The sequence below is a fragment of the Alteromonas sp. ABV4_515 genome (assembly GCF_056160345.1).
Genome location: NZ_JBSWWZ010000001.1, coordinates 115,343 through 346,028, shown reverse-complemented (window position 1 = coordinate 346,028; position 230,686 = coordinate 115,343). Strand labels below are relative to the sequence as shown.

Below are 230,686 nucleotides of genomic sequence, written 5' to 3'. Positions count from 1 at the left end.
TCCTTGAAGTTTGTCATTTTAACCTCGATTAGCTGTTATGGCCTGGTTTTGATGTAAGCTTCCGTACATGTTTTTAATATTTTATTTACATCGATCTGGATGGTAATCGTGGGCCAAAATTGCGTCAACATACCCCAATCATTTCCAATCAAGGGTTTTCATCCCCGCTCACGCGTCAAGATTTTCCGCAACAATTAACCATTAAGTTTCAATAGTGGAATAGGGGGGTTGATGTATTAGTTAAAGTTTTGATTATTAATGCCTTTACGGTTGTGGGAAAGAGCGCACTTTTACCACTTATCGGGCTCATAGGTTACTCGCCGCAGAAATTTCACGTGAAAATCACCTGAAAACAGCGAGAAATAAATTCTCAAAATGTAAAAAAAATTTTAAATATGGAACAAATCAAATGAGGGAAATGCGCAGGTGCACCGTGATAACGGCACTACTTAGGTTTTCCAGAAGCGATTATTTGAATGAAGTTGCGTGTTTATCCTTCGGTAGGTAGGGTACAGAAATTTGGATAAACACGCGTGAGAAAAGGTAAATAAGCGCCTCAGTCGTTCAAAACCGGCACGTAGTTTTTGTTCAGATAGTAAGTTGTGACTGCATGAAATTGAGTACAGATGACACGTTGTTGCAATTGGTGTTTTCCAAAATAACGGGTACGTCGGGCGTGTTGTTGTGAATCCAGCGGAGTAAATAGTGATGATTCATGCTGCCTGTACCTGAGGGTAAATCCCCTTCTTTATTGTGGTTATTAAGCACAAAGTCTTTACTGTGAAATGCGACAATCGCATCACCAAAAAGGTCGAAAGACTTGTCGAGTTCATCCTCTTGCTTTGCCATCATGATTTGTGGGTACAGATTTACCGGATCGTAAATCACTTTCACGTAAAGCGAGTTCACCTGCTTCAGCATTTCAGCCATTCGCTCTGCTGAATTGATGATGTGGTGGTAAGCGACCCCCTCTATGCCTACGTTCACCTGATACTTTTCTGCTGTCGCTGCCAGCCTGGATACCGATTCAACCAGTTCATCAAAGGCACGGCTGGTGAGATTGTCAGGGTGATGTGTACAATCTGCATTGCGGCTTCCGGTTTCCGTGCCCACGATATTGCAGCCGAAGGAAGCCGCCAGTTCCAGGTGTTTTTCAAACCAGCTTACCGAGGCTTCTCGGCTTGCCGGATCTGGGTGCACTGGGTTGATATAGCAACCGAGCACGCCAATTTGTAAACCTTTAGCGGCAAACGCATCGCGGGTTCTTTGGGCATAGGCTTTTGTTAATCGTGCCGGTTCTTCTTCAAGATAGGGAAACGATTTTAATGGCGCCAACTGCACGCAGGAAATGGGATATTGGCTAAGATCATCGGCAACTTGCTCTGGTGTGCCAGGGGCGAAATCGTGGGCGCGTACGCCTATATTCACACCTTTCATCGTTACAGCCCCAACATGGGTTTAAGGCGTTCAGCGACAATTTCTGCCGTCATCCGCGCACCAGTCTCACTGGTGTGGGTATGCGCATCACCGAAATAGCCATCGATTTCTTCATGAGGTTTCCCATCGTAAGCGCTAGCAACAAGCTCATGTAAATCAATAAAGCCAGACTGACTGCTGCGGGCTACACGCTCTGCCCACTGCGGGTAGCTATTTGTAGCGCGGGCAATGCGGAAGCCGTTTTCTTCCCATTTCTTACGAGGCACGGGTGAGCAGATCACGGTGATAACACCGCGAGCTTTTGCTTCACCCACCATCTTGCGAAGGTACCAGCCGTAGGAGTGCACGGTTTCCTGTTCGCCCGTCAGCATGTTGTCGATGGTTTCTTCTGCCATGCCCGTGCCGCGAATGGTGCCCCGTGCCCGCGAATCATCGTTCAGCGCACCGGCGTCGTTGTGCCCGAACTGCATCAGCAATATATCGCCGGGTTTCATCATATTCAGGGCCCGTTGCCAGTGGCCGCCGGTAATGAAAGTCCGACTGCTGAGTCCGCCCACGGCACGGTTCACGAAATTCACGTTTGCATTCGGCAGAAACTCATGAATAAAGTCGCCCCAGCCCCACTGTTCGTTACTTCCGTCTCCACGGCCATTGCGTACTGTTGAATCACCAATAGTGAATACACTGCGCAGTGACGGGTTTTGCACTACGGGCAGGTTCACAAAAGTCCAACCGTAGGCGTCCACGGCCTTGCCTTCGGCAGATAAATAATCGTCGGGCAGCGCAGGGCGCAGGCCTTTCATCGCAGCTACCACCTTTCGGGCATGAAGCTTCGCGCCTTCTGTATGAAAGTGGGTGTGATCTTTGGGATAGAGGGCAGCGGTCTTTTCCATGCCCAGTGCCTCCAGCTCATCGGCGGCAGCATTAGTCACATCGATAAACGGTGTATTCAGCTCCATCGCCAGTGAATGCATGAAGCCGCCATATTCACCGGAGCCCCGTTCGATACGCTCGCCTTTCCAGATGTTACGCACGGTGAGCGACAGCAACACAGGCACACCGCCTTTTTTGCGTACGTCACTAACCATTTGGCGAATATAGTGGCCGAAGGAATACACCCGTTCATCTTTATCGGTCAGCAGGTTATGAATGTCGCGGTATTCTTCTTCGGTGGTACGTATGGTGCCGCGGGCGCGGGAGTCGTCGTTAACCGGGCTGGCATCATTGTGGCCAAACTGGATAAGCACCACATCGCCGGGTTTGATATCGTCTACCAGTTTCTGCCACAGCCCTTCGGCGATAAACGTGCGGGTACTGCGGCCGCCACGGGCACGGTTGTCGATACGGACTTTGCTTTCATTAAAGAAGTCGCTGAACATAGCGCCCCAGCCCTGATGATCGGCATTCGTATAAGTGGCAGCGGTAGAATCTCCCGCAATAAAGATAGTGGCGGGTGAGAGTGTTTCGGCTTCTTTACTGTGCGCTGATGCGCTAAACATCATGATTGCTGACAACGAGAATAGAAAGTACGTAAGAAAACGAAAATGCTGTGATGAATTCATGGTTACTGACCTGTTCCTTGTTTAGCCGGTGCACGTAAATAGTGCGTCAGTGGCAACTGCTGGCGTTTGATTTCCTCAGAAACAAAACCGGCGAAGGTGAGTGCGCCCTGTTGGTTTGTGTGGGTTTTGTCTTTCTCTACAAAAAAGGTTTGCGCGTTTTTCTGGCCAAGCTTATTGGCCCAGTCATTGGTCACCGACATTAAATCGATGTATGGCACATCATTCTGCTTGGCGATTTCGGGAAGTTCGTTGCGTAGTACGAGGTTGCCGTAAATATGCTGTTCGGTTAATTCAATGCCGTGGTTTCTGATCATGGGGGAAATCAGCACCGGGTGCGCGCCTTTGCCAATAATGGTTTCTAGCAACCCATTCATGCGATTTACATAGACGTCTCTGGGGGTTTTCTTGTCATTGTGACCCAGCTGAATAAGCACCCAGTCATTTGGTTGGATCTGCCCCGCCATTTGCTGCCAAAGCACGCCATCTGGAACAGAAAACGCCTCAGTGCCTTCGCCGCTGTCGGCGTAGTTCACTACGGTTATGGTCGGGCCGAACCAGGCTGGTAGCATTTGTCCCCAGCCACTGTAGCGTTGTTCTTCAGGCTTCTGCCATTGGCGCGTCTGGTCGGCTACGGTGGAGTCGCCAATAATGAACAACGAACGGGTTTGTGCTTTCTTCGTTACATCAATGCCGGTGATTTCGCTGAGCGGTTGGGTCAGAGTTACATTAAGACCATCCACATTGGGCTCGTCGATATCCTGTATCGGTTGGCCCTCTGCATCGCGCACGTTCACTGCAAGATGAAGCACTGGTGTACTCTGCTCTGCAACTTCCGGTGCATACATCAGTCGACGACTTTCGGCATAAACAGATGAGAATTTACTGCTGGAGGTGATTGCTACACCATAGTTACCGGAACTCGCTGATAGCTGGCAGGAGAGAGGCTCACCGGTACAAACTTCCTGAAGTTGCGCCGGGGTAAAATGCGTGGTGTTGTCGCCGTATGCGTTAATCAGTTGCTGAAGCTCTGCCTCGGTCACCCCAAGCACACTACCATGGCGGGTGCCTGTGGGTAGATTCAAGCTGGGCGTCTTATCTTCCCAGGCTTTGAAATCCTTGGTGAACATGGCACCAAATTGATGATTCATGTAGGCATCGAAGTACACCATGTAGCCTTGTTCACCGTTAAGCGTGAACGGCAAGACGGTGGGGCCTTCCACCCATAATCCATCAGGCGAGAACGCTTTTGCATCCAGACTCCAGAAGCCGGAGATTGAATCGCTGAACGCGGCATGCAGTCTCTTCGCAGCCGGATATCGCGTTTCGTCTTTAACTAGCATGACATAGCCGTTATCTACCGGTGTGATTGTCGCATCAATGACGTTGAAGTCGGGTTGGTAGTAAAGCTCAGTGTCTGAGTATGCTTTGAAATCGGCGGTGCGGGTGGCGTAAATGCGGTGATCCCAGCCTTTATCCGCTTTCGCTTCGGTGTCTGGATAAGTGCCTGGAAGGGTAGTCGCCCAGAAAATCAGATAATTTTGCGCATCGTTGTCCCAGACGATTTCTGGCGCCCAAGCATTTCTTGCAGAAGGGTAATCCTGCATTACAGGTACAAACTGCTGGTCACTCCAATTTACTAAGTCCTGTGAGTGGGCTACACCAATGCCGTTATCCTGCCAACCTGATGTCCACACCATGTGAAATCCGTCCACGCCGCGAATAAGCGTGGGATCGCGCATAAGCTTTGTGCCTACGGTGGGGGGCAGCACCGATTCATCGTTATTCAGCGCAGTCCAGTTAAGGCCGTCTCGGCTGTAAGCCAGATGTAAGCCGTCTTCTCCGTTGCCGCGAAAAGAGGCAAACAGATAAGCGGGATAATCTACCTGTGCTTGAACGTCATGGTTTTCTTGCGTTTGCGAGCAACCAATAACAGTGGTGAGTACACTGACAGCGGTCAGGGTCTTGAACACCTTGATTAAAGAAAAGTCAGAACGCATAGATTTCACATCATGATTAATAATAAGTCGGTCAAATTCAATCACGCCTGTTCACATGTCGTAAATAACTATGAAAGATTAATTTCACATATGAACCGAGGGTTTTATTTTTCAGGTAGCGTAATGAAGGTGGGCGCATTTCTGTCGGTGGAAATTTTGCCGTCATTCATGATTAACTCCGTCACCTGAATACTGCTGCGACGTGACTCAACGTTATCTTTATTGGCGTTGTCTCCAATGCGGCCACCGTGGGTGAAATAGAACAAGTAGGCGCGACCGTTTTCCACAACTACGTCGGGATGGCCGCCATTGATGCCGTCATCCTTGCCGATACCCGGTTCGCCTAGCAGATATCCGGGTTGTTGTTGCCACTGCATGAGATCATCAGAACGGTATACCGCTAATCCCCGCCATGCGTCGACAATCAGCCACCAGTAACCCTGCCAGCGAAAGGCTACCGGGCCTTCGCCACGGCTGGCCAGGGCCGCTTTGCCTTTGTCTTGCCAATGAAACAAATCCTCACTATCAGCAAAATACACTGATTTACCGTCAGGTTCGTTGTTGTAGAACATGCGATAGCCACCTTCTGGTAGAGCAATCACATCGGCATCAATCACTTTCCCATTTGCCAGTGACAGCGTGGACTGATAATGCCACTCGAGCATATCTGAACTGGTCAGGTGGGCGATGGTGCGGGGATGTTTCCAGTCGCTAAATATGCCGGGCACAATGGTGAGGTACATGTGCCATTGCGTACCATCGAAAAATACATCCGGTGCCCAGTAGGTTATTTCATTCGGTGATGTTGTGGGATAGTGAATAACCGCATCCGTTTTGTATTTCCAGGTGACACCGCCGTCAGACGATTCTGCGATGCCAATGGGCGTGCCGTGCACCCACTCTACGCCATCTGGAGACTGCATATTGGCTCGTCGATTGGTGTAATACATAAACCAGGTTTTGGTTTGAGGGTTCCACATGACCGTGGGGTCGGCCGCGCCGTCGTATATAGGGTCACGATAAAGTGGTGTTGGTGCTGGCTGAGTATTTACCATTTGCTGCTGAGTGTTGCGGGTGTTAAAGCTACACGCGAAAAGCAGCGTAGCGGCAAGCAAAAGACTGAGCTTAATAAGATGGCGAGCAGGCATAGGTTCCTTGGTCATTTTGTTCTGTCCTATACGCGAGTGTAGAGTGAACGTGAAACTGCCAGCAAGTCGTTCAAATCGTCATCGTCGGTTAGTTTCAATTGTGAAATTCCGCTTATGCAGGCATACCGCCTTCCGGCATATTGCGCTTCGGCATTGATTGGCTCACAATGGCTCAAAAGCAGTGAATCATCTACATAACGAAAAGAACGCATGAGCGACGACATTATTATCAACCGGGACGGTATTGAGCAGCTGCCGATGCGCCGGTTTACCGAAGACGCCTACCTCAATTATTCCATGTACGTTATTATGGATCGGGCGCTACCACATATTTCTGATGGCTTAAAACCCGTTCAACGACGCATTATTTATGCGATGTCTGACCTGGGGTTATCGGCTACCGCCAAGTATAAAAAATCCGCCAGAACCGTGGGTGACGTATTGGGTAAATTCCACCCACACGGCGATTCCGCCTGTTACGAAGCCATGGTGCTGATGGCGCAGCCGTTTTCGTACCGCTATCCGCTGGTGGATGGACAGGGCAACTGGGGTGCACCGGATGATCCCAAGTCGTTCGCAGCCATGCGTTATACCGAAGCCCGTTTGTCACGCTTCAGTGAAGTGCTGCTTAGAGAATTGGGACAAGGCACCGTTGACTGGATACCTAACTTCGACGGTACACTGAACGAGCCAAAAAACCTGCCTGCGCGCTTGCCACACATTCTGCTTAACGGCGTAACTGGTATCGCAGTGGGTATGGCCACCGATATTCCGCCGCATAACGTGCGTGAAGTGGCAAATGCCTGCGCATTGCTGTTGGATAACAGCAAAGCCGAATTATCAGACCTACTTGAACATGTACAAGGCCCGGACTTCCCCACCGATGCCGAAATTATTACCCCTCGCAGTGATATTCGTAAACTGTACGAAACCGGTCGTGGCTCGGTAAAAATGCGTGCGGTATTCTTAGAAGAGAATGGCGACATCGTTATTACCGCATTGCCTCATCAGGCCTCTGGCGCGAAAGTGCTGGAACAAATAGCCGGTCAGATGCAGGCCAAAAAGCTGCCCATGGTGAGCGATTTGCGAGACGAATCGGACCATGAAAATCCTTGCCGATTGGTGATCACACCGCGCTCTAACCGGGTCGACACTGAACAGTTAATGCAGCACTTGTTTGCTACCACGGATCTGGAAAAGAGCTACCGGGTAAACCTGAACATGATAGGTCTGGATGGTCGTCCGCAGGTCAAAGATCTGCGTACGATTCTGTCCGAATGGCTGGTGTATCGAAAAGACACGGTTACTCGCCGTCTGCAATATCGCTTAGATAAAGTACTGGCCCGTTTACATATTCTTGAAGGTTTGATGATTGCCTTCCTGAATATCGACGAAGTGATTGAGATTATCCGTACCTTTGAAGATCCGAAGGCGGAACTCATGCGACGCTTCGAGCTTTCAGATAAACAAGCCGAAGCCATCCTCGAACTGAAACTACGTCACCTTGCCAAGCTGGAAGAGATGAAAATTCGTGGTGAGCAGGATGAGTTGGAAGAAGAGCGCAAGAAGCTGGAAACTCTGCTGGGTTCAGATCGTCGCCTGAAAACCCTTATCAAGAAAGAAATTCTTGAAGATGCCGAAAAGTACGGCGATGACCGCCGTTCTCCGCTGGTAGAGCGGGGCGAAGCCAAAGCACTGTCTGAAAAAGAACTTATTCCGTCTGAAGCGGTTACTGTGGTGCTGTCTGAAAAAGGCTGGGCGCGCTGTGCCAAAGGCCACGATGTGGACGCGGAAGGGCTTAGCTACAAATCGGGTGATGGCTATCTTGCCAGCGCCAAAGGCCGTAGCAACCAACCCGCGGTGTTCCTCGATACATCCGGGCGAACCTTCTCTTGCGATGCTCATGGTTTACCGTCTGCCCGAAGTCAAGGCGAACCGCTTACCGGGCGTTTCAGCGTAGTGGGTGGCGAGCAATTCACCGATGTGCTGATGGGGGATGAAGAACAGCGCTACCTGATTGCCTCTGACGCTGGTTACGGCTTTGTTGGCAAATTTGCTGATATGATCAGTAAAAACAAAGCGGGTAAGGCTTTCCTGAGTTTACCTACCGCCGCAAAAGTGATCACGCCGCAGCGGGTAAACTTGATTGAATCCGATTTCTGTTTGGCCATTTCAAACGAAGGCCGCATGCTGCTGTTTCCACTGCGCGACTTGCCGAGTTTGTCGAAGGGTAAGGGGAATAAGATTATCAATATTCCGTCTGCCAAGGCGAAAAGCCGTGAAGAATATGTGTGTGCACTCGCCGTAGTGCCAGAAGGCGCTTCTGTGAAAGTGGTGGCCGGTAAACGCAGTATGACGCTGTCGCCATCGGACCTCGAGCACTATCACGGTGAACGTGGACGTCGGGGTAATAAACTTCCACGGGGCTTACAGCGCGTTGATGAAGTGGTGGTTGAATTGCCTAAAGGCGCACAACCAGAAGAAAATCAGGAGTAGTATTTCTTAACCTGTGATGGAGAAACATACTGAATATCCGGCCCCTATGAGTTGTTGAACGCCAACATTCGGCTAAACTCAATTCAGACAGTTTTAAAAGGGTCTGAGTATGCTTGGGGTTGTTTTTACAACATTGATAGAAATGCTTGAAGAAAATGTGTCGCCGGAATTTGCCGATGAGGTAATCACCGAAGCTGAACTGGATAACGATGGTGCATATACCTCCGTGGGGTATTACCCGTTCAGTGAGATGCAGAAGATTCTTGGCGTGCTGGTGGCGAAAACCGGCAAGCCACCTGAAGAACTGCTTCACGGTTTCGGCTATTACCTGTTCGGCCGCTTAGCGCAGTCGCACGGGCAGGTGATGTCCGGAAGCAAGAATCTATTAGATGCACTGAGCGTGCTAGATAACGATATCCATGTTCAGGTGAGAAAGCTTTATCCTGATGCCGATTTACCTACATTCACTGTCGTTTCACGCACCGAGAATACCATGGTGTTGGAATACTACTCAGTGCGTGAGTTAGCGCCGTTGGCTGAAGGATTAATGGACGGTGCAGCGGAATACTTTGGTCAGAAAATACATCGGGTAACCACTAAATCGGATAAACCACACACCTACGAGTTTTTAATAACAGTGGAATGAAGACGTGTCTCAACGTGATGCAGAAAAGGAAATTGCAGCGCTACAGCGTCGCCTAAGCAGAGAAAAGGCCGCTCGAGGGCAGGCAGAAAGCCTCTTGAATGAAAAGAGTGAGGCACTTTTTGATGCGTTACAACAAAGCCAAGGTACGGAGAGTCGCTTACGGCTGGCTATGTGGGCCGCTCAGGAATCTTACTGGGAATGGAAGGCTGACTGCGACGAGATCACTATCCGCACCTTTTCATTGCGTTCTGCCCGTGAGTCAAAATGGCAAAGTAACCCCTTCGATTTACTGCAAAAAATTCACGATGAAGATTTAAGCCAACTCCAGTTGCAATGGGCAATTGTGCTGCACGGCGGTGAAGACCGTCTTGAGTTTTCGTTTCGGTTTCAACGCAAAAAACAGTTTATGTGGATGCGTTTGCGCGGGCGGGTTCTTGAACGAGATGAATTTGGTTCAGCGGTACATATCGTTGGCACAACCCGCGATATAACGAGCGAAAGGGAAGTTGAGCAAACCTTTCATCTGATGGCATCCGCCTTTGCCAGCTCGCGCGAACCCATGCTGGTACTTGCCAGCGACTACACCATAACCGAATGCAATGGTGCCTTTGTTGGCCTGCTGCGCGCAGGTGATAAGCAACGGCTTATCGGCACTTCGCTTCCCTCTATGCTGGTAGATTCTGCCCGGCATTTTGCCTCAGTTTCAGGTTCTCAAAGTCGTTTCGAGAGTATTTTGGTCACACCGGATGAGCGAGAAATTCCTGTGGATGTTTCGCTATCCCGATTTGAAAGTCAGTATCAAAAACGGCCCTATGTGATCGCAACCATCCGCGACATATCTGAACGTAAGTTTAATGAAAACCGTTTACGGCAGATGGCGATGCACGATGACCTCACAGGCCTTAATAATCGCAACGGCTTAACCGAGTCGTTGCAGCATATATTACAGGCAGAAAAAGCGTTCAGTTTGCTGTTTATCGATCTTGATGGTTTTAAGTTGGTAAACGATGGTGCTGGACACGAAGTGGGTGATGATTGCCTTCGTAGTGTGGCAAGGCTTCTCGAGAGGATTAGGCTCGAAGGCACTATCGTAACTCGTTGGGGCGGGGATGAATTTGTGGTTGTTTTGCCCACGTGCGGCGAAGACACGGCTATGGATATCAGCGAATATATTATCAGCGGCATCGAATCATTGCAGATCATGTCGACCAGTACTGAACTTCGATTGTCTGCCAGTGTGGGCATTGCCAGCTACCCGAATGATGGAGAAAGCATAGAGCGTCTAATACAAAATGCTGACGCAGCAATGTACCAGGCGAAAATGGCAGGTAAAGGGCGGGCCAATGTTTATCAGCAGGGCTTGTGGGAAAGCATGAAAGCCCAGGTGAGTTTACTGTCTGACTTGCGTAAGGCCATCGAGCAAGAGCGGCTGGATTTTTACGTGCAAGGAAAATACGACGTTAAAGGCGTACTGCAATCCGGTGAAATGTTGTGCCGCTGGCATTCTGCCATGCACGGCAATGTGTCGCCTGGCGTTTTTATCCCCTTGGCGGAGGCAAATCAGTTGGACTTTCAGATTGGCTTGATGGCGCTATCCCGCGCCTGCGATTATCTGGAAGTGATGGCAGAACATGGGCTTACCGTACCGCTGGCCGTAAACATAAGTGCAAGTCAATTACTCGATCCTTTGTTTCCTGCGGAAGCGTCTGAAATCTGCTTTAACCGGAATATTCCGCCCCGCTTAATTGAAATAGAACTAACCGAATCTATATTCATTCAAAATGAAGAGCGCGCTCTAGCTGCATTGAATGCCTTGCGACAAAGCGGCTTTTCACTCGCGCTGGACGACTTCGGCAGTGGGTTTTCTGCTTTGAGTTATCTCAAAATGTTCGATTTCGACACCGTAAAACTCGACAGAAGTCTGCTTAAAGATATTCACTACAACAAAAAGGCATTGGCGCTGTTTCAGGGAATCATAGCCATGTTGCAGCAACTGAATATACACACGGTCATTGAAGGGGTAGAGCTTGCTGAATATCTGCCCTTGCTTCGTGAGGCAAATGTGAACCTGCTGCAGGGATTTTATTTTGATAAGCCCGCGCAGTTCAGTGAGTTTATTTTGCGGCTTCCTATGCACCCCACCGTTGAATAATTGAAGGGCGAATAGAAAAACGGCGGCTATCCATTAGAAGGCTAGCCGCCGTTTTGTTTTTTACTGAGCTAAAAGCTACTACCTAAAGAGACAGACTTTTAACGGGCATTCGTGCTTTCAAATATTTTATCCGCTGACGCAGCGACAAACCCTTGGTACAGCTTCCCATCAGGCATAGCATAGCGCTGTGCAAACTCGTAGAAGCAGGAAGGGATCTGCAGGGTTTCATCACCCATTTTCACGTCGGCTTTGTCAGCCATGGTGGAGGACTGGGCCAGACACACATCCTCACCACCTTTAATCTCGCCACCAGACGTATTCAGTACAAAACCCGCTTCTTTCAGCAACGTGTTCACATCAACCAGTGACTGTGTCTGTTCCAGGTGGTTAACACTGACCGTGAAGTGATTGGCCTGAAAACCCCATGCCGCAAGCCAGGCTGCGTATTCTGATTCGTTCAGCAGGGTGTCGTAATCTTCCTTCGACAAGTCCCACTGTGGGCCTGAATACAGGAAGGTTTCGGCATTCACCAGCTCGCCGTCCATCTGCTCAACCAGACGGTTGATGATGTCCTGCGCCTGCTTCGATAATTCGCCTACCCGCAATTCACTGATAAAAACTTTTGGCTTTGTATCGTCCGGGTGTTCGAAGTGCTTGGCATCAAGTTTTTTAGCTTCAAAATCGTACTGGCCTTTTTCTTCGTAACCTAACGCCAGAAAATGCGCCGCCAACTTGTCGAGGCGGGTTTTATCAAGGTTAAAGGTACGAAAGGCGACGTGGTCGTTGACGATGTCGTCACCGTTTTCTTCGCCGACCAACAGCGCATGAATTTTATGCGCTGATGGTGTGATAGTGACATACTTATCCCAGAGGCGGGCAAACAACGTATCTACGTTAGTATGCATAGTCTGTGTCCTTGTTATTGGTTTACAGCGTCAGACCTGGGCTCAACGAGCCAGGCAGGGTCACTTTGTCCAGTTCTACAGACGCTACCGGGTAGGCGCAGTAGTCTGCAGCATAGTAAGCACTGGCACGATGGTTACCGCTTTCGCCCACACCACCAAATGGAGCAGCACTGCTTGCACCTGTAATTGGACGGTTCCAGTTAACAATACCGGCACGAATACGCTGGAAGAAATAGCGGTAATCTTCTTCGCTGTCGCCCAGGAAGCCTGCAGACAAACCGTAGCGGGTGTTGTTAGCCTCTTTAATGGCGGCGTCGAAGTCGCTATAACGAATCACTTTCAATAACGGACCAAAATGCTCTTCATCCGGCAGACTGGCAAGAATGCTGGTCACATCGATAATACCCGGCGTAGCAAAACCTTTATTTGCTTCCGGTTGCGTGAGTTCAAGCAACACATTGGCACCAAGATTGACCAGTTCAGCTTGCGCGTCGACCATCATTTTTGCTGCTTTGGCAGAGATCATTGCGCCCATGAATGGTTGATCTTCAGCGTCGTATTCACCCACTTTAATTTGTTTTGTCACATCAATCAGACGAGACAGAATAGCATCACCAGCGGCGCCTTCTGGCAGGAACAGACGACGAGAACAAGTACAACGTTGGCCTGAGGTGACAAAGGCTGACTGCACGATATCGTGCACCGCTGCATCGGTGTCGGCCACATCTTTAACGATAAGCGGGTTATTGCCGCCCATCTCCAGCGCCAGGATCTTACCGGGGTGACCGGCAAACTGTTCGTGCAAAATCTTACCGGTACGCGAGCTACCGGTGAAGAACAGACCGTCGATACCCGCATGCGTTGCCAGTGCTTTACCGGTTTCTACTTCACCTTGAACCAGGTTCAGTACGCCTGCTGGTAAACCGGCTTTTTCCCACAGTTGAACCATCAGTTCAGCAACGGCTGGAGTAAGGTCGCTAGGTTTAAATACGATGGTGTTACCCGCCATGAGCGCAGGCACAATGTGACCATTTGGCAGATGGCCAGGGAAGTTATAAGGGCCAAATACCGCGACTACACCGTGAGGCTTGTGGCGGATAAATGCCTGACCTACTGGCATTGGGTTTTCAACCGTACCGGTGCGGTCGTGATAGGCTTTCTCAGAAATACCGATCTTGCCGGTCATCGCGCCGACTTCGGTTGCTGTTTCCCACTCAGGCTTACCGGTTTCGCGGGCAATCAGCTTGGCTAATTCTAGCTTGTGTTCCGCCAGCAGTTCACCATATCTTTTAATGATAGTCAGGCGTTCTTCAAAACTGCGGAATGACCAGTCGGTCAGTGCGTTACGGGCGGCTTCGATGGCATTATCTACCTGCTCTGCCGTGGCTGCCTGACCTTCCCAGATAACCTGATCTTTGGCTGGATCGATTGATTTCAGAGCGTGGCCTAGTCCAGCGACCCACTCACCGTTAATAAAGTGCGTAGTTTGCATGAAATTGTCCTGTCGTTAGTCTCGAAAACTGACCGGTGCGAATCGCACCATGTCGCCTTCGTTTATATTAAGTGCCTTTGCAGCTAATCGTGAGATCACGGCGACACCGCGATCTTCGCTAACCGCCAAGTCGGTGGCAACGGCGCGAAAATCAGCTACAGAGGTATTGATGATATAGCAAGTTTGACCGCCCTGAGCTGCACCTTGATCATCGATGACAATCGGCAGTTTACGGCTCATCTGAGCGGTACGAATATGACTGAGGTTAGCTTCCACAGTGGGGCCAGCATCAAAAATATCCACGTAACCCCGGCAACTGAAACCTTCTTCTTCCAGCAGCATTAATGCAGGACGGGTTTTCTGATGAACCTGACCTATGACTGCCTGGGCTTCTTTGCTAAGTAAGTTAACGTAAATAGGATATTTAGGCATGAGTTCAGCAATAAAGCGTTTATTGCCAATGCCGGTAAGATAATCTGCGGTAGGGAAGTCCAGCGAGAAGAAATGCTCTTCGAGCCACGCCCAGAACGGCGATTTCCCTTCCTCGTCACTCACTCCACGCATTTCTGCAATGATGGTTTCTGAGAACCGCTCACGGTGCTCCATCATAAATAGAAAGCGAACTTTAGACAGAAAACGGCCGTTCACGCCGCCCCGAGCCTGCTCGCGCAGGAACAGGGTGCAGATTTCTGTCACACCGGTGTAGTCGTTACAAACAGAGAGAATATCCACCGTGTTGTGGATATTCAGTTCCCGGGAGGCGTGCACCACTTTACCCAAATGGTAGTGGTAGAACGCGTCATCCAGTCCAACCGCGGCTTCGATACCGGTGGTACCCACAACAGTACCGGTGACGGTATCTTCCATCACAAACAGATACGACTGATTGCCGGGCTGGGTAACTTGCTCGGAGAACGCTTTTTCAGCCCGCGCAATTTTTTTGCGCAGCAGCGTTTCGTTCACCGGCAAGGAGGTAAAACCAATACCGGATTCAACAGCGATGTTATTCAGCGCGTCGTAGTCGTTATTGTTGATTGGGCGAATGATATGCATAGTTGCTTACTCGCAAGCCTAAATTCAGGCGTTAACTACATTGGCAACTGCACGTTCGAAGCGCGCCATACCATCACGGATCTCTTCTTCTGTGATGATCAGTGAAGGCGCGAAACGTACCACGTTGGCACCAGCAACCAAACACATCAGTTTTTCGTTTGTGGCGGCAACCAGGAAGTCACGGGCACGACCTGCATAGTCTTGATTAAGGGCGGCACCTAACAGCAGACCTTTACCACGCACTTCAGAGAACACGTTATATTTGTCGTTGATTTCGCCCAGTAATTCGCGGAACAGATTCTCACGTTCAACCACACCGTTCAGTACTTCTGGGGTATTCACCACGTCGAGTGCGGCTTCTGCAACAGCACAGGCCAGCGGGTTACCGCCATAGGTACTTCCGTGAGTACCGGCTTTCAAATGCGCAGCAATTTCAGCCGTTGTCAGCATAGCGCCAATAGGGAAGCCGCCACCTAGCGATTTCGCCGTAGTGAGAATATCAGGGGTTACATTCAGACCCATGTAAGCGTAAAGCTGACCTGTACGGCCTACACCCGACTGTACTTCGTCAAAAATCAGCAGTGCATTGTGCTTGTCACACAATTCACGTACGCCTTTAACGAAGTCTGCATCAGGAGAGATGATGCCGCCTTCGCCCTGTAATGGCTCCATCATTACCGCACAGGTTTTTTCAGAAATCAGTTTTTCAAATGCTTCCAGATCATTGTAGTCACAGTGCAGAACCGCGCCTGGCTTAGGACCAAATCCATCCGAATACGCTGCCTGACCACCAACGGTTACGGTAAAGAACGTACGGCCGTGGAAGCCTTGGTTAAACGCAATGATTTCGTTCTTATCTTCACCAAATTTTTCCAACGCATAACGGCGAGCCAGTTTCAGTGCCGCTTCGTTGGATTCGGCGCCTGAGTTCGCGAAATAAACGCGCTCTGCAAATGTAGCGTCGGTAAGTTTCTTCGCCAAACGTAATGCGGGTTCGTTAGTGAAAACGTTAGACAGGTGCCAGAGTTTGTTGCCCTGTTCTGTTAATGCACCGACAAGAGCAGGGTGACAGTGGCCCAATACATTTACCGCAATGCCGCCTGCGAAATCGATGTATTCATTGCCTTCCTGATCCCACACGCGGGAGCCTTCACCACGTACCGGCACCATGTTGGCTGGGTTGTAGTTAGGGACCATGACCTCGTCGAAGGTTGCGCGAGTTACGTTCATTACTGTTACCTCTTTTATCGGGCATCCGCGGTGCAAACAAGCTTGTATGCCAATCAGTTCTGGATGCGAAAAGTACGAATTAGCTTATCAGTATGCCACTAATAAGACACTTTGTAACCTCGGCGGGTTCCGCTCAAGGCCTTATTTTTAGAGGGGTTTAGCTCATTTTGCATAAAAAGTGCATAAGCATGCAGAGGCTAAGCAGAAAGAGATGCAATTTGTTAACAAGCTAACAGAAACCGGCCGTGGTGAGCTTAGTATAGGTTGTGGATACGCACTGGCTTGAATGAATATCCACTAAAAAACTTTATATGCTGGAACGCTTTTGTCTAAAAAGTGCGCAGATTTGGACTAAAAAGGCACTATCAAATCTTATCTTCATCGATGAGAGGAAGCTGGAACAGCTCAGTCACCTTCAAAACATCTCGTTCGCTGCGAACAAAACCTGTTTTGTGCAGTGCCAGCGGAATTTCACTTTTCTCAAGGAATTTGCCCTGATGTAACATGCGGATAGAGGCGTAAGCCTGGGCTTTTTTCAGCAGTTCAGTCACGTCATGTGGGTGTTTATCTTGTTCGGCAATTTCAGTAAATGGCAGTGCGATTCGTAATCGCTTAAAACCCATGGCTGTGGTGAGCTTAGCCGTTAATGCTGGGGCGAGTTCTTCTTGCATTGCAATAAGATAATTGGCCGACGGTTGCGCCTTCTGCATCGCGGTGTGCAGTGGTGCGTTTCTGGCGATTTCAGCTTCTCTGAGCAGTGAAAGTTTTGCCTGCTCAAAGGCTTTGAAATAAAGCCGAGCAATAGTGCTGCGCCCGAGTTGGGAAAAGATACCGATGGTAAAAGCTTCGTGCGGCGACACGCCGTAATCGTCAGCTAACGCCCGCATGGATAAACCAATGGCTTCGCCATACTTTAAAAGCCGGGTTTTAATTTCCGGGTAAGGATCGGTGATTTTAGGCAGTGCTCGTTTTATTACCGATACCGGTATTAATAATCTGAGGTTCTCAATACCGATAAAACTCAATGCGGTGCGCATGGTTTCCACAGGAATGATTTTTCCTCGGGAATCCTTACGTCTGAATTTAGGCGTGTTAACAATAGCCATTAAGTCATCGTAAAGCCAAGGTAATGCACTGGCGTGTGACTCGATACGGGTTATGGATGTTGCGCGAACCGAGAGCACATCCAGCAAAGGTGCCACATCTTCACTTAAACCGAGAACCGATGAAAGTACGGTTTCTGCGTCTTCAATTTCGCCGCGAATAAGATCAAAAACGTGCTGGTGTACTTCTGCATTTACGCGGTCAATAAGGCTGGCTTCGGTTTTTTGCTGTAGCTGCTTATTCTCAATGGCAACTTTTTCAACATGCAGTAGCTGTCGTCTGGCATCACCCTGCTCCGACTGGGCAAAGGCAACCTCACCCGGACTTCTGCGGCCCATCATTTCAGATACACGAGCAGCGTCGATTAGCAGGTTATCAAACCGTTCAGATACAGGAGGGAGACTGTCGGAGTTTTCATTCACGGCAAGTAAGTTCCTACGGATATTTGACCAACTTTTGCTGTTCTCGGGTATTGGGTGTGAGAGCATGACAACAAACCTATAACTCTAATCGTACCCATTTATCGACCAATATAGCGTTTTTTTTTAGCTTTTTGAGCGATTTATGCAAGATAAATTATGAAGCTAGAGATAAAAAGCGTTGCAGCACTGCATGCCCATGTTCTGTCAGTAACGATTCAGGGTGAAACTGCACCCCCCAAACCGGAAGCGATTGATGACTTATGGCCATGATTTCTCGTTTTCCGCTTTGTCCCTCGCACCAGGCATCAACCTGTAATGTGTCAGGCAGTGTAGATGGTTCGATAACCAGAGAGTGGTAACGGGTTACTTCATAACCTTGGGGCAGTCCTTCAAACAGCCCGCCTTCACGATGATAAAGTGGTGAGGTTTTTCCGTGCCTGACTTTGTCTGCACGGGTTACTGTGCCGCCAAATACCTGACCGATAGATTGATGGCCTAAGCAAACACCGAGCATAGGAATTTTACCGGCAAAGTGTTTGATGGCTGCTAACGTAATACCGGCATCGTCTGGCGTGCAGGGACCCGGCGATAGCACAAGGTAATCTGGAGATATTGCTTCGATCTGAGCCAGTGTGATGGCGTCATTACGCACCACACTGACTTCCTGGCCCAGTTCCGTAAAGTAACGGGCCAGGTTGTGGGTAAAGGAATCGAAGTTATCAATTAATAACAACACTGGCTGATCCCGTATGTAAAAGGTGGCTTAGCGCGGACGCGGTAAAAAGCCGAGTGAGTTGTACACTTTATCCAGTGTAACTGCTGCACGGGCTGAGGCTTTCTCAGCGCCTTTTTTCATCACTTCATCAAGATAAGCGCGGTCTTCACGTAGCGTTTTAAAGCGAGTTTGCACAGGCTCAAGCAGTGAAACTACGGCTTCTGCGACATCGCCTTTGAGATGCCCGTACATCTTGTCTTCATATTCTGGTACCAACTCGTCGATAGAGCGCCCAGTCGCGAGAGACAGCAAAGTAAGTAGATTGGAAACACCTGGCTTTTCTTCGGTGTTGAAGTAAATGCGTGCCTGTTCATCAGAATCGGTAACAGCACTTTTAATTTTCTTGGTCAGTTTTTTCGGATCTTCCAGCAGACCGATAAAATTTTTCGGGTTGTCGTCCGACTTAGACATTTTCTTGGCCGGCTCCTGCAAGCTCATGATACGCGCACCGAACTTGGGGATAAAAGGTTCTGGAATGGCAAACATGTCACCGTAAATATTGTTCATACGGGTCGCCACGTCTCGGGCCAGTTCCAAATGCTGCTTCTGATCGTCGCCAACCGGTACCTGGTTCGCCTGGTACAGTAGGATATCGGCTGCCATGAGTGCAGGGTAGGTGAACAGGCCCGCATTGATGTTGGTGACGTTTTTGGCGGATTTATCTTTGAACTGCGTCATGCGATTTAATTCACCCATTTGGGTGTAGCAGTTTAAGATCCACGCCAACTGCGCATGTTCTGGTACGTGAGACTGAACGAACAACGTGCTTTTTTCAGGATCGATGCCGCAAGCAAGATACAGAGCAAGGCCATCTAAACATGCCTCACGCAGGGCTTCAGGTTCCTGGCGCACGGTAATCGCGTGCAAATCAACCAGCATATATAAGCACTCGTGGTCGTCCTGCATAGAAACCCACTGCTTGAGTGCGCCCATGTAGTTACCGATGGTAAGTTGGCCTGATGGCTGACAGCCGCTTAATACGATTGGTTTGTTGCTCATTTTATTACCTGTACCTGCTGTAATGCGTGTTAGTTGTTTTGCGCTGCTGCCAGTTCATCTCGCATGCGGTCAATAACAACTTTGTAATCGGGTTCGTTGAAAATGGCGGAACCGGCAACAAACATATCTGCTCCCGCTTCGGCAATGGCACGAATGTTATCGACTTTTACCCCACCGTCAATTTCAATTCGGATATTTTTGCCACTTTCTTCTATCCGCTGCTTTACTTGTCTGATTTTATCCAGGGTAGATGGAATGAATTTTTGCCCACCAAAACCTGGATTCACCGACATGATAAGAATGTGATGAAGTTTGTCTATAACATGATCGAGATAATGTAGCGGCGTAGCCGGGTTAAATACCAGGCCTGGTTCACAGCCTTTATCTATGATGAGCTGCAAAGAGCGGTCGATATGCTGCGACGCTTCTGGATGAAAGCTAATGTAGCTGGCACCGGCATCAGCAAACTTCTCAATAAGGTCATCTACTGGCGATACCATTAGATGTACGTCGATAGGGGCTGTGACACCGTGTTTACGCAACGCTTCACAGATCATCGGGCCAAATGAGAGGTTGGGCACATAGTGGTTGTCCATGACATCGAAATGCACAACGTCCGCGCCAGCAGCGAGCACTGCATCTACATCTTCGCCCAGTTTGGCAAAGTTCGCTGAAAGAATAGAAGGAGCAATGAGGAAGTTCTTCATGTTGATACCCTGTAAACGGTAGGAAGCGGTTTGAATGATACCGTGGGCCGATGCTGATGTCTTGTGGTGCATCGGTTTTCCCGCTGTATTGGCTATAACGTACGCCTATTTAAGTCAATTGACTTAGATTGCCCACAGTCAATTACCGAAGTTTTTGCCTGTTCTAATGCACATTCTGCGTCTATGCACCAATTTGGTGATTTTGCTTTTCCCTGGTGCGACCCATCTTGGTGCTAAAGATTTACACCGTCTTCACGTTCTCCGAAAATGTGAATTAAAATTCATTGATTTCAGTTGGTTATTCATTTTTTTGTCGAAAAAATCAGTTAGGCATCACTTTTGCCTATTACTGACAAGATTAAAAAGAACAATAAGACAGAATCTTAAGTTAAGTACACAATTATATAAATCCAACGGAGAACACATGAAAACTTCCATTCAAAAAACGTTACTGGCTGTTGCAGTATCTTCAGCTGCTTTATTAACTTCTGCGCCTTCTTTTGCAGAATTGAGTGCGAACGTAAGTGTAACAAACAACTACATCTGGCGTGGTCTTACACAAACCACTAACGATGCAGCTGTACAAGGTGGTATCGACTACGCCGACGAAAGTGGCTTTTACGCAGGCACTTGGGTATCTAACGTAAACTACGGTGCAGACGACGTTTACTCCTATGAGCACGATCTGTATTTCGGTTTTTCTGGTGAAGCTGAAGGCTTTACTTACGATGTAGGTTACCTGTACTACAACTACGATTCTGTTGCTGAATTCGATTTCGGTGAAATCTACGGTACTATCGGCTACGAAGGTTTCAGCGCGTCTCTGTACCTGCTGGCTAACACTGAAGCCGACGAAGGGGAAGGCCAAGACTTTGGTTTTGCGCAGGCTTCTTACCTCTCTCTTGACTATGCAATGCCTGTAGCAAGCGGTGCTGAGCTGGGTCTGCACGTAGGTTATCACCAAGGTGACTTCGCTGAAGCATTCAACGGTGTTCCAGATGGTTACGCTGACTGGGCAGTATCTATCGCGAAAGACGGTTTCAGCTTTGCAATCACTGGTACTGACCTGGATGACACCGGTGCAGATGCCTTTGACAACGATTCAATCAAATTCGTTGTTGCTTACGGCGTAGACTTCGAGCTGTAAGTCTCACCGAAAATATTTCTAACGTTGAGTGTGAAAACCCGGAGCTTCGGCTTCGGGTTTTTTATATTAAGCTGGTTTAACAAATACAAAGTACAGCTTGTTAGATTGCTGTTTATGATTATAATAAGGTTACTTTTTAGCCGACGGTGATGGTCATGGAACAGAACAAACCGATTCAATCAAAGCGTCCCTGCGCGAAAAAGCCACTTGGTGCTTTTATCGGCGCAGCCATAATGCTTTCGGCTGCATATTTTAACCCTCCTTCAGTATCGCAAGTCGTTTGCGACTTGGGTACAGAAAGCGCTACTAACTACCAAATGCAGCCTTCTGCTGCGACTAACCCTGCGTCTCAATGTTCAGCATTGCTCGCGCCAGAAATTAGTTGGTTAGAATGGGCGGTGGGTAAATCCTCTTCTTATCAATTACACTTCTTTGATTTGCTCGAATTGCTATACGGTAATTCGGAAAGCAATTTCTCGTCGTCTAAAGGGCAGTAATCCACTATATGGATGAAAAACCTCGTTCTCCAGGCATTGGAGGGATGCTGCTAAGCGTACTCGCCAGCGCGTTTGGTGTGCAGAGTCAGCAAAATTATGAACGCGACTTCAATGGCGGAAAACTCACCGGGTACATCGTTATTGGCGTGTTGTTTGTTTGCCTACTCATTGCTGCATTGGCAGGCTTGGTCAATTTTATTTTGAATTAGTGGTTCTAAACGCAGGTTTGCGCTTTCGCTTTCTTGGCTTAGGTGGCGGGAGGTCTGGATTCGGCGCAAAAAATGCCAGCAACTCTGAAGCCGGTTTTCTGGTTGCCCCATTCTGACTAATCGAACGTTTCACTGACAATTCAGAAATGTCTGCATTCGCGTAAAGATTGCGCGTTAACGGCAAATCATGATTAGAAATCAGCACTGGTATTCCGCGCTTGTACGACGCCCTGATAGAGAGTGTGGCCAATTGGTGCTGACTTTCCAGACCAAAGCTTTTGGCTGCATAGCTGGTGAAAGCGGCTGTTTTGCTTAACGGTGCATAGGGTGGGTCGCAGTAAATTACGTTGCCACGGCGCGCACGGCTAAACACCTTCTCGAAGGGCAGACAAGTAAACACCGCCTTTTGCGAACGCTCTGAAAAATACAGCATTTCCTCTTCTGGAAAGTACGGCTTTTTATAGCGGCCGAAAGGAACGTTAAAGTTCCCCGCTAAACTGTATCGACACAAACCGTTGTAGCCATGTCTGTTCAGATATAAAAAGAGTATTGCCCGATAATATTCATCGCTGGTGTCGTTAAACTCTTTGCGCAAAGCGTAGTAGGTTTCTTCATTATTATGAGCATCGGTGAAGAATCGCGACGCATCATGAATCACGGCATCAGGCTGTGATTTCAGAAAGTTATACAGGTTAATCAGATCAGGATTAATGTCATTCAGCAGATAGCGCTTAAAGTCGGTGTTCAGAAATACAGAACCCGCCCCGACAAAAGGCTCGATGAGTCTGTTGCCCGAAGGGAGTTTGGCATTGATGTTTTCTACCAGGCTGTATTTTCCGCCGGCCCACTTCAAAAAGGCCCGGTTCTTTTTTTGCATCATGCTGTCTGAAAATTACCCACGCGCACACCACGTTTTTAACGTGTTATAGGATGTTATTAGAAATTTGGTCTGAGTTATCGCGGTCTGAACAGCGGAAACAAAGAACCAATGATGATTGTATCTGTCATCATCGATCCCGACAACCTGGAATGTAACAACCGCTGCATTTAACAGCGAATAGGGTTAAGAAAGCGGCTATTTAATCAGTTTTAGCGAAGAAGCTAAGTGTGGCGATTTGCTGCCAAGAAACGGTCTAGCACATTTGCAAATGCCTGCCGTTCCTTTTGTGACAATGGGGGCGGCCCGGACGTTTGGACGCCACTTGCTCGCATCGTATCCATGAAGTCGCGAATATTGAGTCGCGACCTGATGTTCTCACGGGTGAGTTGTTCACCTCGAGGAGTAACCACTTCAGCACCTTTTGCGATAACCTCATCGGCAAGGGGGATGTCTGAGGTGACAACCAGATCTCCGGCACCGACACGTTGAACAATCTCGTTATCGGCGATATCAAAGCCTTTTTCAACCTGAAGACGCTTAAGCCAGGGGGAAGGAGGAACTTTGATACCGTGATTAGCCACAAAGGTGGCCGTTGTCTGGGTGCGCGGCGCGGCCTTAAACAGAATTTCTTTAATTGCTACCGGACATGCGTCGGCGTCTACCCAAATCGCTACTGCCATTAAGGAAAAACCTTTTCTATTTCTTCAATTACGTTTCTACCGCGCTTGATGAATATCTTTTCGCTACCCTGAAATGCCGGGATGGACTTAATGGCTGCATTGGCTTCAGAAAAAGTACTGAACCTGTCATTAAACAGCACAACAAACCAGTTCCCACCGTAACGGTTGGTGCGATAAATCCAGATAAAGCTTTCCATTGAATTGTCTTCAATGAACTCCTGCATCAGCGCTTCATCTTTTAAGCCAGCAAGCTGAATGATGTAGTCGTCTGGGTTAATGTTATTTACTAACTCCCAGTTATCATAATTAGGGCTACTCGCTGCGATGCTCTTCATTGAACTATCGCGGGATTGAATAACTTCACGAGTGGGCTCGTTGCGCGCTTCTTCCTGGGTTTGAGTAACAGGGGGTTGTGTAACGATAGGTTGCGCGGGTTCTGTCTTAGCTACCTGCACGGGCTCCGGTTGTGACGGCGTTATCGCTGGCGTCTCTAAATCAGCCTCTTCAGGGCTTGGCTCTGCATCCGCTAATTCCGCTGCATTAGGCGCTTCTGCTACTGGTTCCTCTGCTGGCACTTCTTCAACAGGGGCTTCGACAACCGGCTCTCTGTATGAATTCGTCTGCCCAGACAGCGCAGCGGCGACGGCGGCTCGTGATTCAGAGTTTCGACGACTCAAAGGCAGCTCTTCTATTTGAGAGGCTGTGAATTGTTCACGAGGTTCGCGACTTCCCGATGTAGACGCGGATGTACCGTTTGATGTGCTGTTATTCGTTCCGGTAATCAAATTGTCGAAACCTGAAGCGGCCATCGGTTCTTCGGGAACCGTGCTGGTTGCTCGGGTTTGTGCATTGTTTACCACGTCTTTATCATCGACGTTACCTGAGCGAGCTTCTGGATCGGCGCTAACATCTTCAATAAAGCTCAGCAGGTCTTCACTTTCTGTTTCTGCAGACTCAGCTGGCTGTGCGCTGTCGTTGTCATCAATAGACGCTACTGCATCGTCCCAGGAAACCACAGGCTGATCAGAAGCGGGTGTTCCCTCTGCTTCTTCATTGGCTAATTCGTTAAATGCAGAGCCTGGTTTAACCGCGGTAGTATACGGTGGTCGATTCTGGTCAATCGGCGAAAATAGGGCGTCAATATCGTCTCTGTATTGCCAGTAAACGATTGCAATGAAAATGGATAAAAGTAACAGGATCATCAGTGTGATAAATAACGGCTTTTTAAGCAGACTTGTACTCTGCGTTTCCATGTATCCATCGTAGCCATCCCGTTTAGCTACATGCTCGTGAAAAGCCTTACGTCGGTTCTCAATCATCTTATCTAACTCTGAGCCAGGTTGTTGAGTTGCCACTGATTGACTACTTATAAGCAGAGGCGTATCTGTGTTTTTCGCTGGCAGCCATTTCTTAGCGCGTTCCGCCCATGAAGACTCACCAAACAATAATACGTTAAGGTGCTGCTTGTTACCTGCAAAGCGACTTTGAAGCACAAGATCCCATAACTCCTGCAAGAGGGAGTCAGGAATATACTCGGCTTGGGTGATAGTGATTAGAATTGGCCCAACGTGTTCATTGAGACCAGCCAGTAACTCGTTCAGAGGCCTGGTGTAACTACCAACCAGCGTGCCAAGAAGCTGTCTGCACAACTGTCTGCGGTAGTCGGCGAGTTCCATAATGGGATCTGCGGTGACATACGCAATTTCAGTTTCGTCATGTTGCTGGAATACAAATGATTCCAGCGTTTTCTTCTGCTGCGCGGCAGAGTCGCCACTGACAAAAATGAGTTGTGAAGAATAGTTGACCAGATATTCCAGTCGTTCATGCAATTCAGATTGCACTTTTATGCCCTCAGCTGATTACAAGTGTGCGCACTTAACGACACGGAAACAAATTGGAATAGTTTCGATAATGCCGTCAGCTTAGCTGAGAATGTCGGTTAGAATCTCATCGCTGACGTCTTTCGTCACTACAGCGTGGCCAATACCCTGGGGAATGACAAAGCGAATATTCCCCGCCTCGACTTTTTTATCCCGACGCATATGTTTCATATACGCGTCTTTGTCCATGGTGTCAGGACCATCGACAGGTAAGTCAAATGCAGAAAACAATGCAGTGACCTGTCGGCTTTCTGACGCATCCATCCAGTTAAGTGCTTGTGCAGCTTTGCACGCAATTACTGTACCAGCCGCTACTGCTTCACCGTGTAACCAATTTCCGTATCCCTGTTCTGCTTCGATGGCGTGACCGAACGTATGACCTAGATTGAGTATGGCACGTAATCCGCCTTCTCGCTCGTCCTTAGCCACCACGTCGGCTTTAATCTCGCAACAGCGAAAAATAGCTTCGCTCAGGGTTTTTGTTTCCAGTGTTTTAAGCTTATCGGCATGATCCTCCAACCACTTGAAGAATTTTTTATCATAAATGATGCCGTACTTAATCACTTCCGCCATGCCGGCAGCAAATTCTCTGGCTGGCAGGGTAGCCTGGGTGTCAGTATCAATAGCAACAAAAACAGGCTGATAGAATGCACCAATCATGTTTTTGCCAAGAGGGTGGTTAACCGCTGTTTTCCCGCCAACGGAGGAATCAACCTGAGACAGCAGGGTAGTGGGCACCTGAATGAACGGCACACCACGCTGGTATGAGGCCGCTGCAAAACCACATAAATCACCAATTACACCGCCGCCCAAAGCAATGAGGGTAGTATCGCGGGCAGCATTCATTTCCAGCAGGCGGGTCATGATAACGCCGAACTGTTCTAGAGATTTATGCTTTTCGCCATCGGGGATGATGATGGTTTCAATTTGCACATCGCCGCAGGCCGCTTTGGCTTTATCAAGATAGAGCGGTGCAACCACGTCATTGGTGACAATAACGGCAAGTGGGCCTTTGATGTAGGGAGAGAGAACGGCAGGTTTAGAAAGTAAACCTGCTTCTATATGAATGGGGTAGCTACGATCTCCGAGCTCTACAGTTAACATCGACATCACGCAGCTCCCTATTTTTCACAGATAGATTTTATAGTCCGATTTTACTGATAATCTGATTCGCAACGGCGCGAGCAGATTGATCATCGGTATCAACAATATAGTCAGCAACCTCTTCGTACAGAGGGTTGCGCTCATCCGCCAGATTACGCAGGATTTGCTCAGGATCACCTTTTTGCAGTAAAGGACGACGTTTGTCGCGCTGAGTCCGAGCTACTTGTTTGTCGATGGTGGTTTGCAGATAAACTACAATACCCCGTGCAGATAAACGGTTACGTACAGCTTTGTTCGTTACAGAGCCACCGCCCGTCGCCAACACGATACCTTGTTTGTCCGTAAGATCGTTTATGACGTTTTCTTCGCGCTTGCGGAAACCTTCTTCACCTTCCAGGTCAAAAATCCATGTGATATCTGCACCAGTGCGGCGCTCGATTTCCTGGTCGGAGTCAAAAAAATCTAGGTGAAGTTCGTCTGCAAGGTGTCTGCCGATGGTGCTTTTACCAGCACCCATGGGGCCAATTAAAAAGATATTACGTTTTTCAGCCATATTTGCTTATATCACAACTTTTATTCTGTTTGGGGCAGCGGTATTACCTGCCATGCTACCCATTCACTTGTACCCGTTCACTTCGCCAACAGATACAACTCTTGAACCTCGCTTTAATTTCGAGAGCGGGATTATCTCAGTTTACGGCGTCGGGATGCAAGTTTTGTTGCACTTTTAATCGATAGACTTTGAAATCAGCGCGTTAGCGCCGAAAACAACAACGTCAGGTTCGCGTACGAACCTGACGTGCATGAGAAGTCGGGGATTTATTAAAGTGATTCCGCCACAATTTTAGGTGTTACAAAAATCAATAACTCTCGCTTCTGATAGATAGAAGCATTGCGCTTGAACAGATTTCCCACCACGGGCAGGTCGCCGAACAAGGGTACTTTAGATACGTCGGACGTACTGGTTTGCTGGAAAATACCACCAAGCACCACGGTTTCTCCATTATCGACTAACACCTGAGTCTTTATTTCCTGGGTATCGATAGCGACAGCCGGGCCGGTGGAGGTGTCTACCGTTTCCCCACGGGTATCTTGCGTTACCACTAGATCCAGAATGATGCGATTATCCGGTGTAATATGCGGGGTGACTTTCAGACTTAACACCGCTTTCTTAAATTCCACCGAGGTTGCGCCACTCGATGCAGCCTGAACGTAAGGAATTTCTGTACCTTGCTCGATATACGCTTCGTGTTGGTTGGCAACCGTAATGCGCGGACTCGCAATAATCTCCCCTTTGTTTTCAGATTCCAGCGCAGATAGTTCGAGGTCGAGAATATTTCCATCGACTAAATCGGCGATCTGAAAGCCAATACGTGCCGCGTTGTCACTCGACACAGGCAGGTTTACGTTCATGCGATTGGCGATAGTAGGCAGTACTCCGCTTGCTGCAGAATCTGCACCTTCAATGGAGCCGGAAACCGCGCCATCGCTGGTTGTACTGGTGAAGCCCCAGCGTACACCCAAGGCTTCGTCTACGTTATCTCGCACTGTTACCATGCGTGATTCAATTAAAACCTGCTTAACCGGAATATCCAGCGCGTTCACCACTTCACGGGCTTCATCGATAGATGCCTGATTATCTTTTAACAACAAGGTATTGGTTCGGTCGTCTACTGTTACGGAGCCGCGTTCGGAAAGAATGCCGCCATCTGCGGATTTCAGAATTTGCGCGAGGCTTTCAGCTTTCGCGTAATTAACGGTGATGTTGGCTGTCGTTAACGGCGCGAGGTCTTTCACTTGCTTGCTCGACTGCAACTGTGCGGTCTCACGGGCAGTCAGTTCTTCTGCTGGGGCGACCAGCAGAATATTGCCTTCCATGCGCTTATCCAGGCCTTTGATTTTTAGAATCATTGCCAGCGCCTGATCCCAAGGCACGCCTTCAAGACGAATAGTGACATTGCCGGTAACCGTATCGGTAGTCACCAGGTTAAAGCCGTTGGTTTGGGCGATAATTTGCAATACCTGACGAACAGGTACGTCCTGGAAGTCCAAAGAAATAGGCTTGCCTGAGTATTCTGGGTCTTTATCCAGCTCCGCAAGCTCTTCTTCAGTCATTGGCTGAATTTCGATGCGAAGGGTATTGCCTTGCTTGCGATGGCGAGCTAATACCGTGCCCTGATAGCTAATCATCAGGCTGGCGCTATCGGCATCCTGAAAGGTTTCAATAGACTGTACTTCAGTACCAAACTGAACAACATCTAATTCAACCAGCTGATCGTCGCCTAATTCGGTTTTAGGCAAGGTGATAGTGAGCTTTCCCTGCGCTTCAAGTAATTGAGGGGAAAACTTATCGTTATCGAATTCGATGGTGGTTACCGCTAAATTACCGGCTTCACGAGAGAAATCGATATTATTCAGCGTAGATGTGAATATTCTTTCTGCTTCAGCATAAGGATCGAGCAGCACAGTTTCCTGTTCCTGAGCCATCACTGGCGCCGACAGCATTTTAAGCATTACCAGGGCAATCGCAGAGCTACCCAGCCACAACGATTTGTGGTTCCGACCAAGGCGTGTTTTATTGAAAATGTAACGCTCAGACATTGTTATTATCTCCTGCTGACGAGCTCATCGACAGCGTGGTTTTTTCTCGTTGCCAGCATCCCGTTCCGTCGGGTAGCAGTTGTTCAATATTGATAGATTCGTCGTTGATTGACGTAATTTTTCCGAAAAACAGTCCTAAATGGCTGCCAACACGGCCCTTTAACAGATTGCCTTCGTTAGTCTTGAACAATACCCAGCGTATACCCTGGGTAGAAAATGTGCCAGATAACGTCAGAGAATCAAGACCATACTTTTCCAACGGTTCTTTCTTGCGCTCAAAATCAGGTTGCAAACAATTATTTTTGGTTGTCTGCACCACCGGGGAGCTTCTATCTACCGGACGAGCAAACGGGCTTCTGAATGAAGATGCGGTATATTCAAAGGCCGGTTGCTGCTTAAATTCCGGGTACGGTTCGACCACCGCGGTGGTCGTTGCTTTAACCTGTTGAGTATACGCTATTAAATCGTCAATTCTAGGGCTACATGCACTAACCAAGCCAAGCGAAAGTGTTAGAAAAATGACACGCTGTATCTTTCTATTCATGGCTGTTTCGCTCCTTCCTTGCCGGTCAGAGACGTGCGGTAGGTTTTTGCCTGCATTTGCAGGTTCAGACGGTCGCCCTCATGGGTAATTTCAAAATCGTGCAGGGTTACAATTCGCGGCAGATCGGCTATTTCAGACACGAACTCACCAAAATTGTGATAGCCACCAGATACTTCCACTTCAATGGGCAGTTCAGTGTAGAACTCTTTCGGGACTTCCTGCTGCCAGTTTAGAAGCTTAAATGTGAGCCCCGACGTGGTGCCAACATAGGTGATGTCGTCGAGTAATCCCGGTGTTTCATTGCTGGTAGGTAACGAGCGCAGCATCGACTTAAAGTCGTTTTCAATTTGCTTGAGCTGGGCAATGTAGGAGTTCAAATTCACCGCAATACGATATTTAGCCTGGAACTGACCTTTTAACTCCTGTTCTTCAATTTGCGCTCTTTCCAGAATAGGGAGTTTGGGTTTAACAATGAACCAATAGCTCAGCGCGCCAACCACAATGACGACGAATGCAACAACGACAATCTTGACTTCTTTAGACCAGATGGCGACCTGTTCGAAATCCAGCTCGTTGAGTTCTTTTAATTTACTGACATCAAAACTCATTTTGCGTCTCCGCTTTTAGGCTGCTGAATCACCGGCGCAACTTTAGGACTGATGGTAAATTTAAGGGTGAAATCGCTTACTGCGTCTGTGGCTGAGGTATCAGCCTTAATCGACGACAGCTCACCGCCGGTGAATACCGCCGAGTTTTCAAGGCGGCGCATAAAATCAGATAACCGGTTATTTGAGTCGCTGAGCCCCTGAATTTCAATATTATTGCCGCGCCGCTTCATTGTTCTGAAAGACACGCCCGCCGGTACTAATCTGGCAAGTTCATCGAACACCGAGGGGGCAATGTTGCGGCTAATTTGCAGTTGTTCAATAAGCGCCATACGTTGCTCAATGGCTTTTTTACTTTCTTTGATTCTTTGGATTTCTGCTATCTGATTATTGAGAACATTAATTTCTTGTTTAAGATAGTTGTTGCGGGAGTTCTGGTTGTTAATTTGAATATCAATGATTTGTCCCACGGTCCAAAACACTGCGCCAACAAACGCGGCGATACACGCGGTAACAATAATGTAGTGCTGCTTTTGCTGCTGGCGAAGCTTTTCACGCCACGGCAGAAAGTTTATATGTGCCATTCAGTGAAGCTCCGACTGGCTAAACCTGCAGCTGTTACTAACTGTGGAGCCAATTTCATTAAGCGCTCCTGATCGAGCTTAGGATTAATTGTCATACCGTCAAAAGGATTGAAAACTTCAACGTCCATTCCCAGGTCTTGACGTAGGCCATCAACCAGTTCCGGAATGGTTGCACCACCACCCGATAAAACAATTTTTTCTGGTCTCTGCGCATGCAGTGTTGAAACGTACATTTGTATTGCACGGAGGATTTGCTGTTGTAGGTTCGCAACAAAAATCGGTAGGGTATCTTGTTGCCAGTTTCCCGGCAGTGAACCTTCCATTACCTGACGTTCTGCTTCGTCGGGCTCCAGCATATTAATGGCTGCAAGGTCCTGAATAAGCTGATTGGTGCCGAAGGCGTGCTCTTTGGTGTAAATCACTTCGCCATTCTGCCACACACAAAGCTGCAGCAACGAAGCGCCAAGATTAATACAGCACACGCGTTCCTCTTCAGATTCCAGCGGATGAAAGTAAAACAACGCGTTGCTGAGCGCGTAGACTTCCATATCGACCACTTTCGGTTCGTATGGGATTTCTCTTACCAGAGTAATTCGACTGTCTACCAGATCTTTGTGTGCAGCAGTTAACAGTACGCTGTCTTTGCCGGCATGCGTTGGGCTTGGGCCGAGCACTTCAAAGTCTAGGTAAACTTCTTCTAACGGGTAAGGGATAAGGCTATCGGCTTCGATTTCGATTTGGCCTTCTAACTCGAAGTCACTTTGTTCTGGGTCCATGGGCACGACTTTGCTGATCACCGAGGAACCCGCAACAGCGATGGAAACAGACTTAACTTTTGTCTTTAATGCTTTCTTTATTTTCTTAAGTGCCAGACTTACCGCGTCGAAGTCTTTAATCTCTCGTTCGTTAAATGCTCGTTTATTGATCGATTCGCACGCAAAAGCCTGCAACACAAAGCCCTTGGCCGTGCGTTCAATTAACACCGCTTTTATTTGACGAGTGCCTATGTCAAGGCCCACAATAGGTGGCAGCTTTTTCTTAAACAGCGATTTCATTTGCTGGCGTCCGAAATTTCAAAATTAATGCTTTAAAATAGAATGTAACGCAAAATATTTAATCTGTATGGTTCTCACACAGGTACATAGGTATAAATTTTTGACATCAATCGGCGTAACACTCTTGGTAATGTAAACTTCGTGAAGTATATCAAAACCCTATTTATTTTAGCCCTGATAGGCGGCACGCTAGGCGTGGCGGCACTTGCAGGCATTTATTTTTATATCAAACCTGACCTGCCGAGTGTTACTGTCCTCAAGGACGTTCGTCTGCAGACACCTATGAGAATTTATACCTATGACGGTAAATTAATTTCTCAGTATGGAGTTAAACGGCGGATCCCAGTAAAACTTGAGGATGTACCTGAAAAACTCATTCAGGCGGTCATTGCTACCGAAGACAGCCGTTTTTACGAGCATTACGGAATCGACCCCATTGGTGTCGCCCGTGCTGCTGTAAATTTGGTGCTTACCGGAGAGAAGCAGCAGGGTGCCAGTACCCTCACTATGCAGCTCGCAAGGGGCTTCTTCCTTACCCGCGACAAAACCTTTATTCGTAAAATTAAAGAAATATTCATTGCCATCCACATGGAGCAAGTGCTCACAAAAGATGAAATCCTCGAGCTTTACCTGAATCGGGTTGAATTAGGCCACCGTGCATTTGGTTTCGGTGCCGCCGCTCAGGTGTATTATGGCAAAAACTTAAAACAATTAAGTTTAGCGCAAATTGCCACCATTGCCGGTTTACCGCAGGCACCGTCGGTACTCAACCCGGTGAGTCGCCCAGAGCGCTCTGTGGAGCGTCGTCGCATTGTTCTGCTGCGTATGCTGGATGAAGAGTTTATTTCTCAGGCAGAATTCAATGAGGCCGCCAGCCAGCCGGTGACCGCTCGTAAACATGGTGCAGAAATCGATCTGGATGCCCCTTATCTGGCAGACCTTATCTACAACGAAATGGTTGAAATTTACGGTAAGGAAGAGGCAGAAACTGGGGGGTATCAAGTTTATGCGACGGCGCCTGCCGATACGCAATTAGCCGCGCAAGAAGCAGTAATACGCAATCTTCACGATTATGACGAACGTCATGGCTATCGCGGCCCGATAACCTGGCTTTGGGGTAAACCGGAAGCCGATGAAGACGACGAGCCTGTGGAAGTAAGCGAGAATGCGCCCACTGACGAAAACAAGCTGTGGACGCCGGATGAAATTAAGCAGGCACTGGATGCCATTCCTCATTTTCATCCGCTGGTTCCAGCGGTTGTCACTCAGGTATTCGACCCACCTACGCCGGAATCAGAACTGGAGCCTTCGATAACCGTTACCGACTTAAATGGTGTTGAGCGGGTAATCGAATGGGAAGGCCTGGACTGGGCTCGCCCTTACATCACCGATTCACGTCAAGGTGATGACCCCAAAACTGCGTCGGATATCGTCACCCCGGGTGCGGTAATTTATATCCGATTACAGGAAGACAAATGGCGCATTGCTCAAATACCTACAGTAAGTGGCGCACTGGTTGCGCTTAATCCTCACAACGGTGCCGTGCAGGCAGTAGTGGGTGGATATAGTTTTTACCAAAGCCAGTTCAATCGTGCTACCCAGGCCAAGCGTCAGGTTGGCTCTAACATCAAGCCGTTTATTTATTCTGCCGCCATCGAGAGCGGTTACACACTGGCTTCGGTTATCAACGACGCACCGATCAATCAGTGGGATGCTTCCACCGGTGTTGCCTGGCGTCCTCAGAATTCACCCGCGGAATACGATGGCCCAATTCGTATGCGTGTGGCGCTGGGTAAATCAAAGAACGTGGTATCTGTGCGCTTACTGCGTGGTGTTGGGTTGCAACAAGCCCGAGAACATATTGCCAAGTTTGGTTTCCAACTGGATGAAGTGCCAAACGATGAAACCGTCTCGCTGGGTTCCGGCTCCCATACCCCATTGGAAGTAGTACGGGGAATGTCGGTAATTGCGAACGGCGGCTATCTGGTTACCCCTTATTTCATCGATCGAGTGCTGAATGAACAGGGTGAAAACCTCTGGCAGGCAACGCCTAAGTGGGCCTGTAATCCTTGCACCGAGGATGGTGAACAAAGTCGTGATGGCGAGGAACAAAACCTTGAAGCCATGCTGGAAGCCCAGCTTAACGCTGATGCAGGTTTAGGGGGCGCGGTGCAGCTCAGTGAAGCCGGCAGTAAAGTGAAACCGTCTGCGCCTCAGGTTATTAGTTCGCAAAACGCGTTTTTGGTAGCCGATATGATGCGTACTGGTGTGCGTGCTAACGGCAGTTGGAACAAGAAAACGTACTGGATGGGCACAGGTTGGCGGGCAAGAAACATTCTGCAGCGCGACGATTTAGCCGGGAAAACCGGTACTACTAACGATGCGCGGGATACCTGGTTTAGTGGTTTCCACCGCGACATTATTGCCACCGCCTGGGTGGGTTTTGACGACATGAACCGAAACCTTGGCCGGGCTACCCGTAACCAGAATTTGATCAATCGCAATCCAGAGAAGTTTAACTGGCTGGGTAACGCAATGATTGGTGGCGAAGATGGTGCTAAGGCTGCGCAGCCAACATGGATACGATTCATGCAGCATATGCTTGATGGCGTACCTGAAGAACCCATGGCCATTCCTGATGGAGTGGTCCGCGTTCGTATAGATCGTACCACTGGGAAGTTGACCAGAAGGACAGACCATACGACACTATTCGAATATTTTGCGCAGGGCACAGAACCGAAGGTGTATGTGCTTGACGATGAAATTGTCGATCCTGCTCAGGATGAAGAGAATACCGCGCCCACCCCGGAAGATATCTTTTAGGCGAGAAGATAGGGGCGGGCAACAATCCAAAAAACTATAAATCGGATAAGCAATGTCAGACGATTCCAACCGATATTTATATATCCCTCACTCTGGCCCTTCATTGCTGGAAACGCCGCTGCTGAATAAAGGCAGCGCGTTTACAGCCCGTGAGCGGGCTTCGTTTAACCTGACCGGATTATTACCGCCACGATACGAGTCTATAGATGAGCAAGTTGAAAGAGCCTTCATGCAATACAGCTCTTTTAGCGATGCACTGAATAAGCACATCTATCTGCGCGCTATCCAGGACAACAATGAAACCTTGTTCTATCGCCTGATCCAGTCGCATATTGAAGAAATGATGCCTATCATCTACACCCCTACAGTAGGTGATGCTTGCGAACAGTTCTCCGATATTTACCGCAGTTCCCGAGGCTTGTTTGTCTCTTGGGAAGAGCGCCACCAACTCGATGATATCGTGCGCAATGCAACCAAGCGTAAGGTGAAAGTTATCGTGGTAACCGATGGTGAACGTATCCTCGGCCTGGGCGACCAGGGTATTGGCGGTATGGGTATTCCTATCGGTAAGCTGTCGCTGTATACCGCCTGTGGTGGTATTAGCCCGGCGTATACATTGCCCGTGATGCTGGATGTTGGCACCAACAACGAAAAACTGCTGAACGACCCAATGTATATGGGCGCACGTCACCCGCGTATTGGCCAGGAAGAGTATGACGAGTTTGTCGACATGTTCATTAAAGCCGTCAAACGTCGCTGGCCGGAAGTGATGATTCAGTTTGAAGACTTCGCGCAACCCAATGCCATGCCATTACTTAAACGCTACCGCAACGAAATCTGCTGCTTCAACGATGATATCCAGGGAACCGCGGCGGTCACGCTGGGTACCATTCTGGCGGCATGTCGCACAACGGAACGTAAGCTCTCGGAGATGAAAGTGGTGTTTGTTGGCGCCGGTTCTGCGGGTTGTGGTATTGCCGAAATGCTGATTCAACAGATGGTGTCGGAAGGCTTGTCTGACGAACAGGCACGCCGCCAGGTGTTCATGATTGACCGCTTTGGTCTTATAACGGAAGGCATGGAAGGCTTACGTGACTTCCAGCAGAAGCTACAGCATTCTCAGTCGGATATCGCTGACTGGAAATTCTCAGGTCAGTATCCTTCACTGCTGGATGTGATGCACTGTGCACAACCTGATGTACTGATTGGTGTATCCGGTCAGCCGGGTCTGTTCACCGAGCAGGTTATCCGCGCCATGAAGAGTCACTGTGACTTGCCCATCATCTTCCCGCTGAGTAACCCGTCCAGACAGGTTGAGGCCCGTCCTGAGCAGGTGATCGAGTGGACCGATGGCGAAGTGGTAATTGCCACGGGCAGTCCGTTCAAGCCGGTGGAATATAAGGGCAAAATCTATCCAATAGCCCAGTGTAACAACAGCTATATCTTCCCGGGCATTGGCCTTGGCGTGTTGGCTAGTAAAGCCAAGCTTATCAGCGATGAGATGCTGATGGCCGCCAGTAACGCGCTGGCTTCGGCATCACCCATCGCAAACACCGGTGAAGGTGCATTACTTCCGCCACTCACTGCTATTTCGGGACTCAGTAAAGAGATTGCCTTTGCGGTGGCCAAGGTCGCGATGAAACAGGATCTGGCATTAGAAATTTCTGATGACGTGCTGATCAAAAAGATCGAAGACAACTTCTGGGAAGCGGAATATCGTCCGTACAAACGTACCAGTATCTAATTGTCTTACCGAATTGGAAGCCGTGCACTGCACGGCTTTTTTTTGTCCCGAATATTGCCATGTCGTTAATTAGTGACAAAGTCACTGGAATACAATTTTCGTAAGTCTTTGATTTGAAGATTTATCCTGCCTGTAAATCCACCAGTCTTTTAAAATTCCAGTCTGATTCGTTGAAGAAATCACCGTCGCGCATTGTTATTCGTCTGTTGATTCAGTTTTTAGGAAAAACTGTCGGCAGTTCGCAACAAGAATGAAAGCGAAATCTAACTTACTAATCTCGATTATTAATTAAGATGTTGTTTTATTAGAAAATTAATCAACTGGCACAACCCTTGATATAAGCACTTGTAGTATGTGTTGATGGAAGCACATAAGTAATAGCCGCTTAGATTGTTTACTTTTAAGCGTCGCCCACGGACCACCTCAACGGAGATGATGATGAAAGCAACCCTGCCTATCAAGGCCACGACAATTCAAAGCCGAATTACTAAGGGCATTCGACGTTGCCGAGTACCAGCAGTACTACTTTCATCCTCCCTGTTAATTGCAGCGTGCGGGGGCGGTGGTGGCAGCAGCGACACCACGGCGAATGATACTGAAGAGTTCGTTACAAACTTCACGCTTAACGTGTCCGACGCGCCAGTAGATTTTGCCCGTGAAGTCATTGTGTATTTCGATACCGTAGAGTTGATTGGCGATGGCGAGCCAGTGGTGATTGATGTTACCGAAGAAGACGGATTGCCCTTAGAGGTCGACCTGTTACAACTGCAAGGCACGGCATACAAATCGATTATCGATGGTATAGACATTCCTTCTGGCGTGTATACGCAGGTGCGGATCCCGATTTTGGAACAAAGTTACGTAGTAATGCAGGATGGCACGTACCCGCTTTCTGTTCCAAGTGGTGAAGTGAAGCTGGATGGATTCACGGCAGAGGTTAATGAGCAACAAACGTTTACCGTTGAATTCGATTTGCGTAAGAGCTTGGTGAATCCGGTAGGCCAGGAAGAAGTATTTCTTAAACCTCGTGGTATTCGTTTGGTGGATAACAGTGAAGCCGGCAGTGTTGAAGGTAAAGTTGATATAGGCGTAGTCACTCATCCTGATTGTGCAGTTAAGACAGACTACACCCAGGGCAATGCGGTTTATGTGTTTGAAGGCATTGGCCTTGACCCAGATTCCTTAGGCGATGACGCCGACCCCAGTGCGACTGATACTGAATTTCGTCCTATCGCCACGGCTACCGTAAACGCCGATGAAACATCGGACGAGATGACCTATGGCGTAGGTTACCTCGAAGCGGGTGATTACACCCTGGCACTTACTTGCCTGGCGAATTTTGATGATCCGGAAGCCGACGATGGCTACGATTTTACGTTTTTAACTGTTAAAGAAGTCAGTGTTGCTGCGAACGAAGTAGTTACCGTCAACTTTGACAATTGAGCCTGTTTGCGGGCAAAGGAGTGTCCGCTCTTTTCTTCCCTTTTAGCGCAGCGATGTCTCTTAGTGTAATTGCACTCCTCAGACACTGTGTTTGCACCTTGTCATCTTCCCTGATACTTTGATGACATCGCTTCGCTAATCCCCTTTTGATGACATTTCCCGAATTTAACTTTGCCCAGGCCGTGGGCTTACTAAGCTTTGTGTTGGGCATGTTGTGTTTCTATCAGAAAGACGATCGCCGTCTCAAAATTCTGATGGTAATCATGAACATCAACCATGCTTTTCATTTTTATTTGCTGGGGGCCATGACTGCGACGGTTAGTGCGCTGCTGTCTGTGGTCCGAACCGGCTTGTCGTTAAAAACCGGTTCTCCTGTTGTAGCGATGGTGTTTATTGCCATCACACTCGCATGGGGGTTTTGGCTGGCCGAATCCTGGAAAGACATGTTCCCCATTCTTGGTAGCTGCGTGGGTACCTACGCGGTATTCTGTTTGCGTGGCATTGCTATGCGAATTGGTTTTCTCATTGGTGCATTTTGCTGGTTAACCAACAATATTCTGGTTGGTTCAATTGGCACCACCTTGCTTGAGATGACCTTGATTGCAGTGAACCTGAACACTATCCGCAAACTCTGGAAGCACCAGAAATTGACTGAAGATATCCACGAAGCAGGAACTTGATTAATTGTTACTTCGGGTGAATTCAGAAAACGCCGCGAAGACCTCAGGCAGAGACGCTCCCAATGTCGCACCGTGGGAAAGTCCGGATAGCGTAATATGCTTCGCGTTTACGTTGTTCGCGTTCACACGTTCAACTAGCCTGGATATTTCATCGCCCGGAACAGCTTCTCTAGCCTTATAGATTGCCGTCAGTGCAGGATCGTTTCGGTCTTTATGCGAGCGGTTCTTGTCGCCACCGGAACCCGTCACCACAAACAGTGACTTGCCCTGAGTGCTGTTTAATGTGTTTGTAGCAGACTTCTCTTCTTTCAGAATGTAGCCCTCTCCCCACCATAGCGATGGGTCCACGGGTGCGTAGAATGCAAGACCTTCGGGCTGGGTGAACAAAGCGTGCAGGACAAAAAGGCCGCCATAAGAATGCCCCCATAGCCCGCGCTTTTGCATATTAATTTGGGTGTGTTGTGAAATTGCTGAAACCACATCATGAGTGATAAACGCTAAATATTGATCGGCACCACCGTAGGATCTGCCGGGACGCTTTTCACGTTGACTAAGCTGCGCGTCGGAAACCGCAGGCGTGTAGTCCCAGGCCCGGGCATCACCGTCTATCCGTAAGTCGTTATCATGGGCCAAAAATGCCAGTACGGGCGGGGGGCCTGCGCGTTTTGACACCTGTGCCAGCAAGTCTGCATTGACTTCCATTAAGGCAGCATTGCCATCTAACATTATCAAAAGGGGAAAACCTTCATCAGGTGCAGGTGTCGTCGGAATAGCAAGGTTGACCCGGTAATCGATTTGGCGATGCTGTATGGTGTCTTCCCGTGACAGGGTTAAGCGAACAAACCGATATCCTTCAGCACCGGTATCGGCCACCGTTTTACCGGTTTTGATAGTCATATCTGGTTTCGCCACGACGAAGAGGGGACTTACGAGTAAAGAAAAGCTGATGAAGCATAAAAACAAAAGTCTGGAAAACATGGTACTAACCTGGAATGTGGAAAATAACTGACGACAAAAATAAGAAAAAAGTACGAGTGATTAACACGCGGCCAGATATTAGCATTAATGAGAATGATTATCTTTTGCTTTTTTCGTTGCAGAAGGGCGAGGAGGATGGATTTCGCTGCGTGGCTTCAAGTAGAGAGAAAGCACAGTCAGCAAAAGCAAACTGTGCTTATAAGCTATTTACAGCTCGAGGGTAAAAATTTTCGATTTGCGCTGGAAGTTGTACAGCTCTTTTTTCGCCTGAGGCAGTTCACCGAGATCGGCAGCACGGAAGCCGTGTTCCAAAAACCAGTGAGCCGTGAGTGTCGTCAGAACGAACAGGGTATTGATACCCGCATCCAGTGCCCGTTGTTTAACCTCGTCGAGAATGCGCTCGGCGCGGTTTTTACCACGATAGTCCGGGTGAGTTACCACACAAGCCAGTTCAGCTTTGCTTTCTTCCGGGTACAAATACAATGCGGCACACGCGATGATCATACCGTCACGAACGATAATGATGAACTGGTTGATCTCGTTTTCCAGACGTTCTCTGGAGCGTTTTACCAGTGCACCACTTTCTTCCAGTGGCTTAATGAGGTTAATAATACCGCCAACGTCTTCAATGGTTGCACCACGTAACTGTTCATAATGATGTTCCAGTACCAGCGAACCAGCACCGTCACGGGTGAACAATTCTTGTAATAATGCACCATCGGTTTCATAGCTAATACAATGTGCCCGAGGTATACCCGCTGCCACGCTGGTTGTCAGCGCGCTAAGTACCGTATGCTCAGTTTCAATCTCATTTTTAAAGACGAGTTCTTCTAACTGAGGGCGCTCGATAGTACGAAGCAGTTTGCCATCGTTATGACGAATACCGTCGTCTTTAGAGAAAACGATAATTTTGTCTGCTTTCAGTGCAATGGCGGCTTGCGTCGCAACGTCTTCATGAGACAGATTGAACACTTCACCTGTAGTGGAATATCCCATAGGCGAAAGCAGCACGATTGAGCCATCGTTCAGGTGGTCGTTAATACCGGTTGTATCAATACGACGAACCAGCCCGGTATTTTCGTAGTCGATACCGCCGCGTACACCCATTGGCTTGGCAACCACCAGGTTACCCGTACACACACGGATGTGCGCACCGTGCATAGGGGAGTTGGGCAGTCCCATGGTGAGCAATGCTTCCACATGGCTACGCACCGAGCCCGCTGCATCTTTCACACATTCCAACGTTTGTTTGTCGGTAATGCGGATATCGTCGTGAAAACGACCTTCAATGCCGCGAAGGTTTACCCGCTCATCAATTTGAGGGCGGGCACCGTGCACTAGCACCAGGCGAACACCCAGGCTCGCCAGCAATGCTATGTCATGGATAATGTTGGCAAAATTACTCTGTTCAATGGCTTCACCACCAAACATCAGTACAAAGGTTTTACCCCGGTGTGCATTGATGTAGGGCAGTGAGCTACGGAATAACTTGATGCCGTCATGATGGGCTAACACCATTTTTTGCGTTACCCCAGCTTATCCAGATTTTCCAGTTCGGTGTACAGTGCTTTGGTCACTGTTTCGTAACTGGTGCCACCAAGAATATTACGTTTGTTGACGCCATACTCCAGTTGCAGTACCGGATAGACATCGTCTTCGATTTTATCGCAGATGGCCTGCATGTCGGCCAGCGGCAAATCTTCGATGGCACAGCCTTTTTCGATACCAGCCAGTACCACTTTACCGGCGATGTCGTGACCAGTGCGGAATGGAATGCCTTTTTCTACCAGGTAGTCAGCAAGCTCAGTAGCATTTGCGTAACCCTGGGCAGCGGCTTCACGACAACGTTCTTCATTCAGTGACAATGAGTCGAGCACTTCAACAGCAATACACAGGCAGATGTGCCACTGATTGACGGTATCGATGGCGCCTTCTTTGTCTTCCTGCATGTCTTTGTTGTAAGCCAGCGGCAATCCTTTCATGGTTACCAGCAGACCTTGCAGACTACCGAATACACGGCCACATTTACCGCGCATCAGCTCCAGCGCATCCGGGTTTTTCTTTTGTGGCATCAGTGAGGAGCCTGAAGTCACGGAATCGCCCAGTTGCAGGAAGCCAGCTTCACCTGAGTTATAGAAAATCAGGTCTTCCGCCATGCGAGAAATGTGCATCATACTGGTAGACGCGCAGAACAGCAGTTCCAGCACGAAGTCACGGTCTGATACGGCATCTAAGCTGTTCAGGCACGGTGAATTAAAGCCCAGCTCTTTTGCCAGCATGTCGCGGTCTACCGGATAGGTCGTACCGGCCAGTGCGCCAGAGCCCAGCGGACACTGGTTCATCCGTGCTTTTAAATCTTTCATCCGCGAGAGATCGCGTTTGAACATTTCCACATAGGCCAGACACCAATGTGCGAAATGAATTGGCTGCGCCCGCTGTAAGTGGGTGTAGCCAGGAATAATCGCCTGCTGATGACGGCTAGCCGTCTGCAGCAGGGCGCGGATTAATGACTTCAGATCAGCCTTAAGTGAATCTACGTGTTCGCGAACCCACAGGCGGAAGTCTGTTGCTACCTGGTCATTGCGGCTGCGGCCAGTGTGAAGCTTACGGCCAATATCGCCGAGCTTGTCGATGAGGGCTGCTTCCACAAAGCTGTGGATATCTTCTTCCGGGCTGGCGTCGAAATCCAGCTCCCCTTTTTCTGCCAGCGCCTTAAGCTCTGACAGCGCCGCTTCCAGCTGGCTCTGTTCGTCTTCCGACAGAACGCCTGCTTTCTTCAGACCACGAGACCAAATAATAGAGCCCTGGATATCCTGCGCTGCCATTACCCGGTCGAAGGGCAGGGAGTCATTCACCTGCCGGAACATGTTGCTACTGCCTGCCGCGAAGCGGCCGCCCCACAATGCCATGATAGTCTCCTTACTGCTGTTGCTTTTTCAGTGCTTCGATACGGCTAGACAGACTGAACAGGCGGATAAAGCCTTCAGCATGACTTTGGTCGTATACGTCATCAGCACCGAATGTGGCGAAGTCTTCTGAGTACAGGCTGTTAGGAGAACGACGCTGCGTTACAGTAGCCTGACCTTTGTAAAGCTTCACAACGATGTCACCGGTTACGCGCTTAGCGAAAGACGCAGCGCCAGCCAGCAGGGCATCGTTCAGCGGCGTGAACCAGCGACCGTCATACATTACGTGTGAGTATTCCAGGCCGATTTGTTCACGGTATTTCAGTGATGCTTTGTCCAGAACCATGGTTTCCAGCGCTTTATACGCTGCAACCATTACTGTGCCTCCTGGCGTTTCATAACAACCACGAGACTTCATGCCTACCAGACGGTTCTCAACGATATCGATACGGCCCACACCGTGTGCAGCAGCGATAGTGTTCAGTTTAACCAGTGCCTGGTAAGGCGAAAGCGCTTCGTCATTGACTTTAGTCAGGCGACCTTCTTCGAAAGACAGCGTGACACGTTCTGCTTGGTCAGGTGCATCTTCTGGATCAACTGTCATTGTCCAGATTTGCTTGGTAGGTTCTTGCCATGGATCTTCCAGCTCACCACCTTCGTGGGAGATGTGCCATGCGTTTGCATCACGGCTGTAGATTTTGGTCGCAGAAGCCGTGGTTTTGATATTGCGCTCAGCCAGGTAAGCCAGCAGATCTTCACGGGAAACCATGTCCCACTCACGCCATGGCGCGATAACGTGCAGATCAGGTGCCAGTGAAGCGAAAGTACCTTCAAAGCGAACCTGGTCGTTACCTTTACCGGTACAACCGTGGCACAGTGCATCGGCACCCACTTTACGGGCAACTTCAACTTGCGCTTTGGCAATAACAGGGCGTGCCATTGACGTACCCAGCAGGTATTCACCTTCGTAAATCGCACCGGTAGTCAGCGTTGGATAGATGTACTCGCTAACAAACTCTTCTTTGAGGTCAACGATGTAACATTCACTGGCGCCAGAAGCGATGGCCTTTTCTTTCAGGCCTTCCAGTTCTTCGTCGCCCTGACCCACATCAGCAGCAAACGCCACTACTTCACAGTCATAGTTTTCTTTCAGCCAAGGAATGATGGCCGAGGTGTCTAACCCGCCAGAGTAAGCGAGTACAACTTTGTTCACGTTCTTTTTCATTAAAACCTGTCCTCTTAGGAACTTAGTAGTTTGGTCAAAATAGCGTTTTGTGCATGCATTCTGTTTTCTGCTTCCTGCATCAGCAACGATTGTTCGCTGTCGATGAGGGAACCGGTGATCTCCAGATCACGGTGAGCAGGCTGGCAATGCATCACATATTTTGCGCCGGTTTTTTCCATCAGGGCTTCATTTACCTGATAGGGCATAAATTTATCTTTGATGGCTTCCAGTGGCGTGTCGTCGCCCATTGACAGCCAGGTGTCAGCATAAAGCACGTCTGCACCGATTGCTGCATCAATATCGTTGCTCTGCACAATTTTAACGCCAGTCTTGTCGGCAATGGCTTGCGCTTGCGCAACAATTTCAGGATCGGCTTCGTGGCCTGGTGGGGTTACCACAACCTGATTACAACCAAGCAGTGCGCCTACGATTAACAGAGAATGCGTGACGTTATTGCCGTCGCCGATGTAAGCCATGGTTAAGCCTTCGGTTTTGCCGAACGCCTCGTACATGGTGAGATAATCTGCCAAACCCTGACACGGGTGATATTTATCACACAGCGCATTAATTACCGGTACTTTCGCCGCTTTGGCGTAGTCTTCCAGGGTGCTGTGTGAGAACACACGGGCAACAATAGCGTCTGCCCAGCACGCCAGATTCGCAGCGGTATCGACGTTGTCTTCACGACCAGCCAGTTTGCCACCCTGAACATCCAGATAGACCATGTGGCCACCCAGTTTATTAATACCAATGTCGAAACTTACGCGGGTACGCAGAGACGGCTTTTCAAACAGGGCGGCAACAGATTTGCCCGCCAGTACCTGGCTGTATTTCGCTGGATTTTGTTTAATCGTTACGGCTAAATCTAGCAGCGCCTTCGTGTCTTCGGGTGTCCAGTTAGCAAAGGACAATAAATCCTGTTTCATGGTCAATATCCTCAATACGGCTATGGCGCAACGCGCGTACCGGTATCCTTATTTAAAATGGTGTTGATGTTGGCATCCCAACTGGCAATCGTCACCGGACGACCCAGTGATGCGGCCGCTAATAAAGCGGCATCGGTTTTCACTTTCATGCCATCGGTAATAACGCCATCATCTACCAATGAATCGATTTGTTGTTGATTTAATTCAGCAATCAGCTGCTTATTGCCGTCGAGTACGCCTTTAACGTTAGACAGTAAAAGCAGTTCACCGTCTACCAGCTGCGCAATAACCGTCGCCGCCTGATCGGCGTTAATATTAAGTAAACGACCGCTGTCGCTTGAGCCGATAGAGCTCACCACTGGCAGCAGTGACTGGCTGGTCAGTGACTTCAGCAATGTTGGATCATTGGCTGCAGGTACACCTACCGCGCCATACTTCTCGTCCAGCGGCTCACAACTTACCATGCCGCCGTCCAGCAATGAAAGGCCAACGGGTGTCAGGCCACTGCGAATGGCAAAGGCGCAAAGGGATTTATTGGCACTGCCTGCCAATGTGCCACAGATATAGGGCATATGTTCGTCAGGCGTTACCCGCAAACCATCAATTTTCTGGCTAGGCAAATTCAGCGCGGCCATCAGGGTTTCAACCAGCGGACCACCGCCATGTACGATGATCACCGGACGGGTTTTCATGACTTCACCCACAGAGGTGAGCAATGACAAGGCTGCCTGTTCGTCTTCCAGCAGCGCACCACCCACTTTAATTACAATAGGAGATAAGCTCATTGCGCTACCAACCCTTCAGAAACGGGTAAGCCACTGATCAGGTTCGCACACTGTATGGCTTGTGAAGCTGCACCTTTTAGCGTGTTATCAATAGCGCTGGTGATTACCGCGTAACCGGAGGTTTCATCCAGCTTCCAGTAAAGATCCACGAAGGGGGTATTTACCACGTCATCCAGTTTCGGGAAGCTTTCACGCAGACGCACAATCGGCTTACCCGTGTAGGCATTCTGATAAACGCTGTTGAGTTGCTCTGCAGTCACGCCGGGTTTCAGTTTTACGGTAACCGTGGCCAGAATGCCGCGTTTAAAGTTACCCAGGTGAGGAGTGAAAATAACACCCGTACCCAGCCAGGCTTCAATTTCCGGTGTATGTCTGTGCCCCAATACACCGTAGGCTTGCAAGCTCACTTCGCAAAAACTGTTGGCAAGGGCGGCTTTGCGACCCGCACCGCTAACACCAGATACAGCGTTAATGACCGGGCGTACCGCACTGTCGAGCAGGTTGTTCTCTGCCAGTGGTTTTAACGCTGATAATGATGCGGTGGGGTAGCAGCCAGGCACAGCAACGATGCTTGCTGCAGCGATATCGCTGGCATACCACTCGGCCAACCCATAAACCGCTTTGTCGAGACATTCTGTAGCAGTGTGCTTAAAGCCGTAAAACTGCTCGAATACCTCGGTGTTTTTGATGCGGAATGCGCCGGATAAGTCGAGTACTTTTGCTTTACCTTTGCTCAGTGTTGGCATCCAGTTATGGCTGGCTTCATGGGGCGTTGCCAGGAACACGAGATCCATGGATTCGGCAAGGGTGATCAGAGTATCGTCTGAGATAGGTGTTAGCGTGTATTGACTTAGATGCGCGTACTGGCCGTGAATTGCAGAGATCGGTTTATCTGCATCGGCGCTGTTTTGAGAAACAAAGGTACCCGCCAGTTCCATTGCCGGATGACGGTGAACCAAGTCAACGAGTTGTGCGCCGGTGTAACCACTGGCTCCGATAATAGCTACTTTCAACATAATGGTTTAATTAAGTTTGTGAGGGAAAAAAAACACTTTCTACCTTTGTAACCGAGTAAGGGATACTGTTTTGTTTACTCGCCTACAAAGGTAAAAAGTGCGCTACCGCAAAAGCAAGTCTACACCGGATCGTCGGTGTTCGCTGTGCTGTGTGTAGCCAGCCAGGGGAGAGCTAAACTGTTTTACCTTTTCAGCCAGCCATAGGGGCTTGCTGGTTGGTTGATTCATGAGTGTGTCCTGTTAAATTCTCTGTCGTGGAGGTGTGCGGGAAGGTCCAGGCAGACCCAAAAAAGCACACGTCGAATTACGCAGAGATTACTAAACCGTTGCCAATTCTACTCGCATGGAATAAATATGCAATAAATATGTATAAATATTTCATCGTATCTGGCTGTTTAATTTTCGTGATATAGTAAATCGTTAATCTGTGACATTCATTTGACAACAAGGTATTGGCATTAATCCGGTGTGCTACTGGTTTGGCCTGTAGACGTTAGTATAAATAGGACAATAAAATGAATAGAAAAACGGTTGCGTTGGTTGCGCACGACCACAAAAAAGCCGAATTGCTTGCCTGGGTAAATGCCCATATCGAAGCCATGCGCAAATGTGATTTGGTGGCCACCGGAACAACCGGGGGACTCATTTCCGATGACACAGGCCTTGCCATTACCCGATACAAAAGCGGGCCATTAGGAGGCGATCAACAGATTGGGGCACTCATTGCTGAGGGTAAGTTAGACGCGCTCATTTTCTTCTGGGACCCGTTAAACCCTGCGCCTCATGATCCTGATGTGAAAGCGTTACTACGTTTATGCTCTGTGTGGAATGTTCCTGTAGCGTGTTCGTCAGCGACTGCTGACCTCATCATTACTTCGCCGCTTTTCTTTGCCGAAGATTATTTACCTTTTAAACCGGAATACTGATTAAACCGAAGTACTGGCCGGTTGCATTGCGCTGCAATGTAAAGCTTGCGTAAAGCTTCTGGCGAATGGATTTTTGCGTTGTCTCTATCAGGTAAACTTATCACCTAGAATTTGGAGACTATAATAATGACTCAGGCCGTTTTTTCCATGTCGGTATTGCGCGCTATGTCATCGGCAGGTAGTCAGCGTTATGCGCGCTCGCAACACGTAGGAGAAAAATCCATGGTCGCCCCAGCGACAAATCAGCCAATCCTGATTATTGACGACGATCACGAGCTAACCGATATGCTTCGTACTTATTTGGAAGCTACCGGCTATGCAGTTACTGTGGCGAACGACAGTGTGGAAGGTTTGCGTCTGGCAACATCGGGTGAAACCTTTGAGCTTATTCTGCTGGATGTGATGATGCCGCAGCTGGACGGCTTTGAGGTGTTGAAAAAGCTCCGAATCAGTCACCTTACCCCGGTATTGATGCTTACCGCCAGGGGCGATGATTTTGATCGAATTTTAGGGTTAGAGCTGGGAGCCGATGATTACCTGCCAAAACCGTTTAATCATCGCGAGCTTTTGGCAAGAATAAAAGCCATATTCCGTCGCCTTGAGTTATCCGGGCAAATGCGTCAGCAGCAGGATTTGGCAATTAATCACATTTCTCTGAGTGTGAGCAGACAAGTTGCTGCCTGCAATAATACAAGCTTAACGTTAACCAACACCGAATTTGCAATTCTGCATTTATTAATGGTGAATGCCGGTCAACTGGTTACAAAAGAAGAAATCAGTTCAAAGGTGCTGGGTAAAAAGCTGCAGGCGTTCGACCGTAGTATCGATATGCATGTGAGTAACTTGCGTAAAAAGCTGTCAGAAACGACCCGCGATGAAAAAATTAAAACCATCCGTGGCTCAGGATATTTATTAAGACTCGCTTCATGACCCTGTTCTCCCGGTTTAACCCAGCCCGGCGCGTTGTCGGGCGTTTGTTTTTGTGGTTCTGGATAACCTTTATTTTCACGGCGGTTACTACCTTTTATGCGGTGAATTTTTTTACTGATAATGTCGAGATTAGTCCGCCAAAAGACCAGGATATCGTTTTACTTAACGAGGCTCGTGATGCCATTTTGTCGATGGCAAAAAACAGTAATGAAGCGCTCAGTTTGAAGGAAATGGTGCGGCGCGCTGATCGGATAAACCGTCATCACATTATTGGTGTCGATCTCGCTTCCGGGAACATCCTTCGGCATGCAGGGCCGCCTATGCACCCTGATGAAATAAGAGACATAGAACGCCTGTCAGAGCAACCTTCACCTCTGTCTTTAATCCGCAGAAACTTCGAAACCGTGGGACCGGTAAAGCTCAGTGTAGGGTCAAAAGAGATTGCCCTTTTTATGATGCGACCTAATGGGCCACCAACGGGTGAAATCTCCATTATCTATTTTCTATGTATCGCTTTGGTAATTACCATTGTGCTTTCATATCTGTTTGCCCGCTCGCTAGTTAAACCGATTAAACAATTGCAACAAAGCAGTAAGGCGTTGGCGACTGGAAACTGGAAAGCCCGTGTCGAAAAGCCCGCATTACGCAGAGACGAACTTGGCGAGCTGTCCCGCGATTTTAATGCCATGGCCAGTCAGCTAGAAAAAATGTGGCAGGGCCAGCAGCGTTTGTTGGCCGATATTTCTCACGAGTTACGCTCGCCATTAGCCAGATTACAGATGGCATTGGGGATTGCTCACCAGCAGGATGTCGACCCTGCAACGCTAAGCCGGATCGAGCGAGAAGCTGAGCGCATGGAAGCCTTGGTGGCCCAATTGCTTACTCTTACCCGTGCTGAGTCAGCGGTGCCGCAGTTTGACTCACTTTCTCTAGAGGAAGTGTTCCAAAGTACGCTGGCTGATGCGACCTTCGAGGCGGGTAATCATGGTAAAAAAGTCGAAGTGTCATCGTTTCCAAGTGCCAAGATTGTGGTTAACCATACGATGATTTGCAGCGCGGTGGAAAACGTCATACGCAATGCCATTCGTTATGCCGAGTCTTGCGTGTCGGTATGTTTTACGGTTACCGATACCGATTGGGAAGTCGTTGTGAGCGACGACGGGCCGGGCCTCGATGAAGCAGATTGTAAATCTATCTTTTCCCCGTTTTACCGAGCAAGCCTTGCCCGCGACAGAGAATCCGGTGGTGTTGGGTTGGGCCTGGCCATTGCAAAAGCGGCAGTGGAAATGCATCATGGCGAGATTCACGCAACCCGAAATACGTCCGGTGGCCTCGCGGTATCCATAGCCGTGCCGATGGACGGGCAGAAGCAATGGAACGGAAACTCTCCTCAGAACACCAATTAACGGTTCAACCGCAAGTAATTGCCGACTTTTGGCAACGCCATGTTAAAACCGGCACATTAAAAGTCGCAGATAACATTCGTTTGGCGTTTGCCTATAGCGTTCCTCAGAATGCCCGGGGTACCGTGGTTATCTCCAGTGGACGTATTGAAGCCTATCTGAAATACCAAGAAGTGGTGTTCGACTTCTTTCACCATGGCTATGCGGTATTCATTCATGATCATCGCGGACAGGGGCTATCTTCGCGGATGACGGAAAATCCCCACCAGGGCTATGTAGAGCACTTCGATCAGTATGTCGCTGACATGGAAACGTTTATCGAGCAAAAGGTGAAAGTACTTCAACCTAAGGGCCCGCGATATCTTGTCGGACACAGCATGGGTTGTGCAATCGGTGCGCTCACCGCACTTAAGCATCCAGGTTACTTTGATAAGCTGGTGTTTTGCTCGCCCATGTTTGGTATTCGCCCGGCATTACCGCGCTGGCTGGCGAATCAGTTGTTGAACCACTTTACCCGCAAATTTACTAAGGCAGGTTTAGCCACAGATTATTTTGTTGGTCAAAAAGATTACCTGCCCCCAACTTTTGAAAAAAACCATTTAACACACAGCCGTATCCGATATCGTTTATTCAGAATGCTCTACGCAGAACAACCGGCGTTGCAATTGGGTGGCGTTACTATTCATTGGCTTCGCGCGGCATTGCACGCGATAGATATTATCGAGTCGAGAGCGAGTGAACTTAATCAACCTTGTTTGTTACTGAGCGCTGGGAGCGATACGGTGGTTGATAATCGACGGCAGATTCGGGTGGCGCAGAAGCTCAAAGCCGTAACGCTAAAATCGTTACCGGGGGCTTACCACGAGTTGTTTATCGAAAAAGACGATATTCGCAACGATACATTCCAGGCAATCTTTGATTTTCTCGACTAGTCAATGAGTCCGATACCAGGACTTTTTTACAAAAGTGTCTCTGATTTTCACACCATGTAGTGCTTTTCACATGTAGATTAGAAAGGCGCCTTTCTCATACTTTTCTATAAGATCCTGATCGCCAAGCATTTTTAATGAAATATTTATTACATAGAAAATTGCGGTATGGCTCATGCACTACTAAAGTCTATAGAGTGAAGAAATCCCTACGTTGTGTCTTCACTTTGTGAAATTCAGACGACAGTGAGACCGCCCATAGAATAGCGGCATAAGGCAGAAATAATGCAAAAATATGATTTTCTTCGAACTATGAAATTAGAAGCGCCAGTAAATACTGATTTATCATCTGTTTATGGTCATTCAGTGAATACTTTTAGCCCACTTTCAGACCGTCTGGCAAAATTTGCCAGTAGTCCTGTATCACAGCGCAAAGCCCGCCGCTGGGCCGCTATGGCACAAACAAACCGGGTACTTAACGCACTGTAAAAGCCCGTTGCACCAAAATGGCTCGCAGGTAGGAACTTCTTCCCCCGTTCCACTGTGGGCTTGTTAACCCGCGTATCACGCCGTATCCTTGCTTCCCCTAGTATGCAACCGTGATCCCAGAATGCTTGATATAGTACTTTTCCAGCCTGAAATTCCCCCTAACACTGGCAACATAATTCGACTGTGTGCGAATACAGGATTTGCACTTCACTTAATTGAGCCTCTAGGTTTCGAGTGGGATGATAAACGTGTACGTCGGGCCGGTCTGGACTACCACGAGTTTGCTGATGTTAAGCGCCACGCCGATCTCAATGCCTACCTGGAAACACAGCAGCCGCAACGTATATTTGCCTGTACTACCAAGGGAAAAGCTGTTCATAGTGACGTGCAGTATCAAAAGGGTGACGCACTAATTTTTGGCCCGGAGACTCGCGGATTGCCGGATGATTTTATTCAGTCACTGCCGCCAGAGCAGCGTGTTCGTATTCCTATGTTGCCAGACAGCCGAAGCATGAACTTGTCTAATGCCGTCTCTGTTTTTGTGTACGAAAGCTGGCGTCAGCTTGGCTACGATGGCGCGCGGTAGCAAAACCTTCAAAATTCTAGACGAAAGTATACCTCACTTATATTGAAATACTTGTGAGAATTATTATCATTAGCATCCTTTTTTGGGGGATGTATGGAACTTATTTTTTCAGGTGGATGGGTACTATGGATTCTCATTCTACTTTCGGTCTATTCACTGGCTACCATTGCCTGGCTTTTACTGCAAAGCCGCGCGGCTGTAATTAATGCGCCTGTTTCAACTTCTGCTGCGGCGCAGCACCCTGTCGTTCACGCCCTTGAGCAAGCTGCAACAAAATCAGGTTATAAGGCCGATTCTCTTCAGGAACGACTGTCTTCCATAGCCTTTGAGCATCTTACGGCATTCCGACAGACCATGCGTCCGTTGGAAGTTGTGGCAGCTGCAGCCCCCCTTATTGGTCTTCTAGGCACCGTACTTGGCATGATTGAAGCCTTTGCTACGCTTTCGCAGGTAGAAGGACAGATCGATCCCTCGCTTCTTGCTGATGGTATCTGGCAGGCATTGCTCACCACTGCTGCTGGTCTCATCGTCGCTATTCCCGCTCTTGTCGCATGGCATTATCTTGATAAGAAAGTCGAGAATTCCGCAGCGCTGCTTAATCGCTACATCATAGACAAAGTGAGCAGGAGCTGATCATGACAGCTCTTGTTTCAAAAGCATCAAAAAAACCATCAATCGGACTCACGCCGTTAATTGACGTGGTATTCATCTTATTGATTTTTTTCATGCTGGTGATGCAGTTTCAGAGCTTTCAACAAAATGACATCAAACTTTCGAGTACCCGTTCTACCGGCGTTAAAAAGGATGGCGTTGCCAAAGTAGTCGTTGAGTCCTCGGTTCAGTGCAAATATCAGAATGTCGTGCAGCCTTGCGATGAACTTTTCAGTCAATTGGGAAAAAGCAGCGTTTCAAGAATTGTTCTCGGGTATAGCGATGATGTAGCGCTGCAACATGTCATGTCTCACTATGACCAGTTAAGCGAACACTTCTCTGATGTATCTCTGGCCATTGAAGTGCCTTTGCCGGAGGGGAATGCGAAATGAATTTCAATCCGCTTACGGCGAAACCACCGGCCAGACCAGGTATCGAACCCGTTTTACCGTTAATTAATGTGGTTTTTCTCTTACTCATCTTCTTTCTTATGACGGGAAAAATGCAGAAATCAGCGGTGCCTGCCATTGTACCCCCAGAGCAAATCGCTGAGAAACGCGCTATCGAATCAGATCCCAACGATTGGTTGTACCTGGATGTGGCTGGTGAATTAACTTGGCGTGGAATAAGTGTAAGCGACGCAGAGTTAATTAAAGAAGCGCCTTCACCTGTTGTTCTATTTGCCGATGGAGATGTGACAGGCAAGGTGTTGAACCAGGCTCTGGCGAAACTAAGTGCTACAGACATCCGTGAAGTAGCGGTAGTGACAGAGAAGGTTCTGCCATGAAAACTCAATTCATAGTAGGTTCAATGGCGTTGCACGCAGCAATTTTCATCGTTATGGGGTTGAACGATGAAAGTAGCGGGGAAAAAGCCCGGGCAGGAAAATCGTTGCCAGAATACTCAGCTACAATAATGGAGATTGCTCGTGAACCTTCTTCTCCTGACAGTGCGCAGCCTGAGCGTGATGTGATTAATGAGCAACCTCAGAATAATGAACCTGTCACAGACGTCGTTGCTGTAGAAAACGACGCATTAGGCGACCGTGATAAATCTGACAAGCTATCAGAATCGCCTATCGAAAATCTGCCAGATTCGAGCAGAAAGCGAGCCGCTAACATTCAGGAAAACGCGGTTTTGAAAGTCGAAAAAGAACCAGCTGCTAAACAACCAGTAGTAGAAGAGCAGCCTCAAACCGAAGCGCCCAGACAAGAGCTTGTCATGCAAGAGACTGCAAATGAAGACCGCAGCCCTGCAGATAATCAATCTTCAGAAACACAGCCTTTTCCTGAGGTTCCCCCTCAGGCTTTATCTGCTGGTATACAACAAGCAGCGCTGGAGGCAAAGGAAGGCGATGGGCAGAATTATGATAGTTTAGGCGGCAGCGGCATTACCGATTCCGAATGGGCAAACTACAAAGAAACGGTGTTCTCAGCTATTCACGCTCAAAAGGTTTATCCCAAGCAAGCGCGAATTCGGCGAGCGGAAGGTGTGGTAACCGTCAAGTTTGTCGTTAATAAGCGGGGCAAAATTGAGAGTTTTCGGCTACTCCGGCGTGCCAAAAGCAAGCATCTCAACAGCAGTACAGAAAAACTGTTTGTCGGTTTGCAGCTACCCGCCCCCGTTGCGTCATTACATTCAAAATTTCCGTCCACTTTGACGGTACCCATTAAATACTCACTCAACTAGGTAACAACATGAAGTTAAATGCAATCACACTCGCACTAGGGTTTGTTGCGGCGTCAACGTTCGCACAGGAAGAAGTACTCCCAACAGTAGAAGTTGAGGCAACCGTGTCTGAGGCGGATAAAGTTGTTGCAGTTGACGGCCAGCGCGTAGGCGCATCTGAGGGCGCACAACTGATAACTGACGACTATATTCGCGCGCAACAGTCCACAACGCTGGCTGACGCCTTGAGAAAAACCACCAGCATTCAAATTGATGAGGAAGGTGGCCCGCAAAGCTCTTTGATTTACATTCGCGGTTTTTCGCAGGATCAAATAAGTGTTCGCGTGGAAGGTGCACCAAAGAATTTTAGTCAGGTAAGACATGGTGGGGCCGGAAGCACCTGGATAGAGCCTGACATGTATAAAAGCATCACCGTTGTACCTGGCGTAGCGTCAAACGTTTACGGAAACGGGTCTCTGGGCGGTGTAGTGTTGTTTGAAACTAAAGACCCGGAAGACGTGATTAAACAAGGTCAGGATTATGGCGTAAATCTGCGCGCCGGAATCGAAACCAACGGTCAGAGTAATTATCTCAGTGTTGATGCGGCAAAGAGTCTGAGTGAAGAGTTTGCAGTGTCTACGACTCTCGTTCGTCGTGATACAGACCCATACGAAGACGGCGAAGGACGTGAGACCCTTGAAGGTTCAACAGGTACTGAAGATATAAACGGATTGTTTAAGGCTGTATATACTCCAACTGATGAGCAGCGCTTAGAAGCCTCGTATCAGCGTAACGAAAAAGAATACATTGCTCGCACCACGTCAGGCAGTGGCGCATACAGCGACCCACGTGAGACAGAGGTAACGGAGGAAACGTCTAGCGTGATGTACGCGTTTAATCCTGAAGATAATCAGTATCTGAACCTCAGAACCCGCTTTTCAACAACATCGACCAATCGCTGGAGGCAGACTGTGGGTGGCGATGACGCGACAGAGTGGGGCGTAGATACAACGTATTTCGAATTCGAAAATATCAGCGACTTTATTCAGAGTGATGACGTGATTCATCAGCTCCGCTACGGCGTGGATTACACCAATGATGATGTACTGACCGCCTATACCAGTAATGATGGTAACCCAATTGAGCGGGAGCGCACCCAGTACGGTATTTACCTGAGCGATACGGTATACATTGGAGAAACCCTTGAAGTCGTCGGGAGTGTTCGTTACGACAACTTTAAAAATGAAAATGACGGTTCCTCCATTGATGAATCTGCAATTTCACCAAAAGTGAGCCTGAGCTGGGCTCCACTTGAAGAAACGTCAGCAAAAGGACTCACGTTATATGCTGTTGTTGGTCAAGGCTTCCGTAGTCCTTCTGTTCACGAAGCCTACGGACGCGGTGACCCTGAAGCGACATGCGGTCGTCGAAGCTGTTCTGAACTGCTGCCCAACGAATCACTGAAAGGTGAAACATCTGACAGCTGGGAAGCCGGAGTTCGCTATAACCGTAGCGGTTTGTTCTCTTCTGAAGATCAGTTTAACTTCCAGTTTGGCTATATTCGCAATGATGTTGAAGATCTGATTAGCTCACAGGAGACCGGGACGTACGAAACCGATGTAGGTAACGATGGCACTATCGATACTGTCATTGTCAGCCAGTTTCAGAACATCGACAACGCAGAAATTGATGGTTTTGAATTGTCTGTGAACTACACCAGCAATGACTATTTTGCCGCGTTGACTGCGCAGAATATGGACGGAACAGACAGTACAGGAGCCAAGCTTGCAGATATCGCTCCTTCATCTATAAATGCATCAGCAGGTATGTACCTGCTCGATGGTAAGTCACGTGTTGGTGTCGATATCACAAACCGTGATGATCGAGAGTACGTGCAACGTAACGTTGAACGCCGTCGCGAAGGTTACACCATTGTGGACCTGTTTGGCTCCTATCAGGTTACCGATGACTTTCTGGTACAACTGCGGGTAGCTAACCTGTTCGATAAATTGTACGCCAAACGGGCAATAACCGAGGGGGTTGATGAAAACGGAGATGCGATTGATGTGACCACGTATCAGCCTGGGCGCAATATTAAGCTCACTGTGCAGTACAGCTTTTAATACCTTTACGCTCTTTCCCTGAAAGGTAAAGTCGGCTCTTCACTCTGAAAAAGCCGACTTTACCGCATGGTCTTAAAGCAGGCATAACACCACAATGCACAAACTTATTACCACGCTCCATCGCTGGATTGGCTTTCCACTTGGCGTATTTTTTGCCGTCACCCTTTTTACTGGATTACTAACTGGGTTCGACGATTACCTCGAAACTGAAAAGACCTTCGGGTATGAGTATACGAAAATCACCGACTCAGTTTTGTCTGCCGGGCTTGCTGCGCTTTTCACACAGCATCCGCAGGCCCGGTCAATATATTTCCCTTCTGAGTCGTCACCGTTATTCAGGGTGGTGCTTCGGGGAGAGACATACTGGTATGACCCATTTACACTCAGGGAAGTCGCTCACAACGTTTCAGACCGCGACGGATTCTTCCCGTTTGTACTGAGAATACATCGGAATTTTCTACTTGGTCGAACTGAATATGCAGGGCTTAGCGGCGCAGAATGGGTTGCATGGTGTGGTCTTGGCGCTGCACTGATCAGTGTGCTCGGCATTTATATGTGGTGGTTTCAACGTCGTACATTCAAATTTTCCAGGTTGGTGCCAGCATCGACTAAAATATCAGCCTGGTACTTTTCCCATTTATCTTCTGGCATCGTTACCGTTGTTTTTGTTTTGCTCTTCACATTAACCGGTGCAGCTATCACGTATCGAAGCGTAGCGCAGAATTTGCTTACCGATTCCCCCATCAAACCCATAGTTCATACGCCTGTGTATACGGGAGGCAACTGGGAACAAAGTCTTACTCTGGCTAAGCAGCAATTTCCGGGAGCAGAGTTAGTCAGTGTTGGGGCGACCCGGGCTCGTGGAGCTGCCGCCAGCCTGGCTGGCACAATGCAATTCAGATTTGCAACCGAAGGCGATTGGCTTGGTCTTGCCGGCAGTTATGTGTTTGTTGATAGCGGCTCGGCTGCAGTGGTCGCTACACAAACGTTTGCTGATCACACTCTGGGGCAGAAGATTTATCAGATGATATTGCCTTTGCATACCGGACGGGGGATCACGCCTTATTACCTGCTGGTTATGCTTTTGATAATGAGCCTGGCATTGATAATGACCGTGGCCGGGGTAACCAGTTTTGTCATGAAAAAATCCAAATACGAAAAAAAGCTGAAGAAAAATGTAACGGCACTGAGTGCTAGGGGCAGTGCCATACCCAAAGGTGATCTTAGGAAGTAATATGAAGCATTTAATTTTATCGGCACTGGTCAGTGTAATCTGCAGTGTGATAGCAATAAATTGGTTGGCACCGGTATCGGCAAACGCTACAGGGCAGCATGGCGCAACCAATACAGCAACTGGCAATCATTCGGGGCAAGCAGGGAATAACGGTCAGCGAAATAACGCTGGAAGAAACCAGAGCATTTCGTCTGCAAGCGAGAGTGGGGCAGCAAGAGGGCGGAATCAGCGTCAAGATGGCGACGCGGTTGTTCGTGGTCAGAACCGGAAAGGTAATGGTGAGCGTCTCCCTCTTATCGCCGGATTTAACCCTGTAGATACAGAAAGCAGTTTACTAGATATGACAGTTAAGCTTGCCCTGGATGCAGAGCAGCAAGCATCTGTGCGCAGTATTTTACTGACGTATCGTAAAAGCTATATGGCACACTCAAAAGATGTCAATAATTCCAAATTACTATTGGTATCACTTAACCCTGATGAACCGGGTTATGAAAACGACAAAAATAAGGTCAGAGAAGCAGTGCTCCAGGCGCTAAGTGCGCAACTGGAAGACACATTAGAAGCCAAGCAAAAGATATTCGAAGTATTAAATGCCACGCAGGTCAAGATAGTAAAACACTTATAATAGTGCATTCATCTACAACCAATGTTTGGAAATGTTAAGTTGTGCAAAGCCCGTGGTATATGACTGCGGGCTTTTGTATTTTAGAGTTTTAATTATAAGGAAAGACTGTGTTTTCAAAAGGATCCATCAAGTCGCTAATATGGTTACTGGCAGCCATTATTATCGCTGCGGCTGCATATCAACTTTGGACTTCCCTTTCTGGATCTTCCAGTGCTACTGAATCAACAACGTTTTCGACAGCCCAAAAAGGCACAATCGAAAAAAGCATTATTGCTACCGGCCAATTAGAACCTAAACATTATGTAGTAGTCGGTGCGCAGGTTTCTGGTCAGGTTGAAAAAATTCACGTTGAAGAAGGCGATGTGGTTAAAGAGGGAGCGGTACTTGTAGATATTGATGCTACCGTTTTCGAAACGCAGGTACAGAATGCTGAAGCAGCACTCGAGTCGATGAGAGCGCAGTTAGCCCAGCTTGAGGCGGAACGTGAACTGGCCATTCTGCGAGAGAAACGCAACAACAATCTATTCGAACAAAATGCGGTAAGTGAAGATGTGGCTATCAGTAGTCGCATTGATGTGAAAGTACTGGATTCACGGATTAAAGCCAGTTCTGCACAAATTCGCTCTAACGAGGCGTCGCTGGCGGGGGACAAAGTGACATTAGGGTTTGCCCGTATCTATGCACCTATCAGCGGGACTATTGCTTCCATCGCCGTGCGTCAGGGCCAAACCCTGAACGCCAATCAAAATGCACCGGAACTACTGCAAATTTCAGATTTGACTACCATGACCTTGCGGGCCGAGGTGTCAGAAGCCGATGTAGAGTCAATTTATCGCGGCATGCCGGTTTACTTCTCGACAATTGGCAACACCAAAAAACGATATCACTCTACGGTTCGTCAGGTACTTCCTACCCCAACCATTATTAACGATGTTGTGTTGTATCAGGTACTCATTGATATTGAAAACCCCGATGGCGTGCTTATGGATTCCATGACCACTCAGGTGTTTTTCATTGAAGAAAAGCAGGAGGATACCTTAGTTGTGCCTCTAGGGGCGCTGCGAGGACCACCGGGAAGAAAATTTGTCCTTGTCAGGGAAAATGGCGAAATGGTTCGCAAGCCTGTGACTGTGGGCGTGACAACTCGTACCGAGGCTGAAATCCTCTCCGGTATCAACGAAGGCGACGAAATCGCTTCCGGTCAGCGCTCTGCTGCGGTAAGTGGTGAGGAACGCCAGCGTGGTTTTGGCGGCCCGGATGGCGGACCACCGAGGATGCCTCGTGGGTAAGCCTTCTCTCATCGAACTCAACAATGTGGTGCGTAGCTACCAAACGGAAGGCACTGAAGTTCGTGCACTGGATGGAATTTCACTGACAATCCGTAAGGGCGAGTTTGTTGCCATTATGGGTCAGTCTGGCTCAGGGAAATCCACGCTGATGAATATTCTCGGCTGTCTGGATACACCTTCTGCGGGTAGTTACACCATCAACGGGCACAACGTTAATTCACTGACGCAGGAACAGCTGTCGGCGCTGCGCTTAAAAACCTTCGGCTTCGTGTTTCAGCGTTATCAGCTACTGGCCAGCCATTCCGCCATTGAGAACGTGGCACTGCCTGCCATTTACAGTAATACCGACAAGCAAGAACGTGAAAAGCGGGCCGCAGAATTGTTGACCCGATTGGGCTTAGGCGATCGCCTTGAGCACCGACCTGGTGAGATGTCGGGGGGGCAACAGCAACGGGTTTCCGTTGCCAGGGCGCTTATTAACGGTGCAGAGGTTATTCTTGCCGATGAGCCAACCGGTGCCCTCGACTCAGCCAGTGGCGAGCAATTGCTTGCGTTGCTTAAAGAGCTGCATGGTGAAGGCGTTACCATAATTCTTATCACCCACGATCCTGCCGTGGCAGAACATGCCGAACGTCAGGTGCATTTGCTGGATGGAAAAATCGTATCGGACAGCGGCGAAGCTGTACCGGAAGAGACACCCCAAGAGAGCACGCAGGGCGCTGTTCAGGCGTTTCGAAGTATTTCCGGCGCTGCCGCGCTCGGCATGGCATTTTCTTCTTTGCGGCTTAACTGGTTTCGTACTCTGCTAACACTACTTGGCATCATTATTGGTGTTGCTGCCGTGGTGACGATGATGGCCATAGGCGAGGGCGGTAAACAAGATGTACTCAAGCGCATTGAAGCCATTGGTACCAATCTTATTTCTGTGCGTCCGGGTGGGCGAAATATGCGTAACTCGGGCGACGTTGCCACGTTAACGCTGGCCGATGCGGATGCATTGAGAGACATCCCTGGAGTGATGTACGTTGCTCCCGAGCGCTCTTCCCGAAATACCATGCGCTATGGTGAAAACGACTTTTCCGGTCGGATTAAAGGCTCCACGCCGGATTACCTTCACGTAAAAGATTGGGAAATAGCCCAAGGCGTATTTTTCACTGAGGAAGATGTGAGGAATTACGCACCCGTCGTGGTGATCGGTGACACCGTTGCTGAAACTCTTTTCGAAGATAAAATGCAAGCAGTTGGTAAGTACATACTTATGTCAAACTCGCTGTATCAGGTGATTGGGGTATTAAAATCAAAAGGCGCAACCGCTGGTGGTAGCGATCAGGATGATGAAGTACTGATCCCGGTAACGACCGGACGACTGAAAGTTTTCGGCCGAGATTACTTAAGCGGTATTACCATTAAGGCATCGGGCTCTGATGTTGCCTCACAAGTGAAAGACGCGGTGTTGGAAACGCTTAAACAGCGTCATGGAGCAGAAGATGTGATGGTGTTCACCACTGATTCTCTCGTGGAAGCGGTAACGGAAACCCAAAATACGTTGACCTGGCTGTTAGCTTCAGTTGCGGCAATCTCGCTGTTTGTAGGCGGTATTGGCGTAATGAATATCATGCTGGTAAATGTGTCAGAGCGTAAGCGGGAAATCGGCCTGCGAATGGCTACCGGCGCCAAGCCTGCAGATATTCTCAAGCAGTTTAATATTGAAGCGTGGGTGGTGTGTATTCTGGGTGGTGCTGTGGGCATTGTACTGGGCTATGGTGTCATTCTCATCGTTTCCCAGTTTTCGATTTCCGTTGCGTATACCTTGATGCCGCCCGTGCTGGCATTCATTACCTCATTGCTGGTTGGCGTATTGTTCGGCTATGCGCCCGCACTAAAAGCATCCCGTCTTAGCCCTATAGAAGCCTTGTCAGAGGATTAATATGAACAATAAATCTGTCGGCTTGCTAGTGGCCGCTATGCTTTCGGGCTGTGCTTACTCACCAAACGAGCAGGCTTATCGTGAGCACATTCAAACACCGGACATTTTCGAATTTTACACCGATGAGGATAGCCAGGTTGCGGTTGAGCAGGACTGGTGGACGGTGTTCGGCTCTACGCCGTTAAATGAACTCATGACGCGGCTGATGGCTGACAACCTGAGCCTGGAAGAAGCCCGTATGCGGGTGGACCGGGCGGTTTTACTCCTCGAACAAAGTCGTGCCGATAATATTCCCGATGTGAGTGCAGGTATTAGCGGGCGGTCCGGCAAGGACTTTGATGATGGAAATACCTCTAGTAGTTCTTCAGGAAACGTGGGGCTGAGCTATACCTTCGATGTGTGGGGAAGTCGTGAAGCAACACAGTTAGGGCTCTCGTTGGGCATTGATAGTCAGCGTTTTACCCAACGGAGCGCGGCTCTGCAGGTTCAGGGCCTTTTAGCCAGTGAGTACTTCAACCTATTGTCATTACAGCAGCGTTTGGTAATTGCACGTAAGAACTACGAGGCGGCAGACCAGCTCTATGAATTAGTGCGTATTCGCTTTGAAGAAGGTGATGCATCGGGTATTGAGGTGAGTCAGCAACAGAATACTCTGCTCACTGCACGTGGCGAACTACTTCGACTCAACAATCAGGCGACACTGAGCCGTCGGACCATTGCTGTATTACTGGGTGATGCGGTACTCACACCTGTGAATAGTGAAGAGTCAATTCTGGCGATGGCAGTGCCGGAAATCAGTCTATATCAGCCCGCCAGTGTGTTAAAGCAACGCCCTGATGTACAAATTGCTGATGTAACGTTGCAGCAAGCAGATATTGCCGTGTATCAGGCCGGCATTCAGGGGTTACCCGGGCTCAGTTTTAGTGCTGATTTGTCGGTGAATGATTTGCTCGATTTGGCTTCTGGCTGGAGTGTAGGTGCGGCGCTGAGCAGTGCGGCCACATTATTCGATGGCGGTAGAATTGAAGCGGGCAAAAAGATTGCGGCGACCGACCGCGAGCTGGCCTGGAATAACTTCAGAGCTACGACCATCACTGCTTCTCAGTCGTTGCTGGATGCGCTGGATAACTTTACGTATCAAAAGGCTGCGTATGAACTCGATTTGATATCGTTGGAAAATAACGAGCGATTATACAAGCTGGCGGAAATTCGCTACAAAGCGGGTGATACTGATTTTCTGAATCTACTGAGTGCTCAGCGTAGTTGGTTCTCGGCTCAACTGACTGTGATCACCAGCTATCAGCAATCCCTTGCAGCTGCATCAACGGTGTACTTAGAAGCAGGCGGACGCCCTCAGCTTACCAATCGCCCATAGTGTCACTTGCAGTTACTTTCTTGTAGTAAGCAAAAGGCAGATACAAGAGATAAAAAAGCGAGTCATTACTCGCTTTTTAAATCTCTTCCCAGCAACGCAAAGGCCGCTTCTTTCGGCGATTTACCATGATAAAGCACGGCGTAGATTTGCTCGCAGATGGGCATTTCTACCTCGTATTTTTTCGCCAACGCATGCACTTCTTCGGTATTGCGGTAGCCTTCTACCACCTGACCAATTTCAGTCATTGCCGTTTCAACGTCTTTACCCTGACCTAAAGCCAAACCAAACCGGCGATTACGTGACTGATTGTCGGTACAGGTAAGCACCAAGTCGCCAAGGCCCGCCATTCCCATGAAGGTTTCAGGTTGCGCGCCCACTTTTACCCCAAGCCGGGTTAACTCGGCCAGACCACGGGTTATCAACGCCGTACGGGCATTGGCACCAAAACCTAAACCATCTGCCAGGCCAGCACCGATAGCAATGACGTTTTTAACCGCACCACCCAATTGCACACCGATGAAGTCAGGGTTTTTATAAACACGAAACGACCGGGCGCAATGGAGTTTACGGGCAAAATCATCAACCAGCGTTTCGCAGGTCGAAGACAGAGAAATAGCCGTAGGTAAGCCAGCAGCCATTTCTTTGGCAAAAGTCGGTCCTGACAGCACGGCTAGCGGATATTGTTCGCCTAACACATCGAGAGCTACGTCACGTAGTAGTCTGCCTGAACCGGGTTCCAAACCTTTGGTGGCCCAGATAATACGGTGCTGTGACTGTAAAATAGGCTTTAAGGTTTCCAGCAGGGCCTTAAAAGCGTGACTGGGTACCACGATAAGAATATCGCGACTGGCTGCAACAGCCGTTTCCAGATCAGACTCAACGGTGAGCGCATCGGGAAATGTGGCGCCTGGCAGATAACGGGCATTTTCCCGATCGTTTGCCAATGCATCCATGTGCGATTTGTCTCGTCCCCACAACAGCGTTGGGTTGCCATTACGGGCTAAACAAAAAGCGAGGGCGGTGCCGTAAGACCCCGCCCCCAATACAGTTACCGAACCTGAGTTCATCACTGACTTATGCGTCTAGCTGCTGACCGCCTTCTTGCGCCTGCTGTGCACGTTTCTGCATGTAAGCAGCGAAGATAGCGTCAAAATTAACCGGAGCCAGGTTAAGTGGAGGGAATGTACCACGGTTAACCATGTTTGAAATTGCTTCACGAGCATAAGGGAACAGTAGGTTAGGGCAGTAAGAACCCAGCATAGGTGCTTTAGCTTGGTCTGGCAGTTCGGCGCCCAGTACGAAGATACCTGCTTGTTGCACTTCACACAGGAACGCAGTTTCTTCGCCCATAGACGCAGTAACCGTTACTGACAGTACAACTTCAAATGCGTTTTCACCCACAACGTTGGTTGAGGTGTCGATATCAAGTTTAACTTCAGGCTTCCATTCCTTCTGGAAGATTGCCGGTGCATTTGGCGACTCAAAAGAGATATCTTTTGTGTAGATACGCTGGATGTTTAATTGAGGACCCGGGGCTTGCTGGCCTGCCTCTGCGCCGTTTGTGTTCTGATTTTCTTCAGCCATGATAATTCCTGAATGCTTATTACGTTCTTGTTGAAACGAGTTATTAATTATTGCGCAAGAAGCGCATCGAGTTTTTGTTGCGATTCCAGAGCAAACAAATCATCACATCCACCCACGTGGGTATCGTTGATAAAGATTTGTGGTACGGTCCAGCCGCCATTTGCTCGTTCGATCATTACGTCGCGTAGTTTAGGCTGCACATCAATGGCAATTTCCTCGAACTCCACGCCTTTGTGCGCCAGTAAAGCTTTGGCGCGATGACAATAAGGGCAATGCCCTTTTGTGTAAATTTCTACCTTGCTCACAGTTAACTCCTGTGTCTTGCCGGTTTATTTGCTAACAGGCAGGCCGGCAGACGTCCATGAATTCATACCGCCCTGAAGCACTTTTACGTTTGAAAAGCCTTCTTTAGCCATTGCCGCAGCAATACCTCTGGCGCTGTTGCCCATTGCACATACAACAATAATGGGTTTGTCTTTCACGTTTTCAAGCTTTTTAAAATCTTTCGCGCGGACTTCTTCCGGTTTAATTTGGCGAGCGCCGACAATGTGTCCAGCCTTGAACTCTTTTTGCGGACGGGTATCGAAGATCACCGCGTCTTCCTTGTTAACCAGCAAAGTCATTTCGTGGGTGTTTACCTCTTTAACCGAAGAAGTAAAAGTGGTGATATAACTAAGAATCAACATGGCGACAATAACGACCCACGCACCGGCTAACAGCATATTATTACCGGCAAATTCTACGAGCTGTTCCATTTAAGCGTACCCTTTTGTTACATGGAAGACTAAAAATCGACTGCAAAGTATATAGAAAAAACACGTAGAAACCAGCCTGCATCGGCGACATCCATTGCATCGGGATAGATGAATCCTCTATCTTGTTGATATAGTATGGCCTTTGAGTTTGTAGTATGTCGCCATTGGCCTGAAGTGAGAATGAGTCTGAACGCCCTAAAACCTAGTCTGCTTTTTGCTGAAACCGCCCCGAGTTCGCGCCGGCGGCTGCGTTTGTTGTTGCAGGTAGCCACCCTACTTATGGCACTTTTCAGTTTGTCAGCAGTGGCCCAGGAGCAGCAGGCAAAACTGGCAGAGCTACAGGCTGAATTGAAAGCCCGTCAGGCAACGCTAGCCGCCAACAAAGCCGATGCCGATGAGCTGCGTGATGCGCTAAAAAAGTCAGAGCTTGAAATTGCCGCAACGGCGAAGGCGCTGAATAATACGACCACCCAACTGGCAGATAATCGCCGTCAACAGGCCAATCTGGAAGCAGAGCAGGGCGAGCTTAGAAAAGCCATACTGCAACAACAGTCCATGCTTGCTAGCCAATTACGAAGTGCATTTATGGCAGGCAACTACGATTACGCAAAAATGCTGTTCTACCAAGACGAAGCCAGCAGCTTCGAACGTGTGCTTACCTATTATCAGTACCTGAGTAAAGCCAGAGCCAAAGAGATTGATGGTTTTCGTGAAAACGTGGCGCGGTTAATAAAGGTAAATCAACAACTGGAAGAAAAGGCCAGCACCCTGGCGAAATTGCTTGATGAACAAAAAGCCCAACAAAATGTGTTGGTAGCGCGACAAGACGATCGCGCCCAAACACTCGCAAAGCTCAATAAGAAGATTGCTTCCGATGCTGCAAAAGTCGATGAGTTGCGTCAGAACGAGGAAGCCCTGGTACGCGCTATCGAAGATGCTCGTCGCCGCGCTGAATCTGCAAAATCTGAACTGGCAGGTTTGTCTGGGTTTAAAGGCAAGCTACTGAAACCTGCATCTGGACGGGTGCGTAATTTATTTGGTTCTCGTCGTCAGGGGCAGGTACGCTGGAAAGGCATTATCATCGAAGGCGCCGAAGGCAGTTCTGTTCGTGCCGTGTCCCACGGCCGGGTACTCTATTCAGATTGGTTGCGCGGGTTTGGGTTGGTTACTGTTATCGACCACGGCAAAGGTTATATGAGTGTTTACGGCCACAATCAGGCGCTTCTGAAACAAGCCGGTGATCGGGTGGCCGATGGCGAAACCATTGCTCTGGTAGGTCAGAGTGGCGGACAGAATTACCCCAACCTCTATTTTGAAATCCGTCATAAAGGCAAAGCCTTAAGTCCTGCAGGCTGGTTGGATTTGTAGTTCCAGGCCTAGTCATTTGTTCTTCAATAAAAAAATGTTCAAAAAATAGCAAAAAAATCGCTTCAGAAATTTCAAATTTATAAAATCGCTGTTATGCTCGTTATGTATGGATATAAATACTAATACAGCCCAAATGGAAGTCGGGTAACCAAACCTGAAGTAATTAGTGCCGCCGCCAGGCATTGCGCAGGTGAGATTCACGGTCTGAAAATAATAAACGTGAGCCACAAGCCCATTGCTGTCAACCGGTGATTCTGATTACCCGGGTTATAAAATTATAATAGGCGTGCGCTTGCTAAAAATTTGTTTTCTCAAAAGAACTGACCGTCAGTTTTGTGATTGGTTTGCGTTGTTTTGGGGTGTGCTGTTTACACTCTTCTGTCTTCCAGTCGCGGCTGCTAGTGTCCAACCAAAAATCGTCTTGATCATAGACGATATCGGTCATCGCTACTCTGATCACAGGGCGCTTAAGCTCCCCAGAGAAGTGACGTTCTCGATTCTACCTGATGCTCCCCTGACAACTGAAATGTCCGAACTGGCTCATGCCCAGGGGCGGGATATTATGTTACACATGCCAATGGAATCTTTTGACGGCCAAGACATGGGCGTCGACGGATTACGTGTGGGTATGTACGAAAACCAGATGGAAGTGTTGTTTGATAAGGCGCTGCAAAGTGTGCCTTATGCCATTGGTGTGAATAACCATATGGGCAGTCGGTTGACCAGTATGTTCAACCCTATGCGCGCATTCATGGATATTCTTAAAAACCGGGATTTGTTCTTCGTCGATAGTCGCACGTCGGTAAAAACCGTGGCGGAAGAAGCGGCATTGCACGCGGGAATTCCTGTGGCCAGGCGGCATGTGTTCCTTGATCACGTGATTCAACATGAGGCCATCGAAAAGGAATTTGATCGCATGTTGTTGCTGGCTCGAGAGCAGGGCGTAGCGGTTGCCATTGGTCATCCTCATAAGGTGACAATGGAGATTCTGCAGCGACGGTTACCGGAATTGCGAGAAATGGGCATTGAGTTGGCGACAGTCAGTTCGCTATTCGAACCCGCTGAACCGACGATGATGGCCCAGCAAGCAGCCGAAACATCGACGGAAGCCACATTGGTCGCGCCGAATTAATCTTAAATTCGGGATTGGTGTTTTGCATTTTGCCATGGTTGTTATATTATAACGTCCCTTTTGATGGCGAGTGGCGACATGTCCCGAATTCAGGTTAACGACAACCCGACAAAATTAGACAGGCTTGGGATTTGGATCTCGAGCCTGTGTGCGTTGCATTGTCTAGCGCTACCTCTGCTGCTGCCTTTAATTCCGCTTATAAGTTCATCGATCTTCGCGCAGATCTGGTTTGAGCGAACCATTCTTACCATCTCAATGCTAATTGGCGCTGTGGCGCTGATAAACGGTGCTGTTCGCTATCACGGTCAATACTATCCGCTTGGCTTACTGTTCTGTGGCGGCGTTATTTATTGGTTTAAAGACATGTTTGGTCATGATTTTGAACCACTGACGATAACCGTGGGTGCTGCGTTAATTGTGGCGGGGCACTGGATCAACATGCGTTTATGTCGTCAGTGTCGTTGCTGTCGAAATACGGTGCTGTCTCAGCACATGGCTAAGTAGCCAAACCGCTATTTACTTTAATGTTACCAATGCCAAGTCTGGCTTGTTGGTAAAAATCCCATCGACGCCCCAAGATTGCAATAACAGCATATCCTCAGGGTTATCCACAGTGTAAACCAGCACTTTATAGCCCGCTTCATGGGCGCGCTTCACTTCCGTTTCTTCAATAGTATCAAGGGCGTAGTTCACCGACCACGGCGCGAGCTCACTGGCAAAACGCAAGCTGTTTAATTCAATGTTGGCGGTGAGAGCACCTAATTTGAGGGTAGGGCGAAGTTGCTTCAGGCTAAGTAACCAGCGGTGATTAAATGATGAAATCAGCAGGCTGTCGGGACTTATCTGGGCGATGTCACAACATTTCAGCAGGCGTGCAAGCCAGCTTTCGGGATTTGTCATGCCTTTAATTTCCACATTACATAACGTGGATTCAGGTAGGCACTGAAGTGCTTCAACCAGCAACGGAATAGGCTCGCCGTTCCCTGCATTCAATGAGCGTAAATAGCTTAGCGTTTGGTCCACCACCCGGCCGGAGCCATTGGTGGTGCGGTTAAGCCAGCGATCGTGAATAACCACAATTTCACCATCCACCTGATAGGTGTCGAATTCCAGGCCATGAGCACCCATTTCAAACCCCAGACGAAATGCGGCAAGGGTATTTTCTGGTGCTGCTTTGCTGGCCCCGCGATGTGCGAGTACTAACATTTAGTCTTCCTGTTTGTGCAGCTTACTGGCGTTCATGGTTTCGTAAACAGAGGCCGACGTAACCAGAATGCCGCCAATCAGTGCTTTGATGCCTGGAGATTCGTCTAAGATTAGCATAGCCAGCACAACACCATACATTGGTTGCATGCAGGCGATGAGTGAAAAGGTTTTTGCCCGCAGGTGAATAAGTGCGTTGGCGACCAGTGCGTGAGGCACCGCGGTGAACATAGAACCAAGTATCATCAGCATTAGCCAGGTGCTACCGGAGGCCTCTGGCAGGCCATCACTGATTACCGGAAGTAAGCAGGCGATGACCACCAGTATTTGCCAGGACATGGCTTTAGCGCCCGAATAATGAGAGAAATGCTGGCGGTGAATCAGATTGCGCAAGGCATAGAGCACTGCAGAGAAAATTCCAATAGCCACGCCCAAGGTGGTGTCGTTTTCCAGCGAGATTTCTGGAACCAGCAGTGCTACGCCAATGAAGACCGTAATTGCACTGAAAAAGTCCTGCCATACCAGGCGGATTTTCTCGAAAAACGGTTCGATAAGTACGGTAATCACCGGGAAAGTAAATAGCGCAATCATGCCTACGGCAACACCGGCATACTGCATGGCGGCAAAATAAGTCACCCAATGCACGGCCATCAATACGCCCAGCAGCAGTGCGATGCCGTAGTCTTTATTATTATTCAGCGCAAAGGTTTCGCCAGCGAAGCGCATGAACAGAGCAAGGCTGATACAGGCGAAAACCGAGCGCCCGAAAGTAATATCGGTAGCGCTCAGCGGAATGATGTTTGAAAAGAGGCCGGTGCCTCCCAACAGGATAACGGTAATATGAAGCGTTATCAGACTTCGCTTGACAGGATCCATGCTTAAGCGGATTTGCCTGCCTTCGCGTAACCAAATACTTCACCAAGTCGGGTAGTCATACCCGGCTCCATATCTTCAAAATCGATGGCGTCTTTTTCGAAACACACCACGATGGTTGAGCCTAATTTAAAACGACCCATTTCGTCGCCTTTCGCCAGTGTAACGGCAGCTTCATCGTCGTACTGCCAGTGCTGCACGTTTTGACCTGTAGGCGGTGTTACGGTACCAGACCACACGGTTTCTATGCTGGCAACAATGGTTGCACCCACAAGCACCATAGCCATCTTACCCACTGGCGTATCAAATAAAGCAACCACACGTTCGTTGCGGGCGAACAGACCGGGAACATTTTCTGCTGTCAGTGGGTTTACTGAGAACAATTCACCGGGTACGTACAACATATCGGTAAGCGTGCCTTCAACAGGCATGTGAATACGGTGGTAATCTTTTGGTGAAAGATAGATGGTGGCGAACTTACCGTTTTTGAACTGCTTAGCCAGTTCAGGTTTTCCGCCGAGCAAGGTAGTCAGGCTGTAGTCGTGACCCTTTGCCTGAAAAATGCTGTCTTGACGGATATCGCCAAATTGACTCACTGCGCCGTCTACGGCTTGAATGATAACGTCATCGCCTTCAGCAATGGTACGAACTTCCGGCTTCAACTGACGGGTAAAGAATTCGTTGAAGGTTTTATAGTGCTCAGGATGCGGGTACAGCGCCTCGCTCATATCAACGTTATATTTCTTGATGAAGAATTTGATAAACGCCGTTGTAACGCCACCGGCCTCAGCTGCGGCAAACTTGCCAACCAGGCGGGATAAAAGATGCTTGGGCAAAATATATTGTAGGTTAACCTTGAACCAGTCCAGCACGGGCACTCCGAAAAATAATAGTTATCTAGTTTCTGTCGCGTGGGATTGTACACCAGGTTGTTAACAAGTGGATGCACTTTCCCGTTATTGACCATCAGTGTTTGATATAAGCGGCAAAGGATTTGAAACGGAAAGCCCTTCTGGACAGAGGACGGTGCTGCCTTCGCGAACACGGCGTAAACCCATCCATGGGGCCTCGGCTGCCGCATCCCTGCGGCAGACGGTTCACTCAGGCAGCACCGTCCCCTATCCGCGGGCTTCCCGTTTCCAACCCTGCATCAGAACGGATTGGTATAGCTGGGGCGCTGTTCATCCATGGTGGCGAGGATTCGATGATAGCTGCCGAAGCGGGCGGTGCTGATTTTGCCTTCTTCCACGGCTTCACGGATAAGGCAGCCGGGATCGTTCATGTGTTTGCAGTCACGGAATTTACAGCCGCCCAGGTAGTCGCGGAATTCCACGAAACCCCAGGTGATTTGTTCAACCGGCATGTGCCAGAGGCTGAATTCCCGCACTCCAGGCGAGTCGATGAGGTCGCCACCTTCAGGGAAGTGCAATAGTTTCGCAGCCGTGGTGGTGTGCTGACCTAAGCCAGAATTATCGGAGATTTCGCCAACCAGTTCATCGGCATCAGGCAATACTTGGTTAATGATGCTCGACTTACCTACACCGGACTGACCTACAAACACGCTGACTTTGTCGTTCAGGCAGGCTTTCAGGTCATTAAGTCCATCACTGCGCTTACAACTGGTATAAATCAGCGAGTAGCCAAGTTCTTCGTAAACCGCGAGTTGGGTTTTCACACTTTCAAATTCTTCATCACTGAGCAATTCGATTTTGTTCAGGATAAGGATCGGCGGAATGCCAATTTCTTCACAGGCCACCAAGTAGCGGTCGATGATGTTCGTCGACAGTTCTGGTTTTACCGCACTGACTACAATGATCTGATCAATATTCGCAGCAATGGGTTTCACGCCATCATAATAATCGGGACGTGTGAGTACGGAACGACGGTCCTGTACAATTTCGATAACGCCGCTAACACCGCTGTCGTTATCGTCACCGGCGTCAAACAGCACGTCATCACCGCATACCACGGATTCGATGGTACGGCGGATATGGCAGCGGGAAACATTACCTTGTTGATCTTCAACATCGGCATGCTTACCAAAGCGACCAACAACCCGGCCGGGGATCAGTTTACTGGCATCAATCGCGTTTTTCTGATTGCCGCCCTTATCATTTAGACGGCGGGCGCGGTTGGCTGCAACCTGTCGCTTCTGCCGTTGTGTCAGTTTCGGTTTTTTTGCCACGATTTCCTGCAAAGTTAACGTATACTTGGCCAATGATACCGTGTGTCTGGCCGCTGTGCCATGTTAAAGACGAGGAAACTAGAATGACAAAAAGCGATACCAATCTGGTGTGGATTGATATGGAGATGACAGGACTCGACCCGGAAACCTGTAAAGTGCTGGAAATTGCCACTATTGTAACCGACGCGCAATTAAACGTTCTGGCTGAAGGTCCGGTTATCGCTGTTCATCAACCAGATGCGATCTTAGATGGTATGGATGAGTGGTGCACACGTGTTCACGGTAACAGTGGTTTAACCGAACGCTGCCGCGCCAGTTCTGTGGGTGAAGCAGAAGCTGCTCGCCAGACTATTGCTTTCTTGAATGAGTACGTTGATGCGGGTAAATCGCCCTTATGCGGCAACACCATTGGTCAGGATCGCCGCTTTATGGTGAAGTATATGCCGGAGCTGGAAGAGTACTTCCATTATCGCAGCATCGACGTGAGCACAATTAAAGAACTGGTAAAACGCTGGCAGCCAGAACTACTCGACGGATTTACTAAAAAAGGCGTGCATTTGGCACTCGACGATATTCGTGAGTCTATCGCGGAATTGCAGTACTATCGGGAAAAGGTGTTTGCTATTTAAGCAAACAATCCACTTTCTGCAAAAAAATTCAAAATAGGTGTTGCGCATTGCCAATATTTTTGTAAAATGCGCACCACTTTCGAGAAGGGCACAGCCTCTTACCGGAAGTTGACTGAAAATTTGTTATGCGTGAATAGCTCAGTTGGTAGAGCACGTACCTCGTCACGAAGTGATTGCCAATTTCTGGCAAGTCGAGATTGAGTACTAACTACCTCTTAAGTTAGACTGCATATGTACGCGGGAATAGCTCAGTTGGTAGAGCACGACCTTGCCAAGGTCGGGGTCGCGAGTTCGAATCTCGTTTCCCGCTCCAAATTCTCCCTCAGTCGTACCAATCTTTACGCGGGAATAGCTCAGTTGGTAGAGCACGACCTTGCCAAGGTCGGGGTCGCGAGTTCGAATCTCGTTTCCCGCTCCAATTTCTTCCAGATAATTCAATATCAGAATAAATTAGCTCAGTTGGTAGAGCACGTACCTCGTCACGAAGTGATTGCCAAGGTCGGGGTCGCGAGTTCGAATCTCGTTTCCCGCTCCAATCTCTCTTTTGTAATACCTCTTAAAATTTCATCGAAGTCTACACTGCATTTACCAGATGGCTTTTACGCTATTGGCATGTTTTTGTTGTTATCACCAGTCTGTATATCGCATATTTGTGCTGGGTTCAGACATGCAATTAGATTAATATAAATAAAGTAGCGCGTATCACCGGGACCTGTCAGGTCCTTTTTTTATGTCGTTACACGTTGATAAGCGCTGGCCAAGACCAGTCAGGCGAACTCACAATAATAACGAAGGCAGCATTGCAGCTGACCCTTTGAGAGAATAACACTATGGCATCGATGAAGTTTCATAACGCATTTCGCAAATATCACCGTTGGTTAGGATTTTTCCTGGCAGGCATCATGTTTATTTACGCCGTCAGTGGCGTACTGTTGATATTCCGCACTACAGATTTCCTCAAATATGAACAAACCGAGCAGCATCAGTTGGCTCCGGGCCTGAACGGTGATGCGCTGGGTCAGCAGTTGCGAATGAAGCGCTTCCGCGTCGCTGCTGAGACTGCAGATCGTATTGAATTTCCGGGAGGTTATTACGATAAGCAAACCGGTAACGCCGAAGTCACTAAGAAAGATTATCCGTTGGTGCTTAGCAAGCTAGTGAAATTGCACAAAGCCACCACTAATAGTCCGCTGTTTTTACTCAACATTTTCTTTGGATTAGGTCTGTTGTTCTTTGTTGTGTCGGCGTTTCTGATGTTTCTGCCAAAAGTGCCTGTGTTTAAAGAAGGGCTTAAAATTGCGGGTGTTGGGGCAGTGGTTGCATTGCTGGTTGTTATTTTTGGCTCCTAATCGGCAATTTCTCTGAACAGGTTTCGTCTGGTCGGATGACTTGATTTTGTTCTGACTTCATGTAGTCTTACTGGTCTAACCAGATCGTGAAGTCAGAACTATGAGAAAAAATGCCCTCCGTGAATTTGCTTTAAAAGCCAACCGCTTTCCTGCTGGCGTTAGTCGTTGGCTAATGACCACCATGTTCCGCCACAAAGTTAAATTGGCCGGCACGGCGAAGCTCGACATTCTTGGCTCTGATCTCAAATCGGTCACCTTTCACGTTAAAAATCGCAAAAAAGTCCAAAACCATATTGGAAGTGTTCATGCGGCAGCCATGGCATTGCTAGCCGAATCGGCAACGGGTTTTATTGTTGGCGTTAACTTACCCGGTGATAAGCTGCCGCTAATCAAATCGATGAACCTCCAATATGTGAAGCGAGCGCAAGGTGATATGCAGGCTGAAGCGATGCTAACTGATGAACAAATTGCACTCATGCACTCGCAAGAGAAGGGGGAGGTGATGGTTGCGGTTAAAGTGACTGACGAAAATGGCATCGAACCGGTGATTTGCGAGATGTGTTGGGCCTGGATCCCACACAAAAAATGACAGTTAAATGAAGATATTGCTAAAAGCGGCTTTTGCCGCTTTTTTTGTTTGACATCTGGGGCTATAAAATCTATTTCTTGTGTAGCGTGTTCACGCATTTTTTATTGTAGTTTTTCACACCCGCTGAAAGGCAGGTTGTCGACATCGTTAAGCATATTTTCAAACAGGTTTTATTATGACCAACGAATCTCGTGAAAGTCTGGTGAAGAAGCCATTTATGGACAAAAGAAATTATCCGTATGGTTTTGCGCGCTCGGGGGATTTTTCGATAAAAGAAGCGAAAATTCTGTCCGAAAGTGGTAGTGTGATCGCCGCACTGGTTGATGGCAAAATTGCGCCGGAAACCGATCAGGATATACGTTATATTGCAGTGGCGCATGGTCAGGTAGAGCCAGAATCTTCAGAAGAGAAAGTCTGGCTGAAATATCAGAAACGAATTAACCGTCCAAAAGCCGCTTCTATTTATGGCTCCAAGAAACTCGCTTTGGTTGATTCGGATGATGATAATAATTCGTCGAATGACGACGACATTGTCATCGATGACGATTAAGTACTAAAAATGCGGCTTAATATCCTATATTTGGCCGCAATTTAACCTATTTGCGGATATTCATCCTATTTATTCTATATATTGGGATATATATCTCACTTTTGTCGATTTTTTTGTTTAATCTTTCTAACTCCTTCGTTATAGTCCGCGCTACGGTATAATCCGCACACAATTTAAGAAAGGTTTCGAGACACAAATCCAATAAAACAGGAGATTTGACTGTGAAAATGATGTCAGGCGCTGCCATGGTGGTTGAAGCGCTAAAAGATGTGGGAGTCACACATGTATTCGGTTACCCCGGTGGTGCCGTACTCGACATTTATGATGCGCTGTTTGCGCAGGATAGTGTCAAGCATGTCCTCGTACGTCACGAACAGGCGGCCGCCCACATGGCGGATGGTTATGCACGTTCAACTGGCAAAACCGGCACAGTCCTCGTCACTTCAGGTCCAGGTGCAACGAATACCATTACCGGTATTGCCACAGCCTACATGGATTCTATTCCGATGGTTGTGTTATCTGGCCAGGTGCCATCTTCACTGATTGGTGAAGACGCCTTCCAGGAAACTGACATGGTGGGTTGCTCGCGCCCAATTGTTAAGCACAGTTTTTTGGTTAAACGCGCCGTAGATATCCCTGAAGCCATCGCTAAGGCTTACTACATCGCTAACTCTGGCCGTCCGGGTCCGGTTGTAGTGGATTTACCAAAAGATATCGTTAACGTTCAGGAATCACATCCCTATGTTTTCCCTGAATCCGTTGCAATGCGTTCATATAACCCAACCGAAAAGGGTCATATGAAGCAAATTAAGAAAGCTGTCGCGTCGATGCTGAAAGCTGAGCGTCCAGTGATGTATGTAGGCGGCGGTGCAGTTGCCTGTGACGCGTCTGGTAAAGTAATTGAACTGGCTGAAAAGCTGAATGCACCGGTAACCTGTACCTTAATGGGTCTGGGCGCGATGCCAGGCACACACGAACAATTCGTGGGTATGCTGGGCATGCACGGTACGCTGGAAGCCAACAAAACTATGCACAACTCAGACTGCATTATTGCGCTGGGTGCGCGTTTTGACGACCGCGTAACAAACAACGTTTCTAAGTTCTGTCCTCACGCTGAAATTATTCACGTTGATATCGACCCTGCGTCGATTTCTAAAACCGTGAATGCGCACATTCCGGTGGTTGGCAGCATAGATAAAGTGTTAGATCAAATCCTTGAGCAACTGGCTGAAAAAGATTTCTCTGGTCAGAAAGAAAAGCTTAGCGACTGGTGGCAGCAAATTACTCAGTGGCGCAAGCGCGAATGTCTGAAGTTCGAGCAGGGCGATACGGTAATCAAACCGCAGAAGGTTATTGAAGCGCTGTATAAGCACACCAATGGTGATGCTTATGTGAGCTCTGACGTTGGTCAACACCAGATGTTTGCTGCGCTGTACTATCCGTACAAAAAGCCTCGCCAGTGGATCAACTCTGGTGGCCTGGGCACCATGGGCTTTGGTTTACCTGCTGCTATGGGCGTACAGTTTGCGCATCCTGATGCCGTGTCTGTTTGTGTTACCGGCGACGGTAGTATTCAGATGAATATTCAGGAGCTCGCCACCTGTTTGCAGTACAACCTGCCAGTTAAGATTATTTCACTGAACAACCGCGCACTGGGCATGGTTCGTCAGTGGCAGGACATGATTTATAAAGGTCGCCACTCACATTCTTATATGGATTCAATGCCGGACTTCGTGAAGTTGGCAGAAGCTTACGGTCACGTGGGCATTAAAGTGGATCGCCTCGATGAACTCGACGCCGCGATGGAAAAATGTTTCAGCTATACCGACAGACTGGTATTCATGGACATTGCAGTAGACCAGAACGAGCACGTCTATCCGATGCAGGTTAAATTCGGAGCAATGGACGACATGCGCCTGAGCAAAACGGAGCGAACCTAATGAAAAGAATTATATCTGTACTTATGGAAAACGCGCCGGGCGCACTGTCACGTATCGTGGGTGTTTTCTCTCAACGTGGTTACAACGTAGATTCGCTGTGCGTAGCGCCTACTGATGACCCAAGCCTGTCACGTCTGACTATCATGACTCATGGTGATGATAAAGTTATTGAGCAAATTACTAAGCAGGTAAACAAGCTTATTGATGTGCTTAAAGTTGTCGATTTAACCGACGGCGCTCATGTTGAGCGTGAACTGATGCTGATTAAAGTCGCTACCCGCACCGATGCCATCCGTGCAGAAGTAAAGCGCACCAGCGACATCTTCCGTGGCAGCATTATTGATGTGAACGGCAGTAATTACACCATTGAACTGACCGGTACCTCCGACAAGTTAGATGCATTTGCTTCAACCATGGCGGAATGTGCAGAGATCATCGAATCTTCACGTACTGGCGTATGTGGTCTGGCTCGTGGTGAGCGTGCGTTAAGACCATAAACCCGCTTCACAGCAGATGAAAACCGGCTTTCTCAAGCCGGTTTTTTGTGCCTGGTGTTTAGGTGCCGCGCCCGTAATACACTTCAACACGCATAGCCAGTCCCCATGACGGTTTAAAATCTTCATCTCTGAGCCACAACACAAAGGGCTCGATTTCATAGAAAAGCCAATCCCGTGTTGGGTTAGTACGGTATTTAAAGCTGGCGTACACTTCTTTAAGTTCGTCGTCAGGTCTTTTCATACCTTCAGTGAACAAGGTGTAAATGGCGGCAGATTGTGTGGTGAGCGGTTGTAAGTACTGGAATTCATGGCGCCACAGCCATTCGTGATGTTCGTCACGATAGTAATAGCGGTTGTTGAAACGAAAAACGTGGTCTTCATCGCTTAAGTACTGAAAGGTTGCGCCTATCTCAGCACCAAGTTGGTCACGGTTGTAGTAATAGGTTTCTGCATCGTAAAACAGACCCAAATTGTCATTGATGGGTGCCACGTCTTGATAACGGGCCTTGGCATAAATTTGCCCTCGTCTGCCAGTACCAAGACGGTATGAGATTCTGGAATTGTCACTGGTGCGGTAGCGTAAGGCGATAGTGGTATTGTCGCGATTCCGCTGAATCGGGTCGCGGGCTGCTCTGATGGTGGTTTCGTTATCGGTATCTTCGTTATCACTGAGAACCAGGTCTACCCGATCCTGTAATGCCGGTAGTTTTACCCGTACGCGAAAACGTAACTCCATATCGTCAAGCTGCCTGGAGCGCGGTTCCCAGCCAAGACTGACCCTGCCAGATGCTCTGGCATCTTTGTACGCGTCGTTACCTTCAAGTGCGAAGAAGCTGTCGAGCTGTCCGGCGGTATAATCCATTGAAGACGTGAGCTTTTGTTGCCAGTCGTCTATCCATAATTGCTCGTCTTGTACGTCAGCCTGAGTGGTTGATGCTGTGTCGGGCCGCTCAACATCAGTGGCACTCACACTTGCCATTGCAGTTCCTACAAGCAGAACTAAACACGACATAAATTGTCTCTGTTGCTATCCCTGTAATTTAAGCATGAAGCGAAAAGTGCTTGCCGTCAAAGCTTTGTGAGGGATTAATTTGTTTGCTGTAGGTATAAAAACGTAAAGATGAAACGGTTCACCTCACAATTGAAAATAATGTCGTGAAAGGTTCTTATTGCGGTGGCATACTGTACGCCTTGATGTAAAGGAGATTTTTATGGGTGGAATTAGTATTTGGCAGTTGCTGATTGTTTTAGTAATTGTTGTTCTGTTATTTGGTACCAAGCGTTTAAAGAGTATCGGTTCTGATCTTGGCGGTGCCGTAAAAGGTTTTAAAAAGGCGGTGACAGACGAAGAATCTGATGCTGACTTTACACAGGAAAAGCGCGTAGAAGAAAAAACTGACGCGAAGTCTGTGCAAGCAGAAACCAAGGCAGACGTTAAAGAAAAATCCTAATGTTTGACATTGGCTTTTGGGAACTACTGGTGATTGGAGTGCTGGCGCTCCTGATACTGGGGCCTGAGCGGCTTCCCGGTGCAATGCGCTCCACCATCAAAAGTGTACGAAGCGTACGTAACATGGCAACCGGCTTTAAACAGGAAGTTGAGCATCAGTTACGTGTCCATGAACTGCATGAAAATCTGAAAAAGGCTGAGCAACAGGGCCTGAAAGATTTATCGCCGGAACTGAAAGAAAGCGTTGATGAACTCAAAGACGCTGCTAAGTCCGTGCAGGAACCATATAAAAAGAAGTAAATGTCTGACGCTAACTCTCTCATTTCGCACCTCATAGAGCTGCGTAGTCGCGTATTGCGCGCACTGGCAAGTGTATTGTTGGTGTTTCTTTGTCTGGCTTATTTTGCCCAGGATCTCTACCGTCTGTTAGCCGATCCTCTGCTGGCAACCATGCCGGAAAATGCCTCGATGATTGCAACGGATGTAGCATCACCGTTTTTCGCACCGTTTAAGCTCACCTTGGTGCTGTCGTTTTTCATTGCTATCCCTTATGTGTTGTATCAAGTCTGGGCATTCGTGGCACCGGGGTTGTACAAAAATGAAAAGCGGTTAGTCGCTCCCTTGTTGTTTTCCAGCACAATGTTGTTTTATGCCGGTATGGCGTTTGCCTATTTCGTGGTATTCCCCATTGCCTTTGCATTCTTTAACAGCGTGGCCCCTGAAGGGGTGACTGTAAGTACCGATATCTCTAGTTACCTGAACTTCGTACTAAAATTATTCTTTGCGTTTGGGGTGTCGTTTGAGATCCCTATTGCGATTATTTTGCTGTGCTGGACGGGTGTCACTGATGCCAAAACGCTACGAGAGAAACGTCCGTATGTGGTCGTTGCTGCGTTCGTGGTGGGTATGTTGCTCACGCCGCCCGATGTCATTTCTCAAACGCTACTGGCTATTCCAATGTGGATCTTGTTTGAGGTGGGCGTAATTTTCGGCGCGTTCTATGCGGGCAAAGCTGACCGCGATGAAGAAGACGAAGAAGAAAGCACCTCTGGCTCAGCGTAAGTTTCGCAAACAAAACGCCTAATATTTTGATGACAGAATAAGGAATAACAATGAAAAACACCGTCCGCATTGCTGGCGCCGTATTACTGACCATCGTATCGTCTGTTTCTCAGGCTGAAACTGTTGTTGAAGCCATGCAGGAATGTCGCAATGAAAGTAACGATCTGAAGCGTTTGATCTGCTTTGATAACGTAGCAGAGTCAATGAACATTTTTGCTGGTGCTGACCAGTCTGTCGACGATGTGGCTAACGCAAGACCGGCTCAGGCGCCGGTTGTTGCGTCTACAAGCGCCCCCGCTAGCAGCAACACGCAAGCTGCCAGTGCGCCCCAGCAAGGCCCATCATTCGGCATGGAAATGAACACCGAAAGTTTGCAAAAATCCATGTCTGCCACTGTGACCGAAGTGTCTAGCTCGCCGCGCGGTGATTTTATCATTACGTTGGATAACGGCATGGTATGGCGTCAAAACGGTGAATCAGCGAACTATAAAATGAAAGTTGGCGATGGCATCACCATTGAGCGTGGCTTTATGAACGCGTTTTACCTCACTAAAGAAGGTCGAAGTGGCCGCGTAAACGTTCGCCGAATCAAGTAACATGAAGTGGTTCGACGCTGGCGTGAATCTGCTCGATGGGCGATTCAACGCAGAAGAGGTAATAGCTCGTTCTGTTGACGCTGGCGTTGATAAACTCTGTGCTATTACCACCGAACCCGCCGAATGGGACGCAGCCCGTGCGTTGCATATCCGTTTCCCCGAACATGTTGTTTATACCATTGGTTGTCACCCACATAATGCAAAGGTAATGACAGACGATGATTTTCTCAGGCTAGAGGATTATCTTGGTGGTGAAGGTGTTGTGGCTGTTGGCGAATGCGGGCTCGACTTCAATCGAGATTTTTCACCAAGAGACGTGCAAGAACGGGTTTTCCGCAGGCAGTTACAAATTGCTGTAAAACATCAAATGCCCGTTTACCTGCACGAAAGAGATGCCCATGCACTTCAGCTTCAGTGTTTGGATGAAGAGGCGGCTGGGGTGAAGGGTATCGCGCACTGCTTTACCGGGCAAACCTCAGACATGCAGGCCTATTTACAACGTGGGCTTCATATCGGCATTACCGGCTGGGTTTGTGACCCGAAACGCGGAGAGGCGCTTCGCGAAGCGGTGAAATCACTGCCGCTGGAAAAATTAATTGTAGAAACTGACGCGCCGTACCTGTTTCCAAAGCATCATCGTCCTCGGGCACGAAATAATGAGCCCGCTTTTCTGCCGTCAATTGGCTGTTACTTATCTAATTTGCTGGAAATTAGCGCTGAAGACATTGCTCAAACCAGTTATGCTAATACTTGCAGGTTGTTTAATATAGCCGGGTAATAAATCGAATGCAGATAGACGTGGGAACGAACCGCCGAAATGACGCGTGGCTTATCGCTATCACGCTGGTCGTTGTTGTTCTGTTTTTAGTTGTTGTAAAACCCTTTACCAATGTTGATGCGCAGCAATCGCGTATCGAAAACCTCGTCTACACCACAACGACCCCCTATGAGCCCGGTGTTGATGCAGAGTGGACGCCGTTAGCGAATCCGGTCAATCTGGGCATGGATAATCGCCCCCACCAATTTCGCTTTACGTTGAGTGACTTACAGGCCGATTCTGAAGGCATGCTGCTGGAAGTGGCCTATCCGTTGATCGATCACCTTACGGTGCGCTACGAAGTACCGCAAACCGGTGTCACCGTCCTCGAACTTAATGGCGGTGATGCGCTGCCCTTCGATGAGTGGGTGATTCAGCATCCGAGCCTGCTGTTTCCTGTGCCAAATGGCTATGATGCGCTCACCGTGTATCTCGAAGTCAGAACGTCTGGCGTACTGCGTTTGCCGGTCAGGCTGTGGCACAAAACAGAGTTTATTGAACATACCTCAATGTTGAGTCACCTGTTAGGTTGCTTTTACGGTATCTTGTTGGCCATCGGCGCGACAAATTTCTTCTTGTTTCTGACTACCCGCAGCGCACCATTTTTATTGTACACCTGTTACGTGGTGTCGTTATCGCTCACGCTGGCGGCACTCAACGGTCAGGCGTTTGCTTACTTGTGGCCACACTGGGAATGGTTTGAACAACGAGCCGTGGCGATTTTCGCTAATGCCGCCATCATGTTCGCAATTCTGTTTTCCCGACTGCTAATGAAGGTGAAAGACTATTCCGGTTGGATGGACAGGGCGTTAAAAATCATGAGTGCGCTGTTTGGTTTGAATATATTTATAAGCCTGATTTTGCCCTATACCTATCTCATAAAGGTATTCCTGGTGATGCTGGCGGTGGTGGTAACGTTCATCTTTGTGGTGGGAATTTTACTGGCGCGTCAGGGTAATATCATTGCGCGCTATTATTCATTCGCATGGGGCATATTGCTGGTCAGCGGCTTCTCTGCCAGTCTCGACAATCTGGGCCTTTTCAGTGCCCCGGTGCTATCCAATTATCTGTTAATGCTAGGGGCGTTAGTAGAAACCCTGCTATTGACATTCATCGTGGCTATCAGCTACCGAATACAAAGAGAGCAGGCCGATTTTTCTCAGCAAAGTTTAATTGAGCAGCAGAAAGTTTCTGCTCAGGCGCAGGAAGACTTGGTTGCCATTCAGCAGCAGTACGCTGACGAATTAGAATACAAGGTGCAAGAGCGCACCCTTGAACTTGAAATCGCGTTACGGGAACTCTCCGAAGCGAACCAGGAACTGGAGCGACTGAACAGTATCGATTCTCTTACCGGCATTCGAAATCGCAGGCAGTTTGATAAGCGACTTATCGCTGAAGGGCGACGCAGTCGTCGTGAACAAACGGTGCTCAGTCTCGCTATGATTGACATCGACCACTTCAAAGCCATTAATGACCGCCACGGGCACGCTGCCGGTGATGCGTGTATTTGTCACGTGGCGAACCTGCTGCAATCAGCACTGCGGCGTTCGTCGGATGATGTGTGCCGCTATGGCGGCGAGGAATTCGGCATTATTTTGCCAAACACGGATTCTGAAGGCGCTCGTCAGGTTATCGAAACCATGCGCATGTTGGTTGCTGAAAAGCCGGTTTATGTTGAAGGGGAAGCCATTCCCATTACTGTGAGTGCCGGTGTGGCAAGTGCAATCATCGAGCGCGAGGCGCAGGAACTTGAACTGCTGAAGTACGCTGACGATCTGCTTTATCAGGCCAAAGAGAATGGCCGTAATCAGGTGGTCGCTGAATCATATATTGGAGAACAATCATGACATTTTCACCTTTCCCGGCAAAGAGAATGCGTCGACTAAGAAGTCAGCACGCGTTACGGGATATGGTTGCAGAGAACCAACTCACGGTTCACGATCTTATTTACCCGGTTTTTGTGTTACCGGGCGAGGGCCAACGAGAAGCCGTGCCATCCATGCCGGGCGTCGATCGTTTGTCTATTGATTTGCTGGTTGAACAGGCAGAAGAGTGGGTGGCGTTGGGCATTCCTGCGCTGGCATTGTTTCCGGTAACACCTATGGATTTGAAAACGGAGTGTGCCAGCGAGGCATTTAATTCTGAAGGACTTGCCCAACAAGCCATGCGCGCGCTGAAAAAAGCGTTTCCTCAGTTAATGCTGATGTCTGACGTTGCACTCGATCCGTTCACTGTGCACGGTCAGGACGGCATTATCGACGATGCTGGTTACGTGATTAACGATGTCACCGTTGATGTGTTAGTCAAACAGGCACTGTCGCACGCTGAGGCGGGTGCAGACATGATTGCACCCTCAGACATGATGGATGGCAGAATCGGCGCTATACGTGCTGCTCTGGAAGAGAATGGCTATCACAATACCTGCATTATGGCGTACTCAGCAAAATATGCGTCTGCGTATTATGGGCCGTTTAGAGATGCGGTGGGTTCTGCTGCAAATATCAAGGGTGGCAATAAGAAAACCTATCAGATGGACCCGGCCAACAGCGACGAAGCCTTGCATGAAATCGCGATGGATTTGCAGGAAGGGGCTGACATGGTCATGGTGAAGCCCGGTATGCCATACCTCGACATTGTGCGTCGCTGTAAGGACGAGTTTAACGTGCCTACTTTTGCCTATCAGGTCAGTGGTGAGTACGCCATGCATCAGGCGGCATTTGCCAATGGTTGGTTAAACGAAGAACTGGTTATTTTGGAATCGTTGTTGGCGTTTAAACGTGCCGGTGCAGACGGGATTCTGACTTACTTTGCGCCGCAAGCGGCAAAGCTATTACAAAATAAATAAAATGGAAAGTAAGTAAAGGCGCCCGCCTTTACTTACAAATAAGCTTCCAACCAGCGCGGTGCTGTAGCCACACTTCATTGGCCAGTTCCGCGTTGATTAACGGATGCGCCGCTAACCAGCCATCTGGAAACAGCAGGGTCCAGCTATCTTCTGTCACTTTTAGCTCTACTTCCGGAATGTGTTTATTCTGACGGCGCAGACACAGCACGACCGCAATACGTAACACCCTCAGCAGCCCTTCTAGCATCGGCCGGACTTCTTCGTGATAGTGCGTAAACGTCTCTGATTTGATGGCCAGACGGTGGCATTTCACCAAGTCACGAATAGCAACCCGCTGAAGTTTGGTATAGCCGGGTAAATCGATGTAAGAAAGAATATAGGCACCATGTTCATGGTGCTTTTTGAATTCGATGTGCAGGCCAATTTCGTGCAATGTTGCTGCCGCACCCAGTACGGCTTCGGTATCCAGGTGACATAAACTGGTTTGGGCACACAACTGATGGCACAAGCGAAGGGCTAACCCGCGTACCGCCTCAGCATGATGGCGATCGATATGATATCGCTTCATGGTGCTGTTGAGGGTTTGGCTGCGACGGTCGTTTTCCTGCAGATTATCCAACATTCCGTAAATTAAACCTTCCCGCAGTGCGCCGCCGGAAATGTTCATGTCACGAATTTTCAAGCGTTCGAACAACGTGATAAGTATTGCCAGGCCGCTGGGGAAAATAGGCTTACGGGCATCTTCCAGGCCCTTAATAGTAAGGGAGTCGATGTGTTGGCAATCAATACATTGCTGGCGAAGGTCGTAGAGATAATCCAAACGAATGGCGTCACTGATGCCCTGGGCCACCAGAATTTCGGTGATCGCCTGGGGTGTCCCCGAAGCGCCTAAACAATTATGCCAGTCGAAACACAGGAAGGTATCTGCTGCCGTATCAAGCAGGTTGTTTGCTTCGAATTGCGCCTTTTCGAAATTTTCAGCCGTAATTGCACCCTTTGGAAAGTAACGTTCCATGAAGGTGACACAGCCCATATCCAGACTCACCAGATGAATAGGATGCATGTCATTGCCGATGATAATTTCAGTACTGGCGCCGCCAATATCAATAACCAGGGAATTGCCCTGATTTGCAGAGGTGTATGCCACGCCAAGATAAATCTGACGGGCTTCTTCTTCTCCACTTATCACTTCTAGCTTGTGGCCGAGAATTTCTTCGGCTTTGAGGATGAAGTCGGCGGCGTTCACAGCCAGTCGCAAGGTAGCGGTGGCGACAACGCGAATATTCGAGCGAGGGATGTCCTGGAGCCGTTCTGCAAAGGTCTGTAAGCATTGCCAGCCCCGTTCCATGCTAACGTCATCCAGCTCCATTTGGTCATTAAGACCTGCAGCCAGTCTCACTTTCTGCTTCACTTTTCCGATGATCTGCACACTGCCGTTAACGACATGCACCACCACCATGTGGAAGCTGTTTGAGCCTAAATCAACAGCGGCATAATACTCGCCGTCAACCGTAGTATCGTGTTGAAGTTCTGGCTGCATAAACACTTAGTTCGAAGATTTTTTATAATTACCGCTGTTATTCCCACCGCGGCGATTATTGCCTCTACGGGAGTTGTTGCGGTTGCCCGGATTGCGTCGGCGACGAGGCTTCGGCGTGGTGACATCGTCTAGCAATGCGGTACGGTCGAATTCAGTGACCGGAATAGCATGCTCGATGTATGCTTCGATGGCAGGCAGATTCTGCGCATACTTTTCACAAGCAAAACTGATCGCCGTGCCGCTGGCGCCTGCGCGTCCTGTACGGCCAATACGGTGAACGTAATCTTCCGCATCGTCTGGCAAATCGTAGTTGAAAACGTGTGTCACTTTATCGATGTGCAGACCACGGGCAGCAACGTCAGTTGCAACCAGAATGTCGAGGTTATTCTTGGTGAAATCTTCCAGAATCGACAGGCGCTTTTTCTGTGGCACATCGCCGCTTAACAGACCAACACGATGGCCATCAGCAGCCAGCCAGTCGTTTACACGTTCACAGCCACTTTTCGTATTAGCAAAAACAATAGCTTTATCTGGCCATTCTTCTTCTAAAAGCGTGAGCAGCAGTAACATTTTGTCTTCGTCTGACGGGTAGAACAATTCTTCAGAAACCCGTGTGGCTGTTTTGCGCTCTGGCTCAACTTGCACATGGGTGGGATTGTTCATGTGCTCATACGCCAATTCCTGCACACGGTAGCTCAGCGTGGCAGAGAACAGCATACTCAAACGCTTTGTGGCGGCAGGCATTCTGCGGAATAAGAAGCGGATATCTTTAATGAAGCCGAGGTCGAACATGCGGTCGGCTTCATCAAGCACTGCGGCCTGAATATTCTCGAGAGTGAACACGCCCTGTTTGTAGTAGTCGAGGATGCGCCCTGTCGTACCAATAATAATATCTACCCCTTCTTGCAGTGATTCACGTTGACTTTCATATCCTTCGCCCCCATAAATGAGACCAAGTGAAAGTCCGGTGTGCTCACTGAGCGGCTTGGCATCATTATAAATCTGAACCGCAAGTTCACGGGTAGGTGCCATAATAATGGCTCGTGGGCCAGCTTGACTATTGGCGTCGTTTTGCGCTTTTTCCAGCAGATGGTGGAAAGTTGCGACAAGAAATGCCATTGTTTTGCCGGTCCCGGTTTGCGCCTGACCTGCTATGTCCAGACCTTCAAGAAGGGGGGGCAATGCAAGAGCCTGAATAGGTGTACAATGCGTGAAATTTGCTGACTTCAATGCCTCAACAACTTTGGTATTGATGGGCAAGTCGGAAAAATGTGTTTCGGTTAAATGTGTTGTTTGCATAGCTTATAGCTTATCTGTGCTTGCATTAAAAAACGGTTTCTTATAACACTAATGGTAAAGCTGAGACAAATCAGCAGCAGACCAAATATTGGAGAAAAGAATGAGCGACAAAATTATCAAGTTAACTGACGACAAGTTTGAAGCAGATGTAATCAATGCTGACGGCCCTGTGCTGGTTGACTTCTGGGCCGAGTGGTGTGGCCCTTGTAAAATGATCGCACCAATTCTCGAAGAAGTTGCGACCGAGTTTGATGGCAAATTAACAGTTGGTAAGTTGAATGTCGATGAAAATAATGAAACGCCACCAAAATATGGCATTCGTGGCATCCCTACTTTACTGCTGTTCAAAAACGGTAATGTAGCTGCAACAAAAGTAGGTGCATTGTCTAAAACGCAACTTACCGAGTTCCTGAACGAAAATCTGTAAGCGCGTTTTCCACACAGGAAAAGCTAAAAACCTGCTGCACCATGTAGCAGGTTTTTTTGTTTCTGATGCATCGCTTTGATCCAGCCAACGTAAATATGATGTATATCAATAGCGAAATTACAGCGATAGGCTAAGCTATATTTTCACCAAATGTGCGCTAGATGTAGATTTAAAGTTTTTTTAACATTTAGGGCAAAAAGAGTGGACGCTTCTTCGTTAAGGTGCTAACGTTTGCATATACGCTCATACCGAGCAGCGTTCTGCTTATGTCCTCTTCCGGACAAACTCTATTCCAACTTTTTTTAATTTAGGGGCTAACGTCCCATAAGCGAAGTTCAAGCACAAAGACCCACCAGTATGAATTTAACCGAACTTAAGAATAAACCAATCAGCGAGTTGGTTGCCCTGGCCGAAGAAATGGGCCTGGAAAACATGGCTCGCGCCAGAAAACAAGACATCATTTTTTCAATTCTGAAAAACCACGCTAAAGGCGGCGAAGACATTTTCGGTGATGGTGTGCTTGAAATTTTGCAGGACGGCTTTGGCTTCCTGCGCTCAGCGGATTCTTCCTATCTTGCCGGCCCCGATGACATTTATGTATCGCCGAGCCAGATTCGACGTTTCAACCTCCGCACCGGTGATACGATTTCAGGGAAAATTAGACCGCCAAAAGATAGCGAACGCTACTTTGCCCTCCTGAAAATCCGTGAAGTCAATTTCGACAAACCAGAAAACTCCCGCAATAAAATCCTCTTCGAAAACCTTACACCTCTGCATGCTGCCGATCGTCTGCGTATGGAACGTGGTAATGGCTCTTCAGAAGATATTACTGCTCGCGTTCTGGACTTAGCGTCACCTATCGGTAAAGGTCAGCGTGGCCTTATCGTTGCACCGCCTAAAGCCGGTAAAACACTGTTACTGCAGAACATCGCGCAATCTATTGCGGCGAATCACCCTGAATGTGAACTGATGGTTCTGCTTATTGACGAACGTCCGGAAGAAGTTACCGAGATGCATCGTCTGGTGCGTGGTGAAGTGGTTGCTTCTACCTTCGATGAACCTGCAAGCCGCCACGTACAGGTTGCTGAAATGGTTATCGAGAAAGCCAAGCGTCTGGTAGAGCACAAAAAGGATGTTGTTATCCTGCTCGACTCGATTACTCGTTTGGCGCGTGCCTATAACACCGTTATTCCTTCATCTGGTAAAGTACTGACCGGTGGTGTCGATGCAAACGCACTGCATAAACCAAAGCGCTTCTTCGGTGCTGCACGTAACGTTGAGGAAGGCGGTAGCCTTACCATCATCGCCACGGCATTGATCGATACCGGTTCGAAGATGGACGAAGTCATCTACGAAGAATTTAAAGGTACAGGTAACATGGAACTGCACTTGAACCGTAAGATTGCAGAGAAACGTGTATTCCCTGCCATCGACTTCAACCGTTCAGGTACCCGTCGTGAAGAGTTACTTACCAGCCAGGAAGAACTGCAGAAAATGTGGATCCTGCGCAAGATTGTTCACGAAATGTCAGAAATCGACGCAATGGAATTCCTCATCAACAAGCTGTCGATGACGAAGACCAACGACGAATTCTTCGATGCGATGAAGCGCCAAAAAAGCTAACTCCAACGGTTAATCGAATACAAGAAGCGGGATTGATATCCCGCTTTTTTTATTTCCAAAATAAGCCTGACTGAGATAGGGTTATTCCACACACAAAAGGAATAATAATATGCGAACTCAGCTTCTCTCTGCTGCCGTACTTCTGGCACTGTCTTCATTTTCTCACGCTAAAACGGATGTTTCCGAAGCCGCGAATGCAATCGAAAAAGATGTCATTCAATGGCGTCATCATTTTCATGAACATCCTGAATTGTCTAACCGCGAGTACGACACCGCAAAATATGTGGCCAAATATCTGAAGGGGCTGGGGCTTAAGGTTCAAACTGGCGTTGCAAAAACCGGTGTGGTTGCTGTGTTAGATAGTGGTAAGCCCGGTCCGGTTGTGGCTTTGCGTGCCGACATGGATGGATTACCTGTGCCAGAAGAAAACGATCTCTCATGGCGCTCTAAAGTGAAAGGGGAGTACAACGGTAAGGAAGTGCCAGTGATGCATGCCTGCGGCCACGACACCCACATGGCTATGTTGATGGGGGCTGCAAAAATTCTTACCGATATGAAAGACGAGCTGCGAGGACAGGTTAAATTTATCTTCCAGCCTGCTGAAGAGGGAGCACCTCCTGGAGAGATGGGTGGCGCGGAAGTAATGGTGAAAGAAGGCGTGCTGAAGAACCCTGATGTGGATGTGGTATTTGGTCTGCATATCAGCGCCGGCCTTGATATTGATAAAGTAAGCTACAAGCCCGGCGGTGCAATGGCCGCCGTCGACCCGTTCAAAATTGTTATTCATGGTAAACAGGCCCACGGCGCTTATCCGTGGAAAAGTGTTGATCCCATTGTTACCGCGGCGCAAATGGTGATGTCGCTGCAAACCATCGTTAGCCGAGAGATTAAACTTATCGACGATGCTGCGGTAGTGACGGTGGGCTCCATCCACGGTGGCAACCGCTCTAATATTATTCCAAGGGAAGTCGAGTTGGTTGGGACAATACGCACGTTAGATAAAAAAGCCCGTGAACATGTTTACGAAGCCATGGAGCGAAAGGTAAAAGGCATCGCCGACAGCATGGGCGCCGAAGCCGAGTTAACACTGCCGCTGGATTACAGCTATCCTATTACTTATAACGATCCTGAATTGACCATACAAATGCTGCCCACCTTGCAGCGCACTGCCGGAGAAGACGGTGCGGTGTTGGCAAAAGCGGTGACGGGGGCGGAAGATTTTTCTTTCTACCAGGAGCAGGTGCCGGGATTGTTTCTGTGGGTTGGGGGTAAACCTCTGGATGTGCCGGAAGCCGATGCGCCTGCTCACCACACGCCAGAGTTTTACGTTGATGACAAGGGAATGAAATTAGGTGTTAAATTGCTTACAAATATGACACTGGATTACATGCATCAAGCCAACTAGGTTTCATTGACGAAGTAGTAGAGTCATTGGTAAATGCGTTTATCTCACATTGCAAAATGGTTAGCACTGATAGTGATTGGTGCTGGCCTCAATTGTTTACCTGCACCCTTTATCAGTGATGGAATGACAGCATTAGGATTGCCTATTGCTGCGTTTATTGCTTTAAGTCTACCCTTCACGGTTGCGTTGCCGGCCATCGTGCTGGTGATGGCACCATTATTGGTGCTTCATCCGATTACGCCGGCGCTGTTAATTGTGATGGGGCTGCCTGTGGTGCTTGCCGCATCGCCAAAGCGCGACCTGTTCACCCCTCTCAAAATTGGTATCGGCGTTTACACTCCTGCGGCAGTATTGGTATTGCTTGCGGAGTATTGGTTCTCATATCAACAACTGCCAAACGTTGCGTTTACCGCAGTTTCGGTAACCTGTTTTTGCTTATTAGCATCTATTCTCAGTGCTCATCTGGTGTTTGCTTTTGTGCACATGAAATCGGCAGCGGGGGCATTTCGCAACCACATCAACTTCAAATATTTTTTGGCTTACTGCTTCAGTGCGCTGTTCTTTCTCGCGGTACTCTGCGTCAGTTATGCGTTTATTCATCAACAGCAGTTAAGGCAGCAATATCGTATCGATCTTTACATGACGCAGCGCACCAATGTCATGGCGTCACAGGTCAACGATTTCCTGAAAGACAATCTTGATGCCATTGCGTTTGCCGGCAAGGCGTTAACAGTATTCCCTTCTCCACTTGAACAAGGTAATCAGCAAACGGATAAAATCCTGTCTTCTTTGGCTGACTCGCGCAGTGCGTTTCTCACGTTTCTCACCGCCGACCGTCGCGGCATCATTACTCACGCTTGGCCAGAGGGATTAGTAGAGAAGGCCGCGGCGTCTGGTATGGTCGATGTGTCTGGCCGACCTTATTTTATGGCGGTACAACGCGATCCTCGTCCTTTCGTCTCCAATGCATTTCTTGGTAAAGGTTTTGGTAGCGACCCCATTGTTGCGATGTCGGCCCCAGTTTTAGATTCCCAAGGCGGCATGGCGGGTATCGTTGAAGGGTCGTTGTCACTCAACGCGTTTGATCAATTTGAGGCGACAACCATTAACGGCTTCAATATTGTGGTTGAAGACAGTAAAAATAATATTGTTTATGCCTCATCTGCTCTGCAATTCGATGTATTAAGTCGCTCGCTGGTAGCGCAGTGTGCTGAAAGTTGTCAGCAATTTGTGCATTTCAACAATGAAAAATGGTTAGTTCAGACCAGCGACGTACAACAGTTTGGTTGGCGCGTACGGTTACTGTTCAACTACAAAAATTTCCTCGCATTGACCAACGAGTCTCTGGTGACGGTGGTGAATTTGCTGCTGATATTCGCCATTATCGGGCTAATAGCGGGCGCGGCGATTTCAATTATGCTGAATAAGCCGTTGTTAAATCTGGTCAGGCAATTCGAGGCTTTTGATCTTAAGCAAAAATCGCTTGTACAGCGTGAACATGAAGGGCTACCCATTGTTGAGCTCAAATCCCTTGAAACGGCATTCGAGCGCATGCAAAAGCGCCTACTCGATGCCTATCTTGATTTGGATACCGCCCGAGAGACTCAGCGCCATCTCAACGATGAACTGGCGGGGATGAATAAAACTCTGTCGAGTCGTGTGGCAGAGAAAACTCGCCATCTTGCTTTGGCGCTGCGAGAAGCCGAAGCAGCCAACGTGGCGAAGTCGCAGTTTTTGGCGAATATGTCCCATGAAATTCGCACGCCCATGAACGGCATTATTGGCTCTTGTGAAAACTTACTCGATGGAGATCTCACTAACGATATTCAACGTCGTGTTTCGTTAATTTCCCAGTCTGCCAGCAATCTGCTGATGATCCTCGATAGTATTCTAGACTGGTCTAAAATTGAGGCTGGCAAACTACAGGTAGAGAACGTGGAGTTTTCGGTTCAGGCGGTGCTCGAAGCGAATTTCCATTTGCATCAAACCTCCGCTGAGTTAAAAGGGCTGTCTTCGTCATTTATTTGTACCAGCCCGCTGCCACAAGCGGTGTCGGGTGACATGGGTAAGCTGAGTCAGATCGTGAATAATCTGCTCAGCAATGCAGTGAAATTCACTGACAATGGGTCGGTAAATCTCCATGTTGGTTTCCATGAAAATACCCTTACACTGACGGTGGAAGATACCGGGGTAGGCATCGCAGAAGATAAAATTGAAACGGTGTTTGAACAGTTTGCGCAGGCCGACTCCTCGATTACCCGCATATATGGCGGCACGGGGTTGGGGTTGGCCATTACGCGCAAACTGGTTGAGCTAATGGATGGCGAGATAACGGTGCATTCTACGCCGGGTGAGGGCGCTCGCTTTACGGTAGTGCTACCGTTAACCGCAGTGAAAGGCGAGGTCGCCCCATCTGCTGCAACGGAGCTACAACTGCCAGATGGCTTGCGTATTCTGGTTGTTGAAGACAATGATATTAATGCGCAAATCGTTATCGACATGCTTAAGCGTCAGCAAGTGAAGTGTGTACGAGTGAGAAATGGGCTCGAAGCACTCAAGGCGCTGAGGCAACTGAGATTTGATATTGTGTTGATGGACTGCCAGATGCCTGAAATGGATGGTTTCGAGGCGACCCGACAAATCAGAAGCTGGACCAGCGAAAAGTCCGGCACTCCCATCGTGGCATTAACGGCAAATGCGTTTGCTGAAGATCAGGCCGCCTGTTTGGCGGCCGGAATGGATGCTTATTTAAGTAAACCGGTCAAGCGCCGGGAGTTGACGAACGTTTTGGCCTATGTTCACCAAACTTATTGCGGTTCTACCGGTGGCTGAACATCTTTGGCTGATTTCTTATTGGGGTTGCCCATAAAATAAAGCGCCAGGTAGCCTAGTAGGCCAGAAACCAATGAGCCAGCAAGAATACCTAGCCTTTCATCAAACGCTTTCTCGGTGCCGCCAAATGCCAAAGAGCCAATAAACAGACTCATGGTAAAGCCCACACCACAAAGCAACGCACAGCCATAAATGTGTTTAAAATCTAAATCATCGGGCAAGTTTGCAAACCCAAGTTTTACCGATAGCCATGAAAAACTAAACACGCCGAGTTGCTTACCAATAATCAAACCAAAGAACACACCAATGGTAACCGGGTGGGTGAGTGCATCGGCTTCCATCTCGGCGAAATTAATCCCGGCGTTTGCGAACGCAAAGAGTGGCAGGATCACAAAACTCACGCTGCTGTTAAGGCTATGCTCCAGTCGGATTACCGGTGAATAGCTCGCGTCTTTTTTATCTCGCATGGGTATGAAAGCCGCCAGAACAACACCGGCCAATGTGGCATGAACACCCGACTTCAACATGGCCGCCCACAATACCAGGCCAATCAATACATAGGGGGGAATGTCAGTAACGTTGCGACGATTCATCCAAAACAAAATAGGGATACAAACCGCAGCTACAATGAGCGCCGAAACAGAAATGTTATCGGTATAAAACAGCGCGATAATGGCAATGGCGCCAATGTCGTCGATGATGGCCAATGTAACCAGGAATATTTTTAAGCTGGCAGGTACTTTACTGCCCAGCAGCGCCATGATGCCAAGCGCAAAAGCGATATCAGTGGCAGCGGGAATGGCCCAACCTTCCATGGCATCTTTTGCGCCCCAGGTGAGCGCGAGATAAATAGCCACCGGAACAACCATACCTCCGATAGCGCCAGCGGCGGGAAGGACAATGTCTTTAGGGTGTGATAGACCGCCTTCAGTCACGGCCCGTTTTAATTCCAGCCCTACGTGGAAAAAGAATATGGCCATCAGGCCGTCGTTAATCCACAACAACAAAGGCTTATCAATTTCGAAACTACCGGCAGCAACGGTGACTTTCATGGCCAGAAAATCGTTGTACTGACCATACAGGCCGGTATTGGCGATAACCAGGGCGAGAATCGTAGCGCCCATGAGAATGATACCTGCTGAAGCGTCTCGTTTAAGAAAATCCTGTACGTCGGAAACGAGTTCGCCGAGAACCTCTTCAACCCCGGTTTTTGCCATTTGCTTACTCCACGTTAAGTAATGCCTTTTGAAATGCCTGTGCCGCGAGACTAATTTGACGGTGCTTTACCGTCACAGCTTGCCAGTGATTCACCAGAGGAAAGTCTTTTACCTTCAGCACCTTCACACTGTCTGGCGGTGTGTGTGCCAATGTATGTTCAGACAAAATGGCAAGTCCCAGCCCGGAGGTAACGGCAAGTCTAATTGCTTCGTTACTTTCGATAATCATAGAGTTGGGAAATACCAGTCCTTTGGAATCACAGTAATCCTGAATCGCGCGACGTGTTCCGCTACCGTATTCGCGTAATAAGAATTTATGATCCATAAGGGCTTTTAGATCACAGTTATCAGGCCCGTCGTAGTCGGGGGGAGCAATAACAACCAGCTTGTTTTGCAAAAATGGCGTACAAACCAGGTTGTCATCCTGCGGTGGCTGACTAAAAATATAGACATCATCACGATTGTGGCGCATGCGATCGATAATATCCGCGCGGTTACCCACAATAAAACGCACTTCAATATTGGGGTGCTGTTTGCAAAACGGGCTGAGGATAGGCGGAACCACATATTTTGCTGTGGTGACGACAGCCAGTTTTAATGTGCCGATTTCTACCCCTTTAAGCGCATGAATCTGACTTTCAAGTCGCGATTGTGAGCCCAGCACTTCCTGCGCACATTGATACACCGCTTCACCGGCCTCGGTCATTTTAAGCTGGCCGTAGGTTTGTTCGAATAAGGGCATACCCACAATACCGCTGAGCTTTTTTAATTGCAGAGATACAGTAGGCTGAGAAAGTGAAAGCGCAGAAGAGGCAGCAGTGATAGAACCGTGGTCTACAATACTTTGAAATACTTCCAGCAGACGAAACGTTAATGATTGCATTTAAACTCCACGGTTCTTGCTTTAGAAGACAGAATAACTATTTATAGTAATAAAATATCCTTATGGATTCATTTATTAAACCCTTATCGTCGCAGGTTTAGTGGGTATTATCAGATTTTGTGCTAAAATCGCGTGCTTTCTGATCCAGCTGCCTGAAAAATAACCGGTAGGGGTCTATTCAAAGTCTAAAACCATGGGGAGTCATACGATGGCTAAAGTTGCTATTGTCATGGGATCTACGTCTGACTGGCCGACGATGCAAAATGCGGCACAAATGCTTAAATCTTTTGGCGTTGAGTTCGAAGCGAAAGTGGTGTCTGCTCACCGTACACCAAACCTGTTGGTGGATTTCGCAGAAACTGCCCATGAAATGGGATTCAGCTGTATTATTGCAGGAGCGGGCGGTGCTGCTCACTTGCCTGGCATGATTGCCGCTCACACTCACCTGCCTGTATTCGGCTGCCCGGTAAAATCCAAAGCCCTTAACGGTATCGATTCTTTGCTGTCTATTGTACAAATGCCGAAAGGCGTTGCAGTAGGCACGCTGGCGATTGGCGAAGCGGGTGCGGCGAATGCGGGTCTGTTAGCAGCGCAGGTTGTAGCACTGCAAGACGAAGCTGTGCGTGATGCGGTTATTGCCTTTAGAAAAACACAAACAGAAACAGTACTGAGCAACGGTAATCTGGAGCTTGATGCATGAGAGTATTGGTATACGGCGCAGGTCAGTTAGCGCAAATGATGTATCTGGCGGGTTGCCCGCTAGGTATTGAAGTGCAGGCTGTAGATGTCGGTAACGATACCGTGGTACACCCTGTTAGTAAGCGTCCTCTAGACACCAGTCTGGCACAGGCAATTGAGTCGGCTGATGCACTGACGGTGGAATTTGAACACGTTCCCGAGCGTTTGTTGGAAGAAGCCAGTAAAACAGAAAAACTGTATCCCTCAATGAATGCCATTCTGGTGGGGGCCGACCGAGTGCGCGAAAAGCGCCTGCTGGACGCGCTGAATGTGCCTAATGCCGCCCATCAGGTTGTGACTTACATCGATGAGCTGGAAGATTGTGTATCTGCACTGGGCGATAAACTGATTATCAAAGCCAGCCGTGACGGCTACGACGGTTACGGCCAGTGGCGTTTGTTGGATGAAGGTCAGTTACCAGAAATCAAGCAGGCGCTAAGCAACCTGGATCTAACCGCGGTACCGCTGGTGGTTGAGCAAATGGTGAATTTCGACCGCGAGCTTTCTTTAGTTGGCGTGCGCGACAAAGACGGCGATATCAAAGTGTATCCGCTGGCAGAAAATCTGCACCACCAAGGCCAGCTGCATGTATCTGTTGCGCCTGCACCTCATGTATCGGAAGCCCTGCAGAAAAAAGCCGAAGAGATTTTCCGGGTGCTGGCAGAAGGCATGAACTACGTGGGTGTACTGGCGGTAGAAATGTTCCAGTGTGGCAACGAATTGTTGGTTAATGAGTTAGCGCCTCGCGTGCACAACTCTGGTCACTGGAGTATGAGTGGCAGCGATACCAGCCAGTTTGAAAATCATTTGCGTGCAGTGGTTGGCTTGCCATTAGGTGATACCAGTGCCCGTGGTCCGAGTGCTATGGTGAATATTATCGGTTGCAGTAGTTTCTCCCGGGATCTGCTGAAAATTTCTGGGTGTCATCTGCACTGGTACGGTAAAACAGTGCGTGAGAAGCGTAAAATGGGTCACATCAACGTGACTGCTGATTCTTATCACGCGCTGGGCGAGAAACTTGAGGCACTGTGTCAGTACGTGCCAAACGAGTATTTTCCTAAGCTGGGTAAAGAAGCGCGTAAATTAAAACAGATAGAAGCTTGACAGCCGGGCTTCTATCGCTAGAATACGCATCCGCTGTTCGCAGCGAGTTTTAGAGAGTGTGCCGACTTAGCTCAGTTGGTAGAGCAACTGACTTGTAATCAGTAGGTCGCCAGTTCGATTCCGGCAGTCGGCACCATTCTCTCCCTGTCACTTCCTGGTTTTTCATAAGCACATTTGCTCCCTCTGACTAGCGGACGAGTTTATTCCCCACTAGCTCCTGTCAACGCACACACTTACAACTGTCCAGTTGCAATTTAATTAACGATTCTATGCTTTTTACCCGTACTTCTATTTAATCCCCCCCATGGGAATAGGAAGTAAACACTAGAATAATAGTTGTGTACTTTAAAAATTAAATCCAATATATTAATTCTAGGATTTAGAAACAAGGATTAGTTATGAGAAACTTATTGTATTGTATTGTATTTGTGTGTAATCGGATTTACCGAAGCGTGTGATAATGTTGTTCCAAACACATCTGCAAAATTTCAAACAGAAATGAATGCGAAGTGTGTGAGAATAAGCAATATTAATCCCCAAAAAACGAGTTTTATAGCTGACCCAAGTTTTTTTCACAATTCAGCTTATAAGGTCATAGTTAAAACTCCGGATGGAACAGTGATTCTGGAAAAAAGTGTTTTAGCAAATTCGCCGCCGATTGCAGAAATTCTCAATACACGTTTTAGTACAAGTATTGATATCCAGATCATCCCTTTCACCCAAGGGGTTATTAATAAATTTAAAATTTTTAGTGATTACAATTACGAAGCAGAAGAATCACTAATTTATATATCTCATTTTTCTGAAGAGAAGATTACTCCACCTCCTATATGCCGAACTTGTGTTATTCAATCTGAGCCTTCACCAGCTAACTCTTTTAATTATGATTTTTATTCAGTAGACAGTGTTTCTGAGGCTAGTCAATGTAATGATGGCAACAGACCTCCTACATCTCCGCCTGTAGATGCTCAGGGTAATGAGATGGATATTAATCAATTTCTTCGCGATACTCACTTGTGGAAGGAAAAGATTGACATTGTATTGCCTAACCCAATAACAAATATAGCTGCGACCGTCTTTCGATCGATAAGCTTGCATGAAGAAGGGGGGGCTCTCGATCTCGCGCATGGTCAAAACTCCAGATACTCAGGGAATGCCGAGATGGGAAATTTTTTGTACGCCATCAGTTTGCGAGCTATGGGGTACAGTGAAAGCGCCATACATCGGCTTTCCGCAGCTTATCAAGCTAGAACGACCATAGGTGAGTGGAATTTCGAGTCGGCGACACAAGCTGCAGTCAATTTTGCCATGAACGAAGGTGATCCACCCGAAGATACAGCAATGCTCACACGGGCGATTCGTTATCATGATGAAGTCTTCTTGAATAACCAGTCCTCATCGTCGTCGCTTTCATGTATTGATATGGAAACGACTGGCGGATCTTCCGGGTCTCAGAATCCGGGTACTGGTGGAGGAGGTGAAGGCACGCCTGTACCGTCAACATTTACACCTGGCGTTATTATAAACGGCACTAATTGGTGCTTTAGACAATCTGGCTTTCCTACATATTGCTGGTTTGAACCGCACTGATATTAAGCGAATCTGATATGAATATTTTTAAAAAAATACTGTTGTTGAGCGCGTCATTCTGTCTCATTGCTTGTGAGGGAAACCCGTCATTCACCGAGATGAAAGAGAATTTCTATGCACACAAGGATGCATTCCGGCAAACGGCCGTTGCGGCATGTGAATTGGGTAAAACTGATACGCCGCTAAAATACGCTGACGGCAGTTATTACTATAATCCTGAAAAAATCGCCGCAGAATACCGACTTGATACTTTAGATAATTTGTTAAGCGAAATGGGCGCTTATGATCTCAAGTATAAAGCCAACGCTTCGGGACAGTGTTCACTGATCGTTGGCTTTTATGCAAATGTTTTAGGTGGTGACGGTGTTTCCTATAAATACACGTATCGCAAAGAGCAGGTTGTGCCTTACGATGAGCAAAGGGACACATTCGAGAACTCAGTAGAAATAATGAAGCAGCAAGGACAACACGCCTTCGATATGCCGCTGGAAAACGACTGGTATTTTTCTTTTCTTATAACCTGAGTCCAGCAGTGCGCCTAGCTTTCCTCTGAATAATAGGTTGAGGGAAGCTAAAGCGCACCCCCTATCTTAAAAAAAGACTTGAGCGTGTATTCAAATCGCAACATTGCTTCTATCTTTGCATTCCTTGCAGTAAATCAAACCCCATACATTGCCAAAAATCGCTATTCATCTATGATGTAATAACTTTGTTATGACGCACGGAGTGCATAGTGACGTTAACCTATCGTGGAATTACAGGCTTTTTTGTTTTTTTATTAAGTTTGCCGGTGCTGGCAAACGCTTCCATTCACTTTACCGACACCTGGGCCCGAGCTACTTTTCCCATGGCTGAAACCGGGGCTGTGTATACCACCTTGATGAATCATTCACAGCAGTCGCTTACTTTGGTTTCCGTTAGCGTGCCTGAGGCCGTTGCTGCCAGCGCTGAAATTCATTCCACCACGATGTCTGAAGGCATGATGAAAATGCGTGAGCTGGAAAACGGCATTGAACTGAAACCTCACGGACACGCCACGCTGCAGCCCGGCGGCCAGCACATTATGCTTGTGGGGTTGAAAGAAGGTCTTGAGCCAGGTACCTCATTTACCCTTACGCTGCATTTTAGTGATGGCAGCCAGCAATCGCTGGAAGTGCCTGTTAAAGACGACAGTGGTGACGATGACGCAATGGGTAAGCATCATCACTGATTGAATTCTTTAATCCTTTTAATCGATTAATTCTGCGTGATTTAATCTTTAATTTGGATTTATAATTCAGTCATCAAATTCAAAGCATCAAATTTAAGCACTGGTCAGGAGATCAAAATGAGCAAAATCGATATTGGTATTTCAGAAAGCGACCGTCAGGAAGTTGCGGAAGGCTTAAAAAAGTTATTAGCTGACTCGTACACATTGTATCTGCAAACTCACAATTTCCATTGGAACGTAACCGGTCCGCAATTCCGCGAACTGCATCTGATGTTTGAAGAACACTATACCGAGCTGGCGACAGCAGTTGATGATATTGCAGAGCGTATTCGAACGCTGGGCGTGGCCGCACCAGGAACTTACAAGGCGTTTGTCGAACTAAGCTCGATTGCTGAGGTAGAGGGTGTGCCTGAAGCCACTGAAATGGTACGCTTACTGACACAAGGCCATGAGGCTGTTGTAAAAACGTGTCGCAGTGTGCTGAAACTGGCACAAGATGCAGATGATGAATCTTCGGTTGCCCTTGTTTCAGACCGTATGCGTGTACATGAAAAAACCGCATGGATGTTACGAGCGACGCTACCTCAATAAGGCTGTCGTAAAACGACAGAAACAGTACATGAAAAAAACATGGAAATATTCACTGTGCCTGGCCTCTGTGCTGGGCACAGCTTTTTCAGTTCAGGCAGCAGATCTGAAAATCGAAGAACTGTCTACCGAGCTGACAAACCCTTGGGGCATGGTGTTTTTACCTGACGGAAAATTGGTTATCACCGAAAGACCAGGCAATATCCGCACTTACGATAACAAGGCGGGCCTGAGTGCACCGCTAAAAAACGTGCCTGAGGTGGTTGCATCGGGGCAGGGCGGAATGCTTGGCATAACCGCAGATCCAAATTTTGCCGAGAACAATAAAATTTACTTTTGTTACAGCAAACCGGGCGACGGCGGCAGCAGTACTGGTGTTAGCAGTGCTGTACTCAAGGGCGATGCACTGACCGACGTAAAAGATATTTTTACCCAGTATCCGCTGGTGGATAACGGTTTCCATTTTGGCTGCCGACTGGCGTTCGATGCCGATGGTCATCTGTTCGTGAGTTTGGGCGAGCGTTATGCACATATGAAAGAAGCCCAGAATCTGGATAATCATCTGGGTAAAGTGGTGCGGATTTGGCCTGATGGTTCGGTGCCGGAAGATAATCCGTTTACCGACGGTAAAGCGCCTGAAGTCTATAGCTACGGCCACCGTAACGTGCAGGGCCTGACTATTCACCCGCAGACTGGCGCGGTGTGGGAAATGGAGCATGGTCCGAAGGGCGGCGACGAAATCAACCTGCTGGGCAAGGGGAACAACTACGGCTGGCCGGTGATCACTTACGGTATCGATTACAGCGGCTCCATTATTTCTGATAAAACTGAAATGGAAGGCATGGAACAGCCTGTGCTGTATTGGGACCCATCTATCGCACCCAGCGGTATGGCGTTTTATCACGGTGACAAGTTTCCTGAGTGGGAAGGGGATTTATTAGTGGGTTCGCTAAAATTCACCCACTTACGCCATGTCGATATGGATAACGGTAAACCTGGTGAACAAACTGAGTATTTCCGCGACCGTAAAGAGCGCATTCGCGATGTGGTTGTAGGTCCTAAAGGGTATATCTATATGCTGACAGACTCGCCAGATGGCAAACTGCTGAAAGTGAGTCCAGCGAAATAACTCGCTAGGAAAATACAAAAAACACCGCTCAATTGAGCGGTGTTTTTATTTGTACTGACTTCATTGAGTCGTTACTCAGGTTTCGCCTGCACATACAGTTCGCCGTCGTACAGCCCCTGAATGGTCAGCTTCTGGCTGGCCAGCGAACGCAGATAATCAATGTGTTCCTGTAAAATACGCTGGCCGGGAATGATAAGCGGAATGCCCGGTGGATAAGGCGTGACCAGACCTGCCGCGATGCGACCCGCACTCTCTTGCCAGGGGATTGGTTCGCGCTTACCAAAGAAGGCCGTGGAAGGCAGCATTTCCAGACTGATGGCAGGAATGCTCGAAGGGATAGCCGGTCGGCTCTTGCTACGATTCAGGCTTGCCTTGCCCTGGTCCAGCTTCTTCAGTGCATTGTACAAACGCACTATCTTCGAACGCATACCGCCAAGGGTCAGCAGAACCAGAATGGTGCTGTGGGTGAACTTCTCAATTTCCAGGCCCACTTCATCCATCAGGAAGCGATGAATTTCCTGATTAGAGTACGACAGCGCAGACACATCGATGAGGATCTTCAGTGGGTCATGACCAATGTTATCCTGCTCAAAATGATCAAATGCCTGGGCAAAATCCTTGGCTTCCAGAATGCGAATGCGGCTGAAGCGTGCAACTTGTTCTTTCAGTTCAGCCACATTGCTCAGCAACTCGTTAATAATTTTGTAGCCTTCCATTTCTAACTGCTGACGGCACACGTCTAGCGAGGCTATTAGCTGATACTTCGGCGAGGTACTGGTATGAATACTGTAGATTTCTTTAAAGAAGTCTTCGTCGAAATCTGGATCGTTCACGTGAATAAACGAGGCCTGAGAAAACGCTGAAACCACTTTGTGTGCCGAGTGCGTCACGTAGTCCGCGCCAGCGTAAATGGCGGAGTAAGGACGCAACTGCGGATGAAACAGCGAATAGGCGAACCAGGCTTCATCAATGAATACCTTTATGCCGTAGGAATGCGCCAGTTCAACCACCTGGCGCAGATCGGTGAGCAGGCCGTCATAGGTACAACCGGTAAGCACCACCAGTTTGGCATCCTGGTTCTCTTCAATTAGCTCTTTTAGCTGAGACAAACGCGGCGGTGAGAAAATACCGAAATCCGGATTAAATACGCTATCCAGATACACCGGCATGGCGCGGGCCTGCACAATGCCGTAGTGCACCGACTTGTGACAGTTACGGTCGGCAATTACTTTGTCGCCTTCTCGCAGCAGGGTTTGCAGAATAATTTTGTTCGACGTAGACGAGCCGTTGGTGACGAAATAAGAGTGGCGTACTTCAAAGGTCGTCGCCAATGCCGACTGGGCCCGGCCAATAGCATGGGTGCCGTCAGACAGTGAACCCAGGGAATCCACACTCACCGACAAGTCGCTGACAAACACGTTGCGGCCGAAAAAGCGGTAAAAATCGCTGATGTACGGTGAGTTACGGAAACTCGCGCCGCCGCTGTGCCCCGGCGTATGCCAGGAATCGTTGGCTTCCAGTACATACTCTTTGTAGGCGGTCCAGAACGGGGTTTCGTTTCGGTCATCAAAATCGTTGATGATGTAGCCGAGAATCGACTCCGGATCGGAAATAATGTCGTTGCGGTAAAAGAACGACTCCATCCCCGTGGTCTGGTTTACAATGTCCAGGCCTTTAATGGCATCGCCCAGCACATATACAGGCAGTTCAGGGCGAATGTTTTTAATCGCCTCAATCACTACGGCATTGTTCTGCACCTTACCGTTGCCGCTCTCGCCAATCTCGAAGGCTTTCACCTCGGTGTCCCAGCTGAAAACAACAGCCTGAATATCACCATCATTGTGAACAATTTCCAGTGCGCTCTGGACCCTGTCAGCCTCAACAACCGTGAGTTCGATATCCGGGCGATCGAACAGTTCCGTGGTAGAGCGAATGCTGGTGGCAAGTTGTTCCAGCAGTTCTGCTGAATCTTCAATGATAAGAATTTTTAGTTGCGGCAACATAGAAAAAGGCAAGTACCGTTTGAAATAATAAGATTCTCAGTGTAACGCTGATGAGCAAGCTTGTCAGTCTTGCTTTTGTGACTTGCGCACCCATATCATTGAGCAAATGTTTTAACAGGCGAAATACGCATGGATAATTTAGTAGCGAACAATACAGTTGATATTACTCCGGAGAATTTTCAGCAGGTGATCCTGGTAGATTCCAAAGAGAAAATCGTCCTGGTCGACTTCTGGGCCGAGTGGAGTGAAGAGAGCAAAGCGGTGTCTCCGATACTCGCCAAAATCGCTTCCGAACATCGCGATAATTTAATCCTGGCGCGCGTTGACTGTGACCGTCAGCAGGAAGTGGCTGCGCAGTTTGGTATTCGCAGCCTGCCAACCGTGATGGTGGTTAAAGACGGCCAGCCAGTCGACGGTTTTGCAGGCCCCCAAGCCGAAGAACAAATTCGCGAGTTCCTGAGTAAGTATCTGCCAAATCCGGAAGACGAGTTTTTGGCAAAAGCCGGTGAAGCCATTTATGAAGGTGACTATGCCGCTGCATTTCCGTTTGCGAAACAGGCTTTCGAGCTTAACGAAAGCAACGTGAATGCGAAGTACATGTATATCGATTGCTTAATCGAAACGGGTTCAATTGATGTGGCGAAAACCCTGCTGGAAACCATCACGATGGTGGATCAAGACAGCCGCTACCAGACCATGCTGGGTAAAGTAGAACTGGCAGAACAGGCGGCAGAGTCGCCGGAAATTCAGCAGCTTACCGCGCAGGTAGAAGCGGAGCCAGATAATCTGCAGGTTAAAGTTGAACTGGCGGTACAACTGCAACAGGCACATAAATCGGCTGAAGCCTTGTCGCTGCTTTTCTCGGTATTGCAAAAAGATCTGAATTTCGGTGAAGCGAAAAAGTTGATGCTGGATATGGTGAATGCATTGCCCGATGGCGACAGCTTGAAGTCCGAATACCGCAGAAAAGTTTACAGCTTACTTTACTGATTATCGTTTTTGGGTTGGTAAGGCGTGAAACCATAGCCTTCCAGCCAACACAATGCTTCAAAGTAGCTGGTAAAATAGGCGCGCTCGTAGCCAGGATCGGCCATTTCGGTTCTAAGGTGCGGGTGCGTTCGTTCAATCTGGGCGCGTTTGACCATACCCGGCTCTAGCACATAAGCCGAATGTGTCATTCCCATAGAAATATTCTTCTTGATGGCAGCAGCCAGCACATTCTGACAATCGGGCGTAGATAACACCCAGCGCCGTCCATCAATAATTGCCCCCCAGGGCTCACCGCGCATTGTCTGCGCAAGCCGGTGCATATCTTCTGTCATCGCCTCGGCAGTGGCTTTATTCCAAGCGCCGGTAGCGAATATTTCGAGTAGATTACCGGAAATGTCCAGGGCATAGTGGCCCTGTAGCGGGAATCTCATGATTTAGTCCTTTAAAGGTGAACTACACTATTGATATAGCAGATTTTCCCCGCTTTACAAATTAACTCTTTTGGTCTTATCCCATTGAGCTTAGGTTAATTTATACAAAAATAATATGGCTAAGAGCCAGCTTGTCTTATTTTTGCGCATAAAACAGATGATCAACAGGCGAGATCTTTGGTAGAATCCCCGCCTAATTTTTTTACACACTAGATTCATGGCAAAGAACGTTGTGGTACTCGGCACTCAATGGGGTGACGAGGGTAAAGGTAAGGTCGTTGACCTGTTAACAGATCGCGCAAAATACGTGGTTCGCTATCAGGGCGGCCACAATGCCGGTCATACACTGGTTATTGACGGTGAAAAAACTGTCCTCCACTTAATCCCTTCCGGTATTCTGCGTGATAACGTTACCTGCATCATTGGTAACGGCGTGGTACTTAGCCCGGACGCACTAATGACTGAAATCACAATGCTTGAAGAGCGTGGTGTTCCAGTGCGTGAACGTTTAAAAATCAGCGAAGCCTGTCCGCTTATCCTGCCTTACCATATTGCCCTTGATGTTGCCCGCGAGAAAGCGCGTGGTGCGAAAGCGATTGGTACAACCGGTCGTGGTATTGGTCCGGCTTACGAAGATAAAGTTGCTCGTCGTGGTCTGCGCGTTGGCGACCTGTTTAATGCAGAAGATTTCGCTGCCAAACTGAAAGAAGTGCTGGATGTACATAACTTCACACTGACGCAGTACTATAACGAACCTGCTGTTGATTTCGACGAAACCCTCGAAAAAGCACTGGCTGTAGCCGACATCTTAAAAGCGATGGTTGTTGATGTGACTGACGAACTGGACAAAGCCCATAAAGCTGGCTTGCCAATCATGTTCGAAGGTGCACAGGGTACACTGCTTGATATCGACCACGGTACTTACCCTTACGTTACCTCTTCCAACACCACTGTGGGTGGCGTTGCGACGGGTGCGGGTTTTGGTCCACTGAAACTAGACTACGTACTGGGTATCGTTAAAGCGTACACTACACGTGTAGGTTCTGGTCCTTTCCCTACCGAGCTTGATTGCGATGTAGGCGAGCACCTTGGTGTGAAAGGTCACGAGTTTGGCGCGACCACCGGCCGTAAGCGTCGTACAGGTTGGTTTGACGCCGTAGCGATGAAACGCGCCGTTCAAATTAACTCCATTACCGGTTTCTGTCTGACTAAGCTGGACGTACTGGATGGCCTCGATACGCTGCAAATTTGTGTGGGTTATAAAGATGCCGACGGTAACGTGAAAGACGTACCGCCAATGGCTGCCGATGGTTACGACCTGGTAACGCCTGTTTATGAAGAAATGCCGGGTTGGAAAGAAACCACGTTTGGCGTAACTGATTATGACAAGCTGCCTCAGGAAGCGCGAAACTATATCGCTCGTCTTGAAGCTATCACCGGTGTTCCGGTAGATATCGTATCCACAGGACCTGATCGTAACGAGACAATCGTTCTGCGTCACCCATATGACGCGTAAGCGAAAAACGTCATGTAAATAGTCAAAGCCTGCTCATCGAGCAGGCTTTGTTGTTTCTGCGCCAATAAAATTAACTGGAAAGACAATTTCCCGATAAAGTAAAGTGGGATCGGAAACAACGAAAAGTCTGAAACCGGAGCATTGTGCATGACCGAAAGTGCCTACTCATTTCCCGCTCAAGATATCGACGCGGTGTACAGCCGTTTAAAGAAGACATTCAGCCATGGTAAAACCCGTGATTTGGCATGGCGGAAAGCACAGCTTAAGCAACTTGAGAAAATGCTTCGCGACAATGAACCTGCGCTTATCCAGGCACTGAATGACGATCTTGATAAGTCGGAAACGGAAGCCTGGACAGCCGAAATAGGCTTCTTGTTGTCAGACATTCGCCACACCCTCAAGCATTTGCAGCACTGGGCTGAGCTCAGACCGGTTTCGACGCCGATGGCAGCGCAACCCGGTCGAAGCTATCTGTTGCCGGAGCCACTGGGCACAGTGTTGATTATCGGGGCGTGGAATTATCCGCTTCAGTTGATATTGGCGCCGTTTATCGCTGCCTTGGCAGCAGGTAACTGCGCGATACTCAAGCCCAGTGAGTTGTCTTCCGCCTGTTCTGCCTTACTCGCAACGCTGATACCTCAGTATCTCGACGAGCAAGCCATTGCTGTGGTGGAAGGTGGAAAAGAGACAGTTCAGGCTTTGTTAGCCATATGCTGGGACCATATTTTTTATACTGGCGGTGAAGTGGTTGGCAAAATTGTCATGTCGGCTGCTGCCCAATATCTTACGCCCGTAACGTTAGAGCTTGGTGGCAAAAGCCCCTGTCTGGTCGATGAGCAAAGTGACATTGCTATTGCCGCACGACGCATTGTGTGGGGCAAGTGGATGAACTGCGGGCAAACCTGTATTGCGCCAGATTACGTGCTGGTGGCTTCATCAGTGGCGGATGAACTGGTGGTTGCCTTGCGTCAGGAAATTGAAAATCAGTATGGTAAAACGCCGATAAACAGTAACGACTACGGGCGAATTGTAAACGCGAGCCACTTTCAGCGATTGAGCAAACTTCTCGATGAAATGCAAATTGTGGCGGGCGGCGAAACCGATGACACAAGGCTTAAAATCGCGCCCACCATTGTATTAAATCCGTCTTACGACAGTGACCTGATGCAGCAGGAGATTTTCGGTCCTATTCTGCCGGTGCTTACCGTAGAGGATATGGCTGAGGCCTGCGACATCGTAGTAACCCGCCCAAAACCCCTGGCACTCTACTTATTTACGCAAAACGATAAAACCGAAGCCAGCGTACTGGCAAAAACCAGCGCGGGTAGCGTGTGCGTGAACGATACCATGATGTTTATGGCTAACCAGAAGTTACCGTTTGGCGGTGTTGGAACCAGTGGTATGGGGCGCTATCATGGCCAGTACGGGTTCGATACTTTTTCGCATTTAAAAAGCGTTATGCACCGCTCAACAAAGATGGACGTGAAAGTTCGCTATGCGCCGTATTCAAGCTGGAAACTCTGGCTGTTAAAGAAATTATTATAAGGAACTCATATGCCACAACCCTTTCACTTGGCTATTCCTGTGAACGATCTCGAGGCTGCTGCCGCTTTCTATGGTGAGCTTTTGGGCTGCGAGCGTGGTCGTAATGATACACGTTGGATCGACTGGAATTTTTACGGCCACCAGTTGGTAACCCATTGTGTTGATGAAATGCCTTCTGCGCCGCAACATAACCCAGTAGACAGTCATGCTGTACCGGTGCCGCATTTTGGCGTGGTGCTGGATATGGAAGACTGGCAGGAACTGGCAGATAAGCTACAAGCTGCGGGTACGGCGTTTGTTATTGAACCCTACGTGCGGTTTAAAGGGCAGCCTGGTGAACAGGCTACCATGTTCTTTCACGATCCCGCCGGAAATGCGCTGGAATTTAAGGCGTTTAAATCGTTATCACAGCTGTTTGCTGTGTAAGGCAAAAAGCTGCTAGCGCCTTCTCAGTCGAGAGGCGCTTCCTCTACCATCGCCTTTCCGCGTCCGCGTGCCTCAGACGCCGCTTCCAGCCCGTTATCGGTGCGCTTGATAAGATGTACATCACCAAAGTTACTTTGCTTCATGGTGTAACCCATGGCTTCAAGTTCAGAAACAACAGCAGCATCTAAACCTTCATGATAGGCGATGGTGTCTTTTGGCCACAATTGATGATGGAAGCGCGGACTGTTGGCACTTTCTTCCGCTGTCATATCAAAAAACAGCGTATTAAGAATACTTTGTGCCACCGATGAGATAATGGTTGTACCGCCAGGCGAGCCTGTCACCAGCTTCACTTGTTCGCCTTTTAGTACAATGGTCGGCGTCATCGACGACAACATGCGCTTGCCGGGTTGAATTTCGTTCGCGGTACCGCCAATGGCACCGAAGAAGTTGGGCACACCCGCTTTAGCACTGAAATCATCCATCTCGTCATTGAGCAGGAAGCCAGCGCCTTCCACCACGACACCTGAACCGAAAGACAGATTTATGGTAGTGGTGTTCGCCACGGCATTGCCCCATTTATCCATCACCGAGAAGTGCGTGGTATCCGGGCTCTCATATAAACCGGGCTTTACTTCTTCAGTCACTGATATAGCGTCAGGGTTTACTTCGCTGGCACGGGCCTGAATGTACTCAGGATCGATCAGCGCCTGAACGGGTACTTCAACATAATCCGGGTCGCCCATGTACTCAGCGCGATCAGCAAAAACCCGCTTACCAATTTCAGACATCAAGTGGATGTACGCAGTACTATTTTGGTCTGGCAGTTTCTGTTGCTTCAGAACTTCATTAAGCATGCTGATCCACTGCGCAACCGCTACACCACCAGAACTGGGTGGTGGCGCAGTAATGAGCTTGTAGTCTTGCCATGGATAGACAATTGGCGAGCGCCATTTAGCTTGATAGCTACGTAAGTCGGCCTCTGTGACCAAACCGCCGTTGGCAGCCATGAATTCAGCGATGAGGCGCGCCGTTTCACCTTCGTAAAAGCCATCTTTCCCCTGGTCGCGAATACGCTCCATGGCGGCAGCCAGCTCGGGTTGTTTAAACAGCACACCCGCTGTCGCTGCTTCACCAAAGAATTGCTCGAAGTTGCTGCTGATCCCTTGTTCTTCCATGCGGGCCATGTAACGGGTAATGTGGTCGGCGAGTTTCTCAGGTACATTAAAGCCGTTTTTAGCGAGGTCTACCGCAGGTTGTACCAGGCGTTTCCAAGGCAGTTTACCGAAGCGTTGATGGGCTTCCCACATGCCAGCCACAGAACCCGGAATGCCTGACGCTTTAGCGCCAAACAGGGATTCTTCGGTTTTCACATCACCATTTTCATCCAGGTACATATCGCGGTGAGCCGCGGCCGGTGCCATCTCACGGTAATCCATGAACGCCGCTTCATCGTCCATGTAGATGGTCATAAAGCCACCACCGCCAATGTTGCCAGCTTCAGGGAAGGTAACCGCCAGCACGAATTGCGCAGTAATCGCTGCATCAACCGCTGTGCCACCTTCATTTAATACCGCCATGGCGGCGTCAGCGGCAAAGGTGTCTGGCATCGACACCGCCTGTTGACTCGCAATAACCGGTGGCGTGATATCTGCCGCCGGCACTTTTTCCTGGGAACAGGCCGTGACGACGCACAGCAGAAGACTTAACAGAACTATTCGCATGAAGTTATCCAATCATAATCATACTGGCGACAACATAGGCTAACAGTGTCAGCGCGCCAGCGGTGAGTGCATAGGGCAATTGAGTGCGAATATGCGTGAGCAGATCGCAGCCAGCTGCAAGGGAAGATACCGCAGAGGTATCTGAAATGGGTGAACAGTGGTCGCCAAACACGCCACCACCGAGAATGGCGGCAATCACAAGTGATGGTGGCAGGCCCAGACTTTGGATCAAAGGCACACCTATGGGGATCAGAATCGCAAACGTGCCCCAGCTAGTGCCGGTGGTAAACGACATAATGGCACCCGCGATAAAAAGCATGGGTACAATCAGTACCAGCGGTAAGTACTCACCAACCAGTCCCGCTACGAATACGCCGGTACCCAGTACTTTCAGGCTGGCTCCTAATGTTAGCGAAAGCAACACTATGGTGACCAGTGGCAGCAGCTCGCCCATTCCTTTAAAACCAATTTCAACCGCCTGGTGATGGTTAAAACGTTTATGCAGAATTAACAGGAAATAAGCCACCGCGGTTGCCAATACCGTGGCATATAGCACGGATTTACTGCCGCTACCGTCGGCCAGTACGCCGTTGCCGGTCCAGAGCATGAAGCCCACCATGCTTACCACCATGGTGAGCAATGGCACAACCATGAAACGGGCTTTGGTGGCAGGCTCACTGTTGAGCACGGTATCAAGGTGACTCATGGCTTTTTCTTCTTTTGCCATGGGACCATGCACTTTGTCTTTCACAATGGTGTACACCACAATCGCCAGGGTAATCAGGGCGTAAAAGTTGAGCGGTACCGTGCCCCACAGAATGCTTGCTGAACTTTGTTCGAGTTCGTAACCATCAAGCAAGCTGAGCACGAAAGCGCCCCAACCATTCAGTAAAATCAGAATACAGACGGGGGCGCTGGTGCTGTCGATAATATAGGCCAAACGCGCACGGCTCATTTTGTACTTGTCGAACAGGCCCCGAGCAAAGATACCAGCAGTAAGTACACTCAGGTTTGATTCAATAAACACGGCGATGCCCGTAAACATGGTAAGCCCACCCACCTGGCGTTTGTTCTTAGCGATGCCTCGGCTGGTTAGCCACTCCACGGTGGCGGTAACACCACCAGAATCACGGATATAAGCCAGTAGGGCGCCCACCAGTACAGAAAAAATCAATATGCGGGTATTCCCCGGGCTGGAAGCCACATCAATGGTGCGTTCAATGGCATGAATCGGCGCCAAGGCCAATGTATCGCCGGTCACACTCAGTAAGATTAGCGCTTCGGCTGAAAGTACAGCCAACAGCAACGCCATGATGACTTCTTTTTTCCAGAACACCACCAAGATGGCGACAAGAGGAGGGATGATTGAAACCCAATCCATGAATATGTGATCCTGCAATTATTTTCGTTTTTATATGTGTTGCCGAACGCGGGGAACACAGAGCGTGTTTTCACACCCACGGGCAGAGTGAATATTTCCTTTTACGGAATAGAGTTAGCGTACCTGACAATTGGTGACTATCGCCAGTCTTTTTATTGGTGAGTCTTTCTGAACGCCCACATTCCTTACTTAGTGATTCAGCAAGGCTTCGTAAATGCGCGTGATAACACTGCCGTAGCCTGCGGTTTCAAACTGACTGCCAGCAAATGTAAGTCCGCCATTAGCAGTGCTTTCCACCGGTGTGTGACGGGCATTGGTGAACAACACAATGGCTAAATTCTGTGCCGGATCTATAACGGTTGCTGTGCCAGTCCAACCGGTATGTCCAAAGGCCGTGCTGCTGGCATACGGGCCGAAATGCCAGCGGTTACGTCCGTCTGCTGCCCGGCGCCAGCCCAGGCCAAAGCCCGGGTTTGCTGAAGACGGTGCGGTAAACAGCGACAGGGTGTCTTTATCCAGCATGGTCACTTTGTCGTAGCCACCACCATTAATCAGCATTTGCATGAGCACGGCGAAGTCGTCTACGTTAGAGAACAACCCGGCATGACCCGACACGCCGCCCATGCTGTACCAGGCTTTCTCATCGTGCACTTCACCTCTGAGTGTGTGAGTGCGAATACCCGGGAAGGTAATATGGCCACTGCGTGAGTTGCCGTTGATTTCTGTGGCGGCAATCTGGGATGGCAGTATGCCTTTTTTCAGCGGGTTGAACAGGGTGTGGTTCAGTCGAAGTGGCGCATAAATAAACTGCTCGCAATAGCGGTCGAGCGACATACCGGTGATGCGTTCAACCAGTAATCCCAACAGCATGAAATTGGTGTCGCTATAAGCGGTGTGTTGGCGATTGCCTTCACGAAACGGCACCGCGGTGGTCAGTAATGTTGAGGTGTGCTGCTTATCTCTGGATTTAAATTTCGCCATCCGGCCTGGACCGGGTTCGAAAAAGCGCACCTCCGGGCCGTAGCCAGAGTGATGACTGAGTAAATCCCGTACAGTACGCGCTTCACGCCCATCACCGGTGTATTCCGGTAAATAATGATAAAGCGGCGTGTCCACATTCAGCTTGCCTTCACTCACCAGCTTCATTAGCGCCAGATTGGTGGCGAACATTTTGGTGTTAGAAGCCACATCAAATAATGTACCTGGCATCATAGGCTGCGGATTAGCGAGTGGCTGCCCATTTTCATTAAACTTAAGTGCGTTGCCGTAGGCCGTGCGCTTTACTATTTGGCCGTCTTTTATAACCAGTAAAACGGCACCAGGAAAACCGTCTTCAATATCCTGATTAATCAGCTTATCGACTTCTGTAAATTTGCTTTGCCATTTCTGCGTGGCATCGGTAAGCACGGGCCAGGGAATGACAACTTGCAGGGTATCGTCTTGTGCACTGAGGGCTACAAGCTCAAAGGTATTCGTGCCAGTGTGCGTGCGTCGCTGCAGCGAGTAGGCATAGGTTTGTCCGGCTTCAAGCGGGTCGTCGAGGGTAAGCAATTCCCCGTTTATCTTTATCTGCGCCTGAGTTGTGGAGGCAGGCGTCAGTAGCATTTCGCCCCGACCTTTGAAGGCTTTAAAACCAAGCTTGTCGTTCACCTCGGTGCGGGTAGAGCGATCTTGTTGTGGGAACACGGCATCAATTTGCCCCAGCTTTACCTGCGGTTCTGCCGCGCCCGCGGCCAATCGTTGTTGTTCGTTGATATATCGTGCCATCAACTTGCGGTGCTTTTGCGGAAAGTATTTTTCCAGCAGTGCAAATAGCGTAGCTGCCGTTTCACTGTCGAGGGTGCCGCTAACGTTGTCTTGTACGAAATGCATCTGAAAAGCGAATAACGCATCAACGGTTTGTTCATCGGCAATACCGGTTTCTACAACACCATAGCCATAGGCTTGCAGTGCAGCTTGCATAAGGCCTACCGAGGGTAATGCAGGGGTAAACTGCTCCCAGTGTTGCTTTAATTCGGCGGTATCGTACCAGGCACCTATGCCGGCAAGGTAAAGCTGATACCAAGGAAAACGCGGCCCCGGATCGCTTTTACGACTGAAGGCGATGTCAGCATGACCAACAATGGCGGTGGGGGTAATATCGGGATTGCGAAGAAGTATTCCCTGCATCAGGGAGATGATTTGTTCAATTTGTTGCGGGTGATAATCCGGATATGTGCATAAACGATGTCGGCTGTGTTCACCGGGGGCATTGGCGTATTCGGCAGAGATCTCACAGTGCGGCACATTAACCACTTCAATGCCTATAGAGGTGTCATTAAGATGGTTGCGGCCCTGCCATTGTCCTTTTCCTGCATGCCAGGCGCGCCGGGATTCATCCACCAATTGGATAACACTTGCGTTATCGCCGTCGAAACTGGCATCGTTAGGGTCGGTAACCAGATAGTGCGAACTGAGGCCGCCTTCGTCGACAAGGGTGTGTACACTCTTCTGGTAGTCTATTGCGGTATAGTGAATGACCACCAGTTTTATTCGCTCTCCGACGTTTTTCGATGGCATCTGCTGATATTGCCCCGCACACCCGAACATGGCCACTGCTGAGAGCAGCATAAATAGGGAGCGGGAAAACCAGAGCGGAAGCGACATCGATTCAAACCAATAACGAACACAAAGATAATCAACAAATTATCACAGTGACTTTTGATGTAAACAGGAAGTTCCGCCCACTGCGGTGCGCGGCAGGCAAGGCAGTCAGATAACCCATGAACCGACTTAAATCGCTGGATGTATTTCGCGGCATAGCCATTGTGATGATGGTGCTGGTAAACAACCCCGGAAGCTGGGCGACCATTTACTGGCCTCTGAAACATGCGCAGTGGCATGGGCTAACTCCCACTGACGTGGTGTTTCCATTATTTATTTTTGCGATGGGGGCATCGCTGGCGCTGAGTGTGAGACGACAACTTGGCAGCGAGCGAACGGCCATCATTCCAGGCATTCTCCGTCGAAGTGCTATCTTGTTTGCCTGCGGATTGTTTCTCGCACTTTTCTTCTATAACCCCTACAGCAGTGAATTTAACTGGTTCGCAGACAGATTTATGAATGTTCGGGTGATGGGGGTACTGCAGCGCCTGGCGCTGGTGTACCTGCTTACCGCTTTGCTGGTGCTGTATGTGCCTGCTCGTCAATATATTGTCTGGTGCATCGGTTTATTGCTGCTGTACTGGGCGATGATGACGTTTATCCCTTACCACGGTAACGACGGCGAGGTGTATCAGGGGCTTTGGCTGTTCGGAAACAGTTTTGCTGCCTGGCTGGATGCCAATGTACTGGGTGTGCATCATGTTTATTATGGCGGTGCCACCCCGTTTCCCTTCGACCCGGAGGGTTTACTAAGCACGCTTCCCGCGGTGGCCAGTTGTCTTTTCGGGGTTATAGGCGGTAACTGGTTACAGCAATCGCAGGTGAATGGCGCTGGCAGAAAATCGCTCTGGTTGCCCGCAATCGCAACTCTGGTTCTTGGGTTAGTTGCGGTACTGTGGATCCCAGTGAATAAAGCACTATGGAGCCCAAGCTTCGTGTTGATTACTGCCGGGCTTTCTATGTTACTGCTGGCGTTGCTTGAGGTGGCACTGAACCGTTCCGGCAAGCACGTATGGACAAAACCCTTCCTGATTGCTGGCTGCAACAGCCTGTTTTTCTTTATGCTCTCGGGCATTGTCGCTCGCTTGTTGTTTATGATCCCGGTTCACGGAAAACCGCTTAAATCTTATTTTTTCGAGCAGTATTTCCTGTCGCATTTCTCCCCCTACAATGCCTCGTTGGTGTTTGCCATTTGTTTTCTTTTAGTGATGTTCATCCCAACCTGGTGGTTGTATAAAAAACGCTGGTTTATAAGGGTGTAAGCGATACAGGTAAAGACGCATTCAGTCTGGGTAAAGGTTTGGTAAAAATTCGGACAACAGCGCGAAATTCCTGTCGAACACAGTATATTCAAGCGTATTTATATACAGGCAGGACTTCACCATGACGCAATCTAAAGATTTTACTAAATCCTCGTCAGGCATACTCACAGAACGACGAAAGACACTAAAAAAACTGGCGTCTTTTGCCGCTGCGGCACCGGTAATGATGCTTGCAGGATGTGGCGGTGGTAGCGGCTCTACAGCCGCATCTTCATCGGGCTCTACAGCAACGGGGTCAAGTGGCACAAGCACAGGAACCGGAGGAACCAGCACGGGCACCACGGTAACGGCAGACAACGGTAGCTGGCTGAGTGGTGGTACCGATGCCATGACCGCCAGTTTTCCTGACGACAGCATATTTGAAGATAGCGCGAGCTGTACGGTGCAACTCACCGGGCAGCAAACAGAAGGTCCATGCTATTTCGATTCTGATTACCTGGATGATATTTCAGAAGGGCAAACCGGTCTGCCAATGCAGCTTTGCCTGCAACTCACCGACGCCAGCTGTAATCCGCTGGTAGGTTATGAAATTGAGGTTTGGCATTGTGATGTGGAAGGTATCTACTCCGGTGATACAACGGGTAGCTCCGATACCAACGGTTTTAATTCCTCGTTTTGTACCGGTAATGATGCCGAAGCGCTGCAAGCACGCTGGTTCCGGGGAATTGCTGTGACAGACAGCAGTGGCCGGGTTAACTTTGCCACTTGTTTCCCTGGCTGGTATGCCAGCCGAGCTATACATATTCACTTCAGAGTGAAAAATAATAACAACGATCAGCTGATTTCACAGTTTGGGTTCGACGATGATTTCTGTACTGAGATTTGTACGTCGCACTCTGATTACATCAATCACGGTGCGCCGGATACCCTACTGGCGCGCGACACCGTATTTGGCAGTGACTATGACGAGTATCTGTTCAACCTTGAACAGAATGAAGATGGCTCGTTACTGGCGTATAAGCGTATAATGATCTCTGCCTAATACGCTACAACGAGTAGGTTACCCTAGCGCGTGCCAGCGACCATTTAACACCGCCGCTGACGGTTGGTTGCTGTGCGAATCGCCCACAATAAAATAAGCGGGTGCACCGGGAAGTAATGGCGTTGCCACCGGTGCTGTCGCGACCACTTGCACAGGCATTGTGGTCGTTATGCTGAGTTGGTTCTGCGTATCAATAAAATAACTAAACCCTGCTTTTAGCAAGTTCAGGTAAGTTTCATCATTCAGCGTTAGCGGGGAATCTACTTCAAATCCCTTCTCAGGCAGCACTTTCAGCCCTTGCCCATTTATGTTGGTAAACCCACTGATTGTGCGCAAATCGCCAATGGCGCCGACTGTACCTGTGTCAGTTTTGCCGTCAATAAGTATGCTGATATCGGCAAGATAGGGAAGATCGCCACCCATAGTTAGGTTATACAGCTTCATGTCACACAAGCCATCTTCGCGATTTTCAGGGATGCGATAGTAATCAGCCAGGGAATAGCGATTCACCGTATTATTGAGAAAAGCCTCCAGCGCCGACTGCAGAGCAATCACATTCATTTTACGGGCAACCTGGCGGTTAGGGTCCTGCTTGGCAGCACCACTTTCAATCAGTATCGTGCTCGCGCCGGTTGCGGCGATGTTGTCGCCGAACGACCGGAATGAATAGGTGTCGTCGTAGCGGGCAATGCAGCCAGGAATATAGTGCCTCAGAACATCTGCCATTCCCGCAATAAGTTGCTTAGCGCGCAGACGCGGGCCGTCCACATGCTTATCTTCGTGATACGCCGGGGCGAGAAACGCAATGGTCGCTGGGCTCGATGAAGTCCCCGCAGTGTAATACGGGTTCTGATCGTGCAGGTTAAAGGCGATATCCGGTTTAAGTTCGCTTACCTGATCATGCAGCAGCCGACCTTCTGGAGACTGCAATGCTTTGGCATCGCGATTAATATCAATTCCCTGACCATTCACTCGGGTGCGGCGCTGCGCACCATCCGGGTTTAACATTGGCACCACGTGCAGGGTAACCTGATTCATCCAGTCTGCAGGTAAACCAGAAAGCGCCAACGCGTGGGCAGAGGTTAATATTTGCAGCCAGTCGAGTACAGCGGCCGTCGCGGTAGGTTCATCGCCATGCATTTGTGTCCAGGCCAGAATAACCTTGTCACCTGTACCTACGGAATAGCGTTTAATGGGCCGTCCTTCGAAGGATGCACCAATATCAGCCATCCGAATATTCTCATTCTGAGCCAATATCTCCATCACCGGCGCAATGTCGCTGGCGTTAAGGTGCACTTTGTTCAGTTCCCGCCAATGCATCGCATCAAACGCCTCTACGATGTTGGCTACTGAAATAAGAGGATGTGCCGTCATGGTTATGGTTTCCTTAGCCGACTCAGAATTCGGGATACAGCAGGTAGGGTTGGCGCTGTTGTTTGAATTGTTTCAACGCGGGCTGCCAACTTGCACGGATTTGCTGTTCAGACTCTCCGGCTTCAATCGCTTTTCTGAGTGCATCAGTGCCGCTTAGCTTGTCGAAGAAATCCGGTCTGTCGATGAATAGCTCGCCAGCCTGTTTAAATTGATTAAAAGCCTGCAGCAGCAAGGTGAGATCGAAACCTTCATTTGCTGCACGGCGGAGATCCTGACCACGGAGTTTCACATCCTGCAATTTAGGGGAAGGCGCACTGTTCGGCATACTCACCGGGGTAAAAGAGAACGTGCCCAGCGCCACTTTGTCGTGTCCGATAACCTGAAAAGGAAACGGCGTGCCGCGGCCCACGCTAACGGTGGTGGCTTCAAATAAGCACAGCGAAGGATAAAGTTGTATCGATTGTGCGTTTGGCAGATTAGGGCTGGGCGCAACCGGCAAATCGTATGTCATCGATTTGGTGTAGTTTGCCACCGGGATCACAAGTAGCTCTAGCGCATCGGCCTGATTAAACCATTGTTCACCGCGCATCATCTGCGCGAGTTCGCCGACGGTCATGCCGTGCAATAATGGAATGGGATCCATTCCCACGAACGACGCAAAACCTTCCTCACGAATAGGGCCATCGGTGAACATGCCATTAGGATTAGGACGGTCGAGTACGATGACCTGTTTTTGCTGCTCAGCGGCAGCTTCCAGCACTAAATGCAGGGTACTGATGTAGGTGTAGAAACGCGCTCCCACGTCCTGAATATCAAAGATAATCACATCGCTATCAGCCAGCATTTCTGGGCTGGGTTTTTTGGTTTTACCGTACAGCGATAAAACCGGCAGGCCGGTGCGGGTATCCACACCATCGGAGATGGTTTCCCCGGCACCGGCGTCGCCGCGAAACCCATGTTCAGGGGCCATTACTTTGGTAATCGTCACGTCTTTATCAAGCAGATAATCTACCAGATGTGTGCCTTTGACTTCTGACGTTTGATTAACGACTAGTGCTACTTTCTTCCCTTGCAGTTGGTGCAGGTATAAATCTGGCTGCGCTGCGCCTATTGTCAGCGCTGTTGCGGAAAAACAAAGCAGTGAGAACACAAAGAAGGTTGTGGCAGACAAACACCAACGGATGCGCCGAAGGCTAACTGCGAGTCCGGTTTTCGCGGGCTTAGTGCACTTGCTTGTCATCATTCGGCACCCACAGCGCGGCGAAGAAAACCATCGTTATTTGCCAGCAAAGTGCGGGCTTCGTCGGCAGAAGAATGGGTGAGGATCATCAAGATCGCCAGCTTCGCTTTTTGTCCAGCGGCCTCCAATGCGGAACTTGCCTGTTCCTCGCTGCAATCGGTGGCCTGCATGACAATACGCACTGCCCGGGCGCGTAGCTTTTCGTTAGTGGCATTCACATCTACCATCAGGTTTTGATAGGTTTTCCCGAGGCGGATCATGGTGGCGGTGCTCAGCATGTTGAGTACCAGCTTTTGCGCAGTACCGGATTTCATCCGGGTAGAGCCCGTTAGGCTTTCCGGGCCGACAACCGGGCAAATGCTGATTTTCGCCGTGCGAAGTAAAACCGTGTCAGGGCTACAAGCAATGCCAACCGTGCCCGCACCAATGTGGTTGGCGTAAGTGAGCGCACTTACCACATAAGGTGTACGACCACTGGCTGATAACCCAACTAAAATATCATCGGCACTGATGTTCACCGCTTTTACATCCCGAATACCCTGTGCGCTGTCATCTTCGGCACCTTCTACGGCATGTTGAATGGCTTTCTCGCCACCGGCGATTATGCCCAATACCAGCGAGTCGGGCGTGCTGAATGTGGGACGGCATTCTACTGCATCCAGAATACCCAAACGGCCACTGGTGCCCGCGCCAATGTAAATCAATCGGCCACCGCGATTGATACGCTCAACAATGGTATCCACCGCGGCGGCGATATGTGGAATTTGGGTGGCCACAGCGCCTGCAACGAGCGCGTCTTGCTGATTAATTTTCTGCAGAATACCTTCGCTTGAGAGCAAATCGATATCCATGGTGTCAGGATTTCGCCCTTCAGAAGCAATTTTGTTTAGCTGAGCGAGAAGGGCTGAAGTGTCCTGATGATTGTCTGGCTGCATGTTGTGGCCTTTTTATCTCTTGTTTTCGGTGTTTATGCTGCTGTCTCATTGCGTTGTCGGGTATTACCCGCGGCACAGATGACAGTGGAAACTATTGTGCCGATGACCAACTGCCAGGTAAAGCCGAGTTCAATGCCCCAGGTTTCAGGCAACACGCTTTTCATTACATAGGGTTGCATAAAAAGAGGTACACAGAAACCCGCAAACAGGGCGCAAATCACTGAGTTTTTACTGCCGCGTTCAGTGAAAAGGGTAATAAAATAAACGCCAAGCAACCCGCTGTAGGAAAATACCATCACGCCCAGGGCAAATTGCAGCAGCGGCGTGTTGGTGTATTGCTGCCAATAGAAGCACAGGCATGCCATGCTGCCCAATGCCAACGCCATGAATGCCATCGCAATACGGCCCGCCTTCACGAAATGGCTATCGTTGCGCTTTTGCTTACGCCGTTCCAGCCAGGGGCGATACATGTCTTGAATCAATACACTGGACATAGAATTCAGCCCGGAATTCAGGGTTGATAATGCCGCTGCCAGAATGCCTACCGTCACCAGACCACGCACGCCATCGGGAATTTCGTTAAGTACGTAGTACATAAAAATAGTCACTGGCTTGCCAGCAAAGGTGGGCACGGGTTCATCAGCACCAAGACTACTCATAAGATCAGGGCGTTGATAATATACATAAAGTAATAGTCCGATGATCAAAAACAGGCACATCACCGGTATTACCATGACCACCGAGAGCAACATGGCTTTGCTGCCTTCTTTTGCATTTTTGCACGTGAGTACACGCTGAGTCATATCTTGATCGAGTCCGAATGCAGCTATGTTGAGTAGCACAAACCCGGTAAAGACCGACAGCAGGCTAAAAACACCGCTGTTACTGAAGTCGATATCGGTATTGAACAACAGCAGTTTTGATGTTTCGCCCGGAGCCGGGTTTTCCAATGCAGCAATAATTTCAGCATGCGATACGGGGATAGCACTTAGCAGGGCAACGATAACGGCCACGGCGGCGCCGATATAAATTGCGGCTTGTAGTACGTCGGAGTAGATTACCGTGCGAATGCCGCCGTAAACGGTATATACCAAACCAACTACAGTGATGATAATGGTGGAAATTATCACGCTTTCAGCATCGATATTACCAAACAGGATCATGGCGACTGCCAGTGCGGCCATGTAGAGTCTGGCACCACTGGCAAACACGCGTCCGAACAAGTACATGGCCCCAGCCAGTTGTTTGGCTGACTCGCCAAAGCGTTGCTGTAGCAGTTCGTAAACGGTATAAACATTTTGTTTATAAAAACGCGGGATCAGAAACGCAGCCACGAAGAACGCAGCGATGAAGGCACCTATGTTGGTTGAGAGGTAAGTGAGGTCGCCCCGGTAACCTTGATCTGGACCACCCAGGAACGTTGCGGCAGACTGCGAGGTGGCAAGTACAGAGATTGCCACTAGCCACATGGGCATGGTGTTTCCGCCAAGAAAGTAGTCCTTTGCTGAATGATTCTTGCGGTTGAATAACCAACCACTGGTAACAAGCAGGAGGCCATATCCCGCAAAGACCAGCAAATCCATTACCGCATAATGCCCGAGCATACCTTCCCGCTATATTTATCAGCCTGTTAGCTGCCCCACGATAGTGTATTCCGGCTAATATGTATAGCCGGATCTAGCCCAGCATTGTAATATGCTTAACTTTCCAACCGCAGACAGGACACACCGCCGTTGAGCAGACAAACTCGCGCTATCATTCACGCTGATGCCATTGAAGACAATTTCCGTTTAATGAAAAAGTATGCTGGAAACGGGCAGAATATGGCGGTGGTGAAAGCCGATGCATACGGACATGGTGCGGTGAGTGTTGCACGGATATTACGCAATGAAGCCGCTGCTTTTGCCGTGGCCATTATTGAAGAAGCGTTATTGCTTCGTGAAGCCGGTGTACGTGCACCTATTGTTGTGCTTGAAGGGCCGCATCAGGCGCTCGAATGTGAGTTGGCAGCACGAGAAAACTGCACGCTGGTGGTTCATCAACGGGAACAACTGGAATGGGTAAGGCAGTGCCGGGAAGGCCGGAAACCAAAAGTCTGGTTGAAGGTAGATTCTGGCATGCATCGGTTGGGTTTTGATTGTGAGCGTGTACCAGCGTTGGTAAGCGAGTACAGCGATATTATCGATGCCGATTCTGTTCTGGTTACGCATCTGGCCTGCGCCGATGATACCGCAAACTCCTTCACGGTAGCGCAACTGCACGCGTTTAATAAAGTGCGTGAAGCGACCGGGTTAGACGTGAGTATTGCCAGTTCGCCGGGTACAGTAGGGTGGCCACAAAGCCGAGGTGACTGGAATCGAATTGGTATTGCCATGTATGGTGCCGAGCCGCTTTCAGAAGCCAGTGGATTAGCATTAAAGCCCGCGATGTCGTTGCAGGCCAGTATTATTGCGCTGCGCAAAGTAAAAAGCGGTGAAACAGTGGGCTATAGCCAAACGTGGCAAGCAGAACGGGACTCGCTGATTGCAACCGTCGGCATTGGTTATGCCGATGGCTATCCTCGTCATATGCCCAGTGGCACCCCAGTAATCGTAAAAGGGCAGCGCGCCGCGTTGGCTGGCCGCGTTTCCATGGATATGATCACCATAGATGTGACCGACATTGCGGATGTCGCCATTGGTGATTTTGTGGAGTTGTGGGGAAAACAGCTGCTGGTGGATGAAATCGCCCGTTGTGCGGGGACAATTTCGTATGAACTTATTACCCGTGTGTCTCAACGGGTTCCACGCATCGTCAGACACATCTAATCCCCCGGTTTCGGTAGGTTAAAGTGTTAAGTTGCGAGCGAATACATAGAATATTCTGCAAATAAATAAAGTTGCTCAGGCTACCATTTAGCGACAATTTATGTTGGTTGGGCGTTCGCTTATTGAAAACTTTTTAGTCAGCCCACAGTATGATTTTGTACCGCGAGCAGGCAAAGATTCCACTTTCTCATTTCCATTATTCAGACTGCTTATTATTCTAATTCTCTTAATTCGTTAGAATAAAATCTCTCAGTTCCGATGCAAGTTCTGTCATTTCGCCTCGCGGACGCGGTACCAGCAAGGTTAGTCGAAAGGATAGCGGCCAGATTCTTAAATCCATCCTATAGTTGATTGGATAAATGCTGGACGCCTTGCTGCAGTATGGAAACCGTTTCTGACATTCATTGTGAGGTAAGTTATGAGAACTGGTTATAGTAGAGCGAGAGTGAACCGTGGTGCTTATTCACGGCCTGTACCGCAACAACAATCGACTAAGCCACAGGCGAAGCCGAAAGCCAAATCCAAATCTTAATTCAAATAGAAAAAGCCCGGCAACTAGCCGGGCTTTTAGATCGTACAGGCAAAGCGGGAAGAAAAGGGCAGAGTTAACTCAATTTCACCCGGTTCTCATGTTGCCCTAATTAACGTGATGTCGCGCTGTCCCGGTCATCCATCGGTGATGCTTCTTCTTGCTCATCTTCGCTGGTGATCCCCGGCAGGATATAGCGTTCAGGTCGGTGATTAAGCGACAGCACCATATTCAAACAGAATGCAGCCAATACCGACATCAGTACCAGTTTCCAGTCGAGCACCAGCAGTGACGACAGCAAGATAATGGTGTCTATAGACAGTTGAAATGTACCCGCGCGAATGGAAAATCGCTGTTGCAGATAAAAAGCCAGAATACCAAGTCCGCCCATGCTTGAGCTGTGACGGAACATAATCAACATGCCTACACCCAGTAAGATCCCACCGAAAATGGCAGTGAAGATGGGGTTGGCGTTATTGATTTGCACAAATTGAGGAATGATATCTGTGAGTAACGACACCGTGGTAACGGAAATAAAGGTATTGATGGTGAATCGCTTACTGATATGTGTCCAGGCCAGCGCATAAAAGGGCACATTGATAACAAAAAACAGCAAACCAAAATTGATTGGCAGTGCATATGTGCCGAGTAGCGCAAGCCCCGCAGCGCCGCCCACCATAAGATCCTGAGATTGGAAGAGATAAAGCCCAAAGGCGACAAAAAGTCCGGCGCTGACTAACGCGAAGAGATCCTCGACCACACTGTGTTTTGGTTTCTGCATTGATAGCCCCTGATTTTTAAAAGCCGGTATTATACGGAGGCATCAATGCGAAGTAAGCTGCTGGTTAAATTTTGCACTTCCCAATTCCGGTGAGTGTGGAATGAATGATTTACGCCGTGTGATAAAAGTGTAAATTGGACAGTTAATGAACTATGTCGATGAAGAGGCTGAACTAGTCACCAAGCAGACGACGAAAGCCATTCCTGACGTCGTCTCCGTAGCAGCACAAAATAACTTTAGCAGGGCTTTGGCCTCTACTTGCATGCAAGCGAATATTGCCAAGGGCGATCTCGCAAGCCATGTTCACGGGGAAGCCATAAATGCCACAGCTTATTGCAGGAAAGGCAATCGTACGAAAATTATGCTTGCTAGCGATATTAAGACAAGCGCGATAACATTTTGCCAATAGACTGTCTTCATTATTACCGCCGCCGCGCCAGACAGGGCCTACTGTGTGGATGATATAAGATGCGGGAAGCTGAAAGCCGGGTGTTAGTACAGCCTCTCCCGTTGGGCAGCCATTTAGGTTTCTGCAAAACTCAAACAGTTCGGGGCCTGCAGCATGATGAATGGCCCCATCAACACCTCCGCCGCCTAACAATGACGAATTTGCTGCATTTACAATGGCATCCACCCGAAGCTGCGTGATATCCCCATCAAATAACTCAATCGTTGCCATGTAATCCTCAATACGCGGACAAAATTCTGCAAAACCCCCATTCTGTCGTTAATCAGTAACAGTGTTTGCCGGATACAGCCGTCTAGCGCCATATTTCACCTATGGATTGCAGTTTCCACGCCACAGTTTCATGCGCTGTTTCCACGTTATTTGGCGCTGGTTCATAGTTGATCAGAAAAAGCGGCATACTACGGGTTGAATTTGAGGCGGGATAACTATAGATACCTTTTATGTAATTGAAATGTATGAATTTAATTTATTAGGAGAAAGCCAAAATAAGGCGCATAATCGGCCGTTTTTTAATCACTTGTGGGAATCAATATGATTTTCTCTAATGATCGAGTTTCCGTGTATGTGTTGTCGGTTTCTGATACCCAAAAAATCAATCAGTCGCAGCATGGCACACGATTCCGCGATGCTGTTCAACTGCTACTTCCTGGTGGTGAGGGCTGGATTTTTGATTATGGTGTACTGGTTTTTTGGGGCGTGGATGAAGACGAAAGGCTGGCTTTTTTACACCGCTTGCAAATCAGTGGCGAAGCATTGTCTGGAGAACATCAGGAGCATGTCCGTTTCGAAGTTGGCGCGCCTGCATTAAAGTTACATGGCGACCTGATCTCCTTACCAGGAGACGAAATGCTGCTGCGATTGGCGGTGAGTCACGCTCTCGCGCAGTCGACAAAATTAAACGAGTTTGAATATCAGGCCGAACAGACTATTGAGCAATATGCGCACCTACCAAAAACACTGGCAGAAACTGGCAAAATTAATCTGAGCAGTAAGCGCCTGGCAAGCATTCGTGGGCATTTGTTCAGCACGAAAAGTGATATCTTTTTGCATTATGGTTTGCTGGATACCCCAGAGTTTTTCTGGGAATACCCGGAATACGAAGAGGCGTACAACGCAACCATGAAGTATCTTGATATCAGGCCGCGGGTGGATCTGCTATCGAATAAGCTAAACGTGATACATGAATTGTTTCAAATGCTGGCCGACGAAGTGAAACATAAACACTCTTCATTCCTCGAGTGGATTATCATTATTCTGATCGCATTTGAAATTATCATGTTTGGTGCGCATGAGCTAACAACGTTACTTCAGGGCTGATGCCCATTTGATTACGTGTGACTGCCCACAGCTCTCACCGACGTGTAGCCTAAAACAGGTAGCAGGATCAAAGTGAGAAAGGCGGGAGCATCTAGAATGGCTGCGGCAAGGATAGCTGCAGCCCAAAGGATACCAGTAGTGACTTTTAGCTTGTTGCAATTATTCATTGGGGTGTTTCCGCTGTCTTATTGAACCTATCGTTTAACCTAGCAGACAGACTGGATGAGAAACAGGCGAAAAGTTTTACAAAATGTGTGGGCGATGTGGTCTTTCAGGAAGGGAATGCTGTAGAAGCTACTCATATAAAAACAGGCCTTATAAATAAGACCTGTTTATCGGGTGTTTAGACTAGTGATCACATTCAGCGAGCAGCTTGGATTTCTTCTTGATTTTGCAATCAAAAATCTTCTCAGCATTTTTCCTTCCAATATAGTAAGCAACTGTATATGGATGGGCCCGCTCAAAAAAACGCGAAATTGACTTGGTAAATGCATTCATAAAAGAGCCCTCCTGTGGTTTACCCGTCACTATCATATAATTATGACAGTAATATGTCTAACGTGTTACAGAGAAATTTAGTTCACCACGATAAAGAATTTTTATCGAATACTTATGCGGGGAACCCTTTTAAATATAGGAGGTTCAGCGCAAGTTTCAAGCATATCTATGCTATATACGCATTAACTATAAACTACCACTGGTGTATAATTTTTTTGTATATATCTTCATCAAGCAAGCTTTTAGGGGCAGTGTACGTGGTTTGTGAGCCCAGAGCGGCTGTGGCCTCCGCCCAATTTGCATAGCGTACATTATCAATCACAAACAACGATTGCGGTGAAGGTGATGTGCGATCAAGGGCATAGGTACTCGCCTTAGAAGGTGCTTCATCTAAATGGGCAACCGCTGAGCTCGAAATGAAGTCTGCTACACCGTCGTTATTAATATCTTTTGTCAGCCAACTAATTTGCAAAAGGCGGTTGTAACTGCCGTCCGTCTGCATCTCAGAGATGGTTTTATCGAAGGCTGCTACTAATGAACTGCTGCTTTCCGTACTCTTGCTTATTGCTACATGAAAGCCTGCCCGAAGTAGGGGAGAGGGTGAACGATATGTCAGTTCTTCGTTGTCGGCTAACAAAAGCTTGTTAAATTCGTCGGCTAATAGCCCGGTCGTCATAAGTAGTGGTGCGCGTTCATCGGCAAACTGACGAAAGGCATCGAACGTAGTGGGATTACGCGACCACTTCACCGTGGCAATTTTGCGAAATTCATCTGTATTGGCGAAGCGGTTTTCAATTGCGATTCGAGAATCCTGAAGCTGAGGCAACAACTTAATTTCGCTTACGTCAGGGCGTTTGGATACAACATAGAAATTAAGTGGTAGATAGCTGGCGGAATAGTGGTAGTTATCACTTCGCGCATCAAGGCTAATAAATGCGTATTCGCCATTCAGCTTCCCTGTTGTTATCGCACCGCCAAGAAAGGCCCTACGCATTACATTTAACTCGACATTGGTATCCATCCGGCGAAATGCCTCGCCGACAATGGCGTTGAGCCGCGCCGGTTCTCCTTCGTCGTCTACGTATGTGGCAAGTGGAGAGGCACCTAGTTTCAAATCCGCACCGTTGGCTACGGACAGGCTACTGATGAATATTAATAAAACGTAATTAATTACCTTAATCATCAACTACTTCCTGATAAGTCAGTCTCTACCGTATCGGTATTTACTGTAAAAGTGTAGTAGTTAATCGAGAAATCCGGGGAAAACCACCTTTGGTATGGTGTGAGGGGGAGTTGAGAGTGAATTGTGTGGAAAGCGATAGTGGTATCGATATCTCGCTAGCCCGTTATATTCTTCTACCTCTTTATCTCGTTTAGCGAAATCAGTACCTACAGGTACATGGCGGGCCATATGACTGTAGGTACCGCTATGGTTAACTAGCTGACTTGGGCTTTCAATGCCTCACAGGTTTCTTTTACCTCGTCATATTTTACACACTTATCGAGCTCTGCTAATGCTTCGTCAGTTTTGCTCAGATTGGATAACGCAACGGCTTTTTGCACGATGAACTTGCTGTTGCTACCGAAAATTTCCTCTGCCAACGTAATGCTTTCCAATGCGGCATCATAGTTATGGTGTTCAAAATCATGCTGGATCTTTGTTTCAAAAAGCGACGGTGATGCATACTTCCATTGTTTAACTAAAGCCAAATTCTGCTCTGCTTTAACTTTATTGCCTTGCGCCGTTCTTAAGTTGTACATGACCTCACGAATGTAGGGGTGTCCAGAGGTTTGTGAGGTAACGGCTGCCCTTGCCAGGCGTTCAGCGTCTACCAGATTATTGTTGGCCAGCGCATTGGAAGCTGCAAAGGCGTTATTATAGCTTTGTAAAAGTGATGCAACTTGCGGATTAGCTTTAACCTCTTTCCAACTTGCTTTGTTTACACGGCGACGAATATTCGGTTTATATTCTCGTCGGGCATATTCTCTTATCGACTTATCACGCTCTTCCGGTGAGTTATGCAGCTGCTTGAACTGTTCCGACGCGAAACCTAATCCATTCTTGAGTCCGCCCATCACAGTGTCGTTAATTTCGACTACCATGGAATTTACGTTCATTTCTTCAAAGGCAGCACTTAACGCCTCTTTCTTCTGGTCCCAAAACACAGCCAATATGTTTTCTTGCTTACCTTGGAAGTCTGCTAAACGCTGAAGTATGTGGGCATTGGCTCTCGGGGAGTAGCCTGCTGCCAGTGCCATGTCGAAGCCGAGCAAGTCTGCCTCACCTTCTTGCGTACGCTGCCAAGCGGTATTCCAAACACTGTCCGAGAGTGATTGAATCACCGTGTTGTAAATTGCGGCTTTGGAGATATTTTTTTGTCCTTGCTGACTGGCGTTGTAGGTTAATTGATGTTTTCCTCCCACCTTCGTTAGCTCGGTATCTCTTACCACGTTGGCGGCAACCACTACCGATGCCAGCATCTCCACATTTTTCTTGTCTTGTTGGACAACCGCATCGCGCTCATGATGACGAAGTAAAATATGGCTTGCCTCATGGGCGATAAGCAGAGCGAGTTCGTCTTCACTCTCCACATTATTAATCGCGCCAAGCGGCATGCTTATCATGCCGTAGGCATCGGCATAAGGCGCGAAAGACTGCGCATGTACTACCTGAATTTGCATTTTTACTGGCGTGCCGCTCCACTGCGCCACAATCTTATCCAGTACACTGGTTAAATAGGCATTTAATTCAGGAGAGTCTACAAGATGGGATTGGCGAATTTGATTGGCGGGAATATCCAGGCCAGAATAACTGATTAGGCGACCTTCACCGGTGAGTGCATCGTCCCGCTGTTTGTATTCGTCTACGTCATCCTGCTCGATGAATTTGCCCGCAAAATCTTCATGGAGTGGCCCTCCTATGAGTTCGCCCATGGATTTGCTAATGCCTTCAACGGTGGATTGGCAACCAGCTAAGAGAAGCAGAGGCATCATCAATAGTGAAACCGTGAATTTCTTCATTTTATTGCTCCTCTGAGCCTGGGCAGTTATTACCGAATCCCATGGTTCCTGCTTCAACACTTTTTGAGTCTTTCGCCTGGGCTAATACGGTACAGGGGATATCGACATCTTTGGTCTCACTTAAATTCACATAATAGGTATCTAGCCAAATTAATGAGCCATCTAAAGCCTTAATCTGAACCAGTTCTTCGTCTCTATTAAATTCCTCGACGAGTATTTCCGGCGATGGCAATTCAGATTGCGAAATATCTCCGATATAGGCACCTGTGGCATCGACGATTTCCAACGGATCGATGTTAAAGCTAAGAATTTTTACTGGGTCGGCGGAGTCAGCATACGCGTTAACACAAAGTATGAGTGACAGGACGGGGAGTACTTTTTTAATCATTACCTTTCCTTAGTGTTGATAAGAGGGGGGAGCGGTTGAGATGCCGATTACCCCTGCATTTAGCTTTTGTTAATTATCAATATCCAACTCAAATTTGTGATGTTTAAGTTGGCGGTGCAGAACATACCGTACGATGGAGATCACCATGAAAACGGCAATCCAATTAATGGGCTGGGTATGAAAAACCAGCATAAAGATTAATGTGGTTGCAAAAATTAAAAGGGTAAGCGCCACAGCGCCCCACTGACTTCGCTGCTCGATGTCTTGTTTGGTAAGTAGGGCGTTGTTTTTCTTCAGTCTAAGTTTGCCCACGCTAAACAGGCCCCAGACCACCACCATGGCTAGTAAAATCCACTCTGCAATGTCGCAAGCATCAAATTTATAAAATACGGAAGGAGCAGGGCGAAAATAGTTATTCTGCATGGTAATTAGGTTGTCTAAAGCCATGGCATGAAGGTAAACGCCAGCAATTTTTCCGTTTACCGGAGTAATCACTTCATCTCGCGCGCCTTGAATTAACGCGCCGAGTAACACCGTTTTTCCCGCAAGGGCCTCGGTGAACAAAAGCCGGGCTGTTTCTGAATTTGCAGACAGTTGCTGTGCCATAATTGTTCTTGTATGAGGGCACGATTGTTGCCAATCGCCAGTAACCTTCCAAAAAATCTCTCTTCTAATAATTTCAGCAAGATTCCCCAATTTGCTTAACGCGCCACTAATATCGCGGCAATTATCACCAACAGCTGTGAACTCAGACTGCTTAGGATGAGGCGTTGCGCCCCACTGCAGATAAATGGGTTCTTCACTCGACAATGCGCGTTCATCGCAGGCGTTGTTTTGACAATAGATATCAAACAATGCTGTGGCAGGTGTGCTTAACGATTCACCGTCGTCAGCGCTGCCTTGATAATACTTGCGAGGGTAATAATGATCTTCTCCTTCCCATTGCACGACCACCGGGCGATTTACTTTAAAAAGCGCCTCGGGGGGAAGCTCGGTGGTTTCTGGCTTAGGAATAAAAATGGGCGTTCTGCGTCCTGCATTGTCGAGAATATTCTGCAGTGATGCGAAGTTATCGCCGTGCCCTTTACGATCATGGGTGTAGAGCAAGTCGATAAATAGCGCTTCGGGTTTATAACGGAGGATTCGACGTACCAAACGACTCTGCTCAGCAAACGGTAACGGCCACCTCGTCTTCTCAGTCGACAAGTAGGTATCGTCAATGAGTATGACGGTAATTTGGTTATGACCATCACCGTCATAAAACAGCGATGTGATACGATTTAGCACTTCTGCCGAGGCTTCATCGGTGACAGAGGATATTTTAAAAGGATCAAGAAGATAAGTACCAACCAAAAGCGTGGTTCGTACATAAAATGGGAGGCTCGTAAAAATGATAAAAATAAACATGAAGTTTTTGATAACCAGCCTTCCTTTGGCTTTAACGGTAAAACGTTACTAGTTAATTCTGGATACTTCAGCCCTTTGTTTATTAATTAAGCGTTTTACGTTGATAAAAGTCAACGTATAAATTGCTTTATTTTTAACCGTTTTGAGATTCGCAATGGGGGAATAAAGCGCAAGCTAACTGACCGTTAGCCTGCGAGAGGGTTTTAGATAATTTTTCGGTATTAGTCGCCAAAACTTCCAGCCGCGCCGGGGTAAACCACCGGGCTTTCAATGCCGTCTTTACTCACACTGGCAACGCCGAAGAAGTAGTTATCAATAACAATGTTTTCCAGTGTGGTTTCTGTCACGTCGCCTACATATTTACTGTACTGCCATTGCGGGGCATCGGTATAGCGCCAATACACTTTGTAACCGGCCAGTTGCGGATTTTGATCTGCATCGGCGGCTTTCCATTTCAGTGTTGTGGATGGCTGCACCGCCCCTTCGATAGACACATCAGCCGGTGGCGTTGGAGCCCAAGACATAGCAGCCAAACTTACTGCGTTCAAGCCGGTAAGTTTCGCCGCATAATCAAAGTTTACGCCGTCCAGCGTGTCGCCATATACGATGCCATCTTCGGTGCGTAAATCTTGATGTTGGCGGGTATAGTTCTCGTTAGTTTCCATGATGCGGATACCAGGATAACCCAAATCATTGAACGGACGATGATGACCACCACGCCCATAGCGATCAAGACGATAAATCACCATGGCATCGAGGTTTTCGATGTACTGGTCTGCGATTTTGTCGATGTAGCGAGCCAGGTTTCTGCTTGGTGAGTCTACTTCTCCGCCGGTAAAGCGACGAAGGCGGGATTCTGCTTCGGTTTCAGTCACCCGGGTGCCTTCAGCAAACAAGCGTACTGTACTGTTATTGATAACGCCATTTACGCCTTCAATGTTGCCGATCATGTCGTTGTTCAGTACTGCTTTTAAACGCCAGCCTTCTTCCTGCGCTCTTGCAGCGAGAATTTTACCGCCGAACAAGCCTTGCTCCTCACCAGATAGCGCGGCATAAACAATGGTACCGTTAAATTGATATTTACTCAGCACCCGGGCTGCTTCTAAGGTGCCGGCAACACCAGAAGCGTTGTCGTTCGCACCGGGGGCGTCAGAGGTAAAGTCCATAACGTCTGATACCCGTGAGTCAATATCGCCAGACATGAGTACGTAGCGGTCTGGGTCGGTAGTTCCGCGCTGAATGGCAATCACGTTGACTACTTCTACAGGGTTGGGAATTCGCTTTTCACCACTGATGGTTTCACTCACTGTGATGACTTCCAGACATCCGCCGCAATTGGCAGAGATTTGTTCGAATTCTTTTTTGATCCAGCGGCGGGCTGCGCCGATGCCACGGGTATCTGATTTTGTCTCAGATAATGTATGGCGGGTGCCGAAATTTACCAGTGTGGTGATGTCTTGTTGTATACGGTCTGCAGAAATTGCTTTAGCAATATCGTGTAGTCGTGGGTCGTCGTTGGTGGTAGGCGCTGCTATCGCTGAAGCGGACAGCAGCATCGTAGTAGCAACCAGTGTGCGTGGTAGCATAAACACTCCTTCAAGCCTGTTGTAAGTGCCACGCTTATGGTTGCGTGGCTTTATATGAAGGCGTAGGCGTCACCGAAGAGTTTATCGGTAGTCAGGCCACATTCGGCGAAATCGTCTCTGGCGACTTTGGCCATTTCGAAACGCCCTGCAATATAAACCTGTTTGTTGGATAAATCGGTGTGGTCTGTCATCACAGCTTTGTGAACCCAACCGGTTTTACCCTGCCAGCCTTCTTCTGGAAATTCTACTACCGGAGCAAATGTGAAGTTCGGGTGCTTAGCGGCTAATGCTGTTAGTTCATCGAATAGATAGAGATCTGACTGATTACGACCGCCCCAGTACAAGGTGACATTTGCGTCAGGGGTGTCTTTCAGGGCTTGTTGCAGAATTGACCAGGTGTAAGAGAAGCCGGTACCACCCGCAATCAGAATGATGTCGGAGCCGTCGGATTGCAGATTTGCTTCACCGTGACCGCCGCTCAGCGTGATTTCACCTTCGCTACGCATTCTATCGAGCACTTCGGTGGCATACGCATTTTTCTCATCGGCACCAATGTGCAGTTCTATTCGACCGTTGTCAAAAGCCGGATTGGCAATGGAAAACGGGCGCTTATCTTTCTCGCCCATGTGCACCATGATGTACTGACCGGCTTTAAAATCCACCGGTTGTGCAGGCGTTAACTCAACTTTATAAACGGCCTCAGTTAACGGCGAGATGGCCGTAACCTTACATTGAAATTCCGACATATTTTCCTATCACTATGGTTTGAATGTGTTGTGAGCGGGCGAAGCGGCGGAGGAGCCTGTGTGAAATTAAAACTCTCCGCAGCATGGATGCTGCGGTGAAGCGCCCAGGGATGGGTTTACCGCGTGTTTTAATTTCACACAGGCTTCGACAGCCAATCCTTCGCCCAGTCGCTCCACGTAATTTAGTCCATAATACCAAGACTGTCCCAGATGTCATCCACACGCTTTTTCACATTTTCGTCCATTACGATGGGGACACCCCATTCGCGATCCGTTTCACCTGGCATTTTGTTGGTGGCATCCATACCCATTTTTGAGCCCAGGCCAGACACCGGTGAGGCGAAATCCAGATAATCAATGGGCGTATTCTCGATAAGAACCGTGTCGCGGGCGGGGTCCATACGGGTAGTAATGGCCCAGATGACATCTTCCCAGTTACGGGCATCCACATCATCATCGCACACAATAACGAACTTGGTGTACATAAATTGTCGCAGGAACGACCATACACCCATCATGACCCGCTTAGCATGACCCGGATATTGCTTCTTCATGGTGACCACGGCCATGCGGTAAGAGCATCCTTCAGGGGGTAGATAGAAGTCGACGATTTCCGGGAACTGCTTCTGCAGAATGGGCACAAAAACTTCATTCAATGCTACGCCCAATACGGCGGGTTCATCCGGTGGACGGCCTGTGTAAGTGGAGTGGTAGATGGGCTTTTGGCGATGGGTAATGTGGGTAACGGTAAATACCGGGAAGGTATCTACTTCGTTGTAGTAACCGGTATGGTCGCCATAAGGACCTTCCGGTGCCACTTCGTCCTGTGCAATGTAACCTTCAAGTACAATTTCGGCACTGGCAGGCACTTGCAATTCATTGCTGATGGATTTCACCACCTCGGTTTTGCTGCCGCGTAGCAAACCCGCGAAAGCGTATTCAGACAGCGTATCGGGAACGGGCGTTACGGCACCCAGAATGGTTGCTGGGTCAGCACCTAAAGCCACTGATACCGGATAGGGTTCGCCGGGGTGCGTCTGGCACCACTCACGGAAATCCAGTGCGCCACCACGGTGTGACAGCCAGCGCATAATCACTTTGTTTTTAGCGATGACCTGCTGACGATAAATACCCAGGTTCTGACGTTTCTTATGCGGGCCTTTCGTTACCGTTAGTCCCCAGGTGATCAGCGGTGCTGCATCGCCAGGCCAGCAGCGTTGAATAGGCAGTTTAGATAAATCCACGTCATCGCCAGTCAGCACTACTTCCTGGCAGGGGGCTTTTTTCAGCTCTTTAGCCGGCATGTTCAGAACTTGTTTGAACACAGGCAGCTTTTCCCAAAGATCTTTGAGGCCTTTCGGTGGCTCAGGCTCTTTCAGATATGCCAGTAATTTACCCACTTCCCGCAATGCTTCGACCGAGTTCTGGCCCATGCCCATAGCTACCCGCTCTGGCGTGCCAAACAAATTAAGCAGTACTGGTGTGTCGTAGCCCTTGGGGTTTTCGAACAGCAGTGCCGGACCTTTGGCCCGCAATGTACGGTCGGCAATTTCCGTCATTTCCAGATTCGGATCGACTTCCTGCGTTATTCTTTTAAGTTGGCCTTTGGCTTCAAGTTGCGCCAGGAAATCTCGCAGATCTTTGTATTTCATCTTGTCCGTGCTTCTCGCATCCTGAGGAATATGGCTGAAGTATACCATTTTAACTGACCGTCGGTTTAATGAGATTTTGTTCTCTCTCATAAACTTAATGGTTCGCTTCTTGTCTACCTACATAGTGCACTGTGCACAATTTTGACCTAAATTAATCTGGACAGCGAATGCAAATGGTAGTGTTATGGCAGTTGCCTACATTACTGTTCGCCAAAGTGCGGATTAACAACAATATCAATCAGGAGAATGTGATGGGTTTAATAGATCAGGACATGATCGATGAGTTAAATCTTCTTCTTAAGTTTCCGGCATCCAGCCTGATGCAGGGGCTTAAGATTCATCATGATGCCAGCCAGTCCGTAGTGCATGCAGCAGAACGGCTTTACTCCAAAGGCGTTATTACTCAGCCCGACGGTGGTTATCTCACCGACTTGGGAGTAGACCTCGCTGAGCACGCCCGCCATGTGCAGTCAGCACTTTCAATGAAACTGAACTAAGCTTAATTATCGCTCTGTCTGCAACTCGGTCAGAGCGAACATTGCTGAATATTTGATCTTCAGATTCAGGCTGGTTGGCCGATACTGAGAGTAGGCCGGTGTGTACCGGCACGCAATGTCGGTTTTCAATCAGGATTAGTTTCAGGTTTTTGTCATGATAAAACGCGCCTCTACACTTCTTGTTATTGTTTTTTCCTCGCTGGTTAGCGTTTCACTACAGGCCCAAGAACTGAAAGCAGTTCAACTGTACTCGCAGGATGAACTCATAACTATGATTAATCAGAATACGCATTTAGAGCGAATAGTGGCTGATCGCTGCCAGTTGAATCAGGATATCGAAGCCCATGCCGAGGTGTTAAAAGAACCCGCTTATCAATTTTTGTGGGGAGATATGCTGGCTTGGGGCGTGTGTGTTGATGCTGATCCGGTTCGTGGCATCGGGTTTATGCGAGATGCCTCTGAACAAGGTCTACCGGCGGCACTTGAACAGCTTGGTCGTTATTACTCCAAAGGCACATTAGTGCAGGAAGACAAGCCTCGCGCAGTCATGTACTTGCGGGAAGCGTCGGCATTGGGCAATTTAAAAGCGCAGTTACAATTGGCGCAGCTATTCGTTGATGGTTACGGCAGCCCCTACGATTATGAAGATACTTATCATTGGCTCTATAACGCCATAACCGACGACAAAAAAATCCACCAGCAGATAGCCGGCTACCTTGCTGCGTTGGAAAAGCTGATGCACCCTAAAGCGGTGCGGGCCGCGCGACGCCCGTTGCAGAGCTAAGGTTCTACTTTTCAGCAGCACTACTTATTAAAAAGCGCTAAGCGGTTTCGATTAACCCCTTTACCGATTCCAGTGTGTCGGCTTCAGCCGCGGGTTTGTCCCAACGAATACGGTGAATGCGGGGAAAGCGCATGGCGACGCCTGATTTGTGCCTGCTGGACGGATGCACCGCATCGAAAGCGACTTCCACCACCAGTTCTTTTTTCACTTCCCGCACGGGGCCGAAACGCCCCACTGCATTACGGCGAACCCAGTTATCCAGCTTTTTCAGTTCTTCATCGGTGAAGCCGGAATAGGCTTTGCCCACTGGAAGCAGGGTATCGCCTTCCCAAGTGCCAAAGGTAAAGTCTGAATAAAAGCTGGAGCGCTTGCCGTGACCACGCTGGGCGTACATCACCACTGCATCAATCAACAGTGGATCTCGCTTCCATTTATACCACAGCCCTTTTGGACGCCCCGGTATATAGGTGCTGTCTTTACGTTTCAGCATTAAGCCTTCAATGGCGGTATCTTCGGTGACTTGCTGATGCAGTTTTTCCAGTTCAGCTACATCACTCACACTGTAGGTGGGGGATAAATGCAGGCGCTCTCCCGGATGCTTTTCAATGTACTCAGCCAAGCGCTGACGGCGTTCTGTTAACGGTAAGTCCATCAGTGATTCGCCATCAAGTTCTAACAAGTCGTAAGCCATTACCGATACCGGTAGTGACTGCATGAGTTTTGCTGAGGTTTTTTTCTTGTTTAATCGTTGCTGCAATTGATTGAAGGTATCGACCTTATCGCCGTGCATCACTAATAATTCGCCATCGAGCACCAGGTTATGGTCGATGGTGTCCAGTAGGTCTGGAAACGAGCCACTGATATCGTCACCGGTGCGACTGAACAGGGCTTTACCCGCTGGGGCTGATACCAGTTGCACGCGGATACCGTCGAACTTGGGTTCAATCTGCCATTCGCTCGCGGCAAGTTTTTCCCGTGTGTCATCATCGATAGGGTGGGAAAGCATCACCGGATGAAAGGTAACCCGGTCAGAAATGTCCGGCTTTGGCCCTTTGTTTTCCAACCAGCTCAACAGTTCGGTGTAAGGTGGCTCTACGCCATGCCAGAGGGCTTCAATTTCTTCTATGGGCACTTCACCATAGTTGGCAAGGATTTGCTTAATGCTGCGTGCAGAGACCCCAATACGTAATCCCCGTGTGCCCAGTTTTATCAGCGCCCAGCGCTGAGAGGCTGTCATGTTATCGAGTAAGGCAACCAGCAGTGGTTTCACCTCAGTGCGCTTCGCATTGCGAAAAGTCTCCACCACTTCATTCAGGCCGGGCAGTTCAACATCACCCGAAGGCTGAGTTTCCGGCTGCCACAGGTGCGCCACGGTTTCGCTCATTTCACCCACGTAGTCGTAACTCATGGCGAACAGGTTTTCGTCGATGCGTTCAAGCATCAAATTCTTTATGGTATTGCGCTTAAAAAAATCGAATTTAAGTTCACCGGCGATGGCCGCGATTGCCCAGCCTCTGTCTGGATCTGGCGTGGTAGCAATGTAATGGGAAATCAGCGCGGCTTTGGCGTTGGTGCCGCTGGTAAAATAAAGCTGTTCCAATAAATCACTGAATGCTTCCATCAGCCGGTTTCCTCATCGTCATCGTAGCCGACCATGGAAAGCGCTTTGGCTTCAAATCCCATCAGGTTGGCCTGATACACCAATGCATCCTCGCGGCCGTGAGTCACCCACACTTCTTTTGGTGAAACTTCTTCGATGGTTTGTAGTAGCTCAGGCCAGTCACAGTGGTCAGAAATAATCAGTGGTAGCTCAACCTGGCGTTGCCGGGCGCGGGCACGAATTTGCATCCAGCCTGATGCCATCACGGTGCGCACATTGGGCAGGGAGCGAGACCAGCGATCAGCCAGTGCTGAGGGCGGGGCTAAAACAATTTCACCGGCCAGAGATGCTTTGTCTGCCACATCGTTAACCAGGAGCAGTTCGCCCAGCTCAATGCCGTATTGTTGGTACAAATCACACAGTTTTTGCAATGCCCCATGCAGGTAAATCGGCTTGCTGTAACCGGCTTCCCGCAAACCAATTATCACCCGTTGGCATTTACCTAGCGCATAGGTGCCCACCAAGTGACAACGATCTGAAAAAACAGCTAGTGAGGTAAGCAATTTATCGATTTCATGGCTCAACGGCGGATGGGTAAATACGGGTAAGCCGAATGTGGCTTCGGTGATAAACACGTCGCAGGGCACTACTTCAAACGGTGGGCAGGTGGGGTCGTGACGGCGTTTATAGTCGCCGGAAATGACCAGTCGTGCGCCCCGATATTCCAGTAGAACTTGCGTTGAACCAAGAATATGACCGGCAGGGTAAAGTGTCATGGTAACGGGGTCGGTAGCGTCGCCAAGTGTTACCGGTGAACCCATTCGTAATGCGGTGGTTTGCTCCGCCATCTCCTCACCGTAGCGGGTTTTCATGATCGCCAAGGTTTCTGCAGACGCGAAAACATGCTGGTGGCCTGCCCTTGCGTGGTCAGCATGACCATGGGTAACAACGGCACTGTCTACCGGCAGCATCGGGTCGATATAGAGCTTCGCAGGATGACAATATAATCCCGCCTCTTCTACCGATATCCAGTCTTGTGGGTGCAAAGGTCACTCCGGGTTTTCTGTGTGAAAATACTTCTACGGCAGGGAATGATAAACGGATGGTTGGATAAGTGTTCTGATGAACCTGGGTGAGTTAAATATAATTAACGTAATGCATTACATCGATAACTGATAATCCCTCGTCCGGCTTCATGCGTAAACAGTCACAAAATGGAGATTTATGGCAAAAAGACTTCCCCCTCCTTTCTACCAGTGGCTAAGAAGCAAAGGCTGGCAACTGCGCGACTATCAGCGTCAGATGCTGTCGGCGGTTGCTCAGAACAACGCTACTTTATTAATTGCGCCTACCGGGGCGGGTAAAACCCTTTCCGGCTTTCTGCCCAGCCTCGCCGACTTATATCGCCATCCCGTAGAAGGTCTACATACGCTTTATATCTCGCCACTTAAGGCACTGACCAACGACATACAGCGCAACCTTACTGATCCTGTTGAAGCCATGGGCCTGCCGGTGACCATTGAATCCCGCACCGGTGACACGCCATCGCACAAACGTCAGCGCCAGCGACGTAAGCCGCCGAATATATTGCTAACAACGCCTGAATCGCTGATGTTGTTACTGTCTTATGCCGACGCGCCAAAGATATTCGGTAACCTTAAAACGGTGATTTTAGATGAAGTACACAGTTTGGTTGCTAACAAGCGCGGCGATTTTACTTCTTTGGCACTGGCGCGATTGCAGAGTTTGGCGCCAGATATGCACCGGGTAGGCTTGTCTGCAACGGTAGCGCAACCTGAGGTTATTGCAGGATGGCTCGGCCGTACTGGCGAGCCTGCTGAGGTGATTCAGGTGCCGCAAACCGTGAAGCCTGATATTACACTGTTGGATTCGCGGCATCGCATGCCGTTTGGTGGATTCATGGCACGCTATGCCATGGAAGAGGTATACGAAGCGGTGATGCAAGCCGATACCGCGCTGGTGTTTGTGAATACCCGGGCTCAGGCAGAATTGGTGTTTCAGATGCTGTGGGAGGAAAACAAAGAAGGTTTACCTATCGCCCTGTATCACGGTTCATTATCGAAAGAGCAACGGCGGAAAACGGAAAGCCTGATGAGTCAAGGCGTGCTTAGGGCCATTGTTAGTACTTCTGCGTTGGAGTTAGGCATTGACTGGGGCGACGTGGATCTGGTTATTCAGATTGGTGCGCCAAAAGGTGTGAGCCGATTGTTACAGCGTATTGGCCGGGCAAACCACCGACTGGATGAACCCAGTAAAGCATTGTTGGTGCCAGCTAACCGTTTCGAAGCGGTGGAGTGTCGCGCGGCGATGAATGCGATTGCTGCCGGTGAATTGGATGGTGAGCCACTGCTCCCAGGGGCGATGGATATCTTGCCGCAATTTATACTCAATTGCGCCTGCAGTAAGCCTTCTTCTGCGGAAGAGATTTATCAGCAGGTACTTGATGCTGCACCTTATCAAAGTGTGAGTGAAGAGGAGTTTACTAAGCTCTGGCAGTTCACGGTTGATGGCGGCTATGCATTGCGCGCTTACGAGCGCTATCAGCGGATGGAGCAAAACGAAGATGGCTTGTTTAGCCCTGCGTCAAAGCGCGTTATCCAGCGTCACCGACAGAACATAGGCACCATTGTTGAAGCTGGACGCCTGAAAGTAAAACGCATCCGCCGGGGCAACCAGGGCAAAATCATCGGCGAGGTGGAAGAATACTTCGCCCAGCAGTTGGTGCCCGGCGACACTTTTATGTTTGCTGGTGAAATTCTTAAATTTGAAGCCATTCGAGACATGCAGTTGCACGCTAAACCCACCAAAGGCGGCGAGCCTAAAATACCCAACTACGCCGGTGGTCAGATGCCCATGTCTACCTTTCTGGCGGAAGGCGTCAGGCACATTCTGGATAAACCGGAAAGCTGGAAAACGCTGCCCGGCCAGGTGCAGGAATGGCTGGAGTTGCAACAAGCATTCTCGGCACTACCCGATATGAACCGTGTGCTTATTGAGCAGTTTCCCCATCGCAAAGCCAATTACTTGTTGTTTTATACCTTCGAGGGCCGCAAGGCTAATCAGACGCTGGGTATGCTGATTACCCGGCGCATGGAGAAGATGCGTCTTAAACCGCTGAGTTTTTCTGTGACCGACTATGGTTTATCTGTTTGCCTGCTTGAGAAGGTCGATGAAGGTAAGCTCCGGAAACTGTTCCAGCCCGATATTCTGGGTGATGAGTTGGAAGACTGGATGCTTCAAGCGCCCATGCTGAAGCGTTCATTCCGACAGGTAGCTGTGGTAAGCGGACTCACCGAACAGCATTACCACAGCAGCCACAAAACAATGAAGCAGGTGACCTTTTCTACCGATTTAATTTATGACACTTTGCGGGAGCACGAGCCAGACCATATTCTTCTGGCAGTGACCCGGGCTGATGCAGAACGTGAGTTGCTAGATTTGCGTCGCCTTGCTGACATGCTCATCCGGTTCGATGATAAAATGCACTTCATGGATTTGGAGAAGGTGTCGCCCATGGCAATCCCAATCGTACTGGATGTGCGCAGCGAGCAGGTGAAAGGTGCTGGCGCTCACGCCATTATTGAGCAGGCGAGTTTATATCAGGAAGCTGAAGACATGATGGCTGATATCAGAGCATTGCTGAGCGGTAACTAAGCAATGGCAATTACTGATACCTGGCTACATGGTGAAGTTGCGGCGAACCGGGTTTTACCCGTTAAGTTCGCAGGGCAGCTCTTCCTGCTGGATGCGCGGGGCGTACTTTACTGCCCGCAACGAGACGCGTTGGTGGTGTCTGATTTACACCTTGAAAAAGGCAGTTTTCTTAGCCGATTTGCTAATCCGTTGCCACAACTCGATACCCGCTCAACACTACTGCGATTACAGTGCATTATTGCCGATTATTCGCCCCGGCAGTTGATCTGTCTGGGCGACAGCTTCCACGATGCAGATGGCTTCTATCGGATGCCGGAAGAGGAGCAAGGGTTGCTGTCTGTGTTGGTATCGCAATGCGAAAAATGGGTGTGGTTATTAGGCAATCATGATCCCGCAATTCCTGAGCAGGCTGGCGGCCACAGTGCACTACATCTCGAATGGGATGGTGTGGTGCTTTCTCACGAGCCAGAGGCGGGGAAGGCATTTCAAGTAGTGGGGCATTACCACCCGAAAGTCAGAAAAACCGTCTCCCGAAAACGATTCTCTGGAAAATGTTTCGTGCACAACGCCCGTGTCTTTGTCATGCCCGCTTTTGGTCAGTATACCGGTGGATTGGATATCGAAACTGAATCTATGAGGGCGCTATTTGAAGGCAAGGCTATGGAAACATTTTTATTGTTCGAAGGCGGCATCTACAAAGTGTGAACCGGCCGTTGGTACAGTAGCTCTGCGGCCCTTAAATTGGCTATGGTTGCGGAAGATATCAAGCTTTCGGAATGCGCCATGCACACCCACCGACATTGTCCCTATTGTGATGAACCTACCGTATGTATGAAAAAGTTAGCAAACGATGGTGAAACCCTTTGCCGTCACTGTTACCAAAGGATTCGGGTTAACCCGTTGATGAAATACAGTGTGCCGCCCCTTATGGTGGTGTGCACATTTCTGCTTTTTCAATTCAAGATAATGATTGCGGGAACAGTGCTGTTTTTTCCTACTATTATCATGATTGCGGGATGGAATATTATTGCAGTTCGTTGGTTTGTGCTGTCGACCATTGCCGATAATGATTTTCCGCCGCCAGCGAAAGCACCAAAATCACGCTCTCTGGCTGGCACCAGAGAGCAAGCTGCTGGAGATTAGTCTCTCCAGCGTTTGGTCAAATCTTCATAAGCGTCAATACGGCGGTCACGGAAGTATGGCCAGATGCGCTTCACTTTTTCCGTTCTTTCCATATCCAGCTCAACAGATAAGGTTTCTTCTTTATCGGCGGAAGCGTGCGCCAGTACTTCACCCTGAGGACCAGCAATAAAGCTTTGCCCCCAGAACTGAATGCCCGGATCACCGTCAATCGGTGAAGCTTCAAAGCCGGTTCGGTTTGCCACAATCACTGGCACCGAGTTGGCAACGGCGTGGGCACGCTGAATGGTATGCCATGCGCCGTGCTGTCGGCTGCGCTCTTCTTCGGTATCCGTCATATCCCAGCCGATAGCAGTGGGGTAGAACAGTAAGTCAGCACCGGCCATAGCCATTAAGCGGGCAGCTTCTGGATACCATTGATCCCAGCATACCAGCACGCCAAGTTTACCTACGCTGGTTTGAATTGGTGTAAAGCCCATGTCGCCAGGGGTAAAGTAGAATTTCTCGTAGAATCCAGGATCATCTGGAATGTGCATCTTGCGGTATTTACCGGCAATTTCACGGCTACGGTCAAAAACCACAGCTGTATTGTGGTACAAACCTGAACCGCGCTTTTCAAATAACGATGTCACCAGCACGATGTTGTGCTTTTCTGCCAGTTCGCCAAAAAAGTCGGTTGCCGGGCCGGGGATCGGCTCCGCCAAATCGAAGGCGTTGGTATCTTCTTCCTGACAAAAATACAATGTGGAATGCAGCTCTTGCAGCAAAATACATTCACAGCCTTCTGCTGCCAGCTTGGCTACCTGCTCGGCGCTTTTATTCCAATTCGTTGCTTTGTCATTGTCGGCAACAGATTGTTGTACCAGGCCGACTTTAAGAGTTTTCTTAGTCATAAACAGTGACTCCTTGTTTGAGTTGGGCCAGGACTGATGGCGTTAATGTGTTTGTCGGTACTTGCATAGAAATACAGTGCAAGCTACCGAACTGACGAACCAGAGTCGCACAGTTTATTGGAACCACGTTGTGTCGGGGAAACGCGGCTTCAGTAACCGCAATGGCGGCATCATCTTCCGGCTGACCATATACCGGCAACAATACTGCATTATTACAAATCAGAAAGTTAGCGTAAGACGCTGGCAAACGCTCATTGTCGTCGTTAAACATTTCTGGCAGCGGCAGACAGTATTGCTGGTGGTCAGGAAATGCAGCTGCACACTCTTCGCATAGTGCTTTTAAGCCTTCGAAGTGGGTGTCATCAGGACGATTATCGGCAGCTTGAATAACCAGGCCATGATCGGGTGTGAAACGAACCAGCGTGTCTACGTGGCCATCAGTGTCGTCACCTTCAAGGTGGCCTTGATGGAAAACGGTGAAACTACTGCAATCGAGCATGCGGGTAAACTCGGCGTCGTAATCGGCCAGCGTGATATCGCCATTACGTTTTGGATTCAGTAAACACTGAGCGGTAGACATTAAACGGCCTTGTGCATCAATTTCCAGCGCACCGCCCTCGGCGACAATCTTACTGGTGAGCAGTGGCAACTGACACATCGGTGCCAGATAACGCTGATTCACTTGGTTATCGCTGGTCGCGTTGAATTTCTGGCCCCAGCCATTGAATTGAAATTCTACTGGTTGACCTTTCATATCTTCGTTTTCAGATACCTTGCGCGTAAGAAACGCATAGTCGCGGGCCCAGGTATCGTTGTATTCTGCCGGAATGATGAGCACCCGGGCATCTGCGGCCAGGCGCGCTTGAACATTGGCAACATCATCGGCGCGACATAACAATAATACGCCAGCGGATGCGGCATTGATTTGTTCAATCACGGTTAAATAGGTTTCGCGTGTTTCCTCCAGCCACGGAGCCCAGTCAGTTTTATCGTGGGGCCAGGCGAGAATAACAGCGTCGACGGCTTCCCACTCAGGAATTAGTGGAGAAGTGCTTTTCATGATGTTGCTTCCAGTTAGTCAGTTAAATAACGGGCGCAAGTATACCCTTAGTGTTTTCGGCAACCAAAACAAATGACGTTGAAATCAGTTGAATTTAAGATGGCGCCCGCCGTTTACATGTAAGGTTTCTCCGGTAACGTACGTGCTGTTAAGCAGATAGTTCACCGCATCAACGGCCGCTACCGCGCCAGGCTCAGTTTGCATCAGCGATTTACTCAGTGCTTTTTCCTTGTAAGCGGCATCGTCGCCGTCGTTAAACATCAACAGGGCTGGGGCGATGGTATTAACTTTTACATGGGGCGCTAGCATTTGCGCAAAAGACAGCGTGAGATTATGCAGCGCGGCTTTGCTGGCGGCATAGGCTAGGTGCTTCTCGCTGCCGACAGACTGAACAAAGTCGGTGATATGAATAATGTCTGCCGCTTCCTGCTGAGTATTGAGTAACGCTTTTAAGCCCATATTCATTAAATAGGGCGTTTTCGCATGTACTTGCATCATACTGTCAAAAAGACTGGCGTAGTCATTGGTGTTTTTTTCAGAGCTCCATTCCGACGCATTGTGAATGATGGCGCGTAAGCCCGTTGTGTGCTTTTTCACCGCTTTAATGCATTCCGCTATGCCCTGGTCGGTGCTAAAATCCGCGCAAATTGCCACTGCCCCGGCTTTTTCAAGCTGTGCTATTGAGGCTTTATGGGTGCGGTATGTTACAATTACAGGATAATTGTTGCTCAGCAGGTTTTCTGCCAGAGCTAAGCCAACACGCTGGGAAGCGCCGGTGATGAGCACTGGATTAGGCAAATCGAACTCCTTGGGTGATTAAATGTCCAATATGAAACATTTGTCATCTAATGAATTTAAGTGGTCTGTAATTATAGCCTTTACGTTAAATCTCAATCAGGCTATTTCGGAAATTGTTAATGTTATCAAATGAAGCAGTGGTAGTACGTGATGCACTTGAACCTGGATTGTCGGCTTCGGCGATCATGGTAAGAAAGGCACTTGAAGATAAAGGTCTGGAAACGCCAATGGTGCGTAACGGCTTATCTGATGATGAAAAACGCGCACGGATAGAAGCCGCTATGACTGACATTATGGATACGTTAGGCCTCGACCGCGCAGACGACAGCCTGGCTGATACCCCAGCACGTATTGCCAAAATGTACGTGAATGAAATTTTCAGTGGCCTGGACTACCGTAACTTTCCTAAAATTACGGTTATCGAAAACAAGATGCAGCTTAATCAGCCGGTTCAGGTTTCGGATATTAGTTTAACGAGCACCTGTGAACATCACTTTGTCACTATTGATGGCACAGCAACGGTTTCTTATATTCCAAAGGATACGGTAATTGGGCTATCAAAACTGAATCGCCTTGTCGGTTTCTTTGCACAGCGCCCTCAGGTTCAGGAGCGTTTAACACAGCAGGTGTTGGTCGCTATTCAAACCCTTGCGGGAACCGAAGATGTAGCCGTGACGATTAATGCTACGCACTATTGCGTAAAAGCGCGGGGTATTCGGGATACGAATTCCTATACGCGCACATCAGCGCTTGGTGGTCAGTTCCTCACCGACCCACTACTGAGACAAGATTTCTTCCGCAACTAGTTGAAAATAAATATTAAAAAAGCCTGATTCTTGAGTCAGGCTTTTTTTTGCTGATTGATTCGAGAAAATGAAGAAGAAAGCTTATCTGTAAGCAATTTCAGAAGAGGCTAAGGATACAATCAAATTGATTTTTTCGCCGATACCGTCGGCAGGGACAATTTCTAACCTGGAGTCACATTTCGCACACTGGGTATATTTTTCCTGATACATCTCGCGGAGTGTATCTAATTGAAGCGCGTTGATATGACCACAGTGCGGGCAGAGATATTCTTGCTCGTGGGTAGCATTCATAATAATTCCTTAATCGTAGATGATAATCCGATTTCTAATCCGTGAAATCGTTACTGCAAAATGTGTGACAACATGCAGTACCGCTCAGTATCCTGGTGCTGTTTATCATTTTGCAAACTGCATCCGTCTTGTTTGACGGCTTTAACAAACGATAAAAAGCGGCATGTGGGCAAGTATAGCGCAATTACAGAATTGTAAAGAACCATTCACCACAAATTTTCAATTCATTACGATAAAATGCAGCGAAAGTTTCGTTTGTGGAAAAAATAACCGAAACTGACGCTATTTAGCGTCAGTTATCCACCAGGAAAGTTGATAAGGTTCAAGGGTGAGTGTGTTTTCATTGCCGGTGAGCTGACCGTCAGACAGCAAATCCTTTTTCGCACGACGTTGAACCGTCGTCAGAATGTCTCCGCTTATATTCTGTTGTTGTTCACTGAAGTTACAAAGGCCAAGTAGCTTTTCACCCGCGCGGTTGTAACGAACAAATCCAAAACAATGCACATTCCCTGTATCCAGAATCTGGGTATTGGCATCACCAAAAATGGCATTTTGCTTTCTTATGGCCAGCATATTAGTGAGGCCATTAAAAACAGTGCGCTGGCAGGCATGTCGTAAATCAGCCGGATCGGCTTTTTGGTTCAGCACGTTAGCTATTTGCTCGTTGGTTACCGCAATACGATTTACCCAGCGATCATCATGCTTTTTACTCGGGTCCTCGCGATAGCTGTAGTCATTCAACAAACCTAACTCGTCGCTGGAATAAAGCAGTGGAATGCCGCCAATGGAGAATGTGATGCCATAGAGTAAAAGCATGCGTTTAATCGCCAACTCTATTTCAGCAGGGTCAAGAATGATCAGTGCTTTTTCAAGCCCACACAACGAGGCCAGTGAGCCACATACGCGGCAGTCTCCATTGGATGGGTTTTCTGCAAATGGCACGCCGCTGGCGAAAGAGCCGTCGAAGCGCCCAGTAAAGAACTGATTAAGGAAGAACCGGTGATCATGTGGATTCATGGCGAGTTCGTGGGCGACACCGTCATCAAATGTCCAGCCAATGTCATCATGGCAGCGAACGTAGTTCACCCAGGTAGTATTTTGCGGAATACTGAAACTCTTTTTAAGCGAGCGGGTGAGCAGGCGGGTTTTCCGCGTTGCCAGCGAATTCCACAACAATGCCATAAGTAATGGGTTGTAAGACAATTGGCACTCGTCTTTATGAATATACTTGAGTACCTCATCGGGATGAACGATGGCTTCTGATTTGAAGACAACGGCAGGCGCAACGATTTGCAGACAAGCATTGAACGCTTGAATTAAGCGGTGTGCATTTGGCTGGTTTTCGCAGTCAGTGCCAAGATCTTTCCAGATAAATGCCAGGGCATCTAAGCGTAAACCGGCACAACCGATATTGGCGAGGAATAGCATTTCACCCACAATGGCATTAAAAACAGCTGGGTTGCTGTAATTCAAATCCCACTGGAAGCTATTAAAGGTCGTCCACACCCACTTTTGCATCGTTTCATTAAAGGTGAAACTACCACGGCGTACTTGCGGAAAAATTTCGCGAAGATGTTGCTCGTAGAGGTCAGGCACCGTGCGGTCATCAAACAGATAGTAGAAATTCTGGTAATTTTTCTCACCATCCAACGCGGCTTTGGCCCACGGGTGCTCATCTGACGTATGGTTAAATACAAAGTCCAGCACCAAGTCGATGCCTTCATCAAGCAGTGCCGTCGACAGGGCTTCCAATTCCTTCATGGTACCCAGCGAAGGGTTAACTTTACGATAATCAGATACCGCGTAGCCGCCATCACTGTCACCTTCCGGAGAAGCATACAATGGCATGAGGTGAACATACGTTACCCCCAGAGCTTTGAAGTACGGGATTTTTTGATGCAGATCTTTAAGAGTGGGGCCGATTAAGTCCACATAGCATGCCATGCCGACTTGTTCTTCGCTGCGATACCACAGAGGATTTTTTTCCTTTGCGGTATCTTGCTGCTTTAATTTCGCCTTGCGGCTCTTAGTGCCGTCGCGAAGCAACTCGACCAGTTTTTGCAAATGATAATAGCAGTCAAACTGATGGCCGTAGACAGTCGTATAGCGCTCGAATAATGCAGGAAAGTGTTGCTCTAGGCGTTTTAGAAACAGCGCGCTGTCGCGCTTACTCAGCATAGACAGGTCGAGGGACTCTACTATTCTTTCTAAACACTGTTTGCTGTCTGCGGCGTAATTCATTTTCAACTCCCGGACGAAACAGTATCGAATTAGACTTGCTTCGTTCACATAAAATTCACAACGATGTTTACAGATTTAACCATGTCTGTTACTTTATCTTAAACGATTAAGTTGTTTTTGCAAAATTTTATAAATGCCTTTTTGCTCAGTAGCTACAGGTTGTGCAGAGCGATAGGGTTTGTGACAAAGAAATAATGCGTGCTAATTGTTTCTTATGTGATGATAAAACTATGTTAATGGGTCGGCGGCTCGACCAATTATTTCAGAGGCGGCAGTATGCAGCAATCTAACAGTCAATTTATACGCTGGTTAACTTATCTGATGTTCATGATGTTTGCGATGACATCTGATTCAGTGGGTGAAATTATAAAAGAAGTGAAAGTTGCCTTTGAAGTAACTAACGCGCAGGCCAGTCTGATGCATTCTCTGCCCATGCTTGGCATTGCACTGTCCGGATTATTGCTCGGATTCCTGGCTGACAGGTTAGGGCGAAAGACCACCATCGTTATTGGTTTGAGTGTTTTTGGGCTGGCATGCTACAGCTTTTTTATGGCCAACAATTTTGTGTTTATTGTTAGCCTGATGACCTTATCCGGTATCGCTGTGGGTATATTCAAGACCGGCGCCCTGGCACTTATTGGTGATATCTCTGGTTCAACTAAGCAACACACCGCAACGATGAACGGTGCTGAAGCATTTTTTGGCGTCGGCGCTATTATCGGCCCCCTTATTGTGGCTTACCTTATCCATAAAGGCGTGCCTTGGCAGTATCTCTATATTATTGCTGGTGGTATTTGTACCTTGCTCATTGTTGTTGCTGTATGGGTGAAGTATCCCACTTATCAACCTTCTGCCCACAACAACGGCGAAAAGGTTACCGTGCGTCAGAGTTTGGCGCTGGTCAAAAACCCTTACGCACTGGGCTTCTCTGTTGGCGCGTTTTTGTATGTTGCCGCTGAAAGTGCAATTTATGTGTGGATGCCAAGTTATCTGGTGTGCGATGCCACTTCATTGAAAGCGACCTACGACTGTTACAGTGACGGTGCAGCCCGTACGTTAGCCATTTATTCAGTGACTGCGTTCTTTATTCTTAGAGCTGCCGGACGTTTTGTCGGTATTTGGATGATGGCGCATTTCAATTGGGCGCTGGTGTTACTGTTATTCAGTGGTGCCATTCTGGTTTGCTTTGTTGGCGGTCTGGTTGGCGGCAAACAAGTGGCATTGTATCTCTTCCCATTGACCGGCATCTTTATGTCAGTCATTTATCCCACGTTTAATTCAAAAGGTATTAGTTGCTTCCCTCGTCACCAACATGGGTCGGTGGCGGGCGTCATCCTGTTTTTCACTGCCGCCGGTGCCGCTGCTGGGCCGTTCATCATGGGCGTAGTGAGTGATGCAATGGGTGGCGATGCGAAGTATGGTTTTATCGTTGCTACAGGTTTCGCTTCGCTACTGTTTGTCGGATTATTATTTAATTATCTTCGTAACCCCACGCAGCAAAGGCTGCAACAAATTGAGGCGAGTGACTATGGCACTGCGTGATCCGTTTTATGCTGTCATCGAAGCCGGTGGTACAAAATTTAATTGTGCGATTGTCGATGAAAATCGGAACATTGTTGAAGAACTACGAGTCCCCACCACCACGCCGGCCGAGACCCTTTCGGCCTGCGTGGACTTCTTCAAGCATCAAAAAACACTTGGAAGAGATTTCAGTGAAATGGGCATCGCCAGTTTTGGTCCGCTGGATCTAAAATCCGATTCGACCTATTGGGGCTACATAACCAAAACGCCAAAACCGAACTGGAGCTTTACATCCGTGGCACCCTATCTAGGTGACGCCCTTGGATGTCGGGTTGCCATTGATACCGATGTGAACGCGGCAGCGATGGCAGAGCATCGTTGGGGGGCCGGTCAAAACGCCAATGTGGTGATTTATGTCACTGTAGGGACCGGCGTCGGCGGCGGTGTCGTCATTAACGGCAAACCGCTACATGGTTTGGTTCACCCGGAAATCGGCCACTTTAAGGTCATTCCGCCGGCAGGCATCGAAGGGGTTTGCCCGTTCCATGGTAACTGTGTTGAAGGTTTAGCGTCTGGCGCCGCATTAGGTAAAATCTGGGGGCAACCGTCAGAAACCCTCGGTGATGATCATGAGGCGTGGGACAAACTCGCTGATGTACTGGCACAGCTTAGTCATAACCTACTGGTAGGTTTCAGCGCCGAAAAAATTGTATTTGGCGGCGGCGTTATGCAGAAAGACGGCATGCTGGAGAAGATCATCGCTAAAACGTCTGACAGTCTGGCTGACTACATTGTTTTTCCAGATGGAACCGGGCTGAACGATATTATTGTATTACCCGGTCTGGGCACGCGCTCAGGATTACTGGGTGCGCTGGCTTTGTTAGATAGCTAAGACGTTGACGGTGCTCACCGTCAACTTATTTCGTATAGCTCAAGAGGCAGACCGTCAGGGTCCTGAAAAAAGGTGAAGCGCTTGCCAGTGTAGGGGTCTGTGCGAATATCTTCACACTCTACATGCTTGCTTGTAAGCGTAGTCACGGCCGCATCAATATCCTGAACTCGAAAGGCCAGGTGCCTTAAGCCTTGGGCCTCCGGGCGTGAAGGGCGAGCGGGGGCGCCAGGAAATGAAAATAACTCGATTTGTGAACCGTCAGGCAGGACCAGGTCACATTTGTACGAATCTCTGGCTTCCCGATAATTCTCATCGAGAACGGTGAACCCAAGCGTTTCTGTGTAAAACGCTTTGGATGTAGGATAGTCGCTGCAAATAACAGCGACGTGGTGAAATCCATCTAACATATTTTTCCTTATGGCACATCGCTGCCGCGTGCAGATTCGAGTAAGGCATACCAATGCTCCCGGCTTAGATTTACCGAATTTGCCTGAACACAATTACGGATGCGGGTGAGATTGGTGGTGCCGATAACTGGCTGAATGTTCGCTGGATGGCGCATTAACCACCCAAGGACAATGGCTTCTGCGGAAACACCGTATTCTGCAGCCAGTTCACTCACCAAAGCTGCGGTAGCTACCTCTTCTTCAAACTCCGCTTTCCCGCCGGTAAACTTACCCTGAGCCAGACTACCCCAAGCTTGCAACTGCACATTATTCATCATGCAGTATTCCAACGTACCTGGAGCATAGCCAATTTGGCGATTGAGCGCGCTATTGGTGGTAATGCCGTCTTCCAGCCAGTCGCGGAAAGCCAAGCTCATCTCCAGTTGATTAGCGACTACCGGGGTGCCCAGCGCGCTTTGCAGATAGTTGATTTGGTGGCCATGCATATTGGATACACCAAGATGCTTAATTTTTCCGCTGGCTTGTAAATCACTGATCGCAGTGGCAACTTCATCCAGTTCCATCAGTGGATCAGGGCGGTGTAAAAGCAGTACGTCTAATTGCTCAATGTTTAAACGCTGTAAAATGTCTTCCACAGACCCCGTGATCCAGGCTGCAGAAAAGTCATAACGCTTTGGTCCTGCATCATCGGCAAAGCGGATAGCACATTTTGACTGCAGTATCATTTTGTCTCGGAGTGACGGGGTGTTTTTCAACACCTGACCAAAAGCCTGTTCAGCTTTGCCGAGGGTGTAGATGTCAGCATGGTCAAATACGGTGATGCCATTATCCAGCGCAGTTTCAATCATGTCTTCAGCCTGCTTAATGTGTGCAGCGGTCACTGGTGATGAATCCCAGTCTCCGCCTAATCCCATACACCCATAAACCAGACGGCTTGCGTCAGCGAAGTAATCTTCCAGCATAATTAATCCTGTAACCTGTTGATAGGTCAGAGTACCACGTTTTTTGACAGACGAAAGTAGCCTGCAATCGAATGTAATGGAATGGATCTTTTTTCTCATGTATCGCATATATGTGTGAGTTATTTACAACCTTTTTTGTGCATCAACCGAAATGGAGTTTTCCATGCGTTCACTGGCGCTTTTGTTTGCTTGTTTCTTCTCCTTGTCTGCGTGTACGTCGAAGCCTGACGGCGTTGAGCCGGTAGTCGACTTTGAACTGCAGCAATATCTTGGTTCCTGGTACGAAATTGTCCGCTTACCCCATTCTTTTGAAGAAGGTTTGAGTCGCGTAACGGCCTCGTACAGTTTACGTGAAGATGGCGGGGTAACCGTGGTAAATCGCGGCTTTAACCGTGAAAGTGGAAAATGGGAAGAAGCGGAAGGTAAAGCCTATTTTGTTGAAGACGCAGATACGGGCTTTTTAAAGGTGTCTTTCTTTGGGCCTTTTTACGCTAGCTATATCATTGTTGAATTGGACAAAGACTATCGCTACGCCATGGTAACCGGGCCAGACAGGGATTACCTATGGGTGCTGTCCAGAACGCCTGAATTAGATGAAGCCACGTTGAAGGAACTCGTTGGCAAAGCGGATTCACTGGGCTTTGATACCAGCAAATTAATTTATGTAGAGCAAGATCAATAGATTACTGAATTTTCTCCGCGACATGAAAAACCCTGCTACAATTGCGGCTTTTTCTACCGGAGTAAAATGTGGAAAATCGTGTGATGGATCGCGCAGGTAATACCTGCGAACTATGTGGCAGTAAAGATGTTGTTGCACTGTACGAAGTGCCTTTTTCCCCAGACAGCGAAGCCGACACACATATCGCTGCCTGCCAGGTTTGTCGCGATCAGTTAAACGGTGAAGCCGATGTAGACGTGGCTCACTGGCGCTGCCTGAATGATGCAATCTGGTCGCCTACAGCACCGGTACAGGTAATTGCCTGGCGGATGCTCAACAAGTTGAAATCAGAATCTTGGGCGCAGGATCTTTTGGATATTGCTTATCTGGAAGATAACGTTCGTGAGTGGGGTGAAGCAGGATTGGTTGATTTAAACCGTGAGCCAACCCTCGACTGCAACGGTACGCCGCTGGCTGCCGGTGATACGGTTCATCTTGTGAAAGACTTAAACGTAAAAGGTGCTACCTTTACTGCTAAGCGTGGTACGGCTGTTCGCAACATTGGCCTTAGCGACAATCCGCTGCACATCGAAGGCCGGGTAAACGGTACTCGCATCGTAATCATTGCTGCCTACACGAAAAAATCCTGATCTAACAAATCCTCAAGTTTACGCGAAAAGCCATGCCTGATTGGATGCAGCATTGTTTCTAATCAGGCATAATTGCATCAGATGTTATTTACACAGGCAAATTTTAAACGATGCAAACGCTTACCATTCGTACCCCTGATGACTGGCACCTCCATTTCCGCGATGGCGAGATGCTGGCTGAAACTGTACCCGCCACTGCACGGTGTTTCGCCCGTGCTATTGTGATGCCTAACTTAGTTCCGCCTGTGACTAACGCTGAAATGGCGATGGCATATAAGCAACGTATTGAAGCGGCTCGACCTGCCGGTAGTCAGTTTGAGCCGTTGATGACACTGTACCTGACAAACCAAACCACGCCGCAGGACATCGCCGATGCAAAAGCCGCGGGTGTTGTGGCTTGCAAACTGTATCCAGCAGGTGCCACCACCAACTCTGACGCTGCCGTAAAAGGTATCGAGGCACTTTACCCGGTATTTGAAGCCATGCAGGAACAGGGTGTCCTGTTACTTATTCATGGTGAGGTTACCGAGAACCATATTGATATCTTCGACCGTGAAAAGGTGTTTATCGACACTCATCTTCGTCCGATTGTGGATGCATTCCCGAATTTGAAAGTGGTTTTTGAGCATATCACCACAGCCGATGCGGCCGAATTTGTTATGGCGTCTGGCGACAACGTAGCAGCCACTATCACACCGCAGCACTTATTGCTGAACCGAAATGACTTGCTCGTTGGGGGCGTTCGTCCGCACAACTACTGTTTGCCTGTGTTGAAACGAAATACCCATCAAAAGGCGTTGCAGGAAGCCGTGGCAACGGGTTCACCAAAGTTCTTTTTAGGCACCGACTCTGCGCCGCACGCTAAACACCGCAAAGAAAATGCATGCGGATGTGCAGGATGCTACAGCGCATGGAGCGCCATTGAACTCTATGCAGAAATATTTGATGAGTTAGGTATTCTCGATAAGTTCGAGGGCTTTGCCAGTCTGCATGGTGCGGCGTTTTACGGTTTACCCGTAAATGAGGGCACTATTACACTGGTAAATTCTTCTTGGCAGGTACCAGAGGTGGTAACGTTAGCTGATGGCTCCGAAATGGTGCCTTTCTATGCAGGGAAGACCTTAAAATGGAAACTGGAGCAGTCTCTGGCCTGAGCCGGTTCGCCTGTTGTGTTCTGATATATTGCTGCACGGTGTTCGATGCCCGTGCAGACGCCATTTCTATCATTGTTACGCCGGTACCGGTGTTTAATGAGGTGAATGCAAATGGTGAACTTTCAGGATACACCGTCGATCTCATTCGGGGCATGCTTGAAGAAGCCGAGCTTGAAGGTCAGATCCGCCCTGAACCCCTCGCTCGAATGCTAACCGACCTTAAAAATAACCCCGCTCAATTGGGCGCGTCGCTGGTCAGAACACCTGAACGAGAAGATCAGTATTACTGGATATCGCCGGTTACGGCTATTCCCAATCATGTTTATGTGAAAGCCAATAGCCAGTTGGCTGAAACGGGCATTACCTCGCTTTCTGAATTATCGGGTGTCGCCGTTCGTCGAAATGATTACCGTCATACCTTGCTTGAACAAGCGGAAGTCGCCGATATTCTCGCGGTTAACAGTTGGGAACAAGCCATAGAATTATTACTCGCCGACAGGGTTAGTGCGCTTTTATATTCCTCTGCTGGCCTAAGGTTAATGTGTGAAAACGCACACATGGACTGTAGTGAACTGAACCCCATCTATACTCGAAGCACGGTTGTTAGTTATATCGTGCTACCCAAAGTGCCAGAGAACGCGGAACTTGCCAATGTACTTAGCGCGGCTGCGGCAAAATTCAAATCTCAACAGCAATTCGAAACGCTAACCGAAAAGGTTAATCAACAACTGGCGACATCAGGTTTGTCGGGACAATTGGAAAATGGCGTGCTTTTTGTTGTTGATAACGGTGAAGCACCAAAGAACGAACATCTTTGGGTGTTAGGAGAGTTATCAGGCGATTTCGCCAAGTTGAATTCCATTAACGAAATGGTTGGCTACAATGCTGACTTAGTTAGAAGAGTACTGGGCGAGGCCAACATCAGTGCGTCGGTATTGGCGGTACCGTGGCAACGACTGTTGCGGGAGACCCTGCATAAGCCTAATGTGTTGTCTTTTGCAGTAGCGCGAACGGCTGAGCGGGAAGAGCGCTTCCACTGGATTACCCCAATAACCCGAAACACCTATGGGCTCTTTGGACTGGGTGAGTCAGCGGGGGCAGGAATAGACCAAATACCAACAGGCAAAATCGTGGGTACCTTAAAACACGATTTTCGTGCTGAAATTGCTGCCGCCGCCAATTTGCCTACCCTTGAATATGATTCCTGGGGAGCAACCATTAGCGCCCTGTATAACGATGACGTTGATTTCGTTTTCACCTCACCCTGGACGTTAAGGGTAGGATGTCGTCAGGTTCAGTCTTCGTGTCAGGACATTTCGATGGACTATCCTTACCAGGAAGTTACTACCTGGTTAGTGCTATCTAAACCGGGCACCAGTATGGCGTTGGTGGAAAAATTAACGGCGGCAGCTAAAAAAGTAAAAAGCGAAGACAAATACGTGCAATGGGCAGAACGTTGGGTTTCAGATATCAATCTGAGAAACAACACTGCATTTTCAGTCAGGGATGGCATCATCTATCTTTACAGTAACGAACAATTAGAATGACACAATTTAACCAACTCACCGGCATTATTTCTTCTTTAAGTCAGTCGTTAGAAAGACTGGGCTTTCCTTCCATGACTCCGGTGCAGGCGGGCACATTACCTGACGCCCTGAATGGCCGCGATATTATGGCACAGGGTCAAACCGGTAGCGGAAAAACCGTCGCGTTTGCGGTGGCAACGCTTAATAAAGTAGAAGTCACCCGTTTTGCGACTCAGGTGGTGGTGTTGTGCCCAACTCGTGAGTTGGCCGCCCAGGTCGCTGAGCAATATCGCGCCGTAGGGCAGTGTATGCCTAATTTAAAAGTGCTGACGCTATGCGGTGGTGAGCCAATGGGGCCGCAAATTCAGTCGCTTAAACATGGCGCCCATGTCATTGTGGGAACGCCAGGTCGTATTCTTGATCACCTACAGAAAAAGCGTATTGATTTAAGCGAAGTGTCGTCGCGGGTGTTAGATGAAGCCGACCGCATGCTGGATATGGGCTTTTCCGATGATGTCGATGAAATTTTTTCGTATACCGCAGAGCCCGTACAAACATTGCTGTTTTCCGCTACCTGGACCGACGGCATCAAACGAATGGCAAATAAATACCTTGCCGACCCGCTCTCGTTCACTGCTAAAGCTGACATTGTGGCCAACCCCGATATCGAGCAGCAAGCGTATTCGGTAGAAGAGCATACGCGTCTTAATGCGTTAAAAGCGGTGTTAACTACCATTCAACCAACAAAAGCTATTTTGTTCTGTAATACCCGTAAAAGAGTGACAGAAGTGGTGGAAGAGTTGGCTGCCGCTGGCTTTTCCGTGGCAGGGCTGCAAGGCGAAATGGAGCAACGTGAGCGAACTGATGTACTGGCGCGTTTTGCTGCAGAGGCCCTTTCGGTGCTGGTAGGAACAGATGTTGCTGCCCGTGGTCTCGATATCAAAGAAGTCGATTGTGTGATTAATGTTGATGTGAGCGAAGATGCCGATACCCACACTCATCGAGTTGGGCGTACCGGTCGCGCGGGTGCTAAAGGCCTCGCTGTAACACTGGTCAGCGATCGTGAACAAGACCATTTCGACAAAATTGAAGCCTTTGCAGAAATTAAAATTCCGGTGAAAGGGGCGCAAAGCTTACGCTTCCATGCAAACCGTATCACAAAGCCAGTGTTTGTTTGTCTGCACGTGAATGCAGGTAAAAAAGAGAAGCTTCGTCCAGGTGACTTTCTTGGTTCGCTAGTGAAAGATGCGGACATTGCTGCTGAAGATATCGGTAAAATTCAGGTTCAAAACTCACAAAGTTTCGTGTCTGTTAAAGAGCGCAGTGCGAAACGGGCTCTGAAGTTGTTCCGGGAAGGCAGAATCAAAGGGAAGCGCGTTCGCGCACGTAAGCTTTAGCAGGTTTGTACAATGGCTATTGGTGAAACCTCTTTAGATAATCTGCTGGCTAACTTGTGTCCTGTACTGGCTGAAAATCGCTATGTGTTTGTCACTTTGCCGGACTCCCTAAGTCCATCTCTGTATGAACAAGCGCTCTGTGTATTCAAAGAAACAGAAGGAACGACCTTTATTCTTGATGCCGATTTGGCAGACCAGCTAGGCTATGCGTATGACGGTTACTATCGTCAGATCATTTGCAAAGTTCATTCGAGTCTTGAAGCGGTCGGCATGACCGCCGCAATTTCTACTCAGTTGGCAGCGCACGGCATTAGCGCCAACGTAGTTGCCGCTTACTTTCACGATCATATCTTTGTACCAGAGAAATCTGCCGAAAAAGCGGTGGCGTTAATGGAACAACTGGCCGACAACGGGTAGAAAGCGCCAGTTATAGCCGCTATTCATGAATTTTGGCAGCGGTTATTTTTCAGCCTGATATAGTGTGAGTGAGCAACTCACCCCTCAGGCTGAAAAGGAGGCTCCATGTACGATGCGTTTTTATCCGTTTCTGTGTGCGATTATGCCGATGCATTGCCACGTAGTCAGTTTATTCATTACGACATCCATTCACTTTGGCAACCTGTTCCACGCATTGCGGGGCCCGCCTTCACGGTAAAGTGTGAACCCGGCGATCACCTCATGCTTCATGCGGCAATATATCGCGCAAATCCTGGCGACATCATTGTTGCCCAAGCCGATGATATGTACGCGTTAGCGGGTGGAAATGTGTGTGCCATCGCCCAGCAGCGGGGAGTGGCAGGATTTATCATCGACGGCGTGATCCGAGACGTACAGGAAGTGCGAGAGATGGCATTTCCTGTGTTTGCGCGCGGCGTTTGCCCTAAGCCGGGCGCCAAAAAAGTGCTTTCTCCTCTTAATCAACCCATTGAATGTGGCGGCGTAACCGTGAATCCTGGTGACATTATTGTTGCTGACGAAGAGGGAATTGCGGTTATTCCACTGGCAGATGCAGCAAGCGTACTAGAGACGGCTAAAAAGAGAAATGAAAAGGATTCATCAGTATCATTAGCACAATGGCGGGATGATCATCTTGAAAAAGTGCAATCTATCCTCACTAAGCTAGGGTTCAAAGAATAACTCCCGAGCTCACCTATGTTTCAATTTTTCGAACGGCTAACTAAACCGTTCCCAGACGAAGCCCCAACGCAACCGCCGAAGGGGCTTGTTGCATTTTGCCGTTACTACTCTCAGGGGATGTGGGGCATTATTGCCATCGTGTCACTGCTGAGTGCTGTGATTGCGGCCTTGGAAGTCACGTTATTTGGGTTCTTGGGTCAACTCGTCGACTGGTTTTCTCAACATGATCGAGAGACCTTTCTGCAGGACGAATTCTGGACCCTCATGGGAATGGGATTTGTCGTAGTTTTATTGATCCCTGGCTGTATTTTGCTGCGCTCACTGTTTAACCGTCAGTCGCTGATGGGCAATTACCCCATGCGCATTCGTTGGCAGGCGCACCGCTATTTACTCGGGCAAAGTCTCAGTTTTTTCCATAACGAATTTGCTGGACGCGTCGCAACCAAAGTAATGCAAACTGCATTATCGGTACGCGAAACAGTGATGAAATTGCTCGACCTGATGGTGTACATCTGTGTGTACTTCATCTCCATGGTGGTGCTAATTTTCTCCACTGACTGGCGTTTGGCTGTACCGTTACTTATCTGGTTCGTTGTTTATTTATGTATTCTGCGTGTACTGGTGCCAAAACTGAAAGCGGTGTCTCAGGCTCAGGCTGATGCCCGAGCGGTCATGACCGGCCGGATAGTCGACAGCTACACCAACATTACAACGGTAAAACTGTTTTCTCACAGTCGTCGTGAAGCAGACTATGCAAAAGACAGCATGGACGGCTTCCTGCAGACGGTCTATCCGCAGATGCGGTTAGTAACGATTCTGGAAAATTGTGTGGAAATGGCCAACGCCATCCTCATTTTTGCCATTGGCGCGCTGTCTGTTTACCTGTGGATGCACGAGATTGTCTCTCCCGGCGATATTGCCGTAGCGATTAGTCTGGTGCTGCGCCTCAACGGTATGTCGCATTGGGTCATGTGGGAAGTCTCCTCGCTATTTGAAAACCTAGGGACGGTACAGGATGGTATGAATACCCTTGCTCAGCCGGTAGAAGTGAAAGACGCTGACAATGCCAACGCAATGACTGTAAAAGGCGGGGCCATCGACTTCGATAAGGTGAACTTCTCGTATATCGGCAGCGACGAACGCGCAATAGACGTGTTTAGAAATTTGAACATCAGCGTCAAACCCGGTGAGAAAGTCGGCCTGGTGGGACGTTCTGGTGCCGGGAAGTCCACATTGGTGAACCTGTTGATGCGCTTTTACGACACCAACAGCGGTCAGATTATTATTGACGGTCAGCCCATTCGGAGTGTGTCACAGGAAACCCTGCGCGAAAAAATCAGTATGGTGACGCAGGACACCTCGCTAATGCATCGTTCGGTGCGCGATAACATCATTTATGGTCGGACAGACGCCACAGAGGAAGAGGTGATTGCCGCAGCAAAGCAGGCTGAAGCCCATGAATTTATTCTGACGTTATCAGACAGCCAAGGGCGTACCGGCTACGATGCCCATGTGGGTGAACGAGGAGTGAAACTCTCTGGCGGTCAGCGCCAACGTATCGCTATTGCCCGTGTTCTGCTGAAAGATGCTCCAATTTTGATTCTTGATGAAGCGACCTCGGCACTGGATTCAGAAGTAGAAGCCGCTATTCAGGATTGTTTAAATTCTGTCATGGAAAATAAGACTGTGCTGGCCATTGCTCATCGGTTATCTACCATCGCACAAATGGATCGTTTGCTGGTGCTGGATAAGGGTGAAATTATAGAGGCTGGTACTCATACAGAACTGGTTGAAAAAAATGGTATTTACGCAAAATTATGGGCACACCAAACCGGCGGGTTTATTGGTGTTGAATAACGAAATGGAATACCTATTACAGCAGATGTGACTGGTTAGCTTGTATCTGTGGACGGGATGGGTATAATACGCGTCCCTCCCTTGCGAATCCGCGATTTTCCTTAAAGAAACGCCAAATATTCACAAGGGTAGTGCAACTGAAATTTGTCTGTACTGACAACAGGGGTGTAGTTCGAATTGGTAGAACAGCGGTCTCCAAAACCGATGGTTGGGGGTTCGAGTCCCTCCACCCCTGCCAGAATTTAACTTTGTGAGCATCTCGCAAAGACTGATGTCGCAGTATTGCTAGGATCGTGAAATGAGCGAAAAAACGGAAAGTACGTCCAATCCGTTGGACATGATGAAATGGCTGGTTATCTTTGCATTGCTGGCTGGTCTGATTGCTGCAAACCACATGTACGGTGAGGTTTCGGTATTGGTGCGTGCACTAGTTGCTGTGGCGGTAGTGGTTGTAGCAGGCTTTATTGCGGCAACAACAGTGAAGGGTAGCGCGTTTCTGACCTTCGCCAAAGAATCACGTATGGAAGTACGTAAAGTTATCTGGCCAACACGCCAGGAAACAAACCAGACTACACTTATCGTTATGGCCGCAACCCTCATCATGGCACTTCTGCTGTGGGGACTGGACGGCATCATCGTTCGTTTAGTTGGCTTCATTACCGGAATTGGAATGTAATATGTCTGAAGAAAATCAAACACCAGAAGAAAATCAGGCAGCAGCAGAAACCGCTGCGCCAGAGAAAGAAACATCTGAAAACAAGATGCGCTGGTACGTGGTACAGGCGTATTCACAGTACGAGTCTCGTGTTAAGAAAACACTGCTTGAATACATCAAGATGCACGAGATGGAAAAATTCTTTGGCCAGGTATTGGTACCTACTGAAGAAGTTGTTGAAATGCGCGCAGGGCAGAAACGTAAGTCTGAGCGTAAATTCTACCCAGGTTACGTATTGGTAGAAATGGAAATGAACGAACAGTCATGGCACTTAGTGAAAAGTGTACCGCGTGTACTGGGCTTCATTGGTGGTACGTCTGACCGTCCTATGCCTATCACTAAGCGTGAAGCAGACGCGATTCTTAACCGTCTGGAAGAGAATACTGACAAGCCAAGACCAAAAACATTGTTCGAACCAGGCGAAGTGGTTCGTGTTACCGACGGTCCTTTCGCAGACTTCAACGGCGTTGTCGAAGAAGTGGATTACGAAAAGAGCCGCGTGAAAGTATCAGTATTGATTTTCGGCCGTTCTACGCCGGTAGATTTGGAATTCGGTCAGGTCGAAAAAGGCTAATCGAAGTTTTCCAAGCAAAATTGAAAAACCCAGCTCAGGCTGGGTTTTTGTTTTAAAGGCACTGATTAGATTTCGCTTGTCTCTGTTTTAGGCTTCGATAGGCGAAGGTAAATACTCAGGCTAACAGCAACGTTTGCAATCACGAAAGCATAGATATAATGGATAATCGCTTCACTATGCGTCGCGCCCTGAAAGCGCTGATAGAGGCCGTCCAACATTTCAAAGACAGCATAACCAAGCAAAATAAAAATCAGTTTTTTCATATTGAACCTAATAAACTTTTTACTAAATTAATCTTCAATAACGACTTCAGCTATATCATCAACAACGCCGTTACCAATCATTACGTTTCTGTAAAAATACCCGAATGCGTAACCTACAGCGTAACCTATATCTTCCCAAGTATCGGCTGCACCAGATACTTGAGATATTTGTTCTTCAGTAATCTGATACATGATTTAATCCCTTTCGTTTACGCCATCATAAAATCCAGAACCAAGACCTTCTCCAAACGATCGAGCTGCATCAATAGCCCCAACGTATGTAAGAATACCTAAACCTACCTCTACCGCGAAAGGCAATACAAAGCCGCCGCTAATCTCGTGAACTTCATCATTTGATAAAACTTTCATACTTAATATCCTTATCTTATTGAGTTGCCCATTATTGAGCGATTAAATTGTGCCCACGTTTGTCAGTGATGAGTACTGAACTGATGGACGTTATTTTTTATCGCGCATAGCGACTTTTTTACACTGCAGGGTTGTGTTATCCGAACATTTGTTGTACATTACGCGCCCTTCGAAACCGAACGGGAAGCCGATTGAGTAAATATTCTCGAGTATTTACGAGGCGTTATACCCACTAACGAGAGCATTAAAATGGCTAAGAAAGTAACTGGCTTAATTAAGCTTCAGGTTGCAGCTGGCGCTGCTAACCCTTCTCCACCAGTTGGTCCTGCACTGGGTCAGCATGGTGTGAACATCATGGAATTCTGTAAGGCTTTCAACGCAAAAACTGAAAGTCTTGAGAAAGGCGCTCCGGTACCAGTAGAAATTACTGTATACGAAGACCGTTCTTTCACATTCGAAACCAAAACTCCTCCCGCGTCTTACCTGCTGAAAAAAGCAGCTGGCATCAAGAGTGGTTCTGGCCGTCCTAACACTGAGAAAGTTGGTACTGTTACTCGCGCTCAATTGGAAGAAATTGCCAAGACTAAAGAGCCTGATCTGACTGCTGCTTCTCTGGACGCTGCTGTACGCACTATCGCGGGTTCTGCTCGCGCCATGGGTCTGAACGTAGAGGGTTAATCGAATGGCTAAATTGACTAAACGCGCTCGCCTGATCCGCGAGAAAGTAGACGCGACTAAAGATTACGATTTCAACGAAGCCGTTGCTCTGCTGAAAGAACTGGCTACTGCTAAGTTCGCAGAAAGCGTAGACGTTGCTATCAACTTGGGTATCGATGCGAAGAAATCTGACCAAAACGTACGTGGTGCAACTGTACTGCCTAACGGTACTGGTAAAGACGTTCGCGTTGCAGTATTCACTCAAGGTGCAAATGCTGAAGCTGCTAAAGAAGCAGGTGCGGACATCGTAGGTATGGACGACCTGGCTGAGAAAGTTAAAGCTGGGGAGATGGACTTTGACGTAGTAGTTGCTAGCCCTGACGCAATGCGCGTTGTTGGCCAACTGGGTCAAATCTTAGGTCCACGTGGCCTGATGCCTAACCCTAAAACTGGCACTGTAACGCCTGACGTTGCAACTGCAGTTAAGAATGCTAAAGCTGGTCAGGTTCGCTACCGTAACGATAAGAACGGTATCATCCACGCTAGCATCGGCAAGATTGCTTTCGAAGCTAACCAGATTCAAGAGAACCTGGAAGCCCTTCTGGAAGCACTGAAGAAAGCTAAGCCTTCTTCAGCTAAAGGCCTGTACATCAAGAAGGTAAGCCTGAGCACCACTATGGGCGCTGGCGTATCTGTTGATAAAGGTACTGTAGGTCTTTAAGACTTTTTACAGATGGCATAGCCCGTCTGTCTCTTAAAGGTTATGGGTTGGAGCTGTTGTATATCGCCAAAAGCGAATAACGATGGCTCCCGTCCAAGACCGCAGGCGCTAAGCGGCAAAAGAGGTAAGAGAACTTTTGCACCAACGCTTAACTTAATACAACAGCCTGCGCAGACGGTGGTTTCGACTCAGACTCTCTGGGATAACGAACACCGTAGAGCGGTACAACTACTTTACGTAGAAGTATCAATCTGTGAACACTGATGAACGGAATGGGAAACCTGAACAGACATCAGATTTTATGAGGTGAACTCAGTGGCACTAGGTTTAGCAGCAAAAAAAGAGATCGTAGCAGAAGTTTCTGAAGTTGCGTCTCGCGCTCTATCCGTAGCCGTTGCTGAATACCGTGGGATGGAAGTTGCAGAACTGACTGACCTGCGTGTTAAAGCCCGTGAGCAAGGCGTATACCTGAAGGTTGTACGTAACACTCTGGCTAAGCGTGCATTGGCAGACAGCAATTTTGCAGATATGGAAAGCGCCTTAACTGGCCCGCTTATCTATGGTTTCTCTATCGACGCACCGGGCGGTGCGGCACGTCTTTTCAAAGACTTCGGTAAGACTAACGATAAGCTGAAAGTTACTGCACTTTCGATTGGTAGTGGTTTACTTGGTCCAGAAAAACTGGACGCAGTAGCAGCCCTGCCTACCCGCGACGAAGCGCTTGCAAGACTTCTTGCGACCTTCAAAGCACCAGTTGGCAAGTTCGTTCAAACTATCAACGAAGTTCCTGCCAAATTTGTGCGTGTATTGGCGGCGGTCAAAGACACCAAGTAATTGGCGTTTTTGGCATATTGATTTTTTTAACTATTTAATCCCGGGAGTTTAGAGAAATGGCTCTGACTAAAGAAGATATCTTAAACGCGATCGCTGAAATGCCAGTAATGGAACTGGTTGAACTGATCGAAGCAGCTGAAGAAAAATTCAACGTATCTGCGGCTGCTGTTGCAGTTGCTGGTCCAGCTGCTGGCGGCGAAGCTGCTGCTGCAGAAGAAAAGACTGAGTTTGACGTTGTAATGACTTCATTCGGCGCAAACAAAGTTGCAGTAATCAAAGCAGTTCGCGGCGCGACTGGCTTAGGTCTGAAAGAAGCTAAGGAACTGGTAGAATCAGCTCCTAAAGCTATCAAAGAAGGCGTAGCTAAAGACGAAGCTGAAGCACTGAAGAAAGAGCTTGAAGAAGCTGGTGCAGAAGTAGAAGTTAAGTAATCTAATTTGTTTAGATTACCTGCCTGAAACGGCAAGGCTGGTGGTTAATATTGACCACCAGCCTTTTTGCGCTGTAGGGTGTACAGTTTTTAACCCTTTACTGTAACCACCAAAAGCACATCGGGATAAAAATAATTCGGCAGAAAACCAAAGTCTTAACTAACTATTTGGTTAAATTTTGGTGTATGCTATGCAATTACCCCGAAAAAGGGTCGTGGAAGTTTGTTGTCTGGTGAAGTTTCAGACAGCAGGTTGGGTCAAAAATCAGCAGGCTGAGGAACCCATGGTTTACTCTTATAGCGAAAAGAAACGTATCCGTAAGGATTTTGGCAAACACCCACAGGTATTGGAAATTCCATACCTCCTTTCAATTCAGCTAGATTCATTCAAAAAATTTATTGAAATCGATGCAGATGGTCAGTACGGACTGGAAGCTGCTTTCCGTTCTGTGTTCCCAATTAAAAGCTACTCTGGCAGTTCAGAGCTGCAGTATGTGAGCTACCGCCTTGGCGAACCGGTCTTCGATGTTAAAGAATGTCAGATTCGCGGCGTCACGTATTCGGCACCATTAAGAGTAAAATTGCGTTTAGTACTGTTCGATAAAGATGCTGCACCGGGTACGGTGAAAGACATCAAAGAACAGGAAGTTTACATGGGCGAAATCCCACTGATGACAGAGAACGGTACGTTCGTCATCAATGGTACCGAGCGTGTAATCGTATCTCAGTTACACCGTTCACCTGGTGTATTCTACGATCACGACAAAGGTAAGACTCACTCTTCCGGTAAAGTACTGTATAACGCACGTGTTATTCCTTACCGTGGTTCATGGTTAGATTTCGAATTCGATCCGAAGGATAACCTGTTCGTACGTATTGACCGTCGTCGTAAGCTGCCTGCAACGATTATCTTACGCGCACTGGAAATGACTACCGAAGAGATCCTTGATCTGTTCTTCGAGAAAGTACAAATCCGTATTCAGGACAACAAACTGTTAATGGAAGTTGTGCCTGATCGTCTGCGTGGTGAAACTGCACAGTTCGACATCATCGGTAAAGACGGTGAAGTTATCGTAGAAACAGGTCGTCGTGTGTCTGCACGTCATACTCGCGCGCTGGAAAAAGCAGGCATTACAGAACTAGAAGTTCCTGCTGAATACCTGATCGGTCGTGTATATGGTCGCACCTACGTTAACGAAGAAACCGGTGAAGTACTGGTAAGCGCTAACGATGAAGTGACACTGGAAACTATGGCTGAATTAAGCCAGGCCGGTATCAAAGAATTCGAAACGCTGTACATTAACGAACTGGATCACGGTTCTTATATCTCAGATACGCTGCGTATCGACAGCTCAACAAATCGCCTGGAAGCATTGGTAGAAATCTACCGCATGATGCGTCCTGGTGAACCACCAACAAAAGATGCTGCCGAAACGTTGTTCGACAACTTGTTCTTCTCTGAAGATCGTTACGACCTGTCATCTGTTGGTCGTATGAAGTTTAACCGTCGTTTAGGTCGTGAAGAGTTAGTTGGTTCCGGTACACTGGACAAAGACGATATCGTTTCTGTAATGAAACAACTTATCCTTATCCGTGACGGTAAAGATGAAGTAGATGATATCGATCACCTGGGTAACCGTCGTATCCGTTCTGTTGGTGAAATGGCCGAGAACCAGTTCCGTGTAGGTCTGGTACGTGTTGAGCGTGCTGTTAAAGAGCGTCTGTCTCTGGGCGACCTCGATAACGTAATGCCTCAGGACCTGATCAACGCGAAGCCTATCTCTGCAGCAGTTAAAGAGTTCTTCGGTTCTTCTCAGCTGTCTCAGTTTATGGACCAGAACAACCCGCTGTCAGAAGTTACGCACAAGCGTCGTATTTCTGCATTAGGCCCGGGTGGTCTGACTCGTGAGCGTGCAGGCTTTGAGGTTCGAGACGTACACCCGACGCACTACGGTCGTCTGTGTCCAATCGAAACCCCTGAAGGTCCGAACATCGGTCTGATCAACTCATTGGCGAGCTTTGCCCGTACCAATGACTTCGGTTTCTTAGAAACACCTTTCCGTCGTATCGAAGACGGTGTTATCACTGACGAAATCGATTATCTGTCAGCCATCGAAGAAGGCCAGTTCAAAATCGCACAGGCAAACGTTGCTTGTGATGAGAACGGTGCCCTGATCGACGACCTGATCCCTTCACGTCACCGTGGTGAAACTACGCTGATGCCGAAGGAAGAAATTAAATATATGGACGTGTCGCCTCAGCAGATCGTTTCTGTTGCTGCGAGCATCATCCCGTTCCTGGAACACGATGACGCCAACCGTGCATTGATGGGTGCGAACATGCAACGTCAGGCAGTACCAACTCTGCGTGCTGATAAGCCGCTGGTAGGTACCGGTATGGAGAAAACCGTAGCGGTTGACTCTGGTGTAACTGTTGTTGCTAAGCGTGGTGGTATGGTTGATTACGTTGACGCAAGCCGTATCGTAATCAAGGTAGATGAAGACGAAATGCTTCCAGGTGAAGCAGGTATCGATATCTACAACCTGACTAAGTACACCCGTTCTAACCAGAACACCTGTATTAACCAGAAGCCTACCTGTAACGTTGGTGACCCAATCGTTGCTGGTGATGTACTGGCTGATGGTCCTTCTACAGACTTAGGTGAATTGGCACTTGGTCAGAACATGCGTATCGCGTTCATGCCTTGGAATGGTTACAACTTCGAAGACTCGATTCTGATTTCAGAGCGTGTTGCTCAGGAAGACCGTTTCACTACTATCCACATTCAGGAACTGAGCTGTATTGCTCGTGACACCAAGCTGGGTCCAGAAGAGATTTCTTCTGATATTCCTAACGTGGGTGAAGCTGCACTGAGCAAGCTGGATGAATCCGGCGTTGTTTATATCGGTGCGGAAGTGAAAGGCGGTGATATCCTGGTTGGTAAGGTAACACCAAAAGGTGAAACCCAGCTGACACCAGAAGAGAAACTGCTGCGTGCAATCTTCGGCGAGAAGGCGTCTGATGTTAAAGATACGTCTCTGCGCGTACCTAACTCTGTACACGGTACCGTTATCGACGTTCAGGTATTTACTCGTGACGGCGTTGAGAAAGACAAACGCGCTCTGGAAATTGAAGACATGCAGTTACGTCAGGTTAAGAAAGACCTGTCTGACGAATTCAATATCCTGGCCGACGGTATCTTCTCTCGTGCACGTAACCTGCTGCTGAATGCCGGTGTTGACGAAGCGCGTCTGGATTCTATGCCTCGTGAGAAGTGGCTGGAAATTCCGCTGTCTAACGAAGATTCACAGCTGGAACTGGACCAAATCGCAGAACAGCACATCGAAATCAAGTCTGACTTCGATAAGAAGTTCGAGAACAAGCGTCGTAAGATCACCCAAGGTGACGACCTTGCTCCTGGCGTACTGAAAATTGTTAAGGTTTATCTGGCGGTTAAACGTCACATCCAGCCTGGTGATAAAATGGCTGGTCGTCACGGTAACAAAGGTGTTATTTCAACCGTAATCCCTGTTGAAGATATGCCTTACGATGTTAACGGTACGCCGGTAGACATCGTTCTGAACCCGCTGGGTGTACCGTCGCGGATGAACATCGGTCAGATCCTTGAGACTCACCTTGGTATGGCTGCACATGGTCTGGGCGTGAAAATCGACCGCATGATCAAAGAGCAGCAGGAACTTGCCAAGATGCGTGACTTCCTGAAAGAGGTTTACACCTTAGGTGAGAACCACCAGGAAGTGGATATCGACAGCTTCACTGATGACGAAGTACTTCGCCTGGCAGAGAACCTGCGTAAAGGTGTTCCGGTTGCGACACCAGTATTCTCTGGCGCGAAGGAAGCAGAAATTAAAGCAATGTTGAAACTGGCTGACCTGCCAGAAAGCGGACAGATTCAAATGTTCGATGGCCGTACTGGTCGCGAATTCGAACGTCCGGTAACGGTAGGTTACATGTACATGCTGAAACTGAACCACTTAGTAGACGACAAGATGCACGCGCGTTCTACTGGTTCTTACAGCCTGGTTACACAGCAGCCTCTGGGTGGTAAAGCACAGTTCGGTGGTCAGCGCTTCGGTGAGATGGAAGTGTGGGCACTGGAAGCATACGGTGCGGCATATACCCTGCAGGAAATGCTTACTGTTAAGTCGGATGACGTTAACGGTCGTACCAAAATGTACAAGAACATTGTTGATGGCGATCACAGAATGGAGCCGGGCATGCCTGAATCCTTCAACGTATTGCTTAAAGAAATTCGTTCACTCGGTATCAACATCGAGCTGGAAGAAAAGTAATACGGCTAACGCCATAGTATGATTTGATGGCCCGGTTCGCCGGGCTATAGAGACTGACTCCGCTGGGAGAGTAATGTGAAAGACTTATTAAAGTTTCTAAAGCAACAAAACAAGACCGAAGAATTCGATAATATTCGAATTGGTCTTTCTTCACCGGACATGATTCGTTCATGGTCTTTCGGTGAGGTGAAAAAGCCTGAAACCATCAACTACCGTACGTTCAAACCAGAGCGTGACGGTCTGTTCTGCGCGCGTATTTTCGGACCTGTGAAAGACTACGAATGTCTTTGCGGTAAGTATAAGCGTCTTAAGCACCGTGGTGTTATCTGTGAGAAGTGTGGCGTTGAAGTTACACTGACCAAAGTACGTCGTGAGCGTATGGGTCACATCGAACTGGCTAGTCCGGTTGCCCACATCTGGTTCCTGAAATCACTGCCGTCACGTATCGGTTTGATGCTGGACATGACCCTGCGTGATATTGAGCGCGTACTGTATTTCGAATCTTATGTTGTTACCGAACCTGGTATGACAACGTTAGAGCGTAGCCAGCTTCTGAACGAAGAAGAATACCTGGATGCGCTGGAAGAGCACGGTGACGAGTTCGATGCGAAAATGGGTGCTGAAGCCGTTTTCGATCTGTTGAAAGTGCTCGACGTAGATGCTGATGTTGCAGCAATGCGTGAAGAGTTGCCTTCAATCAACTCTGAAACCAAGCGTAAGAAAATCACCAAGCGTCTGAAGCTGCTTGAATCATTCCAACAGTCTGGCAACAAGCCAGAGTGGATGATCATGACTGTACTGCCAGTTCTGCCACCGGACTTGCGTCCACTGGTACCACTGGACGGTGGGCGTTTTGCGACTTCTGACCTGAACGATCTGTATCGTCGTGTTATCAACCGAAACAACCGTCTGAAGCGTCTGTTGGATCTGGCCGCGCCAGATATCATCGTACGTAACGAAAAGCGTATGCTTCAGGAAGCGGTAGATGCGTTGCTTGATAACGGTCGTCGCGGTCGTGCAATTACCGGTTCTAATAAGCGTCCTCTGAAATCACTTGCCGATATGATTAAAGGTAAGCAAGGTCGTTTCCGTCAGAACCTGCTCGGTAAGCGTGTTGACTACTCTGGCCGTTCTGTAATCACTGTTGGTCCTACACTGCGTCTGCACCAATGTGGTCTGCCTAAGAAGATGGCACTTGAGCTGTTCAAGCCATTCATCTACGGCAAGCTGGAAGGTCGTGGTCTGGCGACTACCATCAAAGCTGCTAAAAAGCTGGTAGAGCGCGAAGCACCGGAAGTATGGGACGTTCTGGATGAAGTAATCCGCGAACACCCGGTATTACTTAACCGTGCACCAACACTGCACAGACTGGGTATCCAAGCATTCGAACCTACCCTGATCGAAGGTAAAGCGATTCAACTGCACCCACTGGTGTGTGCGGCATACAACGCTGACTTCGACGGTGACCAAATGGCGGTTCACGTACCTCTGACTATCGAAGCACAGTTAGAAGCACGCGCCCTGATGATGTCTACCAACAACATCCTGTCTCCTGCGAACGGTGAGCCAATCATTGTACCTTCACAGGACGTTGTATTGGGTCTGTACTACCTGACCCGTGACAAAGTAAACGGCCGTGGCGAAGGCATGGTATTTACCAGCCCGCACGAAGCTGAAAAAGCGTATCGTACCGATGCGGCAGAACTGCACGCACGCGTAAAAGTACGTATTACTGAATATGACATTGCTGAAGACGGCACCAAAACTGAGAAAGTAACATTAACTGACACCACAGTTGGTCGTGCGATTTTCTCTCTGATCCTGCCTAAGGGTCTGCCGTTTGAAATTATCAACCAAGCGATGGGTAAAAAGCAGATCTCTAAACTGCTTAACGAGTGTTACCGTACGCTGGGTCTGAAAGATACTGTTATCGCCGCTGACCAAATCATGTATACCGGTTTCCACTACGCGATGATCGCGGGTGCGTCTGTTGGTATCGACGATATGGTTATCCCAGCTGCGAAGAAAGACATTATCGAAGCTGCAGAAGCTGAAGTTATCGAAATTCAGGAACAGTTCCAAGGCGGTCTTGTTACTGCTGGTGAACGTTACAACAAAGTTATCGATATCTGGTCAAACGCCAACGAAAAAGTTGCCCGTGCGATGATGGATAACCTGAAGGTTGATACCGTAATCAACCGTGACGGTGAAGAAGAAGAGCAAGCGTCATTTAACTCTGTTTATATGATGGCCGACTCCGGTGCTCGTGGTAGTGCCGCACAGATTCGTCAGCTGGCTGGTATGCGTGGTCTGATGGCTAAGCCAGATGGTTCTATCATCGAAACGCCAATCACGGCAAACTTCCGTGAAGGTCTGAACGTATTACAGTACTTCATCTCAACTCACGGTGCTCGTAAGGGTCTTGCCGATACGGCACTGAAAACTGCGAACTCGGGTTACCTGACTCGTCGTCTGGTAGACGTTGCACAGGATTTGGTTATCACCAATGACGACTGTGGTACGTTTGAAGGCGTGAAGATGACACCACTGATTGAAGGTGGTGACGTTGTTGAGCCGCTGCGTGAGCGTGTACTGGGTCGTGTGGTAGCAGAAGACGTAATCAAGCCGGGTACTGATGAAGTACTGGTTGAACGTAACACGCTGCTGGACGAAGCACTGGTAGACATGCTGGAGCAGAACTCTGTTGACCAGATGATGGTTCGCTCGGTTATCACTTGTGACAATGACTTCGGTGTTTGTGCCAAGTGTTACGGTCGTGACCTTGCACGTGGTCACATGGTGGCGAAAGGTGAATCTGTTGGTGTTATCGCTGCTCAGTCAATCGGTGAGCCAGGTACACAGCTTACCATGCGTACGTTCCACATCGGTGGTGCGGCATCAAGAGCATCAGCAGAAAGCAGCGTTCAGGTTAAAACTGAAGGTAGCCTGAAAATGCATAACGCTAAGTTCGTTCGCAACCAGGACGACAAAGTGGTTATCGTTTCACGTTCTACCGAACTGACGGTTATCGACAGCTTCGGCCGTGAGAAAGAGCGCTATAAAGTGCCTTACGGTGCAATTCTGTCTGTAGATGATGGCGCAGCAGTTAAGGCCGGTGAAGTAGTAGCAAACTGGGATCCGCATAGTCACCCAATCGTGGTTGAGCGTCCGTCTAAGATCTCGTTTGCCGATATCGACGACTCCAACACCGAAATGCAGCAGGATGAGCTGACCGGTCTGACCCGTGTTGTGGTTAAAGACTTGGCTAAAGTTAACGCTAAAGAGCCTAAGCTGATCCTGGAAAGTGATGAGACTGGTCTGCAGGAAATTCGTCTGCCTAGCTTTACGACTATCGAAGCGGCAGATGGCAAACTGGCTCACGCCGGTGACGTGTTAGCACGTATTCCTCAGGAAAGCTCGAAAACACGTGACATCACCGGTGGTCTGCCGCGGGTTGCTGACTTGTTCGAAGCGCGTAAGCCGAAAGAACCTGCAATCTTGGCTGAAATCTCCGGTTCCATTGGTTTCGGTAAAGAAACCAAAGGTAAGAAACGTCTGGTTATCACACCGAAAGACGGTGCAGATGCTTACGAAGAGATGATTCCTAAGTGGCGTCAGCTGAACGTGTTCGAAGGTGAATCTGTAGAGCGCGGCGAAGTTCTGGCCGATGGTCCTGAGTCTCCACATGATATCCTGCGTCTGCGTGGTATCAGTGCGGTTTCTAACTACATCGTGAACGAAGTTCAGGAAGTTTACCGTCTGCAGGGTGTAAAAATTAACGATAAGCACATCGAGGTGGTAATCCGTCAGATGCTGCGTAAGTGTATTATCACTGCACCAGGCGATACGCAGTTCCTGGAAGGCGAACAGGTTGAAGTGGCTCACGTTAAGATCGCGAACCGTGAAATGGAAAAAGCCGGTAAACTGCCAGCACTGTACGAAACACAGTTGCTGGGTATTACTAAGGCGTCACTGTCTACAGAGTCTTTCATCTCTGCAGCATCGTTCCAGGAAACAACACGCGTACTGACAGAAGCTGCGGTACAGGGCAAAGAAGACGATTTACGTGGTCTGAAAGAAAACGTAATTGTTGGTCGACTGATCCCTGCCGGTACCGGTTTCGCATACCACGAGCGTCGTATGCAGAAGCGTGCTGAAGCTATCGAGGAAATGTCTGTGTCTGCGGCTGAAGCAGAACAGGCACTAACCGAAGCATTAAACGCCGGAGATGACTCAGGCGAGTAAGACCTTTCGTTGAGTAGCAGGTAACTGCTGCTCAACGATGTTTTGGTGAAGAACAGTGAATAATCCCTTGGTTATCCTTTGTACACCTTGACACTGGCTTATGAGATCATTAGAATTCCGCGACCCAATTTCAGGTAAGTCCGTTATTTTTAACTGAGACAGTCTGAACGAGGGGCGCGGTTTTTTTATTTGAGGGCCGGTAAATGTAGAGCACATTTACATAAAGTCTCAGAATTCTTAAGCCGTTTAGCAGACCCGACCATGGTATCGGGTTTTTATTATTTACTAACAGGAGCTAGTTAATGGCAACAGTTAACCAGTTAGTGCGTAAGCCACGTCGTCAGCCAGTTGCAAAAAGCAACGTAGCTGCACTGCAAGCTTGCCCACAACGTCGTGGTGTATGTACTCGTGTATATACCACTACGCCTAAGAAACCAAACTCTGCACTGCGTAAAGTATGTCGTGTACGTTTAACTAACGGTTTCGAAGTGTCTTCATACATCGGTGGTGAAGGCCACAACCTGCAAGAGCACAGCGTTGTTCTTATCCGTGGTGGTCGTGTTAAAGACTTACCAGGTGTTCGTTATCACACTGTTCGCGGTACTCTGGACTGCGCAGGCGTTAACGATCGTCGTCAAGCCCGTTCTAAGTACGGCGCAAAACGGCCTAAATCTTAACGGTTCTCCGTTAGTAAGGCCAAACTGAAGTAATTAGAGTTTTGGGATTTCCCTGAATTCATACGGAGAATTGTAAAATGCCAAGAAGAAGAGTCGTAGGTCAACGTAAAATCCTACCAGAACCAAAATTTGGTTCACAACTGCTTGCTAAATTCATGAATGTCGTAATGCTCGACGGCAAGAAATCAGTTGCTGAAAAGATTGTTTACGGTGCGCTTGATATTGTTGCTGAAAAAACCGGCAAAGCACACTTAGACGTGTTCGAAGACGCTCTGGACAACATCCGTCCTACAGTGGAAGTTAAATCACGCCGTGTGGGTGGTTCTACTTACCAGGTTCCTGTAGAAGTTCGTCCTGTTCGTCGTAACGCGCTGGGTATGCGTTGGATGGTTGAAGCGGCACGTAAACGTGGCGAAAAGTCCATGGCACAACGCCTTGCAGCTGAAATGTTAGATGCAGCAGACAACAAAGGTTCTGCGGTTAAGAAACGTGAAGACGTTCACCGTATGGCCGAAGCGAACAAAGCGTTCGCACACTACCGTTGGTAATCAACGTTTAAACTGAGAGAGACGTATGCCTCGTAAGACCCCAATTGAGCGTTATCGTAATATTGGTATTGTCGCCCACGTAGATGCGGGTAAGACCACAACTACTGAGCGTGTTCTGTTTTATACAGGACTATCACACAAAATTGGTGAAGTGCATGATGGCGCTGCCACTATGGACTGGATGGAGCAGGAGCAAGAGCGTGGTATCACGATCACTTCTGCTGCCACCACGTGCTTCTGGTCTGGAATGCAGCAGCAGTACGATCAACACCGTATCAACATCATTGATACACCGGGACACGTTGACTTCACTATTGAAGTAGAACGTTCTTTGCGTGTACTCGATGGCGCGGTGGTTGTATTTTGTGGGTCTTCCGGGGTAGAGCCTCAATCAGAAACAGTCTGGCGTCAGGCTGATAAATATCACGTGCCGCGCATGGTTTTCGTCAATAAGATGGACCGTGCCGGTGCGGATTTTGAACGTGTTGTGGGTCAGATCCGCAAACGTTTGGGCGCTACCTGTGTACCGATTCAACTGAATATTGGTGCAGAGGAAAATTTCCGTGGCGTCATCGATTTAATCAAGATGAAGTCCATCAACTGGAATGCAGAAGATATGGGTATGACATTTACCTATGAAGACATTCCGGCTGAACTTGCTGATAAAGCAGAAAAGTACCGCACCGAGATGATCGAAGCGGCTGCCGAAGCGTCAGAAGAACTGATGGAAAAGTACCTGGAAGGCGAAGAGCTGACCGAAGAGGAAATCCGTCAGGGTCTGCGTACCCGCGTACTGAACAACGAAATAGTTCTGGCTACCTGTGGTAGTGCTTTCAAGAACAAAGGTGTTCAGGCCGTTCTTGATGCTGTTATCGAATACCTGCCGGCGCCAGTAGACGTTCCGGCCATTGATGGTGTGCTCGATGATGGCAAAGAAACGCACGCAGAACGTCATGCAGATGATGACGAACCGTTCTCGGCGCTGGCATTTAAAATTGCTACAGACCCGTTCGTGGGCACCCTCACGTTCTTCCGTTGCTATTCAGGTGTGGTAAACACCGGTGACACTGTTTACAACCCAGTGAAAGCAAAACGTGAGCGATTTGGTCGTATCGTGCAAATGCACGCGAAAGACCGCGAAGAATTAAAAGAGGTTCGTGCTGGTGACATCGCCGCCGCAATCGGACTGAAAGACGTGACCACCGGAGACACCTTGTGTGATCCGAATCATGTTATTACACTTGAGCGTATGGAATTCCCTGATCCGGTAATTTCCATCGCCGTAGAGCCAAAATCTCAGGCAGACCAGGAAAAAATGGGTCTTGCGCTGGGTAAACTGGCTGCAGAAGACCCGTCGTTCAAGGTGAAAACCGACGACGAAACCGGCCAAACGATTATTTCCGGTATGGGTGAACTGCACCTCGATATTATTGTCGACCGTATGAAGCGCGAATTTAAGGTTGAGTGTAACGTGGGTAAACCCCAGGTTGCTTATCGTGAAACCATTCGCAGTAAGGTCGAAGCGGAAGGTAAGTTTGTCCGTCAGTCAGGCGGACGTGGACAATTTGGTCACGTCTGGCTGCGTATCGAGCCACAGGAAGAAGGTGCAGGCTACGAATTCGTTAATGAAATCGTTGGTGGTGTTGTACCAAAAGAATTCATTCCTGCGGTAGACAAAGGAATTCAGGAGCAGCTGCAAAATGGTGTCCTGGCAGGGTATCCTGTACTTGATGTAAAGGTTACTTTGTTCGATGGTTCGTACCATGATGTTGACTCTTCTGAAATGGCGTTTAAGATCGCCGGCTCTATGGGTTTCAAGAAAGGTTGTGCTGAGGCAAATCCAGTATTGCTCGAACCCACTATGAAAGTTGAAGTAACCACTCCAGAAGATTGGATGGGTGATGTTGTAGGCGATCTGAATCGTCGTCGCGGCATGATCGAAGGAATGGAAGACGGAATTGGCGGGATCAAAATTGTTCGCGCGAAGGTTCCGCTTTCAGAAATGTTTGGGTATGCCACCGATCTGCGTTCACAAACGCAGGGTCGCGCGTCATACTCTATGGAGTTCTTCAATTACTCTGAAGCGCCTAGCAATGTTGCAAAAGCGATTATCGAATCAAGAAACTAAATCTTAATGAAGGTTCGGTCCGGTCTGTATTGGGTCGGACTTTTAACTTAGGAAACGAGAAAAATGGCAAAAGAAAAGTTTGAACGTACGAAACCCCACGTAAACGTGGGTACTATCGGCCACGTTGACCACGGTAAAACCACTCTGACCGCTGCGATCACTACTGTACTGTCTAAGACTTACGGTGGTTCAGCTCAGGCTTTCGATCAAATCGATAACGCGCCTGAAGAAAAAGCACGTGGTATCACCATCTCTACTTCACACGTAGAATATGACACGCCTACTCGCCACTACGCGCACGTAGACTGCCCAGGACACGCTGATTACGTTAAAAACATGATCACTGGTGCTGCTCAGATGGACGGCGGTATCCTGGTAGTTGCGGCGACTGATGGTCCTATGCCACAGACTCGTGAGCACATCCTGCTGGGTCGTCAGGTTGGTATCCCTTACATCATCGTATTCATGAATAAATGTGACATGGTTGATGATGAAGAGCTGCTGGAACTGGTTGAGATGGAAGTTCGTGAACTTCTGACTGAATACGAATTCCCAGGCGACGATCTGCCAGTAATCAAAGGTTCTGCTCTGAAAGCTCTTGAAGGCGACGCAGAGTGGGAAAAGAAAATCATTGAACTGGGTGAAGCACTGGATTCTTATATTCCAGAGCCAGAGCGTGCTATCGATAAGCCGTTCATCCTGCCAATCGAAGACGTATTCTCAATCTCAGGCCGTGGTACTGTTGTAACTGGTCGTGTTGAGCAAGGTATCATCAAAGTTGGTGAAGAAGTAGAAATCGTTGGTATCAAAGATACTACCAAGACTACTTGTACCGGTGTTGAAATGTTCCGTAAGCTGCTTGACGAAGGTCGTGCAGGTGAGAACGTTGGTGTTCTGCTGCGTGGTACTAAGCGTGACGACGTTGAGCGTGGTCAAGTACTGGCTAAGCCTGGTTCAATCACTCCTCACACTAAATTTGAAGCGGAAGTATACGTACTGTCTAAAGATGAAGGCGGTCGTCACACTCCATTCTTCAAAGGTTACCGTCCACAGTTCTACTTCCGTACAACTGACGTAACTGGTGCTGTTCAACTGCCAGAAGGCGTTGAAATGGTAATGCCAGGTGACAACCTGAAATTCGAAGTTGACCTGATCGCGCCTATCGCGATGGAAGAAGGTCTGCGCTTCGCAATCCGTGAAGGTGGTCGTACTGTAGGTGCTGGTGTTGTTGCTAAAATCATCGAGTAATCGTTGATAGCTTCAAGCTAGTCCAAAAAAAGGTCGCGCAAGCGGCCTTTTTTTATGCCCGCAATTAATCGATACATATGGCAGAGTGAATGCATTTTCGATTAATAGGGGTAAATACCTATGTCCATAAAATAGTCAAAAGACAATACTCATCAGGTAAACAACAAGGGGTTCCTGATGAAAAATCTAACTAAAAAAACACTACTCTCAATCACTGTCGCCTGTGCTCTTCCTATGGCACCAGTGTCTGCAAAAACGTTTGATATCGCATTAGCGGATAAACTCGCAGAAGCGCCAGAACAATTACAACAAGTCATCGTTACTTTCGACGGTACCGGACCGGTAAGTGCTCTACAGCTTGATGCGCTTGCTGCGTTGGGTGTTTCTCAAGGGGTAAAACTACAGAACTTACCTATCGTTGGCATACTGGCCACTAAAACGCAGGTTGAAGCACTCTATGCTCGTGATGATGTAGTGTCAGTTTATGACAATGCTCAACTCGAATTAGAAAATTACGAGTCTACTGAAATCACAGGCGTACAGGCTATGCGCGCTGATCGTAACCTTCGTCACAATGGTGTGCCGTATTCAGGCCGTGGAATTGGCGTAGTAGTGAATGACTCTGGCGTAGATGGCACACATTCAGACATCGCTTATCCTGATCACGTTGTACAAAACGTACTTGCCCAGACGAATCTGGCAAGCTTCAGCAGTATTCTTCCCATCACCTACCAGGAGAATGTCGCGAATAGTGATATTGGTGGCGGACACGGCAGTCATGTTGCTGGTACGGTTGGCGGCAACGGTGCACAAAGTAGCGGCCTACATTCCGGGGTAGCGCCTGGTGCTGATATTATTGGTTACGGCTCTGGTGCAGCGCTTTTTATCCTAGATACGCTTGGCGGCTTTGACTATGCGCTTACCCATCAATTTGATTATAACATCCGCGTTATTTCAAACTCGTTCGGCAATACCGGTGATGTAGGTACGCCGTTTAATCCGGATGATCCTACAAACGTGGCTACCAAAGCGCTTGCTGATCGCGGCATCATAACGGTTTTCTCGGCGGGTAATTCAGGTGCTGGTGAGTCAACGATTACAGGTAACTTCAAAAAGGCACCTTGGGTTATTACCGTAGCAGCAGGCGATAAAGAGGGCAATCTGGCAGACTTTAGTTCTCGGGGTGTCGATGGTAAGGGGGGCGAAGTGGTTGTTGATGGCGAAGTGTTTACATGGGAAGACCGTCCAACGGTTACCGCACCTGGTGTGGATGTCATTTCGGTGAGAGCGTCAACATCCAGTTTAGGCGGACTCAGCGCCCAGGATGATGCTGCCATGATTGAGCCTCAGCATCTGCCCTTCTATACGGTTTCTAGTGGTACATCTATGGCAGCACCGCATGTGTCAGGGATTGTTGCACTGATGCTCGAAGCTGATCCTAATCTGCAATGGTTTGACGTTAAACGTATCCTTCAAGAAACGGCTACCCCCATGGCTGGACTTGCTGCCTGGGAGGCCGGTGCAGGCTATGTGAATGCACACGCGGCAGTGAGTGCAGTGGTTAACGGGGAAGAGGTTTTCGGCGATACGCTGAAAATAGACCGCGAGTTTAACGCTTATGCCAATATCACTGAAGGTGACAGTTTTACCCTTGAAACTACGTATGTGCCAGTAGGCGAGAGGCCCACAGAAACATTCATTGTTGCAGATAATGTTTCCATGGTGCTGGCATCTGCATCAATTGAAACCGGTACCGCTTTTGTTCTCGAAGATCCTGCAGGTAACCGTTATGGTTCAGGAATTGGCTTGCCTGCACTGGGTTCTGCCGTAGGTACATCTGCACCGGGCATGGCTGGAACCTGGAAATTGTATAGCAGCGGTATTGGCAGTATCAGTGGTGTATCTGTCGATCCCCTTGGTGTCACAAATGGCCTTGGTGTGCCGAGCACAACAGAGGTGAATATCCGCTTGCTCGAGACCGCTGGATATACTGGCCTAGACGATGTCGATGGCCATCCAGCACAAAGCTACGTGGAATATGTTGTAGGTAAGCACTTGATGGACGGTACGGCTGATGGATTCAAGCCAGACAGTTTTATCAGCCGGGTTGAACTTGCCGATGCATTGTCGCTTTCTTCAAGCTTGCGTCAAACTTTGACCGGCAATAACAGTACATTCAGTGACGCTGGAGAATTTGGCGCAGTCTTAAACAGCGTATCTACGCCTGGGACGCTGCTATCAGACCGTGTACAGTCGATGAACCCTGTCATGCTCACAGACTCGGCATCGGTATTCGGAAGCGATGATACGGTTAGCCGTGAAGCGCTGGCTTATTCACTGGTTCAGGCTATGGGATTACAAGAGGCGGCAGAAGCGTTTGCTCCAGAGTCTCCGATTGTTGCCATTGTTTTTGGCGAAGCGATTGAAATTGATGATAGCGCCGAAATTTCACCTTCCATGCGAGGCTATGTGCAGCAGGCATTGGCTTCAGGCATTATGCAGGTGTCGGTGTCAGTGAGTCAGGGCAGATTCGATTTGGAACCTACGGTTGCAGCATCGTTTGTACCAGATAATGCAGTAACCCGCGCCGATGTGGCTTTCAGTCTAACACTGAAAGATCAGCTGTAAGTTATTCAAGGAGGCCGGCTTTGCCGGCCAGCCTGATAAGCTCAGCAGAACTTGAAACATTCAGCTTCTTGTAAATATTGCTACGATGATTTTCAGCCGTTTTGAGACTCATCGTAAGCAATTCCGCTATTTTTTTGCTGGTATTACCGGCTGCCACGAGAAAGAACACTTCACGTTCTCTGCGGGTAAGTACACTGAGTGGACTAATGGTTGCCGGTGACGTCTCTGCGGTTAATGATTCCAATCCCGGAAAAATTTGTTTACCTGCAGCGACCTGTTTAATCGCCTGAACCAGCGCATCAGCAGAGGTTTCTTTCTGCAGATATCCCTTGGCACCAGCATCGCGCATTGCTTCCATATATTCCCGTTCGTTATGCATCGACAGCACTAGAATACGTGTCATCGGCCGTTGTGCGAGTATTTTGTCGATTGCCACGAGACCGCTCATTTCGGGCATGGAGATATCCATCAATACCACATCTGGGCTCTCGGTCAGCACGAGATTAATTAAACTGACACCATCGCCACATTCTCCAATCACTGTAAAATGGCCGTTGGCCTGTAACATTTGGATCAGGCCCTGGCGCATGATGACATGATCATCTGCAATGATAATTTTAATGCTCATAGGGGAATGGTTACTCTTGTCTGGGTGCCTTTTCCTGGGCGAGAAATAATGTTCAGCTTAGCGTCGAAGGCCTTAGCGCGGTCAGCAATGCTTGTCAGCCCGACGCCCTTTGCCACTTGCTCATAGTCAAATCCGTTGCCATCGTCATGGATCTCTAGCAATAGCGAGTTGTAACTGCTTTGCAAGCTCAGGGAAATATGCGCAGCTCCACTATGCTTCAATGCATTTGTAAGTACTTCCTGGGAAATTCTAAATACCAGCGTGCTTAGGTCGTCGGCGATATCACTATGAAGCTGAACCTGACAGTCGCATTGCATATCGGTGTCTTCAAATAATGAACGGCACAGCCACTTTAGTGCCGGCTTTAGGCCCAAGTCGTCAAGAATGGTTGGGCTCATCATTCGTGAAAGATGTCTCACATCTTCCAATGCCATATTGGCTATTTCTGCAAGCTCAACAAACTCAGGATCACGATTGCCTAACGTGCTCAATCGGCGAGTGAGAGCGGTAAGCAGTTGGCCAATCCCATCGTGAAGCTCACGGGAGAGGTTGGCTTTATCGGCTTCTTGCTGAGCCCACAGCCGCTTAGCCATACTGGTAAGCTGAAGCTGCTCCTCATCTATCCGTTGTTTGAGGAAGGCTTGTTGCTTAAGTATATCGGAGATGATGTCCTGTTTATCGTTGCCCAAGATATGCAGCCCTGTATTGTTTTGCCTGTTCTTCGTTGAGTTGTAAAAGCCAGTCTTCAAGGCTTTTTTGCATCAGTTGCTGGCTACCTGCGTCACCTAATACACTGTAGTACAAATGACTGCGCCAGAAATCAGGATGGGCAGCCAGTGCTTGCTTAAGCGCGTTTGACACATCTTCTCCACTGCGGGCTTTGAGGTACAGTAATTGTAAGTAATACTGATAATAAATGGGCTTCATCAGCGATGAGGCACGTTTCATGAGGTCGCTGTCTTTACCTAACGCTAAGCGTTGTTGAAGATCGAGCGCAATCTTTATTTCTGTGAGTACCGGTATATTTCCTGGAAACAGAGTTTGCATGGTATCTCGTTCGGGCGCTGAAGATACGCCCTCAGTTTCAATGCTTAATGCCACTTTTAGCCAGGTTAGCATGGCGGTCTGTTCGCTCATCTGCGCAGTAATAAATGACTCAGCATCATTGATTTGTTCACTCAGGCAGTCAAAGTCAGCGATCATCAAACACACCTCACCATGCCATAATTGAATTTCAGCCTGGGAGCGTGGGTCTGTCGTTTCCAATGCCAGCGCCTCAGCCTGTTGCAGTGCTAATGTGCTGGCTGTTAAATCGCCCCTGGCAAATTGTAGATAACTGAACAGCAGATGATTAATCATCGCTTCCTGCTGCATGTTCCCTGAGATTTCTCCGGATGTGTTCTGCAGTAATCTGCTGGCGGCGATCCAGTCTCCTTTCACGAGGGAGAGCTGGGCAATATTCTGTTGAGTGCGCACCACATGTGCCTTGTCTTGAGCAGAAATGAACTGATTAAGCGCCTGTTGCCAATAAATATCGGCCAGAGAAAAATCGCCGGTGAGAAAATGCATGAAAGCCACATTGCTCATGCTTGCCGCTTTTTCACTTCGATTACTTTCCTGAACACGTATGTCCAAACCACGCTTATAATAAGTGAGTGCCTTGGCGTACTGTCCCTGTTCCTCGTAAAGGAAACCAAGGGTATCCAGTACATGGGCTAATTCTTCGTTGTCGCCCAGCTCAGCGAGAATGTCTGAAGCTTCGTTGAGTGACGCTGCCGCTTCATCATAGTTGCCGAGCACCGCCGCGGCGTTGGCTAAGTTCGCCAGCGTTGTTGCTCGCTGCGCCGGGTAATCGTTAACAGTGCGAAATGCCAGCGCATCAGAAAAATACTTGCTGGCGGTATCATATTCGGCCAGCCTTAAGTGGGCGACTCCAAATGCATTTAGCACCAATCCCTGGCCTTCATGATCTCCACGAGTTCTGAAAGCCACAAGGGCTTTGGTTAGTTCATGATTGATGGCATCACTGATGTCGCCGTTAATGATTTTTATTCTGGCCAGCTCAAACCAATATTGGCCTTCGCCTGGCGCCTGCTGGGTTGCTTGCTCATAGGCGTGGGCAGCCGCATCCATGTCTCCCGACCATTCCATTACCATACCTAGCTCAACTAAAAGGCTGGCGCGATCTGGATAGCGCTTATTGAGTTCAGTAGTGGTGCTTATGGCAAGTTCAAGATCGTCGTTCGCGAGTGCTCTTATGTATTGACCACTGAGGGTAAAGAATGGGTCAACGTCAGGCAGGCTAAACAATACATCAAGATATTCTCGACAGGCACTGATGTCATTTTGATTAAGAGCCTGACGGGCTGCAAAAAGCCATCCGCCGGGGTAGGTCGGGGCGGCTTCTTTTAACTGAAATAATGCGGCACTGCTGTCAGCTTGGTTAAACCGATCACTATCGAGGAAATAGCTCGATATGAATGCTGTGTCCTGCTTAGATGTGACTGTTGTGGATGAAGAGGTGAGAAGGGCCTCACTGAGTTGGCTGGCAAATGCTTGTGCGTCGGCAGACAACTGCTCGATTGAAAAGGGTTGGGTGAAATCAAACAGTACGCTATCTGCAGGCATACTTCTGCCGGTGGCCCGAATCACCCAATGTGTCGCGCTGGCTTCGGATGCATCAACATTAACGACAATATCTGCACTCATGGTAGTGGCAAGGTCGACCCGATCATGCTGATTGATGAACGGCTGTAGCGATAGATTCTTGGCAACTTCAAAGGTCGTATGTTGATCGATGACGTCAATCTCCGGGGATGTACTCAAAGGCAGTGCGACCATGGCGTTAATGGTTTTCAGTACCGGTACATCATCAGCAGCTAATAGCAGCAATCGCTTTGTACCCGATGTTGTTACTGGCGGTACTGAGTCTGTGGAGTAAAACTTAAACACCATCAGCATCAGGTATATTGAAGCGAGAATTACCGCCCCGACAACTAAAAATGAATAGGTGTTCACTTGATAGCTTCCGTCTTTAATTGACGGGAAATCACTATATTGCGGCCTAGCCTGAGGCGAATGGCTGGTCAATTTGCTGAGTAATTTACGTTCAGCATTCAGGCTTCGCTTATCCGCCGTTGTGTTTACAGTAACAGCGTCGAGAACCTGTTCAAGCACTTTGCCAGCAGAATAAATCTCGGAGGTCGCTGACGCCTTACCCGTAGCGATGACTTCAGGTGCGGTGAATGCAACATGACCGCTGGTGTGTTCATTCTGGCTGGCCTCGTGACCGATACCAAAATCAATTAACAGCAGCTCATCGTGTTCATCAATGAGAATGTTATCCGGTTTGATATCGCCATGGCTGATACCGGCAATGTGACAGGCCATGAGTGCATCAAGTAATTGATCCCGCCATACTTGATAACGGGCTAACGATACTGGCTTTTCCATGCGCAGATAAAGCGGGTTACCCGGCACAAACGACATGGTGAAAAAGGCATCGTTAAAATGGGTGTAGACGTCGTGAATGCGAATGATGCGGGGATGTTGTAACTTTCTACCTATGTTCACTTCGTTGCGAAGCACCTCCATGCCGGCAGGGTTCGTATTCGCGTCGGGAATGTACTTCAGCGCAACATCGGTTTGGAGCAACATGTCATAGGCAAGGAAAACACTGGCTTGAGCGCCTTTTCCAAGCTGACGGATGACCTTGAAACGATCAGACAGGACTAAACCTGCCTCCGGTAAGGAAGCGTTTTGCAATTGTTGTGTATGTAGTGCATCCGCTTGGGAAGCACCTTTATTATTATTATGCAAAACTTACCCTGTAATTGCCCAGTGGGGCACCTGTCAGGATTGACGTATCAGGTTCAGTTTATGTTCGATAGAGTGGAATAACAATCGCAAAGATAATAAATCAGCAATCTGTCGCGCGAAGGCAACTTCGTTTTCGGTGAAATACTGCCTACCGGAAATGTTGTCACCATATAGCACGCCAATGACATTGGACTCGTCAAAAAGGGGGATGCAAACGGCTGCCTGAATTCGATTCGCGATAACGCTTTGCTGCGTATTGTAATCGTCAAGCTGCATGATATTACCCAGTGCAAGCGGTTGCTTCTGGGATATGGCATTCCTTATTACGGTTCGACTGCCGGTAAATCGGCTTTCATCCATCCAGGGTTGGTAGCCCGTAGCCTGCGAAATATTCGCATCGTTATCGCAAAGGAGTACCGCAGTTCGTTCACAACGAAGCGTTTGAGCGAAACAGTTTTGCGCCATGTCGATGAGTGACTGGGTGTCCGCGCAATCAGAGAGCGCAGACTTCAGTGCTTTGAGTCTGGATTGCTGCCAGATATCAAGCGAAGCAGCCTGCATTTCAGAATCAACACTGGTGGTTGTTAGCTCACACGCTACCGGACCAAAGTGTAAAACAACAGAGGAATCCAGCATCAACGACGAAACGGATTTTCCATGGATAAAACAACCCGTGGTACTGGTATCCTGGAGGCTCCAGCGGTCGTCATTTTGGGCAATCAGAATGGCATGCTGACGTGACACCTGAGGATGAGGGATAACAATATCAGCTAGTTCACTGCGGCCGAGAACATAATGTCGTCCCGGCATCAGTGTTCTTTGGGTGACAATCCCATTTTGTTCAGCAAGGGCAACCTGCAAAGGCATAATTATCTGCTCCGGTCAGATTACATTACCCGCAGGGCATACCGTAAACTGGAGAATTTTGACTTCAGTTCACCTTCAACATTTACCAGCGTATCAGACGCTTGCCATACATCAGGCATTGCACCAGCAGGAGCCGCACTGATAAGGCTTACCAGACTGTCTACTTCTTCCAGTGCACTATCAAAATCCTGATCAGACACGGCGAAAGACAATAAAGTCATGCTATGTTCAATGGCTGCAAGTGTAACTGGCTGGATAAGGTTGCCATGCAGAGATAGGAAACTCTCAATATCTGATACCTTGTCACTTACAATATTGGCAGGTGTGCGGGTATCTAGCATGATCATAAAATCAGAGAATTTACCCGTGTTGCCTCTGGCCCGAATACTGCCGGCAGAAACCAGCGTGGTCATGTCAGTGAATGTACCATCAGCGTGAGAGGTAAATAGACGCAGCGGTAAATCAGGGGTGTAATGAATAGCTTTGGTATATAGCTCTACTGTTGCCACGCCTTCAAACGCAAAGCCGCTGTCAGGATCGGGGGTAATAGACACCACAACGGGAAACGCAGTTGTGGGCGAGACGAGCAGCGAATTCAGACGCTCAGTAATAGATAACGCATTGGGGGAGAGCATTTCAGCGCTAATAGTGAATGTTTCAGGATTCAGTCCTACGACTTTTTCAAACTCGATGGAAAGGTCGACGGCAATTGTGTCAGTTACCTGGATAGAGGCGGTGACGGCGTTATCAGAATAATTTAGCGTTTGGGGCAATACGACGTCGGCTTTTGCCGCCGATACCAAGGTAAAACACATCGCCGCTACGGCGGTGAGCGATCGCACAATGTTTGTTTGCATATTATCACCTCATTAAAAACGGTTTACTTAATCACGTCCGGTGCAGCACTAAAACGGGCTGCACCGGAAACTAACTCATTGATAGTATTGAGTGTAAAAGCGTGAAGCCAACACGGCATAATGTGCGCGTGTTACCGCTTCTTCAGGTGAGAATGTGGCAGTGAAAGTAGGCGATAAATCAAACGCTCCCTGTTCAATACCAAACTCAACGTTAACCAGTGACAAGTCGATGGCTAACTGTACATACCCTTTTAATTCATCAGGGATGCTGTCCTGATCGGCCAAAACTATTTGCTCTCCTCTATATTCAACGACTATATCATTGATAGGATCAAATGTTGTAGCTGAATTTTCGAGCCCTAACATTTGTACAAATGAGTAAGCCGCATCGAGTTTGGTATATAAACCGTTGCTATCAGCAGTGCCTGAAGGCGAGAGCAACAGCGGCGCCTGTGAACCTGTCATGTCTTTGAGTGCCGCACCAGGACTTAATACCGCTTCCATAAATGGACGGTGCGCAGCAGGCACCCCAGAAGCTGCTGGCAATGGTTCGTTTAACAAATCTCTATATTGTCTTACCGCGCCGCCCATGGTCGCGTATTTAGCAAATCCGCTGCGCTTCAACCGCGTTTCCGGGAAGAATTTGCGGTGATTCAAACCGTCAACCAGACGTTCACTGATAGCGAACTCAATAGCACCGGCGTACGGGTGGCCTTCAACGTCATCGAGACCCTGGAAACCACCTGATATCTCGTAAGTGACATCAACAGAAAAGTTTTCAGGCAGGCCCGGGCCATTTGTTAACCCAAGTGGATCGGCCGTTACGCCAGATAGTGATGTTAGGCCATATACATAAACGCCCCACGTTCCCGCCATGCCTGGCGCAGACACGCGCATGCTCTCAGTCAGTACCGGTGTTGTCAGGTTGCCAAAATATTCTGTACCGTCAGGAGCAACCAGTACCAGTTTGGTCAGGTTGGCAAGGGTACTACTTGCAGCCTTAACCAGCGCCACGTCTTCGGCCACTTCGAAATATTGAATTTCTGGTTCGCCCACAGGGGAATAAAATACATCCAGTGTGGTCACATCATCAGAAGGGGTTGTTAATGCATTGGTATTGAAGGTTTTGTCTTCGAGATTATTCACTGTGACGTCATAGTTCATGTCGTAATTCAGCGAGGCGGCAACGGCAGCTTTAGCATTAACATAACCCGCACCCACTTCCCAGCGCTCATAGCCAGGCATGTTGGTGGCAGATTCTTGGAGTAACTTTTTGATGGTCAGGTTATCCAGTTCAGGGTTCGCTTCCAGCATCAACGCAATGATACCGGCTACATGGGGCGTAGCCATTGAGGTACCGGAAATCATGGTGTAGAAAGGAATGTATTCAGGCTCAATGGCTGCAAGATCAGCGTCCCCGCCGTTGGCGACCAGGTTAGTGGATGCCCGGGTAGAAATGATATCTACGCCGGGTGCAACAATGGTGACGTCATTGTTGTAGGTCCACTCTGTGCCGTCTGGCATCGTAAACGTACCTGATTCAGACGCTAAACCCCGGGATGAGAAATCGGCAAGTTTTCCTGTTTTATCACCAGCACCAACAGAGATGCCCCAGGGAATTTGTGCATAAGGATTGTGTGAGTCTTCACCTGGGCCAGAGTTACCCGCTGCAAACACACTCATGATCCCTAATTTGTGTGCTTTATACGTGGCCATAGAAACCGGGCCAAGTGGATCGTATTTACCACTGGAACCCCAGGAATTACTGATCACTTTTATGGGGCTGTCATAGCTGTAGAGATTGCTGATAGCAAAATCAAAACCACCCAGTGAGTCGAGTATTAATACGGCGCCGCCGGAGCCATAGCCAATAAGATCAGCATCAGGCGCTGCGCCTTGGTGTTTACCATCAGACATCATGCCTGTACCGGCAATGGTTCCAGCACAATGTGTGCCGTGACCGGAATTGAGATCGGTATTCGGCTGTCCAGTTAAGGTAAAGCCGTTGGTCACGCCAGTGAGAGATAATGCAGATGCGTGTGTAACGGCCTGAACATTTTCGACAACCTTGTCGCCAAAGAATAAATCCTGGTGGGTGGCATCAATACCCGAATCATTCACCATGATGGTTACACCTTTCCCTGTGTAAGCCATACCATTTCGGCTAATGAAATCTTCACTTTGCAGTTGGTCGACCCCAGTGATTTGTCGGGATTCTTCGTTGTAGAACTTGACCGGGCGGTTGGCAAAAACAGACCGCACACCGTCCATGGCCGCGATCTCAGAAATTTGCGCTTTTGTTGCCAGCACACCAATGATTGGCAGGGTGTTGAACTGAACGCCCTCAGTAATCCCGAGGTCAAGGAGCTGCTGAAGTTGGGTTTCAGCCAAAGGATCTAATTGCTCGTAGGTAACCACCGCCATGACGGGCTGGTTGTCTGCTAAGGTCAGCAGGGTTTCCTGTAATTGTTCGCCAATATAAGCATCAGCAAGTGCATCTTGTGCAGGAAGTGTTATCATCGCCGCCGCTAAGGCTGAGAGGGTAAATTTTTTCATCTTCGTCGCTCCACCACATGTTGTTTACTGGCCGTTACAGATGGCCTTGTCGTTGTTATGCTTCCAGTGTCGCTGTTTGGTTTTTGCGCCGCTATAGGGGGTTACACCCAGATCACCATGTCACTAGAGCAATAAGGACGCTATGACGGTTGAAGTTGAAACATTCTCTTAACAAAGCTGCGTTACTTTGAGCTGTTGATAAATAAAGTGGTGTTTGCCATGCGCTTTGACTCTATAAAATCCCGTCTGATGCTAATGACCTTGATCTGTGTTGTTGGTATGACACTGTTAGTGCTGAATCAGCACGTATTCACTAAGCACTTGTTCAAGCTTCACGAGCAACATAACTTACTGCTGCATCTCGAGCAGGAATTGTTGCAGCTCAGGCGCCACGAGAAAGACTTCCTTTTGCGCCATCAAATGGACTATTACCACCGGTTTACCGCGCGCTCTGAGCGCTTCGCACAAGATTTGGTGAGGTTGTCACCTCTGCTAGAAGATTACGCGCTTCCTGTTGAGCAAACAGGCGTTCTTGCCCAAAGCATGGACGACTACCAGCGCCTGTTTCAGAAAGTGGTCACCTTGCAAAGCCAGATTGGGCTCACCCGGCAAAGTGGCCTGCAAGGCAAGCTCACTGAAATTGAAACCAGTATGGAGCGGGATGCGTTTTTTGATTACGGAAAACCGGCTTATCAGCAAAAGGTAATTCTTCAACTGGCTACCCGTAATTATTTACTGACCCACGAAGGCTTTTACCGTCAGACAGTGGCTCAAGCCTTAGAGCAACTTCGTCAGTCTGCGGCTATTAGCAATAATAAGGCGGCGGGGGTTTTAATTGATAATTACGCGAGTAACTTTAATCAACTTTCTGAAGCCATATTCTCTATGGGGTTGAGTCACAACGAAGGTCTTCGCGGTGAATTCCGTCGCCAGGCCCACGATGTGGAAGACAAACTGAATAGTATTGAAGTGGCACTGCAACCGCTAATCGAAGCACAACAACAGCAGGTGCGGGTTTATAGCCTGTCTATTGCCGCTGCTACGTCGCTGGCGCTTATCTTGTTGTTGGTGAAAAGTTTTGCCACATTTCATCGTGCCTTTGCTAATTTCGTCATGTTCTTTTACCGTTGTAAGCGGCAATATCAGAAAATAGACACCCGTCAGCTGGGATTTGCTGAGTTTAAGTCTCTGGCGGAGCTTGCCAATGAGATGGTTGAGTCGCGCCGCGATATTGAAAAGAAACTGGCTAAAGCTGAAGCAAAACTCGAAGAACATAACACGCCTGCCAACTAGCAGGTACGATAGAAAAGGTTTTAACAGGATATGAAATATACATCACTAGGTAATAGTGGCTTGCAAGTGTCAGAAGTATGTTTAGGCACCATGACCTGGGGCATTCAAAATACACAGCAAGATACCGATGCTCAGATGGCCGTTGCGTTGTCGTCAGGCGTTAACTTTCTCGATACCGCTGAAATGTATCCGATTCCGCCGAACGAGCCGACTTCCGGCGATACAGAGCGTCAGCTAGGTGATTGGTTAAGTCGCAACCAAAACCAGCGTGATGAACTCATTATTATGACCAAGATCGCAGGTAGTGGTATTCGCTGGATTCGTGACGGCGATATTATTAATGCTGAGAATATTGCTGCGGCCATTGAAGGTTCGCTTCAGCGCTTACAGACCAGTTACATCGATGTATATCAACTACACTGGCCAAATCGCACTTCTCCTCATTTCGCCAAGCACTGGCCTGGCATGGTTAACCCCACGAAAACGAACCGCGAGCAAGAAGTAGAAGGGATGCGCAATATTCTTACTGGTCTTAAAGCGGCTATCGACGCGGGTAAAATCCGTCATTGGGGCTTGTCTGACGATACGCCTTGGGGAATCCACACGTTTCTGCGTTTGTGTGACGAGATGAATATTCCCAAACCGGTATCGATTCAAAACGAATTCAGTTTGTTGCACGGGAAAGATTGGCCGTATTTAATTGAAATGTGTCACCTGGAAGGTATTGCTTATTTACCGTGGTCGCCATTAGCGACCGGTATGCTGGCAGGCAAGTACATGGATGGCGACAGACCAAAAGGTTCTCGCTGGACGTTTGTACAACGTCAGGGACTGTTTCGCGACAAGCAATCAGCTCATGACGCAACGAAGCGTTATGTTGAAATTGCAGGTCGTGCGGGTATCACACCTTCGCAACTTGCCTTAGCCTGGTGTCAGCAAGTGCCAGGGGTAACCTCTACCATTATCGGTGCAACCACCACCAACCAGCTCGAAGAAAATATAAAAGCGTTTGATATCACGTTGGACGTTGCCATTTTACGTCAGATTGACGAGGTTTACCGCACCTACCCACAACCATTCTAAATGATGGGTTAGTCATTTCACTGTCATAAATTCGCCATACACTCACTGCTATAAATTCAGTGAGTGTATGTATTATGGCGATTTCCCACACAGAAGTGGACGTACGCGTTGCGGCAGGTACGCCCCGTCAGTCTTCAAAGAACTGGTTTTTACTCCTTTCTCTTATTTATCTCATGTTGCTGGCTGTATCGATGATCGGCAGCGGCTTCAAACTGGCTACTGCTCATCATGCAAGCGGACTGTTCGAGTTTGCCTCCAACCCGGTAATGGGGCTTATCATTGGTATGGTCAGTACGGCGCTGTTGCAGTCGTCGAGTACAGTGACATCAATCATCGTTGCCATGGTTGCGGGTGGATTACCTATCACAGTGGCGATCCCCATGATCATGGGCGCAAATATCGGCACCAGCATTACCAACACGATTGTGAGTTTGGGTCATGTGGCTAATAAAAATGATTTCAGACGTGCCTTTCACGCGGCCACGGTACACGACTTCTTTAACGTTATGGCGGTAATGGTGTTTTTACCATTGGAGATATTTACCGGTTTACTGGAAAAGTCGAGCAGTTACCTGGTGGGTATATTCCATATGGATTCAGTGGTAGCGGTAGAAGGGATTAATCCGATAAAAGCTATCACTGCACCGGTGGTGAATATGGTTTCAGACGCATTAAGCTTTCTTTCCGCTGAGTATGCAGGGGTTATTAAAATAATCCTTGGGGTGATGCTAATTGTTGCCTCCATCACGTTTATGGGTAAAGTAATGAAAACGCTGATGGTAGGGAAAGCCAAAGATATTTTGCATACCAGTATTGGCAAAGGTCCGGTTTCTGGTATCGCCTCTGGTGCTGTGGTAACCGTGCTAGTGCAATCTTCTTCAACGACCACATCATTAATGGTGCCATTGGTTGGCAACGGCATTCTCAAAGCCAAAGATATCTACCCTTTTACCCTCGGCGCTAATATCGGTACGTGTATTACCGCTGTGATTGCTGCGCTTGCCGTTACCGGGTCGACCGCCGGTTTGGCAATGCAAATAGCTCTCGTGCACTTACTGTTTAACGTGTTTGCGGTAGTGCTGATATTTGGCCTGCCCATACTGCGTGACGTACCTTTAAAGCTGTCATCAGGACTGGCGAACCTGGCCGCTGAACAAAAATTATACGGTGCAGCCTATATTGCCGGACTATTTTTCGTCGTTCCGCTCTCTGTTATTTTCCTTTCGCGATAACTTTTTGCATGGCGCTGACTGTCCCGGTCAGCGTCAAATTGCGCCTCTTTTTGGTACTTCCTAACACGTTATTGAACTTTTTGCTTTAAATGGCAATGGATCGCGACCAATTCGCGCATTTTCGCCGAACTCTGCTATATACATAGTGCAGAGAGCCATGACTCACCACGCTCTAGTCCCTGAATCGTAAGACTTTGGTCGCAGCATCCATATTTTATGGAGTAATTCCCCACATTTTGTCACACAATGAATTTGTTTCATTGATGTTAAATTTTGGTTAGGGGCTGGTTGAGAACGTCATTTGACTGGTGTCCCTCTGAGAGATCCATTCACACACGTAAAATAAATCTGATTTTTGTAAAATTAATCGGGAGAGAACACATGTATACACGTATTGCAGCTTGTTGCGCACTGGCATTGGCAAGTACTCAGGCAAGTGCCTTTGATTTTAGTTTTAAAGGTATGATTAAAACAGAAGTCGTTGCGTCCACTGAAGGTGTCGGAAGTTACGGCAGCACTTATAGCCATGTTGCACCTACCCACGCTTTGAGAACTGATATTTTTAATGGAGCGCCTGCTACCGATCAGGAGACGAACTACCTAGAATCCCAATCGACGTCTTTCCAGGCAGCCCAGTCCCGTTTCTCCCTGAATATGAAGCACAATAAAATCCGTGGTGTGCTGGAACTTGATTTCATCGACGGTGAAGACGGCTTTACCAACCAAACCGCGCTGCAGGCTCAGGAGCCACGACTGCGCTTAGCGACCCTTTATTACGACTACAGCGATAACCTGACACTGTTTGCTGGCCAAAAATGGTCTACCGCGGCAGGTATAAAATCCAGCGGCAGCTATAACTGGGTGGGTAATGGTTTCCGCGCCGGTAATACAGGCTTCCTGGCGATGGAAGCCGGTGCGACCTATAAGGTTGATAACCTGACACTCACCGGCGCCGTTACGGGTAAAGGCCGTAACCTGAGCAGCAGCGGTGTAAACAACAATGAACTGGGCGGTATGCCTGGATTTGCAATCGATGCTAACTACAAAGTATCTGGCCATGTATTTGGTTTTGCAGCCCACGTTGCTGAGCTGCAATTTGAAGATGAACCCAGCTATGTTGGCGGCGGAAACCAAGACGCAAACCTCTTTAAAGTGTATACAACCCTGAACTTTGGAACAGTAAGTTTGAACGGTGAATACTACACCGGGGAAGCTCTGAATAACCAAAACGCTTTGGGTGTGGCGCCTGCGGTAACTATCAGTAGTGGTATGGTAAGTGAAAGCTTCTCGGAAAGTGGTTACATGCTATACGCGAGCTGGACACCAGCAGCAGGTCACAATATTAAAGTGGGTTACGGTAGTGCTTCTGTAGACTCGGGCGATCGCGATCGTTTGTCTGCAACCAGCCTGAATGAAAACAGCACGGCTTATATTAACTATGGTTATCAGGCCACAGAAGGGCTGACTACTTTTGCGCAGTTAACACACTTCGATACCGAGTATGGTTCAGACTACGAGAGCTTTACTACGGCCGTTATTCGCGCCGGTGTGGTCTTCAAGTTCTAACCTGTATTGGTGAGACAAGGTTCACCCTGTTCGTCCCTATAGCCAACATGAATCGGTGGCATAGCGGAAAAAAATGCAGGGTGTGCCGCTTTATTCCCCGGTCAGCCGGAGCAATGCGCAGGCAATCTGAACTAACCAGTTAGATCATGAGACTAAGGTACTATGTTTTTGTCTTAAAAGAGCAAAATCGCTAAGACCAAAGTCTCATTTTGCTTTATCAGGGAATAGCTACTCTGTTTAACAGACAATTATTACTGGATTAACATGACATCGGAGGCATAAATCCATGACTGCCAGCAAGACGTATCCTGTACCGGAAAATATTCTAGAACAAACACATCTGACTCAGGAACAGTACGAGAAGATGTACAAACAGTCGGTAGAAGACCCTGAAGGCTTCTGGGGCGAGTACGCTTCGACATTAGATTGGTACACGAATCCAACAAAAACTAAGAATACGCACTTTGGTGCAGACGACGTCTCTATCAAATGGTTTGAAGATGGCGAGATCAACGCCAGTTACAACTGTATCGATCGTCACCTGGCTGAAAATGCCAAGAAAGTTGCCCTTTTCTGGGAAGGTGATTCGCCAGAAGACAACGAAGAAATTACTTATCAACAACTGCACTATGAAGTATGTAAACTTGCTAACGGCCTGAAAAAACTGGGTGTTGGCAAAGGCGATCGTGTTGCGGTTTATATGCCAATGGTGCCACAAGCTGCCTATGCCATGCTGGCTTGTGCCCGTATTGGTGCTATTCACTCTGTTATCTTCGGCGGTTTCTCGCCAAACGCTATTGCCGACCGTATTAACGACAGTAAAGCCAAGGTTGTCATTACCTGTGACGAAGGCCGTCGTGCTGGTCGTTCTGTGCCGTTGAAAGTTAATGTAGACAAAGCGCTGGCAAACGGTGCATGCCCATCCATCACCAATGTTGTGGTACACAAACTGACTGGTGGTGATGTTAAATTTAACAGCGATGTGGATGTGTGGTGGGATCAACTGGTAGAAGATTGTTCTGCACAGTGCGAACCCGAAGTCATGAACGCAGAAGATCCACTGTTCATTCTTTACACCTCTGGTTCTACAGGTACACCAAAAGGCGTGGTACACACCACCGGTGGTTTCCTGTTGTATTCATCGATGACATTCAAGTATGCATTCGATTACCGTGAAGACGATATCTATTGGTGTACCGCCGACGTGGGGTGGATTACTGGTCACAGCTACATGGTTTACGGGCCACTCATTAACGGTGCATCACAGGTATTCTTTGAAGGTGTACCGACTTACCCTGACGTGCGTCGTATTGCCCAGGTTGTTGAAAAGTACAAAGTAAACAGCCTCTACACCGCTCCAACCGCAATTCGTGCGTTGATGGCACACGGTGAAGCACCGGTGGAAGGATGTGATTTGTCATCACTGCGCCTGCTTGGTTCAGTGGGTGAGCCAATCAACCCTGAAGCGTGGGAATGGTACTACCGTGTAATTGGTGAGAGCCGTTGTCCTATCATGGATACCTGGTGGCAAACTGAAACCGGCGGCATGATGATCACGCCTCTGCCGGGTGCGACTGCGCTGAAGCCGGGCTCTGCGTCCCGTCCATTCTTCGGTATTCAGCCTGCCTTGTTCGATGCCGACGGTAACGATTTGGAAGGCGCAGCTGAAGGAAACCTGGTTATCAAGGACAGCTGGCCTAGCCAAGCGCGAACTGTTTATGGCGATCACGAGCGTTTCATTCAGACTTACTTTAGTGCTTACAAAGGCGTTTACTTCACCGGTGACGGTGCCCGTCGCGATGAAGACGGTTACTACTGGATTACCGGTCGTGTGGATGACGTACTGAACGTTTCTGGTCACCGTTTAGGTACTGCGGAAATTGAAAGCGCGTTGGTTGCTCACCCTAAAGTGGCTGAGGCTGCCGTAGTGGGTTACCCGCACGATATCAAAGGTCAGGGCATTTATGTGTATGTTACACCGAATGAAGGCATCGAGCCTGATGATGAACTAACTAAAGAACTGCGTGCCTGGGTACGTCAGGAACTGAGCCCAATTGCCACGCCGGATATGATTCAGTGGTCACGCGGCCTGCCGAAAACCCGCTCTGGTAAAATCATGCGCCGTATTCTGCGTAAGATTGCTGCCAACGAGCACGAGCAACTTGGTGATACCTCAACGTTGGCTGATCCGTCGGTTGTTGATACACTCATCGAGGAGCGCTTAAACAAATAAGGGAAAATAATGATAACGCTGCTGATTGCTGACGACCATCCGCTATACCGGGATGCTTTGCGGGGGGCGTTATCGTTAACCCTGCCGGACCTTATCCTCAGAGAGGCCGGCGATCTGAACACCACGGTCGATATTCTTGAAAAAGAGGATATCGACCTGCTTCTCCTTGATCTCCACATGCCTGGCAGCCACGATATGTTTGGCTTGCTTCATATCCGCAAACTGTTCCCTGAATTGCCTGTTGCCGTGGTCTCCGGTACCGAAGATGCGACATTAATTTCTAAGATAGTCGGGGTAGGGGCGTTAGGGTTTATTCCGAAAACCGCTAGCTCCGGTGATATTGCGAATGCGGTACAGTCTATTCTTGATGGTGATATCTGGTTACCAGATTCGGTGAGCGAAGAGTTGGAAGAAGTCGATGAGGAATTTTCTGAATTGGCTGACCGAATAGCGACGCTCACGCCCTCACAATACAAAGTCCTTTGCTATATGCGGGATGGCTTGCTGAACAAGCAAATCGGCTACAATTTAGATATTGCTGAAGCGACCGTGAAAGCCCATGTCACGGCCATCTTCAAAAAGCTGGGAATTAATAACCGTACACAAGCGGTACTGATTGCCTCTCAGCTGGAACTAGAACCACCCAAGTAGTTTATTCTGCTGGCCGTTTGGCGGCGAGGATAAACTCATGCTCAGGGTCGACAATAAAGCGGCCGTTCATGGCTTCACGGCCAAATAACATCAGGTAGGTCATTTCCCGGCGATCTGTCAGGGTAAGCTGAATGCGCCAACGCTCGCCCGACATAACCACTTCGGTGTCGATAACGTAGCGACGTTCCAGTGTCGCAGTAGAGCTTTTAACCTTCTTTCGCGCCACGACCTTCGCTTCACGGCGCACGATGCTTTCCACGTTGTGAATGTCTGGGTGAATATCAAAACTCACCCACAGATCACCGTCACGCTCGAATTCATCAATGTTGTCGACATGAAGCGACGACGTTGTTGCGCCTGTATCCACACGAATGGTCAGATCATTTATGGTGAGCTCCGGTAAATCGCAATACTCCAGCGCGCCAATAAGTCGTTTTTGCTGTTCCATCAAATATCCTCTCGCTACGGCTGAGGCTGGTCGGTGGTTACGAGGTTATCCTGCAGTAACTCAACGTGCTCAGCAACGGTGTCGGGCTGCTTGAAGTAGCCGATGTGATAAATTGCTTCGCCTTCCTGGGCCAGCGGTATATTTTGCTTACCGACAATTACGCCGTCTGTCGGGCTGTACATGGTTTCTAAAATTTCGCCGTAGGGGTTTGAAATAGTCGCGAGTCTGTCACCCTTCGCCACATGATCGCCTAACTGCGAAATATGATTAACTAAACCGCTTTCCGGAGCACGAACCCAGCCGCTTTCCCGCGCAATAAAGCGTTTGATGTCGTGGCCCTTGCTGCGACTCTTATTCAGCATACCTACGTGGCGCATGGTGTTGATAATGCCTCGAACCCCCGCACGAATTGAAAATTCGTCATAACGCAACGCCTGGCCGGCTTCATACAGTAATATTTTCACACCGGCTTCGCTGGCTGATTGGCGCAGGCTGCCGTCACGCAAATCTGCATTTAATAGCACAGGAACACCAAATGCCTTGGCCATACCCAGTACTTCCGGGTCGTCCAGATTCGCACGAATCTGCGGTAGATTACTGCGGTGGATGGCGCCGGTATGAAGGTCGATGCCAATGTCGCACTTGCTCACGATTTCTTTAAAAAACAAATTAGCAAGGCGTCCGGCCAGGGAGCCTTTCTTACTTCCCGGAAAACTACGGTTTAAATCCCGTCTGTCCGGCAAGTAGCGCGATTGGTTTAGTACGCCATACACATTCACCATAGGCACTGCGATTAACGTGCCTCTCAAACGCTCAATGGCTTTTGAATGAATTAACCGTCCCACGATTTCAATGCCGTTAAGCTCATCGCCGTGAATCGCGGCAGAGACAAACATTGTCGGCCCTGGACGCTTTCCTCTTTTCACATAAACCGGAATACTCATATTGGTGGCCGTATACAACGGAGGCATCTCGAGCTCGATTTTTTTCGATTCCCCGGGACGAACGCTCTGGCCGCCAATTTCCAGAATATCTTCTGCCATTAACCTTTGCCTCTGGTGCGCGTATTGTGTGGTTTTGCTGACTTAGCGATAAAGTCGATAATCATGCCGGCAACATCTTTTTTCGTCGCAGACTCAATACCTTCGAGACCTGGAGATGAGTTCACTTCCATCACCACCGGGCCGTGGTTAGAGCGAAGAATGTCGACACCACAGCAGTTTAAGCCCATGGTTCTGGCGGCTGACACCGCCGTTTTACGCTCTTCCGGTGATAAACGCACCAGGCTTGCTGATCCACCCCGATGCAGGTTTGAACGAAACTCGCCCGGCGCCGCTTGCCGTTTCATAGCTGCGACCACTTTGTCTCCAACTACAAAACAACGAATATCTGAGCCGCCCGCTTCTTTAATATATTCCTGTACCAGAATACTGGCATTCAAGCCCATGAAGGCTTCAATAATGGATTCAGCGGCTTTTTGTGTTTCACCCAATACCACGCCAATGCCCTGCGTGCCTTCGAGCAGTTTAATTACCACTGGTGCGCCACCCACGTTCTTGATCAAGTCTTCAATATTGTCAGGGTGGTGAGCAAAACCGGTACGAGGCAGGCCAATACCTTTACGCGATAACAGTTGCAACGAACGCAGTTTGTCACGGGAACGACTGATTGCTACCGATTCATTGATGCTGTAAGTGCCCATCATTTCGAACTGGCGCACTACCGAAGTGCCATAGAAACTCACAGAAGCGCCAATGCGCGGGATAACGGCATCGTAAAATGGCAGGCGTTTACCTTTATAGCGTACCGAAGGTTTTGCACTGGTAATGTCCATGTAACAGTGCATGGTGTCGATAATGTCGACTTCATGGCCTTTTTCCAGTCCCGCTTCAAGTAACCGGCGAGTGGAATAAAGTTTGGGATTACGGGAGAGTATTGCGATACGCATAATAAAAATTTCACCTGTCGTGGTAAAGAGTGTGACCCTTGCGGAAACGTGCCCGACGGATCAACATGTTAATCTGATAATATAATACGAACCTCGAAAAAGAGGTGATATAATTTTTTGATTCATCGATAACTTTTATTTGTCGTTCTGTACTATCTGGATCAATTTCTCCGTAATCAACGATGCATGACCTCCACGAGCAGGAACTATGCCTTCAACAAATGACAAATCTTCTGCTGTTCAGGAACTTACCATGATGTGGCTGGAACAAATTTCTGCCTGGTTTATTACCTACCAGACCAATGTAATTTGGACTGTGGTAATGCTGCTTCTTTATCTGTTGATGACGCGTTTCGCCATTCCACGGCTTGAGAAAAATGTCGAGAAGAGCAAGCTTAAATCTTCGAGTGCACTGAAGGGGTTATTCACTGCCCGCATTCTCAGCGCCACGGTGACTTTAGCGCTCATTCTCATCGCCTGGGGTGTGGATATATCTGGCCTGTTGGTGTTGTCTACATCTATCCTCACGCTGCTAGGGGTAGCCTTGTTCGCAAACTGGTCGTTGATCAGTAACATCACTGCCTATTTTATTTTGCTGACTAACGTTACCTACCGTCGGGGTAACTATGTGCGCATTCTCGATGGCGACAATTTTATTGAGGGCTTTATTGCCGACATCAATTTATTCAGTACCCGCTTAGTGACGCAAGATCGCGAAACGGTGCTGTATCCCAATAACCTAATCCTTACCAGGCCGGTATTGGTGAACCCCAAAGGACGTTGGGGCACGCTGGGTAAAGTAACCGCGGCAAGCTCTCAGCCCGTTGCTGCAAGCGCCGAAAAAACCACTGAGCCTAGGCTTTAGCCTAGATTTCAGCCAGAGCTTTTGCAGCTCACCTACCGCGGCTTTACCCTGCTGTCTTTAATATTCCGGGAAAGGCTCTGTAATAAGGCTCTGAGCTTGGCAGGCTTAAGCGGCTTGGTCAGGTAATTTACGCCTTGTTCACGGCATTGAGCTATCAAGTCTTCTTCGTGATTTGCGGTAACCAGAGAAGCCGGTACCACAATGTCGAGATGTTGCCTGATAGCCTCTATCAAATCTAAACCATTCTGATCAGGACCAAGCTGATAATCCATTAATAGAATTTGTGGCGAGAAGATATCAGCCTGGCGAATGGCATCGTCCCAATTATTAGCAAGAACAACGGTAACGCCCCATTTTTCAAGTAGGGTTTGTAAAGCATCCAGGTTCTCTTGTTTGTCATCAACACATAGCACGCGTAATCCTCGGAAAGACTGAACGCGGGAGAGCTTTGTCGGGTCGCTGTGTCGGCGTGGTGCGGCTTTGCCCATCACCAGTGTGAAGCAACTGCCTTTACCGGCTTTGGAGCTAACCTGGATTTTACTTTGCATTTGCTGGCTAAGACGACGAACCACGCCAAGCCCTAAACCTACGCCGTGCTCAGTAGAGTCATGGGTACGATAAAAATCGCTGAAAATCATGCCCAGCTGCTCTTCTGAAATACCGATACCCGTATCTCTGATTTCAATTAAAACCCGATCTCCCCGTGGGCGTACGGTAAACAGCACTTTCCCCTTGGCAGTGTATTTTACGGCATTAGAAAGTAAGTTCTGCACAATACGATAAACGAAGGTTTTATCTCCCAGCACCCAGCAATCCCGCACCCGGGCACGAAGTTCTAAACCTTTCTCTTTTGCGCTCATTCGCATTTCGTCCAATAGCGGCGAAAGCAGGGCACTCAGATGAATGGCTTCGGTAGACGGCTTAAGTTCGCCCTGATCTAGTCGCGCAATATCAAGCAAGGTACCAATCAGCGCTTCACTGGAGGTTACTGAGTGATTGAGCTTAGTCACGATTTCTTTTACCGAGTCTGACACATCGGCCTCGTTTAGCGCGGTCACGTAAAGTTTGGCAGCATTCAACGGCTGTAGAACATCGTGACTGGCAAGCGCAAGAAAGCGGGTTTTACTGGCGTTGGCATCTTCCGCGGCCTTTCGCGCCCGAATAAGCTCTTTTTCCGCTTCGGAGCGCCGTTCAATTTCCAGCCTTAATTCCGCATTGATGGAATGCACTTCTTCCGTCCGCTTTTTAATACGTGCTTCCAGGTTTATGTTGGATTCTTCCAGTGCCTGCTGAATTTCAATATGGCCGGTAATGTCGTTAAAGCTGGTTACGAAGCCACCGCCTGGTAGCGGATTCCCGACCATTTCAATTACCCGGCCATCCACGCGCTGGCGGGTGAATCGGTGAGGCGTGCCGGAACGAAGGTGCTCCAGACGCTTTTCAATTTTTGCTTCCACATCGCCGGGGCCAAACTCTCCCCGCTCCGCGTTGTATCGCACCAACTTTTCTATCGGTGTACCTACAGCAAGCAACTCTTCAGGGTAGTTGTACAGCATGGTGTAACGCTTGTTCCATGCCACCAGGTTAAGGTGTTTGTCGATAACGCTTATCCCCTGATCCATATTCTCCAGAGAAGTGAGCAGGGCGGTCATGTTGAACTGCATGGCCTGGGTAGTGTCATCGAAGAAATTAATGATCTCTGTAAAGTCGAGCTTTTTACCTTTGAGGATTGAATCAATCAGGGCTTTGGCACTGGCGGCACCAATTACCCCGCCCAAAGCGCGTTCGGCAAAGGCCAGGAATGACTCATCCGGCGTTTCATCGCGGTTAATTTTACAGTCGTTGAGGTGCTGATATTCCTCTAGCAATTGTTCGCAGCGACCACTACCCATAAATGTCGACAGCAGGGTAATGAGGTCAGACACAATAACGTCGGTGCTGTGTTTGCGGGTAGAAACACTGCGGACATCGGTGGGAGAGACAAAAGCCTCCGCCTGAATGCGGTCAATGAGTCTTGCTGGCGCAAATAACGAAAAGCCGTAGTAGGCCACAAAATTCATCGCCAGGCTTATGAGGGCGCCCTGACTGAGTTGTTCGTTTTGTTCCAGGGTAGTAGCGCCGTCGTTTACCAATGGCAGAACCAGCCATAGCATCCAGGTAACCAAGCCCGCAATCAGGCCTGCATATACGCCATGGGCGTGGGCACGCTTCCAGTAAAGACCACCCACAATGGCGGGAATAAGCTGTATGACCAGTGAAAAGGCGATAAGACCAATCGAGTGGAGCGAGCGGCTGTTGGTCATCTGCTGGTGGTAGAGAAACGCAAGTAACAGAATAAGGCCAATAACGATACGCCGAATAAGTCGAATACGTCGGCCATAATCTTTATTGCCCGGATTACTGTGTTTGGTTAACAGCACGCGGGGCAGAATCACGTCGTTGGTCAGCATGGTGCTGAGTGTTAGCGTGGCAACAATGATCATTGCGGTAGCTGCGGATAATCCACCAATAAATACGATGATCTGCAACAGCGCCGATTCCGAGTAAATCGCCATGCTCAGTACATAAGTATCTGGCTCTACATTCTGGCCTGCAAATATGGCATTACCAGCAATGGCGATGACGGGAATGACCGCGGCGGTGATCCCCAGATAAAGTGGAAACAGCCAGCGTGCTGTTTTCAAATGCCCCAAGCTCAGGTTATCTATGATGGCCACGTGAAATTGTCTTGGTAGGCAAACTACCGCTGCGGCGGCCATTATGGTTTGGGATATAAACGAATAGGAGCCAAACTGAGACAACGCTTCGTCGCTGAAAAATGTATTAAATTGCTCAGGGTTGTCGGTGGCTTGCCAAGCGCTATAACCCACAATGGCAACCAGTACCAGCGCGGTGAGTTTAATGCTGGATTCGAAAGAAATGGCCAGCATTAGCCCCCGGCGGTATTCCGTAACATCGGTTTGTTTGGTGCCGAAGTAAATCGCGAAGATAGCAATAAATAGGGTAGCCACAATAATAATGAAATGGCTGTTAGGTTGCTGTGTCAGTAGCTGGAATGTTGAACCAATGGCTTTTAGTTGTAACGCGATATAGGGCACCGTAGCTAATAGAGCAATGAGCGTTACCAGCAGTGCCACTCCCTGACGTTTGCCGTAGCGCGAGGCGATGAAGTCAGCAATGGTATTGATGTGTTGCTTCTTGCTCACCAACGTCATTTTATAAATAAATTTGTATCCCAGCACATAAACCAATACCGGCCCTAAAAGAATGGGTAGGTAAATCCAGGTATCGCGGCTGGCAGAGCCCACGGCACCAAAAAAAGTCCAGGCGGTACAATAAATTGCCAGTGCCAGAGAATAGATTGCCGGATGAGAGGTAAGCCATCTCGCGGTGGGGGAGTTTTTATCTCCCCAACTGGCAATGTAAAACAGAAAAAATAAATAGACTAATGCGAGTGAAACCCAGGCGAACGTCATTGGTTTATATACATCCCTTTAACATATCTGTATGTATTATACTCACCTTCCAATCCTACTACCTACGACCATGGTCTCATTCCTTGATTGCCTAGCCGCGACTAGAGTATGTAAAAATCAAGGTGCGACAGGGTTTTTGCGTGGTTTCCTAAAAAAAGTAAACAATAAAAACGTTACTGAGATCACACAAAAACCTGGTCGTTAGATAAATGTAAAAATAAAACATCCACTTAACCTGACAGTGAGGACGGAAAGATGGCATTTAAAAATGATGACGACAAAGCGGCATATTGGAAGGAGAACCTCTCCCTCCTAGCCAAATTGTTGGTAGTTTGGTTCGTAGTATCTTTCGGCGCAGGCATATTGTTCGTCGATGCACTTAACGAAATCCGATTCTTTGGATTTAAGCTGGGCTTCTGGTTTGCGCAACAGGGTTCCATTTACGTGTTCGTGGTTCTCATTTTTGTGTACATGGCAAAGATGAACGCGCTCGACAAAAAATACGGCGTAGACGAGGAGTAGGCCCATGGATGTTCAATTACTGACCTTTATCATCGTAGGTGCGTCCTTCGCGCTCTACATTGCAATTGCTATTTGGGCCCGTGCTGGCTCGACTACCGATTTCTACGTTGCAGGTGGTGGCGTACCTCCCGTTATGAACGGTATGGCAACGGCCGCCGACTGGATGTCTGCCGCATCGTTTATCTCTATGGCCGGTCTGATTTCCTTTATGGGTTACGACGGTGCCGTTTACCTCATGGGCTGGACCGGTGGATACGTACTGCTGGCGCTCTGTCTGGCACCTTACCTGCGTAAATTCGGTAAGTTCACTGTACCGGATTTCATTGGTGACCGCTACTATTCACAGACTGCCCGTACCGTGGCGGTATTCTGTGCCATCTTCGTTTGCTTCACCTATGTAGCAGGCCAGATGCGTGGTGTTGGTGTGGTATTTAGCCGCTTCCTCGAAGTCGACATTGTCACCGGTGTGGTTATCGGTATGGCGATTGTATTCTTCTACACCGTACTTGGTGGTATGAAAGGTATCACTTACACCCAGGTTGCCCAGTACTGTGTACTGATTTTTGCTTATCTGGTTCCTTGTGTGTTCATTTCCATGATGGTTACTGGTCACATTCTGCCACAAACTGCATTCGGTGCGACGCTGGCTGACGGGTCGGGGATATATATGCTCGACAAGCTCGACCAACTCTCGGTGGATCTCGGCTTTACGGAATACACCAACGGCAGTAAGAGCACGATTGACGTATTCTTCATCACCTTTGCACTGATGGTAGGTACAGCTGGTCTGCCTCACGTAATCGTACGTTTCTTCACCGTACCTAAAGTACGCGACGCTCGTAAGTCTGCAGGTTGGGCGCTACTGTTCATCGCTATTCTGTACACTACAGCTCCTGCTTTGGCTTCGTTCGGTCGTGTAAACATGATTGAAACCATTAACGGCCCAGATATGGCGGGTACGGAGATCTCTGAGCGTCCAGAATGGATCCGCAACTGGGAGAAAACCGGTCTTATCACCATTAATGATAAGAACAACGATGGCAAGATGTACTACAGCGCGGGTAAAGCGTCTGATCCTGCTAGCGCTAACGAAGTAGATGTCGATCGCGACATTATGGTACTGGCTAACCCTGAAATTGCGAATCTGCCTGCCTGGGTTATCGCACTGGTGGCTGCCGGTGGTGTGGCTGCAGCATTGTCAACATCGGCGGGTCTGCTGCTGGTTATCTCAACTTCGGTTTCACACGACTTGCTGAAACGTAACTTTGCACCGAACATTACCGATAAAGCAGAACTGTTCTATGCCCGACTGGCGGCTGGTGTCGCCATCGTGATTGCAGGCTACTTCGGTATTAATCCGCCCGGGTTTGTGGCGCAGGTGGTGGCCTTTGCCTTCGGTCTGGCGGCATCGAGTTTCTTCCCTGCAATTATCATGGGTATCTTCAGCAAGCGTATGAATGGTAAAGGTGCGATTTCCGGTATGATTGCAGGTATTGCTTTCACCGCGGCCTACATCATTTACTTCAAGTTTGTGAACCCTGCTGCGAATACGCCTGATAACTGGTGGTTCGGTATCTCACCTGAAGGTATTGGTACCATGGGAATGATGGTTAACTTTGTAGTGGCATTCGTTGTGTACAAGATGACAGGTGAAGCGCCTCAGGAAATTCAGGATATGGTTGAAAGTATCCGTTTCCCTAAAGGTGCGGGTGAAGCCTCAGGTCACTAAGTTTGACAATACGCGTTAAATAACGACAGTGAATAGAGCTCACCTGTGAAGGTGGGCTCTTTTTTATTGGGAGGGATTTTCAATGAGTGTCGTACCCCAGCAGGTAATTGATTTTCTAAAAACGTCAGCGCCGTTCGATCAACTGAACGACGACGAAATGACTGCTTTAGCTAAACAGGCTAATTTAATTTATCTTACTGATGACAATAAATCATCGTTACTGAAGGAAAACGCAGGACGGCTTTTCCTTATTCAGAACGGACAGTTCTCGGTGAAAGACTCAGGGCAGAGTGAAAGGTATCTTAGTGAAGGCGATTACTTTGGCTATCACGCCTTGCTCGACAAAGTGGATTATCAGCTTAAAGTCACCGTAGACAAACCAGGCTTGGTTTACTGTTTTACCGCTAACGCCTTTGAGCAAGCATGCAGTTATCCTGCAATTGCTGACTTCTTTCATGGCTCCCGCACTGACGCATTGCAGAACCAGGCCGTGGTAGATTCCAACTCTATGTGGCTGTACAAGCCGGTTCACGAAGTGATTGACCATGCGCCGGTGCAGGCCTCGGAAGACGTCACCATACAGCAGGCCGCACAAATTATGTCAGAGAATAAAGTGTCGTCGCTGTTGATCACCCGCGAAGATAAGCTGGTGGGAATAGTGACCGACCGGGATCTCAGAAACCGTGTGGTAGCAAAAGGGACAGCGTTGTCGCTGCCTGTATCGGCCATTATGACTGAAGGCCCGGCTATGATTCATCAGTACCGCACTATGTTTGATGCTATGTCTATGATGAGCGAGCGTAACATTCATCACCTGCCTGTCATCGACCGTCACAGTCGTCAACCCATGGGCATGATTACGGCGTCTGACGTGGTAAGACACCAACGGGGCAATGTACTTTACATTATCGGTGAGCTTGCTAAAGCAGAAAACCTATACGAGCTTACCCGCCTTTCCTGGCAAATGCCGCATTATTTTGCTTCTCATGCCAAACGCCCGGGCGATTTTGATATTGCCGGAAAAGTGCTGTCGCAGGCCACGGATGTCATGACCCGCAAACTCATCCATTTTTTTCAGCGGGAGCATGGGGCCGAGCCGATGAAATATAGCTGGGTGGTTTATGGGTCGCAGGCAAGGGAAGACCAGACCATGGGTTCCGATCAGGATAACGGCTTACTCATGGAGAGAACACCCAACGAGTCAGAAGCCCGCTATTTTGCTGAGATGGCCGAGTATGTATGTAATGGTTTGGCGAAGTGCGGCATTAAATTGTGCGACGGCAATATTATGGCCTCAAACCCAGAATTGCGCTTATCCATCGAAGAGGCCCAGGCTGAGGCGAGGGAATGGGTGAGGCAACCTACGCCCATGGCGATCATGCATTTTAATATTTTCCTGGATGCCCGCTGTGCAGCCGGAGATCTTGATCTGTTCCGGCGCATGCAACTCGCTCGCGGGCCATTGCTGAAACAGAAAATGTTTCTGGCCGCATTGGCGCGCCACAATAATGATATAGGCATTCCCCTTTCTGTGTTCCAGAAGTTTGTGTATGAAAAAGGCTATGAGCAGAAAGATCTTATCGACCTGAAAGTTAAAGCGATTGCAATTATCAATAATCTGGCACGTATCTATGCGTTGGCAAATGGTCTGGCTATGCCGTCCACACTGGCACGACTAGCAGCGTTGCCGTCAGGTTCAGGGCTCTCCACCAAAGACGCGCAGAATCTGCGGGATATTTGGTTGTTCCTCAATCGCCTGCGCTGGCGTCATCAGCTTACCAACAACGTAACAGACAACAGGGTATCGGTCTCAGAATTATCTTCTATTGAACGACATCAGTTAAAAGCTGCCTTCAAAGCTATCGACAGAGCGCAGCAAGGCGCAGTGATGAATTTTTCAGGTGGTATGAGCTAGGTTTATGTTTGCAAAGTTAAAACGTTGGCTGAGTGGCACGCCCGCGCTTCCTGAAGGCTGGGCAGAAAAGCTTATTCGCGATACGCCGCTATTGGCAGTAGATTTGGAACTCACGTCTTTAGACATTGCAGAGGCGAAGGTAACCTCTATTGGCTGGGTAGAGGGGGGCGACAACAGTATCAATATCGAACGCTGCGGCTATCACGTGATTAGAACGTCCGGTGATTTGGCGCAGAGCCCGGTTATCCATGGTCTCACCGAGGAAGCGCTCACCGAGGGTATGCATATTCGCGACGTGCTGGCTGAACTGGTGCCATTTGCCGAGACGCATCTATGGCTTTGTCATAATGCGGCGTTGGATCTTGGAATATTAAAACGGGTATTTAATAATACGGGCATCGTTTGCCCAGACATTGTCGTGCTCGATACATTAAAGGTAGCTGTGTACCAATTGAAAAAGCACCATGAGGTACTGCCATCAAACAGTGCGAATTTATCTGTTTGTCGTCAGCGCATGGGCCTTCCTGCTGCGCCCGCTCATAATGCGTTAGACGACGCCATGGCAACCATGCAACTCTGGTTTGCGCAAAATCAGGCGCTGAATCGCGCAAAAAATATCGCTATTGGCGACTTAATGCACACTCAGGCAGTTTCTTGCAAAAAAATGGAAAAAAGTTGAATTTGTTGATTGACAAGTGCATCGAATATCCGTAAATTGCGCACCCACAACGAGACGGGGTTTAGAAACAAACCAAGTATCGTAAGTAATGCCCAGGTGGTGAAATTGGTAGACACGCTAGCTTCAGGTGCTAGTGCTCTAACGGGCGTGGCGGTTCAAGTCCGCCCCTGGGCACCATTCTTCTTCTTGCGTCCGCAAGTGCTTTAAATAAAAACTTATCGTCTGATTATAAATCAACCCGTTTAGGGTGTTGGTTTCATTGATCTTTTTCGTTATATCCAAAGTTAACTGTCTAAATTACTAAATTTTTTGTCATTCGTGTCTATAGCGCGCAAAAGTACAGGTTTTCGTAACTGACTATAGTCATTAATAAATCTCCCTTTAAATTAGACTAAAGGCTAATTCCTCGTCTAGTCGCGAATAACAACTTATTGAAAATCATACTTTATAAAAAAATTACCTCAGTAGAATCATAGATCCTTACCAATTTGCATTGGTTTTTTTAAATACTACCGAGAAATTCTAAAGGAAATGGTTTTCAGTTCGTCGCCCTTTCTACAATTTAAAGCTACGTCACTGCTTTTCTATCGCTATGCATTCTTAGTGTTGGCGCTAATTAGCCTTTTGCTGATCGTCTTTAACTACTCCTCATTTAACAACAGCGAATTTAATATGCTGACGGAAGAGGAAAGTATTGATGTGACCGGCTATCGGGCGGGAAGCCAATTTGAAGTGGATCAAAATGGTAGCATCATACTGAGCTGTGCCATTCAAAGTGTTCTGCCTAATGAGAAATGCGGATTGGAATTTGATTTTGTAAAAGCCGCCAGTTCGGCTTCCATCGATGCGCTTCCGTCTTTTGCTAATCTTGAAACCATTAATGCTAGTGTGTCTGCGAGCCGAGATGGTGTGCTGGTAAACATTCCGGTTACCCTTACTTTTCATCTTGCTCGCCATAATTCGATGGGACAGCTTAATGGTTTGCGATCCATTCGTTATGAGTCGGCGCACTTTATGTCCAATACACCGCAATTACTGCCTCGGGAACGTGTTGTGCCAGATAGCTGGTGGAACGAACAGTTTGATATATCCACCGCGCTGGAGGCGTCTGACCTATCGAGCGTAACTGGATTGTCTTTATATCTGGAAAGTTCTGCTGAATTGCAACCAGGCCGGTATGAAGTCACTATTGATCGGTTGATGTTCAATCAGCACTTAGTTTCCCCCGGTTCAGTGAACCTCATTCTGGCGTTAGTTTGGCCTACGGCCATGCTTGTTTTTCTCACCCATTACCTGTTAATGAAACGTGCGGAGGTGCATCAGCTCAGTGTACAGAGCGATACCGACCCTGAAACGGGCATGATGAATATGAGTGGACTGCGTCGCTTATATCCTGGGAAACTGACGTTACCCGTAACCGTGATTAATATTCGGGTAAAAAACTTCTTCTCATTACAAAAAGAGTTTTCCAGACAAACCGTCTTCAGTCTTATTCAGCAAACGTTTCAACCCTTCACCTCAGAGCAAGGGGCGCGACTATTAATGGTGAAGCTGCAAGACGAAAACATTCTGTTGATTGGAGGTGCTTGCGATGAGTCGTTGTTTGGCAAGCTCATTTCAGCATCCAAAAAAGGCATCAAAATGGAGTCACTAGGGCACCTGCGACTGGACCTGAAAATGGGGATTGCCAAAGGAGAGAAGGGCATGACCATGGAGGCATTGCTTGCCCAAAGCACGATTGCCATCGATGCTATTAATGAAGGTGAAGCTAGTTACAAGCTTTATCATCCAGAGTTACGAAAGGCATGGCGTCAGGCACGGTTTGTCGAACAAGAACTCAGAATTGCCCTCAAGCAAAAAGCGTTTCACTTAGCATTTATGCCTATTTATGACGCGGCAGAACAGCGTATTTGTGGTGCTGAGGCACTATTGCGTACTTCCCATTTACCGCTTAAGAGTTTCTCTCCGGAAGTGTATGTGCGGGTGGCCGAACAGGCTGGTTTGATAAGGGAGATCGATCTGTGGGTGCTGGAGGAGGCCATGAAAGCCTTACAGAAGTTGAATCAAAAAGACTTTGTCATGGCAGTGAATATTTCGTCCCGGGAGCTCATGGATATTGAATTCGCTGAAGAGCTGAGGTGCCTCATCACACGATACCATATCACCCCGTCACAACTGTGCCTGGAAGTAACGGAAACCTTCTTTCTGGATGTAAATGGTATTTGTTTTGAGTCTATTCAGGCAATTCGCGATCTTGGCGTACAACTGTCCTTAGATGACTTTGGTACTGGTCATGCGTCGCTTCAGCATTTGTTAAACATGCCTATTGATGAAATTAAGATCGATCGCAGTTTTGTATGGACGCTAGACAATGAGAAGAGTGCTGTAATTGTTGATGCAATCGTATCTATTGCTGGGATTTGTCAATACCACGTTGTTGCAGAAGGCATTGAAACCGAAGCACAATTGAACAAATTGGCCGGGTTGGGTTGTCGCTATTTCCAGGGGTATCTCATCGCTAAGCCTGATTCATTTGAAAAGCTGGTGGAGATTTGCAGCGAAGTGAAAAATTCGCGCCGCTTAGATACACAGGTCAAACTCAGAGCTTAATGTACACTAAGCATTTATCTGTGTTGATAGGTAATAACAGCTTGCTGAGTCAAAGTGAGCGCCTCTTTAATTTGCGCAAGTTGCTGCGAACTTAAAGCCTTGTTCGCCTTTAAGTCTTCTTCAGTGTGTTGCATGACGTTACGTAAATTCTCAGCACCGATCTCTGCTGCTGAGCCTTTGAGCGTGTGTGCGCTTAACACCGTAATAGGTTGATTGTTCTCAAGCTGTGCCAGCAGTTCTCCGGCTTGTTGTTCGAACAACGCCAGCAAACGTGAATACAATACGTGATGATTCCCTAACCGATATAACGCTTGCTCTGCATCGAGAACCGCTAATTCTGTCATCCTATCCTGCGCCTACTAGCATGTCGCCATGTTCATCAATGAAAGCATAAGAATTTCGCCCATTTGCTTTAGCGTGATACAGGCACTTGTCGGCGTCCATGAGCGCTTTATCAATACTGGTATCGGTGTTGGGGTGGTAGGTGGCTGCGCCAGCGCTGACAGTAAGGTAACCGGTGGGAGACGCAGAGTGTTCAATATACTGGTGTGAAATGGTTTGCAAGATGCGCTCGCAAACCGTACGCGCTCCATGTTCGCTGGTATGGGGAAGAAGGATGAGGAATTCTTCACCGCCTACGCGAATGAGTTTATCACGAGGCCGTAATAGGGATTCTTGTAGCGATTTAGCAATTTTCCACAAGCAGGAGTCACCTTTGATATGCCCATAATGATCATTAAATTGCTTGAACAGATCCGCATCGAAGATTGCGACAGAAAGTGCCTGATTTTCCCGCTCTGCATCCTTCACCATTTGTGGAAGATGCTCTTCTAGGTAGTGACGGTTAAAACAACCTGTAAGTCTGTCGGTATAAATAAGCTGTTCAAGTAAATCAGTTTTGAGCTTACTGCTTAAGTGAAATTTTACACGATTAATCAGCGTGGTGGCGTTAACCGGCTTTTGCACAAAATCCGCGCCGCCAGCATTCCAGCACTTTTCTTGCTCTTCATCAGATATTGATGCCGTAACGAATACTACCGGAATATCCTCGGTGCGGGAGTCGTTGCTAAGTATAATGCAGGCTTCATGGCCATCCATATCGGGCATATAAACATCCATGAGCACCAAATCAGGCGGTGTCTCACGGCAAAATTCTATAGCCTCCGACGCACTATCTACCGAGTGACAAGTAAACAGCGGCTCCAACAGCGTCGTCATGATGAGTCTGCTGGCCGTCTGGTCGTCGACAATGAGAACATTGCAGTCTTGCAGGGTTCGGGAAGTCTTCTTATTGTACAAACACGTACCTCCTCTTCTCATGAAAGGCAGAATCTACTCTGCCTGAACTGAGTGTTTAATTACTGTCGCCGTTTAAACCGCGACGTCTGTGTAGAGCTGAATTTTTGTTAAATCCGCTACAGCATGAACATATTGGTCTAGTGCATCCGGGAAGTTGATGTCTTTAACCATAGTCAGGTTACGCAAAATTGGAAATACCATAATGTCGTTCCAGCCTAGCTGATTCATTTGCTGCGCAGGGAGCGGCGGCACGGGCATTTCAGCAAGTGCAGCTTCAACACGCTCTTTGTAACTGGTGGAATTCGAGAATGCTTCATCAAAAGACATGCCGAGCGTCTTTTCTTTTTTTGTTCGGAAATAATCTTTTGCTGATTCAGTGGCAAATTCAGGCTGCTTAATCATAACATTGCGGGGAAACAGCAAGCCATTGATTTCACCACTGACATTATCGAGATGACGGGTATATTTCTCCGGTTCGACCTTAGGCAGCAGTTTTTTATCTTCTGGTGCCATTGCTTCAAGTTTGGCAACGATATCTAAACTCTCACCCATGGCGGTACCGTCATCGAATTCTAGGATCGGCACCATTTTCGCGCCAATAAGTCTGTCGCAGGTCTCCGCATCGTCATTAAGCAGGTAATTTTTCTTATGCTCAATACCAAAGTAATTGGCTGCCATATCGGCGCGAACACAGAATGGACAGTGTAGATACTGATGTAGGGTTGGCATAATACCTCCAGAATATTGTTGTGTTGAAATGGTGCGCATCTAAAAGTCGGGAAAGCCGCGCTAACATTATCTACGATAGTTTGCCTGAAAAGTTTGCCTAACGCCTCGGATCTTCGGCGGCCTGAACTAATACATAGTTTAATCTACGTGTTCTAGCTCCTTCCACAGTGCAGCGAGTTGCTGACTGACTTTGTGAGACGGTGCATAAAAGGGTAATGGCACGCGTTTAGAATGCGATTCCTTCACCTTTACCGTGCTATTTATCTTACTTTCCATGACAGGCAGGGATTTCTCCTTTAACAAGTCAATCAAAGTCGTGGGGAGTTTTGCCTGTGGGTTGAATTGATTGATGATAATGCCTTCTAATTGCAATTCCGGGTTATGGTCAGAACGGAGTTCAAGAACATTATCAAGTAAGCGATCTATCGCTTGCACGGAAAAATCGTCACAGTCGAAAGGGATAACGAAACTGTCGGCGGCAATCAGTGCAGCCTTTGAATAAAAATTAAAGTTTGGCGGGGTATCAATGTAAACCCGGTCAAAGTCTGCTTCGAGTGCCTGTAAGGTCTCTTTCAACTTGAACATTTTGTAGCGGGTTTCAAGTTCCCGTTCTAGCTCTGTCAGGCTTGGATGAGCTGGCAGAACATATAAGTTTTCGAATGCGGTTGGACGCACAAATGCCGAGGGAGGTTGAGGTTTAGAAAACCATCCAACTACCTGTTTGAACATATCAGCCACCGTCACACCATCATCGTTAATGTCTATTCCACAATAGTGTGTGCTGTTGCCTTGCGCATCTAGGTCTACCAGTAACGTGCGAAGGCCATTGCGGGCACTTTCAGCAGCCAGATTCGTGCTGATAGTGGATTTGCCCACGCCCCCTTTTTGATTAAACACAACGCGCTTCATCTCGTCCCTCGGTGAGAATGTGAGTTTCAAGTTTAAAATATGCACAGCTTTGGCGGCCGTTGTAAAGGTGGCCAGTTAGATATGAATGAAAAAAATCAGGATATGACCAGTGAAAGGCATTTTTTAGGCTTAATGTAATAAGTATGTTAATTATTTTCTGACTGGTTATACTTACTGAGTGCTCGAGAATAAAGGTAGCAATTATGTTTGAAGTTTTAAAAGCTATTTTCGTGACCGGCCTTTTACTTTTAATTAGCGGCTGCACTGCAGGGCGCCTATCTACAGTTGACCAACAGGCACTCTTGAAAGATGGGTATTTCCCGCACGCCCAAAATCATGCAATTGAAACTGCAGAGCAGGTGTTTTCACTCAGCCCGGAAGCACAGCAATTCGTTATAAACTCACAAAATGCCAATAAAAAACAATTGGAGAATATTCGCGGGCTGGTTCAGGCCTTTTTTGATGAAGAGCAGGCGGGCATACGCTATCTCACCAATGCCAATACGGTTGCTGCAGATACCTTTGCGAACCGCGAGGCCAATTGTCTGTCACTGACTATTATGGCGTTTGCCATGGCCGAGTTTGCAGGCTTCTATCCTACTTTATATGAAGTCAAAATTCCGGAATACTGGGTTCGACGGGAAGGCACCAGCTTACTTAATGGTCATGTCAATTTACGCATTACAGTGCCTACAGGGATCCGTAAAACAGTACCTTCTAAAAATTATGTCGATGTAGATTTCGATCCACAAACGATTCGACAACGTTTCCCTCGCATTCAGGTCAGTAAGCAAAAGATTCTTGCGATGTTCTATAACAACAAGGGAGCGGATGCGCTACTGGTTGGTGATGAATCATTGGCTTATCGTTATTTTTCTGAGGCGGCTACAGTGTATCCGGGGTTCGGTGGTACTTGGGCTAATCTCGGTGTGCTTTATCGACGTGCAGGCGCTTATCGGGCTGCTGAAGCGAGTTATCAGCAGGCCATAGCCTTAGACGAAGAGAATTTTACGGCGTGGGAAAACTTGGCGCTGCTTTACGAACTGCAAGGCAAAAATAGCGACGCTGAAGAAATAATGACAACGCTGAAAGCCAAACGCGATAACAATCCGTTTTATCATTTTATGCTTGGCGAAGAAGCGTACGAGTTGGGGGAGTCGGAATTGGCGTTAAAGCATTATTCCCGCGCTATGCGTTTAAATCGGCAGCGCCATGAAATACTTTTTGGCTTGGGTAAAACGTATTTCGAATTGGGTGAAATTGATAAGGCGGCAACGTATATAAAGTTGGCAGCCCGGTTTGCACCAGGCCGCCACGATGAGAAGCGTTATTTGAGCAAATTGCCCAGTTTGCAAAGTGCCCTTTAGATCACGCCCAGTTCTTTCAGGCGCTCATGCAGGTAGGATTTCGCCGTGTGACGTTCTGACAGCACAACATCAGGTCGCGGATGCAGAAACAGCGGCAGTGAGATCCGTGATTTGGTCACATCGGTGCCCGCAGGGTTAATTACCCGGTGTGTGGTTGATGGGAAGTAATGACCAGAAGCCTCCTGCAACATATCTCCAATGTTAACTATCAGGTTACCGAAGTCGCAGGGCACGTCGATCCAATTGCCGTCTTTGCCTTTTACCTGCAGACCAGGCTCGTTCGCTGCCGGCAGAATGGTAATAAGGTTAATATCTTCATGGGCGGCAGCACGAATCGCATCAGGTTCTTCATCGCCTTGCAGCGGTGGATAGTGCAGTACACGCAGTAGCGTTTGATCGCTGTCTTTTATCATATTCGACAATGGCTGACTGTAGAGCTTACTGACATCTTCTGGAGAATGATCTTCAATCCAGCCTAACAATTCGCGAGCCAGATCGTTGGCTTTGTCATAGTATTCAGCCAGTTGTGGACGCAGCGCTTCTGGGCACTGACCCCACGGGTAGAAGTGGTAATATTCTTTTATGTCTTTTTTAGTGAAGCCCTTGGCAACTTCAGAAACGCTTTGCGGAAAAAAGCCATCCTGCGTCCCTTTGTTATAAACATAATTATTCTTGTCTTCACTATCGAAGAATGTCTGCCAGTTCTGGTAAATTCCGGTAACCATTGCCTGGCTGATTGGGTGGTTTTTCAGTACACCAAATCCGGTTTCGCGTAGTGATTCCACAAACGCTTCCTGGGCATTGGGAGCCTGATAATCAACAGCTTCTAATTGCATTACGATACCCTCAAAAAAATGAATGCCGAATTATAGGTAATACCGGCCTTTCCGAAAAGGTTATGCGGTTGACATAAGTCAATTCCGGGCCTTATCTATGGCCAGTTTTCGTTACAAAAGCTGACCAGTTAGTCTGATTTATAGTGCTAAAAAAGTGAGCACTGCTCACTTCTTCAGATTTTCTGTCGTATTAGCCTAGTGAAAGGTAGAAACCGGCCAACGAGGCGCTCAGCAAGTTGGACAAGGTGGCGGCAAAGATGGCCTTCAGTCCTAATTGCGCAATTTCTTTTCGTCTTGTGGGCGCCATGGCGCCAATGCCACCCATTAAAATAGCGATAGATGAAAAGTTAGCGAAGCCACAAAGCGCAAAAGTAATAATAGCCTGTGATACTTCAGAGAGCTCTTGTTGATGCTGAAGGAAGTCAAGGTAGGCAACGAACTCATTTACCACGAACTTTTGACCGATAAAACTTCCAGCAAGCTGCGCTTCGTTCCACGGTACACCAATTGCCCATGCAAGCGGCTGAAGCACATAGCCGAGAATGCCCTGGAAAGTGACATCTTCATACCCAAATAGTGCGCCGGCCCAGCCAATTAAGCCATTAAGCATGGCAATCAGCGCGACGAAAGCCAACAGCATAGCACCCACGTTTAAAGCTAGCTGTAAGCCTGAAGCTGCGCCACTGGCGGCTGCATCGAAAACATTCGCATAGCTGGTTTCAGACGCATCAATATCTTTAAGGTCGTCTTTAGCACTTTCTGTTTCGGGCAACATAATTTTTGCCATTAACAGTCCACCCGGCGCTGCCATGAAGCTAGCAGCAAGCAGGTACTTTAACTCTACGCCCATCCCGGCATAACCCGCCATAACCGACCCGGCGATAGACGCGAGTCCGCCTACCATTACAGCGAACAATTCAGAACGCGTCATGTGCGGTATAAACGGGCGAACAACCAGCGGCGCTTCTGTCTGGCCAACAAAAATATTGGCCGCGGCAGACATCGATTCTGGACGACTGGTGTTGAGTACTTTTTGTAAAAAGCCGCCAATGAGGCGAATAACCCAGTTCATAATGCCGAGATAGTAAAGTACGGCAATTAAGGAGGAGAAAAAGATGATGACCGGCAGCACATTAAAAGCAAAAATAAAGCCGAGAGATTTATTGCCCACAGCACCGAAAACAAAATCGATACCTTGTTGGCTGTAACCGATTATGTCACCGACGAACTCAGTCATCGCCAGCAGCATCTGAATACCAGGCTCGAAGTAAAGAATGAAGGCGCCTATTAACGCCTGAATTGCAAATGCTCCGCCTACCGTGCGCCAGTTAATCTTATTACGATTTGAGGACAGCAGGAACGCAATGCCGAGCAAAAGCACGATGCCCAGTAAACTCACCATATTGATTTTCCTTTGTTATTGTAATGCCTGTTGTATGTGTGACTTGATCACATCCAGGGCTATTTGGTTTTTGCCACCTTGGGTGACAACCACATCCGCTGTGAATCGGCTGGGTTCAATAAACTGATGATACATGGGCTTCACGGTCGCTTCATACTGCTTGGCGATGGATTCCATGGTTCTGCCTCTTTCTTTCACATCTCGCATCATTCTGCGCATTAAGCAAATATCGAGTGGTGTGTCGACAAAAATCTTGACGTCGTAAAGCGGCAGTAATTCAGGTCTTGCTAGTAGCATAATACCTTCAAGAATTATTACTGGAGCAGGATTAAGCCTTTCAGTATCGGGTAACCGGGTATGCGTTTTAAAGCAATAATGCGGATAATGAATGGGTTCGCCTTTACGCAACGCTTGTAAATGCGCTTTGAGTAGTTCGTGCTCAAATGCATTTGGGTGATCGTAGTTATTCTTCTCGCGGGCTTCCATGGGCAAGTGATCTTGTGCGCGATAGTAATGATCTTCGCGAAGTACCTGTACAGGGCGGCCTTGCGCGCTAAATGCATTTAACAGATTTTCTGTAAAAAGTGACTTACCAGAGCCCGAAGCGCCGGAAATAGCAATAATTAATGGTGACTGCATAACTCAAGAGGGAAAATTTATCTCTTGCAAAGATACGCATTTGACCCTCGCGAATCAATGTAAAATTCACGATAAGATGGAAGAACAGCTAACTTTGCGTGTCAGTGAAGAGAGTCTGAACGCTTATTTTTGCTGTATTTAGGTGTGGTTATGTGTTCGTTAACTATTTTCCGATAACAATAATGTCCTCTTCAGTAATCGGCGGTAACGCAAAAGAATGCTGCTTAGAGCGAGAGCCTTCGCCCTGTGCTCTAGGCGGGTAATACTTTTCCTTCTCAGCAAGGAACGGCTCGAAGGTTTCGTCTAATGCTGCTCGTATTTCACTTAAGGTTTTATCGAGATTGGCATTAAAGTCGGGTTTTTTACGTTTGGTATGCCCCAACTCGATCAGACGTAAGAAAACGCGATTAGCGAGATTGATCAGTTCCTGAGGAACATCTTTGTTCTGAGGCAGGTTGGCATCGGGGTTTTCAATGCAGTAACGCACTAAAGCGGTGTAGAAGCAAAACGGCTTGTTTTGCATAAGAATGGCCCGGCCATCCACTCCATTGCCAATTGATTTTGTATTTAAATCAATAATTAACTTCGGTTCGGGCGGCGGTGGAATATCCTTCAGGGCCGCTTTTTTGCTTCGCGTTCTTGGCTTAACGCCCACGAGTATGGGGGCCATTATTAACGCCGCTAGAATCGCTAACGGGTGCAGGCTTACCGAAGCGTATAAAGGCTTCATAGTGAGGCCGATTATGATTTGCTGCTCGGCTGTCTGCAGTTTCATCAACATGGTCGATGACCATTCGTGACCCGTTTGATTATCTATACTGACATGCTGAATCTGATTAAGATAAAGGGGATAGTCTTGTTCGTAGAGATAGCCGTTAATTCTTGATAAGTAGCGCAGAACAGCGGCATCGTTTACCGGCGTGTTGAGTGTTTGATTGCCCACATCCAGGTAGCCGAGGTCGAGGCTTACCCGACGCTCAATCCGATCAAGGGCATTGTGACGCTCAGTATAGGCGCCAACGGTCTGGCCCAGCATTATAAAAGTTTGAAACAGTGCAAACAGTAATAAAGCAACCGCGGCCGCTTTACTCCATTGGGATGCGGTCATTTCACTGAGCGTTTGCATCAGCACATGGCTCCTTTATATCTACTTGTTGGTAGTACTTTTTAGTTTGTGTCGCAGCCACTTCCTTAATAATATTCTGAACGGCACATTTTAAGTCGGTGTTGCGGGTTTGCATTTTGAGGTACCAACGCATCCCACTGACACTGCTTTCAAGCGCAGTAATGTAGCTTTTCGACAGCGTCTCAGCATCATTCTTATCCCAATAAGAAGAAATGATATCGACTTCCCCAGATAACAAACCACGGCGTAATTCTTTGTGCGAGCTGTAATAGTGAAGGCTGACATTATTGTCGTTTAAATCGAGTGATTTGAGTACGGTTTTAGGAACAATATGCCCGGAGCGGCTGCTGGGATAATCGAGAATACCGATACGTTTTCCTAATAAATACTCTTTAGAAAGCTCGGGCTTTTCTCGCAACGCTATGAAGTAAGCGGTGTAGTCGGGATGGGAGGCTAGCTCTTGGTAACCGTATATTTCACTGGCGCCGAACGCATTCACCACATTGTTCTTTACCAGCGCTAAATCACTAACGCCATGATTTATATAACGAAAAGTGTCGTAGTCATTTTGCCCAACGGTGATTTTCACATCGCCGAACTGTCGCTTTATCACTGAGTTTGTGCATAGGGCTGTTAATATACTCTCCGAGAATGTTTGCTCAGTGAGATACACGTCGAAGTCATCGCCATTAATAGAAAGGCGTTCATTGCAGCGTATAATTTCACCAGTTTGCGGAGAAATCTCAGGAAATTCTTCATATCTTTGAAAAAATCCCACCACAACGCAACAAACTGCAATGAGTATTGTTAGTGACGTGCGAAATTGGCGTAGAAATGAAAAACTGCTCAACGGATTTAAGTTACGTAGCCTTATTTAATGAGGGGATTTCACCAGTTAAGCTTATTTAATGCAATAGGTAAGTTTATTTTAGTTGGGTAAGGTTTTGTATTTATTGGTTTTTTAATCAATAAAGCTGAATTCCAATAAACGGTGTTTATCTAACCAATTTAATCGTTGAATAAGCCTAGCTGACAGCATGCAGTTAGTTCTCGGGCTTTTGCGTAAATTTTCCAGACCAACTGTTCGGAAAAATAATAAAAAAATCAGTATAGTCAGTGCGTTAGAATTGAATATCTTTTCTCCACTGTCATAAAGCTGAAATAAAACTCGATAAGAATTGCTGCCGGTTATCAGTCTATGCCGGTAATAACATTTTTTTCTGTTTTGATGTTGTTACCGTTTGTTGATTCTGACCTCAGGAAAAGTCAATTATCCAAAGTGCATGACTTTTCCTGGGTCATAGTCACAATGCGGGCGCACACCATTACTAAAAGAAGCCGACCCGTAGCAGCCAATGTGGTCAGAATTATGGTCACCTGGCGTCAGAAACTTAGTCCAGCCATTCGCAAGGATGGCTGGTCATTTTCCTTATCTTTGGAATTGGCAAGTATCTGCAAAACTAGGACTAGATAGAATTTCTAAAATCAGCTCATTATAAACAAGGCAGTCAGCCTGGGAATATGTTCTGATTTTAAGAGGATTGCGTGAATTTCGGGCAAAAAATTACCAAACAATGTCACATTTCTGACATTATGAATGCTCAAAATCGCGGGGAGAAGTTATCTCGTAATGTTGGACAACAATAATTAGCCAACGTTCAGGTACATTTTTATTACGATAGGGAAACACACACATGTTTAACAAGTCTAAGCTAAATCGTGTAGCTTTGGCCGTGGCGATGTCTGTTGGTTTATCCACAGCAGCAATGGCTCAGGAAACATCATCTGGTATCAGCGGTACGGTTGTATCTGCTTCAGGTCAATCTGTAAGCGGCGCAACTATTACCTTATTTGATACCCGTACGGGATCTGTAAAAACACTAACTAGTAATTCCGACGGTGTATTTAACACTCGTGGTCTTCGTGTTGGTGGTCCTTACATTCTGAAAGTTGAAGATGCACAAGGTTCGCGCATCATTGAAGATGTTTTCCTGAACCTGGGTGAGCCTCTTAACCTTACGGTTAAATTAGAAAACTCTACAGACGTTGAGCAAATCACAGTTACTGGCCGTGCTTCTGCCATGATGACTGAAACCAGCGGTCCTGCTTCTTTCTTCTCTGCTGAAGACTTGCAAGCACAACCAACAGTTGACCGTGATATTAAAGATATCGTGGCACTTGACCCACGTATCACTATCGACCAAACAAACTCCAACGCTATTCAGTGTGGTGGTGCAAACAACCGCTTCAACAGCCTGAGTGTTGATGGTGTTCAACAGAACGATAACTTCGGTCTGAACAGCAACGGTTACCCTACTGAGCGTCTACCTTTCCCATTCGATGCAATCGATCAAGTTTCTGTTGAGCTTGCTCCGTTTGACGTTGAGTACGGTGGTTTCACAGGTTGTGCAATCAACGCTGTTACCCGTTCTGGTACCAACGAGATTCACGGTAGCGTGTTCTACGATTACACTAGCGACAGCATGCAAGGCGACAGCATTGACGGTAGTGACATTGACGTTCCTGATTATGACGAAAGCCGTTACGGTGTAACGCTTGGTCTGCCTATTCTTAAAGATCAACTGTTCTTCTTCGGTGCTTACGAAAAGCACGACCCAACCGAAATTTTTGAGTTTGGCCCTGAAGACGGTAATTTCGCTAACCCTCTGAACGGTTTGACTACCGCAACTCTGGAGCAAATCGCTTCTATTGCTCAGAACCAATACGGTTACACTGTAGGTCCAATCGCTAGCTCTGGTGCTGAGAAAGAAGAAAAAGTACTTCTGAAACTGGACTGGATCATCAATGATGACCACCGTGCATCACTGACTTACCAGAACACAGACGGTAATACCGTTTCTACTACTGACTCTGGTTCTTACGGTTACGCATTTACTGACCACTTCTATCAGCGCGGTAACGAACTGACTACTTGGTCTGCACAGTTGTTCTCTACTTGGACTAACGATTTCGAAACTGAAATGCGTTTAGGTCACCTGAAGATTAAAAATGGTCAGCGTTCATTCACTGACAACCCAGACTTTGGTGAGTTCCTGATTGAAGACGTAAATGGTTACGAAGTTCACTTCGGTGCAGACGAATATCGTCAGTCTAACGTTCTGAACTACGACACAACCAGCGCGAAATTTGCAGGTACTTACTACACTGGCGATCACACCATTCTTGGTGGTATCGAATACGGTTCAACAGACGTATTTAACCTGTTTAACCCTGGTTCAGAAGGTCTGTTCACATTTGCTACTCTTGAAGACTTTGAAGCTGGCCTGGCTCAAGAAATCGAGTGGAGCATCCCTGGTTCACTTGACACGAACGATGCAGCTGCGTCTTTCACATTCGAGAACATGGCTGTTTACCTACAAGACAAGTGGTACGTAACACCTGATCTGTCTGTTACCTTTGGTCTGCGTTACGACAGCTGGTCTAGTGATGATGCGCCAGACGCTAACAGCCGTTTTGAACAGCGCTACGGTTTCACTAACGGTACCAAGCCTGATTTCGACCTGTTGCAACCGCGTTTCAACTTCAACTATAACGTTGACGACTCTACCTTTGTATACGGTGGTGTCGGTCTGTTCGCTGGCGGTAACCCAAATGTTTGGTTGTCTAACAACTATTCAAACGATGGTATGCGCATTCTGTCTACTACCGTAACTCGTGGTGAAGGTAATACTGCGGCGGAATTGGCCGCTCTTGACGCTTCTAACACTGCTAACTTCGGTTACGAAGTTCCTGGCTACTTAGAAACGCAACTGGTAGGTGGTGACGGTGCTGTAAATGCATTAGACCCTGATTTCGAAGTACCAAGCGTTTGGAAATTTAACGTAGGTGTTCAAAAAGAACTGGGTTATGAAGTACTTGTTGGTGCTGACGTAATCTACTCTAAGCTGAAGAACACTGCGAAAACTATCGCGCTTAACGCTATCGATACCGGTGAGCGTAGTGCTGATGGTCGTATCATCTACACCAATGCCGACATGCTGGACCCAGCATGTATTGCTGATGTAAATTCTGCTGATTGTAGCAGCCGTTCTGCAACAGACTTCCTGCTGACTAACTCAGATGAAGATGGCGATAGCTTTGTTGGTTCATTCTTCGTGAAGAAAGACTTCGAGTTTGGTCTGAGCACTAACTTCTCGTATGCATACACTGATGCAGAAGAAGGTAGCCCAATGACCAGTTCAACAGCTTCTTCTAACTACGGTAACCAGTCTGTTGTTGATTACAACGAACCAGGCGTAGCAACCAGTAACTACGAAACTAAGCACCGTTTCGTATTGAACCTGACTTACTCTACTGAGTTGTTTGAAGGTTATGCTTCTCGTTTCACCATCTTCGCTCAACGCGTAGCAGGTAAGCCTTACAGCTATAACTTCGACTACGATCCAGGTTTTGGTGACCAAACGCCTTGGGAAGACCGCAGCCTGCTGTACGTTCCACTGGAGAACGATCCAATCGTATCTTACGGTGAAGGTTTCGACCTGGAAGCATTCAACGCATTCGTTGCTGAGAATGGCTTAGAGCGTGGTCGTATCCAAGACCGTAACGAGCAAAACTCTGACTGGTGGTCTCGCGTTGACTTTAAATTCACTCAGGAAGTTCCTGGGCTGATGGATGGTCACAAAGGCGAAATCTTCTTCAACATCAGAAACCTGGGCAACCTGTTGAATGATGAGTGGGGTGTATACCGTCAGGTTAACTTCGAATACAACAACCCTGTTGTTGATGCATCACTGCTTGACGATGGCACTTACCTGTACACCAACTTCGATGGTGACCAAGGTCAGCGTATCAACCAGGATTCTTCTTTGTGGTTCATGCGTATTGGTGTTCGCTACACCTTCTAAGTTGACTTAGATAAAGCACAAAAACCGCCGTCTCTACGGCGGTTTTTTTTATACACGTAAAAACAACAAGCCTCAGTTGTTACTCACCGGCAGTTTCTGCACTGCCATCATCGAAGTCACCTAAACCACCACCCATCACCCGGTAAAGAGTAATGCGGTTACTTAAATCAATTAGCTGCGTAGAAATCAGTGACTGCTGAGCACTGTAAAGAGTGCGTTGTGAGGTGAGGGCATCCTGAAAACTGTTCACACCATTTTCATAGCGGGCCAGTGACAGATGGTAACTGTCTGATGCTACATCGACTAAATCCTGCTGCGCGCCAAGCTGACGGGCAATGGTGCCCCGTCTTGCCAGCGCATCTGCCACGTCAGAAAATGCGGTTTGGATGCTGTACTCATAGGCGGCAACCATTTTGTCCCGGTTTGCCTTGGCGTAATCAAGTTGTGCATCGTTGGCGCCACCGGTGAAAATGGGCACCGAAACAGAAGGGATAAGGCTCCAGATGGTGGAAGCACCACCGGTAAAAATGTCAGCAAGCACATTACTGGCCAGCCCTCCGGTAGCGGTTAGCGTAATAGACGGGAAGTAGTTTGCTCTGGCGGCGCCGATATCTGCATTGGCCGATTTAAGGTTATGCTCAGCGGCCAGAATATCTGGTCTGTTAAGCAGAATGTCTGAAGTTAACCCTGCCGGGATCACGCTGATGAAATCATCGCTTTCTGGCAGGCCATCAGGCAACCATTGCTTGTCTACGCCACTGCCTGCAAGCAACATGAGGGCATTAATATCCTGCGCGACCTGCGTAGTATAACTGGCAATATCTGCCATTGCGGTGTGATAGGTGGTTTGCGCATCCAGTACATCGACTTTTGAGTCCACGCCCAGTTCATTACGGCGGCGGGTGATCTCCATGGCTTTCTGCGCGTTTTCTGCGGTTTCTTCTGCCAGCTTCAGTAAGCTTTGGTCCGACGCTAGTGTCAGCCAGGCATTGGCGGTTTCGGCAATCAGCGTGATCTTTGCCGCTCTAGCGGTCTCCACAGAATAAAGCCAACTTTGCTTATCGGCTTCTGTTGCACTCTGGTTCTTGCCGAAAAGATCAATTTCATATCCGCTTAAGCCAGCATCCGCTTCATAACTGGTACTTACAGAACCGTCTGACGATTTCGCCCGCGTACCGGTTAAACTTGCATTAACAGTAGGAAACAATTCAGCCCGCTGAATGCGATAGGTGGCTCTTGCTGCCTCTACATCTGCAAGGGTTTGTCGCAAATCGCGGTTGTTATCCAGTGCCGTCTGAATCACTTTCTGCATTCTGTCGTCAGTAATGAACGACTGCCAGGGCAGCTGTAAAATGGCGTTGTCTTCCTTGGTGTCAGCGTCCTGCATCGAAGTTTGATCAACCTTCGTTGTATCTGTGTAAGCCTCGCCTGTTGGCCACTCAGCGGGCACCGGTGATGCAGGGCGCTCATAGTCCGGCGCCAGAGTTGCACACCCGCTCAGCGACAGGGCGACAACGACGGCGCACAGAGATAACTTGCTAAAATGACGTGTAGGTTGCATTGATTACTCCTTATCCGCAGCAGTGTCATAGACGGGCTTTCTGGCCGGAAACGCGGTTCTTACCAGTACGAAAAACATGGGAATGAAGAATATGGCCAGCAAAGTCGCGGTTAGCGTACCGCCCAAGATACCTGTTCCTATGGATATCCGACTGTTTGCTCCTGCGCCACTGGCTACTGCCAGGGGCAGAATACCGAATATAAATGCCAGCGACGTCATAATGATTGGGCGAAGGCGCAGGTTGGCCGCCTCTGCGGCTGCTTTAGTGGCGGATTTTCCTTGTTGATAACCTGCCTCGGCAAATTCAACAATCAGAATGGCATTTTTTGCTGACAGGCCGATGGTGGTCAGTAGCGCTACCTGAAAATACACGTCGTTCTCCAGGCCCCGGAACGTAGCGGCCAGCGCAGCTCCGATTACGCCGAGCGGAATAACAAGCATCACAGATGACGGGATAGACCAGCTTTCATACAGTGCTGCCAGCGACAGGAATACAACCAGTATTGATACAGCATACAGGTATCCGGTCTGGCCACCGGACAGTTTTTCCTGGTAAGACAAACCTGACCAAGCGTAAGAGATTTTATTACCACCAATTTCCTGAGCAAGCTTTTCCAATTCATCCATGGCTTCGCCTGAACTTACACCGTCAGCGGCACTTCCCTGAATTTCAAAAGATGCCAGGCCATTGAACCGGCTGAGTGTCTGGGGCATTTGAGACCAGCTGGCAGTGGAAAATGCAGAGAATGGCGTCATCGTGCTGTCACCGTCACTGTTCGTACCGCGTACATACCATTGACGCAGATCGTCCGGACTGGAACGAAAAGTGTTATCTCCTTCGACATACACCTTTTTTACCCGACCATCATCGATGAAATCATTCACATAGCTGCCAGCCCAGGCGGTAGTAAGTGTGTCGGCGACGTCAGGCAGACTTAAACCCATCGCCAGTGCTTTCTCGTTATCGATATCAATATCCAGTTGCGGTGTATCGCTCAGCGTACCCTCCCGGACGCTGGTCAGGAGCTGACTACTTCTGGCCTTTTGAAGGATCTGATTTTTAATGTCAGTGAGTTCTTCCCGGGTCGTTCCTGCAGTGGCCTGGAGCTCGAAGGTAAAACCATTACTTTGACCAAGGCCATGAATAGTAGGAGGCAACATGGCGATGACGGTGCCATCCTTAATACCTGACAGGTTCATCATCAACCGGTTTGCGATTTCCCTTGCCCCTTGACTGTCATTCTCTCGGTCACTCCAGTCTTTCAGCGATAAGAAGCCCATGGCAGTGTTTTGACCATTCCCTGAAAAACTGAAACCTGAAATCGTGAAGGTATGATCTACGAGATCGGATTCGTTGTCGTTAATGTATTGCTGAATTTGTTCTGCCACCGCCTTTGTGCGTTCAATAGACGCGCCAGTAGGTAAGTTCACCATCATCATAACGTCACCCTGATCCTCTTCCGGTAGAAAGCTGGTTGGCAATGACATCATTAAATAGCCCATGGCCGCCACGATACACAAGTACACAGCAACCCAGCGTTTGGGGTGCTGAATAACTTTGTTAGTTTGCGCGGTGTAGCGCTGAGTCGTGCTATCAAAAGTACGGTTGAACCAGCCGAAAAAGCCTCCGGTGCTGTGCGTTGAGCCTGTGGGTTTTAAAATGGTGGCACAAAGCATAGGCGTGAGCGTCAGTGCTACCAGCACTGAAAGCAGCATGGAAGAAATTACTGTTATGGAGAATTGACGATAGATTACTCCCGTTGAACCTCCAAAAAATGCCATGGGCAGGAATACCGCACTTAGTACCACAGCGATACCAACCAGTGCAGAAGTAATTTCACCCATGGACTTGATTGTTGCTTCGCGGGGAGGCAGGCCTTCATCATTCATTACCCGCTCAACATTCTCGATGACAACAATAGCATCATCAACCAATAAACCGATGGATAACACCATGCCAAACATGGTCAGCGTATTGATGGAGTAGCCAAAGAGGCTCAGGACTCCGAAAGTACCAAGTAATACCACAGGTACAGAAATTGTGGGGATGATAGTAGCCCGCCAATTTTGCAGAAACAGCCACATCACCAGTACTACCAAAACGATAGCAATAAGCAGGGTCTCGACGACCTCCAGTATGGAAAGTTTGATAAACGGGGTGACATCTTTGGGAAATGCCAATTTGTAGTTATCTGGAAAATTGTTCTGCAGATCAGCTAACACCGACTTAACCTGCTCAGAGGTGTCCATTGCGTTTGCTCCTGGAGCCAGCATGATAGCAATACCGGATGCCGGATGACCGTCCATGCGTGGAACGGAACTGTATGTTTCGCTGCCCATTTCTACCCGCGCCACCTGAGAAAGGCGGACATCGGTACCGGCATAATCTGACTTGATGACGATATTTTTAAAATCATCTACAGTTTGCAACATGGACTGCGCGGTGACGGTAGCATTCAGTTCCTGTTCATTATTTGAAGGCATCGCGCCAATACTTCCTGCCGGCACCTGTACATTCTGGGCTTCCAGTGCTGAAGTGATATCCGAAGGCATCAGCTCGTAGCCCGCGAGTTTGCCCGGGTCCAGCCAGATCCGCATTGCGTATTGCGAACCGAATACACGAATATTACCCACACCACTTACCCGCGCGATGGTGTCCTGCATGTTCGACGCAATATAGTCTGAAATATCGAACACGGAGTCAGTATCGGAATCGTCATAGACGGAAGCAATTAATAGCATGTCAGATTGAGATTTGGTGACCGTGACCCCTTGTGATTGGACAGAGGAGGGGAGTCGGGAATTCACTTGCTGTACTTTGTTCTGAACCTGGACCTGCGCGTAATCGGCGTCTGTTCCTTGTTTAAAAGTCAGTGAGATGCTGGCACTGCCGGCAGATGAACTGGTAGAAGAAAAATACAACAATCCGTCAAGACCAGTAAGCTGCTGTTCCAGTACCTGTGTAACGCTGTTTTCCACTGTTTCGGCGTCAGCGCCGGTATAAGTTGCACTGATATTGACCGTGGGAGGTGCAATATCGGGATACTGGGAAATTGGCATTGACATGATAGAGGCAGCGCCCGTAAGCATGATGATAATCGCAATGACCCAGGCAAAAACCGGTCTGTCGATGAAGAATCGGGCGAACATTACTCATTTCCTCCCTGATTTTTCGCTTTCGGCGCTGCCACTCTGCCATCTTCGTTCAGCGTGACTTCAGTAACGGTGATGTCTGTACCGTCCTGTAAACCGTCGATGCCTTCCACTATCACTTTTTCACCGGCCTTGATGCCGGACTCAGTCAGCCATTTATTACCGGTGGCTTCCTGCAATGTCAGCGGCCTTTTCACTGCTTTATTCCCG

201 protein-coding genes and 5 tRNA genes (2 of these 206 cut by a window edge) are annotated in these 230,686 nt (G+C 48.3%); 109 read left to right on the top strand and 97 right to left on the bottom strand.

Features of this window, described 5'->3' with window-relative positions:
- The 5 genes from ACXAGX_RS01505 to ACXAGX_RS01485 all read right to left on the bottom strand — a co-directional run.
- Window positions 1–17, bottom strand: the 5' end (the start) of a protein-coding gene (locus ACXAGX_RS01505) for a TonB-dependent receptor (protein ID WP_474836092.1). It extends 3,001 nt beyond the left edge of the window; only the first 17 of its 3,018 coding nucleotides appear in the window; the start codon lies at window positions 15–17; its stop codon lies off the left edge, out of view.
- Between the two features lie 571 nt (window positions 18–588).
- The gene (locus tag ACXAGX_RS01500; RefSeq protein WP_474836090.1) at window positions 589–1,437 is read right to left on the bottom strand and encodes a sugar phosphate isomerase/epimerase family protein; all 849 of its coding nucleotides are present in this window, start codon (window positions 1,435–1,437) and stop codon (window positions 589–591) included.
- A 2-nt stretch (window positions 1,438–1,439) separates the two neighbouring features.
- A complete protein-coding gene (locus ACXAGX_RS01495) occupies window positions 1,440–2,999 on the bottom strand; it encodes a rhamnogalacturonan acetylesterase (protein WP_474836088.1) in 1,560 nt (519 codons plus the stop codon).
- Window positions 3,000–3,001: 2 nt separating this feature from the next.
- Entirely contained in the window at window positions 3,002–5,041 is a 2,040-nt protein-coding gene (locus tag ACXAGX_RS01490) for a GDSL-type esterase/lipase family protein (protein ID WP_474836086.1), read from the bottom strand.
- Between the two features lie 59 nt (window positions 5,042–5,100).
- A complete protein-coding gene (locus ACXAGX_RS01485; RefSeq protein ID WP_474836084.1) occupies window positions 5,101–6,159 on the bottom strand; it encodes a hypothetical protein in 1,059 nt (352 codons plus the stop codon).
- A gap of 195 nt (window positions 6,160–6,354) precedes the next feature.
- Here ACXAGX_RS01485 and parC point away from each other — a divergent pair, with 195 nt between their 5' ends.
- From parC to ACXAGX_RS01470, 3 genes are all read left to right on the top strand, one after another.
- Window positions 6,355–8,640 (top strand): DNA topoisomerase IV subunit A, encoded by a 2,286-nt coding sequence (parC, locus tag ACXAGX_RS01480; protein WP_474836082.1) that lies wholly within the window; start codon window positions 6,355–6,357, stop codon window positions 8,638–8,640.
- A 109-nt stretch (window positions 8,641–8,749) separates the two neighbouring features.
- The gene (locus ACXAGX_RS01475) at window positions 8,750–9,286 is read left to right on the top strand and encodes a heme NO-binding domain-containing protein (protein WP_474822305.1); all 537 of its coding nucleotides are present in this window, start codon (window positions 8,750–8,752) and stop codon (window positions 9,284–9,286) included.
- A 4-nt stretch (window positions 9,287–9,290) separates the two neighbouring features.
- Entirely contained in the window at window positions 9,291–11,438 is a 2,148-nt protein-coding gene (locus tag ACXAGX_RS01470; RefSeq protein WP_474836080.1) for a putative bifunctional diguanylate cyclase/phosphodiesterase, read from the top strand.
- 98 nt (window positions 11,439–11,536) lie between these two features.
- Here ACXAGX_RS01470 and ACXAGX_RS01465 read toward each other — a convergent pair whose 3' ends face one another.
- The 8 genes from ACXAGX_RS01465 to rpe all read right to left on the bottom strand — a co-directional run bounded on the left by ACXAGX_RS01465 (window position 11,537) and on the right by rpe (window position 20,125).
- The gene (locus tag ACXAGX_RS01465) at window positions 11,537–12,343 is read right to left on the bottom strand and encodes a 2-oxoadipate dioxygenase/decarboxylase family protein (protein ID WP_474836078.1); all 807 of its coding nucleotides are present in this window, start codon (window positions 12,341–12,343) and stop codon (window positions 11,537–11,539) included.
- Window positions 12,344–12,365: 22 nt separating this feature from the next.
- The gene (gene astD / locus ACXAGX_RS01460) at window positions 12,366–13,835 is read right to left on the bottom strand and encodes a succinylglutamate-semialdehyde dehydrogenase (RefSeq protein ID WP_474836076.1); all 1,470 of its coding nucleotides are present in this window, start codon (window positions 13,833–13,835) and stop codon (window positions 12,366–12,368) included.
- Between the two features lie 15 nt (window positions 13,836–13,850).
- Window positions 13,851–14,888: an arginine N-succinyltransferase gene (gene astA / locus ACXAGX_RS01455; protein ID WP_070126506.1), complete on the bottom strand. Its 1,038-nt coding sequence runs from the start codon at window positions 14,886–14,888 to the stop codon at window positions 13,851–13,853.
- 24 nt (window positions 14,889–14,912) lie between these two features.
- Complete coding sequence (locus ACXAGX_RS01450; RefSeq protein ID WP_474822291.1) at window positions 14,913–16,118, bottom strand: aspartate aminotransferase family protein; 1,206 nt, start codon at window positions 16,116–16,118, stop codon at window positions 14,913–14,915.
- 365 nt (window positions 16,119–16,483) lie between these two features.
- Window positions 16,484–17,644: an HDOD domain-containing protein gene (locus tag ACXAGX_RS01445; protein WP_474836074.1), complete on the bottom strand. Its 1,161-nt coding sequence runs from the start codon at window positions 17,642–17,644 to the stop codon at window positions 16,484–16,486.
- Between the two features lie 154 nt (window positions 17,645–17,798).
- Window positions 17,799–18,380 (bottom strand): anthranilate synthase component II, encoded by a 582-nt coding sequence (locus ACXAGX_RS01440; RefSeq protein WP_474836072.1) that lies wholly within the window; start codon window positions 18,378–18,380, stop codon window positions 17,799–17,801.
- Between the two features lie 27 nt (window positions 18,381–18,407).
- Window positions 18,408–19,418, bottom strand: coding sequence for a tryptophan--tRNA ligase (trpS, locus tag ACXAGX_RS01435; protein WP_070126510.1), 1,011 nt, complete (start codon window positions 19,416–19,418; stop codon window positions 18,408–18,410).
- Between the two features lie 29 nt (window positions 19,419–19,447).
- Window positions 19,448–20,125: a ribulose-phosphate 3-epimerase gene (gene rpe / locus ACXAGX_RS01430; protein WP_474822484.1), complete on the bottom strand. Its 678-nt coding sequence runs from the start codon at window positions 20,123–20,125 to the stop codon at window positions 19,448–19,450.
- Window positions 20,126–20,549: 424 nt separating this feature from the next.
- Between rpe and ACXAGX_RS01425 the strand changes: the two genes are divergently transcribed.
- From ACXAGX_RS01425 to ACXAGX_RS01415, 3 genes are all read left to right on the top strand, one after another.
- Entirely contained in the window at window positions 20,550–21,272 is a 723-nt protein-coding gene (locus ACXAGX_RS01425) for a TorF family putative porin (protein WP_474822278.1), read from the top strand.
- Between the two features lie 155 nt (window positions 21,273–21,427).
- A complete protein-coding gene (locus tag ACXAGX_RS01420; RefSeq protein ID WP_474836070.1) occupies window positions 21,428–21,769 on the top strand; it encodes a hypothetical protein in 342 nt (113 codons plus the stop codon).
- Window positions 21,770–21,777: 8 nt separating this feature from the next.
- Window positions 21,778–21,978, top strand: coding sequence for a DUF2970 domain-containing protein (locus ACXAGX_RS01415; protein WP_070126513.1), 201 nt, complete (start codon window positions 21,778–21,780; stop codon window positions 21,976–21,978).
- Here ACXAGX_RS01415 and ACXAGX_RS01410 read toward each other — a convergent pair.
- The 10 genes from ACXAGX_RS01410 to pilM form a co-directional block, all read right to left on the bottom strand.
- Window positions 21,965–22,858 (bottom strand): Dam family site-specific DNA-(adenine-N6)-methyltransferase, encoded by an 894-nt coding sequence (locus ACXAGX_RS01410; RefSeq protein ID WP_474822268.1) that lies wholly within the window; start codon window positions 22,856–22,858, stop codon window positions 21,965–21,967. The genes ACXAGX_RS01415 and ACXAGX_RS01410 overlap by 14 nt on opposite strands.
- A gap of 221 nt (window positions 22,859–23,079) precedes the next feature.
- Window positions 23,080–23,538 (bottom strand): YaiI/YqxD family protein, encoded by a 459-nt coding sequence (locus ACXAGX_RS01405; protein WP_474836068.1) that lies wholly within the window; start codon window positions 23,536–23,538, stop codon window positions 23,080–23,082.
- Window positions 23,538–25,379: an SPOR domain-containing protein gene (locus ACXAGX_RS01400; protein WP_474822261.1), complete on the bottom strand. Its 1,842-nt coding sequence runs from the start codon at window positions 25,377–25,379 to the stop codon at window positions 23,538–23,540. The genes ACXAGX_RS01405 and ACXAGX_RS01400 overlap by 1 nt, the downstream gene beginning before the upstream one ends.
- Before the next feature lie 81 nt (window positions 25,380–25,460).
- The gene (gene aroB, locus ACXAGX_RS01395) at window positions 25,461–26,528 is read right to left on the bottom strand and encodes a 3-dehydroquinate synthase (protein ID WP_474822257.1); all 1,068 of its coding nucleotides are present in this window, start codon (window positions 26,526–26,528) and stop codon (window positions 25,461–25,463) included.
- A 31-nt stretch (window positions 26,529–26,559) separates the two neighbouring features.
- A complete protein-coding gene (aroK, locus tag ACXAGX_RS01390; protein WP_070126518.1) occupies window positions 26,560–27,075 on the bottom strand; it encodes a shikimate kinase AroK in 516 nt (171 codons plus the stop codon).
- A gap of 269 nt (window positions 27,076–27,344) precedes the next feature.
- Window positions 27,345–29,123 carry a type IV pilus secretin PilQ gene (locus ACXAGX_RS01385; RefSeq protein ID WP_474836066.1) on the bottom strand — a complete coding sequence of 593 codons (1,779 nt, stop codon included), beginning with the start codon at window positions 29,121–29,123 and terminating at the stop codon, window positions 27,345–27,347.
- A complete protein-coding gene (locus ACXAGX_RS01380) occupies window positions 29,116–29,667 on the bottom strand; it encodes a pilus assembly protein PilP (protein WP_474822250.1) in 552 nt (183 codons plus the stop codon). The genes ACXAGX_RS01385 and ACXAGX_RS01380 overlap by 8 nt, the downstream gene beginning before the upstream one ends.
- Window positions 29,664–30,275 carry a type IV pilus inner membrane component PilO gene (locus ACXAGX_RS01375; RefSeq protein WP_070126521.1) on the bottom strand — a complete coding sequence of 204 codons (612 nt, stop codon included), beginning with the start codon at window positions 30,273–30,275 and terminating at the stop codon, window positions 29,664–29,666. Before ACXAGX_RS01375 ends, ACXAGX_RS01380 begins: the two co-directional genes overlap by 4 nt.
- The gene (locus tag ACXAGX_RS01370; RefSeq protein ID WP_474822245.1) at window positions 30,272–30,856 is read right to left on the bottom strand and encodes a PilN domain-containing protein; all 585 of its coding nucleotides are present in this window, start codon (window positions 30,854–30,856) and stop codon (window positions 30,272–30,274) included. Before ACXAGX_RS01370 ends, ACXAGX_RS01375 begins: the two co-directional genes overlap by 4 nt.
- Window positions 30,844–31,911: a type IV pilus assembly protein PilM gene (gene pilM, locus ACXAGX_RS01365; protein ID WP_070126523.1), complete on the bottom strand. Its 1,068-nt coding sequence runs from the start codon at window positions 31,909–31,911 to the stop codon at window positions 30,844–30,846. The genes ACXAGX_RS01370 and pilM overlap by 13 nt, the downstream gene beginning before the upstream one ends.
- Window positions 31,912–32,052: 141 nt before the next feature.
- On the opposite strand from pilM, the gene ACXAGX_RS01360 reads away from it, so the two are divergent.
- The 4 genes from ACXAGX_RS01360 (at window position 32,053) to ACXAGX_RS01345 (ending at window position 38,601) form a co-directional block, all read left to right on the top strand.
- Window positions 32,053–34,734, top strand: a complete 2,682-nt coding sequence (locus ACXAGX_RS01360) for a penicillin-binding protein 1A (protein WP_474836064.1) — start codon at window positions 32,053–32,055, stop codon at window positions 34,732–34,734.
- A gap of 52 nt (window positions 34,735–34,786) precedes the next feature.
- Window positions 34,787–36,478 (top strand): NAD-dependent malic enzyme, encoded by a 1,692-nt coding sequence (locus tag ACXAGX_RS01355; protein WP_474836062.1) that lies wholly within the window; start codon window positions 34,787–34,789, stop codon window positions 36,476–36,478.
- A gap of 438 nt (window positions 36,479–36,916) precedes the next feature.
- The gene (locus ACXAGX_RS01350; protein ID WP_474822228.1) at window positions 36,917–37,921 is read left to right on the top strand and encodes a DUF4382 domain-containing protein; all 1,005 of its coding nucleotides are present in this window, start codon (window positions 36,917–36,919) and stop codon (window positions 37,919–37,921) included.
- 149 nt (window positions 37,922–38,070) lie between these two features.
- On the top strand, window positions 38,071–38,601 hold the full coding sequence (locus tag ACXAGX_RS01345; RefSeq protein ID WP_070126527.1) for a YgjV family protein: 531 nt from the start codon (window positions 38,071–38,073) through the stop codon (window positions 38,599–38,601).
- Here ACXAGX_RS01345 and ACXAGX_RS01340 read toward each other — a convergent pair whose 3' ends face one another.
- From ACXAGX_RS01340 to ACXAGX_RS01305, 8 genes are all read right to left on the bottom strand, one after another.
- Entirely contained in the window at window positions 38,602–39,498 is an 897-nt protein-coding gene (locus ACXAGX_RS01340; protein ID WP_474836060.1) for an alpha/beta hydrolase, read from the bottom strand. It abuts the gene before it with no gap.
- Window positions 39,499–39,786: 288 nt separating this feature from the next.
- A complete protein-coding gene (argA, locus tag ACXAGX_RS01335) occupies window positions 39,787–41,097 on the bottom strand; it encodes an amino-acid N-acetyltransferase (RefSeq protein ID WP_070126529.1) in 1,311 nt (436 codons plus the stop codon).
- An 8-nt stretch (window positions 41,098–41,105) separates the two neighbouring features.
- Window positions 41,106–42,488 carry an argininosuccinate lyase gene (gene argH, locus ACXAGX_RS01330; RefSeq protein WP_474822217.1) on the bottom strand — a complete coding sequence of 461 codons (1,383 nt, stop codon included), beginning with the start codon at window positions 42,486–42,488 and terminating at the stop codon, window positions 41,106–41,108.
- Window positions 42,489–42,498: 10 nt separating this feature from the next.
- Window positions 42,499–43,710, bottom strand: coding sequence for an argininosuccinate synthase (locus ACXAGX_RS01325; protein ID WP_070126531.1), 1,212 nt, complete (start codon window positions 43,708–43,710; stop codon window positions 42,499–42,501).
- A 14-nt stretch (window positions 43,711–43,724) separates the two neighbouring features.
- Complete coding sequence (locus ACXAGX_RS01320; protein ID WP_474822212.1) at window positions 43,725–44,636, bottom strand: ornithine carbamoyltransferase; 912 nt, start codon at window positions 44,634–44,636, stop codon at window positions 43,725–43,727.
- A 20-nt stretch (window positions 44,637–44,656) separates the two neighbouring features.
- Window positions 44,657–45,421, bottom strand: coding sequence for an acetylglutamate kinase (gene argB, locus ACXAGX_RS01315; RefSeq protein ID WP_070126533.1), 765 nt, complete (start codon window positions 45,419–45,421; stop codon window positions 44,657–44,659).
- Entirely contained in the window at window positions 45,418–46,437 is a 1,020-nt protein-coding gene (gene argC, locus ACXAGX_RS01310; RefSeq protein WP_474836058.1) for an N-acetyl-gamma-glutamyl-phosphate reductase, read from the bottom strand. Before argC ends, argB begins: the two co-directional genes overlap by 4 nt.
- Window positions 46,438–46,539: 102 nt before the next feature.
- A complete protein-coding gene (locus tag ACXAGX_RS01305) occupies window positions 46,540–46,665 on the bottom strand; it encodes a hypothetical protein (RefSeq protein ID WP_281182434.1) in 126 nt (41 codons plus the stop codon).
- 287 nt (window positions 46,666–46,952) lie between these two features.
- On the opposite strand from ACXAGX_RS01305, the gene ACXAGX_RS01300 reads away from it, so the two are divergent.
- The 16 genes from ACXAGX_RS01300 (at window position 46,953) to ACXAGX_RS01225 (ending at window position 62,592) form a co-directional block, all read left to right on the top strand.
- Complete coding sequence (locus ACXAGX_RS01300; protein ID WP_474822203.1) at window positions 46,953–47,363, top strand: methylglyoxal synthase; 411 nt, start codon at window positions 46,953–46,955, stop codon at window positions 47,361–47,363.
- Window positions 47,364–47,585: 222 nt separating this feature from the next.
- Complete coding sequence (locus tag ACXAGX_RS01295; RefSeq protein ID WP_474822480.1) at window positions 47,586–48,293, top strand: response regulator; 708 nt, start codon at window positions 47,586–47,588, stop codon at window positions 48,291–48,293.
- Window positions 48,290–49,699, top strand: a complete 1,410-nt coding sequence (locus ACXAGX_RS01290; RefSeq protein WP_474836056.1) for an ATP-binding protein — start codon at window positions 48,290–48,292, stop codon at window positions 49,697–49,699. Before ACXAGX_RS01295 ends, ACXAGX_RS01290 begins: the two co-directional genes overlap by 4 nt.
- Window positions 49,666–50,628 (top strand): alpha/beta fold hydrolase, encoded by a 963-nt coding sequence (locus tag ACXAGX_RS01285; protein WP_474836054.1) that lies wholly within the window; start codon window positions 49,666–49,668, stop codon window positions 50,626–50,628. The genes ACXAGX_RS01290 and ACXAGX_RS01285 overlap by 34 nt, the downstream gene beginning before the upstream one ends.
- Window positions 50,629–50,910: 282 nt before the next feature.
- The gene (locus tag ACXAGX_RS01280) at window positions 50,911–51,114 is read left to right on the top strand and encodes a hypothetical protein (RefSeq protein ID WP_474822191.1); all 204 of its coding nucleotides are present in this window, start codon (window positions 50,911–50,913) and stop codon (window positions 51,112–51,114) included.
- Between the two features lie 121 nt (window positions 51,115–51,235).
- Window positions 51,236–51,700, top strand: a complete 465-nt coding sequence (trmL, locus tag ACXAGX_RS01275) for a tRNA (uridine(34)/cytosine(34)/5-carboxymethylaminomethyluridine(34)-2'-O)-methyltransferase TrmL (RefSeq protein ID WP_474836052.1) — start codon at window positions 51,236–51,238, stop codon at window positions 51,698–51,700.
- A 93-nt stretch (window positions 51,701–51,793) separates the two neighbouring features.
- Window positions 51,794–52,333, top strand: a complete 540-nt coding sequence (locus ACXAGX_RS01270; RefSeq protein ID WP_474822184.1) for a MotA/TolQ/ExbB proton channel family protein — start codon at window positions 51,794–51,796, stop codon at window positions 52,331–52,333.
- A 2-nt stretch (window positions 52,334–52,335) separates the two neighbouring features.
- Window positions 52,336–52,743: an ExbD/TolR family protein gene (locus ACXAGX_RS01265; RefSeq protein ID WP_474836050.1), complete on the top strand. Its 408-nt coding sequence runs from the start codon at window positions 52,336–52,338 to the stop codon at window positions 52,741–52,743.
- The gene (locus ACXAGX_RS01260; protein WP_474822179.1) at window positions 52,740–53,138 is read left to right on the top strand and encodes an ExbD/TolR family protein; all 399 of its coding nucleotides are present in this window, start codon (window positions 52,740–52,742) and stop codon (window positions 53,136–53,138) included. Before ACXAGX_RS01265 ends, ACXAGX_RS01260 begins: the two co-directional genes overlap by 4 nt.
- Window positions 53,135–54,040, top strand: coding sequence for a TonB family protein (locus tag ACXAGX_RS01255; protein WP_474836048.1), 906 nt, complete (start codon window positions 53,135–53,137; stop codon window positions 54,038–54,040). Before ACXAGX_RS01260 ends, ACXAGX_RS01255 begins: the two co-directional genes overlap by 4 nt.
- An 8-nt stretch (window positions 54,041–54,048) precedes the next feature.
- Window positions 54,049–56,142, top strand: coding sequence for a TonB-dependent receptor domain-containing protein (locus ACXAGX_RS01250; protein ID WP_474836046.1), 2,094 nt, complete (start codon window positions 54,049–54,051; stop codon window positions 56,140–56,142).
- 94 nt (window positions 56,143–56,236) lie between these two features.
- Complete coding sequence (locus tag ACXAGX_RS01245) at window positions 56,237–57,376, top strand: PepSY-associated TM helix domain-containing protein (RefSeq protein ID WP_474836044.1); 1,140 nt, start codon at window positions 56,237–56,239, stop codon at window positions 57,374–57,376.
- Between the two features lies 1 nt (window position 57,377).
- The gene (locus ACXAGX_RS01240) at window positions 57,378–58,001 is read left to right on the top strand and encodes a hypothetical protein (protein WP_474836042.1); all 624 of its coding nucleotides are present in this window, start codon (window positions 57,378–57,380) and stop codon (window positions 57,999–58,001) included.
- 107 nt (window positions 58,002–58,108) lie between these two features.
- Window positions 58,109–59,290 carry an efflux RND transporter periplasmic adaptor subunit gene (locus ACXAGX_RS01235; protein WP_474822163.1) on the top strand — a complete coding sequence of 394 codons (1,182 nt, stop codon included), beginning with the start codon at window positions 58,109–58,111 and terminating at the stop codon, window positions 59,288–59,290.
- Window positions 59,283–61,217: a MacB family efflux pump subunit gene (locus tag ACXAGX_RS01230; protein ID WP_474822159.1), complete on the top strand. Its 1,935-nt coding sequence runs from the start codon at window positions 59,283–59,285 to the stop codon at window positions 61,215–61,217. The genes ACXAGX_RS01235 and ACXAGX_RS01230 overlap by 8 nt, the downstream gene beginning before the upstream one ends.
- 1 nt (window position 61,218) lies before the next feature.
- Window positions 61,219–62,592, top strand: a complete 1,374-nt coding sequence (locus tag ACXAGX_RS01225; protein ID WP_474836040.1) for a TolC family protein — start codon at window positions 61,219–61,221, stop codon at window positions 62,590–62,592.
- 65 nt (window positions 62,593–62,657) lie between these two features.
- Here the strand turns inward: ACXAGX_RS01225 and gpsA are convergent, their stop codons facing one another.
- From gpsA to ACXAGX_RS01205, 4 genes are read right to left on the bottom strand one after another with little or no spacing between them, the layout of a single operon-like run.
- Entirely contained in the window at window positions 62,658–63,659 is a 1,002-nt protein-coding gene (gpsA, locus tag ACXAGX_RS01220) for an NAD(P)H-dependent glycerol-3-phosphate dehydrogenase (RefSeq protein WP_474822476.1), read from the bottom strand.
- Between the two features lie 7 nt (window positions 63,660–63,666).
- Entirely contained in the window at window positions 63,667–64,176 is a 510-nt protein-coding gene (gene secB / locus ACXAGX_RS01215; protein WP_474822154.1) for a protein-export chaperone SecB, read from the bottom strand.
- Window positions 64,177–64,223: 47 nt separating this feature from the next.
- Complete coding sequence (grxC, locus tag ACXAGX_RS01210) at window positions 64,224–64,481, bottom strand: glutaredoxin 3 (RefSeq protein ID WP_474822150.1); 258 nt, start codon at window positions 64,479–64,481, stop codon at window positions 64,224–64,226.
- Between the two features lie 24 nt (window positions 64,482–64,505).
- On the bottom strand, window positions 64,506–64,931 hold the full coding sequence (locus ACXAGX_RS01205) for a rhodanese-like domain-containing protein (RefSeq protein WP_070126546.1): 426 nt from the start codon (window positions 64,929–64,931) through the stop codon (window positions 64,506–64,508).
- Window positions 64,932–65,210: 279 nt separating this feature from the next.
- Here ACXAGX_RS01205 and ACXAGX_RS01200 point away from each other — a divergent pair, with 279 nt between their 5' ends.
- The 3 genes from ACXAGX_RS01200 (at window position 65,211) to ACXAGX_RS01190 (ending at window position 67,935) form a co-directional block, all read left to right on the top strand.
- Window positions 65,211–66,299: a murein hydrolase activator EnvC family protein gene (locus ACXAGX_RS01200; RefSeq protein WP_474822472.1), complete on the top strand. Its 1,089-nt coding sequence runs from the start codon at window positions 65,211–65,213 to the stop codon at window positions 66,297–66,299.
- Window positions 66,300–66,720: 421 nt separating this feature from the next.
- A complete protein-coding gene (locus ACXAGX_RS01195) occupies window positions 66,721–67,431 on the top strand; it encodes a divergent polysaccharide deacetylase family protein (RefSeq protein ID WP_474822148.1) in 711 nt (236 codons plus the stop codon).
- Between the two features lie 78 nt (window positions 67,432–67,509).
- A complete protein-coding gene (locus ACXAGX_RS01190; RefSeq protein ID WP_474822146.1) occupies window positions 67,510–67,935 on the top strand; it encodes a MerC domain-containing protein in 426 nt (141 codons plus the stop codon).
- Between the two features lie 12 nt (window positions 67,936–67,947).
- On the opposite strand, the gene ACXAGX_RS01185 is transcribed toward ACXAGX_RS01190, so the two are convergent.
- From ACXAGX_RS01185 to rsgA, 4 genes are all read right to left on the bottom strand, one after another.
- Window positions 67,948–68,637, bottom strand: coding sequence for a glycerophosphodiester phosphodiesterase (locus tag ACXAGX_RS01185; protein ID WP_474822144.1), 690 nt, complete (start codon window positions 68,635–68,637; stop codon window positions 67,948–67,950).
- A complete protein-coding gene (locus ACXAGX_RS01180; protein ID WP_474822141.1) occupies window positions 68,638–69,510 on the bottom strand; it encodes a DMT family transporter in 873 nt (290 codons plus the stop codon). It abuts the gene before it with no gap.
- Between the two features lie 2 nt (window positions 69,511–69,512).
- The gene (gene asd, locus ACXAGX_RS01175) at window positions 69,513–70,379 is read right to left on the bottom strand and encodes an archaetidylserine decarboxylase (protein WP_474836038.1); all 867 of its coding nucleotides are present in this window, start codon (window positions 70,377–70,379) and stop codon (window positions 69,513–69,515) included.
- A 278-nt stretch (window positions 70,380–70,657) separates the two neighbouring features.
- Window positions 70,658–71,692 carry a small ribosomal subunit biogenesis GTPase RsgA gene (gene rsgA / locus ACXAGX_RS01170; RefSeq protein WP_474836036.1) on the bottom strand — a complete coding sequence of 345 codons (1,035 nt, stop codon included), beginning with the start codon at window positions 71,690–71,692 and terminating at the stop codon, window positions 70,658–70,660.
- Window positions 71,693–71,775: 83 nt separating this feature from the next.
- On the opposite strand from rsgA, the gene orn reads away from it, so the two are divergent.
- The 8 genes from orn to ilvN all read left to right on the top strand — a co-directional run bounded on the left by orn (window position 71,776) and on the right by ilvN (window position 77,246).
- Entirely contained in the window at window positions 71,776–72,321 is a 546-nt protein-coding gene (gene orn / locus ACXAGX_RS01165; protein WP_474822129.1) for an oligoribonuclease, read from the top strand.
- A gap of 237 nt (window positions 72,322–72,558) precedes the next feature.
- Window positions 72,559–72,634, top strand: a tRNA-Gly gene (locus ACXAGX_RS01160).
- 29 nt (window positions 72,635–72,663) lie between these two features.
- A tRNA-Gly gene (locus tag ACXAGX_RS01155) sits at window positions 72,664–72,739 on the top strand.
- A gap of 412 nt (window positions 72,740–73,151) precedes the next feature.
- Complete coding sequence (locus tag ACXAGX_RS01150; protein ID WP_474822125.1) at window positions 73,152–73,670, top strand: PepSY domain-containing protein; 519 nt, start codon at window positions 73,152–73,154, stop codon at window positions 73,668–73,670.
- Between the two features lie 100 nt (window positions 73,671–73,770).
- Window positions 73,771–74,259, top strand: coding sequence for a DUF4442 domain-containing protein (locus ACXAGX_RS01145; protein WP_474822121.1), 489 nt, complete (start codon window positions 73,771–73,773; stop codon window positions 74,257–74,259).
- Window positions 74,260–74,434: 175 nt separating this feature from the next.
- Window positions 74,435–74,809 (top strand): MaoP family protein, encoded by a 375-nt coding sequence (locus ACXAGX_RS01140; protein WP_474822117.1) that lies wholly within the window; start codon window positions 74,435–74,437, stop codon window positions 74,807–74,809.
- Between the two features lie 221 nt (window positions 74,810–75,030).
- Window positions 75,031–76,749: an acetolactate synthase 3 large subunit gene (locus tag ACXAGX_RS01135; RefSeq protein WP_474822113.1), complete on the top strand. Its 1,719-nt coding sequence runs from the start codon at window positions 75,031–75,033 to the stop codon at window positions 76,747–76,749.
- Window positions 76,749–77,246 (top strand): acetolactate synthase small subunit, encoded by a 498-nt coding sequence (gene ilvN / locus ACXAGX_RS01130; protein WP_070126557.1) that lies wholly within the window; start codon window positions 76,749–76,751, stop codon window positions 77,244–77,246. The genes ACXAGX_RS01135 and ilvN overlap by 1 nt, the downstream gene beginning before the upstream one ends.
- Before the next feature lie 58 nt (window positions 77,247–77,304).
- Here ilvN and ACXAGX_RS01125 read toward each other — a convergent pair whose 3' ends face one another.
- Entirely contained in the window at window positions 77,305–78,225 is a 921-nt protein-coding gene (locus ACXAGX_RS01125) for a hypothetical protein (protein ID WP_474822110.1), read from the bottom strand.
- A gap of 232 nt (window positions 78,226–78,457) precedes the next feature.
- On the opposite strand from ACXAGX_RS01125, the gene tatA reads away from it, so the two are divergent.
- Genes tatA through hemB form a run of 7 tightly spaced genes read left to right on the top strand, consistent with a single transcriptional unit; the run spans window position 78,458 to window position 84,016 of the window.
- Window positions 78,458–78,697, top strand: coding sequence for a Sec-independent protein translocase subunit TatA (tatA, locus tag ACXAGX_RS01120; RefSeq protein WP_070126559.1), 240 nt, complete (start codon window positions 78,458–78,460; stop codon window positions 78,695–78,697).
- Window positions 78,697–78,996, top strand: a complete 300-nt coding sequence (gene tatB / locus ACXAGX_RS01115) for a Sec-independent protein translocase protein TatB (protein ID WP_070126560.1) — start codon at window positions 78,697–78,699, stop codon at window positions 78,994–78,996. Before tatA ends, tatB begins: the two co-directional genes overlap by 1 nt.
- Window positions 78,997–79,758 (top strand): twin-arginine translocase subunit TatC, encoded by a 762-nt coding sequence (gene tatC / locus ACXAGX_RS01110; RefSeq protein ID WP_474822107.1) that lies wholly within the window; start codon window positions 78,997–78,999, stop codon window positions 79,756–79,758.
- Between the two features lie 50 nt (window positions 79,759–79,808).
- Window positions 79,809–80,354 carry a hypothetical protein gene (locus ACXAGX_RS01105; protein WP_474822103.1) on the top strand — a complete coding sequence of 182 codons (546 nt, stop codon included), beginning with the start codon at window positions 79,809–79,811 and terminating at the stop codon, window positions 80,352–80,354.
- A 1-nt stretch (window position 80,355) separates the two neighbouring features.
- Window positions 80,356–81,132, top strand: coding sequence for a TatD family hydrolase (locus tag ACXAGX_RS01100; protein ID WP_474836035.1), 777 nt, complete (start codon window positions 80,356–80,358; stop codon window positions 81,130–81,132).
- An 8-nt stretch (window positions 81,133–81,140) separates the two neighbouring features.
- A complete protein-coding gene (locus tag ACXAGX_RS01095) occupies window positions 81,141–83,018 on the top strand; it encodes a sensor domain-containing diguanylate cyclase (RefSeq protein ID WP_474822096.1) in 1,878 nt (625 codons plus the stop codon).
- Window positions 83,015–84,016, top strand: a complete 1,002-nt coding sequence (gene hemB / locus ACXAGX_RS01090; RefSeq protein ID WP_474836033.1) for a porphobilinogen synthase — start codon at window positions 83,015–83,017, stop codon at window positions 84,014–84,016. The genes ACXAGX_RS01095 and hemB overlap by 4 nt, the downstream gene beginning before the upstream one ends.
- 28 nt (window positions 84,017–84,044) lie before the next feature.
- Here the strand turns inward: hemB and ACXAGX_RS01085 are convergent, their stop codons facing one another.
- Together ACXAGX_RS01085 and rhlB are read right to left on the bottom strand one after the other, a co-directional pair.
- A complete protein-coding gene (locus tag ACXAGX_RS01085) occupies window positions 84,045–85,556 on the bottom strand; it encodes a Ppx/GppA phosphatase family protein (RefSeq protein ID WP_474836031.1) in 1,512 nt (503 codons plus the stop codon).
- Between the two features lie 6 nt (window positions 85,557–85,562).
- Window positions 85,563–86,855, bottom strand: a complete 1,293-nt coding sequence (gene rhlB / locus ACXAGX_RS01080; protein ID WP_474822087.1) for an ATP-dependent RNA helicase RhlB — start codon at window positions 86,853–86,855, stop codon at window positions 85,563–85,565.
- 100 nt (window positions 86,856–86,955) lie between these two features.
- On the opposite strand from rhlB, the gene trxA reads away from it, so the two are divergent.
- The 4 genes from trxA (at window position 86,956) to ACXAGX_RS01060 (ending at window position 93,142) form a co-directional block, all read left to right on the top strand.
- Window positions 86,956–87,282 carry a thioredoxin TrxA gene (gene trxA, locus ACXAGX_RS01075; protein ID WP_070126567.1) on the top strand — a complete coding sequence of 109 codons (327 nt, stop codon included), beginning with the start codon at window positions 86,956–86,958 and terminating at the stop codon, window positions 87,280–87,282.
- 357 nt (window positions 87,283–87,639) lie between these two features.
- Entirely contained in the window at window positions 87,640–88,905 is a 1,266-nt protein-coding gene (rho, locus tag ACXAGX_RS01070) for a transcription termination factor Rho (RefSeq protein ID WP_474822082.1), read from the top strand.
- Window positions 88,906–89,014: 109 nt separating this feature from the next.
- On the top strand, window positions 89,015–90,310 hold the full coding sequence (locus tag ACXAGX_RS01065) for an amidohydrolase (RefSeq protein ID WP_474822078.1): 1,296 nt from the start codon (window positions 89,015–89,017) through the stop codon (window positions 90,308–90,310).
- Between the two features lie 33 nt (window positions 90,311–90,343).
- Window positions 90,344–93,142 (top strand): ATP-binding protein, encoded by a 2,799-nt coding sequence (locus tag ACXAGX_RS01060; protein WP_474836029.1) that lies wholly within the window; start codon window positions 90,344–90,346, stop codon window positions 93,140–93,142.
- On the opposite strand, the gene nhaA is transcribed toward ACXAGX_RS01060, so the two are convergent.
- Window positions 93,118–94,359, bottom strand: coding sequence for a Na+/H+ antiporter NhaA (nhaA, locus tag ACXAGX_RS01055; RefSeq protein WP_474822070.1), 1,242 nt, complete (start codon window positions 94,357–94,359; stop codon window positions 93,118–93,120). The two genes, ACXAGX_RS01060 and nhaA, sit on opposite strands and share 25 nt — an antisense overlap.
- A 4-nt stretch (window positions 94,360–94,363) precedes the next feature.
- Window positions 94,364–95,242, bottom strand: coding sequence for a LysR family transcriptional regulator (locus tag ACXAGX_RS01050; RefSeq protein WP_474836027.1), 879 nt, complete (start codon window positions 95,240–95,242; stop codon window positions 94,364–94,366).
- Window positions 95,243–95,450: 208 nt separating this feature from the next.
- Between ACXAGX_RS01050 and purE the strand changes: the two genes are divergently transcribed.
- The 8 genes from purE to ACXAGX_RS01010 all read left to right on the top strand — a co-directional run bounded on the left by purE (window position 95,451) and on the right by ACXAGX_RS01010 (window position 101,601).
- Window positions 95,451–95,942, top strand: coding sequence for a 5-(carboxyamino)imidazole ribonucleotide mutase (gene purE / locus ACXAGX_RS01045; RefSeq protein ID WP_474822065.1), 492 nt, complete (start codon window positions 95,451–95,453; stop codon window positions 95,940–95,942).
- Window positions 95,939–97,084, top strand: coding sequence for a 5-(carboxyamino)imidazole ribonucleotide synthase (locus ACXAGX_RS01040; RefSeq protein ID WP_474822061.1), 1,146 nt, complete (start codon window positions 95,939–95,941; stop codon window positions 97,082–97,084). Before purE ends, ACXAGX_RS01040 begins: the two co-directional genes overlap by 4 nt.
- A 60-nt stretch (window positions 97,085–97,144) precedes the next feature.
- Window positions 97,145–97,220, top strand: a tRNA-Thr gene (locus ACXAGX_RS01035).
- A gap of 377 nt (window positions 97,221–97,597) precedes the next feature.
- A complete protein-coding gene (locus ACXAGX_RS01030) occupies window positions 97,598–98,674 on the top strand; it encodes a polymorphic toxin type 44 domain-containing protein (RefSeq protein WP_474822057.1) in 1,077 nt (358 codons plus the stop codon).
- Window positions 98,675–98,691: 17 nt separating this feature from the next.
- A complete protein-coding gene (locus ACXAGX_RS01025; RefSeq protein WP_474822054.1) occupies window positions 98,692–99,198 on the top strand; it encodes a hypothetical protein in 507 nt (168 codons plus the stop codon).
- Window positions 99,199–99,407: 209 nt separating this feature from the next.
- Window positions 99,408–99,884 (top strand): copper chaperone PCu(A)C, encoded by a 477-nt coding sequence (locus tag ACXAGX_RS01020; RefSeq protein WP_474822052.1) that lies wholly within the window; start codon window positions 99,408–99,410, stop codon window positions 99,882–99,884.
- A 117-nt stretch (window positions 99,885–100,001) separates the two neighbouring features.
- Entirely contained in the window at window positions 100,002–100,475 is a 474-nt protein-coding gene (locus ACXAGX_RS01015) for a Dps family protein (RefSeq protein WP_474822048.1), read from the top strand.
- Window positions 100,476–100,503: 28 nt separating this feature from the next.
- Window positions 100,504–101,601 carry a PQQ-dependent sugar dehydrogenase gene (locus ACXAGX_RS01010; RefSeq protein ID WP_474822044.1) on the top strand — a complete coding sequence of 366 codons (1,098 nt, stop codon included), beginning with the start codon at window positions 100,504–100,506 and terminating at the stop codon, window positions 101,599–101,601.
- Window positions 101,602–101,672: 71 nt separating this feature from the next.
- Here the strand turns inward: ACXAGX_RS01010 and ACXAGX_RS01005 are convergent, their stop codons facing one another.
- Window positions 101,673–103,604, bottom strand: coding sequence for an aminotransferase class V-fold PLP-dependent enzyme (locus tag ACXAGX_RS01005; RefSeq protein ID WP_474822040.1), 1,932 nt, complete (start codon window positions 103,602–103,604; stop codon window positions 101,673–101,675).
- A gap of 129 nt (window positions 103,605–103,733) precedes the next feature.
- Here ACXAGX_RS01005 and ACXAGX_RS01000 point away from each other — a divergent pair, with 129 nt between their 5' ends.
- On the top strand, window positions 103,734–104,594 hold the full coding sequence (locus ACXAGX_RS01000) for a tetratricopeptide repeat protein (RefSeq protein WP_474836025.1): 861 nt from the start codon (window positions 103,734–103,736) through the stop codon (window positions 104,592–104,594).
- Here the strand turns inward: ACXAGX_RS01000 and ACXAGX_RS00995 are convergent.
- Window positions 104,588–105,025 carry a hypothetical protein gene (locus ACXAGX_RS00995; RefSeq protein ID WP_474836023.1) on the bottom strand — a complete coding sequence of 146 codons (438 nt, stop codon included), beginning with the start codon at window positions 105,023–105,025 and terminating at the stop codon, window positions 104,588–104,590. The genes ACXAGX_RS01000 and ACXAGX_RS00995 overlap by 7 nt on opposite strands.
- 217 nt (window positions 105,026–105,242) lie before the next feature.
- On the opposite strand from ACXAGX_RS00995, the gene ACXAGX_RS00990 reads away from it, so the two are divergent.
- The 3 genes from ACXAGX_RS00990 (at window position 105,243) to ACXAGX_RS00980 (ending at window position 108,512) form a co-directional block, all read left to right on the top strand.
- On the top strand, window positions 105,243–106,541 hold the full coding sequence (locus ACXAGX_RS00990; RefSeq protein ID WP_070126580.1) for an adenylosuccinate synthase: 1,299 nt from the start codon (window positions 105,243–105,245) through the stop codon (window positions 106,539–106,541).
- A gap of 147 nt (window positions 106,542–106,688) precedes the next feature.
- The gene (locus ACXAGX_RS00985) at window positions 106,689–108,086 is read left to right on the top strand and encodes an aldehyde dehydrogenase family protein (RefSeq protein WP_474836021.1); all 1,398 of its coding nucleotides are present in this window, start codon (window positions 106,689–106,691) and stop codon (window positions 108,084–108,086) included.
- 9 nt (window positions 108,087–108,095) lie between these two features.
- The gene (locus ACXAGX_RS00980) at window positions 108,096–108,512 is read left to right on the top strand and encodes a VOC family protein (RefSeq protein ID WP_474836019.1); all 417 of its coding nucleotides are present in this window, start codon (window positions 108,096–108,098) and stop codon (window positions 108,510–108,512) included.
- Between the two features lie 23 nt (window positions 108,513–108,535).
- Here ACXAGX_RS00980 and ggt read toward each other — a convergent pair whose 3' ends face one another.
- The 3 genes from ggt to pbp4b form a co-directional block, all read right to left on the bottom strand.
- On the bottom strand, window positions 108,536–110,236 hold the full coding sequence (gene ggt / locus ACXAGX_RS00975; protein ID WP_474836017.1) for a gamma-glutamyltransferase: 1,701 nt from the start codon (window positions 110,234–110,236) through the stop codon (window positions 108,536–108,538).
- 4 nt (window positions 110,237–110,240) lie between these two features.
- Window positions 110,241–111,617 carry a Na+/H+ antiporter NhaC family protein gene (locus tag ACXAGX_RS00970; RefSeq protein ID WP_474836015.1) on the bottom strand — a complete coding sequence of 459 codons (1,377 nt, stop codon included), beginning with the start codon at window positions 111,615–111,617 and terminating at the stop codon, window positions 110,241–110,243.
- Between the two features lie 189 nt (window positions 111,618–111,806).
- The gene (gene pbp4b / locus ACXAGX_RS00965; protein WP_474836013.1) at window positions 111,807–114,263 is read right to left on the bottom strand and encodes a penicillin binding protein PBP4B; all 2,457 of its coding nucleotides are present in this window, start codon (window positions 114,261–114,263) and stop codon (window positions 111,807–111,809) included.
- Window positions 114,264–114,379: 116 nt separating this feature from the next.
- On the opposite strand from pbp4b, the gene ACXAGX_RS00960 reads away from it, so the two are divergent.
- Both ACXAGX_RS00960 and ACXAGX_RS00955 read left to right on the top strand, forming a co-directional pair.
- Entirely contained in the window at window positions 114,380–115,522 is a 1,143-nt protein-coding gene (locus ACXAGX_RS00960) for an acyltransferase family protein (RefSeq protein ID WP_474822010.1), read from the top strand.
- Between the two features lie 121 nt (window positions 115,523–115,643).
- The gene (locus ACXAGX_RS00955) at window positions 115,644–116,564 is read left to right on the top strand and encodes a dioxygenase family protein (protein WP_474836011.1); all 921 of its coding nucleotides are present in this window, start codon (window positions 115,644–115,646) and stop codon (window positions 116,562–116,564) included.
- Window positions 116,565–116,582: 18 nt separating this feature from the next.
- Here ACXAGX_RS00955 and ACXAGX_RS00950 read toward each other — a convergent pair whose 3' ends face one another.
- The 4 genes from ACXAGX_RS00950 to ACXAGX_RS00935 are packed head-to-tail and all read right to left on the bottom strand — an operon-like array spanning window position 116,583 to window position 121,717.
- Entirely contained in the window at window positions 116,583–117,938 is a 1,356-nt protein-coding gene (locus ACXAGX_RS00950) for a M14 family zinc carboxypeptidase (RefSeq protein ID WP_474836009.1), read from the bottom strand.
- 22 nt (window positions 117,939–117,960) lie between these two features.
- Complete coding sequence (locus ACXAGX_RS00945; RefSeq protein ID WP_474836007.1) at window positions 117,961–119,181, bottom strand: exo-beta-N-acetylmuramidase NamZ family protein; 1,221 nt, start codon at window positions 119,179–119,181, stop codon at window positions 117,961–117,963.
- Window positions 119,178–120,113, bottom strand: a complete 936-nt coding sequence (murQ, locus tag ACXAGX_RS00940) for an N-acetylmuramic acid 6-phosphate etherase (protein ID WP_474821994.1) — start codon at window positions 120,111–120,113, stop codon at window positions 119,178–119,180. Before murQ ends, ACXAGX_RS00945 begins: the two co-directional genes overlap by 4 nt.
- 32 nt (window positions 120,114–120,145) lie before the next feature.
- Entirely contained in the window at window positions 120,146–121,717 is a 1,572-nt protein-coding gene (locus ACXAGX_RS00935) for a sodium:solute symporter (RefSeq protein ID WP_474836005.1), read from the bottom strand.
- A 129-nt stretch (window positions 121,718–121,846) separates the two neighbouring features.
- Between ACXAGX_RS00935 and alr the strand changes: the two genes are divergently transcribed.
- A complete protein-coding gene (alr, locus tag ACXAGX_RS00930; RefSeq protein WP_474821988.1) occupies window positions 121,847–122,920 on the top strand; it encodes an alanine racemase in 1,074 nt (357 codons plus the stop codon).
- A gap of 641 nt (window positions 122,921–123,561) precedes the next feature.
- Here alr and ACXAGX_RS00925 read toward each other — a convergent pair.
- Both ACXAGX_RS00925 and ACXAGX_RS00920 read right to left on the bottom strand, forming a co-directional pair.
- Complete coding sequence (locus tag ACXAGX_RS00925) at window positions 123,562–124,230, bottom strand: YitT family protein (protein WP_474821984.1); 669 nt, start codon at window positions 124,228–124,230, stop codon at window positions 123,562–123,564.
- A gap of 172 nt (window positions 124,231–124,402) precedes the next feature.
- Window positions 124,403–124,909 (bottom strand): O-acetyl-ADP-ribose deacetylase, encoded by a 507-nt coding sequence (locus ACXAGX_RS00920; protein WP_474821980.1) that lies wholly within the window; start codon window positions 124,907–124,909, stop codon window positions 124,403–124,405.
- A 321-nt stretch (window positions 124,910–125,230) separates the two neighbouring features.
- Here ACXAGX_RS00920 and ACXAGX_RS00915 point away from each other — a divergent pair, with 321 nt between their 5' ends.
- Window positions 125,231–126,016 (top strand): RMD1 family protein, encoded by a 786-nt coding sequence (locus ACXAGX_RS00915; protein ID WP_474821976.1) that lies wholly within the window; start codon window positions 125,231–125,233, stop codon window positions 126,014–126,016.
- Window positions 126,017–126,027: 11 nt separating this feature from the next.
- Here ACXAGX_RS00915 and ACXAGX_RS00910 read toward each other — a convergent pair whose 3' ends face one another.
- From ACXAGX_RS00910 to ubiD, 8 genes are all read right to left on the bottom strand, one after another.
- Window positions 126,028–126,183, bottom strand: coding sequence for a hypothetical protein (locus ACXAGX_RS00910; RefSeq protein WP_474821973.1), 156 nt, complete (start codon window positions 126,181–126,183; stop codon window positions 126,028–126,030).
- Between the two features lie 524 nt (window positions 126,184–126,707).
- Complete coding sequence (locus ACXAGX_RS00905) at window positions 126,708–127,697, bottom strand: substrate-binding periplasmic protein (protein ID WP_474836003.1); 990 nt, start codon at window positions 127,695–127,697, stop codon at window positions 126,708–126,710.
- Window positions 127,698–127,951: 254 nt separating this feature from the next.
- Window positions 127,952–129,535, bottom strand: a complete 1,584-nt coding sequence (locus ACXAGX_RS00900; RefSeq protein WP_474836001.1) for a M48 family metalloprotease — start codon at window positions 129,533–129,535, stop codon at window positions 127,952–127,954.
- Window position 129,536: 1 nt separating this feature from the next.
- The gene (locus ACXAGX_RS00895; RefSeq protein ID WP_474821959.1) at window positions 129,537–129,923 is read right to left on the bottom strand and encodes a hypothetical protein; all 387 of its coding nucleotides are present in this window, start codon (window positions 129,921–129,923) and stop codon (window positions 129,537–129,539) included.
- A 69-nt stretch (window positions 129,924–129,992) separates the two neighbouring features.
- Entirely contained in the window at window positions 129,993–131,276 is a 1,284-nt protein-coding gene (locus ACXAGX_RS00890) for a CHASE2 domain-containing protein (RefSeq protein ID WP_474821957.1), read from the bottom strand.
- A 275-nt stretch (window positions 131,277–131,551) separates the two neighbouring features.
- The gene (locus tag ACXAGX_RS00885) at window positions 131,552–132,886 is read right to left on the bottom strand and encodes a M28 family metallopeptidase (protein WP_474836807.1); all 1,335 of its coding nucleotides are present in this window, start codon (window positions 132,884–132,886) and stop codon (window positions 131,552–131,554) included.
- A gap of 80 nt (window positions 132,887–132,966) precedes the next feature.
- On the bottom strand, window positions 132,967–133,662 hold the full coding sequence (gene fre / locus ACXAGX_RS00880) for an NAD(P)H-flavin reductase (protein WP_474835999.1): 696 nt from the start codon (window positions 133,660–133,662) through the stop codon (window positions 132,967–132,969).
- A gap of 182 nt (window positions 133,663–133,844) precedes the next feature.
- Window positions 133,845–135,314 carry a 4-hydroxy-3-polyprenylbenzoate decarboxylase gene (gene ubiD / locus ACXAGX_RS00875; protein WP_474836805.1) on the bottom strand — a complete coding sequence of 490 codons (1,470 nt, stop codon included), beginning with the start codon at window positions 135,312–135,314 and terminating at the stop codon, window positions 133,845–133,847.
- 251 nt (window positions 135,315–135,565) lie between these two features.
- Between ubiD and ACXAGX_RS00870 the strand changes: the two genes are divergently transcribed.
- Window positions 135,566–135,811: a TIGR02647 family protein gene (locus tag ACXAGX_RS00870; protein ID WP_070123212.1), complete on the top strand. Its 246-nt coding sequence runs from the start codon at window positions 135,566–135,568 to the stop codon at window positions 135,809–135,811.
- Between the two features lie 154 nt (window positions 135,812–135,965).
- Entirely contained in the window at window positions 135,966–136,595 is a 630-nt protein-coding gene (locus ACXAGX_RS00865) for a tetratricopeptide repeat protein (RefSeq protein WP_474835997.1), read from the top strand.
- 37 nt (window positions 136,596–136,632) lie between these two features.
- On the opposite strand, the gene ACXAGX_RS00860 is transcribed toward ACXAGX_RS00865, so the two are convergent.
- On the bottom strand, window positions 136,633–138,216 hold the full coding sequence (locus ACXAGX_RS00860; protein ID WP_474835995.1) for a cisplatin damage response ATP-dependent DNA ligase: 1,584 nt from the start codon (window positions 138,214–138,216) through the stop codon (window positions 136,633–136,635).
- Complete coding sequence (locus ACXAGX_RS00855; RefSeq protein ID WP_474835993.1) at window positions 138,216–139,241, bottom strand: ligase-associated DNA damage response exonuclease; 1,026 nt, start codon at window positions 139,239–139,241, stop codon at window positions 138,216–138,218. The genes ACXAGX_RS00860 and ACXAGX_RS00855 overlap by 1 nt, the downstream gene beginning before the upstream one ends.
- A gap of 178 nt (window positions 139,242–139,419) precedes the next feature.
- Here ACXAGX_RS00855 and ACXAGX_RS00850 point away from each other — a divergent pair, with 178 nt between their 5' ends.
- The 3 genes from ACXAGX_RS00850 to ACXAGX_RS00840 all read left to right on the top strand — a co-directional run bounded on the left by ACXAGX_RS00850 (window position 139,420) and on the right by ACXAGX_RS00840 (window position 143,013).
- Window positions 139,420–141,870: a ligase-associated DNA damage response DEXH box helicase gene (locus ACXAGX_RS00850; RefSeq protein WP_474835991.1), complete on the top strand. Its 2,451-nt coding sequence runs from the start codon at window positions 139,420–139,422 to the stop codon at window positions 141,868–141,870.
- A gap of 3 nt (window positions 141,871–141,873) precedes the next feature.
- The gene (pdeM, locus tag ACXAGX_RS00845; protein WP_474835989.1) at window positions 141,874–142,575 is read left to right on the top strand and encodes a ligase-associated DNA damage response endonuclease PdeM; all 702 of its coding nucleotides are present in this window, start codon (window positions 141,874–141,876) and stop codon (window positions 142,573–142,575) included.
- Between the two features lie 126 nt (window positions 142,576–142,701).
- Window positions 142,702–143,013, top strand: coding sequence for a hypothetical protein (locus tag ACXAGX_RS00840; RefSeq protein ID WP_474835988.1), 312 nt, complete (start codon window positions 142,702–142,704; stop codon window positions 143,011–143,013).
- Here ACXAGX_RS00840 and ACXAGX_RS00835 read toward each other — a convergent pair.
- The 3 genes from ACXAGX_RS00835 to folM all read right to left on the bottom strand — a co-directional run bounded on the left by ACXAGX_RS00835 (window position 143,010) and on the right by folM (window position 145,761).
- On the bottom strand, window positions 143,010–143,903 hold the full coding sequence (locus tag ACXAGX_RS00835; RefSeq protein ID WP_070123185.1) for a carbon-nitrogen hydrolase: 894 nt from the start codon (window positions 143,901–143,903) through the stop codon (window positions 143,010–143,012). The genes ACXAGX_RS00840 and ACXAGX_RS00835 overlap by 4 nt on opposite strands.
- Window positions 143,896–144,963 carry an agmatine deiminase family protein gene (locus tag ACXAGX_RS00830; RefSeq protein WP_474821925.1) on the bottom strand — a complete coding sequence of 356 codons (1,068 nt, stop codon included), beginning with the start codon at window positions 144,961–144,963 and terminating at the stop codon, window positions 143,896–143,898. Before ACXAGX_RS00830 ends, ACXAGX_RS00835 begins: the two co-directional genes overlap by 8 nt.
- Window positions 144,964–145,047: 84 nt before the next feature.
- On the bottom strand, window positions 145,048–145,761 hold the full coding sequence (gene folM / locus ACXAGX_RS00825) for a dihydromonapterin reductase (RefSeq protein WP_474821921.1): 714 nt from the start codon (window positions 145,759–145,761) through the stop codon (window positions 145,048–145,050).
- A 119-nt stretch (window positions 145,762–145,880) separates the two neighbouring features.
- On the opposite strand from folM, the gene folE reads away from it, so the two are divergent.
- On the top strand, window positions 145,881–146,567 hold the full coding sequence (gene folE / locus ACXAGX_RS00820) for a GTP cyclohydrolase I FolE (protein ID WP_070123188.1): 687 nt from the start codon (window positions 145,881–145,883) through the stop codon (window positions 146,565–146,567).
- An 81-nt stretch (window positions 146,568–146,648) separates the two neighbouring features.
- Here the strand turns inward: folE and ACXAGX_RS00815 are convergent, their stop codons facing one another.
- Both ACXAGX_RS00815 and ACXAGX_RS00810 read right to left on the bottom strand, forming a co-directional pair.
- Window positions 146,649–146,858 carry an FmdB family zinc ribbon protein gene (locus ACXAGX_RS00815; RefSeq protein ID WP_474821915.1) on the bottom strand — a complete coding sequence of 70 codons (210 nt, stop codon included), beginning with the start codon at window positions 146,856–146,858 and terminating at the stop codon, window positions 146,649–146,651.
- 282 nt (window positions 146,859–147,140) lie between these two features.
- The gene (locus tag ACXAGX_RS00810) at window positions 147,141–149,099 is read right to left on the bottom strand and encodes an alpha-amylase family protein (RefSeq protein ID WP_474835986.1); all 1,959 of its coding nucleotides are present in this window, start codon (window positions 149,097–149,099) and stop codon (window positions 147,141–147,143) included.
- Between the two features lie 321 nt (window positions 149,100–149,420).
- On the opposite strand from ACXAGX_RS00810, the gene ACXAGX_RS00805 reads away from it, so the two are divergent.
- Window positions 149,421–150,641: an MFS transporter gene (locus tag ACXAGX_RS00805; protein WP_474836803.1), complete on the top strand. Its 1,221-nt coding sequence runs from the start codon at window positions 149,421–149,423 to the stop codon at window positions 150,639–150,641.
- Window positions 150,628–151,512 carry an ROK family protein gene (locus tag ACXAGX_RS00800; RefSeq protein ID WP_474821909.1) on the top strand — a complete coding sequence of 295 codons (885 nt, stop codon included), beginning with the start codon at window positions 150,628–150,630 and terminating at the stop codon, window positions 151,510–151,512. The genes ACXAGX_RS00805 and ACXAGX_RS00800 overlap by 14 nt, the downstream gene beginning before the upstream one ends.
- 20 nt (window positions 151,513–151,532) lie before the next feature.
- On the opposite strand, the gene gloA2 is transcribed toward ACXAGX_RS00800, so the two are convergent.
- Together gloA2 and ACXAGX_RS00790 are read right to left on the bottom strand one after the other, a co-directional pair.
- Window positions 151,533–151,919, bottom strand: a complete 387-nt coding sequence (gloA2, locus tag ACXAGX_RS00795) for an SMU1112c/YaeR family gloxylase I-like metalloprotein (protein WP_474821906.1) — start codon at window positions 151,917–151,919, stop codon at window positions 151,533–151,535.
- An 8-nt stretch (window positions 151,920–151,927) separates the two neighbouring features.
- Window positions 151,928–152,878 (bottom strand): aldo/keto reductase, encoded by a 951-nt coding sequence (locus tag ACXAGX_RS00790; protein ID WP_474822452.1) that lies wholly within the window; start codon window positions 152,876–152,878, stop codon window positions 151,928–151,930.
- A gap of 166 nt (window positions 152,879–153,044) precedes the next feature.
- Between ACXAGX_RS00790 and ACXAGX_RS00785 the strand changes: the two genes are divergently transcribed.
- From ACXAGX_RS00785 to nusG, 11 genes are all read left to right on the top strand, one after another.
- Window positions 153,045–153,563: a lipocalin family protein gene (locus ACXAGX_RS00785; RefSeq protein WP_474821903.1), complete on the top strand. Its 519-nt coding sequence runs from the start codon at window positions 153,045–153,047 to the stop codon at window positions 153,561–153,563.
- An 83-nt stretch (window positions 153,564–153,646) separates the two neighbouring features.
- Window positions 153,647–154,192: a PhnA domain-containing protein gene (locus ACXAGX_RS00780; protein WP_070123214.1), complete on the top strand. Its 546-nt coding sequence runs from the start codon at window positions 153,647–153,649 to the stop codon at window positions 154,190–154,192.
- A 110-nt stretch (window positions 154,193–154,302) separates the two neighbouring features.
- Entirely contained in the window at window positions 154,303–155,346 is a 1,044-nt protein-coding gene (gene pyrC / locus ACXAGX_RS00775) for a dihydroorotase (RefSeq protein ID WP_474821899.1), read from the top strand.
- The gene (locus tag ACXAGX_RS00770) at window positions 155,319–156,893 is read left to right on the top strand and encodes a substrate-binding periplasmic protein (protein WP_474821896.1); all 1,575 of its coding nucleotides are present in this window, start codon (window positions 155,319–155,321) and stop codon (window positions 156,891–156,893) included. The genes pyrC and ACXAGX_RS00770 overlap by 28 nt, the downstream gene beginning before the upstream one ends.
- Window positions 156,890–158,269: an ATP-dependent RNA helicase DbpA gene (dbpA, locus tag ACXAGX_RS00765; RefSeq protein WP_474821893.1), complete on the top strand. Its 1,380-nt coding sequence runs from the start codon at window positions 156,890–156,892 to the stop codon at window positions 158,267–158,269. Before ACXAGX_RS00770 ends, dbpA begins: the two co-directional genes overlap by 4 nt.
- A 12-nt stretch (window positions 158,270–158,281) precedes the next feature.
- Window positions 158,282–158,686: an ACT domain-containing protein gene (locus ACXAGX_RS00760; RefSeq protein WP_474821889.1), complete on the top strand. Its 405-nt coding sequence runs from the start codon at window positions 158,282–158,284 to the stop codon at window positions 158,684–158,686.
- A gap of 105 nt (window positions 158,687–158,791) precedes the next feature.
- Complete coding sequence (locus tag ACXAGX_RS00755) at window positions 158,792–159,406, top strand: RraA family protein (RefSeq protein ID WP_474821885.1); 615 nt, start codon at window positions 158,792–158,794, stop codon at window positions 159,404–159,406.
- A gap of 15 nt (window positions 159,407–159,421) precedes the next feature.
- Window positions 159,422–161,263, top strand: coding sequence for an ABC transporter ATP-binding protein (locus tag ACXAGX_RS00750; protein WP_474835984.1), 1,842 nt, complete (start codon window positions 159,422–159,424; stop codon window positions 161,261–161,263).
- Between the two features lie 161 nt (window positions 161,264–161,424).
- A tRNA-Trp gene (locus ACXAGX_RS00745) sits at window positions 161,425–161,501 on the top strand.
- A gap of 60 nt (window positions 161,502–161,561) precedes the next feature.
- Window positions 161,562–161,939, top strand: a complete 378-nt coding sequence (gene secE / locus ACXAGX_RS00740) for a preprotein translocase subunit SecE (RefSeq protein WP_070123200.1) — start codon at window positions 161,562–161,564, stop codon at window positions 161,937–161,939.
- Window positions 161,940–162,024: 85 nt separating this feature from the next.
- Window positions 162,025–162,552, top strand: coding sequence for a transcription termination/antitermination protein NusG (gene nusG, locus ACXAGX_RS00735; protein WP_070123215.1), 528 nt, complete (start codon window positions 162,025–162,027; stop codon window positions 162,550–162,552).
- Between the two features lie 65 nt (window positions 162,553–162,617).
- On the opposite strand, the gene ACXAGX_RS00730 is transcribed toward nusG, so the two are convergent.
- Genes ACXAGX_RS00730 through ACXAGX_RS00720 form a run of 3 tightly spaced genes read right to left on the bottom strand, consistent with a single transcriptional unit; the run spans window position 162,618 to window position 163,184 of the window.
- The gene (locus tag ACXAGX_RS00730; protein WP_474821875.1) at window positions 162,618–162,815 is read right to left on the bottom strand and encodes a hypothetical protein; all 198 of its coding nucleotides are present in this window, start codon (window positions 162,813–162,815) and stop codon (window positions 162,618–162,620) included.
- A 27-nt stretch (window positions 162,816–162,842) separates the two neighbouring features.
- Window positions 162,843–163,007, bottom strand: coding sequence for a hypothetical protein (locus tag ACXAGX_RS00725; RefSeq protein WP_474821871.1), 165 nt, complete (start codon window positions 163,005–163,007; stop codon window positions 162,843–162,845).
- Window positions 163,008–163,010: 3 nt separating this feature from the next.
- The gene (locus ACXAGX_RS00720; protein ID WP_474821868.1) at window positions 163,011–163,184 is read right to left on the bottom strand and encodes a hypothetical protein; all 174 of its coding nucleotides are present in this window, start codon (window positions 163,182–163,184) and stop codon (window positions 163,011–163,013) included.
- 249 nt (window positions 163,185–163,433) lie between these two features.
- Between ACXAGX_RS00720 and rplK the strand changes: the two genes are divergently transcribed.
- From rplK to ACXAGX_RS00665, 11 genes are all read left to right on the top strand, one after another.
- Entirely contained in the window at window positions 163,434–163,862 is a 429-nt protein-coding gene (rplK, locus tag ACXAGX_RS00715) for a 50S ribosomal protein L11 (RefSeq protein ID WP_070123202.1), read from the top strand.
- A gap of 4 nt (window positions 163,863–163,866) precedes the next feature.
- Complete coding sequence (gene rplA, locus ACXAGX_RS00710) at window positions 163,867–164,562, top strand: 50S ribosomal protein L1 (protein WP_070123203.1); 696 nt, start codon at window positions 163,867–163,869, stop codon at window positions 164,560–164,562.
- A gap of 315 nt (window positions 164,563–164,877) precedes the next feature.
- Window positions 164,878–165,396 (top strand): 50S ribosomal protein L10, encoded by a 519-nt coding sequence (rplJ, locus tag ACXAGX_RS00705; protein WP_119502617.1) that lies wholly within the window; start codon window positions 164,878–164,880, stop codon window positions 165,394–165,396.
- Between the two features lie 56 nt (window positions 165,397–165,452).
- Window positions 165,453–165,827 carry a 50S ribosomal protein L7/L12 gene (rplL, locus tag ACXAGX_RS00700; protein ID WP_474821856.1) on the top strand — a complete coding sequence of 125 codons (375 nt, stop codon included), beginning with the start codon at window positions 165,453–165,455 and terminating at the stop codon, window positions 165,825–165,827.
- Between the two features lie 283 nt (window positions 165,828–166,110).
- Window positions 166,111–170,139 carry a DNA-directed RNA polymerase subunit beta gene (gene rpoB / locus ACXAGX_RS00695; RefSeq protein WP_474822441.1) on the top strand — a complete coding sequence of 1,343 codons (4,029 nt, stop codon included), beginning with the start codon at window positions 166,111–166,113 and terminating at the stop codon, window positions 170,137–170,139.
- A gap of 75 nt (window positions 170,140–170,214) precedes the next feature.
- The gene (gene rpoC / locus ACXAGX_RS00690; RefSeq protein WP_474821854.1) at window positions 170,215–174,384 is read left to right on the top strand and encodes a DNA-directed RNA polymerase subunit beta'; all 4,170 of its coding nucleotides are present in this window, start codon (window positions 170,215–170,217) and stop codon (window positions 174,382–174,384) included.
- 302 nt (window positions 174,385–174,686) lie between these two features.
- On the top strand, window positions 174,687–175,061 hold the full coding sequence (rpsL, locus tag ACXAGX_RS00685; protein ID WP_070123207.1) for a 30S ribosomal protein S12: 375 nt from the start codon (window positions 174,687–174,689) through the stop codon (window positions 175,059–175,061).
- 77 nt (window positions 175,062–175,138) lie between these two features.
- Window positions 175,139–175,609 carry a 30S ribosomal protein S7 gene (gene rpsG, locus ACXAGX_RS00680; protein ID WP_070123208.1) on the top strand — a complete coding sequence of 157 codons (471 nt, stop codon included), beginning with the start codon at window positions 175,139–175,141 and terminating at the stop codon, window positions 175,607–175,609.
- Between the two features lie 25 nt (window positions 175,610–175,634).
- Window positions 175,635–177,737 (top strand): elongation factor G, encoded by a 2,103-nt coding sequence (gene fusA / locus ACXAGX_RS00675; RefSeq protein ID WP_474821847.1) that lies wholly within the window; start codon window positions 175,635–175,637, stop codon window positions 177,735–177,737.
- Between the two features lie 63 nt (window positions 177,738–177,800).
- Window positions 177,801–178,985 (top strand): elongation factor Tu, encoded by a 1,185-nt coding sequence (gene tuf / locus ACXAGX_RS00670; RefSeq protein WP_474821845.1) that lies wholly within the window; start codon window positions 177,801–177,803, stop codon window positions 178,983–178,985.
- A 177-nt stretch (window positions 178,986–179,162) separates the two neighbouring features.
- On the top strand, window positions 179,163–181,613 hold the full coding sequence (locus ACXAGX_RS00665) for a S8 family serine peptidase (protein WP_474835982.1): 2,451 nt from the start codon (window positions 179,163–179,165) through the stop codon (window positions 181,611–181,613).
- A gap of 1 nt (window position 181,614) precedes the next feature.
- On the opposite strand, the gene ACXAGX_RS00660 is transcribed toward ACXAGX_RS00665, so the two are convergent.
- The 6 genes from ACXAGX_RS00660 to ACXAGX_RS00635 all read right to left on the bottom strand — a co-directional run bounded on the left by ACXAGX_RS00660 (window position 181,615) and on the right by ACXAGX_RS00635 (window position 190,340).
- Entirely contained in the window at window positions 181,615–182,241 is a 627-nt protein-coding gene (locus tag ACXAGX_RS00660) for a response regulator (RefSeq protein ID WP_474821839.1), read from the bottom strand.
- Window positions 182,238–182,930: a sensor histidine kinase gene (locus ACXAGX_RS00655; RefSeq protein ID WP_474835980.1), complete on the bottom strand. Its 693-nt coding sequence runs from the start codon at window positions 182,928–182,930 to the stop codon at window positions 182,238–182,240. The genes ACXAGX_RS00660 and ACXAGX_RS00655 overlap by 4 nt, the downstream gene beginning before the upstream one ends.
- Entirely contained in the window at window positions 182,917–186,060 is a 3,144-nt protein-coding gene (locus ACXAGX_RS00650) for a protein kinase domain-containing protein (protein ID WP_474835978.1), read from the bottom strand. Before ACXAGX_RS00650 ends, ACXAGX_RS00655 begins: the two co-directional genes overlap by 14 nt.
- 33 nt (window positions 186,061–186,093) lie before the next feature.
- On the bottom strand, window positions 186,094–186,927 hold the full coding sequence (locus tag ACXAGX_RS00645; protein WP_474821830.1) for an FHA domain-containing protein: 834 nt from the start codon (window positions 186,925–186,927) through the stop codon (window positions 186,094–186,096).
- A gap of 20 nt (window positions 186,928–186,947) precedes the next feature.
- The gene (locus ACXAGX_RS00640) at window positions 186,948–187,784 is read right to left on the bottom strand and encodes a DUF6689 family protein (protein WP_474821826.1); all 837 of its coding nucleotides are present in this window, start codon (window positions 187,782–187,784) and stop codon (window positions 186,948–186,950) included.
- 75 nt (window positions 187,785–187,859) lie between these two features.
- On the bottom strand, window positions 187,860–190,340 hold the full coding sequence (locus ACXAGX_RS00635; protein ID WP_474835976.1) for a S8 family peptidase: 2,481 nt from the start codon (window positions 190,338–190,340) through the stop codon (window positions 187,860–187,862).
- A gap of 219 nt (window positions 190,341–190,559) precedes the next feature.
- On the opposite strand from ACXAGX_RS00635, the gene ACXAGX_RS00630 reads away from it, so the two are divergent.
- The 6 genes from ACXAGX_RS00630 (at window position 190,560) to ACXAGX_RS00605 (ending at window position 198,398) form a co-directional block, all read left to right on the top strand.
- Entirely contained in the window at window positions 190,560–191,633 is a 1,074-nt protein-coding gene (locus ACXAGX_RS00630; protein ID WP_474821820.1) for a chemotaxis protein, read from the top strand.
- Window positions 191,634–191,663: 30 nt separating this feature from the next.
- On the top strand, window positions 191,664–192,716 hold the full coding sequence (locus tag ACXAGX_RS00625; protein WP_474821818.1) for an aldo/keto reductase: 1,053 nt from the start codon (window positions 191,664–191,666) through the stop codon (window positions 192,714–192,716).
- Window positions 192,717–192,790: 74 nt separating this feature from the next.
- Complete coding sequence (locus ACXAGX_RS00620; protein ID WP_474821816.1) at window positions 192,791–193,948, top strand: Na/Pi symporter; 1,158 nt, start codon at window positions 192,791–192,793, stop codon at window positions 193,946–193,948.
- 381 nt (window positions 193,949–194,329) lie between these two features.
- Complete coding sequence (locus ACXAGX_RS00615; RefSeq protein ID WP_474835974.1) at window positions 194,330–195,514, top strand: hypothetical protein; 1,185 nt, start codon at window positions 194,330–194,332, stop codon at window positions 195,512–195,514.
- Between the two features lie 286 nt (window positions 195,515–195,800).
- Window positions 195,801–197,747: an acetate--CoA ligase gene (gene acs, locus ACXAGX_RS00610; RefSeq protein WP_070125492.1), complete on the top strand. Its 1,947-nt coding sequence runs from the start codon at window positions 195,801–195,803 to the stop codon at window positions 197,745–197,747.
- A 9-nt stretch (window positions 197,748–197,756) separates the two neighbouring features.
- Window positions 197,757–198,398, top strand: coding sequence for a LuxR C-terminal-related transcriptional regulator (locus ACXAGX_RS00605; RefSeq protein ID WP_474821806.1), 642 nt, complete (start codon window positions 197,757–197,759; stop codon window positions 198,396–198,398).
- A gap of 1 nt (window position 198,399) precedes the next feature.
- Here ACXAGX_RS00605 and ACXAGX_RS00600 read toward each other — a convergent pair whose 3' ends face one another.
- Genes ACXAGX_RS00600 through rimK form a run of 3 tightly spaced genes read right to left on the bottom strand, consistent with a single transcriptional unit; the run spans window position 198,400 to window position 200,794 of the window.
- Entirely contained in the window at window positions 198,400–198,846 is a 447-nt protein-coding gene (locus ACXAGX_RS00600; protein ID WP_474835972.1) for an ATP-dependent zinc protease family protein, read from the bottom strand.
- 14 nt (window positions 198,847–198,860) lie between these two features.
- A complete protein-coding gene (locus ACXAGX_RS00595) occupies window positions 198,861–199,889 on the bottom strand; it encodes a succinylglutamate desuccinylase/aspartoacylase family protein (RefSeq protein ID WP_070125489.1) in 1,029 nt (342 codons plus the stop codon).
- Complete coding sequence (rimK, locus tag ACXAGX_RS00590) at window positions 199,889–200,794, bottom strand: 30S ribosomal protein S6--L-glutamate ligase (RefSeq protein WP_474821797.1); 906 nt, start codon at window positions 200,792–200,794, stop codon at window positions 199,889–199,891. The genes ACXAGX_RS00595 and rimK overlap by 1 nt, the downstream gene beginning before the upstream one ends.
- Before the next feature lie 253 nt (window positions 200,795–201,047).
- On the opposite strand from rimK, the gene ACXAGX_RS00585 reads away from it, so the two are divergent.
- A complete protein-coding gene (locus ACXAGX_RS00585; protein ID WP_474822436.1) occupies window positions 201,048–201,659 on the top strand; it encodes a mechanosensitive ion channel domain-containing protein in 612 nt (203 codons plus the stop codon).
- Window positions 201,660–201,691: 32 nt separating this feature from the next.
- Here ACXAGX_RS00585 and ACXAGX_RS00580 read toward each other — a convergent pair whose 3' ends face one another.
- A complete protein-coding gene (locus ACXAGX_RS00580) occupies window positions 201,692–205,135 on the bottom strand; it encodes a PAS domain-containing hybrid sensor histidine kinase/response regulator (RefSeq protein WP_474821793.1) in 3,444 nt (1,147 codons plus the stop codon).
- A 255-nt stretch (window positions 205,136–205,390) separates the two neighbouring features.
- Between ACXAGX_RS00580 and ACXAGX_RS00575 the strand changes: the two genes are divergently transcribed.
- The 6 genes from ACXAGX_RS00575 to ACXAGX_RS00550 all read left to right on the top strand — a co-directional run bounded on the left by ACXAGX_RS00575 (window position 205,391) and on the right by ACXAGX_RS00550 (window position 212,590).
- On the top strand, window positions 205,391–205,657 hold the full coding sequence (locus ACXAGX_RS00575; protein WP_070125486.1) for a DUF4212 domain-containing protein: 267 nt from the start codon (window positions 205,391–205,393) through the stop codon (window positions 205,655–205,657).
- Window positions 205,658–205,661: 4 nt separating this feature from the next.
- Window positions 205,662–207,386 carry a sodium:solute symporter family protein gene (locus ACXAGX_RS00570; RefSeq protein ID WP_474821789.1) on the top strand — a complete coding sequence of 575 codons (1,725 nt, stop codon included), beginning with the start codon at window positions 205,662–205,664 and terminating at the stop codon, window positions 207,384–207,386.
- An 82-nt stretch (window positions 207,387–207,468) separates the two neighbouring features.
- Entirely contained in the window at window positions 207,469–209,301 is a 1,833-nt protein-coding gene (locus ACXAGX_RS00565) for a DUF294 nucleotidyltransferase-like domain-containing protein (protein ID WP_474835970.1), read from the top strand.
- A gap of 4 nt (window positions 209,302–209,305) precedes the next feature.
- Complete coding sequence (locus tag ACXAGX_RS00560) at window positions 209,306–209,980, top strand: 3'-5' exonuclease (RefSeq protein WP_474821783.1); 675 nt, start codon at window positions 209,306–209,308, stop codon at window positions 209,978–209,980.
- Window positions 209,981–210,070: 90 nt separating this feature from the next.
- Window positions 210,071–210,157 (top strand) — tRNA-Leu (locus tag ACXAGX_RS00555).
- Window positions 210,158–210,511: 354 nt separating this feature from the next.
- A complete protein-coding gene (locus ACXAGX_RS00550) occupies window positions 210,512–212,590 on the top strand; it encodes an EAL domain-containing protein (protein WP_474835968.1) in 2,079 nt (692 codons plus the stop codon).
- A 14-nt stretch (window positions 212,591–212,604) separates the two neighbouring features.
- On the opposite strand, the gene ACXAGX_RS00545 is transcribed toward ACXAGX_RS00550, so the two are convergent.
- The 4 genes from ACXAGX_RS00545 to ACXAGX_RS00530 all read right to left on the bottom strand — a co-directional run bounded on the left by ACXAGX_RS00545 (window position 212,605) and on the right by ACXAGX_RS00530 (window position 215,515).
- The gene (locus tag ACXAGX_RS00545; RefSeq protein ID WP_474821773.1) at window positions 212,605–212,934 is read right to left on the bottom strand and encodes an Hpt domain-containing protein; all 330 of its coding nucleotides are present in this window, start codon (window positions 212,932–212,934) and stop codon (window positions 212,605–212,607) included.
- A 1-nt stretch (window position 212,935) separates the two neighbouring features.
- Complete coding sequence (locus ACXAGX_RS00540; RefSeq protein ID WP_474821768.1) at window positions 212,936–213,889, bottom strand: GGDEF domain-containing response regulator; 954 nt, start codon at window positions 213,887–213,889, stop codon at window positions 212,936–212,938.
- 72 nt (window positions 213,890–213,961) lie between these two features.
- Window positions 213,962–214,618, bottom strand: a complete 657-nt coding sequence (grxB, locus tag ACXAGX_RS00535; protein ID WP_474835967.1) for a glutaredoxin 2 — start codon at window positions 214,616–214,618, stop codon at window positions 213,962–213,964.
- Window positions 214,619–214,756: 138 nt separating this feature from the next.
- Entirely contained in the window at window positions 214,757–215,515 is a 759-nt protein-coding gene (locus tag ACXAGX_RS00530) for a ParA family protein (RefSeq protein WP_474821760.1), read from the bottom strand.
- A gap of 215 nt (window positions 215,516–215,730) precedes the next feature.
- Between ACXAGX_RS00530 and ACXAGX_RS00525 the strand changes: the two genes are divergently transcribed.
- Entirely contained in the window at window positions 215,731–216,894 is a 1,164-nt protein-coding gene (locus tag ACXAGX_RS00525; RefSeq protein WP_474835966.1) for a tetratricopeptide repeat protein, read from the top strand.
- Here ACXAGX_RS00525 and ACXAGX_RS00520 read toward each other — a convergent pair.
- The 5 genes from ACXAGX_RS00520 to ACXAGX_RS00500 form a co-directional block, all read right to left on the bottom strand.
- On the bottom strand, window positions 216,891–217,730 hold the full coding sequence (locus tag ACXAGX_RS00520; RefSeq protein ID WP_070125477.1) for an isopenicillin N synthase family dioxygenase: 840 nt from the start codon (window positions 217,728–217,730) through the stop codon (window positions 216,891–216,893). The genes ACXAGX_RS00525 and ACXAGX_RS00520 overlap by 4 nt on opposite strands.
- A gap of 190 nt (window positions 217,731–217,920) precedes the next feature.
- Window positions 217,921–219,132: a NupC/NupG family nucleoside CNT transporter gene (locus ACXAGX_RS00515; RefSeq protein ID WP_070125476.1), complete on the bottom strand. Its 1,212-nt coding sequence runs from the start codon at window positions 219,130–219,132 to the stop codon at window positions 217,921–217,923.
- A gap of 15 nt (window positions 219,133–219,147) precedes the next feature.
- Window positions 219,148–219,771, bottom strand: coding sequence for a uridine kinase (udk, locus tag ACXAGX_RS00510; protein ID WP_070125475.1), 624 nt, complete (start codon window positions 219,769–219,771; stop codon window positions 219,148–219,150).
- Between the two features lie 163 nt (window positions 219,772–219,934).
- The gene (locus ACXAGX_RS00505) at window positions 219,935–220,897 is read right to left on the bottom strand and encodes a hypothetical protein (RefSeq protein ID WP_474821747.1); all 963 of its coding nucleotides are present in this window, start codon (window positions 220,895–220,897) and stop codon (window positions 219,935–219,937) included.
- Complete coding sequence (locus tag ACXAGX_RS00500) at window positions 220,881–221,675, bottom strand: type 2 periplasmic-binding domain-containing protein (RefSeq protein ID WP_474835965.1); 795 nt, start codon at window positions 221,673–221,675, stop codon at window positions 220,881–220,883. The genes ACXAGX_RS00505 and ACXAGX_RS00500 overlap by 17 nt, the downstream gene beginning before the upstream one ends.
- 916 nt (window positions 221,676–222,591) lie before the next feature.
- On the opposite strand from ACXAGX_RS00500, the gene ACXAGX_RS00495 reads away from it, so the two are divergent.
- A complete protein-coding gene (locus tag ACXAGX_RS00495; RefSeq protein WP_474821743.1) occupies window positions 222,592–225,762 on the top strand; it encodes a TonB-dependent receptor in 3,171 nt (1,056 codons plus the stop codon).
- 79 nt (window positions 225,763–225,841) lie between these two features.
- Here the strand turns inward: ACXAGX_RS00495 and ACXAGX_RS00490 are convergent, their stop codons facing one another.
- The 3 genes in view from ACXAGX_RS00490 to ACXAGX_RS00480 are tightly spaced (at most 3 nt apart) and all read right to left on the bottom strand, a layout consistent with a single transcriptional unit that may run on beyond the window.
- The gene (locus ACXAGX_RS00490) at window positions 225,842–227,323 is read right to left on the bottom strand and encodes an efflux transporter outer membrane subunit (protein WP_474821740.1); all 1,482 of its coding nucleotides are present in this window, start codon (window positions 227,321–227,323) and stop codon (window positions 225,842–225,844) included.
- A 3-nt stretch (window positions 227,324–227,326) separates the two neighbouring features.
- Window positions 227,327–230,473: an efflux RND transporter permease subunit gene (locus tag ACXAGX_RS00485; RefSeq protein ID WP_474835964.1), complete on the bottom strand. Its 3,147-nt coding sequence runs from the start codon at window positions 230,471–230,473 to the stop codon at window positions 227,327–227,329.
- Window positions 230,473–230,686: the end of an efflux RND transporter periplasmic adaptor subunit gene (locus ACXAGX_RS00480; RefSeq protein ID WP_474821734.1), read on the bottom strand. It continues 959 nt past the right edge of the window; 214 of the gene's 1,173 nt are visible here — the last part of the coding sequence; its start codon lies beyond the right edge, outside the window; it ends in the stop codon at window positions 230,473–230,475. The genes ACXAGX_RS00485 and ACXAGX_RS00480 overlap by 1 nt, the downstream gene beginning before the upstream one ends.

Coding starts and splice junctions, on each gene's coding strand:
- ACXAGX_RS01500 (WP_474836090.1), bottom strand. CDS start 1,437: ATGAAAGGTGTGAATATAGGCGTACGCGCCCACGATTTCGCCCCTGGC.
- ACXAGX_RS01495 (WP_474836088.1), bottom strand. CDS start 2,999: ATGAATTCATCACAGCATTTTCGTTTTCTTACGTACTTTCTATTCTCG.
- ACXAGX_RS01485 (WP_474836084.1), bottom strand. CDS start 6,159: ATGACCAAGGAACCTATGCCTGCTCGCCATCTTATTAAGCTCAGTCTT.
- parC (WP_474836082.1), top strand. CDS start 6,355: ATGAGCGACGACATTATTATCAACCGGGACGGTATTGAGCAGCTGCCG.
- ACXAGX_RS01475 (WP_474822305.1), top strand. CDS start 8,750: ATGCTTGGGGTTGTTTTTACAACATTGATAGAAATGCTTGAAGAAAAT.
- ACXAGX_RS01465 (WP_474836078.1), bottom strand. CDS start 12,343: ATGCATACTAACGTAGATACGTTGTTTGCCCGCCTCTGGGATAAGTAT.
- astD (WP_474836076.1), bottom strand. CDS start 13,835: ATGCAAACTACGCACTTTATTAACGGTGAGTGGGTCGCTGGACTAGGC.
- astA (WP_070126506.1), bottom strand. CDS start 14,888: ATGCATATCATTCGCCCAATCAACAATAACGACTACGACGCGCTGAAT.
- ACXAGX_RS01450 (WP_474822291.1), bottom strand. CDS start 16,118: ATGAACGTAACTCGCGCAACCTTCGACGAGGTCATGGTCCCTAACTAC.
- trpS (WP_070126510.1), bottom strand. CDS start 19,418: ATGAGCAACAAACCAATCGTATTAAGCGGCTGTCAGCCATCAGGCCAA.
- rpe (WP_474822484.1), bottom strand. CDS start 20,125: ATGAAGAACTTCCTCATTGCTCCTTCTATTCTTTCAGCGAACTTTGCC.
- ACXAGX_RS01425 (WP_474822278.1), top strand. CDS start 20,550: ATGAAAACTTCCATTCAAAAAACGTTACTGGCTGTTGCAGTATCTTCA.
- ACXAGX_RS01420 (WP_474836070.1), top strand. CDS start 21,428: ATGGAACAGAACAAACCGATTCAATCAAAGCGTCCCTGCGCGAAAAAG.
- ACXAGX_RS01415 (WP_070126513.1), top strand. CDS start 21,778: ATGGATGAAAAACCTCGTTCTCCAGGCATTGGAGGGATGCTGCTAAGC.
- ACXAGX_RS01410 (WP_474822268.1), bottom strand. CDS start 22,858: ATGATGCAAAAAAAGAACCGGGCCTTTTTGAAGTGGGCCGGCGGAAAA.
- ACXAGX_RS01405 (WP_474836068.1), bottom strand. CDS start 23,538: ATGGCAGTAGCGATTTGGGTAGACGCCGACGCATGTCCGGTAGCAATT.
- aroB (WP_474822257.1), bottom strand. CDS start 26,528: ATGTCGATGTTAACTGTAGAGCTCGGAGATCGTAGCTACCCCATTCAT.
- aroK (WP_070126518.1), bottom strand. CDS start 27,075: ATGGCTGAAAAACGTAATATCTTTTTAATTGGCCCCATGGGTGCTGGT.
- ACXAGX_RS01385 (WP_474836066.1), bottom strand. CDS start 29,123: ATGTCTGAGCGTTACATTTTCAATAAAACACGCCTTGGTCGGAACCAC.
- ACXAGX_RS01380 (WP_474822250.1), bottom strand. CDS start 29,667: ATGAATAGAAAGATACAGCGTGTCATTTTTCTAACACTTTCGCTTGGC.
- ACXAGX_RS01375 (WP_070126521.1), bottom strand. CDS start 30,275: ATGAGTTTTGATGTCAGTAAATTAAAAGAACTCAACGAGCTGGATTTC.
- ACXAGX_RS01370 (WP_474822245.1), bottom strand. CDS start 30,856: ATGGCACATATAAACTTTCTGCCGTGGCGTGAAAAGCTTCGCCAGCAG.
- pilM (WP_070126523.1), bottom strand. CDS start 31,911: ATGAAATCGCTGTTTAAGAAAAAGCTGCCACCTATTGTGGGCCTTGAC.
- ACXAGX_RS01355 (WP_474836062.1), top strand. CDS start 34,787: ATGTCAGACGATTCCAACCGATATTTATATATCCCTCACTCTGGCCCT.
- ACXAGX_RS01350 (WP_474822228.1), top strand. CDS start 36,917: ATGAAAGCAACCCTGCCTATCAAGGCCACGACAATTCAAAGCCGAATT.
- ACXAGX_RS01345 (WP_070126527.1), top strand. CDS start 38,071: ATGACATTTCCCGAATTTAACTTTGCCCAGGCCGTGGGCTTACTAAGC.
- ACXAGX_RS01340 (WP_474836060.1), bottom strand. CDS start 39,498: ATGACTATCAAAACCGGTAAAACGGTGGCCGATACCGGTGCTGAAGGA.
- argA (WP_070126529.1), bottom strand. CDS start 41,097: ATGGTGTTAGCCCATCATGACGGCATCAAGTTATTCCGTAGCTCACTG.
- argH (WP_474822217.1), bottom strand. CDS start 42,488: ATGGCATTGTGGGGCGGCCGCTTCGCGGCAGGCAGTAGCAACATGTTC.
- ACXAGX_RS01325 (WP_070126531.1), bottom strand. CDS start 43,710: ATGAAAAAGAACGTGAACAAAGTTGTACTCGCTTACTCTGGCGGGTTA.
- ACXAGX_RS01320 (WP_474822212.1), bottom strand. CDS start 44,636: ATGAAACAGGATTTATTGTCCTTTGCTAACTGGACACCCGAAGACACG.
- argB (WP_070126533.1), bottom strand. CDS start 45,421: ATGAGCTTATCTCCTATTGTAATTAAAGTGGGTGGTGCGCTGCTGGAA.
- argC (WP_474836058.1), bottom strand. CDS start 46,437: ATGTTGAAAGTAGCTATTATCGGAGCCAGTGGTTACACCGGCGCACAA.
- ACXAGX_RS01305 (WP_281182434.1), bottom strand. CDS start 46,665: ATGAATCAACCAACCAGCAAGCCCCTATGGCTGGCTGAAAAGGTAAAA.
- ACXAGX_RS01300 (WP_474822203.1), top strand. CDS start 46,953: ATGAATAGAAAAACGGTTGCGTTGGTTGCGCACGACCACAAAAAAGCC.
- ACXAGX_RS01295 (WP_474822480.1), top strand. CDS start 47,586: ATGGTCGCCCCAGCGACAAATCAGCCAATCCTGATTATTGACGACGAT.
- ACXAGX_RS01290 (WP_474836056.1), top strand. CDS start 48,290: ATGACCCTGTTCTCCCGGTTTAACCCAGCCCGGCGCGTTGTCGGGCGT.
- ACXAGX_RS01285 (WP_474836054.1), top strand. CDS start 49,666: ATGGAACGGAAACTCTCCTCAGAACACCAATTAACGGTTCAACCGCAA.
- ACXAGX_RS01280 (WP_474822191.1), top strand. CDS start 50,911: ATGCAAAAATATGATTTTCTTCGAACTATGAAATTAGAAGCGCCAGTA.
- trmL (WP_474836052.1), top strand. CDS start 51,236: ATGCTTGATATAGTACTTTTCCAGCCTGAAATTCCCCCTAACACTGGC.
- ACXAGX_RS01270 (WP_474822184.1), top strand. CDS start 51,794: ATGGAACTTATTTTTTCAGGTGGATGGGTACTATGGATTCTCATTCTA.
- ACXAGX_RS01265 (WP_474836050.1), top strand. CDS start 52,336: ATGACAGCTCTTGTTTCAAAAGCATCAAAAAAACCATCAATCGGACTC.
- ACXAGX_RS01260 (WP_474822179.1), top strand. CDS start 52,740: ATGAATTTCAATCCGCTTACGGCGAAACCACCGGCCAGACCAGGTATC.
- ACXAGX_RS01255 (WP_474836048.1), top strand. CDS start 53,135: ATGAAAACTCAATTCATAGTAGGTTCAATGGCGTTGCACGCAGCAATT.
- ACXAGX_RS01250 (WP_474836046.1), top strand. CDS start 54,049: ATGAAGTTAAATGCAATCACACTCGCACTAGGGTTTGTTGCGGCGTCA.
- ACXAGX_RS01245 (WP_474836044.1), top strand. CDS start 56,237: ATGCACAAACTTATTACCACGCTCCATCGCTGGATTGGCTTTCCACTT.
- ACXAGX_RS01240 (WP_474836042.1), top strand. CDS start 57,378: ATGAAGCATTTAATTTTATCGGCACTGGTCAGTGTAATCTGCAGTGTG.
- ACXAGX_RS01225 (WP_474836040.1), top strand. CDS start 61,219: ATGAACAATAAATCTGTCGGCTTGCTAGTGGCCGCTATGCTTTCGGGC.
- gpsA (WP_474822476.1), bottom strand. CDS start 63,659: ATGAACTCAGGTTCGGTAACTGTATTGGGGGCGGGGTCTTACGGCACC.
- secB (WP_474822154.1), bottom strand. CDS start 64,176: ATGGCTGAAGAAAATCAGAACACAAACGGCGCAGAGGCAGGCCAGCAA.
- ACXAGX_RS01205 (WP_070126546.1), bottom strand. CDS start 64,931: ATGGAACAGCTCGTAGAATTTGCCGGTAATAATATGCTGTTAGCCGGT.
- ACXAGX_RS01200 (WP_474822472.1), top strand. CDS start 65,211: ATGGCACTTTTCAGTTTGTCAGCAGTGGCCCAGGAGCAGCAGGCAAAA.
- ACXAGX_RS01190 (WP_474822146.1), top strand. CDS start 67,510: ATGTCCCGAATTCAGGTTAACGACAACCCGACAAAATTAGACAGGCTT.
- ACXAGX_RS01185 (WP_474822144.1), bottom strand. CDS start 68,637: ATGTTAGTACTCGCACATCGCGGGGCCAGCAAAGCAGCACCAGAAAAT.
- ACXAGX_RS01180 (WP_474822141.1), bottom strand. CDS start 69,510: ATGGATCCTGTCAAGCGAAGTCTGATAACGCTTCATATTACCGTTATC.
- orn (WP_474822129.1), top strand. CDS start 71,776: ATGACAAAAAGCGATACCAATCTGGTGTGGATTGATATGGAGATGACA.
- ACXAGX_RS01150 (WP_474822125.1), top strand. CDS start 73,152: ATGGCATCGATGAAGTTTCATAACGCATTTCGCAAATATCACCGTTGG.
- ACXAGX_RS01145 (WP_474822121.1), top strand. CDS start 73,771: ATGAGAAAAAATGCCCTCCGTGAATTTGCTTTAAAAGCCAACCGCTTT.
- ACXAGX_RS01140 (WP_474822117.1), top strand. CDS start 74,435: ATGACCAACGAATCTCGTGAAAGTCTGGTGAAGAAGCCATTTATGGAC.
- ilvN (WP_070126557.1), top strand. CDS start 76,749: ATGAAAAGAATTATATCTGTACTTATGGAAAACGCGCCGGGCGCACTG.
- ACXAGX_RS01125 (WP_474822110.1), bottom strand. CDS start 78,225: ATGGCAAGTGTGAGTGCCACTGATGTTGAGCGGCCCGACACAGCATCA.
- tatA (WP_070126559.1), top strand. CDS start 78,458: ATGGGTGGAATTAGTATTTGGCAGTTGCTGATTGTTTTAGTAATTGTT.
- tatB (WP_070126560.1), top strand. CDS start 78,697: ATGTTTGACATTGGCTTTTGGGAACTACTGGTGATTGGAGTGCTGGCG.
- tatC (WP_474822107.1), top strand. CDS start 78,997: ATGTCTGACGCTAACTCTCTCATTTCGCACCTCATAGAGCTGCGTAGT.
- ACXAGX_RS01105 (WP_474822103.1), top strand. CDS start 79,809: ATGAAAAACACCGTCCGCATTGCTGGCGCCGTATTACTGACCATCGTA.
- ACXAGX_RS01100 (WP_474836035.1), top strand. CDS start 80,356: ATGAAGTGGTTCGACGCTGGCGTGAATCTGCTCGATGGGCGATTCAAC.
- ACXAGX_RS01095 (WP_474822096.1), top strand. CDS start 81,141: ATGCAGATAGACGTGGGAACGAACCGCCGAAATGACGCGTGGCTTATC.
- hemB (WP_474836033.1), top strand. CDS start 83,015: ATGACATTTTCACCTTTCCCGGCAAAGAGAATGCGTCGACTAAGAAGT.
- ACXAGX_RS01085 (WP_474836031.1), bottom strand. CDS start 85,556: ATGCAGCCAGAACTTCAACACGATACTACGGTTGACGGCGAGTATTAT.
- rhlB (WP_474822087.1), bottom strand. CDS start 86,855: ATGCAAACAACACATTTAACCGAAACACATTTTTCCGACTTGCCCATC.
- trxA (WP_070126567.1), top strand. CDS start 86,956: ATGAGCGACAAAATTATCAAGTTAACTGACGACAAGTTTGAAGCAGAT.
- rho (WP_474822082.1), top strand. CDS start 87,640: ATGAATTTAACCGAACTTAAGAATAAACCAATCAGCGAGTTGGTTGCC.
- ACXAGX_RS01065 (WP_474822078.1), top strand. CDS start 89,015: ATGCGAACTCAGCTTCTCTCTGCTGCCGTACTTCTGGCACTGTCTTCA.
- ACXAGX_RS01060 (WP_474836029.1), top strand. CDS start 90,344: ATGCGTTTATCTCACATTGCAAAATGGTTAGCACTGATAGTGATTGGT.
- nhaA (WP_474822070.1), bottom strand. CDS start 94,359: ATGGCAAAAACCGGGGTTGAAGAGGTTCTCGGCGAACTCGTTTCCGAC.
- ACXAGX_RS01050 (WP_474836027.1), bottom strand. CDS start 95,242: ATGCAATCATTAACGTTTCGTCTGCTGGAAGTATTTCAAAGTATTGTA.
- purE (WP_474822065.1), top strand. CDS start 95,451: ATGGCTAAAGTTGCTATTGTCATGGGATCTACGTCTGACTGGCCGACG.
- ACXAGX_RS01040 (WP_474822061.1), top strand. CDS start 95,939: ATGAGAGTATTGGTATACGGCGCAGGTCAGTTAGCGCAAATGATGTAT.
- ACXAGX_RS01025 (WP_474822054.1), top strand. CDS start 98,692: ATGAATATTTTTAAAAAAATACTGTTGTTGAGCGCGTCATTCTGTCTC.
- ACXAGX_RS01015 (WP_474822048.1), top strand. CDS start 100,002: ATGAGCAAAATCGATATTGGTATTTCAGAAAGCGACCGTCAGGAAGTT.
- ACXAGX_RS01010 (WP_474822044.1), top strand. CDS start 100,504: ATGAAAAAAACATGGAAATATTCACTGTGCCTGGCCTCTGTGCTGGGC.
- ACXAGX_RS01005 (WP_474822040.1), bottom strand. CDS start 103,604: ATGTTGCCGCAACTAAAAATTCTTATCATTGAAGATTCAGCAGAACTG.
- ACXAGX_RS01000 (WP_474836025.1), top strand. CDS start 103,734: ATGGATAATTTAGTAGCGAACAATACAGTTGATATTACTCCGGAGAAT.
- ACXAGX_RS00995 (WP_474836023.1), bottom strand. CDS start 105,025: ATGAGATTCCCGCTACAGGGCCACTATGCCCTGGACATTTCCGGTAAT.
- ACXAGX_RS00990 (WP_070126580.1), top strand. CDS start 105,243: ATGGCAAAGAACGTTGTGGTACTCGGCACTCAATGGGGTGACGAGGGT.
- ACXAGX_RS00985 (WP_474836021.1), top strand. CDS start 106,689: ATGACCGAAAGTGCCTACTCATTTCCCGCTCAAGATATCGACGCGGTG.
- ACXAGX_RS00980 (WP_474836019.1), top strand. CDS start 108,096: ATGCCACAACCCTTTCACTTGGCTATTCCTGTGAACGATCTCGAGGCT.
- ggt (WP_474836017.1), bottom strand. CDS start 110,236: ATGCGAATAGTTCTGTTAAGTCTTCTGCTGTGCGTCGTCACGGCCTGT.
- ACXAGX_RS00970 (WP_474836015.1), bottom strand. CDS start 111,617: ATGGATTGGGTTTCAATCATCCCTCCTCTTGTCGCCATCTTGGTGGTG.
- pbp4b (WP_474836013.1), bottom strand. CDS start 114,263: ATGTCGCTTCCGCTCTGGTTTTCCCGCTCCCTATTTATGCTGCTCTCA.
- ACXAGX_RS00960 (WP_474822010.1), top strand. CDS start 114,380: ATGAACCGACTTAAATCGCTGGATGTATTTCGCGGCATAGCCATTGTG.
- ACXAGX_RS00955 (WP_474836011.1), top strand. CDS start 115,644: ATGACGCAATCTAAAGATTTTACTAAATCCTCGTCAGGCATACTCACA.
- ACXAGX_RS00950 (WP_474836009.1), bottom strand. CDS start 117,938: ATGACGGCACATCCTCTTATTTCAGTAGCCAACATCGTAGAGGCGTTT.
- ACXAGX_RS00945 (WP_474836007.1), bottom strand. CDS start 119,181: ATGATGACAAGCAAGTGCACTAAGCCCGCGAAAACCGGACTCGCAGTT.
- murQ (WP_474821994.1), bottom strand. CDS start 120,113: ATGCAGCCAGACAATCATCAGGACACTTCAGCCCTTCTCGCTCAGCTA.
- ACXAGX_RS00935 (WP_474836005.1), bottom strand. CDS start 121,717: ATGCTCGGGCATTATGCGGTAATGGATTTGCTGGTCTTTGCGGGATAT.
- ACXAGX_RS00925 (WP_474821984.1), bottom strand. CDS start 124,230: ATGCAGAAACCAAAACACAGTGTGGTCGAGGATCTCTTCGCGTTAGTC.
- ACXAGX_RS00920 (WP_474821980.1), bottom strand. CDS start 124,909: ATGGCAACGATTGAGTTATTTGATGGGGATATCACGCAGCTTCGGGTG.
- ACXAGX_RS00915 (WP_474821976.1), top strand. CDS start 125,231: ATGATTTTCTCTAATGATCGAGTTTCCGTGTATGTGTTGTCGGTTTCT.
- ACXAGX_RS00910 (WP_474821973.1), bottom strand. CDS start 126,183: ATGAATAATTGCAACAAGCTAAAAGTCACTACTGGTATCCTTTGGGCT.
- ACXAGX_RS00905 (WP_474836003.1), bottom strand. CDS start 127,697: ATGATTAAGGTAATTAATTACGTTTTATTAATATTCATCAGTAGCCTG.
- ACXAGX_RS00900 (WP_474836001.1), bottom strand. CDS start 129,535: ATGAAGAAATTCACGGTTTCACTATTGATGATGCCTCTGCTTCTCTTA.
- ACXAGX_RS00895 (WP_474821959.1), bottom strand. CDS start 129,923: ATGATTAAAAAAGTACTCCCCGTCCTGTCACTCATACTTTGTGTTAAC.
- ACXAGX_RS00885 (WP_474836807.1), bottom strand. CDS start 132,886: ATGCTGCTGTCCGCTTCAGCGATAGCAGCGCCTACCACCAACGACGAC.
- fre (WP_474835999.1), bottom strand. CDS start 133,662: ATGTCGGAATTTCAATGTAAGGTTACGGCCATCTCGCCGTTAACTGAG.
- ubiD (WP_474836805.1), bottom strand. CDS start 135,314: ATGAAATACAAAGATCTGCGAGATTTCCTGGCGCAACTTGAAGCCAAA.
- ACXAGX_RS00870 (WP_070123212.1), top strand. CDS start 135,566: ATGGGTTTAATAGATCAGGACATGATCGATGAGTTAAATCTTCTTCTT.
- ACXAGX_RS00865 (WP_474835997.1), top strand. CDS start 135,966: ATGATAAAACGCGCCTCTACACTTCTTGTTATTGTTTTTTCCTCGCTG.
- ACXAGX_RS00860 (WP_474835995.1), bottom strand. CDS start 138,216: ATGGAAGCATTCAGTGATTTATTGGAACAGCTTTATTTTACCAGCGGC.
- ACXAGX_RS00850 (WP_474835991.1), top strand. CDS start 139,420: ATGGCAAAAAGACTTCCCCCTCCTTTCTACCAGTGGCTAAGAAGCAAA.
- pdeM (WP_474835989.1), top strand. CDS start 141,874: ATGGCAATTACTGATACCTGGCTACATGGTGAAGTTGCGGCGAACCGG.
- ACXAGX_RS00840 (WP_474835988.1), top strand. CDS start 142,702: ATGAAAAAGTTAGCAAACGATGGTGAAACCCTTTGCCGTCACTGTTAC.
- ACXAGX_RS00835 (WP_070123185.1), bottom strand. CDS start 143,903: ATGACTAAGAAAACTCTTAAAGTCGGCCTGGTACAACAATCTGTTGCC.
- ACXAGX_RS00830 (WP_474821925.1), bottom strand. CDS start 144,963: ATGAAAAGCACTTCTCCACTAATTCCTGAGTGGGAAGCCGTCGACGCT.
- folE (WP_070123188.1), top strand. CDS start 145,881: ATGTTATCAAATGAAGCAGTGGTAGTACGTGATGCACTTGAACCTGGA.
- ACXAGX_RS00815 (WP_474821915.1), bottom strand. CDS start 146,858: ATGAATGCTACCCACGAGCAAGAATATCTCTGCCCGCACTGTGGTCAT.
- ACXAGX_RS00810 (WP_474835986.1), bottom strand. CDS start 149,099: ATGAATTACGCCGCAGACAGCAAACAGTGTTTAGAAAGAATAGTAGAG.
- ACXAGX_RS00805 (WP_474836803.1), top strand. CDS start 149,421: ATGTTCATGATGTTTGCGATGACATCTGATTCAGTGGGTGAAATTATA.
- ACXAGX_RS00800 (WP_474821909.1), top strand. CDS start 150,628: ATGGCACTGCGTGATCCGTTTTATGCTGTCATCGAAGCCGGTGGTACA.
- gloA2 (WP_474821906.1), bottom strand. CDS start 151,919: ATGTTAGATGGATTTCACCACGTCGCTGTTATTTGCAGCGACTATCCT.
- ACXAGX_RS00785 (WP_474821903.1), top strand. CDS start 153,045: ATGCGTTCACTGGCGCTTTTGTTTGCTTGTTTCTTCTCCTTGTCTGCG.
- ACXAGX_RS00780 (WP_070123214.1), top strand. CDS start 153,647: ATGGATCGCGCAGGTAATACCTGCGAACTATGTGGCAGTAAAGATGTT.
- pyrC (WP_474821899.1), top strand. CDS start 154,303: ATGCAAACGCTTACCATTCGTACCCCTGATGACTGGCACCTCCATTTC.
- ACXAGX_RS00770 (WP_474821896.1), top strand. CDS start 155,319: ATGGAAACTGGAGCAGTCTCTGGCCTGAGCCGGTTCGCCTGTTGTGTT.
- dbpA (WP_474821893.1), top strand. CDS start 156,890: ATGACACAATTTAACCAACTCACCGGCATTATTTCTTCTTTAAGTCAG.
- ACXAGX_RS00760 (WP_474821889.1), top strand. CDS start 158,282: ATGGCTATTGGTGAAACCTCTTTAGATAATCTGCTGGCTAACTTGTGT.
- ACXAGX_RS00755 (WP_474821885.1), top strand. CDS start 158,792: ATGTACGATGCGTTTTTATCCGTTTCTGTGTGCGATTATGCCGATGCA.
- ACXAGX_RS00750 (WP_474835984.1), top strand. CDS start 159,422: ATGTTTCAATTTTTCGAACGGCTAACTAAACCGTTCCCAGACGAAGCC.
- secE (WP_070123200.1), top strand. CDS start 161,562: ATGAGCGAAAAAACGGAAAGTACGTCCAATCCGTTGGACATGATGAAA.
- nusG (WP_070123215.1), top strand. CDS start 162,025: ATGCGCTGGTACGTGGTACAGGCGTATTCACAGTACGAGTCTCGTGTT.
- ACXAGX_RS00730 (WP_474821875.1), bottom strand. CDS start 162,815: ATGAAAAAACTGATTTTTATTTTGCTTGGTTATGCTGTCTTTGAAATG.
- ACXAGX_RS00725 (WP_474821871.1), bottom strand. CDS start 163,007: ATGTATCAGATTACTGAAGAACAAATATCTCAAGTATCTGGTGCAGCC.
- ACXAGX_RS00720 (WP_474821868.1), bottom strand. CDS start 163,184: ATGAAAGTTTTATCAAATGATGAAGTTCACGAGATTAGCGGCGGCTTT.
- rplK (WP_070123202.1), top strand. CDS start 163,434: ATGGCTAAGAAAGTAACTGGCTTAATTAAGCTTCAGGTTGCAGCTGGC.
- rplA (WP_070123203.1), top strand. CDS start 163,867: ATGGCTAAATTGACTAAACGCGCTCGCCTGATCCGCGAGAAAGTAGAC.
- rplL (WP_474821856.1), top strand. CDS start 165,453: ATGGCTCTGACTAAAGAAGATATCTTAAACGCGATCGCTGAAATGCCA.
- rpoB (WP_474822441.1), top strand. CDS start 166,111: ATGGTTTACTCTTATAGCGAAAAGAAACGTATCCGTAAGGATTTTGGC.
- rpsL (WP_070123207.1), top strand. CDS start 174,687: ATGGCAACAGTTAACCAGTTAGTGCGTAAGCCACGTCGTCAGCCAGTT.
- rpsG (WP_070123208.1), top strand. CDS start 175,139: ATGCCAAGAAGAAGAGTCGTAGGTCAACGTAAAATCCTACCAGAACCA.
- fusA (WP_474821847.1), top strand. CDS start 175,635: ATGCCTCGTAAGACCCCAATTGAGCGTTATCGTAATATTGGTATTGTC.
- tuf (WP_474821845.1), top strand. CDS start 177,801: ATGGCAAAAGAAAAGTTTGAACGTACGAAACCCCACGTAAACGTGGGT.
- ACXAGX_RS00665 (WP_474835982.1), top strand. CDS start 179,163: ATGAAAAATCTAACTAAAAAAACACTACTCTCAATCACTGTCGCCTGT.
- ACXAGX_RS00660 (WP_474821839.1), bottom strand. CDS start 182,241: ATGAGCATTAAAATTATCATTGCAGATGATCATGTCATCATGCGCCAG.
- ACXAGX_RS00645 (WP_474821830.1), bottom strand. CDS start 186,927: ATGCCTTTGCAGGTTGCCCTTGCTGAACAAAATGGGATTGTCACCCAA.
- ACXAGX_RS00640 (WP_474821826.1), bottom strand. CDS start 187,784: ATGCAAACAAACATTGTGCGATCGCTCACCGCCGTAGCGGCGATGTGT.
- ACXAGX_RS00635 (WP_474835976.1), bottom strand. CDS start 190,340: ATGAAAAAATTTACCCTCTCAGCCTTAGCGGCGGCGATGATAACACTT.
- ACXAGX_RS00630 (WP_474821820.1), top strand. CDS start 190,560: ATGCGCTTTGACTCTATAAAATCCCGTCTGATGCTAATGACCTTGATC.
- ACXAGX_RS00625 (WP_474821818.1), top strand. CDS start 191,664: ATGAAATATACATCACTAGGTAATAGTGGCTTGCAAGTGTCAGAAGTA.
- ACXAGX_RS00620 (WP_474821816.1), top strand. CDS start 192,791: ATGGCGATTTCCCACACAGAAGTGGACGTACGCGTTGCGGCAGGTACG.
- ACXAGX_RS00615 (WP_474835974.1), top strand. CDS start 194,330: ATGTATACACGTATTGCAGCTTGTTGCGCACTGGCATTGGCAAGTACT.
- acs (WP_070125492.1), top strand. CDS start 195,801: ATGACTGCCAGCAAGACGTATCCTGTACCGGAAAATATTCTAGAACAA.
- ACXAGX_RS00605 (WP_474821806.1), top strand. CDS start 197,757: ATGATAACGCTGCTGATTGCTGACGACCATCCGCTATACCGGGATGCT.
- ACXAGX_RS00600 (WP_474835972.1), bottom strand. CDS start 198,846: ATGGAACAGCAAAAACGACTTATTGGCGCGCTGGAGTATTGCGATTTA.
- ACXAGX_RS00595 (WP_070125489.1), bottom strand. CDS start 199,889: ATGGCAGAAGATATTCTGGAAATTGGCGGCCAGAGCGTTCGTCCCGGG.
- rimK (WP_474821797.1), bottom strand. CDS start 200,794: ATGCGTATCGCAATACTCTCCCGTAATCCCAAACTTTATTCCACTCGC.
- ACXAGX_RS00585 (WP_474822436.1), top strand. CDS start 201,048: ATGATGTGGCTGGAACAAATTTCTGCCTGGTTTATTACCTACCAGACC.
- ACXAGX_RS00580 (WP_474821793.1), bottom strand. CDS start 205,135: ATGACGTTCGCCTGGGTTTCACTCGCATTAGTCTATTTATTTTTTCTG.
- ACXAGX_RS00575 (WP_070125486.1), top strand. CDS start 205,391: ATGGCATTTAAAAATGATGACGACAAAGCGGCATATTGGAAGGAGAAC.
- ACXAGX_RS00570 (WP_474821789.1), top strand. CDS start 205,662: ATGGATGTTCAATTACTGACCTTTATCATCGTAGGTGCGTCCTTCGCG.
- ACXAGX_RS00565 (WP_474835970.1), top strand. CDS start 207,469: ATGAGTGTCGTACCCCAGCAGGTAATTGATTTTCTAAAAACGTCAGCG.
- ACXAGX_RS00560 (WP_474821783.1), top strand. CDS start 209,306: ATGTTTGCAAAGTTAAAACGTTGGCTGAGTGGCACGCCCGCGCTTCCT.
- ACXAGX_RS00550 (WP_474835968.1), top strand. CDS start 210,512: ATGGTTTTCAGTTCGTCGCCCTTTCTACAATTTAAAGCTACGTCACTG.
- ACXAGX_RS00545 (WP_474821773.1), bottom strand. CDS start 212,934: ATGACAGAATTAGCGGTTCTCGATGCAGAGCAAGCGTTATATCGGTTA.
- grxB (WP_474835967.1), bottom strand. CDS start 214,618: ATGCCAACCCTACATCAGTATCTACACTGTCCATTCTGTGTTCGCGCC.
- ACXAGX_RS00525 (WP_474835966.1), top strand. CDS start 215,731: ATGTTTGAAGTTTTAAAAGCTATTTTCGTGACCGGCCTTTTACTTTTA.
- ACXAGX_RS00520 (WP_070125477.1), bottom strand. CDS start 217,730: ATGCAATTAGAAGCTGTTGATTATCAGGCTCCCAATGCCCAGGAAGCG.
- ACXAGX_RS00515 (WP_070125476.1), bottom strand. CDS start 219,132: ATGGTGAGTTTACTGGGCATCGTGCTTTTGCTCGGCATTGCGTTCCTG.
- udk (WP_070125475.1), bottom strand. CDS start 219,771: ATGCAGTCACCATTAATTATTGCTATTTCCGGCGCTTCGGGCTCTGGT.
- ACXAGX_RS00505 (WP_474821747.1), bottom strand. CDS start 220,897: ATGCAAACGCTCAGTGAAATGACCGCATCCCAATGGAGTAAAGCGGCC.
- ACXAGX_RS00495 (WP_474821743.1), top strand. CDS start 222,592: ATGTTTAACAAGTCTAAGCTAAATCGTGTAGCTTTGGCCGTGGCGATG.
- ACXAGX_RS00490 (WP_474821740.1), bottom strand. CDS start 227,323: ATGCAACCTACACGTCATTTTAGCAAGTTATCTCTGTGCGCCGTCGTT.
- ACXAGX_RS00485 (WP_474835964.1), bottom strand. CDS start 230,473: ATGTTCGCCCGATTCTTCATCGACAGACCGGTTTTTGCCTGGGTCATT.